General features: G+C 63.7%; 218 protein-coding genes, 1 tRNA gene, 1 pseudogene and 2 riboswitches (2 of these 222 cut by a window edge). Of the genes and pseudogenes, 140 read left to right on the top strand and 80 right to left on the bottom strand.

Annotation, left to right across the window (positions count from 1 at the left end; translation table 11 throughout):
• From OIT41_RS15235 to OIT41_RS15210, 6 genes are all read right to left on the bottom strand, one after another.
• Positions 1-596 carry the 5' portion of a Flp pilus assembly protein CpaB gene (locus OIT41_RS15235; protein WP_264636739.1) on the bottom strand. The gene continues 166 nt to the left of window position 1, outside the view, so only the first 596 of its 762 coding nucleotides appear in the window; the start codon lies at positions 594-596; the stop codon falls past the left edge of the window.
• A gap of 58 nt (positions 597-654) precedes the next feature.
• Positions 655-1,602, bottom strand: coding sequence for a pilus assembly protein TadG-related protein (locus tag OIT41_RS15230; protein ID WP_264636738.1), 948 nt, complete (start codon positions 1,600-1,602; stop codon positions 655-657).
• An 89-nt stretch (positions 1,603-1,691) separates the two neighbouring features.
• Positions 1,692-2,105, bottom strand: a complete 414-nt coding sequence (locus OIT41_RS15225) for a TadE/TadG family type IV pilus assembly protein (protein WP_264636737.1) — start codon at positions 2,103-2,105, stop codon at positions 1,692-1,694.
• A 120-nt stretch (positions 2,106-2,225) separates the two neighbouring features.
• Positions 2,226-2,417, bottom strand: coding sequence for a Flp family type IVb pilin (locus tag OIT41_RS15220; protein WP_241707135.1), 192 nt, complete (start codon positions 2,415-2,417; stop codon positions 2,226-2,228).
• Between the two features lie 1,297 nt (positions 2,418-3,714).
• The gene (locus tag OIT41_RS15215) at positions 3,715-3,906 is read right to left on the bottom strand and encodes a Flp family type IVb pilin (RefSeq protein WP_241707136.1); all 192 of its coding nucleotides are present in this window, start codon (positions 3,904-3,906) and stop codon (positions 3,715-3,717) included.
• Positions 3,907-4,164: 258 nt separating this feature from the next.
• Complete coding sequence (locus OIT41_RS15210) at positions 4,165-4,818, bottom strand: prepilin peptidase (RefSeq protein ID WP_241707137.1); 654 nt, start codon at positions 4,816-4,818, stop codon at positions 4,165-4,167.
• A gap of 295 nt (positions 4,819-5,113) precedes the next feature.
• On the opposite strand from OIT41_RS15210, the gene rplM reads away from it, so the two are divergent.
• Both rplM and rpsI read left to right on the top strand, forming a co-directional pair.
• Positions 5,114-5,557: a 50S ribosomal protein L13 gene (gene rplM / locus OIT41_RS15205; RefSeq protein WP_024817563.1), complete on the top strand. Its 444-nt coding sequence runs from the start codon at positions 5,114-5,116 to the stop codon at positions 5,555-5,557.
• A gap of 36 nt (positions 5,558-5,593) precedes the next feature.
• Positions 5,594-6,103 (top strand): 30S ribosomal protein S9, encoded by a 510-nt coding sequence (gene rpsI / locus OIT41_RS15200; RefSeq protein ID WP_078108113.1) that lies wholly within the window; start codon positions 5,594-5,596, stop codon positions 6,101-6,103.
• Between the two features lie 149 nt (positions 6,104-6,252).
• On the opposite strand, the gene OIT41_RS15195 is transcribed toward rpsI, so the two are convergent.
• Both OIT41_RS15195 and OIT41_RS15190 read right to left on the bottom strand, forming a co-directional pair.
• Complete coding sequence (locus OIT41_RS15195) at positions 6,253-8,181, bottom strand: ArnT family glycosyltransferase (RefSeq protein WP_264636736.1); 1,929 nt, start codon at positions 8,179-8,181, stop codon at positions 6,253-6,255.
• Positions 8,178-9,407, bottom strand: a complete 1,230-nt coding sequence (locus OIT41_RS15190; protein ID WP_264636735.1) for a bifunctional glycosyltransferase family 2/GtrA family protein — start codon at positions 9,405-9,407, stop codon at positions 8,178-8,180. Before OIT41_RS15190 ends, OIT41_RS15195 begins: the two co-directional genes overlap by 4 nt.
• A gap of 158 nt (positions 9,408-9,565) precedes the next feature.
• On the opposite strand from OIT41_RS15190, the gene glmM reads away from it, so the two are divergent.
• The gene (glmM, locus tag OIT41_RS15185; RefSeq protein ID WP_078108114.1) at positions 9,566-10,930 is read left to right on the top strand and encodes a phosphoglucosamine mutase; all 1,365 of its coding nucleotides are present in this window, start codon (positions 9,566-9,568) and stop codon (positions 10,928-10,930) included.
• An 88-nt stretch (positions 10,931-11,018) separates the two neighbouring features.
• Here the strand turns inward: glmM and OIT41_RS15180 are convergent, their stop codons facing one another.
• Together OIT41_RS15180 and coaA are read right to left on the bottom strand one after the other, a co-directional pair.
• Positions 11,019-11,870 (bottom strand): D-alanyl-D-alanine carboxypeptidase family protein, encoded by an 852-nt coding sequence (locus OIT41_RS15180; protein ID WP_264636734.1) that lies wholly within the window; start codon positions 11,868-11,870, stop codon positions 11,019-11,021.
• A gap of 5 nt (positions 11,871-11,875) precedes the next feature.
• Positions 11,876-12,886 carry a type I pantothenate kinase gene (gene coaA, locus OIT41_RS15175; RefSeq protein WP_241707142.1) on the bottom strand — a complete coding sequence of 337 codons (1,011 nt, stop codon included), beginning with the start codon at positions 12,884-12,886 and terminating at the stop codon, positions 11,876-11,878.
• A gap of 132 nt (positions 12,887-13,018) precedes the next feature.
• Between coaA and glmS the strand changes: the two genes are divergently transcribed.
• The 8 genes from glmS to OIT41_RS15135 all read left to right on the top strand — a co-directional run bounded on the left by glmS (position 13,019) and on the right by OIT41_RS15135 (position 25,758).
• The gene (glmS, locus tag OIT41_RS15170) at positions 13,019-14,911 is read left to right on the top strand and encodes a glutamine--fructose-6-phosphate transaminase (isomerizing) (RefSeq protein WP_078108117.1); all 1,893 of its coding nucleotides are present in this window, start codon (positions 13,019-13,021) and stop codon (positions 14,909-14,911) included.
• Between the two features lie 4 nt (positions 14,912-14,915).
• Positions 14,916-15,263, top strand: coding sequence for a holo-ACP synthase (locus OIT41_RS15165; protein WP_078108118.1), 348 nt, complete (start codon positions 14,916-14,918; stop codon positions 15,261-15,263).
• Positions 15,264-15,277: 14 nt separating this feature from the next.
• Entirely contained in the window at positions 15,278-16,822 is a 1,545-nt protein-coding gene (locus OIT41_RS15160) for an NAD(P)H-hydrate epimerase (RefSeq protein WP_264636733.1), read from the top strand.
• Positions 16,823-16,896: 74 nt separating this feature from the next.
• Positions 16,897-19,257: a glycogen debranching protein GlgX gene (gene glgX / locus OIT41_RS15155; protein ID WP_264636732.1), complete on the top strand. Its 2,361-nt coding sequence runs from the start codon at positions 16,897-16,899 to the stop codon at positions 19,255-19,257.
• Positions 19,254-21,572, top strand: a complete 2,319-nt coding sequence (treY, locus tag OIT41_RS15150; RefSeq protein WP_264636730.1) for a malto-oligosyltrehalose synthase — start codon at positions 19,254-19,256, stop codon at positions 21,570-21,572. Before glgX ends, treY begins: the two co-directional genes overlap by 4 nt.
• Before the next feature lie 58 nt (positions 21,573-21,630).
• Entirely contained in the window at positions 21,631-23,391 is a 1,761-nt protein-coding gene (gene treZ / locus OIT41_RS15145) for a malto-oligosyltrehalose trehalohydrolase (protein WP_264636729.1), read from the top strand.
• Between the two features lie 78 nt (positions 23,392-23,469).
• On the top strand, positions 23,470-24,507 hold the full coding sequence (gene mgrA / locus OIT41_RS15140; RefSeq protein WP_264636728.1) for an L-glyceraldehyde 3-phosphate reductase: 1,038 nt from the start codon (positions 23,470-23,472) through the stop codon (positions 24,505-24,507).
• A 165-nt stretch (positions 24,508-24,672) separates the two neighbouring features.
• Positions 24,673-25,758 carry an inositol-3-phosphate synthase gene (locus tag OIT41_RS15135; RefSeq protein WP_078108128.1) on the top strand — a complete coding sequence of 362 codons (1,086 nt, stop codon included), beginning with the start codon at positions 24,673-24,675 and terminating at the stop codon, positions 25,756-25,758.
• Positions 25,759-25,868: 110 nt separating this feature from the next.
• Here the strand turns inward: OIT41_RS15135 and OIT41_RS15130 are convergent, their stop codons facing one another.
• Entirely contained in the window at positions 25,869-26,264 is a 396-nt protein-coding gene (locus tag OIT41_RS15130; protein WP_319801827.1) for an endonuclease domain-containing protein, read from the bottom strand.
• A gap of 139 nt (positions 26,265-26,403) precedes the next feature.
• Between OIT41_RS15130 and OIT41_RS15125 the strand changes: the two genes are divergently transcribed.
• The gene (locus OIT41_RS15125) at positions 26,404-27,651 is read left to right on the top strand and encodes an IS256 family transposase (RefSeq protein WP_241711089.1); all 1,248 of its coding nucleotides are present in this window, start codon (positions 26,404-26,406) and stop codon (positions 27,649-27,651) included.
• On the opposite strand, the gene OIT41_RS15120 is transcribed toward OIT41_RS15125, so the two are convergent.
• The 3 genes from OIT41_RS15120 to mshA form a co-directional block, all read right to left on the bottom strand.
• Entirely contained in the window at positions 27,638-28,264 is a 627-nt protein-coding gene (locus OIT41_RS15120; protein ID WP_264636727.1) for a hypothetical protein, read from the bottom strand. The genes OIT41_RS15125 and OIT41_RS15120 overlap by 14 nt on opposite strands.
• A gap of 165 nt (positions 28,265-28,429) precedes the next feature.
• Positions 28,430-30,124 (bottom strand): formate--tetrahydrofolate ligase, encoded by a 1,695-nt coding sequence (locus OIT41_RS15115; RefSeq protein ID WP_264636726.1) that lies wholly within the window; start codon positions 30,122-30,124, stop codon positions 28,430-28,432.
• 136 nt (positions 30,125-30,260) lie between these two features.
• Positions 30,261-31,505 carry a D-inositol-3-phosphate glycosyltransferase gene (mshA, locus tag OIT41_RS15110; RefSeq protein WP_264636725.1) on the bottom strand — a complete coding sequence of 415 codons (1,245 nt, stop codon included), beginning with the start codon at positions 31,503-31,505 and terminating at the stop codon, positions 30,261-30,263.
• A gap of 148 nt (positions 31,506-31,653) precedes the next feature.
• On the opposite strand from mshA, the gene OIT41_RS15105 reads away from it, so the two are divergent.
• The 7 genes from OIT41_RS15105 (at position 31,654) to tsaD (ending at position 37,525) form a co-directional block, all read left to right on the top strand.
• A complete protein-coding gene (locus OIT41_RS15105; RefSeq protein WP_413542288.1) occupies positions 31,654-32,184 on the top strand; it encodes an N-acetyltransferase family protein in 531 nt (176 codons plus the stop codon).
• 75 nt (positions 32,185-32,259) lie between these two features.
• Positions 32,260-33,366 (top strand): carbohydrate kinase family protein, encoded by a 1,107-nt coding sequence (locus OIT41_RS15100; protein WP_078108133.1) that lies wholly within the window; start codon positions 32,260-32,262, stop codon positions 33,364-33,366.
• A 71-nt stretch (positions 33,367-33,437) separates the two neighbouring features.
• Positions 33,438-34,643, top strand: a complete 1,206-nt coding sequence (gene alr / locus OIT41_RS15095; RefSeq protein ID WP_413542287.1) for an alanine racemase — start codon at positions 33,438-33,440, stop codon at positions 34,641-34,643.
• Positions 34,644-34,669: 26 nt separating this feature from the next.
• Positions 34,670-35,245: a tRNA (adenosine(37)-N6)-threonylcarbamoyltransferase complex ATPase subunit type 1 TsaE gene (gene tsaE, locus OIT41_RS15090; RefSeq protein ID WP_264636724.1), complete on the top strand. Its 576-nt coding sequence runs from the start codon at positions 34,670-34,672 to the stop codon at positions 35,243-35,245.
• Positions 35,245-35,916, top strand: a complete 672-nt coding sequence (gene tsaB, locus OIT41_RS15085) for a tRNA (adenosine(37)-N6)-threonylcarbamoyltransferase complex dimerization subunit type 1 TsaB (protein WP_264636723.1) — start codon at positions 35,245-35,247, stop codon at positions 35,914-35,916. The genes tsaE and tsaB overlap by 1 nt, the downstream gene beginning before the upstream one ends.
• A 44-nt stretch (positions 35,917-35,960) precedes the next feature.
• On the top strand, positions 35,961-36,401 hold the full coding sequence (gene rimI, locus OIT41_RS15080; protein WP_413542333.1) for a ribosomal protein S18-alanine N-acetyltransferase: 441 nt from the start codon (positions 35,961-35,963) through the stop codon (positions 36,399-36,401).
• Positions 36,398-37,525, top strand: coding sequence for a tRNA (adenosine(37)-N6)-threonylcarbamoyltransferase complex transferase subunit TsaD (gene tsaD, locus OIT41_RS15075; RefSeq protein ID WP_264636721.1), 1,128 nt, complete (start codon positions 36,398-36,400; stop codon positions 37,523-37,525). The genes rimI and tsaD overlap by 4 nt, the downstream gene beginning before the upstream one ends.
• Before the next feature lie 33 nt (positions 37,526-37,558).
• Here the strand turns inward: tsaD and OIT41_RS15070 are convergent, their stop codons facing one another.
• The 5 genes from OIT41_RS15070 to OIT41_RS15050 all read right to left on the bottom strand — a co-directional run bounded on the left by OIT41_RS15070 (position 37,559) and on the right by OIT41_RS15050 (position 42,770).
• On the bottom strand, positions 37,559-38,710 hold the full coding sequence (locus tag OIT41_RS15070) for a glutamate--cysteine ligase (protein ID WP_264636720.1): 1,152 nt from the start codon (positions 38,708-38,710) through the stop codon (positions 37,559-37,561).
• A gap of 144 nt (positions 38,711-38,854) precedes the next feature.
• Positions 38,855-39,766: an AAA family ATPase gene (locus OIT41_RS15065; RefSeq protein WP_264636719.1), complete on the bottom strand. Its 912-nt coding sequence runs from the start codon at positions 39,764-39,766 to the stop codon at positions 38,855-38,857.
• Complete coding sequence (locus OIT41_RS15060) at positions 39,753-41,219, bottom strand: Mu transposase C-terminal domain-containing protein (protein ID WP_264636718.1); 1,467 nt, start codon at positions 41,217-41,219, stop codon at positions 39,753-39,755. The genes OIT41_RS15065 and OIT41_RS15060 overlap by 14 nt, the downstream gene beginning before the upstream one ends.
• A gap of 16 nt (positions 41,220-41,235) precedes the next feature.
• Positions 41,236-41,817 carry a recombinase family protein gene (locus tag OIT41_RS15055; protein WP_264636717.1) on the bottom strand — a complete coding sequence of 194 codons (582 nt, stop codon included), beginning with the start codon at positions 41,815-41,817 and terminating at the stop codon, positions 41,236-41,238.
• Between the two features lie 278 nt (positions 41,818-42,095).
• Entirely contained in the window at positions 42,096-42,770 is a 675-nt protein-coding gene (locus OIT41_RS15050) for a GntR family transcriptional regulator (RefSeq protein ID WP_264636716.1), read from the bottom strand.
• Between the two features lie 181 nt (positions 42,771-42,951).
• Between OIT41_RS15050 and OIT41_RS15045 the strand changes: the two genes are divergently transcribed.
• The gene (locus OIT41_RS15045; RefSeq protein ID WP_264636715.1) at positions 42,952-44,373 is read left to right on the top strand and encodes a purine-cytosine permease family protein; all 1,422 of its coding nucleotides are present in this window, start codon (positions 42,952-42,954) and stop codon (positions 44,371-44,373) included.
• A gap of 25 nt (positions 44,374-44,398) precedes the next feature.
• Positions 44,399-45,055, top strand: coding sequence for a flavin reductase family protein (locus OIT41_RS15040; protein WP_264636714.1), 657 nt, complete (start codon positions 44,399-44,401; stop codon positions 45,053-45,055).
• An 860-nt stretch (positions 45,056-45,915) separates the two neighbouring features.
• Here OIT41_RS15040 and OIT41_RS15035 read toward each other — a convergent pair.
• From OIT41_RS15035 to OIT41_RS15020, 4 genes are all read right to left on the bottom strand, one after another.
• Positions 45,916-46,539: a recombinase family protein gene (locus OIT41_RS15035; protein ID WP_264636713.1), complete on the bottom strand. Its 624-nt coding sequence runs from the start codon at positions 46,537-46,539 to the stop codon at positions 45,916-45,918.
• 101 nt (positions 46,540-46,640) lie between these two features.
• Positions 46,641-47,834 (bottom strand): TniQ family protein, encoded by a 1,194-nt coding sequence (locus tag OIT41_RS15030; protein WP_264636712.1) that lies wholly within the window; start codon positions 47,832-47,834, stop codon positions 46,641-46,643.
• A complete protein-coding gene (locus OIT41_RS15025; protein WP_264637972.1) occupies positions 47,831-48,745 on the bottom strand; it encodes a TniB family NTP-binding protein in 915 nt (304 codons plus the stop codon). The genes OIT41_RS15030 and OIT41_RS15025 overlap by 4 nt, the downstream gene beginning before the upstream one ends.
• Entirely contained in the window at positions 48,742-50,439 is a 1,698-nt protein-coding gene (locus tag OIT41_RS15020) for a Mu transposase C-terminal domain-containing protein (RefSeq protein WP_264636711.1), read from the bottom strand. Before OIT41_RS15020 ends, OIT41_RS15025 begins: the two co-directional genes overlap by 4 nt.
• A 274-nt stretch (positions 50,440-50,713) precedes the next feature.
• Between OIT41_RS15020 and OIT41_RS15015 the strand changes: the two genes are divergently transcribed.
• The 5 genes from OIT41_RS15015 to OIT41_RS14995 all read left to right on the top strand — a co-directional run bounded on the left by OIT41_RS15015 (position 50,714) and on the right by OIT41_RS14995 (position 54,373).
• A complete protein-coding gene (locus OIT41_RS15015) occupies positions 50,714-51,241 on the top strand; it encodes a hypothetical protein (protein ID WP_264636710.1) in 528 nt (175 codons plus the stop codon).
• 182 nt (positions 51,242-51,423) lie between these two features.
• On the top strand, positions 51,424-51,978 hold the full coding sequence (locus OIT41_RS15010) for a barstar family protein (protein WP_264636709.1): 555 nt from the start codon (positions 51,424-51,426) through the stop codon (positions 51,976-51,978).
• A gap of 161 nt (positions 51,979-52,139) precedes the next feature.
• On the top strand, positions 52,140-53,300 hold the full coding sequence (locus tag OIT41_RS15005; protein WP_264636708.1) for a GTP-binding protein: 1,161 nt from the start codon (positions 52,140-52,142) through the stop codon (positions 53,298-53,300).
• Positions 53,301-53,381: 81 nt separating this feature from the next.
• Positions 53,382-53,504, top strand: a complete 123-nt coding sequence (gene ykgO / locus OIT41_RS15000; protein WP_059387417.1) for a type B 50S ribosomal protein L36 — start codon at positions 53,382-53,384, stop codon at positions 53,502-53,504.
• Between the two features lie 50 nt (positions 53,505-53,554).
• Positions 53,555-54,373 (top strand): shikimate 5-dehydrogenase, encoded by an 819-nt coding sequence (locus OIT41_RS14995; RefSeq protein ID WP_241709815.1) that lies wholly within the window; start codon positions 53,555-53,557, stop codon positions 54,371-54,373.
• A gap of 27 nt (positions 54,374-54,400) precedes the next feature.
• Here OIT41_RS14995 and OIT41_RS14990 read toward each other — a convergent pair whose 3' ends face one another.
• Positions 54,401-55,639, bottom strand: a complete 1,239-nt coding sequence (locus OIT41_RS14990) for a class I SAM-dependent methyltransferase (protein ID WP_241709814.1) — start codon at positions 55,637-55,639, stop codon at positions 54,401-54,403.
• Positions 55,640-55,716: 77 nt separating this feature from the next.
• On the opposite strand from OIT41_RS14990, the gene OIT41_RS14985 reads away from it, so the two are divergent.
• From OIT41_RS14985 to OIT41_RS21010, 13 genes are all read left to right on the top strand, one after another.
• The gene (locus tag OIT41_RS14985) at positions 55,717-56,127 is read left to right on the top strand and encodes a hypothetical protein (RefSeq protein ID WP_241709813.1); all 411 of its coding nucleotides are present in this window, start codon (positions 55,717-55,719) and stop codon (positions 56,125-56,127) included.
• A gap of 219 nt (positions 56,128-56,346) precedes the next feature.
• On the top strand, positions 56,347-56,643 hold the full coding sequence (gene groES / locus OIT41_RS14980) for a co-chaperone GroES (RefSeq protein WP_028265041.1): 297 nt from the start codon (positions 56,347-56,349) through the stop codon (positions 56,641-56,643).
• Positions 56,644-56,728: 85 nt separating this feature from the next.
• Entirely contained in the window at positions 56,729-58,339 is a 1,611-nt protein-coding gene (groL, locus tag OIT41_RS14975; protein WP_241709812.1) for a chaperonin GroEL, read from the top strand.
• A 245-nt stretch (positions 58,340-58,584) separates the two neighbouring features.
• Complete coding sequence (locus OIT41_RS14970) at positions 58,585-60,645, top strand: acyltransferase family protein (RefSeq protein ID WP_264636707.1); 2,061 nt, start codon at positions 58,585-58,587, stop codon at positions 60,643-60,645.
• 220 nt (positions 60,646-60,865) lie between these two features.
• Positions 60,866-62,377, top strand: coding sequence for an IMP dehydrogenase (gene guaB / locus OIT41_RS14965; protein WP_264636706.1), 1,512 nt, complete (start codon positions 60,866-60,868; stop codon positions 62,375-62,377).
• Between the two features lie 147 nt (positions 62,378-62,524).
• Positions 62,525-63,661, top strand: coding sequence for a GuaB3 family IMP dehydrogenase-related protein (locus tag OIT41_RS14960; RefSeq protein ID WP_241709810.1), 1,137 nt, complete (start codon positions 62,525-62,527; stop codon positions 63,659-63,661).
• A gap of 102 nt (positions 63,662-63,763) precedes the next feature.
• Positions 63,764-65,524, top strand: a complete 1,761-nt coding sequence (locus tag OIT41_RS14955) for a glycerol-3-phosphate dehydrogenase/oxidase (RefSeq protein WP_241709809.1) — start codon at positions 63,764-63,766, stop codon at positions 65,522-65,524.
• Positions 65,525-65,563: 39 nt separating this feature from the next.
• Positions 65,564-66,052 carry a PTS sugar transporter subunit IIA gene (locus tag OIT41_RS14950; RefSeq protein WP_059387422.1) on the top strand — a complete coding sequence of 163 codons (489 nt, stop codon included), beginning with the start codon at positions 65,564-65,566 and terminating at the stop codon, positions 66,050-66,052.
• Between the two features lie 68 nt (positions 66,053-66,120).
• Positions 66,121-66,963 carry an SURF1 family protein gene (locus tag OIT41_RS14945; RefSeq protein ID WP_241709808.1) on the top strand — a complete coding sequence of 281 codons (843 nt, stop codon included), beginning with the start codon at positions 66,121-66,123 and terminating at the stop codon, positions 66,961-66,963.
• On the top strand, positions 66,960-67,478 hold the full coding sequence (locus OIT41_RS14940) for a DUF3817 domain-containing protein (RefSeq protein WP_264636705.1): 519 nt from the start codon (positions 66,960-66,962) through the stop codon (positions 67,476-67,478). The genes OIT41_RS14945 and OIT41_RS14940 overlap by 4 nt, the downstream gene beginning before the upstream one ends.
• Before the next feature lie 109 nt (positions 67,479-67,587).
• Positions 67,588-69,192, top strand: a complete 1,605-nt coding sequence (gene guaA / locus OIT41_RS14935) for a glutamine-hydrolyzing GMP synthase (protein ID WP_264636704.1) — start codon at positions 67,588-67,590, stop codon at positions 69,190-69,192.
• Positions 69,193-69,320: 128 nt separating this feature from the next.
• Positions 69,321-73,217: an AAA family ATPase gene (locus OIT41_RS14930; protein WP_413542286.1), complete on the top strand. Its 3,897-nt coding sequence runs from the start codon at positions 69,321-69,323 to the stop codon at positions 73,215-73,217.
• A gap of 9 nt (positions 73,218-73,226) precedes the next feature.
• Entirely contained in the window at positions 73,227-73,472 is a 246-nt protein-coding gene (locus tag OIT41_RS21010) for a hypothetical protein (RefSeq protein ID WP_413542285.1), read from the top strand.
• A gap of 40 nt (positions 73,473-73,512) precedes the next feature.
• Here the strand turns inward: OIT41_RS21010 and OIT41_RS14925 are convergent, their stop codons facing one another.
• The 3 genes from OIT41_RS14925 to OIT41_RS14915 form a co-directional block, all read right to left on the bottom strand.
• The gene (locus OIT41_RS14925; RefSeq protein ID WP_319801825.1) at positions 73,513-74,349 is read right to left on the bottom strand and encodes a Flp pilus assembly protein CpaB; all 837 of its coding nucleotides are present in this window, start codon (positions 74,347-74,349) and stop codon (positions 73,513-73,515) included.
• 102 nt (positions 74,350-74,451) lie between these two features.
• Positions 74,452-74,715 (bottom strand): FmdB family zinc ribbon protein, encoded by a 264-nt coding sequence (locus tag OIT41_RS14920; RefSeq protein ID WP_059387425.1) that lies wholly within the window; start codon positions 74,713-74,715, stop codon positions 74,452-74,454.
• Positions 74,716-74,871: 156 nt separating this feature from the next.
• Positions 74,872-75,477, bottom strand: a complete 606-nt coding sequence (locus OIT41_RS14915) for a 5-formyltetrahydrofolate cyclo-ligase (protein WP_241709804.1) — start codon at positions 75,475-75,477, stop codon at positions 74,872-74,874.
• A gap of 117 nt (positions 75,478-75,594) precedes the next feature.
• Between OIT41_RS14915 and galU the strand changes: the two genes are divergently transcribed.
• From galU to OIT41_RS14890, 5 genes are all read left to right on the top strand, one after another.
• On the top strand, positions 75,595-76,500 hold the full coding sequence (gene galU / locus OIT41_RS14910; RefSeq protein ID WP_078108149.1) for a UTP--glucose-1-phosphate uridylyltransferase GalU: 906 nt from the start codon (positions 75,595-75,597) through the stop codon (positions 76,498-76,500).
• 54 nt (positions 76,501-76,554) lie between these two features.
• A complete protein-coding gene (locus OIT41_RS14905; RefSeq protein WP_171983522.1) occupies positions 76,555-77,127 on the top strand; it encodes a GNAT family N-acetyltransferase in 573 nt (190 codons plus the stop codon).
• A 308-nt stretch (positions 77,128-77,435) separates the two neighbouring features.
• Positions 77,436-78,161 (top strand): hypothetical protein, encoded by a 726-nt coding sequence (locus OIT41_RS14900; protein WP_319801824.1) that lies wholly within the window; start codon positions 77,436-77,438, stop codon positions 78,159-78,161.
• 63 nt (positions 78,162-78,224) lie between these two features.
• A complete protein-coding gene (locus OIT41_RS14895; protein WP_264636703.1) occupies positions 78,225-78,968 on the top strand; it encodes an SDR family oxidoreductase in 744 nt (247 codons plus the stop codon).
• Between the two features lie 31 nt (positions 78,969-78,999).
• Positions 79,000-79,072 (top strand) — tRNA-Ala (locus OIT41_RS14890).
• Between the two features lie 182 nt (positions 79,073-79,254).
• On the opposite strand, the pseudogene OIT41_RS14885 reads toward OIT41_RS14890, so the two are convergent.
• A pseudogene (locus tag OIT41_RS14885) lies at positions 79,255-79,458 on the bottom strand (L-serine ammonia-lyase, iron-sulfur-dependent, subunit alpha); the annotation flags it as partial.
• A gap of 152 nt (positions 79,459-79,610) precedes the next feature.
• A riboswitch (glycine riboswitch) is annotated at positions 79,611-79,711 on the bottom strand.
• A gap of 99 nt (positions 79,712-79,810) precedes the next feature.
• Positions 79,811-81,310 carry a PucR family transcriptional regulator gene (locus OIT41_RS14880; RefSeq protein WP_264637969.1) on the bottom strand — a complete coding sequence of 500 codons (1,500 nt, stop codon included), beginning with the start codon at positions 81,308-81,310 and terminating at the stop codon, positions 79,811-79,813.
• Between the two features lie 218 nt (positions 81,311-81,528).
• On the opposite strand from OIT41_RS14880, the gene speB reads away from it, so the two are divergent.
• From speB to OIT41_RS14860, 4 genes are all read left to right on the top strand, one after another.
• Entirely contained in the window at positions 81,529-82,533 is a 1,005-nt protein-coding gene (gene speB / locus OIT41_RS14875; protein WP_264636702.1) for an agmatinase, read from the top strand.
• Entirely contained in the window at positions 82,530-83,987 is a 1,458-nt protein-coding gene (locus OIT41_RS14870) for a purine-cytosine permease family protein (protein WP_264636701.1), read from the top strand. Before speB ends, OIT41_RS14870 begins: the two co-directional genes overlap by 4 nt.
• A 77-nt stretch (positions 83,988-84,064) precedes the next feature.
• Positions 84,065-85,597 (top strand): aldehyde dehydrogenase family protein, encoded by a 1,533-nt coding sequence (locus OIT41_RS14865; protein WP_264636700.1) that lies wholly within the window; start codon positions 84,065-84,067, stop codon positions 85,595-85,597.
• A 28-nt stretch (positions 85,598-85,625) separates the two neighbouring features.
• Positions 85,626-86,921, top strand: a complete 1,296-nt coding sequence (locus OIT41_RS14860; RefSeq protein WP_264636699.1) for a D-arabinono-1,4-lactone oxidase — start codon at positions 85,626-85,628, stop codon at positions 86,919-86,921.
• A gap of 352 nt (positions 86,922-87,273) precedes the next feature.
• Here OIT41_RS14860 and OIT41_RS14855 read toward each other — a convergent pair whose 3' ends face one another.
• Positions 87,274-87,714: a VOC family protein gene (locus OIT41_RS14855; RefSeq protein ID WP_264636698.1), complete on the bottom strand. Its 441-nt coding sequence runs from the start codon at positions 87,712-87,714 to the stop codon at positions 87,274-87,276.
• Between the two features lie 233 nt (positions 87,715-87,947).
• Between OIT41_RS14855 and OIT41_RS14850 the strand changes: the two genes are divergently transcribed.
• The 3 genes from OIT41_RS14850 to OIT41_RS14840 are packed head-to-tail and all read left to right on the top strand — an operon-like array spanning position 87,948 to position 90,722.
• A complete protein-coding gene (locus tag OIT41_RS14850) occupies positions 87,948-88,799 on the top strand; it encodes a phosphotransferase (RefSeq protein ID WP_264636697.1) in 852 nt (283 codons plus the stop codon).
• A gap of 43 nt (positions 88,800-88,842) precedes the next feature.
• Positions 88,843-90,045: an App1 family protein gene (locus OIT41_RS14845; RefSeq protein WP_264636696.1), complete on the top strand. Its 1,203-nt coding sequence runs from the start codon at positions 88,843-88,845 to the stop codon at positions 90,043-90,045.
• A gap of 32 nt (positions 90,046-90,077) precedes the next feature.
• Complete coding sequence (locus tag OIT41_RS14840) at positions 90,078-90,722, top strand: NADPH-dependent F420 reductase (protein WP_264636695.1); 645 nt, start codon at positions 90,078-90,080, stop codon at positions 90,720-90,722.
• Positions 90,723-90,807: 85 nt separating this feature from the next.
• Here the strand turns inward: OIT41_RS14840 and OIT41_RS14835 are convergent, their stop codons facing one another.
• Together OIT41_RS14835 and OIT41_RS14830 are read right to left on the bottom strand one after the other, a co-directional pair.
• The gene (locus OIT41_RS14835) at positions 90,808-92,253 is read right to left on the bottom strand and encodes an SLC13 family permease (RefSeq protein ID WP_078108239.1); all 1,446 of its coding nucleotides are present in this window, start codon (positions 92,251-92,253) and stop codon (positions 90,808-90,810) included.
• Between the two features lie 62 nt (positions 92,254-92,315).
• A complete protein-coding gene (locus tag OIT41_RS14830; RefSeq protein ID WP_264636694.1) occupies positions 92,316-92,879 on the bottom strand; it encodes a gluconokinase in 564 nt (187 codons plus the stop codon).
• Between the two features lie 134 nt (positions 92,880-93,013).
• Between OIT41_RS14830 and OIT41_RS14825 the strand changes: the two genes are divergently transcribed.
• The gene (locus OIT41_RS14825) at positions 93,014-94,477 is read left to right on the top strand and encodes an MFS transporter (protein ID WP_319801823.1); all 1,464 of its coding nucleotides are present in this window, start codon (positions 93,014-93,016) and stop codon (positions 94,475-94,477) included.
• Positions 94,478-94,484: 7 nt separating this feature from the next.
• Here OIT41_RS14825 and OIT41_RS14820 read toward each other — a convergent pair whose 3' ends face one another.
• Complete coding sequence (locus OIT41_RS14820; protein WP_264636693.1) at positions 94,485-94,985, bottom strand: hypothetical protein; 501 nt, start codon at positions 94,983-94,985, stop codon at positions 94,485-94,487.
• A gap of 408 nt (positions 94,986-95,393) precedes the next feature.
• On the opposite strand from OIT41_RS14820, the gene OIT41_RS14815 reads away from it, so the two are divergent.
• On the top strand, positions 95,394-96,095 hold the full coding sequence (locus tag OIT41_RS14815) for a hypothetical protein (protein WP_264636692.1): 702 nt from the start codon (positions 95,394-95,396) through the stop codon (positions 96,093-96,095).
• 65 nt (positions 96,096-96,160) lie between these two features.
• On the opposite strand, the gene OIT41_RS14810 is transcribed toward OIT41_RS14815, so the two are convergent.
• Positions 96,161-96,601: a hypothetical protein gene (locus OIT41_RS14810; RefSeq protein WP_264636691.1), complete on the bottom strand. Its 441-nt coding sequence runs from the start codon at positions 96,599-96,601 to the stop codon at positions 96,161-96,163.
• Positions 96,602-96,922: 321 nt separating this feature from the next.
• On the opposite strand from OIT41_RS14810, the gene OIT41_RS14805 reads away from it, so the two are divergent.
• The 11 genes from OIT41_RS14805 (at position 96,923) to OIT41_RS14755 (ending at position 110,973) form a co-directional block, all read left to right on the top strand.
• Positions 96,923-97,807, top strand: a complete 885-nt coding sequence (locus OIT41_RS14805; protein ID WP_264636690.1) for a sugar phosphate isomerase/epimerase family protein — start codon at positions 96,923-96,925, stop codon at positions 97,805-97,807.
• Between the two features lie 41 nt (positions 97,808-97,848).
• Entirely contained in the window at positions 97,849-98,856 is a 1,008-nt protein-coding gene (locus tag OIT41_RS14800) for a Gfo/Idh/MocA family protein (protein WP_264636689.1), read from the top strand.
• A gap of 40 nt (positions 98,857-98,896) precedes the next feature.
• On the top strand, positions 98,897-99,757 hold the full coding sequence (locus OIT41_RS14795) for a sugar phosphate isomerase/epimerase family protein (protein WP_264636688.1): 861 nt from the start codon (positions 98,897-98,899) through the stop codon (positions 99,755-99,757).
• 24 nt (positions 99,758-99,781) lie between these two features.
• Positions 99,782-100,948: a Gfo/Idh/MocA family protein gene (locus tag OIT41_RS14790; RefSeq protein ID WP_264636687.1), complete on the top strand. Its 1,167-nt coding sequence runs from the start codon at positions 99,782-99,784 to the stop codon at positions 100,946-100,948.
• A gap of 87 nt (positions 100,949-101,035) precedes the next feature.
• On the top strand, positions 101,036-102,082 hold the full coding sequence (locus OIT41_RS14785) for a LacI family DNA-binding transcriptional regulator (RefSeq protein WP_241709791.1): 1,047 nt from the start codon (positions 101,036-101,038) through the stop codon (positions 102,080-102,082).
• Between the two features lie 89 nt (positions 102,083-102,171).
• Entirely contained in the window at positions 102,172-103,578 is a 1,407-nt protein-coding gene (gene uxaC, locus OIT41_RS14780; protein ID WP_241709790.1) for a glucuronate isomerase, read from the top strand.
• Between the two features lie 86 nt (positions 103,579-103,664).
• A complete protein-coding gene (locus OIT41_RS14775; protein ID WP_264637967.1) occupies positions 103,665-104,987 on the top strand; it encodes a mannitol dehydrogenase family protein in 1,323 nt (440 codons plus the stop codon).
• 448 nt (positions 104,988-105,435) lie between these two features.
• Entirely contained in the window at positions 105,436-106,881 is a 1,446-nt protein-coding gene (gene uidB / locus OIT41_RS14770; protein ID WP_264636686.1) for a glucuronide transporter, read from the top strand.
• Positions 106,882-106,999: 118 nt separating this feature from the next.
• Entirely contained in the window at positions 107,000-108,229 is a 1,230-nt protein-coding gene (gene manD, locus OIT41_RS14765; RefSeq protein WP_059387443.1) for a D-mannonate dehydratase ManD, read from the top strand.
• A complete protein-coding gene (locus OIT41_RS14760; protein ID WP_264636685.1) occupies positions 108,219-110,567 on the top strand; it encodes a gluconokinase, GntK/IdnK-type in 2,349 nt (782 codons plus the stop codon). The genes manD and OIT41_RS14760 overlap by 11 nt, the downstream gene beginning before the upstream one ends.
• 136 nt (positions 110,568-110,703) lie before the next feature.
• Complete coding sequence (locus OIT41_RS14755; protein WP_139359719.1) at positions 110,704-110,973, top strand: hypothetical protein; 270 nt, start codon at positions 110,704-110,706, stop codon at positions 110,971-110,973.
• Between the two features lies 1 nt (position 110,974).
• On the opposite strand, the gene OIT41_RS14750 is transcribed toward OIT41_RS14755, so the two are convergent.
• The gene (locus tag OIT41_RS14750) at positions 110,975-111,709 is read right to left on the bottom strand and encodes an SOS response-associated peptidase (protein ID WP_264636684.1); all 735 of its coding nucleotides are present in this window, start codon (positions 111,707-111,709) and stop codon (positions 110,975-110,977) included.
• A 107-nt stretch (positions 111,710-111,816) separates the two neighbouring features.
• On the opposite strand from OIT41_RS14750, the gene OIT41_RS14745 reads away from it, so the two are divergent.
• The 6 genes from OIT41_RS14745 (at position 111,817) to OIT41_RS14720 (ending at position 114,717) form a co-directional block, all read left to right on the top strand.
• Entirely contained in the window at positions 111,817-112,353 is a 537-nt protein-coding gene (locus OIT41_RS14745) for a universal stress protein (RefSeq protein ID WP_241709786.1), read from the top strand.
• Positions 112,350-112,847: a fluoride efflux transporter FluC gene (locus tag OIT41_RS14740; protein WP_264636683.1), complete on the top strand. Its 498-nt coding sequence runs from the start codon at positions 112,350-112,352 to the stop codon at positions 112,845-112,847. The genes OIT41_RS14745 and OIT41_RS14740 overlap by 4 nt, the downstream gene beginning before the upstream one ends.
• Positions 112,844-113,212 carry a fluoride efflux transporter CrcB gene (gene crcB, locus OIT41_RS14735; RefSeq protein ID WP_264636682.1) on the top strand — a complete coding sequence of 123 codons (369 nt, stop codon included), beginning with the start codon at positions 112,844-112,846 and terminating at the stop codon, positions 113,210-113,212. Before OIT41_RS14740 ends, crcB begins: the two co-directional genes overlap by 4 nt.
• 81 nt (positions 113,213-113,293) lie before the next feature.
• Entirely contained in the window at positions 113,294-113,857 is a 564-nt protein-coding gene (locus OIT41_RS14730; RefSeq protein ID WP_264636681.1) for a GNAT family N-acetyltransferase, read from the top strand.
• A 188-nt stretch (positions 113,858-114,045) separates the two neighbouring features.
• The gene (locus tag OIT41_RS14725; protein WP_241709783.1) at positions 114,046-114,351 is read left to right on the top strand and encodes a hypothetical protein; all 306 of its coding nucleotides are present in this window, start codon (positions 114,046-114,048) and stop codon (positions 114,349-114,351) included.
• Between the two features lie 63 nt (positions 114,352-114,414).
• Positions 114,415-114,717 carry an antibiotic biosynthesis monooxygenase family protein gene (locus OIT41_RS14720; RefSeq protein WP_264636680.1) on the top strand — a complete coding sequence of 101 codons (303 nt, stop codon included), beginning with the start codon at positions 114,415-114,417 and terminating at the stop codon, positions 114,715-114,717.
• A gap of 90 nt (positions 114,718-114,807) precedes the next feature.
• Here the strand turns inward: OIT41_RS14720 and OIT41_RS14715 are convergent, their stop codons facing one another.
• Together OIT41_RS14715 and OIT41_RS14710 are read right to left on the bottom strand one after the other, a co-directional pair.
• Positions 114,808-115,074, bottom strand: a complete 267-nt coding sequence (locus tag OIT41_RS14715) for an NAD-dependent epimerase/dehydratase family protein (protein ID WP_264636679.1) — start codon at positions 115,072-115,074, stop codon at positions 114,808-114,810.
• On the bottom strand, positions 115,071-115,793 hold the full coding sequence (locus OIT41_RS14710; RefSeq protein ID WP_264636678.1) for a TetR/AcrR family transcriptional regulator C-terminal domain-containing protein: 723 nt from the start codon (positions 115,791-115,793) through the stop codon (positions 115,071-115,073). Before OIT41_RS14710 ends, OIT41_RS14715 begins: the two co-directional genes overlap by 4 nt.
• A gap of 308 nt (positions 115,794-116,101) precedes the next feature.
• On the opposite strand from OIT41_RS14710, the gene OIT41_RS14705 reads away from it, so the two are divergent.
• Positions 116,102-116,248, top strand: coding sequence for a lmo0937 family membrane protein (locus OIT41_RS14705; protein WP_139359721.1), 147 nt, complete (start codon positions 116,102-116,104; stop codon positions 116,246-116,248).
• An 88-nt stretch (positions 116,249-116,336) separates the two neighbouring features.
• Here OIT41_RS14705 and zapE read toward each other — a convergent pair whose 3' ends face one another.
• From zapE to OIT41_RS14685, 4 genes are read right to left on the bottom strand one after another with little or no spacing between them, the layout of a single operon-like run.
• Complete coding sequence (zapE, locus tag OIT41_RS14700) at positions 116,337-116,882, bottom strand: AFG1/ZapE family ATPase (protein ID WP_264636677.1); 546 nt, start codon at positions 116,880-116,882, stop codon at positions 116,337-116,339.
• Positions 116,882-117,877: a magnesium/cobalt transporter CorA gene (gene corA / locus OIT41_RS14695; RefSeq protein ID WP_078108245.1), complete on the bottom strand. Its 996-nt coding sequence runs from the start codon at positions 117,875-117,877 to the stop codon at positions 116,882-116,884. The genes zapE and corA overlap by 1 nt, the downstream gene beginning before the upstream one ends.
• A 17-nt stretch (positions 117,878-117,894) precedes the next feature.
• Positions 117,895-118,320: a DUF1761 domain-containing protein gene (locus OIT41_RS14690; RefSeq protein WP_264636676.1), complete on the bottom strand. Its 426-nt coding sequence runs from the start codon at positions 118,318-118,320 to the stop codon at positions 117,895-117,897.
• A gap of 9 nt (positions 118,321-118,329) precedes the next feature.
• Entirely contained in the window at positions 118,330-118,872 is a 543-nt protein-coding gene (locus OIT41_RS14685; RefSeq protein ID WP_264636675.1) for an Lrp/AsnC family transcriptional regulator, read from the bottom strand.
• Between the two features lie 187 nt (positions 118,873-119,059).
• Here OIT41_RS14685 and OIT41_RS14680 point away from each other — a divergent pair, with 187 nt between their 5' ends.
• The 3 genes from OIT41_RS14680 to OIT41_RS14670 all read left to right on the top strand — a co-directional run bounded on the left by OIT41_RS14680 (position 119,060) and on the right by OIT41_RS14670 (position 121,279).
• Entirely contained in the window at positions 119,060-120,298 is a 1,239-nt protein-coding gene (locus OIT41_RS14680; RefSeq protein ID WP_264636674.1) for an MFS transporter, read from the top strand.
• 91 nt (positions 120,299-120,389) lie between these two features.
• Positions 120,390-121,055, top strand: coding sequence for an ArsR/SmtB family transcription factor (locus OIT41_RS14675; protein ID WP_241710568.1), 666 nt, complete (start codon positions 120,390-120,392; stop codon positions 121,053-121,055).
• A complete protein-coding gene (locus OIT41_RS14670; RefSeq protein WP_241710569.1) occupies positions 121,052-121,279 on the top strand; it encodes a 2-nitropropane dioxygenase in 228 nt (75 codons plus the stop codon). Before OIT41_RS14675 ends, OIT41_RS14670 begins: the two co-directional genes overlap by 4 nt.
• A gap of 34 nt (positions 121,280-121,313) precedes the next feature.
• Here OIT41_RS14670 and OIT41_RS14665 read toward each other — a convergent pair whose 3' ends face one another.
• A complete protein-coding gene (locus OIT41_RS14665; RefSeq protein ID WP_264636673.1) occupies positions 121,314-121,817 on the bottom strand; it encodes an Lrp/AsnC family transcriptional regulator in 504 nt (167 codons plus the stop codon).
• A gap of 131 nt (positions 121,818-121,948) precedes the next feature.
• Between OIT41_RS14665 and OIT41_RS14660 the strand changes: the two genes are divergently transcribed.
• Positions 121,949-123,112, top strand: a complete 1,164-nt coding sequence (locus OIT41_RS14660; protein ID WP_264636672.1) for a trans-sulfuration enzyme family protein — start codon at positions 121,949-121,951, stop codon at positions 123,110-123,112.
• 135 nt (positions 123,113-123,247) lie between these two features.
• A complete protein-coding gene (locus tag OIT41_RS14655) occupies positions 123,248-124,219 on the top strand; it encodes an MIP/aquaporin family protein (protein WP_241710571.1) in 972 nt (323 codons plus the stop codon).
• 51 nt (positions 124,220-124,270) lie between these two features.
• Here OIT41_RS14655 and OIT41_RS14650 read toward each other — a convergent pair whose 3' ends face one another.
• Complete coding sequence (locus OIT41_RS14650; protein WP_372489706.1) at positions 124,271-125,521, bottom strand: MFS transporter; 1,251 nt, start codon at positions 125,519-125,521, stop codon at positions 124,271-124,273.
• Between the two features lie 114 nt (positions 125,522-125,635).
• Between OIT41_RS14650 and OIT41_RS14645 the strand changes: the two genes are divergently transcribed.
• Together OIT41_RS14645 and OIT41_RS14640 are read left to right on the top strand one after the other, a co-directional pair.
• Positions 125,636-126,610 carry a LysR substrate-binding domain-containing protein gene (locus OIT41_RS14645; protein ID WP_241710573.1) on the top strand — a complete coding sequence of 325 codons (975 nt, stop codon included), beginning with the start codon at positions 125,636-125,638 and terminating at the stop codon, positions 126,608-126,610.
• Positions 126,611-126,643: 33 nt separating this feature from the next.
• The gene (locus OIT41_RS14640; protein ID WP_241710574.1) at positions 126,644-127,558 is read left to right on the top strand and encodes an N-acetylglucosamine kinase; all 915 of its coding nucleotides are present in this window, start codon (positions 126,644-126,646) and stop codon (positions 127,556-127,558) included.
• A 123-nt stretch (positions 127,559-127,681) separates the two neighbouring features.
• Here the strand turns inward: OIT41_RS14640 and OIT41_RS14635 are convergent, their stop codons facing one another.
• Positions 127,682-128,725, bottom strand: a complete 1,044-nt coding sequence (locus OIT41_RS14635; protein WP_241710575.1) for a pirin family protein — start codon at positions 128,723-128,725, stop codon at positions 127,682-127,684.
• A gap of 56 nt (positions 128,726-128,781) precedes the next feature.
• Here OIT41_RS14635 and OIT41_RS14630 point away from each other — a divergent pair, with 56 nt between their 5' ends.
• The 7 genes from OIT41_RS14630 (at position 128,782) to OIT41_RS14600 (ending at position 135,212) form a co-directional block, all read left to right on the top strand.
• Positions 128,782-129,240, top strand: coding sequence for an NUDIX hydrolase (locus tag OIT41_RS14630; RefSeq protein ID WP_264636671.1), 459 nt, complete (start codon positions 128,782-128,784; stop codon positions 129,238-129,240).
• Between the two features lie 137 nt (positions 129,241-129,377).
• Positions 129,378-130,463 (top strand): ABC transporter ATP-binding protein, encoded by a 1,086-nt coding sequence (locus OIT41_RS14625; protein ID WP_274619756.1) that lies wholly within the window; start codon positions 129,378-129,380, stop codon positions 130,461-130,463.
• The gene (locus OIT41_RS14620; RefSeq protein WP_241710578.1) at positions 130,463-131,173 is read left to right on the top strand and encodes an ABC transporter permease; all 711 of its coding nucleotides are present in this window, start codon (positions 130,463-130,465) and stop codon (positions 131,171-131,173) included. Before OIT41_RS14625 ends, OIT41_RS14620 begins: the two co-directional genes overlap by 1 nt.
• Complete coding sequence (locus OIT41_RS14615) at positions 131,170-131,916, top strand: ABC transporter permease (protein ID WP_241710579.1); 747 nt, start codon at positions 131,170-131,172, stop codon at positions 131,914-131,916. Before OIT41_RS14620 ends, OIT41_RS14615 begins: the two co-directional genes overlap by 4 nt.
• Positions 131,913-132,857, top strand: coding sequence for an ABC transporter substrate-binding protein (locus OIT41_RS14610; protein ID WP_241710580.1), 945 nt, complete (start codon positions 131,913-131,915; stop codon positions 132,855-132,857). The genes OIT41_RS14615 and OIT41_RS14610 overlap by 4 nt, the downstream gene beginning before the upstream one ends.
• 229 nt (positions 132,858-133,086) lie before the next feature.
• Positions 133,087-134,307 carry a pyridoxal phosphate-dependent aminotransferase gene (locus tag OIT41_RS14605; RefSeq protein WP_078108262.1) on the top strand — a complete coding sequence of 407 codons (1,221 nt, stop codon included), beginning with the start codon at positions 133,087-133,089 and terminating at the stop codon, positions 134,305-134,307.
• 50 nt (positions 134,308-134,357) lie between these two features.
• Positions 134,358-135,212 (top strand): PPK2 family polyphosphate kinase, encoded by an 855-nt coding sequence (locus tag OIT41_RS14600; RefSeq protein WP_241710581.1) that lies wholly within the window; start codon positions 134,358-134,360, stop codon positions 135,210-135,212.
• Here the strand turns inward: OIT41_RS14600 and OIT41_RS14595 are convergent.
• Both OIT41_RS14595 and xseA read right to left on the bottom strand, forming a co-directional pair.
• Complete coding sequence (locus tag OIT41_RS14595) at positions 135,209-135,469, bottom strand: exodeoxyribonuclease VII small subunit (protein WP_241710582.1); 261 nt, start codon at positions 135,467-135,469, stop codon at positions 135,209-135,211. The genes OIT41_RS14600 and OIT41_RS14595 overlap by 4 nt on opposite strands.
• 3 nt (positions 135,470-135,472) lie before the next feature.
• Positions 135,473-136,756 (bottom strand): exodeoxyribonuclease VII large subunit, encoded by a 1,284-nt coding sequence (xseA, locus tag OIT41_RS14590; RefSeq protein WP_241710587.1) that lies wholly within the window; start codon positions 136,754-136,756, stop codon positions 135,473-135,475.
• Between the two features lie 405 nt (positions 136,757-137,161).
• Between xseA and OIT41_RS14585 the strand changes: the two genes are divergently transcribed.
• Both OIT41_RS14585 and OIT41_RS14580 read left to right on the top strand, forming a co-directional pair.
• Positions 137,162-137,977 carry a hypothetical protein gene (locus tag OIT41_RS14585; RefSeq protein WP_264636670.1) on the top strand — a complete coding sequence of 272 codons (816 nt, stop codon included), beginning with the start codon at positions 137,162-137,164 and terminating at the stop codon, positions 137,975-137,977.
• Positions 137,974-139,059: a 4-hydroxy-3-methylbut-2-enyl diphosphate reductase gene (locus tag OIT41_RS14580; RefSeq protein WP_241710584.1), complete on the top strand. Its 1,086-nt coding sequence runs from the start codon at positions 137,974-137,976 to the stop codon at positions 139,057-139,059. Before OIT41_RS14585 ends, OIT41_RS14580 begins: the two co-directional genes overlap by 4 nt.
• Before the next feature lie 16 nt (positions 139,060-139,075).
• Here the strand turns inward: OIT41_RS14580 and rmuC are convergent, their stop codons facing one another.
• On the bottom strand, positions 139,076-140,308 hold the full coding sequence (gene rmuC / locus OIT41_RS14575) for a DNA recombination protein RmuC (RefSeq protein WP_241710585.1): 1,233 nt from the start codon (positions 140,306-140,308) through the stop codon (positions 139,076-139,078).
• A 123-nt stretch (positions 140,309-140,431) separates the two neighbouring features.
• On the opposite strand from rmuC, the gene ychF reads away from it, so the two are divergent.
• Positions 140,432-141,517, top strand: coding sequence for a redox-regulated ATPase YchF (gene ychF / locus OIT41_RS14570; RefSeq protein ID WP_078108300.1), 1,086 nt, complete (start codon positions 140,432-140,434; stop codon positions 141,515-141,517).
• A gap of 1,575 nt (positions 141,518-143,092) precedes the next feature.
• The gene (locus OIT41_RS14565) at positions 143,093-143,596 is read left to right on the top strand and encodes a hypothetical protein (RefSeq protein WP_241710586.1); all 504 of its coding nucleotides are present in this window, start codon (positions 143,093-143,095) and stop codon (positions 143,594-143,596) included.
• Positions 143,597-143,702: 106 nt separating this feature from the next.
• On the opposite strand, the gene OIT41_RS20890 is transcribed toward OIT41_RS14565, so the two are convergent.
• Positions 143,703-144,947, bottom strand: coding sequence for a Fic family protein (locus OIT41_RS20890; RefSeq protein ID WP_319801822.1), 1,245 nt, complete (start codon positions 144,945-144,947; stop codon positions 143,703-143,705).
• Between the two features lie 422 nt (positions 144,948-145,369).
• Positions 145,370-146,517 (bottom strand): IS3 family transposase gene (locus OIT41_RS14555; protein ID WP_264636669.1). Its coding sequence is split into 2 segments (ribosomal slippage): positions 145,370-146,244 and positions 146,244-146,517, totalling 1,149 coding nucleotides; the frame shifts between segments, so codons are not numbered across the junction.
• Between the two features lie 262 nt (positions 146,518-146,779).
• On the opposite strand from OIT41_RS14555, the gene OIT41_RS14550 reads away from it, so the two are divergent.
• Positions 146,780-147,250 (top strand): nuclease-related domain-containing protein, encoded by a 471-nt coding sequence (locus OIT41_RS14550; protein WP_308196832.1) that lies wholly within the window; start codon positions 146,780-146,782, stop codon positions 147,248-147,250.
• Between the two features lie 48 nt (positions 147,251-147,298).
• Here the strand turns inward: OIT41_RS14550 and OIT41_RS14545 are convergent, their stop codons facing one another.
• The 6 genes from OIT41_RS14545 to OIT41_RS14520 all read right to left on the bottom strand — a co-directional run bounded on the left by OIT41_RS14545 (position 147,299) and on the right by OIT41_RS14520 (position 151,882).
• A complete protein-coding gene (locus tag OIT41_RS14545) occupies positions 147,299-147,760 on the bottom strand; it encodes a GNAT family N-acetyltransferase (protein WP_241710037.1) in 462 nt (153 codons plus the stop codon).
• A 115-nt stretch (positions 147,761-147,875) separates the two neighbouring features.
• The gene (locus tag OIT41_RS14540) at positions 147,876-148,583 is read right to left on the bottom strand and encodes a hypothetical protein (protein ID WP_241710036.1); all 708 of its coding nucleotides are present in this window, start codon (positions 148,581-148,583) and stop codon (positions 147,876-147,878) included.
• A gap of 290 nt (positions 148,584-148,873) precedes the next feature.
• The gene (locus tag OIT41_RS14535; RefSeq protein ID WP_241710035.1) at positions 148,874-149,614 is read right to left on the bottom strand and encodes a hypothetical protein; all 741 of its coding nucleotides are present in this window, start codon (positions 149,612-149,614) and stop codon (positions 148,874-148,876) included.
• Positions 149,615-149,844: 230 nt separating this feature from the next.
• Entirely contained in the window at positions 149,845-150,612 is a 768-nt protein-coding gene (locus OIT41_RS14530; RefSeq protein WP_241710034.1) for an SCO1664 family protein, read from the bottom strand.
• Positions 150,612-151,166, bottom strand: a complete 555-nt coding sequence (locus OIT41_RS14525; protein WP_241710033.1) for a DUF3090 domain-containing protein — start codon at positions 151,164-151,166, stop codon at positions 150,612-150,614. The genes OIT41_RS14530 and OIT41_RS14525 overlap by 1 nt, the downstream gene beginning before the upstream one ends.
• Positions 151,167-151,189: 23 nt before the next feature.
• Positions 151,190-151,882 (bottom strand): histidine phosphatase family protein, encoded by a 693-nt coding sequence (locus tag OIT41_RS14520; RefSeq protein WP_241710032.1) that lies wholly within the window; start codon positions 151,880-151,882, stop codon positions 151,190-151,192.
• 178 nt (positions 151,883-152,060) lie between these two features.
• On the opposite strand from OIT41_RS14520, the gene OIT41_RS14515 reads away from it, so the two are divergent.
• From OIT41_RS14515 to OIT41_RS14505, 3 genes are all read left to right on the top strand, one after another.
• Positions 152,061-152,342, top strand: a complete 282-nt coding sequence (locus OIT41_RS14515; RefSeq protein WP_241710031.1) for a type II toxin-antitoxin system RelE/ParE family toxin — start codon at positions 152,061-152,063, stop codon at positions 152,340-152,342.
• Positions 152,329-152,631 carry a HigA family addiction module antitoxin gene (locus tag OIT41_RS14510; protein ID WP_241710030.1) on the top strand — a complete coding sequence of 101 codons (303 nt, stop codon included), beginning with the start codon at positions 152,329-152,331 and terminating at the stop codon, positions 152,629-152,631. The genes OIT41_RS14515 and OIT41_RS14510 overlap by 14 nt, the downstream gene beginning before the upstream one ends.
• Before the next feature lie 111 nt (positions 152,632-152,742).
• Positions 152,743-153,255: a DUF1877 family protein gene (locus OIT41_RS14505; protein WP_241710029.1), complete on the top strand. Its 513-nt coding sequence runs from the start codon at positions 152,743-152,745 to the stop codon at positions 153,253-153,255.
• Positions 153,256-153,268: 13 nt separating this feature from the next.
• Here OIT41_RS14505 and OIT41_RS14500 read toward each other — a convergent pair whose 3' ends face one another.
• Positions 153,269-154,048 carry an alpha/beta fold hydrolase gene (locus OIT41_RS14500; RefSeq protein WP_241710028.1) on the bottom strand — a complete coding sequence of 260 codons (780 nt, stop codon included), beginning with the start codon at positions 154,046-154,048 and terminating at the stop codon, positions 153,269-153,271.
• Between the two features lie 84 nt (positions 154,049-154,132).
• On the opposite strand from OIT41_RS14500, the gene OIT41_RS14495 reads away from it, so the two are divergent.
• Positions 154,133-155,899 (top strand): GNAT family N-acetyltransferase, encoded by a 1,767-nt coding sequence (locus OIT41_RS14495; RefSeq protein WP_241710027.1) that lies wholly within the window; start codon positions 154,133-154,135, stop codon positions 155,897-155,899.
• Positions 155,900-156,056: 157 nt separating this feature from the next.
• On the top strand, positions 156,057-156,473 hold the full coding sequence (locus OIT41_RS14490; protein ID WP_264636668.1) for a hypothetical protein: 417 nt from the start codon (positions 156,057-156,059) through the stop codon (positions 156,471-156,473).
• An 83-nt stretch (positions 156,474-156,556) separates the two neighbouring features.
• Here OIT41_RS14490 and OIT41_RS14485 read toward each other — a convergent pair whose 3' ends face one another.
• Positions 156,557-156,763 (bottom strand): hypothetical protein, encoded by a 207-nt coding sequence (locus OIT41_RS14485; protein ID WP_078108278.1) that lies wholly within the window; start codon positions 156,761-156,763, stop codon positions 156,557-156,559.
• Between the two features lie 368 nt (positions 156,764-157,131).
• Here OIT41_RS14485 and OIT41_RS14480 point away from each other — a divergent pair, with 368 nt between their 5' ends.
• From OIT41_RS14480 to OIT41_RS14470, 3 genes are all read left to right on the top strand, one after another.
• Positions 157,132-158,910 (top strand): ABC transporter family substrate-binding protein, encoded by a 1,779-nt coding sequence (locus OIT41_RS14480; protein ID WP_241710025.1) that lies wholly within the window; start codon positions 157,132-157,134, stop codon positions 158,908-158,910.
• 176 nt (positions 158,911-159,086) lie between these two features.
• The gene (locus OIT41_RS14475; protein WP_241710024.1) at positions 159,087-160,628 is read left to right on the top strand and encodes an ABC transporter permease; all 1,542 of its coding nucleotides are present in this window, start codon (positions 159,087-159,089) and stop codon (positions 160,626-160,628) included.
• Entirely contained in the window at positions 160,625-161,719 is a 1,095-nt protein-coding gene (locus OIT41_RS14470) for an ABC transporter permease (RefSeq protein ID WP_078108281.1), read from the top strand. Before OIT41_RS14475 ends, OIT41_RS14470 begins: the two co-directional genes overlap by 4 nt.
• A gap of 24 nt (positions 161,720-161,743) precedes the next feature.
• Here the strand turns inward: OIT41_RS14470 and OIT41_RS14465 are convergent, their stop codons facing one another.
• On the bottom strand, positions 161,744-162,370 hold the full coding sequence (locus OIT41_RS14465; protein WP_241710023.1) for a PH domain-containing protein: 627 nt from the start codon (positions 162,368-162,370) through the stop codon (positions 161,744-161,746).
• 79 nt (positions 162,371-162,449) lie between these two features.
• Here OIT41_RS14465 and OIT41_RS14460 point away from each other — a divergent pair, with 79 nt between their 5' ends.
• The 7 genes from OIT41_RS14460 (at position 162,450) to OIT41_RS14430 (ending at position 172,810) form a co-directional block, all read left to right on the top strand.
• Complete coding sequence (locus tag OIT41_RS14460; protein WP_241710022.1) at positions 162,450-164,297, top strand: ABC transporter ATP-binding protein; 1,848 nt, start codon at positions 162,450-162,452, stop codon at positions 164,295-164,297.
• 436 nt (positions 164,298-164,733) lie between these two features.
• Entirely contained in the window at positions 164,734-166,416 is a 1,683-nt protein-coding gene (locus OIT41_RS14455; protein WP_241710021.1) for a peptide ABC transporter substrate-binding protein, read from the top strand.
• A gap of 133 nt (positions 166,417-166,549) precedes the next feature.
• A complete protein-coding gene (locus tag OIT41_RS14450) occupies positions 166,550-167,479 on the top strand; it encodes an ABC transporter permease (RefSeq protein WP_059387472.1) in 930 nt (309 codons plus the stop codon).
• 7 nt (positions 167,480-167,486) lie between these two features.
• Positions 167,487-168,437, top strand: coding sequence for an ABC transporter permease (locus OIT41_RS14445; RefSeq protein WP_078108285.1), 951 nt, complete (start codon positions 167,487-167,489; stop codon positions 168,435-168,437).
• Between the two features lie 11 nt (positions 168,438-168,448).
• A complete protein-coding gene (locus tag OIT41_RS14440; protein ID WP_241710020.1) occupies positions 168,449-170,161 on the top strand; it encodes a dipeptide ABC transporter ATP-binding protein in 1,713 nt (570 codons plus the stop codon).
• 296 nt (positions 170,162-170,457) lie between these two features.
• Positions 170,458-172,386: a translational GTPase TypA gene (gene typA, locus OIT41_RS14435; protein WP_078108286.1), complete on the top strand. Its 1,929-nt coding sequence runs from the start codon at positions 170,458-170,460 to the stop codon at positions 172,384-172,386.
• A 43-nt stretch (positions 172,387-172,429) separates the two neighbouring features.
• A complete protein-coding gene (locus tag OIT41_RS14430; RefSeq protein ID WP_241710019.1) occupies positions 172,430-172,810 on the top strand; it encodes a hypothetical protein in 381 nt (126 codons plus the stop codon).
• Here OIT41_RS14430 and OIT41_RS14425 read toward each other — a convergent pair whose 3' ends face one another.
• Positions 172,811-173,317: a helix-turn-helix domain-containing protein gene (locus tag OIT41_RS14425; protein ID WP_241710018.1), complete on the bottom strand. Its 507-nt coding sequence runs from the start codon at positions 173,315-173,317 to the stop codon at positions 172,811-172,813. It abuts the gene before it with no gap.
• A 198-nt stretch (positions 173,318-173,515) separates the two neighbouring features.
• On the opposite strand from OIT41_RS14425, the gene OIT41_RS14420 reads away from it, so the two are divergent.
• A complete protein-coding gene (locus OIT41_RS14420) occupies positions 173,516-174,733 on the top strand; it encodes an MFS transporter (protein ID WP_241710017.1) in 1,218 nt (405 codons plus the stop codon).
• A 202-nt stretch (positions 174,734-174,935) separates the two neighbouring features.
• Complete coding sequence (locus OIT41_RS14415; RefSeq protein ID WP_241710016.1) at positions 174,936-175,745, top strand: type IV toxin-antitoxin system AbiEi family antitoxin domain-containing protein; 810 nt, start codon at positions 174,936-174,938, stop codon at positions 175,743-175,745.
• A 302-nt stretch (positions 175,746-176,047) separates the two neighbouring features.
• Here OIT41_RS14415 and OIT41_RS14410 read toward each other — a convergent pair whose 3' ends face one another.
• Positions 176,048-176,290, bottom strand: coding sequence for a hypothetical protein (locus OIT41_RS14410; protein ID WP_241710015.1), 243 nt, complete (start codon positions 176,288-176,290; stop codon positions 176,048-176,050).
• A gap of 136 nt (positions 176,291-176,426) precedes the next feature.
• Between OIT41_RS14410 and fdxA the strand changes: the two genes are divergently transcribed.
• The 3 genes from fdxA (at position 176,427) to OIT41_RS14395 (ending at position 179,431) form a co-directional block, all read left to right on the top strand.
• Complete coding sequence (gene fdxA / locus OIT41_RS14405; RefSeq protein WP_264636667.1) at positions 176,427-176,753, top strand: ferredoxin; 327 nt, start codon at positions 176,427-176,429, stop codon at positions 176,751-176,753.
• A gap of 15 nt (positions 176,754-176,768) precedes the next feature.
• A complete protein-coding gene (gene dapC, locus OIT41_RS14400) occupies positions 176,769-177,917 on the top strand; it encodes a succinyldiaminopimelate transaminase (protein ID WP_274619739.1) in 1,149 nt (382 codons plus the stop codon).
• A 230-nt stretch (positions 177,918-178,147) separates the two neighbouring features.
• Positions 178,148-179,431: a citrate synthase gene (locus OIT41_RS14395; protein ID WP_059387479.1), complete on the top strand. Its 1,284-nt coding sequence runs from the start codon at positions 178,148-178,150 to the stop codon at positions 179,429-179,431.
• A gap of 126 nt (positions 179,432-179,557) precedes the next feature.
• Here OIT41_RS14395 and galE read toward each other — a convergent pair whose 3' ends face one another.
• Complete coding sequence (galE, locus tag OIT41_RS14390; RefSeq protein ID WP_241710014.1) at positions 179,558-180,571, bottom strand: UDP-glucose 4-epimerase GalE; 1,014 nt, start codon at positions 180,569-180,571, stop codon at positions 179,558-179,560.
• A 114-nt stretch (positions 180,572-180,685) separates the two neighbouring features.
• On the opposite strand from galE, the gene OIT41_RS14385 reads away from it, so the two are divergent.
• Positions 180,686-181,312 carry a TetR/AcrR family transcriptional regulator gene (locus OIT41_RS14385; protein ID WP_241710013.1) on the top strand — a complete coding sequence of 209 codons (627 nt, stop codon included), beginning with the start codon at positions 180,686-180,688 and terminating at the stop codon, positions 181,310-181,312.
• 63 nt (positions 181,313-181,375) lie between these two features.
• Entirely contained in the window at positions 181,376-181,987 is a 612-nt protein-coding gene (locus OIT41_RS14380) for a hypothetical protein (RefSeq protein WP_241710012.1), read from the top strand.
• A 32-nt stretch (positions 181,988-182,019) separates the two neighbouring features.
• On the opposite strand, the gene OIT41_RS14375 is transcribed toward OIT41_RS14380, so the two are convergent.
• Entirely contained in the window at positions 182,020-182,862 is an 843-nt protein-coding gene (locus OIT41_RS14375) for a hypothetical protein (protein WP_241710011.1), read from the bottom strand.
• Positions 182,863-182,873: 11 nt separating this feature from the next.
• Positions 182,874-183,899, bottom strand: a complete 1,026-nt coding sequence (dapD, locus tag OIT41_RS14370) for a 2,3,4,5-tetrahydropyridine-2,6-dicarboxylate N-succinyltransferase (protein ID WP_241710010.1) — start codon at positions 183,897-183,899, stop codon at positions 182,874-182,876.
• Between the two features lie 86 nt (positions 183,900-183,985).
• Between dapD and dapE the strand changes: the two genes are divergently transcribed.
• The 5 genes from dapE (at position 183,986) to OIT41_RS14345 (ending at position 188,326) form a co-directional block, all read left to right on the top strand.
• On the top strand, positions 183,986-185,110 hold the full coding sequence (gene dapE / locus OIT41_RS14365) for a succinyl-diaminopimelate desuccinylase (protein WP_241710009.1): 1,125 nt from the start codon (positions 183,986-183,988) through the stop codon (positions 185,108-185,110).
• 369 nt (positions 185,111-185,479) lie between these two features.
• Positions 185,480-186,280, top strand: coding sequence for a TIGR00730 family Rossman fold protein (locus OIT41_RS14360; protein ID WP_241710039.1), 801 nt, complete (start codon positions 185,480-185,482; stop codon positions 186,278-186,280).
• A 37-nt stretch (positions 186,281-186,317) separates the two neighbouring features.
• The gene (locus OIT41_RS14355; protein WP_078108309.1) at positions 186,318-186,653 is read left to right on the top strand and encodes a DivIVA domain-containing protein; all 336 of its coding nucleotides are present in this window, start codon (positions 186,318-186,320) and stop codon (positions 186,651-186,653) included.
• Positions 186,650-187,927: a hypothetical protein gene (locus tag OIT41_RS14350; protein WP_413542284.1), complete on the top strand. Its 1,278-nt coding sequence runs from the start codon at positions 186,650-186,652 to the stop codon at positions 187,925-187,927. The genes OIT41_RS14355 and OIT41_RS14350 overlap by 4 nt, the downstream gene beginning before the upstream one ends.
• Before the next feature lie 231 nt (positions 187,928-188,158).
• A complete protein-coding gene (locus tag OIT41_RS14345) occupies positions 188,159-188,326 on the top strand; it encodes a DUF3117 domain-containing protein (RefSeq protein WP_009357720.1) in 168 nt (55 codons plus the stop codon).
• 76 nt (positions 188,327-188,402) lie between these two features.
• Here the strand turns inward: OIT41_RS14345 and OIT41_RS14340 are convergent, their stop codons facing one another.
• The gene (locus OIT41_RS14340; protein ID WP_078108310.1) at positions 188,403-189,035 is read right to left on the bottom strand and encodes an O-methyltransferase; all 633 of its coding nucleotides are present in this window, start codon (positions 189,033-189,035) and stop codon (positions 188,403-188,405) included.
• Between the two features lie 258 nt (positions 189,036-189,293).
• Between OIT41_RS14340 and sigE the strand changes: the two genes are divergently transcribed.
• The 3 genes from sigE to OIT41_RS14325 are packed head-to-tail and all read left to right on the top strand — an operon-like array spanning position 189,294 to position 191,262.
• Positions 189,294-189,938 (top strand): RNA polymerase sigma factor SigE, encoded by a 645-nt coding sequence (sigE, locus tag OIT41_RS14335; protein WP_078108311.1) that lies wholly within the window; start codon positions 189,294-189,296, stop codon positions 189,936-189,938.
• A 36-nt stretch (positions 189,939-189,974) separates the two neighbouring features.
• On the top strand, positions 189,975-190,856 hold the full coding sequence (locus OIT41_RS14330) for a hypothetical protein (RefSeq protein WP_241710008.1): 882 nt from the start codon (positions 189,975-189,977) through the stop codon (positions 190,854-190,856).
• Between the two features lie 31 nt (positions 190,857-190,887).
• Entirely contained in the window at positions 190,888-191,262 is a 375-nt protein-coding gene (locus OIT41_RS14325; RefSeq protein ID WP_241710007.1) for a twin-arginine translocase TatA/TatE family subunit, read from the top strand.
• Between the two features lie 3 nt (positions 191,263-191,265).
• On the opposite strand, the gene OIT41_RS14320 is transcribed toward OIT41_RS14325, so the two are convergent.
• The 3 genes from OIT41_RS14320 to OIT41_RS14310 are packed head-to-tail and all read right to left on the bottom strand — an operon-like array spanning position 191,266 to position 194,382.
• Positions 191,266-192,393, bottom strand: a complete 1,128-nt coding sequence (locus OIT41_RS14320; protein ID WP_241710006.1) for an Mrp/NBP35 family ATP-binding protein — start codon at positions 192,391-192,393, stop codon at positions 191,266-191,268.
• A gap of 11 nt (positions 192,394-192,404) precedes the next feature.
• Positions 192,405-193,049: a DUF1003 domain-containing protein gene (locus OIT41_RS14315; RefSeq protein ID WP_078108529.1), complete on the bottom strand. Its 645-nt coding sequence runs from the start codon at positions 193,047-193,049 to the stop codon at positions 192,405-192,407.
• 49 nt (positions 193,050-193,098) lie between these two features.
• The gene (locus tag OIT41_RS14310; protein ID WP_078108315.1) at positions 193,099-194,382 is read right to left on the bottom strand and encodes a magnesium transporter MgtE N-terminal domain-containing protein; all 1,284 of its coding nucleotides are present in this window, start codon (positions 194,380-194,382) and stop codon (positions 193,099-193,101) included.
• A 76-nt stretch (positions 194,383-194,458) separates the two neighbouring features.
• Here OIT41_RS14310 and OIT41_RS14305 point away from each other — a divergent pair, with 76 nt between their 5' ends.
• Complete coding sequence (locus OIT41_RS14305) at positions 194,459-195,280, top strand: general stress protein (protein ID WP_171983539.1); 822 nt, start codon at positions 194,459-194,461, stop codon at positions 195,278-195,280.
• A gap of 86 nt (positions 195,281-195,366) precedes the next feature.
• Here OIT41_RS14305 and OIT41_RS14300 read toward each other — a convergent pair whose 3' ends face one another.
• The gene (locus OIT41_RS14300; protein ID WP_264636666.1) at positions 195,367-196,950 is read right to left on the bottom strand and encodes an aminopeptidase P family protein; all 1,584 of its coding nucleotides are present in this window, start codon (positions 196,948-196,950) and stop codon (positions 195,367-195,369) included.
• 80 nt (positions 196,951-197,030) lie between these two features.
• Between OIT41_RS14300 and OIT41_RS14295 the strand changes: the two genes are divergently transcribed.
• A complete protein-coding gene (locus tag OIT41_RS14295) occupies positions 197,031-197,876 on the top strand; it encodes a PHP domain-containing protein (RefSeq protein WP_264636665.1) in 846 nt (281 codons plus the stop codon).
• Here the strand turns inward: OIT41_RS14295 and OIT41_RS14290 are convergent.
• The 4 genes from OIT41_RS14290 to thiE form a co-directional block, all read right to left on the bottom strand.
• Positions 197,873-198,736 carry a DNA-methyltransferase gene (locus tag OIT41_RS14290; RefSeq protein WP_078108318.1) on the bottom strand — a complete coding sequence of 288 codons (864 nt, stop codon included), beginning with the start codon at positions 198,734-198,736 and terminating at the stop codon, positions 197,873-197,875. The two genes, OIT41_RS14295 and OIT41_RS14290, sit on opposite strands and share 4 nt — an antisense overlap.
• An 8-nt stretch (positions 198,737-198,744) precedes the next feature.
• The gene (locus tag OIT41_RS14285; protein ID WP_264636664.1) at positions 198,745-200,466 is read right to left on the bottom strand and encodes a DEAD/DEAH box helicase; all 1,722 of its coding nucleotides are present in this window, start codon (positions 200,464-200,466) and stop codon (positions 198,745-198,747) included.
• Positions 200,467-200,754: 288 nt separating this feature from the next.
• On the bottom strand, positions 200,755-202,269 hold the full coding sequence (locus OIT41_RS14280) for an RNB domain-containing ribonuclease (RefSeq protein WP_264636663.1): 1,515 nt from the start codon (positions 202,267-202,269) through the stop codon (positions 200,755-200,757).
• 37 nt (positions 202,270-202,306) lie between these two features.
• Entirely contained in the window at positions 202,307-202,996 is a 690-nt protein-coding gene (gene thiE, locus OIT41_RS14275) for a thiamine phosphate synthase (protein ID WP_078108321.1), read from the bottom strand.
• A 26-nt stretch (positions 202,997-203,022) separates the two neighbouring features.
• A riboswitch (TPP riboswitch) is annotated at positions 203,023-203,142 on the top strand.
• Between thiE and thiO the strand changes: the two genes are divergently transcribed.
• The 4 genes from thiO (at position 203,134) to OIT41_RS14255 (ending at position 205,874) form a co-directional block, all read left to right on the top strand.
• Complete coding sequence (gene thiO, locus OIT41_RS14270) at positions 203,134-204,438, top strand: glycine oxidase ThiO (protein ID WP_264636662.1); 1,305 nt, start codon at positions 203,134-203,136, stop codon at positions 204,436-204,438. Its footprint overlaps the riboswitch before it by 9 nt.
• A complete protein-coding gene (gene thiS / locus OIT41_RS14265; protein WP_264636661.1) occupies positions 204,435-204,671 on the top strand; it encodes a sulfur carrier protein ThiS in 237 nt (78 codons plus the stop codon). The genes thiO and thiS overlap by 4 nt, the downstream gene beginning before the upstream one ends.
• A 3-nt stretch (positions 204,672-204,674) precedes the next feature.
• The gene (locus OIT41_RS14260) at positions 204,675-205,481 is read left to right on the top strand and encodes a thiazole synthase (protein WP_274619738.1); all 807 of its coding nucleotides are present in this window, start codon (positions 204,675-204,677) and stop codon (positions 205,479-205,481) included.
• A 60-nt stretch (positions 205,482-205,541) separates the two neighbouring features.
• Positions 205,542-205,874: a 4a-hydroxytetrahydrobiopterin dehydratase gene (locus OIT41_RS14255; protein WP_264636660.1), complete on the top strand. Its 333-nt coding sequence runs from the start codon at positions 205,542-205,544 to the stop codon at positions 205,872-205,874.
• Between the two features lie 97 nt (positions 205,875-205,971).
• Here OIT41_RS14255 and OIT41_RS14250 read toward each other — a convergent pair whose 3' ends face one another.
• The 3 genes from OIT41_RS14250 to OIT41_RS14240 are packed head-to-tail and all read right to left on the bottom strand — an operon-like array spanning position 205,972 to position 207,243.
• Positions 205,972-206,274, bottom strand: coding sequence for a hypothetical protein (locus OIT41_RS14250; protein WP_241709997.1), 303 nt, complete (start codon positions 206,272-206,274; stop codon positions 205,972-205,974).
• A gap of 37 nt (positions 206,275-206,311) precedes the next feature.
• A complete protein-coding gene (locus OIT41_RS14245; RefSeq protein WP_059387503.1) occupies positions 206,312-206,536 on the bottom strand; it encodes a DUF3107 domain-containing protein in 225 nt (74 codons plus the stop codon).
• 50 nt (positions 206,537-206,586) lie between these two features.
• A complete protein-coding gene (locus OIT41_RS14240) occupies positions 206,587-207,243 on the bottom strand; it encodes a TetR/AcrR family transcriptional regulator (protein WP_370873866.1) in 657 nt (218 codons plus the stop codon).
• Between the two features lie 85 nt (positions 207,244-207,328).
• Here OIT41_RS14240 and moeB point away from each other — a divergent pair, with 85 nt between their 5' ends.
• The gene (gene moeB / locus OIT41_RS14235) at positions 207,329-208,540 is read left to right on the top strand and encodes a molybdopterin-synthase adenylyltransferase MoeB (protein WP_264636659.1); all 1,212 of its coding nucleotides are present in this window, start codon (positions 207,329-207,331) and stop codon (positions 208,538-208,540) included.
• Positions 208,541-208,575: 35 nt separating this feature from the next.
• On the top strand, positions 208,576-209,568 hold the full coding sequence (locus OIT41_RS14230; RefSeq protein WP_241709995.1) for an SDR family NAD(P)-dependent oxidoreductase: 993 nt from the start codon (positions 208,576-208,578) through the stop codon (positions 209,566-209,568).
• A 553-nt stretch (positions 209,569-210,121) separates the two neighbouring features.
• Here the strand turns inward: OIT41_RS14230 and OIT41_RS14225 are convergent.
• Positions 210,122-211,447, bottom strand: coding sequence for a glutamyl-tRNA reductase (locus OIT41_RS14225; protein ID WP_241710489.1), 1,326 nt, complete (start codon positions 211,445-211,447; stop codon positions 210,122-210,124).
• 148 nt (positions 211,448-211,595) lie between these two features.
• On the opposite strand from OIT41_RS14225, the gene hemE reads away from it, so the two are divergent.
• From hemE to OIT41_RS14175, 10 genes are all read left to right on the top strand, one after another.
• Positions 211,596-212,726, top strand: coding sequence for a uroporphyrinogen decarboxylase (hemE, locus tag OIT41_RS14220; protein WP_264636658.1), 1,131 nt, complete (start codon positions 211,596-211,598; stop codon positions 212,724-212,726).
• A gap of 5 nt (positions 212,727-212,731) precedes the next feature.
• Positions 212,732-214,216, top strand: coding sequence for a protoporphyrinogen oxidase (gene hemG / locus OIT41_RS14215; RefSeq protein ID WP_413542283.1), 1,485 nt, complete (start codon positions 212,732-212,734; stop codon positions 214,214-214,216).
• A 72-nt stretch (positions 214,217-214,288) separates the two neighbouring features.
• A complete protein-coding gene (gene hemQ / locus OIT41_RS14210) occupies positions 214,289-214,990 on the top strand; it encodes a hydrogen peroxide-dependent heme synthase (RefSeq protein ID WP_264636657.1) in 702 nt (233 codons plus the stop codon).
• Between the two features lie 65 nt (positions 214,991-215,055).
• Entirely contained in the window at positions 215,056-216,231 is a 1,176-nt protein-coding gene (locus OIT41_RS14205; RefSeq protein WP_264637963.1) for a ferrochelatase, read from the top strand.
• Entirely contained in the window at positions 216,228-217,214 is a 987-nt protein-coding gene (gene hemC, locus OIT41_RS14200; protein ID WP_264636656.1) for a hydroxymethylbilane synthase, read from the top strand. Before OIT41_RS14205 ends, hemC begins: the two co-directional genes overlap by 4 nt.
• A 19-nt stretch (positions 217,215-217,233) precedes the next feature.
• Positions 217,234-218,127 carry a uroporphyrinogen-III synthase gene (locus tag OIT41_RS14195; protein WP_264636655.1) on the top strand — a complete coding sequence of 298 codons (894 nt, stop codon included), beginning with the start codon at positions 217,234-217,236 and terminating at the stop codon, positions 218,125-218,127.
• Positions 218,124-219,104, top strand: a complete 981-nt coding sequence (gene hemB / locus OIT41_RS14190) for a porphobilinogen synthase (protein WP_264636654.1) — start codon at positions 218,124-218,126, stop codon at positions 219,102-219,104. Before OIT41_RS14195 ends, hemB begins: the two co-directional genes overlap by 4 nt.
• Positions 219,104-220,180, top strand: a complete 1,077-nt coding sequence (locus tag OIT41_RS14185) for an LLM class flavin-dependent oxidoreductase (protein ID WP_264636653.1) — start codon at positions 219,104-219,106, stop codon at positions 220,178-220,180. The genes hemB and OIT41_RS14185 overlap by 1 nt, the downstream gene beginning before the upstream one ends.
• Positions 220,181-220,241: 61 nt before the next feature.
• Positions 220,242-221,564, top strand: a complete 1,323-nt coding sequence (gene hemL / locus OIT41_RS14180) for a glutamate-1-semialdehyde 2,1-aminomutase (RefSeq protein ID WP_264636652.1) — start codon at positions 220,242-220,244, stop codon at positions 221,562-221,564.
• 63 nt (positions 221,565-221,627) lie between these two features.
• Entirely contained in the window at positions 221,628-222,935 is a 1,308-nt protein-coding gene (locus OIT41_RS14175) for a glycoside hydrolase family 3 N-terminal domain-containing protein (RefSeq protein ID WP_264636651.1), read from the top strand.
• An 83-nt stretch (positions 222,936-223,018) separates the two neighbouring features.
• Here the strand turns inward: OIT41_RS14175 and OIT41_RS14170 are convergent, their stop codons facing one another.
• From OIT41_RS14170 to OIT41_RS14155, 4 genes are all read right to left on the bottom strand, one after another.
• Complete coding sequence (locus OIT41_RS14170; protein WP_264636650.1) at positions 223,019-223,756, bottom strand: amino acid ABC transporter ATP-binding protein; 738 nt, start codon at positions 223,754-223,756, stop codon at positions 223,019-223,021.
• Positions 223,753-224,517, bottom strand: coding sequence for an amino acid ABC transporter permease (locus OIT41_RS14165; protein WP_264636649.1), 765 nt, complete (start codon positions 224,515-224,517; stop codon positions 223,753-223,755). Before OIT41_RS14165 ends, OIT41_RS14170 begins: the two co-directional genes overlap by 4 nt.
• An 11-nt stretch (positions 224,518-224,528) precedes the next feature.
• Positions 224,529-225,482 carry an ABC transporter substrate-binding protein gene (locus OIT41_RS14160; RefSeq protein WP_078108336.1) on the bottom strand — a complete coding sequence of 318 codons (954 nt, stop codon included), beginning with the start codon at positions 225,480-225,482 and terminating at the stop codon, positions 224,529-224,531.
• A 341-nt stretch (positions 225,483-225,823) separates the two neighbouring features.
• Positions 225,824-226,534, bottom strand: a complete 711-nt coding sequence (locus OIT41_RS14155; RefSeq protein ID WP_264636648.1) for a 3'-5' exonuclease — start codon at positions 226,532-226,534, stop codon at positions 225,824-225,826.
• Positions 226,535-226,622: 88 nt separating this feature from the next.
• On the opposite strand from OIT41_RS14155, the gene OIT41_RS14150 reads away from it, so the two are divergent.
• Positions 226,623-227,039: an MGMT family protein gene (locus tag OIT41_RS14150; RefSeq protein WP_078108338.1), complete on the top strand. Its 417-nt coding sequence runs from the start codon at positions 226,623-226,625 to the stop codon at positions 227,037-227,039.
• 83 nt (positions 227,040-227,122) lie between these two features.
• Positions 227,123-229,942: the 5' portion of an ATP-dependent helicase gene (locus OIT41_RS14145; protein WP_264637962.1), read on the top strand. 444 nt of this gene lie beyond the right edge of the window; only the first 2,820 of its 3,264 coding nucleotides appear in the window; it begins with the start codon at positions 227,123-227,125; the stop codon falls past the right edge of the window.

The raw sequence follows: 229,942 nt of genomic DNA, 5'->3' as shown, positions 1-229,942 counted from the left end.
GCAGGGTCCGTCGAAGTAGAGCTCGCTTTTTGTGTTTGCGCGGGGGCCTGTTGCACAGCAGTCACGAGGACATCGTGGAAAAGGAGCCCTGTCGACTGCTTCGATCCCGCTGGTATATTTGTGCCCGCGGGCATGGCCTCATCGGTCTTAAACGAGCTGTAGACGGTGACTTTGTCGCCGGCCGAAAGCCGACCGCCCAGCATCCGTTCGGGTGTGAGAAGGAAGGTAACTTCGGTCATACCATCTGGAACCGGGACTGTTCCCGGAACCAGTTCTGCCGGTGCCACCAACCTGGACGCAATAAGCTGCTCCCCGGGTGCCAAATTGACAGAGGTAACTTTTCCAGTCTGGTCCGTCAGCTCGTGGAGGGCGCCTGATGCGACCGCTGACTGTGGAATTGACTTTAGCTCAACTTTGCTCCCGAGATCTTCGGCTTTTGTTCCGGCAGGGACTGCATCCTTGACAACAAGTACACTGATGGGGTCCATTCCTTTTGCGGCTCTGGCGTCGGCACCTTGCACGTACACAACAAGTAGTACAGCTCCGACGACGGCCAGCAGCAGCGCTGCGATGCCTCCCAGTAGGCGTGATTTCACTTGACTAGCTCCTTTCAAAATCCCAGATCAATTGAATTGGCTAAGCGGAGTCCAGGATCTACCCCGTAAGCGTGATCACGGAGGCCCCAAAATTGGGAAGCCCGCCGCCGATCGACATTCCCTCTTGAAGGGAAACAAAACGTGCGAAATAGCCCTGAATACCGCGGCAGTTTCCGGTGCAGCTGGGTGCGGCAGGGTCATTGACGCCTCCCGATCCGCTGAACCGATAGCCCGTTACCTGGAATGCACCAAATCCGACGAGCGTGTAGGTCGCGTTGCTACCGTTCCCCGTAGCCGAGTTGAAGAGAGGGACAAGGACGGGCTTATCCATGATGGTGGAAAGAACGGAACTGCAGGCGGGGTCGTTCGGGAAGTGATTTCCCGGTTGGCCGCTCACTTGCGCCGAGATGCTGATGTTTGTAGAGCAACCTGTATTGGTAGTGAGCCAGCCGAAGCCGCCGGGTTCATAGCCGTTCTGTGCTGCACATCCCGGATACGCGGGTGCGTTCGTGTCGTAACGCATCAGGATATGGGTCGGCACTGGATCGCCGGTGAAATTCCCGGTGGATTGCAGTGACGCTAACTGACTGGGCGTGAGGTACTTCTCGAAGACACACTCGCTCATGGTCCAGGGAAGGGTCGTGCCCGTCGAAGGTGGCCCCCAGGACGCTTGGGCTGTGGCCCGAACGTCTGCGGAATTGATTCCCAGCACTCTAGCGAAGAACAGGGAAAAGCTGTTGGAACCGGTGGTGGCATCGCGACTGTTTGTCTCGACGCGTACCGTGGTCGCCTGGGGAAAAGTGATGGAGGAAACGCCGCTTGAACCGTCGTTGGCGTTTCCGTTGGCGAGCCTTGATGCCGTCGTGGTGGGGGTCCCGCAGTCGCCGGCGGCGCAATCACCAGCGATCGCGAGCGCCGCGGCATCGGCCCCGTTTTGCAGTTGGGCCTTTTCGGCGTACAACGCGCCAACGTCAATGGCCAAAGCCGCGAAGCCGAGAAGGACCACAAGGAGGAAAGCCACTATCAGAGTCACTGCGCCTCTCTCGCTGTCATCGGAGGTCTTAGCCTTCCGATGCCCAAGGAGGTGGGTACCTTTCAGCCGCCGCATTTCATCACCCCGACTCCAGTCATTGACATTGGGAAGATTCCCGGCATTCCGAAGAACCCGCCATTCAGGAAACCCGTCAGTGACGGAAGAGAGACCTTGGTGGTAACCGTGACGTCGGAAGTCGGTGAGCAACTTCCAACATTGCTGGTGACTGTCATCCCCAGGCCACTGAGCGTCGGTGCGGCCCTTTGTGCCGTGCCGGTGACGTCCAGACTGGAGTCCTGATAGTGGATGGCGGCATTTCTCGCGCCCTCCCTTGCCGCTTCCGTCAGGGAAACCTGAACGTTCAGCACCCGACCAAATTCAATGATTCCGATCAGAATCAGCAGCAGCAGGGGGAGGACAATCGCCAGTTCGACGGCTACTGCACCACGTTCTTTCTTTTTCGCTTTCAAGAACATCTCCCAGAATTAGTTCCCGAATAAGGATGTTCGCCCAGCTTCAAGGTGGACTTTTGTGTTAAGCGGTTTGGCTCCGGTTGCGGCTCTCACCGCAACCGGAGCCAAACGATGAAATCAGAGCTAAAGGCTAGTTGTAACGCCCGCGAACATAGCCTTGATTGCGAGGCCCAGCGGACCAACAGCCGCCAGGACAATCACTGCGATAAGGGCGACCATGATGCCGTACTCCACCATCGTCGCTCCCTTCTCGGAGTTGAACCGCTCCTTGACGCCGGCGATGAATGAGACAACGGAGAGCATGAGAGTTGACATTGGATGAACCTTCCCAGATAAGTGAATTTTTCTACGAATTCCAACCGTCCACATATTCCGTTTGACGGTTTCGGTTTTCGTTAGGACAAGAATTGCGTGTGGGTGGGTTAACAAACAATGCGTAGTGGTACTCGACTTTTCGGGGGCGATTTGCGCGAACTACTCGCAAGTGGGGCCCGAGTACTCGGTTTTTCTGGCTAAGTACTACTCAAGCTACGAGGCGGCAGTGGCCTGTGGGCGTCAAGGGAAGCCTGCGAAGATTGTGAGCATGACAGATACGAGGAGTGCCACCCCAATTGCTGCGGAGAACGTGGGTGCCGGTCCGTGAACCACCGGCGAGGCTTGGTTCCGCGCTGCAACTGCAACAGCCGGATCGTCATTACCTACCCACCACAAAGCCGATCGGTCCCCTGTAGCCCGGTTGGGTCCAACCCAAGTAGCCCAAGTACATCTTCGAGTGGTGCTGAGGGGCCTCGCACAGCCCTTCCGAGGCTGCCCCGAGAAATTGATCGGAGAAAAATGACCCCAAAGATCAAAATGACGCCGCCGGCGGCCGCGCGAAGCATAGAAAGCTGGATGAACATCGGCAACCACGTCGCCGCTATCCGCTCTGAGCCTTTATCCCGCTGATCGACTACCCGGCTCGCGTCACCATCGCCGATGTCTCCGACGAGCAGGACGGATCCCACCTGAGAGACGCTTACCTTCACTCGTGAATTCGGGGGCCTCGCCTACCCAGGTCAACGCGGGCACCTGGCTTTCCGCCATCGCCAGGGATGCATCCCGATCCGCAGGCTTGGCTAGTTTGGTCATGCCGTGAGCGGCGGTCGACGAAATGTCGTATGAGCGCGGCTCCGGGCCGATCGGACGAACAATGGGTTACTCCGGAGCGTGTGGCGCTCGGCACTTTCGAGCTGATCAACCCCATTGAGCGGAGTTCCCGCGTCGGCCACGGAGCTGGGACGATACTCAACGAAGAACGCCGCCGCGGTCAGCCTGTGACGGGGATGGGCGACTTGCCACGCCGGAGCATCGGGAATAGGCAGAAAGAATTAGGGGGTTAACGCCGAAAGGGCGCTCCTTAGCCGGGGAAGCAACGGTTCAACGACCGCAATCTTTCCCAGTTCAGAGCGCCCATGTTCGGTGCGTCGCGCAATTCTTCCGAAAATTAAGACAGATCTGCGGGGTTTGCGAATTTTCTGCCCGTCCTCGGACGTGGCCACTGTGTGCCCAAAGATCGTTTCAGCGCGCGCTCTTGCCGAAAGCAATAAGTCTCGACAAGCAATGAAGTGGCCGCCTATACGCTGGCAGTGACTCCTGTGAATATTCCAGCGATTGCCTGCCCCAACGGACCGACGGCTGCCAGGACGATCACCGCGATAAGGGCGACCATGATGCCGTACTCCACCATCGTCGCCCCCTTCTCGGAAGTGAACCGTTCCTTGACACCGGCGATGAATGAAACAACGGAGAACATGAAAGTGGACATTGTAAAACCTTCCCCAGATAAGTGAATTTTCGTACGAGTCCCTGCCGCTCACATACCCCGTCCGGCGGTTGGATCTCGCTAGGACAAGAATTGCCCGTGAGTGGGTTAACAAACAATGCGTGGCGTTACTCGTTTTCCGACTCCCGGACGTGGCAACTACTCGCTCGCGTGGCTGAACTACTTGGTTTTTTGGCTAACTACTACCCCAAACCGCAGGTTGTGGTTGCGCATGAGGAGGAGCGGGTAGCCGGCGAGTGACTACCCGCCAAGAAGTACCACTCCTATTGCGGCAGCGAACATAGCCGGTCCATGAGGCACTTCTGTGGGTTTGGCTCCGCGCTTCAGGAGCAACAACAGCACCGTCATTACCCCGCCAACCACGAAGCCCAGCAGTCCCCCGTAGAACAGCTGAGTCCAGCCCAAGTAGCCCAAGTACATTCCGAGTGGCGCCGCGAGCTTCACATCGCCCATTCCGAGGCCGCCGGGGGAAATTAATCCAAGAATTAAGTAACCGAGGAACAAAATGCCACCTCCAACAGCTGCGCGAAGTAGGGCGGGCCAGTCCGGAACCAGCACAGAGGACGTGGTTAGCAGGACGAGGCCGGCGGAAAGCAGAATCAAGACCAAGGGGTTCGGGAGTAAATGGTGGGCGACGTCCAAGCGGGACAGCTGAACCGCCAGTACTCCTAAGAGCAGGTAAGCGGGGAGGGCAGGTGACAAGCCGAACCGGACCGTCATGAGCGCAAACAACGCGGCCGTCACCACCGCTGTCGTGATCCTCACGGTGTAGGAGGGGAGTCCACCAAGCCGCGGCAGGGATCGGGCTATCAGAACCTCTGCCAGGGGGCTCGTGAGCAGCCCGAGGAGCCCGAGGGCGGCCACAAGCAAGGGCTGGGCGGCAGTTGCTGTCATGGCATCTCCTGGGGGCTCGGAATGGGTCTCAGCTGTTCACGCTCGTTGCCAGCCTATTTTGACCCTGAAGCTCCTAGCCGCTATTGTTGATAGTCGTTGTGCGTGTCCTTTCTCGATGACACATGCCCGCTTGGGGATCCAGTTGCAGGATCGTTAACTCGACAGGCATATCGAGACTTCGGGATGACTGGTACATAGAGCCCTCACCTCTGCTCCGGTAGCGCATACCTAGTAGGCACACGCTTCAAGCGTGCCGCCTAAAACATGAACGCCAGAACAAGAACGAGGCAAAACCGTGCGTACGTACACCCCGAAGCCCGGCGATATCAACCGCCAGTGGCACGTCATCGATGCCACCGACGTTGTCCTTGGTCGTCTTGCCAGCCAGACCGCAACACTGCTGCGCGGAAAGCACAAGCCGACCTTTGCGTCCCACATGGACATGGGCGACTTCGTCATCATTATCAACGCTGAAAAGGTTGCCCTGACCGGCGCCAAGCTGGAGCAGAAGCGCGCATACCGCCACTCCGGCTACCCGGGCGGCCTGACCTCCGTCAACTACGCGGAGCTCCTGGAATCCAACCCGGTCCGCGCCGTGGAGAAGGCCATCAAGGGTATGCTCCCGAAGAACTCCCTCGCTGCACAGCAGCTGGGCAAGCTCAAGGTTTACCGTGGTGCAGAGCACCCCCACGCAGCCCAGCAGCCCAAGACTTTCGAAATCACCCAGGTCGCCCAGTAGTCCTGGCCACCAACCAACTTTTAATCAAGGAGAATCGTGGCTCAGAACGAAGAACTGACCACCGAGGCCGTTGTGGCTGAGGAAAACCTGACCAGCTACACCTCGGAGAGCGGTCCTGCAGAAGCAGAAGCGCCGAAGAAAGAGCGTCCGGCACTGACCGTTTCCGGCGCCGCAGTTGGCCGTCGTAAGGAAGCCGTTGCACGGGTTCGCATCGTGCCCGGAACCGGCAAGTGGATCATCAACGGTCGCGAGCTGGCCAACTACTTCCCGAACAAGCTGCACCAGCAGGACGTCAACGAGCCCTTCAAGATCCTTGATCTTGACGGCGCTTACGACGTCTTTGCACGTATCCACGGTGGCGGCATTTCCGGTCAGGCCGGCGCACTGCGTCTCGGCATCGCCCGTTCACTGAACGAGATCGACACCGAGAACAACCGCGCCACCCTGAAGAAGGCCGGCTTCCTGCGTCGTGACGCACGCGTCATCGAGCGCAAGAAGGCTGGTCTCAAGAAGGCACGCAAGGCTCAGCAGTACTCCAAGCGCTAAAAATGCTCTTACCCGTGGTGTTGCCGCTGGCGCGACATCACCACGGGGCCCTGAGCGCTTTTTAGCGCTCGGACCCACAAGCGCTAAACCCGCTTTCTCGAAAGCCCGTCCCGCCGTTTGGCGGGGCGGGCTTTCTTCGTACTTTGAACTTACTGGGTGAGGCGATAGAAGGACGTTCCATCGATTATCTCGGGCTGGAAGTTGCTTTCCACCCACTGCACAATGCGCGCAGATTCCCCTCGCCCGTCAGACGTCAAAGGCGGAAGGTTCTGGATCACAAACGATCCGACATTACCCTGGTGGACCATTGTCTGGAATTGCTCCAGTGTCGGGAAAGGATCTGTGCCGTCGAATCCACCCACTGGCAGGATCGCTCTGGAACTGTCCAGCTGATAATTGGCGGCCGTTTCCGAGCCGACAACCGCGGTTGCCCACCGCACGGACGCAGGGCTCGCTTTGATCCTCTCAAGGACTATCGGGGATGGCACGTCGCCGAACATGACCGCGGTGAAGCTGAGGGGCGTCCCGGTCGGCAGTTGAGTTCGATCTGGACTATCTGATCGAATGCCCAGGGTGCTGGGTCCGGCGACAACTCCTGCTCCGACGTGCGGACTAAGGGCCGTGTTTACCGACCAGATAGTAGGACCCAATAAAATTGATGCTCCTATAAATAGGGCTGGTACCGCTTGCGGTTGCCTTTTGACCGGTGGAAGTATCACGATGGCGACTGCCAAGCTACCCGCGACCAACAACACCTGGGGCAGCCAAGGGAATTCCGAGACGGACCGGGATACGGTAGTAAACCCCAGGATCAGGCAGCTAGCCATCACGACACCAGACGCTAGACGGACTAGCCCGCTTGCCAAGCGGCGCATAAGATGGGTGGCCGTAAACGCGGCTAAGCAACTGAGCGCCGGCACGGTTGAGATCGCGTAATAGGGATGGACGATGCCTGTCATCATGGCCAGGACCGTGGCCGAACAAATAAACCATGCGGCGCAGAAGGCCAAAAAAGCCCGCTGTTGCAACGTGCCATGTCGTCGAATGGCGAACCAAATAGTGATACCGACTCCAGCAATCGCGAGCGGGAGAAACCACGCGAACTGGGCCGAGAACTGTGGTTGTAGAAAACGTGTGAACCCAGGGCCAAGCTTCTGGTAGAGATCCGCACTAGGACCCGACAGCGTGTGGCTGGCATCCTCGCCGGTCAACCGGTCGAGCCCGTTGTAACCCAGCGTCAGTTCCCAGAGGCTATTGGATCGGGAGCCGCCGATGAACGGCCTCTGAGCAGGATCCGCTTTCTGCGCGATGATGAGCCACCAGCCCGATGCGACTACTGCGGCGAGCAGTCCGGCCCCGAGGTGGAGCAATTTGCGATATACCGGCAATCGGGCGAAAACACCGTACGCAAGCGCGATCGCCGGCAGAATGAGTGCAACCTGTAGCTGCTTCGTGAGAAACCCGGCGCCGATCAGGGCCCCCGCGACGAGCAGCCAGCGCAGCTTCCCTCTGTCGATCGCCTCGAGTGTGGCGTAGGCGGCTCCGATCATGAGGAGAGTCAGCAGCGCATCCGGGTTGTTGTACCGGAACATGACGGTGGCCACGGGCGTTACCGCGAAGAAAAGCCCTGCAAGGAGGCCAGTTGCAGGGTCGGTCCGCTTCTGCACCATCCGATACAGCAAATAGACGCTGAGTACTCCCATGAGAGCCTGCGGCAAGAGGATGCTCCATGAGTTGAGCCCGAAAAGGCGCACCGAAAGCGAAATGATCCACAAGGACATCGGCGGCTTGTCAACGGTAATTGCATTGCTGGGGTCGGAGGAACCGTAGAAGAACGCCGTCCAGTCTTCCGAGCCGGCCATGACGGCAGCGGAGTAGTAGGAGTTTGCCCAGCCGTTTCGGTCGAGTCCCCACATGTAGAGGACCGACGTCAAAGCAAGAAGGCCCAATAGAGCCGGCCGCTGCCACATCGGATTCAACGGATCCCCACGAAGCCACATCCGGAAGATCTGAGAAGGGCCCCCGATGACAGTGCCCAGGGCTGGTTGTCCGGGAAGTCGGCTGGTTTTGCTGCTCACACTGCCAACTGCTTAATGGTGGCCACGCCACGCCGTTCCTCCGTCCGCCGTACCCGGAAGACCCAGATACGAAGCAGGACGAAGCGGACAAGAGTGGCGAAAATATTCGCACTGGTCAGGACCAACAACTCAGTGCTGGGCGATGCATCCGGGTGAATGGCATGTAGCAATACCAGGGACGAAGAGGTGATCACCCAGGCGACTAGGAAAACCACAAGGCCTTGAAACTGTTGCGTGAACTGCCGCTCGGGGCCATGGATCCTGAAGGTGAAGCGGCGGTTGGCTGCCGTGTTCGCAATGGCAGTGAGTAACAAGGCCAGGAAGTTTCCCTGCTGTGGGCCAAACGGGCCCTGGAATAGCAGATACAGCAAAGCAAAAGCGATAGTGGAGAACGCGCCGACGATTCCGAAACGTATCACCTGGCCGAAGAAACTTGGGCGGGTCGGCGTGGCGATAGGTCCTCGCCCCAGCTCCGCGTATATCGCTTGCAAAGGGATATTTCCCTTCATCATGGAACCGGCGACGCGTACGAGGCCCCTGATATCGTCGACGGCGGTTTGGCGGATATCCACCCTGCTGTCTGGATCGTCGATCCAGTCGACTGGAATCTCGTGGATTCGAAGTCCTGCACGCTCCGCCAAGATCAACAGCTCGGTGTCGAAGAACCAGCAGTTGTCCTTCACATACGGCAGCAGCCGATGCGCGACTTCCGCCCTGACTGCCTTAAAACCGCACTGGGCATCGGAAAACTGTACCTGCATGGTCCGTTTAAGAATCAGGTTGTAGCTCCGGGAGATGAATTCCCGTTTGGGACCCCTGACTACTCTCGAAGTCCTGCCAAGCCGCGTGCCGATGCTGACATCCGAGTGACCGGAAAGCAGGGGAGCGATGAGCGGAGGCAAAGCCGCCAAATCGGTTGAGAGGTCGACGTCTACATATGCCAGAACTTTGGCTTCGGACGATGTCCACGCGTCGCGGAGCGCAAAACCCCGCCCTTTAGTCTCCAGGCGCCGATAACTGACATTCGGAACCTCATCAGCGAGCTTCCGCGCAATTAAGCCGGTCGCATCAGTGCTCGCGTTGTCGGCAATCGTGATTTTCCAGCTGTACAACAATTCCCGGGAAAGGTAATCGGTGAGCCGGTAAATGCTTCTTTCGAGTATGGCGGACTCGTTGAAGACGGGGACGATTATTTCGAGCGCCAAGCCCCCAGAGCTAGGTGTCATGCGGCAATCGTAGATACTTGTTAAGGCCCTTTACTAGAGTGGAGGAAAAAGCGCAAGTCGAGTAGCTCCACTCTTGCGATTGCGCAGTCTAAGGGGTATGAGCGTCCTCCGTCACTGCTTCCCTCGGCGCCTACAGCCGTCGTCTAGACTGGGACGCGATGGCTAGATTATTTGGAACAGATGGCGTGCGTGGTCTCGCCAATGGATTGCTCACCGCGGAGCTTGCTCTTCAGTTGGCCCAAGCAGCAGCAGTGGTCCTTGGCCACGAGCGTGCGGCCAATGGAACGCGGCCCCGTGCCGTGGTCGCCCGGGATCCGCGCGCCAGCGGGGAGTTTATCGCCGCAGCCGTGGAAGCCGGGCTTTCGAGTTCCGGCATCGACGTGTACGACGCCGGTGTACTGCCCACGCCCGCCGCGGCCTACCTCATCGCCGACCTCGACGCCGATTTCGGGGTCATGATCTCGGCCTCGCACAACCCGGCACCGGACAACGGCATCAAGTTCTTCGCCCGCGGCGGCCAGAAGCTCCCGGACGAAGTAGAGGACGCGATCGAGGCCCAGCTCGGCAAGGAACCCGCGCGTCCAGTGGCCGGCGACGTCGGCCGCATCCAGCGTTTCTCGGACGCCGAGGACCGTTACATCGTCCACTTGCTCGGCACCCTGCCGCACCGCCTCGAGGGTCTCAAGGTTGTGCTGGACTGCGCCCACGGGGCGGCAAGCGGCTGTTCCCCGCAGGTCTTCGCCAGCGCCGGCGCCGAAGTTGTGGTGATCGGCGCGGAACCCGACGGCCTGAACATCAACGACGGCGTCGGGTCCACCCACCTTGGCCAGCTCAAGGAAGCGGTGGTCAAGCACGGTGCCGATTTCGGCATTGCCCACGATGGCGACGCCGACCGCTGCCTCGCCGTGGACCACGAAGGCAACGAGGTTGACGGTGACCAGATCATGGCGATCCTGGCCCTCGCGCTGAAGAAGTCCGGAAAGCTGAAGGACGACGTCCTGGTTGCCACCGTGATGAGCAACCTCGGACTCAAGATCGCTCTGCGGGATGCTGGAATCACCCTCCGCGAGACCGCGGTGGGGGACCGGTACGTCCTGGAAGCAATGCGCGACGGCGGCTTCAGCCTTGGTGGAGAACAGTCCGGCCACGTGATCTTCTCGGATTACGCCACCACGGGAGACGGCGTCCTGACCGGTCTGCAGATTGCCGCCCAAGTGGCCGGTACCGGCCGAACCCTCAAAGACCTTGCCCGTGCGATGACCAAGCTGCCGCAGCTCATGATCAACGTGAAGGGCGTGGACAAATCGCGCGCCGCCACCGACGAAGGCGTTGCCGCCGCGGTGGCTGCCGCCGAACTCGAACTTGGTGATACCGGCCGGGTGCTCCTGCGGCCCTCCGGCACCGAAGCGCTCGTGCGCGTGATGGTGGAGGCAGCGGACATGGAAACCGCCACCCGCATATGCACCGAACTCGCCGGCGTCGTCGAAGACCGCCTCGCCATTCCGCACGAACTGGCGCTCTAGCCCCAACATCGCAAGACCAGACAGCTGTGGCCCGTCTCCGTGGGGAGATGGGCCACAGTTGTTCACGTGCCTGATGCTCAATCAACCGCTAGAGATAGCCCGGCGCCGCTTCAAGCCCGAAGTACTCCTCGAGGGTGCCGATGCCCCGCTTGCTCATATCCGTAGCAGCTTCAATCCCGATAAAGCGCAAATGCCACGGCTCGTAGTAGTAGCCGGTGACTTCATTGAGCATCCAGGGGTACCTGACGACAAATCCGAACTTGTACGAGTTGGCCTTGGCCCACACCGCGGCAGGTTGATCGGCGAAGCAGGGCTCGAAGCTGCACGCCCCGCCGCCGTCGCCGATATCGAACGCCCAGCCAGTCTGGTGCTCCGAGAAGCCGGGACGTGCCGAGGCCGTGTCCGCCGAGGCCTGTCCGCGGGTGCTTGCATAGCCGTTGTACGTGGCGGTCTGGGTCTGAAAGGAACGGTAGCCGGACGCCAAAGTCAGGGTCACGCCGGCCGAGGTGGCTGCCGCGAAGAGTTTCTCGGCCGCTGCCGCGGTGGTGCTGTTGAGCAGGGACGCCTCTCCGCTGACTGCGAGTTGCACGCGGGGCTGCACCAAGTCGGCAGGGACAAACCGCAATGGGGTCAGCGGCCGGTGCTTGTTGACGATGACCCATTGGCTCGCGGGGTCGCTGTGGGAAAACTGTTGGGACAGGGCCGCCGACGGAGCCTTCGACGGCGGTGCGCCCGACGGCGGCTGATCAGTTGGCGCTGCGGAGGGGACCGCCGTCGTGGTCGCCGCGGCCGGCGTCGGCGCTGGACCTGAGGGGGACGGAGTCGACGTGGGCGTGGCGACCCGGTTATCCGGGGTGCAGGCCGCCAAGGCGGCCATACCCACCCCTGCGGCGAGGAGCGTCGCGAAGGACCTTCGGCTGGGGCCGCCGTTGTAGCACATCCGTGCTAGACCTTTCGGAGCAGCATGCGGCGGATCGAATGGTCGGCATCCTTGGTGAGGACAAGTTGAGCCCTGCCGCGGGTAGGGAGCACGTTTTCCTCAAGGTTGGGTTCGTTGATGCGCTTCCAAATGCCGCGCGCCGTCGCTTCCGCCTCGGCGTCGGAGAGCGTCGCGTAACGGTGGAAGTAGGATTCGGGCTGGGCGAACGCGGTGTTTCGAAGCTTGCGGAAACGGTCCACGTACCAGTCTTCGATGTACGACGTCTTGGCGTCAACATAAATGGAGAAATCGAAGAAGTCGCTCAGCGCCAAGCCCTGCCGGCCGTCCTGCCGGGGACGGGCGGGCGCCAATACATTGAGGCCCTCGACGATGAGCACGTCGGGACGCCGGACCACCACTTCCTTGTCCGGGACGATGTCGTAGGTGACGTGCGAATACCAAGGAGCGCGGACCTCTTCGGCGCCCCCCTTGATGGCACTCACGAAACGAAGCAACGCCCGGCGGTCGTAGGATTCCGGGAAGCCCTTGCGCTCAAGCAAATGCCTGCGCTTCAACTCGGCGAGGGGATACAAGAACCCGTCGGTCGTGATGAGTTCGACGTTCGGAGTGCCGGGCCAACGGCGGAGCATTTCGCGCAGCACGCGGGCAATGGTGGACTTGCCGACCGCCACGGAACCCGCGACGCCGATCACGAAGGGCGTGCGCTGGGTCTGCTCGCCAAGGAAGGTGGTCGTGGCGGCATGAAGCTGCTGTGATGCCTGGACGTAGAGGTGCAACAAGCGGGAGAGCGGAAGGTAGACCTCGCGGATTTCCTTCATGTCCAGGGGATCGCCGAGGCCGCGAAGCCGGATGATGTCCTCTTCGTTAAGCGGCTGCTCCATTTGCGCACCGAGCCGGGACCACGTCTGCCTGTCCAGCTCCACGAACGGAGAGGAGCTGTCGCCGTTCGCTTCATTGCGTTGCAAAGTCACCTTAGAGATTCTGCCCCTCCGCTGGCTGATCCGGAAATACAGCATGAACGGCGGGCAGATTTTGTGTGAGCATGCTCTCCGCAAAGGTACGTGATCCGGCATATTCCGCGGCGTGGCCTGCCCCCGGGCCTGGATATCCTACGTCCATTTCGCGGGGCAACCGCTAGTCTTGTAGGCATGTGTGGAATCGTAGGTTACGTTGGCAATTCATCCCGCCGGGCAGATGCCGGGCACTCGGCTCTCGACGTCGTGCTTGAAGGACTCCGGCGGCTTGAATACCGGGGCTATGATTCAGCCGGAGTTGCAGTGGTGGCTGATGGAACCATCTCAGCCCGCAAGAAGTCCGGAAAGCTGAGCAATCTGTTGAACGAGCTCGACGGAAATCCGCTCCCGGACTCGCTGACCGGCATCGGCCACACACGGTGGGCCACCCACGGCGGACCCACCGACCAGAACGCCCACCCGCATCTGGCCGATGGCGGACGCTTGGCCATGATCCACAACGGAATCATTGAAAACTTCGCCGAACTCAAGCAGGAACTCATCGCCAAGGGCATCACCTTCGAGTCTGAGACGGACACCGAAGTTGCCGCAGCACTTCTGGGCGACATTTTCCGTAACCAGCTCAACGGGGACTCGTCCAACGGACGGCTCACCAAAGCGATGCAGCTTGCCTGCCAGCGGCTCGAAGGCGCGTTCACGCTCCTCGCCGTGCACGCCGAGCGGCCGGACGTCGTCGTGGCCGCCCGCCGCAACTCGCCCCTCGTCGTGGGGCTGGGAGAAGGCGAGAACTTCCTTGGCTCGGACGTTTCCGGTTTCATCGATCACACGCGCCGCGCCGTCGAGCTTGGCCAGGACCAGATCGTCACCATCACGGCCGACACCGTGGAGATCACGGACTTCTTCGGCGCCCCCGCCCAGGGCAAGGAATACCACGTCGACTGGGACCCGGCTTCCGCCGAAAAGGGGGGCTTCAGCTCCTTCATGGAGAAGGAAATCCACGACCAGCCCGACGCCGTCACCCAGACGCTCCTCGGCCGCTCGGACATCAACGGCCAGCTGACCCTGAGTGAGCTCCGGATCGACCCCGAACTGCTGAAGCAGGTCAACAAGATCATCGTCCTGGCTTGTGGCACGGCTGCCTACGCCGGGATGGTCGCCAAGTACGCCATCGAGAACTGGTGCCGTATCCCCACCGAGGTGGAACTCGCGCATGAATTCCGCTACCGCGACCCCATCGTTGACGCCAACACCCTGGTGGTGTCCATCAGCCAGTCCGGCGAAACCATGGACACGCTGATGGCTGTCCGTTACGCCCGTGAACAGGGCGCCAAGACCATCTCCATCTGCAACACCAACGGATCCACCATCCCGCGCGAATCCGACGCCGTTCTGTACACGCACGCCGGACCGGAGATCGCCGTCGCCTCCACCAAGGCGTTCCTGGCCCAGATCACGGCCGCGTACTTGCTCGGTCTCTACCTCGCCCAGCTGCGCGGGAACATCTTCTCCGGCCAGATCAAGGACGTCTTGGCGGACCTGGGCAAGATTCCCGCCCACATCCAGAAGATCCTCGATAACGCAGGTCCGCTCCGCGAACTCGCCCGCAGCATGAAGGACGAGAAGTCGGTGCTCTTCCTCGGCCGCCACGTGGGCTTCCCGGTGGCGCTTGAGGGCGCGTTGAAGCTCAAGGAAATCGCCTACATCCACGCCGAGGGCTTCGCCGCCGGCGAGCTCAAGCACGGTCCGATTGCCCTGATCGACGAAGGGCAGCCCGTCTTTGTTGTGGTCCCGTCGCCGCGCGGCCGCGATTCCCTGCACGCGAAGGTTGTCAGCAACATCCAGGAGATCCGCGCACGCGGTGCGCGCACCCTGGTGATCGCCGAGGAAGGCGACGAAGCCGTGCGTGCATACGCCGAGCACGTTTTCTACGTCCCGCAGACGCCAACGCTCTTGATGCCACTCCTCACGACTGTTCCGCTGCAGATTTTTGCGGCAGAGCTGGCCAAGGCCAAGGGGTACGACGTGGACCAGCCGCGCAACCTCGCCAAGAGTGTGACCGTAGAATAGCCGCATGATTGTTGGCATAGGCGTAGACGTCGTAGACATTGAGCGCTTCGGGCGCCAACTTGAGCGGACCCCGGGCCTCCGTGACCGTTTGTTCGTACCCGCGGAACGCGAACTGAACACGCGGTCCCTGGCCGCGCGTTTCGCGGCCAAGGAAGCGGTGGCAAAGGTCTTGGGGGCTCCCGCGGGCATGAACTGGCAGGACTGCTGGATCGGGCTGGACCAGAACGGCCCCACCATCAAAGTGAAGGGCACCGTGCTGGCAGTCGCCGAGTCCATGGGCGTGAAGCGCTGGCACGTGTCCATGAGCCACGATGGCGGGATCGCCACTGCCATGGTCATCGCCGAATCCTAGCAGCGCAAACAACCATGATCAGCGCCTTCACCGGAACTCAGATCAGGGCAGCGGAACAACCGCTTCTTGATGCCGGCGAGGGCGCTGTTCTCATGCAGCGCGCGGCCAACGGACTGGCTAACGCCGTCGTGGGTGAACTCCGAGCGGAAGGCCGCCGCCTGTACGGCTCGAGCATCACCGTGCTGGCGGGCAAGGGCAACAACGGAGGGGACGGACTCTACGCTGCGGCAACGCTCGCGGGACGCGGCATGCGCACGACGGCGGTACTCACCGCAGGTTCAGCCCATCCTGACGCCCTCGCGGCCTTCCGCGCAGCCGGCGGACGCGTCCATGTCCTGGACGAAGACAATGCCGAAGAACTGGCCGTGCTGGTTGCCGGTGACGATGTGGTCATTGATGCCATCCTGGGTACTGGAGCCAGGGGTGGCCTCCGTGGTTCGGCCGCGGAATTGATTGCGGCCATGGAGGAGCTCAAGCCCGGTCTGGTGGTGGCCTGCGATGTTCCCAGCGGAGTGGACGCTGACACAGGCGAGGTCCATTGGCCGGTATTGACGGCGCGGCTGACCGTGGCGTTCGGGGGAGTCAAAGCCGGTCTGATGGCTGATCCGGGGGAGGGCTGTGCCGGCCGCGTGATCCTCGTGCCCATCGGCATCGAGGAAGGTCTTCCCGTACCCGCCCTGCGTCGTTTCTCGGCCGCTGACCTGGCCGGCGTACTGCCGGACCCGGGACGCCGGGCCCAGAAGTACACCCGGGGAGTCCTGGGCATCGTGGCCGGTTCCGAGCGCTACACCGGGGCTGCGGCTCTCTGTGTCGATGCCGCCTCCGCGGCCGGCGCGGGAATGGTGCGCTACCTCGGTCCGGAAGTCGTGGCGCGGCAGGTCCTGGCACGAACCCCCGAAGCCATCTGGGAGCCGGCCGGGCCAGGCAGGGTCCAGGCGTGGCTCCTCGGCCCTGGCCTGGACGGGGCCGAACAACTCCAGCGGGCCCGCGACGTACTGGCTGCGGCCGCAAGCGCCGGCCAGCCCGCCGTCGTTGACGCCGGAGCCCTCGAGCTCCTGCCGGAACGCTGCCCGCCGAACTGGATTCTCACCCCGCACGCCGGGGAACTCGCTGCCCTTCTCGGCCGGGGCGAAGTGCGCGTCACGCGGGAGGACGTCGAGTCGCGGACCGTGCACTTCGCCCGGCTCGCGGCCGGACACACCGGTGCGGTCGTCCTGCTCAAAGGTGCCACAACGGTGATTGCTTCGCCGTCCGGAGCAGTCTTCAGCCAGTCAGATGGATGCCCGTGGATGTCAACGGCAGGCAGCGGCGACGTCCTTGGCGGCATCGTCGGCGCGCTCGCGGCGGCATACGCGGAATCCGCACTGGACGACGACGGACCTTTCGCCGCCTTGGGGATCGCCCCCGACGCGCGCTGGGCCGCGGTAGCCGCTGTCGGCGCGAGCATCCACGGAATGGCGGGCAGTGCGGCCTCGGCGGGCGGGCCATTGGCGGCTTCCGATATCGCCCGGGCGGTCCCCGGCGTCTTCCGATTTCTCAAGGAACATCGCGTCGGATGACCACGGAAGTTCCGTGAATGTCACATAGTCTGGCTAGGCTGGCAGAAGGTTATCCGGCACACGAAGGAGAACACATGGACGTTTGGCCAGGATCCGCATACCCGTTGGGTGCCACTTTCGATGGCACGGGAACGAACTTCGCGTTGTTCAGCGAGAAGGCGGAGAAGGTGGAGTTGTGTCTCTTCGATGACGACGGGGAAGAGGTTTCCTACACCGTCAGCGAGGTGGACGGCTATGTTTGGCATTGCTACCTTCCGCATGTCCAGCCCGGACAGAAGTATGGCTACCGGGTGCATGGTCCGTATGATCCTGCCGCCGGGCAGCGGTTTAATCCCAACAAGCTCCTCCTGGATCCTTACGCCAAGGCCATCCACCGGCAGATCGACTGGGATCCGGCGCTTTTCTCGTACAACATGGGGGATCCGGACTCCCGTAACGACAAGGACTCCGCGCCCCACATGATGTTGGGTGTGGTCATCAATCCGTTCTTCGATTGGGACGGTGACCACCTTCCGCGGATCCCGTATCACCGGTCCGTGATTTACGAGGCGCATGTCAAGGGCCTGACCCAGCTGCACCCGGAGGTTCCGGAGGAACAGCGCGGCACCTATGCCGGTGTCGCCCACCCGGCGGTGATTTCCCATCTGCAGAAGCTGGGGGTCACGGCGATCGAGCTGATGCCGGTGCACCAGTTCACGAACGACGGCATCCTGCAGGACAAGGGGTTGAACAATTACTGGGGTTACAACACCATCGGGTTCTTCGCCCCGCACAACAGCTACAGTTCCAAGGGCGATACCGGCCAGCAGGTCCAGGACTTCAAGGCCATGGTGCGTTCCCTTCACCGGGCCGGCATCGAGGTCATTCTTGACGTGGTGTACAACCACACGGCCGAGGGCAACCATTTGGGCCCCACGCTGTCCTTCAAGGGCATCGACAACTCCGCGTACTACCGTCTGATGGACGGTGACGAGAAGCATTACATGGACTACACGGGTACGGGCAACTCGTTGAACGTGCGCAGTCCGCATTCGTTGCAGTTGCTGATGGATTCGCTGCGTTACTGGGTCACGGAAATGCATGTGGATGGTTTCCGTTTCGATCTGGCGTCCACGCTGGCCCGTGAGTTCTATGACGTGGACAAGCTGTCCACGTTCTTCGAACTCATCCAGCAGGATCCGGTGGTCTCCCAGGTCAAGCTGATCGCCGAGCCGTGGGACGTGGGTCCGGGCGGCTACCAGGTGGGCAACTTCCCGCCGCAGTGGACGGAATGGAACGGCAAGTACCGGGACACGGTGCGTGACTTCTGGCGCGGCGAGCCTTCGACCCTGGGCGAGTTCGCCTCGAGGTTGACGGGTTCGGCGGATCTTTACGAGCATTCCGGGCGGCGCCCGGTGGCCTCCATCAACTTCGTCACGGCCCACGACGGCTTCACCTTGGCTGACCTGGTGTCCTACAACGAGAAGCACAACGAGGCCAACGGCGAAGGCAACAACGACGGCGAATCGCACAACCGTTCCTGGAACTGCGGTGTTGAAGGGCCTACGGAGGATCCGAAGGTCCTGGGCCTGCGTGCCCGCCAGCAGCGGAACTTCATCGCCTCCATGCTGTTGTCCCAGGGTGTTCCGATGCTGCTGCATGGTGACGAGCTCGGCCGGACGCAGCGGGGCAACAACAACGGTTACTGCCAGGACTCCGAGCTGACGTGGATCAACTGGGACGGCGTGGACCAGCCGCTGGTGGAGTTCACGGCCGCGGTCAGCGCCTTGCGCGCCAAGCATCCGACCTTCCGGCGCAGCCGCTTCTTCGACGGACGCCCGGTACTGAGAGGTGAGGGCGAGAGGCTTCCGGACATCGTATGGCTCGACGTCGACGGAACCACCATGACGCCGTCGGACTGGGACAGTGGCTTCGGACGCTCCGTAGGGGTGTTCCTCAACGGTGACGGGATCCGCGGCCGGGACAACCAAGGCCGGCGCATCACGGACGTCAACTTCCTGCTCTACTTCAACGCCCACGACGACGAAGTCGGCTTCAAGCTGCCCTCGGACGAATACGCACCGGCGTGGGACATCATCATCGACACGGCCGGCGGCGGAGCGGACACCGAGCCCGTGAAGGCGGAAGCAGTCCTGGGCGTCGGAGCCAAATCACTCGTGGTGTTGAGGGCACACAGCGTTCCGGACACGGACCCCGACCATTCCGTAGCCGCGTCCCTTGCCGCGTTGTCGCAGACAGCCACCACCGAAACGGCCTCCTTGACTGCGCCGGCCACACCGGCACCGTCCACCAATCCTCTCCAGGCCGTACCGGAAGAGGCACCCGGACCGAAGAAGCACCATGCATCGGAGCCAAAGGCTGACCCCGAAACCAAGCCAGCCGCTGCGCCGAAAAAGCCCAGAAAGCCACGCGCCCACAAGAACGGGGGATCATGAGGACTCCCGTCTCCACGTACAGGCTCCAGATCAGGTCCTCGTTCACGCTCCAGGACGCGGCGGCCCTCACCGGATATCTGCGCGAGCTGGGGGTGGATTGGGTATACCTGTCGCCTATCCTGACGGCCGAGGAAGGCTCGGACCACGGTTACGACGTCACGGACCCCTCCACGATTGATGCTTCGCGCGGCGGCGCCGAAGGGCTCGCGGCGCTCTCCAAAGCGGCACGGGAAGCCGGCCTCGGAGTCCTCGTCGATATCGTCCCGAATCACATGGGAGTTGCCTCGCCCCCACAAAATGCCTGGTGGTGGTCCCTCCTCAAGGAGGGCAAGGCCTCCCGCTACGCGGAAGCGTTCGACGTCGACTGGGACTTCGGTGGCGGAAAGCTCCGGCTGCCGGTCCTTGGCAGCGATGACGACCTCGACAAGCTCGAAGTGGTCGACGGCGAATTGCGTTACTTCGACCACCGCTTCCCGTTGGCAGAAGGCAGCTACGCCGAGGGTGATGACGCCACGGACGTCCATGCGCGGCAGCACTACGAGCTGGTCGGCTGGCGCCGGGCCGACGACGAACTGAATTACCGCCGGTTCTTCGCGGTCAACACGCTGGCCGGGATACGCGTCGAAATACCCTGGGTCTTCGAGGAAGCCCACTCGGAGATCGCCCGATGGTTCCGTGACGGGCTTGTGGACGGGCTGAGGATCGACCATCCGGACGGGCTCGCGGACCCCGCCGGGTACCTGGAGCGCCTGAAAGAAACCACGGCTGGCTCCTATCTGCTCGTCGAGAAGATCCTGGAGCCCGGGGAAAGCCTTCCGGAGAACTTCGACTGCGAGGGAACCACAGGTTACGACGCCCTCGCCGACGTCGATCGCCTTTTCGTGGATCCCGACGCCGAAGTGCAGCTTGACGCCTTGGACGGCAGGCTCCGGGGCACCGGTTCGCCCGCCGATTACGAGGCCATGATCCACGGCACCAAGCGCCGTATCACGGACGGCATCCTGCATTCGGAAATCCTGCGGCTCGCGAGGCTCGTCCCGGAATCGCCGGAGTTGCCCCGCCTGGAGGTGGCTGACGCCCTGGCCGAGATCATCGCCTCGTTCCACGTCTACCGGAGCTACCTTCCCGACGGCAAAGACACCCTGGTGGAGGCCGTCGAGCGGGCTGCACGGACCAGGCCTGAGCTGGACCAGATCCTCAAAGCGTTGCTCCCCCTCCTGCTGGACGCCGGCCGTGAACTGGGCCGGCGGTTCCAGCAGACGTCAGGGATGGTCATGGCCAAGGGCGTGGAAGACACTGCGTTCTTCCGTTACACGCGCCTTGGAACGCTGACAGAAGTGGGAGCGGACCCCACGGAGTTCGCGTTGTCCACGGCTGGATTCCACGAACGCATGGCCCGCCGCCAGGCGCTGCTCCCGCTGTCCATGACCACCCTGACCACGCACGACACCAAGCGCAGTGAAGACACCCGCGCCAGGATCTCCGCCATCTCCGAGGCAGTCCCGGACTGGGAAGCCTTCGTGGACCGCATGCAGGAACTGGCGCCGATCCCCGACGGGCCACTTGCGGCGCTCATATGGCAAGCCATCGCGGGTGCGTGGCCGGCCAGCCGGGAACGCCTTCAGGGTTACGTCGCCAAAGCAGCACGCGAAGCCGGTAACTCCACCAACTGGACGGAGCCGGACGAAGGCTTCGAAGCGAAGCTGGCCTCCGCCGTCGACGCCGTTTTCGACGTGCCGGAGGTGACGGCCGCCCTCGAAGCGTTCGTTGCACTTCTGGACCCGTATGGAACGTCCAACTCACTGTCGGCGAAGATTGTCCAGCTGACCATGCCGGGCGTACCCGACGTCTACCAAGGCACTGAGTTTTGGGATCGATCACTCACCGACCCCGACAACCGGCGCGCGGTCGACTTCGAACGGCGGAGGGCAGCACTCGCCGCCCTCGACGCCGGTGTCCAGACTGAAGCGCGGGACGAGTTGGCCAAGCTTCTGCTGACGTCCCGGGCACTGCGCCTACGACGCGACCGGCCGGAGCTTTTCGGTGGTTACAGTCCCGTCATGGCAGAGGGGCCCGCAGCCGAACACTTGGTCGCCTTCGACCGCGGCACCGCTTCCGACGGTGGCGGTGCCATCACTTTGGCTACCAGGCTGCCGCGGAAACTTGAGCGAAACGGGGGGTGGGAGGAAACTTTCATTCGGCTCGGGAGCGCGGTCCGGGATGAGCTCACAGGCAACAGTTACGCCCCGGGCGAGGTGCCCGTCGCAAGGCTGCTGCAGAGGTACCCGGTGGCTTTGCTCGTACCCATTGGCTAGCCAAAGCACCGACAAATGCGGGCCAACGAAGCCCGGACGAGACGATTGAGGGGGAGCGATGGCCGAGAAGACCAACGTGGGAAAACGGTTCGATGTATGGGCCCCGTTCGCAGAGTCAGTGACTCTGCTGGCGGACGGTCAGCACCACGAAATGCGATCGCACGACGACGGCGGCGGCGCGGGCTGGTGGGTGGCGGACGTACCCCGGTTGGCCGGGACTGATTACGGCTATCTGGTGAACGGGGAGGGACCCTTTCCCGATCCCAGGTCGCAGCGCCAGCCGGACGGAGTCCATGATCTTTCCCGCACCTTCGACTCCTCGTCTTATGCCTGGAATGATTCGGACTGGGCAGGACGCGGGCTCGGCGGCGCGGTCATCTATGAACTCCACCTCGGGACCTTCACTCCGGAAGGCACCCTCGACTCAGCCGCCGAAAAGCTGGACTACCTCGTTGACCTGGGAATCGACTTCGTGGAGCTCCTGCCGGTCAATGCCTTCAACGGCCCCCACAACTGGGGGTACGACGGCGTGCTGTGGTTCGCCGTCCACGAGGGCTACGGGGGGCCGGAGGCCTATCAGCGATTCGTGGATGCGGCGCATGCCGTCGGACTCGGCGTGATCCAGGATGTGGTCTACAACCATCTGGGCCCCAGCGGGAACTACCTACCGAAATTCGGCCCCTACCTGAAGTCCGGCGAAGGCAACACGTGGGGCGACTCGGTGAACCTGGACGGCTCCGGCTCCGACGAAGTCCGGCAATACATCCTGGACAACGCCGCCATGTGGTTGGATGACTTCCACGTTGACGGGCTGCGCCTCGACGCCGTCCATGCCCTCCGCGATGAGCGGGCCGTCCATATCCTGGAGGACCTCGCCAGCCTCGCGGATGGCATCGAAGCCGAAACCGGCGTCCCCAAGACCCTGATCGCGGAATCGGACCTGAACAATCCGCGCCTCATTTACCGCCGGGATACCAACGGCTACGGACTGGACGGACAGTGGAGCGACGATTTCCACCACGCCGTGCACGTGAACCTCACCGGGGAGACGGCTGGCTACTACGCGGATTTCGATTCCTTGGGCGCACTGGCGAAGGTGCTTGAACACGGTTTCTTCCATGACGGGAGCTACTCTAGCTTTCGCGGCAGGCATCATGGCCGGCCCATCCGGCCGGGGCTGGTTCATCCTGCCGCGCTGGTGGTCTGCAACCAAAACCACGATCAAATCGGAAACCGCGCCGCCGGTGACCGCCTGAGTTCGAGCCTGTCCTACGGCAGGCTGGCGCTCGCCGCCGTGCTGACTATGACGTCGCCGTTCACCCCGATGCTCTTCATGGGCGAAGAATTCGGCGCGTCCACGCCGTGGCAGTTCTTCACCTCGCATCCCGAGGAATGGCTGGCGGAGGCCACAGCGACGGGCCGGCTCAAGGAATTCGAACGGATGGGCTGGGACCCTGCGTTGGTGCCCAACCCCCAGGATCCGGAGACGTTTGAACGCTCCAAGCTCAAGTGGGAGGAAGCCCACGACGGCGATCACGCCCGATTGCTGGACCTTTACCGGGCGTTGGCGAAGCTCAGGCGCTCGACGCCGGAGCTCGCCGGGGGCGGGTTCACCGACACCCACGTCGACTTCAGCGAAGAGGACAAATGGCTGGTTCTCAGCCGGGGCGCCGTGCGGGTAGCCTGCAACTTCGGGGACCAGACCCTGACGAAGGCTATGGACGGCGAAGTCTTGCTTGCCACGGAGTCTTCGGCCGCCGTCGGGAACGGAAAGCTGACGCTCCCGGGGGAGAGCGCCGCCGTCGTGCGCCTTAGCTGACAGCGAGCCGGAAGGTGACCGCGCCCACATGGCGGACATTGCGCTTCGAGCCTCGAAGGCGGTGGCAGGATGGTACGTATGACTTATTCGGCTGCGGAAAACCGCTATGAAACCATGCCCTACCGCCGCGTCGGACGCAGCGGCCTCAAACTTCCCGCGATCTCGCTGGGACTATGGCATAACTTCGGCGACGACAAGCGTTTCGAAGAGCAGCGCGCCATCCTCCGCAGGGCCTTCGACCTGGGGATCAACCACTTCGACCTCGCCAACAACTACGGTCCGCCGGACGGTTCGGCGGAAACGAACTTCGGCCGCCACCTGAAGGACGACTTCAAGCCGTACCGCGACGAACTCGTCATTTCCACCAAGGCCGGCTACTACATGTGGCCGGGCCCCTACGGAGAATGGGGCTCCCGCAAGTACCTTCTCTCCAGCCTGGACCAGTCGCTCCAGCGCATGGGACTGGACTACGTGGACATCTTCTACAGCCACCGTCCCGATCCCGAAACCCCGCTGGAAGAAACCATGGGCGCCCTGGACCACGCCGTCCGTTCGGGCAAAGCGCTCTATGCCGGGATCTCTTCGTACACCCCGGACCAGACCCTTGAGGCGGCCCGGATCCTCAAGGAGATGGGCACGCCGTTGCTCATCCACCAGCCCAGCTATTCCATGCTCAACCGCTGGACGGAGAACGGTGCGCCCAACCTCTACGAAACGCTCGACCAGGTTGGCGCGGGATCCATCGCCTTCTCCCCGCTGGCTCAGGGAATGCTCACCAACCGCTACCTGAACGGCATCCCGGCCGACTCGCGTGCCGCCAAGGAACGGTTCTTGTCCGAATCAGCGCTGACCGAGGAAAAGCTGAGCCGGGTGCGTGGCTTGAATGCCATCGCCGAAGGGCGCGGCCAGACCCTCGCCCAGATGGCTATCGCCTGGATCCTGCGCGAGCAGCCCAAGGGTTCGCCTGTGACATCGGCATTGGTGGGCGCGTCAAGCGTCGCCCAGCTGGAGGACACTGTGTCCGCGATCAACAACCTCGGCTTCACGTCGGAGGAACTGACAGCAATTGACGAGTTCGCCGTCGAATCCGACATCAATCTGTGGGCGCAGAAGTAGATTCGCAAACTTAATTCACGAGCGGGGCCGGCTGGGAACAAAGCCGGCCCCGTTCGGGTTGGTTACAATGCAAAGAGCGTCGAATGGCGCTGTGCCTTTAAGACGCCGTCCTGCACTCAGGTACGGACGCGCAAGGCACCTGAGGTTAGTTCTCAAAGGAGTTCCGTGTCTTCACATCCGATTCGTGTCGCCATTGTCGGCGTAGGTAACTGCGCCGCTTCGCTGGTCCAAGGTGTCCACTACTATCGCGATGCCGACCCCCAGGCCACGATTCCGGGTCTGATGCATGTCGAGTTCGGCAAGTACCACGTCAACGACGTCCAGTTCGTCGCTGCCTTCGACGTCGACAGCAAGAAGGTCGGCCTCGACCTCGCTGACGCCATCGGCGCCAGCGAAAACAACACCATCAAGATTGCCGACGTCCCCTCGACGGGCGTGACCGTGCAGCGCGGCCACACCCTGGACGGCTTGGGCAAGTACTACCGCGAGACCATCGTCGAGGCTCCGGAAGAAGCAGTGGACATCGTCGCCGCACTGCGCGAAGCCAAGGCCGACGTCATGGTCTGCTACCTGCCCGTCGGTTCCGAGGACGCTGCACACTTCTACGCGCAGTGCGCCATCGACGCCGGTGTTGCCTTCGTCAACGCCCTGCCGGTCTTCATCGCGGGCACCAAGGAATGGGCCGACAAGTTCACCGCCGCCGGTGTGCCGATCGTCGGCGATGACATCAAGAGCCAGATCGGCGCCACCATCACGCACCGCGTCATGGCCAAGCTCTTCGAAGACCGCGGCGTCACGCTGGACCGCACGTACCAGCTGAACGTCGGCGGCAACATGGACTTCAAGAACATGCTGGAGCGCGACCGCCTGGAATCCAAGAAGATCTCCAAGACCCAGGCTGTGACCTCCAACGTCGAGGCCGTCCTGCACGCCGACGACGTCCACATCGGGCCGTCCGACTACGTCGCCTGGCTCGATGACCGCAAATGGGCGTTCGTCCGCCTCGAAGGCCGCAACTTCGGCGATGCCCCGGTGTCCCTGGAATACAAGCTCGAGGTCTGGGACTCCCCGAACTCTGCCGGCGTGATCATCGACGCCATCCGCGCCGCCAAGATCGGCCTGGACCGCGGTATCGGCGGCCCGCTGCTCTCGGCTTCGAGCTACTTCATGAAGTCCCCGCCGGAGCAGTTCAACGACGACCTCGCCCGCGAAAAGGTCGAGGCCTTCATCCGCGGCGACGTGGAGCGCTAAACGCCCGCTCACTTATATCGGGTTTTGGCCGGACGCCCGCTCACCTATGTGGGGTTTTGGCCGGACGCCCGCTCACCTTCAGGTGAGCGGGCGTCCGCCGTTTAAGCTCACTACACGGCACTTGCAAACCCGGATGCGACGGCAGGATCGACCCACGCTGATCGCAGCGCCTTCTTGATCTTCTTGGTGGCCAGCTCGAATCCATCTGCCAGATCGTCCTTGCGGAACACGAGGACGGTCCACCCGGCAGCTTCGAAGGCTTTGTTCCGGCGTCGATCACTAAGTGTCTGGGCCTCCGCGAGGTGATGGCCGCCGTCGTACTGAATGGCGACCCGCCTGTGGCGGAACCCCAAATCCGCCGACGGCGAGAACGGATCGTCACTTCGCAAGCCGAGCTGGAGTTCGGGTTCGGGGATTCCCGCGTCCAGCATGGCCAAGCGAAGCAGGGACTCCGGGGGAGAGTCCGCGCCCACGCGCATCAGTTCGAGCGCCTGCCGGGCACGCACGACGCCCTGTAAATTTGGGTTATGTCCCGCCGAGTGGTGTAGATCTCAGCGGTTGCGCGTTGCTCCGGCAACGTAGTGAGCCATCGTGCGATGGTCAGTGAGTACCGATCAAAGAACTCACAAAGGACACAAACACACGATGGCTCTAGACCAGTCTGCCCTGCTTGACCTCCTTGGCCAACTGAAACTCACCGATGTCTCCGATCGGATCCGTGCCGCGACCGAAACCCTGTACCAGCAGCTCATCGAGGCCGAGGCGACCGCGTTCATCGGCGCCGCCCCGTTCGAACGCTCCGAGGCACGGACCACACAGCGCAACGGGTCCCGGCCCAGGACCCTGACGACCACCGCCGGGGACCTGAACCTGAAGATCCCCAAGCTGCGGAACGGGTCGTTTTTCCCGGCTCTGCTGGAACGCCGCCGCCGCGTCGACCAGGCCCTCTACGCTGTCGTGATGGAGGCCTACCTGCACGGGGTCTCCACCCGGAAGGTCGATGACCTGGTCAAAGCGCTCGGGGCCGACACCGGGATCTCCAAGTCCGAAGTTTCCCGGATTTGCGAGGACCTGGACCACGAAGTCGGCGCGTTCCGGGACCGCGACCTCTCGGCCATGGACTACCCGTACGTGTTCCTCGACGCCACCTACTGCAAGGCCCGCGTCGGGCACCGCGTCGTGTCCCAGGCCGTCGTGGTCGCCTTCGGCGTGGCCGCGGACGGGCGCCGGGAAGTCCTGGGCTTCGACGTCGGCGACAGCGAGAACGAGGGATTCTGGACCGCGTTCCTGCGGTCCTTGAAGGCCCGCGGACTGGACGGAGTGAAACTGGTGATCTCCGACGCCCACACCGGCCTGAAGAAAGCCATCGGCACGGTGTTCCAGGGCGCGACGTGGCAGCGCTGCCGAGTGCATTTCATGCGCAATGTGCTCTCGACCGTGCCGAAGGGATCCCAAGACATGGTCGCCTCGATCATCCGCACCGCCTTCGCCCAGCCCGACGCCGGGCACGTGAACACCCAGTTCGACGAGGTCACCCGGATGCTTCTCAAATCCCACCCGAAGGTCGCCGCGATGCTCGGCGACGCACGGGACGACGTGCTCGCGTTCACTGGATTCCCGGCCAGGCACTGGCGCCAGATCTGGTCCACGAATCCCATGGAACGCGTCAACAAAGAGATCAAGAGACGCACCGACGTCGTCGGCGTCTTCCCCAACCCGGCTGCCCTTCTCCGGCTCGCCGGTGCGGTCCTCGTCGAGCAACACGACGAATGGGAAGCAGGCGACCGCCGCTACCTCTCCGAGGCCTCCATGACCGAACTCAAGGCCATGAACACGACCCCCGCCACGCCGATCGCGGAGGCGATTTTGCTTCCCGAACTCACGGCAGCATAATCAAATAACTGACCTGCACGGTGTCGAGAAAACTCCACCACTCAGCGGGACGTAACCGTAAATTTGGATGCCGTTCGACCAAGGCGCGCAGTCCTTCGAGGGTGGCGAAGGGTGTGTCCCTCCCTTCCAGCGCCTGGCGGGGTACGCGAATCAGCTCGTCGCCCATACAGACGAGGTAGTCCAAAGGCAGCAGCCGGGCCATGTCCAGCCAAGTGCGGGGCCGGGTGCTGATCCGTATTCCGTCAACGGATTCGACCTCGTCCTCGGCCGCGATCACCCTGTGCCCGATCACGCCCATGCGGCGGGCTCCGGGCAACGATCGCGGTTTGCTGAGGTGCAGCTCCGTCGAATCGGCAAGCCAGGGCGGAAGGCTGGAGTAGCGAAGGCGCGCCGCCGTCACGTGCGAGATCCAGGCACCGGGGGTGGCGGCCGACAGCGCACGGGCGGCTGCCTCCAGATCGAAGTCCCAGCCGCTCGGGCGGTAGAGGTTACGGCTGACGCGCTCGACGTCGGCGCGAAGCAGGCGGCCGCGCGGGACGCCCCGGGCTTGGGCCTCGGCGAGCGTGAACGGACCTGAAAGCAGTTCAGTGGGAAGGGCAAACTCGTTTCGCATACCCGCATTGTTGCGCAAACGGGCGGGGGCTCGCAGAAGTTATCCACAGGCCCGGGATTCGGCCGAGGGTCCGGCCGCCTTCAGGTGCCACAGGTGAGCGAGCGTCGCGCGAAAGGGTCATATAGGTGAGCGTCCCCGTGAAAGGGCCATATAGGTGAGCGAGGGTCAGAAGAGGCCCACCGGGTTGCCGTGCTCATCGACGTCCATTCGCATCGCGGCGGGCTCCTTGGGCAAGCCGGGCATCGTCATGACCGCACCGGTCAGTGCGACGATGAAGCCCGCCCCGGTCTTGGGAATCAGCTCACGGACATGCACCGTAAATCCCTTGGGGGCACCCAACTGGGAGGCGTCGTCGGTGAATGAATATTGGGTCTTCGCCATGCAGACGGGCATCCCGCTCCAGCCATTTTTCCGGATGTCCGCGAGGCGCCTGAGCGCGGGGACGGAGAACTCCACACCGTCGGCGCCGTAGATTTCCTGGACTATCGTGCGGATCTTGTCCTCCACTGACAGGCTCAGGGGATACAAATGACGGAAGTCCGACGGCGTTGCTGCCGCCAGCACTGCGGCGACCTTCGCCGCAAGCTCGTCGCCGCCGTCGCCGCCTCCACCTCTGCCCCAGACATCCGCCACCGCTGCCTGCACTCCCTCCCGGGCGCACCAGGCCAGCAGCCAGTCGAGCTCTTCTGTTGTGTCCGTCGCGAACTTGTTGATGGCAACGACCGGGGTGACGCCAAACTTCTCGATATTGTGCACATGCCGTTTCAAGTTTTCGACGCCGGCAGCGAGCGCCTCAACGTTCGGCTCCTTGAGAAGCTCCTTCGGGATGCCCCCTTGCATCTTCAGCGCCCGGATTGTTGCGACCACGACGACGGCCGACGGCGCCACGTCCGCGATGCGCGACTTGATGTCCATGTACTTTTCGGCCCCAAGGTCGGCGCCGAATCCCGCTTCCGTGACCACGATGTCGGCGAGCTCCTGGGCCGTTTGTGTGGCGATGAGAGAGTTGCAGCCGTGTGCGATGTTGGCGAACGGCCCGCCATGCACCAGGGCCGGCGTCCCTGCGATGGTTTGAACGAGGTTCGGTTTGATAGCGTCCTTCAGCAGCATGGTCAGTGCGCCCTGGACACCGAGATCAGCCACGGTGACCGGCCGCCGGTCATAGCTGTATCCAAAGGTGATGCGGCCGAGGCGCTCGCGGAGATCATCCAAGTCCGTCGCGAGGCAGAAGACGGCCATGATTTCGGACGCCACGGTGATGTCGAAGCCGTCCTGCCGCGGGACTCCTTGAGCGGGCCCGCCCAGGCCGATGATGACTTCGCGCAGCGAGCGGTCGTTCATATCGAGGACCCGTTTGAACGTCATGCGGCGGGGGTCGATGTTGAGCTCGTTGCCTTGGAAGATGTGGTTGTCCACGAGGGCCATGAGGGCGTTATTGGCGGACGTGATTGCGTGGAAGTCGCCGGTGAAATGCAGGTTGATCTCGTCCATGGGAAGAACCTGGGAGTAGCCGCCACCGGTCGCTCCTCCCTTCATGCCCAGGATCGGCCCAAGGGAGGGTTCGCGCAGCGCGATCATCACGCGGTGGCCAGCCCGTGCCAAGGAATCGGCAAGGCCCACCGTGGTTGTGGACTTTCCCTCGCCCGCCGGCGTCGGGGACATGGCCGAGACGAGGACGATCTTGCCGGCACGTTTGGCATCAGGGAGACGCAGTTTGGCAGGATCGATCTTCGCCTTGAACCGGCCGAACAGTTCCAAGGCATCGACGTTGATCCCGGCACGCTCTGCGATTTCCACGATGGGACGCATCGCCGCACTCCGGGCAATGTCGAGGTCGCTCAAGATCTTGTTTTCAGACATCCTTGTCCTCAACTCCTCGGGAACACTGTCCGCGACAATCTATCAGTCGTGCCCCGATAGGTGAGCGAGGGTTTGGGGGATTGCGGCGATAGGTGAGCGAGGGTTTGGGGGATTGCGGCGATAGGTGAGCGGGCGTTTAGCTTGGGCGGACAAGGACGGCGCCGATGGCGGAGTGGTAGCTCTCGAGCGTGATGGCTGCCGTCCTGTGCCAGCCGAAGGCCTCCGCATGGACGGCAGCGGCGCGGCCCATGTCTTCGCGGGTACGGGGATCGTCGTACAAGGCTTCGATGACGTCGGCCCAGCGCGAGGGATCGTGGCCGTCAACCAAAATGCCCGTGCGACCGTCGGCAACGGCGCGGGACAGGCCGCCCACGTTGGTGGCCACCACCGGGGTGCCGGAGGCCTGCGCCTCGAGGGCAACAAGCCCGAACGATTCGCTGAAGGATGGCATCACCACGACGTCGGCTGAACGGAACCAGCCCGCCAGCTTCGGCGCCTTGACCGGCGCGCGGTGGGTGACGACGTCGTCCAGCCCCGCGGCAGTGATGAAGGACTGCAGATTGAAGTCCTTGGCGCCGCTCAAGGCACCGAGGATGGTCAGTTCGAGGTCGATGTCGGGCCGCCTCTTGCGGAGGATTCCCGCAGCCTCGACGAAGACCTGCGGTCCCTTGAGCCGCTGGATGCGTCCGGCGAAGAGCAGGTGGAAACTGCCGGGCCGCACGCCAAGCTCGGCGCGGGAACGGGCCCGGAATGCGGGCGTGAACACGGTGAGGTCGACTCCGGGGGGAGCGATGTCGATGTGGTCGAAGTCGGCGTTGTAGTGCGAGACGAGTTCCTGGGCTTCCGCGGGAGTGTTGGCCACGAGCCGGGTGGCTCCATCCACTATCCTCTGTTCGCCGTCTTCACGCAGGCGCGGTTCGGGCCGCTCGCCGGATTCGAGCACCAGGTTCTTGACCTTCGCCATCGTGTGCATCGTGTGGATCAGCGGCACGTTCCACAATGCGGACAGCTCAAGGCCGGCCACGCCGGATACCCAGTAGTGCGAATGGATCGCGTCGTAACGTCCGTGCGGTTGCCGCTGCCGGATCCTCTCGATCTCGGCAACCATCGTGTGGAGGAGATCGGGAAGTTCCTCCTTGGGCAGCTTCCGGGGCGGGCCTGCCAGCACGTTGTGGACGCAGACGCCGGGACCGGGGTGTTCGACGGCGGGCTGCCCGGCGGACGTCGAACGCGTGAAGATCTCCACCTCAACGCCAACATCCGCCAAAGCCATGGCCAACGCCCGGACGTACACATTCATGCCGCCCGCATCGCCCGAACCCGGCTGCTCCATAGGAGAAGTGTGGAGTGACAGGAAGGCCACGCGACGGATCAACGACACCGCTACCTCCTGTATCGAACGCAATTCAACAAGTTCCGCAAAGTGATAGATCCTCTGCGTCCCAGCGAAAACACTACTCCTGACCTCCACGGCATTGCAGCCAGCCTGCAGGGCCGGCCGTGGATGGCGGGCTGATACCGTAACGAACGTGAGCCACTCAAACAGCGAAGCAGGAACGCCGGCGGCCGTTAGCTACGAGATCCGGCCCGCCGAGGCAAGCGACTGGCCCGGGATCTGGGCCGTCCTGGAACCCGTGATCCGGGCGGGGGAGACCTTCACCTGGGACCGCGACACTAGCGAAGAAGCTGCAAGGAGCAAATGGTTGAAGGAAGCGCCCGGCCTGACCTTTGTGGCAGTGCGCGACGGCGACGTGCTGGGTACCGGTGAACTGCACGCCAACCAGGGCGGAGGCGGAAGCCACGTGGCCAACGCCGGCCACATGGTCCGTGCCGACCAGGGCGGGCAGGGAATCGCTCGAGCACTGTGTGCCTATTCCTTGGTTGCCGCCCGGGATGCCGGGTTCAAGGCCATGCAGTTCAACGCCGTCGTCGAGAGCAACGTCCGTGCTGTGGGCCTGTGGCAGTCCATGGGCTTCCGTATCCTGGCGACGATCCCCGGGGCCTTCCAGCATCCAACCCTTGGCTACGTTGGGCTGCACGTCATGTACCAGGAGCTTTAGCCCGGTCCGCGATTCGTCCGGTCCGCGCCGGGCTAAAGCTATGCACAATCGTGGCCGCGGCGTAGTCTGCCGTGCATGGACGCAACGCCCAGGGCCCGATTCGATCCCCTCGCCGCGATCCGTGACGATGCGCCGGGGGAGGGGGCCAACCCAGGTTGCGACCTCCTGCTGACTGGCACCGTGTTCCAGGACATTATCTTTACCGGACTGGACCGCAGCCCTGAACCGGGGACCGAAGTGTGGAGCCAAGGTATGGGGACCTGCCCTGGTGGCGTGGCCAACCAAGCGATCGCGGCTGCGCGGCTTGGACTGCGGACCAGCCTCGCTGCGGCCTTCGGGGATGACGGATACGGGGACTTCAACTGGCGGATCCTGGAAAGCCAGGAGCACGTGGACCTCTCCCTGTCCAGGCGGTTCGAAGGCTGGCATTCCCCGGTCACTGTCTCCTTGTGCGTCGATCAGGATCGTTCCATGGTCACCCACGGACATCCCTCGCCCATGAGCGCTTCGGAACTGATTGGCGAGCCGCCCAAGGCGCTCGCGGCCGTCGCGGACCTCGGCGAGGAGCCAGAGCCCTGGATGCTGGCGGCAAGGAGAGCTGGCGTCAAACTCTTCGGCGACGCCGGATGGGATCCGACGGGAGAATGGTCTTCGAGGCGGCTCGACCAGCTCGGCAATTTCCACGCCTTCATGCCGAACCAACGGGAAGCGATGGCCTTCACCGGCAAGGACAACCCCTGGTCTGCCCTCTACACCCTCGCCGACCGGGTTCCGGTGGCTGTAGTGACGCTGGGAGCGCAGGGAGCCATGGCCGTGGATTCCGAAACCGGTGAGGAGGAATGGGTGCCGTCCCTTCCTGTGACGGCGTACGACCCCACCGGTGCGGGCGACTGCTTCGGTGCGGCGTTTGTTGTGGGCTGCCTCGCCGGATGGCCTTTGGGGGACCGGCTCCGTTTTGCCAATCTTTGTGCCTCGCTGGCGGTACAGGAAGTGGGCGGCTCGCTGGCTGCACCTGGTTGGGGAGACATCGCCGATTGGTGGCAGCGCGCCAACGCCCGGCGGGAGCGGCAGTCCAGCCAGTGGCTCAAACGGTTCGCCTTCCTCGAGGACATTGTGGGGGATGTCCCGCCCGGGGCCCAACGTCGTGCGACGGCCACGATCGCCCACAACTCGGATGCTTGAGCGGCGCCCACCCCAGTCAACCCGCCTGCTCCAGTCAACCCGCATGTCGTCGCGGCACTAGAATCGTGAGGGTGACTTACGAAGCAGCTGCCAGTTTCGAGCCCTTGAAGAGATCGGGTTCGGCAACGGTCCTCGAACGCTCAGCCGTCATTGACCTGGACGCCATCCGGCACAACGTACGCCAGTTCGTGGCCATTGCCTCGCCCGCAAGCGTCATGGCCGTGGTCAAGGCCGACGCCTACGGACACGGCGCGGTGCAGGTGGCGCGGGCAGCCCTCGAAGCCGGCGCCCGCTGGCTCGGTGTTGCCCACATTTCGGAGGCTTTGGCGCTGCGTGCTGCTGGAATAGACGCCCCCATGCTGGCCTGGCTGCACACCAGCCAAAGCAACTTCCAAGCGGCGGTTGCCGCCGGCGTCGACGTCGGGATTTCCGGCTGGGAGCTGGACGCGGTGGTCGCCGCGGCACGCGAGCAGGAACGCCCGGCCCGCATCCACCTCAAGGTTGACACCGGCCTGGGGCGCAACGGCTCCACGATCGCCCAGTGGGACCGGGTGGTGGGCCAGGCCATGGAGTACCAGGACGAGGGCCTGCTGCGCGTGGTGGGCATCTTCTCGCACTTGGCTGTGGCCGATGAGCCCCACCGTCCCGAGACCGATGAACAGTTGGCAGCCTTCCGGGAAGCGATTGCCGTGGCGGAGGACGCCGGAGTGGACACCGAAGTCCGGCACCTGGCCAACACGCCCGGTACGCTGTCGCGCCCGGATGCCCACTTCGACCTTGTCCGCGTCGGGCTCGGGCTCTATGGGCTGTCACCTTTCGAAGGACAAAGCTCGGCGGAACTCGGCCTGCGCCCCGCCATGACGGTGCGTACCCTCGTTTCCAACTGCAAGCGGGTGCTCGAAGGCCAGGGGGTGTCCTATGGCCTCAACTACCGGACGTCCAGCGAGAGTTCCTTGGGCCTGATCCCCCTCGGCTACGCGGACGGCGTGCCGCGCATCGCCACCGGCGGACCGGTGCGGGTCAACGGAGTCAACTACCCCGTGGTCGGCCGCATCGCGATGGACCAGATGGTCATCGACCTGGGGAAGCCGGTAACAGACGAAGCCGGCTGGCTGGGTGCCGAAGCCGTCATGTTCGGTGACGGCGCCGGCGACGGCCCGACGGCGGACGACTGGGCCGCCGCGGCGGGAACCAATAACTATGAGATTGTCACGCGCATCAGCCCGCGCGTGCCTCGCATCTACATCAATGAGATCCCGGGGACGGATGCCCGGTGAGCGGGCCGTCGATTAGTAAGGCCCCGTTGACTGAGGCCTTGTGGGAACGGACGGTCAAGGTCGCGACGGCGGAGCAGACGCATGCTTTGGGTTCGGCGCTCGCCGGGGTCCTTGAGCCCGGTGACCTGCTCGTCCTGACAGGCGAACTCGGTGCCGGCAAGACCACTTTCACGCAGGGACTCGGCGAAGGACTGGGTGTCCGGGCAGGCATCATTTCACCTACGTTCGTCCTGGTGCGCATCCACCCGAACCTGCCGGACGGGCCGCGCCCCGGCGGTCCCGACCTGGTCCACGTCGATGCCTACCGGCTGGGGTCCGCCGCGGAAATCGACGACATCGACCTCGAAAACACCATGGACAGCTCCGTGACGGTTGTCGAATGGGGGCGGGAGCGCGTGGAACACCTTTCGGATAGCCGCCTGGACATCGAGATGCACCGGACGGTGGGGGGAGCGGAGGCGGCGGTAACCCGCCCGGAGGCGGGCCACGACGCCGTACTGGACTTCGACCCCGAAGACGACGACGAACCCCGCACCATCGTTTTCCGCGGCTTTGGCCCTCGTTGGAGCGCCGTGCCCGACATACTGGAGGAGAACGCCTGATGCTGATCTTGGCCATTGATACGTCGGCCGTGGCGAGTGCGGCACTCATCTCGGACGATGCCATGGAGGGCGTGGTGGAATCCTTCGCCACGGAGGACACCCGCAGCCACGCTGAAGTCCTGGCGCCAGGCATCGAGAAACTCCTGGGCGACGCAGGCGTAAGCGGTGCAGACCTCGACCTCATCGTCACCGGCGTCGGCCCCGGGCCGTTCACGGGGCTTCGCTCGGGGATTGCGACCGCCCGCACTTTGGCGTTTGCGTGGAACAAGCCTCTTTTCGGGCTCATGAGCCTGGATGCGATCGCTTTGGAAGTGGCAGAGTCAACAGAGGCGCAGGCAGAGTTCCTGGTGGCCACGGACGCCCGTCGCAAGGAGGTCTACTGGGCGCGCTACACGCTCACGGAAAGCCAACTTCCGCAACTCGTGGACGGTCCACACGTCGGGTTCGCCTCGGAGTTGCCCGATCTACCGGTCTTCGGCGCCGGCGGCGGCATCTACGCGGATGTCGTCAACGCGAACGAGGAATTCAGCACCACCCAGCCCGACGCAGCCTCGTTGGGCCAGTTCGCCATGGCCTTGCTCACTGCGGGCGAAAAGTTGCCGGACTCCACACCCTTGTATTTGCGGGAATCCGACGCGCAAGTGCCCGGCCCCAGGAAGCGTGCCTTGTGAACCCCTCGTACCAATTCAAGCTCGACGGCGTGACCTTGCGTAACATGACCCCTGACGACGTCACCGCGGTCGAGGTCCTCGAGCGCCGGCTCTTCCCGGTGGACGCGTGGCCGATGCAGATGTTCGTCGACGAACTTGCCCAGATAGATACCCGCCGTTACGTCGTGGCCGAAGCCGACGGAAAGATCGTGGCCTACGCCGGGCTCATGTGCATCGAGCCGATCGCGGACGTCCAGACAATCGCCGTCGTGCCCGAATTCGAAGGCAGGGGAATTGGCTCCGCCATCCTCACGGAACTGATCGAAGAGGCCCGACGGCGGGGCGCGGTGGAAGTGCTCCTGGAGGTCCGCGCGGACAATCCACGAGCGCAGGCACTGTACGTGCGGTTCGGCTTCGAGCAGATCCACGTGCGCAGGCGGTACTACCGCGACGGCACGGACGCCCTCATCATGAGGTTGACATTGACTGAAGGAATACCGGCATGAACCACCCCGGCCACGTGAACCAGCCCGGCACCGTCCAGCCGCTCGTGCTGGGGATCGAATCCTCCTGCGACGAAACCGGCGTCGGGATCGTCCGCGGAACCACGCTACTGACCAACACGGTGTCTTCCTCGATGGATGAGCACGTCCGTTTCGGCGGCGTCATTCCGGAGATCGCTTCGCGCGCGCACCTGGACGCTTTTGTTCCCACGCTGCAGGAGGCCCTGCACGAAGCGGGGGTGGCGCTGGACGATATCGACGCCATCGCCGTGACCTCCGGACCCGGCTTGGCGGGCGCGCTCATGGTGGGCGTCTGCGCGGCCAAGGCGCTCTCTGTTGCCACGGGCAAGCCGCTCTACGCGATCAACCACTTGGTGGCGCACGTCGGCGTCGGGCTCCTTGACGGCGCCGGTGGCGGCACGGGGGGACTCGGTTCAGGCGCTCGGCTGCCGGAAAATCTCGGAGCGCTGCTCGTTTCGGGCGGACACACCGAAATCCTGCGCATCCGCAGCATCACCGACGACGTCGAGATGCTTGGCTCCACCATCGACGACGCCGCAGGCGAGGCGTACGACAAAGTCGCCAGGCTCCTGGGCCTTGGCTACCCGGGCGGACCGGCCATCGACAAACTCGCCAAGCACGGCAACGCCAAGGCCATCCGTTTCCCGCGCGGCCTGACGCAACCGAAGTACATGGGGACCGCGGAGGAACCAGGACCCCACCGCTACGATTGGTCCTTCAGCGGGCTCAAGACCGCCGTCGCGCGCTGTGTCGAACAATTCGAAGCCCGGGGCGAGGACGTTCCCGTTGCCGATATCGCCGCCGCGTTCCAGGAGGCGGTGGTGGACGTCATCACGTCCAAGGCTGTGCTGGCCTGCAAGGAGAACCGCATCACGGATCTCCTGCTGGGTGGTGGCGTCGCTGCCAACTCCCGGCTCCGTGAACTGACAGGGCAACGCTGCGGCGCGGCGGGGATCACCCTGCATGTGCCGCCGCTGTCACTGTGTACCGACAACGGAGCCATGGTCGCTGCCCTGGGCTCGCAGCTCATCATGGCCGGAATCGGTCCCAGCGGCGTTGCCTTCGCTCCGGATTCCTCCCTGCCGGTGACCACGGTTTCGGTGTAGGCGCGGGACCCTGCCGGTGGCCGGACAGCAGCGCTAGGCGGTCGGAACGGACCGCATTTGCTCCACGAGATCCTGGACAACCGCGTGAAGATCGCCGTCATGCTGGGCAGCGACCCGGCGCTGGCGCTGGTAGCCGGCTCCGCGGGCGATGATCTTCTCGACGTCGGCCAGCTCGGCCGAGCAACCCAGCTTCTCGGCGATGGGCGCCAGGCGCAGCAGCGTTTCCTTCAGGTGCTCAGTGACGAGCTGCTCGTTGCCTTCGGCGTCGAGGATGATGATCGCCTCCATACCGTAACGGGCCGCACGCCACTTGTTTTCCTGGATATGCCACGGCGGCATGGTCGGAATGCTGCCGCCGTTGTCCAGGATCGTGGAGAACTCGTCCACCAGGCATTGGGTCAGGGCCGCAACGGCGCCGACTTCCTCGAGCGTGGCGAGGCCATCGCAAATGCGCATCTCGATAGTGCCCAGGTTCGGCACGGGCCGGATGTCCCAGCGGATTTCAGACAGGGTGTCGATCACTCCGGTAGTGAACATGTCCTGGACATAGGACTCGTATTCGGCCCAGCTGGGGAACTGGAATGGCAATCCGGCCGTGGGCAGTTGCTGGAACATCAGGGCGCGCTGTGACGCATAGCCGGTGTCTTCGCCACCCCAGAACGGGCTTGAAGCGGACAATGCCTGGAAATGGGGGAAGTAGTTGACCAACCCGTCGAGGATGGGGAGCGCCTTGTCCCTCCGGTCGAGGCCGACATGGACGTGGACTCCGTAGATGACCATTTGCCGTCCCCACCATTGGGTCCGGTCAATCAGCTTGGCATAGCGCTCTTTGTCCGAGACGGGCTGAAGCTGCGGCGGGCTGAAGGGATGGCTGCCAGCGCAGAAAAGTTCCACGCCCATGGGGTCGGTGACTTCCCTGACAGCCTGCAGCGAGCGGGCCAGGTCCTCCTTGGCTTCCTTGACGGTGTTGCACACGCCCGTGACAAGTTCGACGGTGTTCAGGAGCAGCTCACGTTTGATGTGCGGATGCTCGTCGTCTTCGTTGAGGTCCGGGTGCCGCGACGCCACGCCGCGCAGCACCTCGTTTGCGACAGAGACCAGTTCGCCGGTGCGTGCGTTGACGAGCGCGAGCTCCCATTCCACCCCCAGGGTCGACTGCCTGGATGAAGCGAAATCAATCTGCACGTGGGTCCCCTCGGTATTTGCCAAAACGCCCTGAGCAACGCCCGCCGTGGGGCCGTCAGCGGTTGGCTCAAGTCTAATGCAGGGGCGGTACGGTACCGCATGGACTGTGAATCGCATGGCTATTTGGCACTTAATTCGTAGCGCTTAGTGGCCGATGATAAGGGTTTCCCTCGCGGCATCGACGACCTCAGGCGAGAGTACGTCAAGGTTGTTGAGCGTTTGTATGCGTTTGATCTGGGTGAGAAGTCTGTCGACCAGGCGGAAGTTTCCGCCGGTGATCCGGATGATGGTCGCGACGGCCGTGGCGTGGGCGAGTCCTTCGTCGGTGCTTTCGGCCACGACGGGGAGACGTTTGGCGAGAACGGCAGTGAGTTCGTCCGGGCTGAGGGGCCGATATTCGTGGGCGAATCCAATCCGGCTGTAGAGCTGGGGGTAACGGGCCAGGCGCTTCTCGATGCGGGGCATGCCGATGAGGATCAGGCCCATAGTGTGCCGGTCGTAGTAGTCCCGCACCTGTTCGAGGCCGGTTGCCTTCAGCCGGTCGGCCTCATCGATGATCAGCAGCTCGGTCCGGCCGCTGGAGCGGGACTCGGTGTGTATGAAGGGGTCAACGACGCCATGCTCCGCGTAGTCGAGTGCAAAGGAAATCTCCTGGCATGCACGCGGCAGGCCTTGGTCGATCTGCCGGACTGTCGCGGCCACAGTGGGTGTGAAAAATGCGGTCCGTGCGTCGAGGATCCTCTCGGGGACGGGCCCGACCTCCTGGTCGATGGCGGCCTGCCACGTGTCCCATTCGTCCACTGCTGCGTAGTGGCGCGCCGAGAGTGTCTTTCCCACCCCCGGTGGACCCCAGCACAGGCCGACGTAGCGGTGTTGGCGAACGGTGTCAGCAAATTCGGTGAATCGGCGGTGTTCCCTGGTGGCGAGGAAGGAGGGCTGATCCGGGGGCAACGGCGGAGCGCCGTCGTTGACCTCGTCGAAGCTGCCCGAGAGGAACCTTCGGCCGTCGTCCTTTCCGCTGAGAACACTTCGTCTGCCACGGTTAGTCGGTTTCATAAACACGCAGCCTGAGTCGGTTGGGAAGCTCGGGAGCAGCGGTTCTGTCTGGGGGCGTAAGAGGAGCCTCCAGTGTGGCCGGCGGGGCGTAGCGGGTGTCGTTTGGCAGGGCATCGGCAAGACTGCGCCGGTCGCGCAGTTGTTGCTTGAGCTCGCGCCTTCTGTGGGCCCTGGCGCCGCGCAGCTGCTCGAGGGTGATTGCTTCGGCCGCCAGCTCGGGGGCAACGGCGCGGCAGAGGAACTCATCGTTGAAGTAGACCCGGATTTCACCGACGTCGCGTGGGTCGTAGCGGACGGTAACCTGTTCGCCGACGTATGCCGCCAGGACCGGAGAGACGTAGCGGGTGGAAGCGAACTGGATCCCGTCGCGCTGCACCTTCCGTGCCGTCGCCACGGTCAACAGCAGCAGGTCGAGGTCTTCAGGGTGGGCCGGCATTCTGGGGATGAATCCTGAGGCGCCCCAGCGCTGCACCGGTGACTCGCCGGTGGAAGAGTGCGGGCGCTGGTTGTATTCGGACACGATGAATGTCTCCAAGATCCCGTCGAGTTGCTCCAGTTTCAGCTCCGCTGCACTGATTGGTCGGCCGCGGGTACTGTGAGGGATGTACCCGGGAAGGTGCGGCAGGAGCTCGGTCGTGATAGTCCCGTAGAACCGCTCAATCTTCCCGCGCCCCTGCGGCACTCCATGCTGGGAATGGATCAGCCGAATATGCGTATCGAGGCAGACCCTGTTCAGCCGGGTAGAGGTGAAGTCAGAGCCGTGATCGCTATACAGCATCTCCGGCAGACCCATGATTGGCCAGTCCCGGTTAGCTTTCCCGCGGATGGCCTGATGAAGCGCCAAGGCGGTCTGCTCGGCGCTGGGAGCGCCGAGGAATACGGTGTAGCCGGCGGCGGCTCGGGAGTAATCATCGAGTACGACGGTCAGCCACGGCCGCGCGGTGCGGCCTTTCTCGTCGATCACCTCTATGTCGAGGAGTGTGTGGTCGGCCTGCCACTGTTCATTCGGGCGGCTGGCGCTTCGCCGGTAGACCAGCTCAAAGGCGTCCCGGTATGCGCTGTCGCCTTGATGGGCGAGTGTCTTCAGCCCAGGATCGATCGCGGCCACCAGCGCCCGGACGGTCGAGTAACTGGGTGCGCAGATTCCCCGGGCTGAGGCAATGTCGGCGATCCGGCGGTGGATGAACGCAACGGTCGGCGCGGGCCGGCGCAAGGCGAGTCCTTCCACCGCTTCGATGAGCTCCTGCGGGACCTCACGCTTTCCCTGGTCCGAGCGTGGCGTGCGTTGCAGGCTGGCGACGGTGCCGCCGTCGCGGTACCGGGCCCTCCACCGGCGAAGAGTCCGGACCGGGACACCGGCCTCGGCTGCCAACCGCGTGAGCGGGACCCCCTCATCCAGGTGACGGCGCAGCAGGACTACACGGTCTTCGGCTGAGAATTGGGCCCGCAACACCGCCGCTTCCTTTGACTTACCGCGCCAGGCTTGAAGGGACGTCGGGCGGAGCCTGCAGATGGCGGTAAATCGTGGGCCGTGACACCCCGAACGTGTCCGCGATTTCCTGCACGGTGTGCTCCTTCGAGTCATACATCGCCCGTGCCTGGGAAATCTTGGTCGCAGTCATCTTGAACTTCGGGCCGCCCTTGCGTCCGCGTGCGCGGGCCGCCGCAAGGCCGTCGTGGGTTCGCTCGACGATCAGATCATGTTCAAACTCCGCGATCGCGGCGAGCATATGGAAGAACAGCCGCCCGCCGGGGGTCGTCGTATCAATTCCCTGCGAGAGAGCACGCAGGCCGATCCCGCGCTGCTGCAGATCGTCTGCGAGCTGTTTGAGGTTCCGCACTGAGCGGCCCAGCCGGTCCAGCTTGGTGACGACCAAGGTGTCCCCGTCCCGGACGTATTCAAGCATCTGGTCAAGAGCGGGCCGACGCGCGAGGACACCGGAGGCATGATCAACGAATATCTTCTTGCAGCCGGCCGCTTCGAGAGCGTCTGTCTGACCCTGGGGGTGCTGTTCCCTGGTTGATACACGCGCGTACCCGATCAAAGCCACGCTCAAATGTAACGCAAACGTCGCTCCCAATACATAGATCGCGGACACGGATCATGAGACAAGACACGCCGGGATTGAAAATACACTCGTGTCAGTTTCAGAAGTTGTCTGCACGGAATGTCCGAAGTCCCCTGCACGCTTTGTCTGCCATCAGCCGGCCCAGAACGGAATGGAACAACTCGTAACCCCCGGCAGCCGACACCATCAATCAGTTACCGGTGTCCGGGTGATTGAGAATGTTCACGCCTGGCGATACCTCATGGAACAGGCATCGCCGATCAGGCGGCAGTTGAATCCTTGTTTCGGGACGGTCTGCGGTGACCCAGGACCCCATAAGCAAAATCGGCCAAGTAGTCGTTGAGAGCTAGGGATGCAGCCTTGGCCGCCGACTCGTCACCGACGAGAATAGAACGCAGTATTTTCGTGTGGAGCGTTGAGCCCAACGAGATCTGGTGCTCCTCGTCCCTCATGTGGGCGATCCAGAAGCGCCGGGAAAGGGCCTGCGCCGGCGCCAGGGCGTCGGCGAGGTACTCGTTGGCGGCGGCGGCGACGATCAAAAGATGGGTCTCCTTCACCGTTTCCAGGTAGGTGCCCAACGTGAATTCTTCCTGCTTCAAGCGGTCCACCATGATAGCCATCTGCTTACGGTGCTCAGCCAATGCCCGGGTGCAGGCGAGTTCGACCGCCAGGCACTCCAGGACCCTGCGCAGCTCCAGCAGACGAAGCTGGGTATCCACCGACGCGGCCGGGACGAGAACGCCCTTGCTGGGGTGGATCTGAACCATGCCTTCCCTGGAGAGACGCTGCAGGGCCTCGCGCACGGGAGTCCGACCGTATCCCGTCGAAGCGGTGAGCATCGATTCCGAGACCAGAGATCCTGGCGCGATCTCCTGGAAGATGATCATCCGCTCGATCTCCTCATAAGCGCCGTCAGCCTTGCCTTTACCAATCATTTGGCCACTCCTCTGCATCTGGTCGCGTCCCCGCTCCGCGTCGACTTGCCCTGCGAGCGAGGGAAAGGCCCTTGACTCATCATCATCCTAAGGCATATGTTACCGGTATATCGGTTGCATGTCGGTCAATGATGACCGTCCGGCCTTAGGCTGCCACTGCACCTCTTCTACGAAGGAAGCCATGAAATCCTCGCGTATTGAGCACCGCGCCATCGACTACATCCCAGACGCCGAGCGCCACGGCGCGGCTCGAAGCCTCTTCTTTGTCTGGTTCGCCGCCAACACCTCCATTACCGCGGTGGTCACCGGGGCGCTGTTTGTCATCCTCGGGAACTCAGCCCTGTGGGCAATCCCTGCAGTCGTTATCGGCAACATCCTTGGCGGTTTCGTCACCGCCCTTCACTCCGCCCAGGGTCCGAAACTCGGCGTTCCGCAGATGATCCAGAGCCGCGCTCAGTTCGGCTACTACGGGGCCATCCTGCCGCTCGTGCTTTCCCTGATCATCTATCTGGGGTTCTATGCCACCGGCCTCGTCCTGGGCGGCCAAGCGATCGGTAACCTCCTGCACGTCCCGGTCCAGGCCGGAGCCGCGATCTTCGCCCTGCTCTCCACAATCCTTGCCATCTTCGGGTACCGCTACATCCACCGGTTCTCCAAAATTGCCACCGCGCTGAGCGCGGCCGTGTTCGTCGTGCTCTTCATCCGCGTACTCACCGCACCCGACGCCGCGGCCCTGGTGCAGCAGTCAGACTTTGCTGTCGGCCCGTTCGTCCTGGGGATCTCGCTGGCAGCGTCCTGGCAGCTGACCTTCGGGCCGTACATTGCCGATTACTCCCGGTACCTGCCACGGACCACCTCCCAGCGCGCGACGATGGGCTGGACTTTCGCCGGAAGCGTTCTGGGAGGCTCACTCGCCATGATCCTGGGCGCCCTCGGCGCGGCGATCGGGGGCCACAGCTTCACTACCAACCAGGTGGGCTACCTCGCCAACCTGGGCGCCGGGTTCGCGTGGCTGGTCCTGCTTGCGGTGATTTGCGGAAAGCTCACCGGCAACACCCTCAGCACCTACGGCGGATTCATGTCCCTAGCCACCATCGTCACTGCCATCACCCGACGCGAGGTCATTACCGGCAAAGCCCGGACGCTCTACATCGTCCTGATTTCGGCGGCAGCCCTGAGCATTGCCCTGGCCGCCAGCGACAACTTCCTGGGTGCCTTCACCAACTTCTTGCTGTTTCTCCTCTACTTCATGACACCGTGGTCCGCGATCAACCTCGTCGACTTCTACTTCGTCCGAAAAGAGAAGTACAACGTCGAAGCACTTTTCCAGCCGGACGGCGAATACGGCCGAGTCAACTGGATTGCTATCGCCGCCTACGCCGCCGGGATCCTCATCCAGATCCCGTTCATGAACAGCCCCCTGTATGTCGGACCTGTCGCGGAATGGCTCGGCGGCGCTGAAATCGCCTGGCTGATCGGTCTCGTCGTCTCCGGCGGCATCTACTACTTGTTCACTCCCGTCCGCAAAACACAGATGCACCCCACCAAACCTCCCGTAGACGAGCAGCACGATCCTGCCGCCATGATCCACCCTCACCTCTGACCCAGACGCCCCACAGGAGCCCTCCATGAAATACGACCCCAGCTTCGAAAAAAGCCCCTTGCCTTATGCCCCGTTCAAGAGCCTCACCGTTCCCAGGCCCATCGGCTGGCTCTCCAGCATCAGCAAGGGCGGGGTGGAGAACATTGCCCCCTACAGCCAGTGGCAGAACCTCACCTTCGACCCGCCGATGGTGATGTTCGCCGCCAACCAATACCCCGACGGGCGGCGCAAAGACACCGTCATCAACGCCGAAGAAACCGGCTGGTTCGTCTGGAACATGGCCACGTGGGACCTCCGGGAGGCGGTCAACATCAGCGCGATGGCGCTGCCGGCGGGAGAAAACGAATTCGACCGCCTCAACGTCACGAAAAAGAAGGCTGATCTCTCCGACACCCCGATGGTCGCCGAAAGCCCCTTCCACTTCGAGTGCAGGTACCTCTCCACCCACCGGCTCCCCGGCAACTCCACCGTCGGAAGCATCGACGTCGTGTACGCTGCCGTGGAGCGCATCCATCTCGACGAAAACGCCCTGACGCCGGACGGACGGATCGACATCGCAAAGGTGAAGCCGATTGCCCGGATGGGTTACTACGACTACACAGTCATCACAGACACTTTCGAAATGAAAGTCCCCGGCTCGGACGCCGACGAAATGGCCGGCCTCGCCGGGCAACCCGCATAGAGCCAAGGAGCTTCACCGCAGTACGGGGTACCCGGTGGCTTCCGCCGCCGAGTACCCCTCACTCCGGGTGGGATGTCGCGGACCATGACATAACAGATGCAAGTCTGCCAGCACCGACGGAACCTTAAAGCAGCCAAATCCTCACCGAAGGCGCCTTACCGCGAGAACAGTCTGTCCGTCTGGGCTGTAGCTGTCATCTCAGAAGGACGGTTGTTTCAGCTTTCTACGGCGTTTCCAACTACCCCGGATGACGAAGGTATCGCGCCACCTCGATGGCTTCCAGATCGCCGCCACCGAAACCGGGAAGTGACGGGTCCGCACGGAAACGTACCAGGACCTTGATGAGAGGGCCACCAGCAGCTAAGCCAGTAACGCGCCTCGCTCAGCTGGCGATGAGGGGCCCGACCAACACGTCCGTACGCCGCCAGCCTCTACCGAACCTCCCAGAGACCATTGACCAGAGGCGCGAAGACCACTGGAACCGGGAGAAATATCGAACAACTCACCAAGGAGATTCATTTGAAATTCCTGGATCCAATTGAAGTCCATGTCACGCGCCGTGACGAGGTTGATGCCAGGATCGACTCAGCCGTCAAGGCTATGCAGGAGCGGGCGATGGAGGGAAAACAGCACGGAATTCTCGTCACAAGACACACCCCCGTCCATTACTCCGTGGCACTATCTTCCGAGGTTCCATTCGGAACAACCATGGAACACAGCCACTGATGAATTGCCCTGACGGCAACCGGGAGACCTGCTGGAGCCCGGCCCCGACGCCAAGGCAGGCACGCTTTTCTACGGACCGCTGAGGGGGCCGGCCACCCTCCCCATATACTGCGGCGGCGTTCCAACTCGGTGACCTACCTCGGCGTCTGCCGGGAAATTAGCTTTTCCCCGTCGGGGCGCAGTTCCCCAGTCGGGGACACGTGCCGGTAGAGGGTCTGGCGGGTGATGCCCAGATCCTTGCACAGGTCGGCGATCTTGGTTTCGGGCTTGCCCATTGAGGCCATCGCGAGGCGGAGCTTCGCCGGGGTCATCTTATGGGGGCGCCCACCTTTCCGTCCCCGGGCGCGGGCCGAGGCCAGGCCCGCGATTGTGCGCTCGGAGATGAGTTCGCGTTCGAACTCGGCCAGGGCGGCGAATATCCCGAAGACGAGCTTTCCGGAGGGGTTGGTGGTGTCGATGGCGGCGCCCTGCCCGGTGAGAACCTTCAACCCGATACCGCGCTCCGTCAGGTCGTGGACGATGTTGACCAGGTGGCGCAGGTCCCGGCCCAGCCGGTCAAGCTTCCATACCACCAAGGTGTCCCCGTGCCTCATGGCCTTGAGACATGCGGCAAGCTCGGGACGGTCATCCTTCTTCCCGGACGCCCTGTCCTCGTAGAGCGCGTCCTCGGGGATGCCGGCGGCGCGGAGCGCGTCACGCTGCAGATCCGTGGTCTGGGACCCGTCAGCCTTTGAGACGCGCATGTATCCGACCAGCACTGGTATCTTCCCCTGTCATTTATACGTTCGTTTAAGTGACATCAGTCACTCAAAGTACGGCGTTTCCAAAAATTGTCACTTTACCCGTCATTTATTCTACGTCATGCAAAGGATGCATGAGTGCTGATAGGTGACATGGTTTCCAAGGGAATGCCGAGCTCGGCGAAGTCGGCCCTCAGCCGGGTCACGGACTCCGGTGTTCTGCATCCTATGAGGGCGAAGTTGTAGAGGGCCTGCGCCTCCGCGGGGTCTTCCCGTGATGCCTGGATCGCTTCCTCCAGTGCCTGCCTGAGCGGTTTCGGATAGACGGCTTTTTCCTGCGGGTTTTCCTTCGCCGGTTTGCCGTTATCGATTTCCCGGTACGGCTCGGGCAGGAAGAGACTGGCATGTGTTCCGCGTCCGGTGACTGTCCCTGCCTCGAGGAGGGCGATGGCGGCGGCCGCAGCTTCCATGGTGTGCCGTTGCACCGTTTCCGGTTGCTGTTCGTACGGGCGCCAGAGCCCCTGTCCGTCGCGGGCGGGATAGCCGGCTTCTTTCCATATCTGGCGGATGGTGCCGGTATCGGATGGTCGGTTCTCGGAGAGGGGGCAGCTGAGCTCATCGATGACGGTGCGAAGAAGCCGGAACCAGATCCCGGCATTGACTCGTCGGCGCGGAAGGTCAACATGGCCGAGCGCGAAGGCGTGCTGGGTTCGTTGATCCAACGTCAGGATTTGTTGCGGTGCCGGCCTGGGTGCTGGCCGGTCGAAATCCCACATTCCGAAGTAGCTGCGCGCGGCGAGGGTTGCCTCCAGCCAGCAGCCGTGGGCCGGGCAGCTGAAGACGATGGGGATTGCCCAGAGTAACTGGTAGGGATGAGGGGATGGGGTCGCTGCCACACATTCCGGACACCCTCTCGCCGGCAGTCGGTCCGGCAGCCACGGCCGCCACGACGGGACCAGCCGCGCTTTGTGTTTCCCGGCCGGCCGCAGCACCGACAGCTGCCGGGTATAGGTGGCGAAGCCGTCCGTGCCGGGGTCCATGTCATCGAGCAACCACGGAACCCACCCGGCCACACTCATTTGCCGCAGCCGGGCAGGGGCGACCCCGGTCCGCTCCGCCAGGACCTCGATCATGCCAGGGCGAGGCGCCATGTCGATGTCGTCAAGGTCGCCCGCCCCGAGCTTGTAGCCGATGTCATCGCCCAGGTGCTCTGTGTCGGTCCCGTAGCAGCCGGCGATCCGGCGCAGCCAGGAGGAGAGCGCTTCACCGTCGGTCGGCGCGGGATGCACCGGCCACCGTGGGGGTCCGCTCACAGCAGTTCCCGTTCGAACAATCGCCGCCGTTCGGTGGGTCCGGCGTACTCGGCCATGGCCAGGGTGCGGTGGTTGATGCTCTCTTCACCGCTTTCCACGGCGGCGATCGCCGCCGTGGTCAAAAGCCGGGTGAGTTCTCCAATGGTTCCCTCGCTTCGGGCCAGCAAATACCTGGCCATGTCCGCGGTGGCGATCCGGGACGGTCGGTGCAGCGGCAGCGCGGCGGCGAAGCTGGCTAACAATGACAGGGTGTCGGCGCCGTTACTCCACAGGGGGAGGACGACGGGTTCGAATCTGTTCTCCAACTGGTCATCGGATCGGACCGCAAGATACGCCTCCCGTGTTCCGACCCCGATGATTGGAATGCGCAGCTCGTTGCCGAGGAATCGCAGCAGGTTCAGGAACTCGCGGCGGCTGTTGCCCTGCCCGGCGAGGACGTTATGCAGTTCGTCGATGACGAGCATGCGCACTCCCGTGGCACGCAGCAGGTTCAGCGACACCTGCTCCACCTCGGCCAGACGCCGCCGGGGCTGAAGAGGCGCGCCGAGGGCGGCGAGGAGCGCGATGTAGAAGCGCAGCACGGAAGGCTCGGATGGCATCTGCACACACAACACGGGGATGTGTTCCCGGTCCGCTTCGGTCCTTGGCAGGTGCCCGCGGCGGAACTTCTCCACGATCATGGACTTGCCATTGTTCGTCGGCCCGACCAGCAAAAGGTTGGGCATCCGCTGCTTGTCCGGCCAGCGCAGCAGCGTCTCCAGCCGTGCCACCGTTTCCACGGCCCGCGGGTAGCCGATCCACCGGTCCGCCCGGATCAGTTCCACCCGCTCTTTTGCTGGCAACCGTGCCGCGTCCCGCACCGCCGGATGCAGGTGGGACAAATCAGACGCGACGCCGTCGGGCGCTCTCACCACTGCTCGATCTGATCGAACCGGGACACCTGGGCCGCTACCGGCTCGGCGTCCGGCATCTGATCGTCAGGCGATTGAGGCGGCATTGGAGGGCCCGGGCTCTTGGCGCGCTTCTCCGTTGCGGTAGCCGCTATGTTGCGTCGCTCGGTGTCGCGGCGCATCCGTTTGGTTGTTTTCGTCGCGGTGCCCGCGATCTCTCTCATCTGTTCGATCATCCGGAACAGGGCCGCCTCATCCACCTGCGAGATGCCGCGCTCGTGGAGCCGTGCCAGGGCGTGTTTGTGCTCCCACAGGCTCACGGCCGGATTCGCCATGGTCCGATACGGTACCTCTATATAGAGGTGCCTGTCCGGTTCCAGTACCCAGATCCGGCTGATGTCCCGCGGGTCGCGGCGGATCAGGAAAGGGCCAAGCGTGTCGCGGCGGCTGATCCAGGGCGACAGCGCGTTGGAGAAATAGTGGACATGGTCGATGACGAATCCCGTCCGGGTCAGGGTGCGCCGTATGACCGGGAGGAAGTCGACCAGGAAGGCTGTCGGGTTCGATACCACGGCCGGCATCCCCGTGGCCGCGACTCCGTCGGTCCAGCGGCCAGCCGGTGTCTGTCCCAAGGTGCTGTGAATGGTGCCGTGGTAGCCGGCTACGGCGAGGGTCAGCCATTTCTCCAGCTCGCGAAGGGTGAGCATCGCCATCCGGTCCGAGTCATACCGGCCGCGTTCGACCGGATTGGAGAATGTGGTCCCGGGAAGTTCGTGGACCTGGGCCATCGCGGTGCCGATCACCCGTTCCACGATCCCGCCATAGTGCGGCCGGCCCTGCGGCCGATAGGCCAGCTCGATCCCGTGCTGCTCACACCCGCGCCGCAACGCCTCACTCTTGAATTCGCTGGCGTTGTCCAGATACAACTGCCTCGGTTTTCCGCTCATCGGCCACTGCGCCTCAACACCCAAACTCTCAAGCCAGGGCCGTTTATCGGTGCCGGCATGCGCCAGACACAAGCCGACCGACACTGCCGACGGCGCCTCCAGAGTCACGACCATGCCAATAATGCATCGGCTGTAGACATCGATCGCGGCGGTCAGATACGGCCGGCCGATCGGTTGCCGTTCCAGTTCGTCGACGACGATCACGTCGATCACCGTGTGATCGATCTGTACCTGCTCCAAAATGTCCCCGATCAACGGAACCTGGCCACCGGCGGACTGCAAGCCACGCACCGCATCCGCTCCGCCCCGGCGGCGGCCCACCTCCACCGGGTTCAGCGCCCGGATCCGTCGCTCCACGGTGTTCCTGGCCGGAACAGGAAGTCCTCGTGCCCGGCATGCTGCCGCGATGTCGCGATACACCGCCGCTAACGTCCGCTTCTGCCGGGTCAGGAACTGCTTACGCACCAGCTCGCGGACGAGGTCCTCGACCGCATCAGAGAGGCGCAGGGTTCCTTTCCCGCCGGAGGAACGCCGCGGGGCCAAATCCGTCAGCAGACCAGATCCGTCACGGTGCCGTTTGATCAATACATAGACCTGGCGGCGGGATATCCCCAACCCCGATGCGGCCGCATCAACCGCTGCCCTGCCGACAACCGCCTTCGCTGCCAACGGTGCGATCACTGCCGAAACTATCTTCGTGCGATCCCACACAACGTCCGGCATGGTCAACGTGCCGGACTCGCCAATGCGCACCGGTTCCGAGTCCACTCCGCCACCTCCCTGTTGTGCAGAGGAGTATCAAGCAGAAACGAGGTTAGTGCAGACGGGTACTGAAAAACCAGTGCTCAACACTCGCCTGCACAACCCCGAAAAGACGCGGGCCGTCGTGCAGGCTGGTGCTGAAAATGACAACTCGTCGACAGTCTCACAATCGGTCGTTTGTGAACTGGCGCTGCGATGCCAGGATGTCGCGGGCCATGTGGCAGTCGCCGTCTGAGACGATCTGGTTACGGGCATTAGCGCGAGCGGCGAACCGGATCAAATGGTCATCTCCTTGGGAACCCGGCGGGCGTCAGTGATCGACGACGAGCTGACCGCATCGTTTGCCCCGGGCCGGACCATCCTTGAGTTGGTTCAAACGAAGTCCTCGCGGGACGCCCTTCGGCCGGTCCGTGCCGTTGTGGAGATCGTCCGACACGCCGGTGGGTTGATGCCGCGAGCACTCCTGGGAGGTGCCTTCACGCCCAGTGAAGGCGAGGCTGATCTTCTCATCGAGGTGCAGACCTCGGGAGAGGACAGCACCGGAACTCCTTCGTGCAGGAGCCGCTTGTGGACTCCGCTGATTCCGGGACTGCCCGACGAGTTTGCGCAGCCGGTCGTCGACGGATTCATTCGTCGCCCGCTGCCGGCCGGCCGCATCGTTGTAGATCGCGCGGCTTTTGATCCGGTCGAATCATCACCCTTGGCGTTCGAACTGGCTGCCGAGCTCCTGGCAATCGTGCTCCATGCCATGCTGACGGGACGAGAGGTGGAACAGTCAGCGCGAGCCGCGATTGAGGCCTGGCCGTGAGCGTGGGCTCAGCCAGCTAAACCAGTGGGCGGGCTTCCGCAGCACGGTGATCGACCGACTAACGGGCGGACCTGACTGTGCCATGAGCCGGTCGGTGCCTATCGCGTGTCGTTCGACTCGCCGGGGGGTTGTCTCCAATTTGTCGAGGCTGGCCGTCAGGTGAAGGCCCGTAAGATCTCTGCATGAATGCTTTCGACTCCGAGGCAGATCTTGAGCACGATCTAGACTTCCGCCTATTGATCAATACGGCTGTCTCGTTGTTTCATCGGCGACCGGTGCTCGATGAGACAACCACATGGCTGGCCGAACAAGGCTACCAAGTCACTATTTTGGACGCATCATCGTGGTCGAGCGAGGCAGATTTTCACGCGGGGATCTCCGAGGCGCTTGATTTCCCGAGCTATTATGGCCGTAACCTAGACGCCCTGAATGACTGCCTTCGGGATGTCATCTCGCATGACTACGGTTGGGACGCCGACGCCACAGGGTTCGTGTTGGCGTTCCTCGGATACGACGCCTTCGCATTGGCTCGTCCCGGGACAGCGCAGACCCTTCTGGATATCATCGCCCAGCGCTCCCGCGAAGCCGCTCTGTTCGGGCACAAGATGATATGCCTTGTGCAGAGCAATGATTCCCGGATCAGTTTTGATCCAGTCGGCGCCACGCCTGTGCTCTGGAATGACGCGGAGTGGCCTAATTCGAGGCGGCTCGCGCCACAAGCGGACACTGGCGATTAGTCGAGCACCCCCGGTGATGGATCCTCCCAACGGGCTGCAGAGTGACAAATAGCGCTGCGAAAAGACCGCCATTTATCGTTGCGAGTCACACGCATGGACGGATTTCATGGAAGGTAAAGCATTTTTGCTAATGATAATGATTTGCATCTAAGCTAGTGAACATGCATCTTTCTGTTGTCAGTTCCCTGGACAGCCAATGCCGCGAAGCAGCCGTCGCCAGGCTTGGGCGGACCCATCGAGATTCGGTGGTAGTCCTGCACGACCTCCTGGACGGCTCCATTGTCTTGCGAAGGATCTTCCGCGACGGCCAACTGGTGGAGCAAGCCCAAACCGCCTTGGAACATGGTTGCCTCAGCTGCACGGTCCGTCTCGATGTTGTCCCGACGGCGGAACGTCTCGGGTCTTCCGGTCATGACCACGTCGTCCTCGGCTTGCCGCCCGGTGTCTCCGTGGATATGGCGGTGGCGGAACTCAAGCGAGGCCTGGGATGGGCCGCCGTCATTGACAACGCCGTGTTGGCGATCGATCCCTCGGGGCTGGAAGACCACATCTGGGACAAGCACACGCTGTACGAGTCCGGCTTCACGGCCATGCCCGAGGACGACCGCACCAGCGGCGAATTCCTCATCGGGGAACTGGGCCATGCGGACACCGTCATGGTGCACGCCGGCCTTGAGGCAGAGCTCACCGGCTTGCGCCCGGACTCAAGCGAGGCCTGGGCGCAAGGGCTGGAACTCCTTGGGCAGCTTGCGCCGCACGCCGCCGTTTCCACCAGCGACGACGACTTCCGGCCCGGCTGCTACGACGGCGCCGAGGCCTTCGCGAGGATGCGTCGCGGTTCCGTGCGGGTTCCTCTCGAGCAAGGGGCGGGGCGTTTCAGGACCGTGCTCCACAAAGTGGAACGCCCCCTTCATCCGGCTCGATTCCAGGAAGCGCTGCCCAGGTTGGCCGAGGGATCCCACTGGATGAGGGGCCGCTTGTGGATTGCCTCGGCTGCCAAAGTCCGGATCGCGGTGCAGGGAATCGGGCCGCGCGTTTGGCTCGAGAGCACAGGCGAGTGGCTCGCGGATGCTGGTGCCGGGCCCGTCCCCGGCGGCGAAGGCCCGCAGCACGGAAAGGCGCACCCCGACGTCGACGCTGTCCTCGACTGGCATCCCCGCTTCGGCGACCGGGGCACGGTGCTCGCCGTGACCGGACGGGAGGAAGACCTCGACGCAGCCGAAATCCGCGCACTTCTGGACGGATGTGCGCTGAGCGAAGCGGAGATGCGGCTCGGCTTCGCCGGACTCGAGGACCCTTTCGAACTCGAATCCACCCTGTAGCCGGACCATAGGGTAGCCGGGCTGCAGCCGCGGCGGAACAAAGCCGCCATCAACCAAGTCACAACCCGAGAAGGAGAACCCATGAAAGTCAGGAATTCGCTGCGTGCCCTCAAGAAGGTTCCCGGCGCGCAGGTGGTGCGTCGGCGAGGCCGCACCTTTGTCATCAACAAGCTGAACCCGCGCTTCAAGGCGCGCCAAGGCTAGCTCCCCGTCTAGGCTGGGCAGAGAACCCGCTACGCGAAGGAAGCCCCGTTATGCCGATCCTCAACAAAGACATGACGCTTTGCATTTCACTCTCTGCCCGGCCGAGCAACAACGGAACGCGTTTCCACAACTTCCTCTACGAGGCGCTCGGCCTGAACTGGATCTACAAAGCCTTCGCTCCAGCTGACCTCCCGAACGCGATCGCCGGCGTGCGCGGCCTGGGCATCCGCGGCTGCGCCGTCTCAATGCCGTACAAGGAAGACGTCATCGCCCTCGTCGACCGCATGGACGCATCGGCCGCCGCTATCGACTCGGTCAACACGATCGTGAACGACGACGGGGTACTCACGGCCTACAACACCGACTACACCGCGATCGCCCAGCTGATCGAGCGCAACGCGATCGACCCGGCGTCGTCCGTGCTGCTCCGCGGTTCCGGCGGCATGGCCAAGGCCACCGCGGCAGCCTTCCGCGACGCCGGATTCTCTCGCGTCACGGTGGTTGCGCGGAACGAGAAGTCCGGACAATCCCTCGCGGCGCTCTACGGCTTCGACTGGCAGGCCGAAGTTGGAGAGTCGACCGCGGACGTGATCGTCAACGTCACGCCGGTCGGCATGGCCGACGGACCCGAGTCCGGCTCGCTGTCCTTCCCCGAAGCGGCGGTCGCGGCCGCGCAGGTGGTGTTCGACGTCGTCGCCCTCCCTGCAGAGACGCCGCTCATCAAGGCTGGCCGTGCGGCAGGAAAGACCGTCATCAGCGGTGCCGAGGTGGCCACGATCCAGGCGCTCGAACAGTTCGTGCTCTACACCGGCATCACGCCAACTCCGGAGCAAGTGGCCGCTGCCGAAGAGTTCACGCGGGCCCAGTAGGGCGCCGCGGGGCCGGCCTGGCGTAACCTAGTCGGCCGCTGCCGGCTCCACCACAACAGCCACCTTTTCCTCGCCGATCCTCGTGAGGACCAGGGTGGCTGTCTTGTTGCCGCGGCCTTTCGCCGAGCCCTTTCCGGCCGGCAGCAATTGTTTCCGCAGTTCCTCGGGGGTGACGGATGTGCCGCGCTTCTTGATGTCCAGTACACCGATGCCGTTGGCCTTCACCCAGGCCTTGAGGGCCTTGACGTTCAACGGCATGACCTCCAGGACTTTGTAGGCGCGCGCGAATGGGGTCTCCACCAGCTCCGGAGCGCAAATGTAGGCGATGTGCCGGTCCACCAGGTGCCCGCCCAGCCGGAGTGCGACGTCGGCCACCAGTCCGGCGCGGATCACCGCGCCGTCCGGTTCATAGAGGTACCCCTCCACCGGTCCGACGTCGGGCACCGGGCCGCCGTCGAAATCTTCGCCGCTGGTGATCTCGGCTGCGCCTTGCGGCCCGAGCACCAGTGCCGCACGACGGATGCCGGGACGGGCGACGTCGTTGAACCACAGCGTTACTTCGGTGACGTCCCCTCCCACCGAGACCCACTGCGCCTCACAGCCGCCCGGAACCGATTCGTGCGGCATCCCCGGACCCATCTTGACGCCGACCGACTTTCCGGTAGCGGCCAGCGATTCAACGAAGGACAACGGCGGCGAGAACGCCTCCGGATCCCAGATACGCTTCGTCCCCGACGACGACGTCGTGCGGCGCGCCGGATCGAGCCACACGCCGTCGACCCCGTCGAGGGGCACGGACGTAGCGTCAGTGTGCACCACTGACGCATGCGGGAAGGGCATGAGGTTGATGGTGGCGCACGCCGCGGTGGTCTCATCCAGTTCCACGGCGGTGACCTTGATGTCCATCGAGGCCATGGCCATGGAGTCGGCTCCGAGCCCGCAGCCCAAGTCCGCGACGTGCTGCGTGCCCGCCTTGGCGAAACGCTCGGCGTGCCTGGCTGCCACACTGAGCCGGGTGGCCTGCTCCAGGCCGGCTTGGGTGAAGAGCATCTGCCGGGCGAATTCGCCGAACTTGGCCTCGGCCCGGGTGCGGAGCCTGGATTGGGTGAGGACGGCGGCCACCAGCCCGGGGGAGTGGCCGTCCTTGCGCAGGCGGGCATTGAGGGCCAACGCTTCGCCGTCGCGGTACGGTCCCAAGGATGCCAGAAGTTCCCAACCCTCGGTTGTCAGCAAGGGGGCAATGTGGTCCTGGGGTGTGTCAGCCATGGGAACTAGCCTAGTGCTCGCCTGTCATACGGGGTGGAGGGGGATCCAGGAGCACTCGGGCGGATAGGGTTGATGCCATGGAAGACAACCCAGTACGCCAGCCTGACGACGCCAATGGTTCTCCCTCTGTCCCCGATAGACGTCCCTTCGCCGGAAATCTTTCCAAGTATGCCCGCCCGGCGCTTATCGTCGGTGCTTTGATTGCCGTTGTCTGCATCGCTCTCTTGATCATTATTTTCTTCCTCGATTCCTTCAATGCAGCTACCTACTCCATGACCGGAAAGAGCGTCCAGGACGCCACTGACGAGGCCCGGGAGATCCGGGACACCTATTCCGGTGCGCGCATCGGTGCGATCGTCGGGCTGGTGGTGTTCGGCGTCGTCGCGCTCGCGAGCGGCGTGGTGCTGTACCTGAACCGCGGAACCGCGCCGGCGGAAGAGTACGACGACGGCGAGGATGTCGACTTCGACGACCTCGCCGGGCAATGAGCTTCCGACCGGAAGCGGCGCTCCGGGTGTTCACCCGTGACGGAATTCTGGCACTCGCCTTGACCGAGTGCTAATGCTTACATAGAGTCTTGATTAGCACTCTCCCTAGGCGGGTGCTAATGCCGCCAGGCACTTACCGGCACCGCGACGACGGTAAGCCCGCCACGGCACCCCTGGTTTGATAGTCCATGTACTACCTCACGTAAAGGAGAGATCCGAGTGTCGGTCTCCATTAAGCCTCTCGAGGATCGCATTGTTGTCCGCCCGCTCGAAGCAGAGCAGACCACGGCTTCCGGCCTGGTCATCCCGGACACTGCACAGGAAAAGCCGCAGGAAGGCGAAGTTGTTGCAGTTGGCCCCGGCCGCTTCGATGACAACGGCAACCGGGTTCCGGTCGACGTAACCGTTGGCGACGTCGTCATCTACTCCAAGTACGGCGGAACTGAAGTCAAGACCGGCGGCAACGAATACCTCGTTCTGTCCGCCCGCGACGTTCTGGCGATCGTCGTTAAGTAATTCCCTGGATCCCGCATCGCAGATTACGTCGGACTTTTCCGGTCGAATCAGCGGTGCGGGTTTTCCGTCTTGAAAGGACACAACCATGGCAAAGCAGCTTGCGTTTAACGACGCTGCCCGTCGCTCGCTCGAAGCAGGCATTGACAAGCTCGCCAACACCGTCAAGGTCACCCTTGGCCCGCGTGGCCGCAACGTCGTTCTGGACAAGAAGTGGGGAGCTCCCACCATCACCAACGACGGCGTGACGATCGCCCGCGAAGTCGAACTCGACGACCCGTATGAGAACCTTGGCGCGCAGCTGGCCAAGGAAGTCGCAACGAAGACCAATGACGTCGCAGGCGACGGCACCACCACGGCCACCGTGCTTGCGCAGGCCCTCGTCAAGGAAGGCCTGCGCAACGTTGCCGCTGGAGCCGCCCCGGGCGAAATCAAGCGTGGCATCGAGGTTTCCGTCCAGGCCGTGGCTGCCCGCCTCCTGGAGAACGCCCGCGAAGTAGAAGGCACGCAGGTTGCCAGCGTCGCCGCGATCTCCGCCCAGAGCGATGAGGTTGGCGAGCTCCTCGCCGAGGCTTTCGGCAAGGTCGGCAAGGATGGTGTCATCACCATCGAAGAGTCCTCCACCACGCAGACCGAACTGGTCCTCACCGAGGGCATGCAGTTCGACAAGGGCTACCTGTCCCCGTACTTCGTCACTGACGCGGAACGCCAGGAAGCTGTTCTGGAGGACGCGCTCATCTTGATCAACCAGGGCAAGATCTCCTCGCTGCAGGAATTCCTGCCGCTCCTCGAGAAGGCCTTGCAGGCCGCCAAGCCGCTCTTCATCATTGCTGAGGACATCGACGGCGAAGCGCTGTCCACGCTGATCGTGAACCGTATCCGCGGCACCCTGAACGTCGTCGCCGTCAAGGCACCGGGCTTCGGCGACCGCCGCAAGGCCATGCTGCAGGACATCGCCACACTGACCGGCGCACAGGTAGTCTCCCCGGAGCTCGGCCTTTCCCTGGACCAGGTTGGCCTCGAGGTGCTCGGCAGTGCCCGCCGCATCACCGTCACCAAGGACAACACCACGATTGTTGACGGCGCCGGCACACCCGAGGACGTCGCAGCACGCGTCGCCCAGATCCGTGCCGAGCTGACCCGCACCGACTCCGACTGGGACCGGGAAAAGCTGCAGGAAAGGCTTGCAAAGCTTGCCGGCGGCATCGGCGTCATCAAGGTCGGCGCAGCCACCGAGGTCGAACTCAAGGAAAAGAAGCACCGTATCGAGGACGCAGTGTCCTCCACGCGTGCTGCCCTTGAAGAAGGCATCGTCTCCGGCGGCGGTTCCGCCCTCATCCACGCCCTCAAGGCACTGGACGAGGACCCTGCCGTCAAGGCACTGGAAGGCGACGCGGCTGCCGCCGTTGGGATCGTCCGCCGAGCCCTGACCCAGCCCCTTCGCTGGATCGCCCAGAACGCTGGCTTCGACGGATACGTCGTCGTCGCCAAGGTTGCCGAGCTGGAAGACAACCATGGCTTCAACGCGAAGACCGCCGTGTACGAGGACCTGATCGCCGCCGGCGTGATCGACCCCGTCAAGGTCACCCGCTCCGCGCTTCAGAATGCCGCGTCCATCGCAGCCCTGGTTCTCACCACCGAGACCCTGGTTGTCGAGAAGCCGGCCGAAGAAGACGAGCACGCAGGCCACAGCCACTAATCCTGGTTGTCCGACGCAGGAGGCCCGGTCCCGTTGGGGGCCGGGCCTCCTGCGTTTGGCTCCCGGCTACCTTCGTCGCGGCATGGACGAGCCCACAGTTGGCACTCGGTATTCGCCATGTCAACGTCCAGCCAAGCATGACCTAATTGAGTGATGGATGCTTCTCGAATGGATTTTCGATTGGCACTTGTTATTACGAATCAGTAAGATTTATGGTTCGATCTAGGTCATTGAGGGGCATTGTTGTGTCAACTGCGCAAACGACGGCTACTACCAAGGAGCAACGTCGTTCCAGTGGCACCGGAAGAAAGCCGAACTTTCGCCCTGAAATTCAAGGCCTGCGCTCCCTCGCGGTGCTCATGGTGGTTACGTACCACGTGTGGTTCGGCAGGGTTTCCGGTGGCGTAGACGTCTTCCTTCTGGTGTCCGCCTTCTTGATGACATTGCAGTTCACAAACCGCTATGCGCAGCACCGGCCCATGGACCTGCTGAGGCATTGGCTTCACTTGTTCCGGCGGCTGCTTCCGGCAACCGTCGTGGTTCTCCTGGGTACTTTGGCCGCCATCTTCGTGGTCCTCCCCAAAACCCGGTGGGCAGCCTTGGTCGACCAGGTCTGGGCCTCCCTTTTCTACGTCCAGAACTGGCTCCTCCAGCGGGAAGCGGTCAACTACTACGCTGCCGACCGCAGCCAAGCGAGTCCCCTGCAGCATTTCTGGTCCCTTTCGATCCAGGGCCAGGTCTTCATCCTTTGGCCGGTCATTTTCGCGATCGCCGCATTGGTCTGCAGAAAGTACGCCCTCCGATACAGGGTCGCCCTGACGTATGTGTTCGGGCTGATCTTCCTGGTGTCGCTCACCTACTCGATCATTGCCACGGCGTCGAACCAGACCACCGCCTACTTTGATACTTTCGCCAGGCTGTGGGAGTTCGCCCTCGGAACACTGGCTGCCCTGGTCCTGCCGATGGTGAAGATCTCGAAGAACGTCCGCGTGGTGATGGGGTGGGTCGGCGTTATCGCCATGCTGAGCTGCGGGATCGTGCTCCAGGTCCAGACGGCGTTCCCTGGCTTCGTGGCACTCTGGCCAACCCTGGCGGCCGCCTGCATCATTGCCGCGGGCCAGACCGGCAGCCGATTCGGAGTGGACCGGATCCTCAGCTCCCGGCCCCTCGTTCGCCTGGGCGACAACTCCTATGCACTGTACTTGTGGCATTGGCCGTTGCTGGTCATCTCCCTCATCTGGACAGGGAAGGACCACGCCGGCTGGCTCTCCGGGACCGTCATCATTGCCACCGCGTTGGTTCTGGCCTTCCTGACGACCAAGTTCGTCGAGAAGCCGTTCAGGGAATGGAAGTGGCCCGAAGTGAACCGGCGACGTGCCGCCGTCGCGATCGTCGCCTGCCTCACTATCGCGATTGTGCCGTTGATCGGTTTCACGGTGCAGCAGAACGTGACCGCCAAAATCGCCATGGACCAAGCCCAAAAGGACAACCCTGGAGCCGCTGCCTTGGTGCCCGGCTACGTCAACGAAGTGAGTCCCAGCGCTGTCCTGCTTCCCACCGCTGAAAAGCTGGCCCAGGACTGGGCAAATCTACCCAGCAAATGCTCGGGAGATCTGGTGCCTTCGTCCAAAATCCTCCAAGGGGTTTGCCTTCAAAACAATCAGCCGGCCGAATCCAGCCGGACCATTCTGGTGCTCGGCGACTCCCACGCGGAGCAATGGCTGGCCGCGGTGGCTCCGGTGGCCGAACAGGAGCAATGGCGCACCTACCAGCTGCTGCTCGGCGCATGTCCGTTCACCGTGGATACCTCCGGATTGGACGCACCGTGCAAGGCCTTCAACGACGCCGTCGTCCAGCAGATCGACCAGCATCCACCGAGTGCCGTATTCCTGGTGGGGACGGCGGCATCGCCCTCATCGCCCGATGAAAAGCTGACAGTGGGCCTTGAAGACACAGTGAAGATGCTCACGGGTAAGGGCATCAACGTCATCGCCGTACGGGACAACCCGAGGTTCGATTTCAACATGGCCGACTGCGTCGCGGTCAAAGGTCAACACAGCCCCGACTGCAATCCAAGCCAGGAGCAATTGCTGGCGGCCCAGAACCCGCTCGCGTCCCTTCAGGGGAAGTACCCGGGCTTGTCCATCCTGGATATGACCGATCTGATTTGCAACGGCACGGAATGTCCCGGGGTTGTGGGCAACACGTTTGTCTACTTGGACAACAACCACCTCTCCAAGACCTATGTTGCGAGCATGGCGCCCATGCTCAAGGAAAGGTGGCTGGCCGCCACCGGCTGGAGCTAGGCACCCGGAGTCAGGGACCCCGACGCCCAGCCGGGCCCGACAACGGGAGCCCCCCGGGTGCCGTTGCTCACATTGCCCTCGCGGAATATGGGGATCGGCGGCGAGGTTCTACTATTTATTCAGAACCTTTCTGCACAGGCCAGTCCCGTAATGACGGGCTGGTCATCAGCTGCAACCCCTACCAGAGCAACCCCCCAGAACCAAGGTAAGAGGCGCACTCATGACCCAGCCCCAACACGATCCCTTTGGCTTTGTCGGCCTGACTTACGACGACGTCCTGCTGCTGCCGGGCCGCACCAACGTCATTCCCTCGGAAGCTGATACTTCCTCCCGGATCTCCAAGCGGATTTCCGTCCAGACGCCGCTGCTGTCCGCCGCCATGGACACCGTCACCGAGTCCCGCATGGCCATCGCCATGGCCCGCCAGGGCGGACTCGGCGTGATCCACCGCAACCTGTCCATCGAAGACCAGGCCGACCATGTCGATCGCGTCAAGCGCTCCGAGTCCGGGATGATCACCAACCCCCTGACCATCCACCCGGAAGCAACCCTCCAGGAACTGGACGAACTGTGTTCGCGGTACCGGGTTTCCGGCCTCCCCGTTATCGACCCCGATGGCCGGCTGCTGGGCATCGTCACCAATCGAGACACCCGCTTCGTCCCGGAATCCGACTTCCCGCTGCGGCTGGTCAGCGACGTCATGACCAAGATGCCGCTCATCACCGGGCACGTCGGCATCAGCCGCGAAGAGGCCTCGCACAAGCTGGCCACCAACAAGATCGAGAAGCTGCCCCTCGTTGACGAGCAGGGACGCCTCAAGGGGCTCATCACGACGAAGGACTTCACCAAGGCCGAGCAGTACCCGCTCGCGACGAAGGACGAGGAAGGCCGCCTCCGGGTCGGCGCCGCCATCGGCTTCTTCGGCGACGGCTGGGAACGCGCCATGACGCTGATCGACGCCGGCGTCGACGCATTGTTCGTGGACACCGCCAACGGCCACTCGCAGGGTGTCCTGGACTTGATCACCCGGCTGAAGTCCGACCCCGTGGCCGCGCACGTTGACATCATCGGTGGCCAGGCAGCCACCCGTGAAGGTGCCCAGGCACTGATCGACGCCGGCGCCGACGGCATCAAAGTGGGCGTGGGCCCGGGCTCCATCTGCACCACGCGCGTGGTTGCCGGTGTGGGCGTCCCCCAGATCACGGCCATCTATGAGTCCTCGAAGGCGGCCATCCCCGCCGGAGTCCCGCTGATCGCCGACGGCGGCCTGCAGTACTCGGGCGACATCGGCAAGGCCCTCGTGGCCGGTGCCGACACCGTCATGCTGGGCTCCCTGCTGGCCGGCTGCGACGAGTCGCCGGGTGAGCTGATCTTCGTGAACGGCAAGCAGTTCAAGAGCTACCGGGGCATGGGGTCCCTGGGGGCCATGCAGTCCCGCGGCAAGAACACGTCCTATTCGAAGGACCGTTATTTCCAGGCTGACGTTTCCGGCGATGACAAGCTCATTCCGGAAGGTATCGAAGGCCGCGTCGCATATCGCGGCCCGCTCTCCTCGGTGGCGTACCAGCTGGTGGGCGGCCTGCGCCAGACCATGTTCTACACGGGTGCTCCGACCATCGCAGAGCTCAAAGCACGCGGCAAGTTTGTGCGCATCACTGCGGCCGGGCTGAAGGAGTCCCACCCGCACGACATCCAGATGACCGTCGAGGCCCCGAACTACGGTTCACGCTAGGCGCCATTCTTCCCATAGGCAGTTCAAGCGAGCCCGCCACCTCCCTCCAGGAAGGTGGCGGGCTCGGCTGTTTTCGCGGCAGCCCCCGCCGTCATGCTGTACGTCACCCTGCCGGAAGATCGCGGCGCACTGGGATAACCTAGAGCAGTGACTTATGAGATTGAGATTGGCCGTGGCAAGCGTGGGCGTCGTGCCTACTCCCTGGATGACATCGCGATCGTCCCCAACCGCCGGACGCGCGACCCCAAGGACGTCTCCGTCTCATGGCAGATTGATGCCTACAAGTTCGAGATGCCAGTGATCGCCGCACCCATGGACTCTGCGATGTCTCCTGAAACGGCCATCGCACTTGGCCGGCTGGGCGGCCTGGGCGTGCTGGACCTCGAGGGTTTGTGGACGCGCTACGAGGACCCCCAATCCGTGCTGGACGAGATCTCCGCCCTTGAGGATGAAACGGCCAGCCCGGCGGTCACTCGGCGCATGCAGGAGCTCTACAAGGCTCCCATCCAGCCCGAACTGATCACCACCAGGCTCGCGGAAATCCGGGCTTCGGGCGTGACCGTGGCCGGATCGCTGACGCCGCAGCGCACCCAGGAGCACTATAAAACCGTGGTTGCCGCCGGCGTCGACATTTTTGTCATCCGGGGCACCACCGTCTCGGCCGAACACGTCTCCAAGAACCACGAGCCACTGAACCTCAAGCAGTTCATCTACGAACTGGACGTCCCGGTGATCGTCGGCGGAGCCGCCGGGTACACCCCGGCACTGCACCTCATGCGTACTGGTGCGGCCGGCGTCCTGGTGGGCTTTGGCGGCGGCGCGACGACCACAACGCGCCGTGCGCTCGGCATCCATTCGCCCATGGCATCCGCCATTTCCGACGTCGCCGCAGCCCGCCGCGACTACATGGATGAATCCGGCGGACGATACGTGCACGTGATCGCCGACGGCGGCATGGGCAGTTCGGGTGACATCGTCAAAGCCATCGCCATGGGCGCCGACGCCGTCATGCTCGGCAGCGCCCTGGCACGTGCCGAAGAAGCCCCGGGCAAGGGCTGGCACTGGGGCCAGGAAGCCCACCACCTTGAGCTGCCCCGCGGCGACAGGGTCAACGTCGGCACTGTCGGGCCCCTCGAAGAAGTACTCTTCGGACCGGGCCACCACACCAACGGAACGTCCAACCTGATCGGAGCGCTTCGCCGTTCCATGGCCACCACCGGCTATTCGGACCTGAAGGAGTTCCAGCGCGTCGACGTCGTCGTCTCGCCTTACTCCGGGCGGTAGCGCCCATTCGGCCGCTTGAGCAGTCGCGCGAAAACCCTGCCCAAGCCCGCGGACAAGAAGTAGTGTGGGGAACTACGGGCTTTGTGCGATGGGAGGCGTCCAATGAGCAGTGTTGCAGATGGTTCGCAAAGGGATGATGCATCCAGCGGTGCATTGAGTCCAGACGCGCGGGCCAGATCCATCGACGTTCTCAAGGGCACCACCGAGCCTGGCAAGGAACTCGACATCCTGATCGTCGGGGGAGGCGTGGTCGGGGCCGGGGCGGCGTTGGACGCCGTGACCCGCGGCTTGTCCGTTGGCATTGTCGAGGCCAGGGACTGGGCTTCCGGCACGTCGTCGAGGTCCTCAAAACTGATTCACGGTGGCCTGCGCTACCTGGAAATGCTGGACTTCGCGCTGGTCCAGGAGGCCCTCCAGGAGCGCGGACTGCTGATCCAACAGATCGCACCGCACCTCGTCCGGCCGGTCCCGTTCCTCTACCCGCTGACCCGGCGGTTTTGGGAACGCCCGTACGTTGGTGCCGGGATCTTCCTCTACGACACGCTCGGCCTCACCTCCGGACACAGCCGCGGTGTGCCCATGCACAAGCACCTCTTCCGGCGCGGAACACTGAGGGCAGCCCCCAGCCTCAAGAACGATGCCTTCGTCGGTTCCATCCGCTATTACGATGCGCAGGTCGACGACGCCAGGCTGGTGGTGAATGTCGTCCGCACCGCGGCACATTACGGAGCGCATGCCGTGAACAGGATGCGCGTGGTGTCGTTCGTGCGCGAGGGCGAACGTGTGGTCGGTGCGAAGGTGGAAAACCAGGAGGACGGCAGCATCATCGAAGTCCGCGCCAAGCAAGTGGTCAACGCCACCGGAGTCTGGACAGACGAGACCCAGGCCATGGTGACGGACCGCGGCCAACTCAAGGTCCGCGCCTCCAAAGGCATCCACCTTGTGGTCCCGCGCGACCGCTTCCAATCCACAGTGGGATTGATACTGAGGACCGAAAAATCCGTGTTGTTCGTCATCCCGTGGGGCCGGCACTGGATCATCGGCACAACGGACACCGACTGGAAGCTCGACAAGGCGCACCCCGCCGCGTCCACAAAGGACATCGACTATGTCCTTGAACACGTCAACCGTGTCTTGAAGCGGCCCCTGACCCGTGAGGATGTCGAGGGAGTCTACGCGGGCCTCCGCCCGCTGCTGGCGGGGGAGAGCGACTCAACGGCGAAACTTTCACGCGAACACGTCGTGGCGCACCCCGTTCCAGGCTTGGTGGTGGTTGCAGGTGGAAAGTTCACCACGTACCGGGTCATGGCGAAGGACGCTGTGGACGAAGCGACCCGGGCCATGGACGAGCGCGTACCGGCGAGCTGCACCGATACCATTCCGCTCCTGGGAGCCGAGGGATTCAAGGCTGCATGGAACCGGCGCGCAAGAACCGCGGATGAAGCCGGAGTGCATGTCGCCAGGGTGGAGCATCTCCTGAACCGCTACGGATCCATGACCCCGGACGTCCTGGCCATCATCAAGGACAACCCCGCCATGGCCGAGCCGCTGCCTGGAGCCGACGACTATTTGGCGGCGGAGGTCGTCTATGCCGCGACCCATGAGGGTGCCCGGCATGTCCATGATGTCCTGACACGACGTACCCGCATCTCGATCGAGTCGTGGGACAGAGGTGTTTCCGCGGTCCCTGTTGTCGCTAAGCTGATGGGAGAGATTCTTGGCTGGAGCGACACGCAGCGGGAAAGCGAAATCAAGCACTACCTGGCCCGGGTGGAAGCTGAACGGCTCAGCCAACAGCAGCCCGACGACGAATCGGCCGATGCTGCGCGCATGGGGGTCGATGACATCGTTCCCCTCCGCTAAGCGGCCTGGGTCGGCTGGGCACACTGGAGGGAAAACGACTTGGCGGAACCACTGGACCCGTATGATGCCGAACTGACAACGCCGGAGACCGTCATCCTTGAAATGGAAGCGGTCGACAAGACAGATGCTGCGGGCCAGCTCGCGGAACGGCTGTACGCGGCCGGGCGCATCACGGACCTCGAGGGCTTCCTCGAAGTCGTCAATTCGCGCGAGCACCAGCTTGCCACCGGACTGCCGGGCGGCATTGGCCTTCCGCACGCGCGCAGCGAGTATGTTTCCCGGGTCTCCATCGCTGTTGGTGTCACGAAGTTCGGTCATTCGCTGGACTTCGGCGCCAGCGACGGACCGGCCACGTTGGTCCTGCTCATCGCTACGCCGGCCAGTTCGTTCTCGGACCACCTGGAAGTCCTCGCGACCTTGGCCCGCTCGCTGTCCAAGGAATCGTTCCGGGAATCCCTCCGGCGCGCCCACGATCCCGAAGTCATCGCCGAACTGATCAACTCCAGCCTGGTGTTCTTCGACCACTGACGTCCTCCCCCCTTGGGGGAGGCCGGTTCGTTTAGCTGTTCTACAGCTTGACGAAGTACGGTTAAGGGGTGTTGAAAACCGCTCTGAAGCCCCGCTGGATCGCAGGACTTGTCTTCGCGCTCCTGCTCTCCGGGGTGTTTGTGCTGCTCAGCCAGTGGCAGTTCGGCAGATCCACCCAGAGCGACGCCCCGGTTGACAACCCCGCGGTGGAGCAAGTCAAGCCGCTTACCGGGGTATTGCAGCCTGGAACGTTCTTCCCGGGCACCGCATCGGACCAAATGGTCAGCGCCAAGGGCAGTTACGATCCCGCCAAGCAGGTCCTTGTGGAGGGCCGGCTTCTGGCAGGGCAAAAAGGGTACTGGGTAGTGAACGCGTTCGCTGTCGACGGCGCCCCCGTCCTGCACGGTGTCGCCGCCTCCGCGAAGACCTGGATCCCCGTGGCCCGCGGCTGGGTGGCCGATCCCGCCCAAGCCGGACCTCCGCCGTCGGGCACTATCGAACTGACCGGGAGGCTCCTGCCGTCCGAGGCGCCGGTGCCAAACGTCGACGCCGGAGCGGGCCGCGCGTCTGCGGTTTCGGTCGCGGAACTCATCAACACGTGGCAAGTCTCAAGCTATCCCGGCTTCGTCGCCGCGACCTCGGAAGTATCGGCTGGCAAGACGCTCGCCCTTCCGACGCAGCTGAAGCCATTGAACATCCCGGCCCAACCCCCCAACCAACAAATCAACTGGCTCAACCTCTTCTACTCCGTGGAATGGGTGGTCTTTGCAGGATTCGCCCTCTACGTCTGGTGGCGCATGGTGGCCGATGACTACCGGCGCACCCTCGAAGACGACGAGGACGAGCCCGACGACGAATTCCCGTCAGACGATTTGCCAGCAAGTACCAAGCCAGAACAGGTAAAGCCATGATTGAGCCCAAACCGGCCATCCAGCCCGAACAGTCCGGAGAATCTGCCGCCAAGCCAACCGCGGCCAAGAAGCGCCGCTTCGGCGGAACGACTGCCCAGATCCGCTCGGCCTTGAAATTCTACAAAGTCATGGCCTACCTCACCGGTACCATGCTGCTGCTCCTGTGCGCCGAGCTCGTTGCGCGCTATGTGTTCGGCGTGTATCTCTTTGCCGGCGGAACCAACGCAATCACCGGTCAGCCCTTCGGTTTTGGATTCGCGGATGCTGAGTCGAAGGCGGTCCTGGGTGGCGTCAACGTTTCCGTCGGAGTCCTGATCGTCCACGGCTGGATGTACGTGCTGTACCTCATCTCGGACTTCCGCTTGTGGTCGCTCATGCGCTGGCCGTTCATGAAGCTCATCCTGCTCGCCTTGGGCGGCGTTGTCCCTCTCATGTCCTTCATTGTGGAGAAGAAGTTCCACTCGGAGGTAGAAATGGAACTCGCCGCGAATCCGCAGGCGTCCAAGCGCTACTGACGGGGCCGCCACGGCGGGCATTGTGAGATCGCTAACGTCGGGCTGGTTTCCCGGCTTCACGACCGGCTTCAAGGTGCACCGGGGCATCCCGGCAAAGTAGGCTGTTACGGTGACTACTCCCACCGCACCCTTCAGTTCTGAAGCTCAGACTTCCCAGAAGCCGGTGCTGGTTGTTGACTACGGTGCCCAGTACGCGCAGCTGATTGCCCGCCGCGTCCGTGAAGCGAGTGTGTACTCGGAAATTGTTCCGCACACGTTCACCACCGAGCAGCTTCTGGCCAAGAACCCGGCAGCGATCATCCTCTCCGGCGGACCTTCCAGCGTTTATGCCGAGGGTGCCCCGAGGGTCGGCGCGGACCTTTTCGAGGCCGGCGTGCCGGTCTTCGGCATTTGCTACGGCTTCCAGGCCATGGCCAACGCGCTCGGCGGCAAAGTCGCGCAAACCGGTTTGCGCGAGTACGGCGCCACCGAGGCCACCACTGTCGGCGAAGCCCGTTCGATCCTTGCCGGCGTTCCGGACTCCCAGAACACCTGGATGAGCCACGGAGACTCGGTTCACGAAGCTCCTGAGGGCTTCGAGGTCCTGGCTACAACTGCAGGCGCACCTGTGGCAGCTTTCGCGAACGAAGAGAAGCATCTCTACGGCGTGCAATGGCACCCGGAAGTAAAGCACTCGGCGCACGGCCAGCAGGTTCTGGAGAACTTCCTGTTCAACGGTGCCGGCCTGAAGCCCAACTGGACCACGGGCAACATCCTCGAAGAGCAAGTGGACCGGATCCGCCGGCAGGTCGGCGATTCCAAAGTCATCTGCGGCCTCTCCGGCGGCGTCGACTCGGCCGTAGCCGCAGCCCTCGTGCAGCGCGCCGTGGGCGATCAGCTGACCTGCGTTTTCGTGGACCACGGGCTGCTGCGCGAAGGTGAAGCCGAACAGGTCGAACGTGACTTCGTTGCCGCAACCGGCGTCAATCTCTATGTCGCCAACGAGCAGGAGCGATTCCTTTCGGCGCTGGCCGGGGTCAGCGACCCCGAGACCAAGCGAAAGATCATCGGCCGCGAGTTCATCCGCGCGTTTGAGGAGGCCGAGCGGGCCATCATCGCCGAGGCCGCATCCGAAGGCGAGAGCATCAAGTTCCTCGTCCAGGGCACCCTGTACCCGGACGTCGTCGAATCCGGCGGCGGCGAAGGTGCCGCGAACATCAAGAGCCACCACAACGTGGGCGGTCTTCCCGAGGACCTGCAGTTCGAACTTGTTGAACCGCTCCGCGCCCTGTTCAAGGACGAGGTTCGCGCAGTGGGCGCACAGCTCGGCTTGCCCCAGGAAATCGTCGGACGCCAGCCGTTCCCCGGACCCGGCCTGGGTATCCGCATTGTCGGCGAAGTGAACAAGGAACGGCTCGAGCTGCTTCGCAAGGCGGACGCCATCGCGCGGGCCGAACTCACCGCGGCCGGACTCGATAACGACGTCTGGCAGATGCCTGTCGTACTCCTCGCCGACGTCCGCAGCGTTGGCGTGCAGGGCGACGGCCGCACCTACGGACACCCGATCGTACTGCGCCCGGTTTCCTCCGAGGACGCCATGACTGCCGACTGGTCGAGGCTGCCGTACGACCTCCTCGCCAGGATCTCCAACAGGATCACCAACGAGGTTGACGGGGTCAACCGCGTGGTACTGGACGTCACCAGCAAGCCGCCGGGAACCATCGAGTGGGAATAGCATCCTGAGTGACCGGTCCCTGTTTGAGGGACCGGTCACTTTGTTTTTCCCCTGAAATCAGGGGGAATTTGCCTTTCCATCAGTGTTGCGGTGCGGACTGCCGGTGGATTCCCGCTACCCTCGAAAGTATGCCGATTTGGTCCAAGTCGTCTCGAGCTAGAACAGAAAAGAAGGCAGCGGTGTCAGTAGGTCAAAGCCACGAAGAGGGCTCCGTAGAGCTTCGGAAATGGCTGTCCGGCCTCAAACCCGTGACTGGCGCGGACACCATGCTGCGCTTCGTCAAGACGCCGGAAGGGTCGATAGACCTTAGCAACGGCCACCCATCAGGCCTGGCGCAGCTCCTCGCCGGGCGCCGAACCCGGCTTTCCACCTTGATCCGGGACCGCCAGCAGTATCTTGTTGCCGCGCGGGCTGCCAGGAACCTTCGCTCAAAGATTTTCGAGCTGGGAAACGACCGGGGGATCGACGCCGGTTACCTGTCCTGCGGCACGGTCGTGTGGACGTCGGCCGTGGGCGGAAAGCCCCAACGCGTCTCCGCCCCCGTCATGTTGGCCGCCATCTCACTCACGGCACGGCCGGGCGAAGACGACTACGAGCTGCAACTCACCGAGCAAGCGGGCATCAACCCCGCATTGGTCCGGCATTTGAAGACCGTCCATGGCATCGTCTTTGACGTCAATGCCGTGAGCCGTATGGCATACAACACCGCACGACTTGACCCCCTGCCGGTCCTTGACCGTCTTGCCACGCTGGTGCAGCCGATCCACGGTGCCGAGGTCACCCCGAATCTCCTCATCACGACGCTGGCAGATCTGTCCGGGAATTTGGAAGACCCCTGGATCAACGAGAACAGCAGCATCGTTGCATCGCTGTTCGAAGCCGCCAACGGCGGGGACGTGGAACCTGAGCCCATCAAGTCCGGAAGGTTCCCGAACCTCGACGAGCGGGACCCTTCTGAAGAGTCGCTCCTCCTGGATGCGGACTCGGACCAGCAGTACGTCGTGGATGCCGTGCGGGCAGGCGATTCGCTGGTGGTCAGCACCCCGCCAGGCAGCGGCCAGACGCAAACGGCCATCAATGCCATTGGCGCCCTCGTCAACGAGGGCAAATCGGTGCTCGTCGTGGGCGACCGGCGAGCGAGCCTCAACGGTCTGGCGGGCCATTTTGAAGCCCTGGGCCTCGAATCGATGGTCTTCAGGCCGGGCAACGGTGCCACTCCGCAGCAGCTCAAGGGCCAGCTCGTCAGCGCCATCATCCGCAACGAAAAGTCGCTGGAACCCCAGCTTGCCAACCTGCACAAGACCTTGACCGAGCACCGGCATGCCCTCATGGACCATGTCGCGTCTTTGCACAACGTACGCCAGCGCTGGGGCTGCTCGCCCTACCAGGCCATGCAATCGCTCGCGGAACTGACCGCCATCCAACCCGCTCCCGCCACGACCGTGCGCTTGAAGCGCAGTGTCTTGGACAACATCAAGGACCGCGCTGAGTTGGCTGAAAGATTGCGACGCGCCGCCGAGCTTGGCAGCTTCAGCCGGGCATCGACGTCGAGCCCCTGGTATGGGGCGCGCCTGGTCACCCGCAAGGAGACCGAGGAAGCGCAGCAACTGGCCAGCAGCGCCGCGGAACAACTTCCCCAATTGCGGGATCGGATGAACCAGCTCGCGGAGCACTCCGAAATCCGGCTTGGGGCGAACTTCTCCGAATGGGGCGCTCAGCTTGAGCTCCTGATGGCGGTACGGGAAAGCCTGGACAAATTCACCCCGGACATTTTTGACCGGCCGGTCCACGATCTGATTTCGGCTACGGCTACCTCCGCCTGGCGCCGTGAGCGGGGCCTTGAGATGCCCTCGATGCAGCGCTCCCGCTTGCGCCGCGTGGCAAAGGAATATGTGCGCCCGGGTGTCCACATTGCGGATCTGCACAGCTCCTTGGCCCTCGTTCAGGAACAACGGGCCCTGTGGTCCCAGTACGCCACCACCCAGCGTCATCCGGCAGTGCCATCCGGCCTCGCGGATTTGGGCGCCAGCTACCGCGAACTGGACAGGGATCTCCGCCGTCTGGGAGATTGCCTCAAGCACACGGCCGCCGGCGGCGACCTGCACGCGAGCCGTTACGAAGAGCTCGTGGAGCGACTTGAGCGCCTTGTCGCCGACACGGGCACCCTGGAAACGCTTCCAGAGCGCACGCTTCTGGTCGAGAACATGCGCGAGCATGGGCTCGCCGAGCTTCTTGCGGACTTGGCCGAACGGGAAGTGCCTGCCGAATCCGTTGCCGCGGAACTGGACCTTGCCTGGTGGCAGTCCGCCCTCGAAGCAATGATCAGCGGCGACGACTACCTCGCCATGTCCGACGGCGATTCCCTGCGCCGGCTTGAAGCCGAGTACCGTCTGGCGGACCACGCGCACATCGCCAGTGGAGCTGCCCGGCTGCGGTGGAGGCTCGCCGAAATGTGGCGGGCCGGAATCGCTGAACATCCCCGCCAATCGGAACTCCTGCGGAACCTGATCAAAGATGGCCGCGTTACCCTCTCGGCGCTGAGCGCCCAGGCACCTGCCCTCGTAGCCCGGCTCGTTCCCGTGTGGTCCATCAGTCCGTACTTGCTGACGAGCCTCCTGCCTGCCGAACAGAAGTTCGATGCGGTGGTGATTCTCGATGCCGAGAGCACGTCCTTGCAGGCTGTGCTGCCTGCCATCGCGCGAGCCCACCAAGTGATTGCCTTCGGCGACGCGAAGATCGGCAACGCCCGCACGTTCAGCGTTGCGGTGGAGCCGCCCATGGCCGGTGCCGCGAGCCAGGACACCGTGGACAGTGCGTTCAGTGCCTTGGCCCGGGTCCTGCCCACGTGGCAGTTGAACTGGGTGTACCGGGCGGTTGACGAAGACCTCCTGCTGCAGTTGAGCAAGAACTACTACGACGGCGGCCTGCGTCGATTGCCGGACGGCCAGTCCGTCACGGGGCTGGACCGCTCGGTAGTGGTTGAATACATCCCGGACGGCACCGGCCTGCCTGGTGCCGACCACGAAGGTGTCGAATCTGTCGCCGCCGAAGTGAACCGCGTAGTTGACCTGGTGTTTCAACACGCCAGTCTCCGGCCGCGGACCTCGCTCGCCGTCGTCACCGCAAGCCTGCGCCATGCCGCAAGGATCGGCGAAGCCATCAGGCTCCAACTTCCCAACTATCCGCTGCTCTCGGGTTTCTTCAACGCCGGCGCGGAGTCCTTCCGCGTGGTGGACCTGGAGCGCGCGCAGGGACTGGTCCGCGACCACATCATTTTCTCGCTGGGCTTCGGGCGCACCCCGCATGGCCGGGCGCTGCACAGTTTCGGCCCTCTGTCCGTCGAAGGCGGGCGAAACAAATTTGCCCTGGCTATGACCCGCTCCCGAAGGTCCATGCACGTCCTGAGCTGCTTCCGTCCGGAAGACCTCGATCTTGACCGGCTGGCCCACGGCGCCGTCGACTTCCATGAACTCCTTGACCGTGAACTGTCGGGGAACTCCGATCTGGGGACACCGGCCACCAGGGCAGCCGCCAGCGAGCAAGCGCTCGGCGAGGATCCGTTGGTGGCGGATCTGGGCGAGCGGCTCCGAGCCCGGGGAGCGCGCGTGTGGCACCACTATGACGGAGTCCTGGACATCGCCGCGGCGGCCGATCCCGTGCACACGATCGGCCGGGATGACAGCGAAATGCCTACGCCGGTGGCCATTGAATCGGATGGCACGGAACGATACCGCCGCATGAGCGTGAGGGAGCGCAGCAGGCTCCGGCCACAGCTCCTGGAACGCCTTGGCTGGCGCTACATGTCGCTGTGGACCATCGAAGTATTCACGGATCCCTCGTCCTGCGCGGATCGCATTGGATCCTATCTGGGACTCGAGAAGCCTGTGGCGCCATCGTATGGTGATGTCCAGGATGGATTCCTGGACATCGATGTTGAACAATTGGAACTGAATAGCCAGGCGGAACCCTCCGCGGCCAGGGCCAGCGGCGCGCAAGGCGCTGGCTCGGGTCCGGCTATCCCCTAAGGAAACGCAATGGCGGAAAGCAAAAGCACTCATTCCAGGCCGCTCGCGGGCACCAGCGCCGGAGCGGCAGACGCTGATACCGGGTTGGCCACGCAGGAGAAGGCAGAAGTGAAGCCCGCACCGGAACGGAAGCCGGCAGGAGAAGGTATTCTGCCCAAGAAAGCTTCCGAGGACGATCCGCGCCGTTGGGGCGATGAATCCAGCTACGACCATGACGCTTGGCTGAAGGAACAAAGGCCCCCGCACTGGGGCTGAATGGACCATCATGGTGGTGACTCTCCGGCGGGGTTTCGCATTACCGGTTACCTGGGGGACTGACGAGGACAAAGAACAGTTTCCCGCGTGTGGAAGCCCCGGCCAGGATTTCGGCCTGTTGCGGATTGGCAGCGACAACCACAAGGCCGTCCGCCTCGCTCGTGCCCAACCATTGGCCGGCCTTGCCTCCTTGCGCGGACGTCCACAAAACCGGGACCGCAGCCGCCAGGAGTTCTGATTTCCTGCCGGGCCCTTCGAACCCGTCGGCCGCAGTGAGCACAACGTTGACCAATTGGCCCGGCGAGATGAGTTGAATAGAAGCGGGATCGGCCATGCGCAGCGGAACGGCCGCCGTCGCGGGTGCGGTGCCGGTCAGCAGGCCGGGTCCCAGGATCTGCGCGTCTGTGGGGATCTGCCCCTTCTGCAGGGGCGAGGCGAGCTGCTTTCCCCTATAGGCAGTGCCGGGAGTGAGCGCCCCGGCTGGGATTCCGTCAGGAAGGACTTCGAGTGGTTTGAGGTCGGAATCCGTCAAGCTGGACCCCGCAGGAAGATCCCGCGCGGCGGCCAGGACGATGGCTCGCGGCTCCGAAGCAGGAGTCAATTGATGGACTGCGACCCCGACCGCCACGCATAGCAGGAGTGCAACCACGAGGCGACGGTTGCGGTTCAGCCAGCTAGCGAAGGTGCGGTGCTTGTACTGTCTCTTGGGAGGACCCAAGCGGCCTCCGGCTATGGAGGGGAAACGCCGAAGACGGCGGGTGTGGGACGCGGCAATCGGCCCCGGCAGGCTATTGCGTGGAATCGATGAAGGCCTGGTTGGACCGAAGCCAAGCGATGCTGAACCGGCGCCTTGGGAAGCGTTCGGGGTTGCGGGCATGCTGCCACGCTAACCGGGCACTAAGGCGCATGGCAGGGCCTTAGTGAGCTATGTGGAAACGTTGAGCTATGTGGAAAAGCGGGGGCAACTGGTACCCAGGAATCAGCTCGCGGCAGCCGCAGGAACGGACGCCGGAGCCGGAGATGCGGCAGGTGCCGCGGGAGCGGCCGAAACAGTACTTCCCTTGGAGTCCCGGGAGTCGGTGCGGTAGAAGCCCGATCCCTTGAAGACAACGCCCACGCTGTTGAACTTCTTGCGCAACGATCCTTGGCACTCAGGACAGTCGGACAGGGAGCTGTCCGTGAAAGCCTGAACGATGTCAAAGGCATGTCCGCAGTCTTTGCAGGCATAGGCGTAAGTGGGCACTGGTGATCCTCCTCCGGGACGAACTGCAGGTCCTGTGTTGCCGAGGCGGATTGTTCCGTCCATTAGCAGTCCCAGGGCCTGAGTGCCAATTCTATCATCCGGCGTCGGGACCGGTACTACGGAATGTGGCGAAGCAGACAGGCCGGTAAAGCCTCATCATGCGGGCCGAACGAGCTGGACGATCCGATGTGGGGTGAGTGCCTCCGCCACCGGTTTGTCGAACGGTTCGGCCGGGATCGTCCCCGCAGGCAGTACTTCATGGTCGTAGACGACGGCCACAGTCGGCGGACGGTTCCCGTCGGCGTCGAGCTTGTCGAGGAGCCGGTCGTAGTAACCGCCCCCTTGGCCGATGCGGTTTCCACCCTCATCGACGGCGGTGGCCGGCAGGAAGATTCCGGTCGCATCCTTGATGACGTCACTGTCGAAACGTTCGCCCACCGGCTCGTCGATCGGGGCATACTTTGAGCGGACAAAAGCGGTCTCCGGTGTCCAATAGACCCAGCTCAGACGCCGTTCCGGTTCGCAGACGGGAAGGAGGATCCTGTGCCCGGCCGCGTGGAGCGCAGCGAGCAAAGGCATTGTGGGCGGTTCGGCGGCCACTCCGAGATAGGCCGCGAAAGTCGCGGGTCTCCCATGGGCAACATCAGCCGCCCATGAAACGCCCCGGCGGGCAATCCCCGCTCCAGCCTCTGCGCGCTGTTGCCCGGTCAAGGAGAGCCGGCGCTTGCGGTGATCCCGGCGGATGTCGTCTTTCAAAGTCACTTTTGCTCCATTTCCCGCTGCTGTGCGGCTCAGGGATGGGGAAAGGAACGGTGTGCTCCTTTGGGCCGGCACGTTCCTTTTTGCCCATTGTCCAGTTACTTCCGTTAGATTAGTCCGGTGACTTCCAATAACTGCGCCGTCCGCAAGGCCGTTATCCCTGTAGCCGGACTCGGCACCAGGTTTCTGCCTGCCACTAAAGCCATGCCCAAAGAGATGCTCCCGGTAGTCGACAAACCGGCCATCCAATATGTTGTCGAAGAAGCTGTGAGCGTGGGACTCAATGACGTCCTCATGATCACAGGCCGCAACAAGCGTGCATTGGAAGACCACTTCGACCGGGTACCGGCTTTGGAAGCGACGCTGGAGGCCAAGGGAGACATCACCAAGCTGGACTCGGTGCAGGCCACGAGCAACCTCGGCGATATTCACTACGTCCGCCAGGGCGACCCCAAGGGGCTGGGACACGCAGTGTTGCGTGCAAAGCAACACGTCGGGTACGAACCTTTCGCGGTTCTTCTCGGCGACGACCTCATCGACGCCCGGGACACGCTCCTCAGCGACATGATCGAGGTCCAGCACAAAACCGGTGGATCCGTTGTGGCCCTCATCGAAGTCGAGCCCTCCCAGATCAGCGCCTACGGCTGCGCGGACATCGAGGACATCGGTGAGGACGGCTACGTTCGCATCAAGCAACTTGTCGAAAAGCCTGCTGCCGACGAAGCTCCGTCCAACCTGGCCGTGATCGGCCGGTACGTACTCCACCCCTCGGTGTTCGACGTTCTCGAGAAGACCGAACCGGGCCGTGGGGGAGAGATCCAACTGACGGACGCCCTTCAGGTCCTGGCTGCCGGCGAGGGTGAAGGCAGCGGCGTCTACGGAGTCGTCTTCCGCGGCCGTCGCTACGACACCGGAGACAAGCTCAGCTACCTCAAAGCCTGCGTCCAGCTCGCATGCGACAGCGAAGACCTCGGGCCTGGACTGCGGGAGTGGCTGCCGGGCTTTGCCGCCGGCCTCAGCAAGTAGGTCCTCGTGTGGGGGTCGGCCATATGGCCGGTGACGCTCGAATGCGGCGACCTCATGTTGCGTCCCATTCACTACCGGGACAAGAAGGAATGGACCGAGGTCCGCTCACGCAACAGTGATTGGCTGGCGCCTTGGGAAGCCTCCAACCCGGCCCCGGGTGGTCGCCTTCCCAACTACCGGCAGATGGTGGCTTCCCTCAACGCCCAGGCCCGGCAAGCGAGTGCGCTCCCCTTTGTGATCACGGAGCGTATTCCTGGATTCCAGGAGCCTAGGATCGTAGGGCAGTTGACGGTCTCTTCGATCATGTGGGGATCGGCGATGACGGCCACGCTTGGCTACTGGGTGGACCAGGCCCGGGCCGGCCGCGGAATAGCTCCCACTGCGGTTGCCATGGCCACCGACCATTGCTTCAAAGCCCTTGGCTTGCACCGGATGGAGATCAACATCAGGCCGGAGAACGGGCCGAGCCTGCGAGTTGTCGAGAAGTTGGGATTCCGCGACGAAGGGCGCCGCGAGCGTTTCCTTCACATCAACGGAGAATGGGCTGACCATCGAAGCTTTGCGTTGACCTCGGAAGAGGTCCCCGGAGGCTTGCTGGCCGCTTGGCTTCGGCACGGAGCCAACTAGCCGCTTTCGGCGAATAAGGGTCATAAGTCCATTGATTTGCCGACTCTCCGACGACACACCGATGGCAATGCGGTGGCCTCCGGCTATTTGCTTCTACGGTTTTGATTGTGGACTTCCCTCTCAGCAGCTCGGTGATATTGGTCATTGCTGTCGCGCTGTGGATCGTTTGGGTTGCGCCATACATACTCCGGAATCGTCGCCAGCACATCCAGATGGCCGGTGACTTCCCAACAGATGTTATTGACGAAGACGCTCATGAACTGCAAGCCGGGGTGGTTCTGTCAATCACCCCTCGGCAGGAGAAAGCAATGGAAACCATGCAGAGCACCGCAACCGCATTGCCCGAGGTATCGGCCGGCGCCGGCGAACGGCGTGATGCTGCATCGGAAACAGCGGTCTTCAAAGTCAGATACGGGCGCTGTGCCCTTGCCCTTGCCGCCGTTCTCCTCCTGCTCGCGGCTGCCGTTTCCGGCGTCCTCCGCATTCTTGGCCTCGTTTCCGCGTGGCTGCCGCTGGGATGCATAGTGGGCGTGGTCGCGACCGTCTTCCTGCTTCGCCGACTGGCCATCCGGGACCGCAGGGCGAAGATAAACAAGGCCTTCCGGAACGCGATGGCCCCTCCAGCCGAGAGTCCCCGCGCAAGCGCTCCTGCAACGGACCGTCCGGCGACCAAGATTTTCGACGCCGAAGCCCACGCCCGTGAAGCGACGCGACTGACCGCCGTCGAACTTCGTCAAGCCGCCCTCAATGTTGCTGTCGCCGCCGGCGACAACACAGTCCGGTTTACAGCGGAATCCAAGGAAGCTGAATGGCAGCCCGTGGACGTCCCCAAACCAACATACGTCGATGCCGCCAAGGCGCCGCGGCCCGCCCCCGAGCCCCTCGACCTGCCTGAGGCTCCCAAGCCTCTCGGCAAGCCGACGTTGAAGCCAGCCAGCGCACCGTCCGTGGGCGCGTCGGTCCAGGCGCAGCACGGCAAGCCCCAGAGTGGCCTCAGCAACCTCGACGACGTCTTGCAGCGCCGCCGGGCATAACCTCCAGTGACTACCGTCTGCGTGGCAGGTGGCACGGGACAAGTGGGCCGTAAAGTCGTCCGTTTGGCGCTCGACGCCGGGCTCGACGTGACGGTGCTGAGCCGCCGCCCGCCGTCGGGCGCGTCACCAGTCCATCGCGACGGCGCGCGCTACTTTCAGGCTGACGTCACCACAGGTGCCGGGCTGGCCGAAGCCCTGCAGGGGGCCGATGTGGTGATCGATTGCTTGGAAGGGCAATTCGGAAAAGCGCGGAGGAAATTCGCCGACGGCGGCGCGCGCCTGCTCGCCGCGGCCACCGTTGCCGGAGTCCGTAAGGCCGTTCTCCTCTCGATCATCAATTGCGACCAGACCAGCGCGGCGTTTTATGTCTCCAAAGCAGACAAGGAGCGGGTCTACGCACTCTCGTCGCTGGAGACGGTTGTTGTGCGGGCCACCCAATTCCACAGCCTCGTGACGGCGGTTTTCCAGGCGGGCTCGAAAGTCCGCCTCATCCCGGTCTTCAAGGGCGCGCGCTTTCAAACGATTTCGCCGACGAATGTGGCGTCCGAGTTGCTTGCCGAGGCGTTGCGGGAGCCTTCAGAAGAGCGGCACCGGACGCGAACCATCGGCGGACCGGACATCTGGTCCATGCGTGAGCTCGCTGAGATCTGGCGCAAGGCATCGGGACGTGCCGGGCTTCTCGTGGAGGTGCCGTTGCCGGGGGAGATGGGCAGATATCTTCGGAAGGGGCTGAATCTGGTCCCAAGCCAGCGGACCGGGACAGACACGTTCGAGGCCTGGTTGGCGAAGCGCGAAGAAAGTTTGTAGCCTAGGGACACTGGCAATGCACAGTTGACCAGGGGCTATAGCTCAGTTGGTAGAGCGCTTCGTTCGCATCGAAGAGGTCAGGGGTTCGAATCCCCTTAGCTCCACAGTGAAGGCCCTCCCACCTGCGGAAACGTTGGGCAGGAGGGTCTTCGTTGTTGCTGGGGTTGCGAAATCACTAACCTGGCACTGACATCGGTCCCGGATTGAGACGGGCTCCGGTGGTTCTGCCCCTTTCGGCCCGTCGAGCCCTTCCCCCTGTTCGGGTGTGAGGAAGCGCAGCGCGTTGGGTGAGGCCCAGGTTGTGTTCCATTGCGATCTCGGCAACGTTCTTCACCTGTCCCGGGGAGCCGCCCATGACTTCGGCCAAGCCGGCGGCGGCCATCGAGGAAGCGGAGCCGACCTCGCCCTGGCAGCCCACTTCGGCGCCGGAGATCGAGGCCTGCTCCTTGTAGAGCCCCCCGACGGCGCCCGCGGCAAGCAGGAACTTCAGGGATGTCGATCGCGGCGAGGCGGTCCGCGGCTAATTGGGTTCCTCCCCGCTCTGTATCGGACCTGAGAGATTCCGCAGAACGCATTGTCGCGTTGTGTTCCGCTTGCACCGTCGGTGAGCCGGACCGAAGCCTGGCTGCTTTCCAGAGTCGCCTCGCCGCAGCGGTACGGGGGCCTGAGAGATTCCTGGGGAGGATTTGCTCCTACGGCGCCTGCCCGGTTCAGGACTGGGAGGACTCTCCCGCCACGGTTCGAAAGGCATATTCAGATTTGGGGTGATTTGGCTCACACCATACACACAACGTCAGTGCCGGGGCAACATCTGCTTGCGGACATTGCTATCGGCAGCGGGTTTACTTGTGCATGGCCTCATGGATCTGGAGCGCAAACCAAAGCTGGGCCAACGTGGAGGTTTCGGTCATGTCGAGCCCCGTCAACTCGCTGATTTTCCGGATGCGGTAGATGATGGTTTGGCGATGGGCGAAGAGCGCCGCGGCAGTCTTTTGCCATGACCTCTGAGTGTCCAAGTAGGTCTTCAAAGTCACGATGAGATCGCCTTCCTGGCTCTGTTCATACGTGAAGATCGGGCCGAGCAGCCGCTGTACCAACGCCGTTCCCTCCTCGAAACTCGTGAGCCCCAGCCAGGAGGGCCCCTCGGCGTAACGGGTCAGACTTACTGCATTGCCTTTCGCTGAACCGAGCGCCCACAGCGATTCCTGGAGTGCGCGTTGGACGCCCCCGGCAGACGTAGGCGAGCTGATGCCAATCCGGACCCCGGGCCCCGCGCAGTGGATCAAAACGTCATCCGTCACCCCCGCGGTTGCCGCTACATGAAGGGTGTTGAGACGCCGCAGGCAAGCGGCCTGAAGTCCGTGGCGCCACAGTTCCACGTGAATGTTCGCCAGCCGCTCGCCGTCGTCGGCCCCTATCGAAACCACGACGAAATTCTGCGCGGAAATCTCAAAATCGCTGAGCCTGATCTCCAGTTCCGCGATCCCGAGGCGCCCATCGAACGCCTGCAGGAGGAATTCGCCTGCTAGGCGGTGCCGCCCTTCCAGGGACAGGGCCGTTCGCGAGAGTTCCAGTCCCAGCACCGTCGCCGCATGCAGAAGCACGACGGCGTCAGGGTGCGGATCGCTTTTCGGCAGCACCACCAGCACCGCATTGGCGTGGGTGGGGATGTCCATCATCAACACGTGCCGGTCCCGAAGCCGATGCCATTGGAACTTCTTTCCGGTCATGGGTATATGTCCCGTCAGGGGGGCCAATTCCGCTTGCAGGAAGTCCGGCAACGGCTCACCATCCGGGTGCCAGGGATGGAGGCATCGCCGGTCCACGACGAAAAGCTCCGCATTGAGCTCAGCCGCGAGTCCTTGGAGAAGGCCTTGCCAGTGGTCCTCAATTGTTCCCGCCGTACGAAGCAAGTCATACACCCGTGCGGTCTGACGCAGGCGTCGCGATTCCTCCAAAAGGGAAGCTTCAGCCACGGTTCGCGCGATAGCGATGAAGGGCAATGGATACGGAATGCTAATCAGCGGCAGCGGCAGCGGCAACTGCTCGCAGGCCGCCAGGAACTCCGGCAGCAGCTCCGGAGCATGCATCTTTTCCCCGATGGCAAGGGCACTGGCACCTGCATCGACGAGCGCCTCGGCGAGCGCAACTTGGCCTTGGGGGTCGGCGGGGATGGACAGGCCATTGGTCATCATCAGTTCGCCGCCGGTGACCCATTCCCACAGCCTCGGCAGGTCGGAGGTGTGTGCCCAGGTGATCCGGTTGTCCCTACCCGCCGACCCGGCCAAAAACGTGAGTCCAAGCTGAGGTTCCGCCACGAGCTCAGCCACAGTAATCGCCATGAAAATGCGCTCCCAGATCGTTGGTTTCCGGCCGATTTCAGAGTGCTTAGACATTTGTATAAGAGCCTCGGCCATTTGTAGTCAATCTACCGCTATACGTCGTGATGCACGTCACTAAGAATTGGATTACCTACTTCCCGCTCAAAGGCGAGCACCCCCACCTCCCAACATCGCTGCCAGCGTCGCCGCCCGGCAGCAGGCTACCGAAGGATCCCGGCATGACAACGCATCAGCCCATCGGCCCCGTCGACGCAACAAAAGTTCCCCGGTATGCGGGCCTCGGCACTTTCGCCAGGCTTCCCCAAATCGACCGCGTCCCGGACTACGACATTGCGATCGTCGGCGTACCGTTCGACGGCGGAACGTCCTTCCGGCCCGGCGCCCGTTTCGGTCCTGCCGCGGTCCGCGAAGCCTCCCGGCTTCTGCGTCCCGGGTACCATCCGGAATTGGACGTTGAGCCCGTCAACGAAGTCCAGGTTGTGGACGCCGGCGACATCGCCTGCACCCCTTACGACATCGCACGGGCCGTCCGTGAAATCGAAGAGCAGGCATTGCCCCTGATTAGTGAGGACAAGAAGCTCATCTCGATCGGTGGCGACCACACCATCGCCCTTCCGATGCTCAGGGCCCTGAACAAAGTCCACGGACCGGTCGCGTTGCTGCACTTCGACGCCCACCTGGATACATGGGACACCTACTTCGACCAGCCGGTCACCCACGGAACCATCTTCCGGCGGGCGTTCGAGGAAGGCCTCCTCGTGGAAGATAGGTCCATGCACGTCGGAATCCGCGGGCCGGTCTATGACCGCAACGATTTCCTCCGCGACCATGAATTCGGATTCCAGATCATCCGCTGCTCGGACCTGGACGTCTTAGGCGTTCCCGCCGCCATTGCTCAGGTCAAGGAGCGGCTCGGCGACACCCCGGTCTACGTCTCCATCGACATCGACGTCCTGGACCCCTCCTATGCGCCGGGCACCGGCACCCCTGAGATGGGCGGACTCCACTCCCGAGAGCTGCTGGCCCTGCTCCGCGGACTGGACGGCATCAACATCGTCGGCGCCGACGTCGTCGAGGTCGCGCCGGCTTACGACCATGCAGCCATCACCTCGGTGGCCGCGGCCACCCTTGTCTTCGACCTCCTCGCGCTGATGGTGAATCGCGGCAAGGCCGAAACGTCCGCTGTCCGTCAATTGCAAGCAGCATCCTGGACTGCATCATGAGCACCCGAAGCAATCCCGCCGCTGTCACCGAAGTGCCCAGGCTCGAAGACAAAACCATTCAGCCCATCCCGTTGAACGAACGCCACGGAAAAGCGCGGGACCTCTTCACCATCTGGTTCGGTTCCAACATCATGATCATGACCATCGTTACCGGCGGACTGGCCACGACGGTGTTCGGGCTAAGCTTTGTGCCTGCCATCGTGGGAATCATCCTCGGAAACGTCATCGGTGGCGTCTTCATGGCGCTGCACTCCGCCCAAGGACCGCAATTGGGCGTGGCACAGATGATCCAGACCCGCGGCCAATTCGGCTCCTTCGGAGCACTACTGATCGTTGTCATCGTGGTGATCATGTACGTCGGATTCTTCGCCGCGAACCTGGTCTTTGGCGGCGAGGCAATGGCCGCAGTCAGCCCGGACATCAGTGTTGACGCGGGCATCATCATCATCGGCGTCGTGAGCGTTGTTGCCACGATTTTCGGCTACCGGCTCATTCACGCCTACGCTCGGTTCCTCAGCATCGTGGCTGGTTTGGCGTTGCTTCTGGCCTTCGTCTGGATCATGTTCGTCCACGGGCTGCCTGCCACTTTCCTCTACCAGGGAAACTTCAACTGGGTCGGCTTCATGGCCACCGTCTCCGTATCCGCCTTGTGGCAGCTCGCCTACGCTCCGTACGTCTCGGACTACTCCCGCTACATGCCGCAAGGCACCGGCTCGGGTCCGGCGTTCTGGGCCTCCTACTCAGGCTGCGTCCTGGGCACGCTCTTCCCGATGATCCTGGGCGCCCTGGTGGGAACCTTGGCGGTCACGATGGGCGCAGACGCCGGCAACGTCGAAATCGTCGGCAGCATGGGAGCGTTGCTCCAGCCATGGACCCTGGCAGTCGTGGGAATCTTCTGCCTCGGCGTTGCAGCCTCGAACGCCATGAATCTCTACTGCGGCGTGCTGTGCAGCCTCACTATTGGCCAGACGTTCAAGCCGAACTGGCTGCCCCGCGCCAAGACCCGAAGCGTTGCGGCAATCATCCTCTTTACCTTCGCACTCCTGATCTCGCTGTTCGCACGCGACAATTTCATCCTGTTTTACACCAACTTCCTTTCCTTCCTGATGTACGTGCTGGTTCCCTGGACGGCCATCAACCTGGTCGACTACTACCTTCTCCGGCACGGCGACTACAGGGTTGAAGACTTCTTCAAGCGCGACGGCGGAGTGTACGGGCGCTTCAACTGGGTGGCCATCGGAGCCTACGTGGCAGGCGCCCTGGTCCAGCTTCCTTTCTCGGCAACAGCGATCTACACCGGGCCCGTCGCAGCGGCAATGGGTGGCGTGGACCTCTCATGGATCGTTGGCCTCGTTGTGGTTGCCCCGCTCTACTACGTCGCGGCACGCGTGTTCCGGAAGAAGGCCGAGGCCACAACGTTCCAGGCCCCCGTACTCGCAAGCGACTTGGTCTGACGCACCGCAGACCATCCGCCTGTACTTCCCATAAACTCCCGACGCCACGACCGGCGCTAGAAAACAAGGGCAAAATCATGACACTCATCAACACCGAACAGTTCATCGTCCGCCGCGTGAGCGAAGACAGCAGCTCCCCTGCAGCCCACCACGCCTCGGGCATCGTGCCATTGCCTCTGCCGCCCGGCGGGCACTTCATTGGAGGATCGTTTGTTCCGGGCACCTCTACCCACCTCATCGACGTCGTAGATCCCGCCACTGGACTGGTCATCGCCTCCGTGCAGGCCGGCACAGCCGCGGACGTTGACGTTGCTGTTGAAGCCGCCGTGGCTGCCCAGAAATCCTGGGGCGCCACCACGCCGAAGGAGCGGTCCGAGGTCTTGAACATGATCGCCAACATCATTGAAGCCAACCGTGAAGTCTTCGAAATCATCGAGTCCGCCAACACCGGCAAGCCGCGAACCGTTGCTGAGGACGATGTCTCCAGCACTATTGATACTTTCCGTTTCATGGCCGGAGCATCCCGCACGCTGACGTCCATGGCTGGCGGGGACTATGCGACCGGGCACACCTCGGTGATCCTCAGGGAGCCCGTGGGCGTGGTTGGAGTCATCACCCCGTGGAACTACCCGTTGCTGATGGCTGCCTGGAAGATCGCGCCCATCCTGGCCGCCGGAAACAGCATCGTCCTCAAGCCGTCGGAGCAGACACCGCTCTCGACGCTAAAGCTCGCGGAACTCCTGGCCGGACGTATTCCGGACGGAATCCTCAATGTTGTGACGGGACAGGGCCGGACCGTCGGACAGCGGATTTCCGAACACCCTGACGTTGCCCTCGTCGCCTTGACGGGGAGCGTTGTCAGCGGGCAGGCCGTCGCGGAGACCGCGGCCAAATCGGTCAAGCGTGTTCATCTGGAACTCGGCGGCAAGGCTCCGGTTGTTGTGTTTGCAGACGCGGACCTCCGTGCTGCCGCCGCCGGCGTGCGAAACGCCGGGTACTGGAATGCCGGGCAGGACTGTGGCGCTGCGTGCCGCGTACTTGTGCACGAGTCGGTGGCTGCCGAGTTCACGGAACATTTGGTGCGTGAAGTCAGCACCCTGGTGGTCGGCGCTCCGCAGGCAGGGGACGACGTGGAAATCGGTCCCATGATTTCCCACCCGCATTTCGAACGAGTCAAGGAATCGCTGGCCGAGGCAAAAGCCGCCGGCCTGCACATAGCCATCGGAGGTTCTGCCCTCGAAGGACCCGGCTACTTCATCGAACCCACGGTCATCAGCAACGTGCCGGCCGGGGCGCCTATCGCCACCCACGAGATCTTTGGTCCCGTGGTCACGGTCGAGACTTTCACTTCCACCGATGAAGCCATTGCACGGGCAAACGAGAGTCCCTACGGACTGTCTGCCTCGGTATGGACCCGGGATTCAAGCCTCTCCTTGAGCGTTCCAAAGCAACTCGACTTCGGTACGGTCTGGGTAAATTCACACTTGGTGTTGGCTTGCGAGGTACCGTGGGGCGGATTCAAGGGATCCGGCTACGGCCGGGACCTCTCGCTTTACGCCCTGGACGATTACTCCCGCACCAAGCACCTTATGATCAACCACGGCGCATGAGCGTTCAGACAAGCAACGGAGCTTAGCAATGACCACCGCGAACCTTCCCCGCACATCAGTCTCGTCGCGCGCGGCCACCCCGCCGACCCCTTTCGGAACAGACGTCACCTGGACCAATTGGGGCGGGAACCAAAGCGCCACGCCGGCCTTCACCGTCCGGCCGCGGACTGAACAAGAAGCGCTCGACGCCGTTCGTTTCGCGATCCGCGAAGGCTTGCCCGTGCGGGCGGTCGGCTCAGGGCATTCGTCCTCACCGCTGGTCCAGACGGGGGGCGTCCTGATGGACATGTCCGCACTGTCGGGCATCACCGGAACCGACCCTGTCCGGCGTCGCGCCAGGGCCCTTGCAGGCACCACGATCAATGCCTTCGGCGATCCATTGTGGGAGCAAGGCCTCGCGCTGAGCAACCAGGGAGACATCGACAAACAGCAGATTGCTGGGGCGCTTTCAACCAGCACCCACGGTTCCGGGAAGGATCTGGGTAGCTTCTCCTCAAGCCTTCGTTGGGTGAAGCTGATCAATGGTTACGGCGAGATCGTCGAAATCGGCGAGGGGCAGCTCTGCGAACTCAGGGCAGCCCAGGTGGCTTTGGGTACCCTGGGGATCTTCCTTGAGGTGGAGTTGGCGGTTGAGGAGCGCTACTACCTGCAAGAACAAATCACCTATCCCACGTGGGCGGAGACCAAGGCAACGTGGCAGTCCGACATCGACGAGAACCGCCATTACTCGTTCCTCTGGTGCCCGGAAGAAGGTTCGTGCGAGCTCTTGGACCTCCCGGGCGCGCCGGGCCTTAGCATGGCAAACCGCAGCTACACCAAACGGTACAACATCGCGCAGATCCAGGACGAGGGCGAAATTTCGGGTACGGAAGGTGCCCGGCTCGACCGTTCGTACCGGATTTACCCGGGCGGATTCACCACGCCGTTCCATGAACTCGAGTACTTTGTGCCGAGCGAAGTCGGACTGGCCGCCGTCGAGGCCGTCCAGGACCTGATCCGAACCAAACACCCTGACCAAAAATACCCCGTGGAGGTTCGCTGGGTGAAGGCCGATGAAGGCTACATGTCCCAGTTCCAGGGACGTGACACCACCGTCATCACCCTGACCACCGAACCCGGGACCGACTACTGGCAGTTCTTCCGCGATGCCGATACGGTGCTGCAGGAATTCGAGCCACGAGCGCACTGGGGAAAGATCCACTTTATGACCAGGAGCCGCTTGGAACGCCTCTACCCGGAGCTGGACACCTTCATCCAGATACGTCGCGAGTTCGATCCGCGCGGCATATTCCTCAACGACCACACCCGCGCCCTTGTAAGTTAATTGGCCGCCCCTGAAGGTCCGCCGCGTAAACGCCCACTATCGGGAGTAGAGGGGTCGGTGTTGCGTTAGGGTGGGACACGAAGGCCTCCTGGGTGAGCAGCGGTTCTTAGACAGCTCCACTCCACCCCGGGAGGCCTTCGTCATGGCGGAAATCTATGCCGTGTTCTCACACGACTTCAACCAATGTCCCTGGGTGGGCAGTACGTCTGGCCGCTACGTCGGCATCGCGTCACGCTACGCAATTTTTTGGGCCCCGGGCTCTTCCGAAACCCCGGAATCCCGGGCTTGACGTCTCTCGGGAGCGTCAAAAACCTGCTCGGCGTGACACGGTTCCTCCTCAGGCCCACCTCCTTCAGCTCAGCCGCTCCGCCAGGGACACGATGATTCCCTCCGGACCGCGCACGTAGGCCATTCGCCAGGCACCCTCGTACTGGCCGATGCCACCGACCAGCCCATACCCCTCCGCAGCCAGCCGATCGACCCGCGCCTGAAGATCGTCGACTTCGAAGGACAAGCTGCGCAGTCCGAGTTCGTTGGCCATGGCGGCAGGCGATCCCGGCTGGGGGTCCGGCCTGACGAAGCTGGAAAGCTCCACGCCGGTTCCTCCGTCGGATGTTCTCAACATGGCGATCTCCGTACGGGAATCCGGGATCGCTGTGACCGTGTCAATGAAATCGCCCTCCACGAACGTCCGGCCTTCGACTTCGAGCCCGAGTCCGACGAAGAACGCCGTCACCTTATTGAGGTCCCGAACCGTGACACCGACATGGTCGAACCGCATGATGCGCGACATGAGAAAAGCCTCCAGATCTTCGTTTGCGCGGCCCCGGATGGAGCCCACAGCGGACTCTACGGCGGATTCACGTGGAGAGAAAGAGCTCTGTTCAGGGTGGGGATACTGTTCCGCCCGACTGCGGGAGGAGTTTCGGCACGCTAACCGGTGAGTGGGCGCCCCGTGCGTAGGCTGGGGGAGTGGCCATGCATAAGAGTCAGCTCAGTCTGGACCGGTCTGAAGCAGTGCGGTTGGTGCGAGGGCTTTTTCCTTCGTTCACCGAATCGGAGGTCACAGCGGTCGAGAGTACCGGGACGGTCAACTACCTGTATCGGGTGGGAACCCGCACCGCCGTCAGGTTCCCGATGCAAGGCGGCGACGCTCGCGAAGTCCGTGCAGTCCTCCTAGCGGAACACGCCGCAATGCTCGAGTTCGCCGCAGCGAGCATGGTGCCGTCTCCGTTGCCAGTTGCGATTGGTGACCCCGGCAGGGATTATCCATTGCCGTGGTCTGTTCAAACGTGGATCGAGGGCGAGATTGCGACCCCAGGCTCGGTCGCGTCATCCACATCGTTCGCGTTGGACGTCGCAGCGCTCATCGGGAGCCTTCGGCAGGCGGATACTAAGGGTCGCTCATTCTTCGGCGAGGGCCGCGGTGGGGAACTGACAGCGCACGACGGGTGGATCGCGCATTGCCTGCAACGAAGCGAAGGACTCTTGCCGGTGGATCGGCTCCGCCGGGCCTGGGGATCGTTCAGATCACTGCCTCGTCTAGGTGACGATGTGATGTGCCATAAGGATCTCATTCCTGGAAATGTGATCCTTAAGGACGGTCGCCTCGCGGGGATCCTGGACACTGGTGGCTTCGGCCCTGCTGACCCGGCGCTCGACCTCGTTGCCGCCTGGCACATGCTTGACTTCTCACGACGGGAAACCCTGCGAACCAGCCTCGCGATCGGGGACCTTGAATGGAGGCGGGGCGCCGCTTGGGCCTACCAGCAGGCAATCGGGCTCGTCTGGTACTACGCCGAATCGAATCCCACAGTGAGCGCACTTGGGCGGAGCACGCTGATTCGCCTGCTCACGGATCCGATCCTGGGGTTGTAGAACGGATGCCGCCGGACATCTTGTGCCATGTCAGACTGAACCCATGTGTCCCCGTTCCGTGAAGCCGCCCACTCTGTCCCTCAGCGCAAAGTCCGAGAGCGCAGAATCAGACAGCGTAGCCGGCGGCGACCCGAAATCGTCGAGCGGTGCAAGCCCGACGCCGTCGAGCCGCGTACGCCGCCACCTCGCCTTGAGACTCGACGACGGCTGGCTCAAGTTCCAAACGCGTCTCGCAATCCGGCGCGGTCGGGTGGAGACCGTCATCCCCTACACCGGTTACGGAACCACTTCCTGGGTCCGGGTATTGGCGCGTGTCGTCCGCAGTGACGCGCGGGACACCGGGTCCGGTGCTCAGGCAAACGGGCTCAACCCGTTGCAGGAAGGAATGCGCGGCTGGCGCAATTTCACGAGCGCGCCCGTGGCACACGCCGCCGTGCGCGTGACTATCGCAGGCACAGATCATGACGTCGAAGCGGACCGTGGAGGCGTGGTCGACGCGCGTATCCCGGTAGCCCTCGACGCCGGTTGGCACACAATCACGCTGCAATCCGGGGAATCCAGGATCGTGGAGGCGCCAGTGCAGATCGTCGCTGACGACACAGACTTCGGCGTCGTCTCCGACATCGACGACACCGTGATGGTCACGGCGCTTCCCCGCCCGTTCCTGGCCGCTTGGAACACTTTCGTACTCGACGAACACGCGAGGACGCCGACGCCGGGCATGGCTGTGCTGTACGAACGGATCGTCAGGACGGTGCCCGCGGCACCCGTGGTGTACCTGTCGACCGGAGCCTGGAACGTCGCACCGACGCTGTCGCGCTTCCTGTCCCGCAATCTGTATCCCGCCGGCCCCAAGCTTCTCACCGATTGGGGTCCCACCCCGGACCGCTGGTTCCGCAGCGGCCAGGAGCACAAACGGACCTCCCTGGAACGTCTCGCGGCGGAGTTCCCCGGTGTCAAGTGGCTGCTGGTTGGTGACGACGGACAGCACGACGAGGCCATCTACGCCGAGTTCGCCCAACGCCATCCGCAGAACGTCAGGGCCATCGCGATCCGCCAGCTATCGGTCGGTGAGGCGGTGCTCGCGGGCGGACGGTCGAAGTCCGGGGGGCAACCCACCCCGGGGGTCCCCTGGATCTACGCTCCGGACGGTGCAGGGATGTCCGCCCAGCTAGAGCAGCTGGGCATCATCCGGCGCAGCCTCCGGTCCCCTATAGTTGGCAATCAGCGCCGCGCGTACCATTAGCTCAACCCTTCCATCATCATCTGGAGGTTGACGTGACAACTGCAATTATTGGAACCGGAAACATCGGGTCCCGGGTCGCCCGAAACCTTGTCCAAGGCGGCGAGCCAGTTGTTTTGGCAGCCCGAGATCAATCCCATGCTGAAGCGTTGGCAGCTGAGCTGGGTTCGTTGGCGAGTTCGGCGAGCGTCGCCGATGCGGTGTCACAGGCTGACGCCGTCGTGATGGCCGTGTGGCTGGACACCGAGAAGGGACTAGTCTCCCAATTGTCAGCGGCACTGGTCGGCAAAGTCGTGATCGACCCCACCAACCCGATCGGGCCTGATGGCCACGGCGGCTATACCACTACGCTGCCGGAGGGCCAATCGGCGGCCTCGATCGTGGCAGCCCTGCTTCCAGCCGGTGCGTACTTGGTGAAGGCCTTCGGTACGTTGGGTGCTGACGCGCTGGGGTCGGCAGCCAACAGGCCGGACGAGCGGGCTGTTCTGTTCTACGCCACTGACGACGACGCGGGGGCCGAAACCGCGGAGCGGCTCATCAGTGCTGCTGGCTTTGATCCGGTCAAAGCCGGGGGAATCGATGCGGCCGGCAGATTGGAGCTGATGCGAGGAGATCTTCACCAGAATGGCGGCCTTGGTGGACGGCTTTTGAACGCTGACGAGGCGCGCGCCGCCCTCTAAGGCCGGTCGATCGCGGCAGCTTGCACAGAGAAGGCCCTCCGAACTGCGGAAACGCAGGATCGGAGGGCCTTCGCCAAGCCAGGGGTCAGACGAAAACGGAAAGCAGCAGTACGAACGCGAATCCGACGACGGAAATGATGGTTTCCATGACCGACCAGGTCTTGATTGTTTGCCCCACTGTCATCCCGAAGTATTCCTTGACCAGCCAGAAACCGGCGTCGTTGACGTGGGAGAAGAACAGCGATCCGGCACCGATGGCAAGCACAACCAGCGCAAGCTGGGCAGGCGACAGACCGGTCGCGAGGGGTGCGATGATCCCGGCGGCCGTCACCGTAGCAACGGTGGCTGAGCCGGTGGCGAGGCGAATCAGCACTGCGATGATCCATCCCAGCACGAGGGCCGACAGGCTGGCCGCTACCGCGATCTTGGCGATCGCGGTTCCGGTGCCGCCGTCGACGAGCACCTGCTTGAAACCGCCGCCCGCGCCGACGATGAGCATGACTCCGACAATCGGCAACAGGCTCTCACCGATTTTCTTGGTCAGGGTGGAGGCGGAGAAGCCCACCCGGGTACCGAAAGTCACCATGGCCAGAAGGACCGCCACGAGCAGCGCAAAGACCGGATCGCCGATGAAGTCGAGCAAGGGCCGCAGGGCGGCGTTCTTGTCCATCCAAATGTCTGCTCCGGCTTTGATCAGCATGAGCACCAGCGGCGACAGTAGGGTCACCAGGGTCCAGGCAAAGGACGGGCTCCGCGTTGCTTGCGGATCCTGTGCTTTTCCTGCGGGTGCGTCGCCGCGCGAACTGGCGGCTTTCGCACCAGGGCCTTGGGAACTGTCCGGCCGGGCGTTCGCGCCTGCCCCAACGGTGACGGCCAAGCCGGCACCCGCAGCTCCGATCGGTACCATCCGTGCGGCGAGACGGCCAAAGAGGGGACCTGCGATGATGACGGTGGGAATGGCTATGAGCAGGCCGAAGGCAAGAGTCACACCAACATTGGCGTGCAGGATGCCGATCGCGGCCAAGGGGCCTGGGTGCGGCGGGATGAACCCGTGGAGCACGGACAAGCCTGCCAAGGCCGGAATGCCAAGGCGCATCGCCGGGCCCTTGGAACGGTGCACGGCGAGCATCACGACGGGTATGAGCAGCACGAGCCCGATCTCGAAAAACATGGGGATGCCGATGATGCCTGCGATGAGTGCCATCTTCCACGGGAGCGTTGCGGGCCGCCCATGAAGAAGCGTGTCCACGATCTTGTCCGCACCGCCGGAATCGGCCAAGAGCTTTCCTAGCATGGCTCCCAATGCAATGAGCACGCCGACATAGCCCAGCACCCCGCCAACGCCGTTTTCGTAGGACGTGGTCACCTTGTCCAACGCGATACCCGAGGCTATACCCACGAAGAGGGCGCCGATGCTGAGTGCCAGGAAAGCGTGCATCTTTACCCAGACGATCAGCAAGACGACTATCGCGATGCCGATGGCCGCCACCACAAGCACTTGGGTGTCATGGCCGGTCCACGGTTGATGCATCGCGTCCGTCGTGGCGTCTGTGGCGACTCCGGCGAAGGGTCTGTTAAGGATGGAGATTCCGTTCATGGTTCTCGTCCTGTTCCGCTCGGCCGCAGGCCGAACTTGTCCATGATTTGTTGGGCAATCACTCCTGGAGCTGGACCAACGTCGATCCGGATTCCTGGCTCATCCGGGGACAGTTCCTCAAGGTCCGCTAACTGACTCCCCAACATACTGGCGGGCATGAAATGGCCGTGTCGTTCGGCCAGCCGTGCGCTGATGGTCCCGGGCGTCCCGGACAGAAAAACGAAGACGACACCTGAACCTCGGCGATTGATGATGTTTCGATAAGACCGCTTGAGCGCCGAACAAGTAATGACGCCGTTTTCCCCATGATCCAGCCTCCGGTCGACCCACTCGGCAACCTTCTCCAGCCAGGGATATCTGTCCTCATCCGTGAGCGGATGTCCCGCTGCCATCTTGTCGATGTTTGTTTGGGGATGCAAGGCATCGCCTTCTTCGAAGGCCCAGCCAAGCCGCCCCGCAAGGAGGGCGGCGACCGTGGACTTGCCGGAGCCGGAAACACCCATCAAAACCAGCACAACCGGTTCGGCCAAAGCACGCGTCGCAAAGTCCAGAGGGTCCATGGAGCCCATCTTGGCAGCACGTTGGCCTCTGAGCCATAGCGAATCGCAGCTGATTTCCCGGCGGCCAAGGCCGGAAATGCTTCCATCAAGCGCATATAGGAAGCATACTGATGATCTACTCAATGAGGAGGGTCATGTCAGCAGTGAAAGGTGCAACAAGCGACATCATCGAAACCGACATCCCCGGCCGGATGGATCGGCTGCCGTGGTCCAGATGGCATTGGATGATCGTCATCGGCCTCGGCACCGTCTGGATCCTGGACGGACTGGAGGTCACGATCGTCGGCGCCATTGGGGACAGCCTCACGCAGCCGAATGGCGGCCTCGGCATGTCCACAGCGGACATTGGCGTCGCGGCCGCGGTCTATGTAGCCGGCGCCTGCGTCGGGGCCCTCGTTTTTGGGCATCTCACGGACAGGTTCGGGCGGAAGAAGCTCTTCCTGCTTACCCTCGGGCTGTATCTGCTTGCCACGGTGGCCACGGCGTTTTCCCTCAACCCGATGTGGTTCTTCATTTGCCGCTTCTTCACCGGTGCGGGCATTGGCGGAGAGTATGCGGCGATCAATTCCGCGATAGACGAGCTCATCCCGGCAGCACGTCGCGGCGTCGTGGATTTGGCCATCAACGGCTCTTTCTGGCTCGGCACGGCGTTCGGCGCCTCGCTTTCAGTGCTGTTGCTCAACCCGAGCATCTTCGCACCGGGCATTGGCTGGCGTCTCGCCTTCGGCCTGGGAGCGTTTCTCGGCCTGCTGATCCTGCTTGTGCGGCGCAATGTGCCTGAATCGCCCCGTTGGATGTTCATCCACGGACGGGACAAAGAGGCGGATCAGCTCGTGCGCACGATCGAGGACGACGTCGAGGAGGCCACTGGGGAGAAGCTGTCGGCAGTCCACCAGACGCTCAAGGTCCGCCAGCGCAAGTCGATCGGCTTCGGTGTCATCATCAAGACGGCTGTCCAGCGCTACCCGAAGAGGGTCGTCCTGGGCTTGTCGCTCTTCATCGGCCAGGCCTTCCTCTACAACGCGGTGTTCTTCACCTATGCGCTCGTGCTGACGAAATTGCTGAACGTCCCCAGCGACCTTGCCCCATGGACGCTGGTCCCGATCGCCGTCGGCAACTTCCTTGGCCCGCTCGTCTTGGGCCGCTTCTTCGACAGCGTCGGGCGCCGCACGATGATTTCAGGTACCTACATCGCGTCAGGTGTCCTGCTTGCCATCACGGCGTTCGTCTTCGCCAGCGGAGCGCTTGATGCTTTCTGGCTCACCGCCTGCTGGATGGTGATTTTCTTCTTCGCTTCAGCGGGCGCCAGCTCTGCGTATCTGACAGTGAGTGAAATCTTCCCCATGGAGACTCGGGCCATGGCCATCGCGTTTTTCTACGCCGTGGGCACCGGACTGGGTGGCATCATCGGCCCCATCCTGTTCGGTAGGTTCGTGGGAGAGGGAATCCAGTCCGTGGCCTTCGGTTATGTCATCGGCGCCGTGCTGATGGTCGCCGCCGGCGTCGTCGAGATCGTGTTCGGAGTTGAGGCCGCAAGACGGTCGCTGGAAGACATAGCTGCCCCGATCACTGCGCAGTCGGAGGGAGTACCGGCCTGACGACGGCTCAGTCCGAGCCCTTGCCGATCTCGGACAGGAGCGGCAATTCTCGAACGGCACGGGAGGCGGCAATCCAGCAAGCTGAAATCACGACGCCGGAGCTCGCCGCGGCGAGTACGGCACCGGTCGGAAGGAACAGGGCCAGAACACCGGCCAGAGCAGCGCCGATCGGGTCGATACCCCACGTGAGGACCCTGCTGGCGGATGAGAATCTTCCGAGGGCTTCGAGGGGAATAAGAAGCTGTTTGAGTGTTTCGGTTCCGGTGATGTTGACCATCACGCAAGACGCCCAGAAGCCGAGCGAAAGCCCGAGGAGAAGTACGTTCGAGACGACTTGTCCAGGCGTGAGTAAAAGCATGCCGAGGCCTGCGAGGGCTGGGAGCATGAAAGTTGCCATGAGTGCCCGGACAGGCCGAAACCTGTCCCAGACCCAGGGTGCGGCCATCATGGAGAGCAGGCCGATGATTCCGCCGACAGCTCCTGCGATTCCGACCTCGGCCGGCGTCATGGATCCAGTCCGCAGTGCATGTGTGACATAAACCGACTGGATCGCCGCCGTGAATAGGTTGAAATGGGCAATCGACAAGGTGACTGGCCGCATCACGCGATCCCGTACGAGAATTGCGAATCCTGAACCCAGCGACAAGAAGTAGCCCCTGAAAGTGAATGTCTCCGGTGGCGCCTGTCGCTCTTCCCGGATCCGGCCAACCGCCAGCGCTGACACCAAGTACGTGAGTGCATCCGAAATGAAGAGGACCACGGACGCCGCTCTTGCGAAACAAACCAGTCGACCCGATTTCGAGCCGGTCGGGCTCCTCCGCTGGTGCCCGGCCGTCCGCAGAAAAGACGCGGCGGGCCACCGGAACCCGGGCGCGCCGGGATCTACGTTTGTCAGCGGTTGATGTGGAAGCCGTGCTTGCTGGGTCTTGCCGATGGGCTTTCAGGCGGCATGGAAACCACTACACCCAAAAATAACGAAAACCGTGGCGTGGCACATCGTGATCGGGGTTACTGTGTTGGCATGTGGAAGGCAGAGCCCGACAAAGGTAGTACATGGCCGACAGAAATGCGGATTGCAGTGGACCTGCACAATCCGGAACTGCTGAGGCTTTTGTATGCACGGGATTCTTGGCGTCTCGATGCATCTGAGGATCTCCCCGGGCTTGGCCCATCTCCGGCTCCTGTTCAGATCACTGACGCCCAGAGATCCGCCTTCGCAAAGGATTGGGGCGGACACTGGTCTGAACTGAGGTCCTGGCTTTTTGAGTTCGAAGATTTGAAGAGCACCCAAGGGATTGAGACGTTCACCGAAAAGATCGCTACGCCGCCTATTTGGTACGATGTGCTCCACGGTGACCTGTTCCCGGAAGAAGACTTTGAAATTTGGCGTGCCGGGCTGCGAAGCTTCCATAGCGACCCGCTGGACGAACAACCCGAACGGAAGAGCTTTGATGCCTTGAAACGTGCCTGGGAAAGGGGGCTGACAAATATTCTCGTCTTGCCTTACGAGAGCCCTGTTTTGCGAGTGCTTTCCCCCCACACAATCGAAATGGACTTCGCGACGTACGCTGAGCCCGAGCTATTTGATAGCGCTTTGGATCATTTTTCCGCTAACTAAAAATTCGCCAGAAAAAAGGATGCAGGGAAGCTTTCGCCTCCCTGTATTCTTTTCGCCGTTATTGGTTATCCGTAGGCGGCAGTTGGCCCTCCGGAGTAGCAGGCCGAACCGTCATTGAGAATGACGTATGAGGAGATGGGGACGACGGCGGCTCCCGGACCGACCGCTGTTTGGGCGCCTTGAGCTGACCATGAAGGGCCTGTGGAACCGCCGCTGAAGTTAAAGTTTGCAGAGTCAATCCGCCCGACCGCGTTGACATACCAGCTGCGCGTCCACACTCCCACATAGACGGAATAGCCGGTATTCACGGCAAGAATGTCATTGGAAAGTTTGGCGGCCGTAACAAACGACGAGCCGCAGGACCTGCTCACTGAACCGTAAGGAACGACTTGATCGACCTTTATCCCCTTGGCCTGGGCGTTTGCCTCGCGAGCCTTTTCCGCAAGCGCTTTCGCCTTCGCGGTCACCGGAAGCGGATCGAGATCACCCCTAAGGCCGGCCTGCACGGAACGCACAATCCGGAGGAGGCAGATGATTCGCAGCCCGTCACTACCGGGCTCTCCTAAGACGCCTCGGAATCACGGTGGCCTCCTGCTCGGCAGCCGGCACCGTCTACAACGCGCACAACGCCGCCGGCGAACTCTGCCGGGTCGGGAGCTGCTCCACGCGGCCGGGCGGCGCCACCACCTACTCCTATGCCGGTAACGGCCCGGTCTTCGCCAATCGAAATGGAAAGTTGCCAATATTTGGCAATCGGTTGTCAATGCGACACCAAGCTGGCTAGACTCGAGGCGAACGCATGCCCGTGAACGACCACTTGGCGCCATATGCCGCCGTGCGGGCGAAGGGATCCGAAGGAGATTTCCGTGACTGAAACCAATGCCGTGTGGAGCCTGTCCGGTTTCGGCGACGAAGTAGATCCCGATCCCGCGGTCCAGGCTGCCGTACTGCAGGCTCTCGGTGCCAGCCACATCGAAGTGCGCAGCGCGTGGGGCACCAATGTCTCCGAGCTCGAACCCGAAGAGGTTGAGCGGCTCAAGGCCATCCTGGACGGGAAGGGACTGAAGGTTTCCGCGGTCGCGAGCCCCATCGGCAAGATCGACGCCAGTGTTCCCGTGGAACATGAACTCGCCCGGCTGCGCCAGATTATTTCGGTGGCCAAGGGCCTCGATACCAAATACATCCGCATCTTCTCCTTCTACCGAGCCGAAGGGCAGAGCCCGGAAGACATCCGCGACTCAGTGATGGCGCGCCTGACCGCACTCACGAACGAAGCGGCCGCGTCCGGCGTCGTGCTCCTGCACGAAAACGAAAAGGGCATCTACGGCGATACGCCCGAGCGAGTCCTGGACATCATGGAGACGGTCGATTCCCCTTCATTGCGGGTTGCCTGGGACAGCGCCAACTTTGTCCAGGTGGGCGTCAAGCCCTACACCGAGGGTTACGCCCGGCTGCGCCCGTATCTGGAGTACTTCCAGGTCAAGGATGCGGTGGCCGGTACCGGTGAAGTAGTGCCCGCCGGCGAAGGCGGCGGCGAACTGGACGCCACCATCGCCGCACTCAAGGCCGATGGCTTTTCCGGCTTCTTTTCCCTCGAACCTCACCTGGCAAGCACCCACGAACTGGGCGGATTCTCCGGACCCGTAGCCTTCGGCGCCGCCGCGCGCGCCTTCGCGGCACTCGCTGCCAAGAACGGTGTTGCCCTCGCCTGAGGGCCTGTAGGTTCAAAGGAAAGAACTTTCGAGGGAGAAGAATGCCTACAGCAGCAGTCATCGGTTGCGGCGATGTATCGAGCGTGCACTTCGGAGCCATCGCCAAGATGGACGATGTTGAACTCGTGGCGGTCTGCGACACCGACGCCGGACGCCTCGAGGCGGCAACGGCCGCCCACGGCGTGGCCGGGTACGCGGAATACCTGGAGATGCTCGACGCGGTGAGGCCCGACGTCGTGCATATCTGCACTCCGCACCACCAGCATGCCTCGCTGGCTGCGCACTGCCTTGAGCGCGGCGTCAGCGTGATCGTCGAGAAGCCGCTCGCCCACACCCTTGAAGAGGGTCGCCGGCTGGTCGAGGCGGCGGAACGGAGCACGGCGAAGATCGCCGTCTGTTTCCAGAACCGCTACAACGCGACGTCGCAGGCCATGCGGAGACTGCTCGACGACGGCGGGCTGGGCCAGGTTCTGGGCGCCTCGGCAACCGTGATGTGGCACCGGACGGCCGAGTACTACCGGGACAGGCCGTGGCGCGGCACCTGGGCTGAAGGGGGCGGCGGCCTCATGATGAACCAGGCCATCCACACGGTGGATCTGCTCCAGTGGCTGGTAGGCGACGTGACCAAGGCGGAAGGTCACGCATCCACGCGCTCGCTCGGCGGTGTGATCGAGGTGGAAGACACGGCGGAATTCATCGCCGGGCACTCCAACGGTGCTACCAGCGTCTTCTACGCAACCCTGGCCAACGCCACCAACGCACCCGTGACGCTCGACATCGTGACCGAAAAGGCCACGCTCAGCCTCCGGGGCGACCTCGTTGTCAGCTACGCCGACGGCACCGTGGAAACCATCCCGGAACGTGCCTTGGAATCGGGTGGGCGCGCGTATTGGGGAGTATCCCACGAACTCCTGATCAAGGACTTCTACGCCAAGCTCGGGGATCCTGCGCCGTTCTGGATCAGTCCTGCCGAAGCCGAAAAGTCACTCAGGATCGTCAAGGACATCTACGCCCAGAGCTACCCGGAAATCTCCGGGTACGTGGGCTAACCACGCGGCCTATGAGGGCCCGGAACCAACGGAGGACAAAGTGGCCAAAATCGGCGTACAGGCAATGATGCTGAAGGGCAGCTTTGCCGAAGCCGGGGCGTTTGAAACGCTTCGCAAGGTCAGCGCGATGGGGTACAACGCCGTCGAGATCTCCCAGATCCCGATGACACCGGAAAACGTTGCCGATCTGGACCGCTCCCGCGGCGAACTGGGCATGGACATCGCAGCGCTTTCGGTTGCCATGGAAACGCCCAAGGGCATGCCAGGCGATTCGCTCAAAGACCATTTCGACAAGATCGTGGACGACGCAAAGCGACTTGACACGCACCTCCTGCGGATTGGCATGATGCCGTTCCCGGCCATGAAGTCGATCGACGCCGCGGTGGACTTCGCGAAGCGAGCCAACGAATACGCTGAACGCCTGCGGGAACACGGCATTGGCCTCTACTACCACAACCACCACATCGAGTTCGCCAAGTTCGACGGCAAATACATGCTGGACATCATTGCCGAAAACTCCCCGGCCATGGGCATGGAGATCGACGTGCACTGGGTGCAGCGCGGCGGACTGGACCCTGTCCGGACCCTGGCCAAATACGCCGGACGCACTGCCATGGTGCACCTGAAGGACTACCGGATCGGCGGGTTGCCTGAGCAGGCCTTCGGGCTCCTCGAAACGGGGGACATCGCAGGCTTCATGGCCGAGTTCAAGAACGTGGTCCAGTTCGCCGAAGTGGGCGAAGGCAACCTTGACTTCCCATCCATCATTCCCGCGGCCCAGGCCTCCGGCGCGGAGTACTTGCTCGTGGAGCAGGACGAGCTCTACGGCCGCACGGTGTGGGAAGCGCTGCAGACTTCCTACGACAACCTCGTGGCCATGGGCCACGCCGACCTCTTCTAATCCCACTACAACGGAGATCTACTCATGAGCAAGAAAGTACGCCTAGGCATCATCGGCCTGGGCCAGCAGGGCGGCACGTACGCCAAGTTCATCACTGACGGAATGGTCCCGAACATGGTGATCGGCGCTATCTGCGACACCGATCCCGGAAAGAAGGAACTGGCAGGCTCCCGGTACCCCGATGCGCCTTTCTACGACGACTACATCGCCATGCTTGAAAGCGGCGACGTCGATGCGATCGTCACGTGCGTGCCGCATTACCTGCACCCGGAAATGGGCATCGAATCGCTCAAGCGCAATATCCACGCCCTCGTGGAGAAGCCCGCCGGCGTCTACACCAAGCAGGTCAAACGGCTCAATGAGTTCGCGGCCTCCAAACCCGGGCTTTCCTTCGGGATCATGTTCAACCAGCGCAACAACCCGCTCTACAAGAAGCTGAAGGAGATCGTCGACAACGGCGAGATCGGGGCTATCCGCCGCACCAACTGGATCATCACCAACTGGTGGCGTCCGCAGGGCTACTACAACTCCAGCGAATGGCGCGCCACGTGGGGCGGCGAAGGCGGGGGCGTCCTGGTCAACCAGGCACCACACCAGCTCGACCTGTGGCAGTGGATCTGCGGCGTTCCGAAGTCCGTCTACTCCAAGGTGGCGTACGGATTCCGCCGGGACATCGCCGTCGAAGACGAGGTCACCGCCGTCGTGGACTACGGCAACGGCGCCACCGGTGTCTTCGTCACGGCCACGCACGACCTCGTGGGCACGGACCGCTTCGAGATCCTGGGCGACCAGGGCAAGATCGTGGTGGAAAACAGCAAGACCGCCACAGTCACCCGACTGGTCAAGCCCGAGCGCGAACTCAGCGACGGAATGGACATGGACGATGTCCGCAAGCTCTTCATGGGCGAATTGAAGGCCGAGGACTACTACACCACCGAGGTCATCGAATTCGAGTCGGCCTGGGGCGGACAGCACGCGGGCGTCCTGGAGAACTTCGCGGCCAACATCCTGGACGGCACCCCGCTGTTGGCACCCGGCTCGGACGGCATCAAGGGCGTCCGCCTGGCCAACGCCATCCACCTGTCGAGTTGGACCGGCAGGGAAGTCCCCCTGGACTTCGACGAGGACGAGTACATGCGCGAGCTCAACAAGCGCATCGCCGAAGAAGGCAAGTTCGCGGAACGTTCCTAGTCAGCAGGACATTCAAGCAGGACGGTCGCCGGCCGAAGGGTTGGCAACCGTCCTGCTTTTGTTGCCATGCCGGATTACGATGGAGCCGTGACTGAAGCGACGAACTCCGGAGCAGTAACCTCCCCCGCCAAGCGTGGACGCGGGGAGAAATCCTCGCCCACCATCTACGACATCGCGAGGCTCGCGGGAGTCAACCCGTCCACGGTTTCGCGCGCGCTGAGCAAGCCGGGCAGGGTCAGTGCGAAGACCCAGAAAATCATCGAGGACGCCGCCGAACAGCTGAACTACCGGGTCAACCCCTTCGCCAGGGCACTTCCCACGGGCCGCACCCAGACGATCGGACTGATTGTCGCGGACATCACCAACCCGACGTTCTTCGATATCATCCGGGGCGCGGAAACCACAGGGTCTGCCCGGGACTACACCCTGGTGCTTGCCGAGTCCGCAGAGTCGCCTGAAACCGAGCTCGTTGCGGCCCGCAGGATGTTGAGCACGGTGGATGGCCTCATTTTGGCGAGTCCGCGCATGGACGACGAAAAGATCCTGGCCTTGGCCGCGGACAAGCCAGTGGCCGTGATCAACCGCGAAATAGAGGGAGTCCCGTGCGTGGTCCCCGACGTCAACAAAGGCATTAACCAGGCCGTGCGGAGCCTCGCCTCCAATGGCCACCAGGAGCTCGCGTATGTTGCCGGGCCGCCGCAGTCGTGGATGTCGAGCCGCCGCTGGGAAGGCGTCCAGGCTGCCTGCGATTGGTACAAGTTGGGAGCGGTCCGCTTGGAATCGTCCAAGCCAACCGTCGACGGCGGCCGCCAAGTAGCGCGCGACGTCCTGGCGAGCGGCGCGACGGCGGTCATCACCTACAACGATCTCCTCGCCATCGGCCTCATGCAGGAGCTCCAGGCCGCCGGGATGCACGTGCCGGACCAGATCAGCATTGTGGGCTTCGACGACATCTTCGGGGCAGACTTCACGACCCCGCCGCTCACCACTGTCAGGTCGCCGTTGGGGGAGTGCGGTTCCCTTGCTGCCACCCTCCTGCTGGACATGTTGCTGGGCCAGGATGGGCCCGCGGAAGCCGTCCGGGTGGACACGGAGCTCGTGGTGCGCGGTTCAAGTGGGCGGTTGATCGCGTAGCTTCAAGCGATCCGGCGGATGGGTTGCAACGGGATGGCAATAGTTGGCAACCGGTTGACGGATCGGTTCTTCGGGCTGAAAATTGACCTATGTCACAGTCGATCGCAGCCAATCCTGACCGGCTCCTGCCCGCGGATCCCGGGACGCGCAGCATTGCGCACTCCCTGCTGGAGCGCGTCCAGGACCTGCCCATCATCTCTCCGCACGGCCACGTTGACGCCGCCGTCATCGAGCACAACACCCCGTTCCCTGATCCGGCCGCGCTCCTCGTCAGCCCGGACCACTACGTCACCCGGCTGATCCACGCCAGCGGAGTCCCCATGGACAAACTGCTCTCGGAAAGCGCCAACCCGTCCGAATCGCGTGAGATCTGGCGGACTTTCGTCCAGGCCTGGCCCCTCTTCGAGGGTACGGCGTCCGGATATTGGCTGCGCACGCAGTTCGAGAGCGTGTTCAAGCTGGGCGCGGATCTCGGCGAGATGTCTGCCGACGCCAGCTACGACGCCATTGCCGCCAAGCTCGTCGAGCCCGACTTCCGTCCCCGCCAGCTCTTCAAGGACTTCAACATCGAGGTCCTGGCCACCACGGACGATCCGCTGGACAGCCTGGCGAGTCACAAGGCGATCGCCGAGGATCCTTCGTTCAACGGCCGCGTGCTTCCGACCTTCCGTCCGGATGCCTACCTGAACATCGCCCACCCGGCGTGGAGTGCCAACGTGGAGAGGCTTGTCGATTCCGCCGGCGACGGGACCGCCGGCTACGCCGGCTACATCAAGGCCCTGGAAAACCGCCGTCGTTATTTCGTGGACCATGGCGCGGTCTCCGCGGACCACGGCGTCCTCACCCCGGCAACGCTCAAGCTGGACCGGGCAGACGCCGAGCGGATCTTCGAACTGGCGCGCGCCGGCAAGGCCACGGCCGAGGACCGCAACACCTTCGAGGCCCACATGATGTACCAGATGGCCCGGATGTCGGTCGAAGACGGCCTGGTAATGACCATCCACCCGGGTTCATTCCGAAACCACCACCAGCCCACCTTCGAGGCCTACGGCGCGGACACCGGACACGACATCCCATTTGCCACGAACTACACCGAAGCCATCCGCCCCCTGCTCCAGGACTTCGGCACGGCCAAGGACTTCCATCTGGTGCTGTTCACCCTGGACGAGACGGTGTTCTCCCGCGAACTGGCCCCGCTGGCCGGGTTCTACCCCTCGGTGTACCTCGGCGCGCCGTGGTGGTTCCTCGACGCACCGGACGCCATGCTCCGCTTCCGCTCCGCCGTCACCGAAACCACCGGCTTTTCGCGGTCTTCGGGCTTCATCGACGACACCCGCGCATTCTGCTCCATCCCTGCGCGGCACGACGCCTCCCGCCGGATCGAAGCGTCCTTCCTCGCCCGCCTCGTGGCCGAGCACCGTGTCAGCGAAGACCGAGCCCATGAAATCATCGTCGACGTCGTCGACTCCTCACCCCGAAGGGTCTTCAAGCTGTGAGCAACGAACCCGGGCAAACTGCGGATCTTCCCCGCTTGAGCCGTGCCATCAAACCAATCGGCAAAGCCCCGGTGCGCATTGTGCACATGGGACTGGGAGCCTTCCACCGCTCCCACCAGGCCTGGTGCACCCAGCATGCAGGCGACGCGGCTGAGTGGGGCATCGCAGCCTTCACCGGCCGCCGCCCGGATGCAGCGGAGGTCCTCGCTGCACAGGACGGCCTGTACACCGTCGTGGAGCGCTCCGACGCAGGGGACTCCTTCGAAGTCATCGGCAGCATCGTCGAAGCCGTCGACGGTGCCGACGTCGAGCGTTTCGCCGACCTTGTCGCCGCGCCCCTGACTTCGCTCATCACCCTCACTATCACCGAGGCCGCCTACCGGCTCGGGTCGGACGGGAAGCTGGACAACCAAGCGCCCGACGTCGTCGCGGACCTCGCCGTCCTCGCCGGCGGTTCTGCTTCCGGCAAGCCGACGACGCCGCTGGGCAGGCTCGTGCTGGGCCTCGCAGCGCGCCGCGACGCCGACGCCGGCCCCCTCGCCGTGGTGTGCTGCGACAACCTCTCCAGCAACGGGACGGTCGCCAGGAGCGCCGTGCTGGGGATGGCCAAGGCGTTCGACGCCGGACTAGCCGCCTGGATCGACGCCAACGTCAGCTTTGTCAGTACCTCTGTTGACCGCATCACGCCGCGGACGACGGACGCCGACATCGACGCCGTCGCTGCCGCGTGCGGCTACCGCGACGAATCGCCCGTGGTCGCCGAGCCTTTCGTCAACTGGGTGCTCAGCGGGGACTTCCCCGCGGGGCGACCGCACTGGGAGGACGCAGGCGCCGTTTTCGTGGACGAGATCGAGCCGTACGAGAACCGCAAGCTGTGGCTCCTCAACGGCGCACACTCCCTCCTCGCTTATGCCGGCCAGTTGCGCGGACACAAGACCGTGGCAGAAGCCCTCGCTGACGATTTCTGCCGACGGGCAGTGGAGGACTTCTGGGACGAGGCCGCCTCCAACCTGCCCGGTGAGGACTTGCGCATCCCCGAGTACAGGGCTGCCCTCCTGGAACGCTTCGGCAATTCCCGGATCGCCCACCATCTGGCACAGATAGCCATGGATGGCAGTGCCAAGCTGCGCATGCGGGCGCTGCCTGTGCTCCAGGCCGAGCGCGCCGCCGGCCGAAGCGGCCAGGCCGCTGCCCGGATGATCGCGGCCTGGACTGCCTACACCGCCACGGCAACTGGGCTCCAGGACCCGCAAGCGGCAGACATTGCCGCCGCGAACCTCCTGCCAGGCCGTGCACGGCTCGAGGCCCTGCTCGGCCTCGTTGATCCCGACTTGGTTGCCGACGCGGGGATCGTGGACCTCGTTGAACGTTTGGCCGAGTCCTTTGCGGCCGCTGGCAACCTTAGGTAGTCCGCAGGCACTCTCGACGGCGCCCGTTTCCTTCCCCGTGAAGGCAGCGGGCGCCGTCGTTTAGGCCCCGATACATGAGCGAGCGTTCGCCGGATATTCGATATATGTGAGCGAGCGTTCGGCGGGACCGACGCTCGCTCACGTATGTCGGGTTTTCTCCCGACGCTCGCTCACGTATGTGGGGTTTTCCCCTGACGCTCGCTCACGTATGTGGGGTTTTCCCCTGACGCTCGCTCACCTTGCGTGAGCGGGGGTTGGGTGGGACGGACGCTGGATTCCCATTGACGCGGAAATGTTTCATGGAAACATTTGGCAACCGCTTGCCTAAAGGTTGCCGAGGTGACTAGAATTACATCAAGCTTCAACTAATTCAGGCCTGATTCGACCGAAGCCTTTCCATCATCGCAAGCCGGAACATGGGGTACCGGCAAGGGTAAAGGAGCCCGCAATGAACAAGCTCAGCAAACTCAGCATCGTAGGCTATGGGGCTGGCGACGCCGCCAACAACCTTGCCTTCACTACCGCCACCATGTTCCTGCTCGTCTACTACACCGACGTCGCAGGCATTTCCGCGGCGGCCGCCGGGACCCTGTTGCTTACCGTCAGGATCTTCGACGCTTTCGCTGACGTCTTTGCCGGACGGTTGGTTGACCGCGCGTACAGCAAGCGCTTTGGAAAATTCCGCCCATTCATCATGTTCGGCTCCATCCCGCTGCTGCTCCTGAGTGTCGCAGCCTTCTCCATTCCGCAGATTGGCGAAACGGGGATGTTGCTCTACGCCTACGTGACATACGCCGCCCTCGGCCTGGCCTACTCGTTGGTGAACATCCCCTACGGTTCGCTGGCCGGCGCGATGACGCAAGATCCGGGGGAGCGGGCAAAACTGGGCTCGGCCCGCATGGTCGGCGCCCTTATGGTCAGTTCCGCGCTGGGTATCTTCGTGGCTCCGCTGATCAGGCCCGGCGCCAACCTGCAGTCCACGTTCACCATCATTACCCTGGTCTTCGTCGTGATCGGCGCAGCGCTGTACTTCTTCACATTCCTCACTGCCAAGGAGCGCGTTCACCGGGCAGTCCCCAAGGTTTCCTTCAAGCAAAGCATGGCGACACTCAAGACCAACCGTCCGTTGCTCATGCTGTGCCTGAGTTCCTTCCTGTTCCTGACCGGCTACATGGCGCTGTCCTCGGTGCAGCTGTACTACTTGCGTGACGTACTCGGCCGGCTGGATTTCTACGCCGCCCTCGCGATCGTCCAGCTGGTGGTGACATTTGCCCTCGCTCCGCTCATGCCACGGCTGGTCCGGAACTTCGGCAAGAAGACCATTTACGTGGCTGCCGGGGTCCTCGCGATCATCGGTGGCGCAATCGTCTTCTTCGCTCCGGCCGCCATGGTCTGGGTCGGGTTCTCCGGTCTGCTCTTGAGCATGCTGGGCGTCATGGCCGTCAATATTGTGGTGTGGGCCCTGGAGGCTGACACGGTCGAATACGGCGAATGGAAGACCGGTGTCCGGACTGAAGGCATCACCTATGCGCTGTTCTCCTTCACACGCAAGACTGGCCAGGCCGTCGGCGGAGCCCTTGCTGCATACGCACTCGCGGCGGGCGGCTATAAGTCGGGCACTGCGCACAGCACCGAATCCCTGCAGGCCATCCAATTTGCCGCAGGTGCGTTGCCGGCCGTCATGACCATCCTCGCGATCGTCGTCATGGCCAGATACAAGCTGAGCGACGCGTTCCATGCGCAGATCCTGGGCGAAATCAAAGCCCGCCGTTCCCTCGAAAGTTCCGGCGCCGAGCCAATCGGCGGGGGAGGCGCTGCCGGGAATCCTCCCGGTCGAGCGGTCGCGGAAACCTCGCCGGTGACCCGTGGATCGGGAAATATCTCGACGAAATAATACTGCAACCGGTTGCCAATAATTGTCATCCATCCTAAGATCGTCTTTACCCGCCCTGTGGTGCACGTCGCATCCGGGCCAGGCCAGCCCTCGATCAGCAACCCTGAAAGGACCAGCTGTGAAAATCATTGCCGCTGAAGTCTTCGTGACCAGCCCCACCCGGAACTTCGTGACTTTGCGGATCACCACCGAGGACGGCGTGACCGGCATCGGCGACGCGACCCTGAACGGCCGTGAACTCGCCGTGGCCGCGTACCTGAAGGAACACGTTGCGCAGCTGCTGATCGGCAAGGACCCGCACCGGATCGAGGACACCTGGCAGTTCCTCTACCGCTCCTCGTACTGGCGCCGTGGTCCGGTCACCATGGCCGCGATCGCCGCCGTCGACATGGCCCTGTGGGACATCAAGGGCAAAGTGGCCGGGCTGCCGGTCTACCAGCTCCTGGGCGGTGCCTCCCGCAACGGGCTGCGCGCGTACGGCCACGCTTCGGGCGCGGACATCCCTTCCTTGTTCGACTCGGTCCGGGAGCACCTGGAGCTGGGTTACAAGTCGATCCGCATCCAGACTGCCATCCCGGGCATCAAAGCCGTGTACGGCGTGGCCGCACAGGCGCAGGCCTCGGGTGAGCGCTACGACTACGAGCCCGCCGGTCGCGGTGCGTTCCCACAGGAAGAGGACTGGGACACGCGCGCCTACCTGCGCCACCTGCCCACCGTCTTCGAAGCGGTTCGGAATGAATTCGGCCCGGAAATCCCGCTGCTGCACGATGGCCACCACCGCATGACCCCCATCCAGGCTGCCAAGCTCGGCAAGGCCCTGGAACCGTACGACCTGTTCTGGCTCGAAGACTGCACCCCGGCCGAAAACCAGGAAGGGCTGCGCCTGGTCCGCCAGCACACCACAACACCGCTGGCCATCGGCGAAATCTTCAACACGGTCTATGACTTCCAGACGCTCATCAAGGAACAGCTCATCGACTACGTCCGCGCCGCGTCGACGCACTTCGGCGGCATCTCACCGCTGAAGAAGGTCATGGACTTCGCCGCCCAGTACCAGATCAAGTCCGGTTTCCACGGCCCCACCGACATTTCGCCCGTCGGTTTCGCCGCGCAGCTCCACGTGGGCCTGGCCATCCACAACTACGGCATCCAGGAGTACATGCAGCATTCGGACAAGACCAACACGGTCTTCGAGCAGTCCATGACCTTCACCGACGGCTATCTGCACCCGGGCGACAAGCCGGGCCTCGGCGTCGAATTCAACGAAGAAGCCGCCAACTCCTTCCCGTACCAGCAGGCCTACCTGCCCTACAACCGACTCGTGGACGGCACCGTCCATGACTGGTAGGAACGTCGCCACGGCCGGCGACCCCATCGCTGGAGGGAACAAGCCGCGGCGCATCGTGGTGATGGGCGTCTCAGGTTGCGGCAAGACCACCATCGGGGACCTCGTGGCCCGGGCGCTGGGCGTTCCGTTCCTCGACGGCGATTCCCTCCACCCAGTGGAGAACGTTGCCAAAATGGCCGCCGGAACCCCGCTGACCGATGAAGACCGCTGGCCCTGGCTCGCCACCGTGGGCACCGAACTCGCCAACGCCGGCGACGGCGGGCTGGTTCTCGCGTGCTCTGCCCTCCGGCGCAGCTACCGGGACGCCATCCGCGAGAAGGCACCCGACACGGTCTTCCTGCACCTTCATGGCAGCAAAGAGGTGCTGAGGGAAAGGACAGAGGGCCGTTCCGGCCACTTCATGCCGCCCGCGCTGCTGGACTCACAGCTCGCCACGCTGGAACCGCTCGACGCCGACGAGGCCGGGTTCGTCGTCGACATCGCCGTACCGGTCAACGAGGTGGTCGCCGAAGCGCTCGCCGGGATTGCCGCCGTCGCAGGCTCCGAAGCTCCGGCGGGGCACACCCGCGCCGGCGCCGTGGGCACCCAGGTGCGGCAGTTCGACGTCGACCTCCAGTCGGCGCCGTTCAACCTCGACGACGACGCCGTTGCCTGGGTGGACTCCACCATCCGCGGCATGAGCCTCGAGGAAAAAATCGGGCAGCTCTTCATCAACCACAACAACGATTACTCCCCGGAGTACCTCGACGGCGTGCTGGAGAACTATCACGTCGGCGGGATGAGGTACCGGCCGGGCCCGTCCGCCGCAGTCCAGGAACACATCCGTTATGCCCAGTCCAAAACGCGCATCCCGCTCCTGGTCGCCTCCAACCCGGAAATGGGCGGAGCTGGAAGCTGCGACGACGGAACCTTCGTGTCGACCCACCTGCAGGCCGGTTCCCACCCGGACAAGTCCATTGCCAGGAAAATGGGCCAGGTGGCCGGAGTGGAAACCGCGGCTTTGGGCTGCAACTGGGCGTTCGCGCCGATCGTGGACGTCCACTACAACTGGCGCAACACGGTCATCTCCACCCGGGCGTTCGGCAACACACCGGAAATCGTGGTGGAGCGCGCCAAGGAGTACTTCGACGGCATCAGCGAATCTCCCACTGTCTGCGCCATCAAGCATTTCCCCGGCGACGGCGTGGACGAACGCGACCAGCACGTGGTCACGTCGTACAACACGCTCGGGTACGCGGAGTGGAATTCCAGCTACGGACACGTGTACCGGGAGATGATCGGCCACGGGGTCCAATCCATCATGGTCGGACACATCGGGGCTCCTGAGCTCACGCGGCATTTCCGGCCGGGGACTGAAGACCGGGATATCCTGCCCGCCACCCTTGCTCCGGAGCTTCTGCAGGACTTGCTCCGTGGCGAGCTCGGCTTCAACGGACTGATCCTCACTGACGCATCGCAAATGGTCGGACTCACCCAGGCAAAGAAGCGCAGGGACCTCGTTCCAGCCACCATCGCCGCGGGCTGCGACATGTTCCTGTTCTTCCGCAACCCGGCGGAGGACTTCCAATACATGATGGACGGTTACAAGACCGGCGTGATCACCGATCAGCGCCTGCATGACGCGTTGCGCCGGATCCTGGGGTTGAAGGCCAGCCTGGGGCTGCACAGGAAGCTGCCGGAAGAATTGACGCCGTCGGCCGAGGCGCTGCGGCTGATCGGCAGCGAGGCGCACCTAGCCGTCGCCGCCGAAATCGCGGACAAAACCGTCACCCTGATCAAGGACACCGCCGGCAACCTGCCCATCACGCCGGAAACCCACAAGCGGATTCGCCTGTACGGCATCTCCGGCGGATCCGATTTCACCCGGGCGGACCCGCTGGCCTACCTGGATACGGTCAAGGAGGAACTTGAAGCCGCGGGGTTCGAGGTCCACCTCTTCAAGACGGCGGAACAGCGTGAGGCTGCGGGGGAGTCGGGCGTGAACTTCATGAGCGTCATCTCCGACGAAGCCACCGGCGATTATGCGGACAAGTATGATGCCGCATTCGTCTTCGCCAATGTCAAGGGCTTTGCCCAGGAGGCGGCGATCCGCATCAAATGGTCGAGCCCCATGGCGGCGGAAATCCCTTGGTACGTCACGGAAGTCCCCACGGTGTTCGTCTCGCTGAACCAGCCGAACCACTTGATCGACGTGCCGATGGTGAGGACGGCCATCAACGCCCATGCAGGGACGCGCGAGGCCATCCGGGCTACCATCCAGAAAATCCAGGGCAAGTCCGAGTTCCAGGGGACGTTCAACGAGAACGTGTTCTGCGATTCGTTCGACACACGGTTATAGGCCGGTTCCACCCTGTGGCGGCCACTTCCCGGAGGCACGGGGAGTGGCTGCCGCACGCCGGGGCCGGCTTCCTGGAGCTATGGAGTTCGAATCTCCTGACCTCCATATTGTCGATGCCCCGCAGTAGTATTCGGGCATGCCTGACCAGCCCGAATACCCCGCGCCGTTGAATTCAGTCGGCGCCCCGCCTCCGCGCCAAACGGAGCCCCTTTCAACCGTCTCCAGGGTGCCCGTGATCGCCAAGCTCGTTTGGCCGAAGTACCTTCAATATGTTCCGGCCATGGTCACCCGGACGTCGGAGGGCAAGGTCCTGGTCCAATGGTGGCCGAATCCCTTCGGATCGGCCACCAGATTGACGTGGCTGAAGGATACGGACGTGAGGGCCGAGCTGCGCTACGAGCGTTGAGTCAGGCGGCCGGGTTCGCGACGTCCACCAGCTTGGTGTTGTCTTCGACGAGTTCCACGGGCCTCATCGTCCACGCCGACGACAAGGCGTACGCCTCGCCCAGCACGGCCTCCAACAAGGCCTGGCCCCTGGTTTCCTTGGGGTCGATCCAATCGTCGATCAAGTCCGGAGAGATCGGAACCGGGATCCGGTCATGCAGATTGTGCAGCCGCTCATGGACGCCTTCCGGAGGTGAGTCCATGGTCAGGATCGAGCATGACAAGCGCCACGCGCCGGGTGCCGACTTGTCCTCGATGCTCTCGTCACGCCAGGGCGCAAACAAGCCGGCGAAGGTAATCAGCTCATCTTGAGGTTCGACGATGTAGCGCTGCTTGGGATCCTTTCGGCCGGGCCCCGATTTCTTCCACTCATAGTAGGCAGAGGCCGGAACCACCGCCCGCCACTTGGGCAGGGAAGCCCTGAATGCCGGTGTTGCGCCAGCCGTTTCCGATCGCGCGTTCCAAGTGGGCACCTTTGAATCGAACGACTTGGAGAATGTTGGAACCAGGCCCCATCGCCCGGCCGCGAGCTCGCGACCGACTGACCCGTCTCCTGACCGTCCCCGCAGAAAGACCACGGGGTCGGTCGGGTTGATCTGGAGCGTTGGCGAGGGGTAGTCGGTATCACCGCGCAACACGGCACCGAGCTTCCTCGAGAGATAGTCTGCCTCGAAACCGACACTGAACCGACCGCACATATCGACATTCTCGCTTGGCGCTTGGGACAACGCCAGCCGTCGAAGTCCATACTGGAGCAAGATGGACCAATCCGCATCCTGATAGTCCGGACATTTGGAGGGCACCCATGAGCAACCCGCGCGGCGAGGACATGCCTCTGGCCAAGGGCAGCCCCGCCCGCTTGACCGGACCCGTTTTGGCCGGGGTTCTCCCGCACCAGCCTCGCACCGTGGTTGAGAAAGCCGCTGAAGTAGCGCTCAGCGCCGGTTTGGAGCTGGTCCTTGCCTTCGCCGACGTCACGAGTTTCCCGGCGGCAGGGGACCGGGACGGGCACTTGGCCGCTCAGGCGATTGACCCCGACGGAATCGACGACGACGCCGCGGCCATCTCGGAGTCGCTCCATTCCCGCATCGCGGATCAACTCGACGGAACGGGCGTGCAGTGGACCTTCGTGATGCTTGCCGGCGAGCCTGCCCGGTCACTAGGCCGTTACGCGGCGAGCATCAACGCTTCCATGATCGTGGTCGGAACAAAGGAACACGGCCTCGGACCGAAGTTTGAAGGACTGGTCACCGGATCGGTAGCCTTGCATCTGGCACATCGCCAAAACTGCCCCGTGCTCATGGTTCCCTTGGGCCGTCACGACCCAAGCAGGGATCAATGAAGGAAAGCAGCACCGCCCCTCCCGGAGCCGAAGCAAGGACGGCGCCAACGGACCGGACCCTGCACCGACCCCTCCATCTACACGGCCGGTTCGTTCTGCTCGTCGCAGCCGGAGGAATCCTCGGGGCTTTGAGCCGCTATGGATTTGGCATGGCGCTTCCCGCGCCGGACTCCTGGCCGCTGCCCACCCTTCTTATCAATCTGTCCGGCGCGCTCGCGCTGGGCTGGCTACTCGAAGCGCTCGCGCGGAGCGGGCCCGACGCCGGTCTCCGCCGGATTGCCCGCTTGGGCATTGGAAGTGGTTTCCTCGGGGCCTACACCACCTACAGCACCCTGGCGCTGGACTCGGTGCATCTCTTCGGAGCAGGACGCGGAGTGGACGCTATGTGGTACTTGGTGGCCAGCCTGTTGGGCGGCGTCGCGGCCACAACCCTTGGTATCTGGCTTGGGTCGCTCCGGCACAAATCCGCCCCACGGGGGAAGGTCCAGCCATGACGCTCCTTCTGATCGCGCTCGCGGGCGGTGCAGGGGCGGCTGCGCGTTTCGTGGTGGACGGAGTGGTCCGTTCCTGGGCCCGGACTGCGCTGCCGCTGGGCACCATCTTCATCAACCTCTCCGGGTCGCTGCTCATGGGGATCCTGGCGGGACTTGTCATGGCGCATCAGGCTCCCGAATCCCTTCAGCTGGTTCTCGGCACTGGATTCCTAGGCGGATACACGACCTTTAGTACGGCGAGCTTGGAGACCGTCCGGCTTGTCCAGAGCGGCCGGACCGGCCTTGCCTTCCTTAACGGCGTGGGCACTATGGCTGCATGCGTCGGGGCCGCGGCAGCCGGCGTCGGGCTCGTCTTGTTGTTCTGAAGCGGTACACCGCACACGTCCGGGAAAGTCACCTACACCCAGTGGCAACCAAACTCTGGAATAACCCCTCAGGAGAAAACAATGTTTGAAAAAGTCGTGCAGGACGGGGTCGTCCTGAAGCCTCTTGAGCCATGGCACGCCGGCGAGTTTGCCGAGCACATGAACAGGGCGAGAGACCATATCCGGCCGTGGGTCGGACCGACTTTTGTCACCGACACCGTCGAGGGTGCCCGCGCAACGCTTCAGCGTTACGCCACAGCCACTGCGAACGACGGGGCGCGCATCTATGGACTCTGGAACGAAGGCAGGATCGTCGGAGGCGTGATGTTCGTGACGTTTGACTCCGCCTGGGGCATTTGCGAGATCGGCTGCTGGCTCGAACCCGGTGCTGTCGGAGGAGGTCTCATCACCCGGTCGGTCCAGCTGCTCATGGAGTGGGCTTTCGTGGAGCGTGGGATGTCCCGCATCGAATGGCGGTGCCGCACCGACAACGACCGCAGCGTGGCTGTCGCGCAGCGACTGGGTATGCGTTCGGACGGAGTCCTTCGCAGCAGCTGGGTCTACGACGGAAAGCGATACGACAAAGAGGTATTTTCAACACTTCGGGCGGAATGGATGAGCACACGGCCTGATATCGCTCAGTGAGAGTAGGGGGTCACTCAAGGCCACGGTGACGAAATTGTTCGATTAATCACTTTTGCCCCTCGGGGTCCACTAGCCTCATCTGAGGACTAAGGGGGCCTATGTTGGAAATCGCGTTGACCTGCGCAAACGCAAACTTGAATGTAGATGCAAGGGGTACCTTCCATTTGCGGTGGGCGCGAGGTTCGTCGGTGTCGGGCGCCGATGCCGACGCCGTCGTCGCTGCTGTCCGGGGTGTCACCGGAGGTCGGCTACAGCCGATGCTCGTCGAGGTCGTGGACGTATGTTTGGGTCTCGAGGCCAGAGCGACGCTGTTGGGGACCCGGTTTGTGTCCGCTGTTGCACTGGTCGGGGCTACGGTGGTCGACCGGGTGATGGCTGCCGCGTTGTTGCGTGAGCAAGAGTGCCCGCACGGATACTTCACGTCCGTCGAGGACGCCAGGGAATGGCTGAGAGGCTTGCCGGATCCCCAGGCGTTGGAAGAAGCGGTCGTCTGATTCACCGCGATTTTGGAGTGGGTATGCGGCCCCTCAAAACGGCGGCTGTGAGATGCTGAGCGAATGATTTTGGAGCACGCGATCCTCCCCGTACGTCCCGGCAGTGAGTCCGATTTCGAAGAGGCCTTCCGGGCGGCTCGACCCCTGATCAGCCGGCAGCCGGGGTTCCGCAGCCTGTCGATTTCACGCTCGATCGAGTCCCCGAACCTCTACTTACTTCTCGTTGAGTGGGACTCGATAGAAGCCCACACGGAAGGCTTCCGTGGGTCCGCCGACTACGAGAGGTGGAAGGGGTTGCTGCACCATTTCTACGACCCGTTCCCCGTCGTCGAGCACTTCACGACGGTTCCGAAACGCGCCTCGTAATGGATCCGCGTGCGGGTCAGAGCAGGCCTTTGCGGACGGCTTCGTAGATGGTGCTGATGGTCGGCGTGAACTCGAGGCTGCGGGCGAGGTTCACATCCATTTGTCCCTTCCAAGGGTGGGTGTCTGGCGGTCGTCGCGGGTGCGGAATACTGCGGCAAGGTGGATGACCGCGGTGACGCCTTCCACGGCTGCCGGCAGGGACTCGGGTCTGAGGATGTCACCTTCGGCGCGTTCCACGCCATCCGGGGGTTCTTTTCCGGGGCGGACGAGGGCGCGGCATTCGATGCCCGCTTCGGTGACTCTCTTGAGGAGACGGGGACCGACCAAGCCGGTTCCTCCGGTGACGAGAATGGTCATGGTCTCCCTCGGATGAGGGGTGCTGCGAGTCCGGCGAGCAGGATGCTGATGCCTTGGTCCAGTTCGGCGGCGCCGTCGTAGTCGGCGAGGACCGGGCCGAGGGCGCGGAGGCGGGGGAATTCCTTCGCGGGCAGACGGTGCAGGCCAAGGCGGAGCAGTGCCTCGTTTTCCTCCGGGTCCACGATGAATTCCTGCAGTTCATTGAGGATGTGGCCGTACAGGAACCCGTAATACGCCCGGTAGACGTGCAGTGCGTCGCCGGGGGTGAAGCCGGCGTCAATCAGCAACGAGAGGATCTGCTCGAGCGGGCGCAGCGTGCCCAGCGGGCGCAGGCCCAGGGGTGTCGACAGCGGGCGGGTGACGAGCAACGGCACGACGTTCGGGTGCCGCAGCGCGAGCAGGCGCACGTCGTGGGCTATCTGGCGCAGCTGTGCCTGCCAGTCGGGGTTGTCCGGGGAGGTGGGAAGCTCTTTCAGGACCTGCTCCGTCACTCCGTCCAGGAGCGCGGCGCGGTTGGCGGCGTACCGGTAGAGACTCATCGGATCCCGGCCTAGTTCCTGGCCCAGGCGGCGCATGGTGAGTGCATCGAGTCCTTCCGCGTCCACCAGTGCCAGGGCGGTGGACAGGACGAGGTCCCGGCTCAGCCTGGGTTTCTGCCCGGCGGGCTTGTCGCCGGCACCTGCAGCGGAAGAATTGGCCGGAGACTCTGGGGGAGGCATGGGGTTCCGTCCTGATCTGATCGTTTCATCGCGGCTCTTGCCGGGAAAATAAGCTTGCTTACTTTAGAGTCTACGCGTAAAGTCTACATTGTAGATGAGTTCCTACCTAGGTTCGAGGAAGCAGGCTCAAGCGCATGGCAGCGGGCCGTTCGCACCGCTTCGGAAGTCCGTGACTGCGCACCACGCATGGACCGTCAAAACCGCACTTACCCACCATTCACCTTTACTTACACTCAATAGTAAGTATGCTTACTAATGAATGCCCTAGGCCGCCGGCCAGGGCACGCAAACAAACAAGGGAGATTCACATGTTGCTTTGGATAGCCATCATCATCGCCGTTCTCTGGCTTCTCGGCCTGCTCGGCGGCATCGGCGGAGGCCTCATTCACATCCTTCTGGTCGTCGCTGTGATCGTTCTGATCTTCCACTTCGTCCGCGGCAGGTCACGCGTCTAGCCTCCAGCTGCCACGCTGCCGCCCCTCCTGGGCCTAAGTCCAGGAGGGGCGGCGCATTTAAGGGCCGGACTCCTCCGGGGAACGGTCTTCAGCTGCCCCCGGCCTCTACTTCTTCAAAAGGCTCCGGGGCTTCCACCCGGCCCAGGAGTGACAGGCGGCTCGCGATTCTGGCCATGTCAACGGTCTGGGCGGTTGTCTGCCGGGAGCCACTCGGATGCTCCGGGTCCCGGGCCGGATCACCGGCTAAGCCCCAGTCCAAGGGGCCGTGTCCGACCAGGAACAGCGTGATGTCCCGGTCGTAGAGGACATCCACCACATCGCTGAACCGTTGCCAGGTCGATGCGGATCCGGCAGCCGACTCGACCGCGGGCGAGGGTACACCGTCGATCACCCAGGCATCGTAGTCCTCCGCCAAGGCGAGGTAGTCCGCCGTCGACATCCTGCCTCCGCACAATTCCGCGAAACCAACCCAGAGCACGTCGTCGGCCGCTTTGACGGTGAGTCGTTGCGTTGTGGGCGTGAGGATCCTCTCTTGCGATTTCGACGGCGGGAACAAACCGAAAGCTCCCAGCTGCGCCGGCGTTCCGGGGGTAATGATCCTGCCCCTGCTGAAGCCACCCTGCCCGGGAGCCACTAGAGCCAGTTCTTCCGCTTGAAGATGACCCACATGACAAAGCCCGCGAGAACCATCATGCCGAGTGCCATGGGATAGCCGAGCGGCCAATGGAGTTCAGGCATAACGTCGAAGTTCATGCCGTAGAGCCCGGTCACGAATGCGGGTGCGAAGAAGATCGCGGCCCACGAGGAGATTTTCTTGGTTTGTTCGTTTTGTGCCGCGCTCGCCTCGTTTTGCCGGTTCGCGGTCAGGGTCCCGTCGAGGGTCAGGGCGTTTTGGAGCAGGTCGCGGAACCCGTTTGCCCGGGAAATTACCTGCTCGACGTGGTCTTCCACGTCGCGGAGTTTGCGCTGCAGTTCGATGTCGACCCGGTATTTCTCGAACCCGCGCTTCAGGGCGGCCATCATTTCGGGGAGCGGGTTGATCGCGCGCTGGAACTGGATGACCTCGCGGGCGAGTTCGTAGATGCGCCGCGAAACCAGGGGATCGCCGCCGAAGAGCTGGTCCTCGATCTCGTCGATGTCGTTTTCCAACCCGGAGATCACGGGGCCGTAGTCGTCCACCACCTGGTCCAACAATGCGTACAGGACGGCCTCGGGACCATGGCGCAGCAGCTCGGGTTGTTGTTCCAGATCGCGACGGACCTGGGCCACTCCGGGTGTTTCAGCGTGCCGGACCGTGACTACGAAGTTCTTCCCCGTGAAGATATGAAGTTCACCGAACTCCACGGTCTCCGTAGCGTCAACGTATCTCGCAGGCCGCAGGACCGTGAAGAGGTTGTTGTCGTACCGTTCCAGCTTGGGCCGCTGGTGGGCGTTGACAGCGTCCTCGACGGCGAGCAGGTGGAGGCCGAACTCAGCAGCCACTGCCGCCATTTCCGTCTCGTCCGGCCGGTACAGTCCAATCCACACCATTCCGCCGTGCGCGGCCAGCGTTTCGACGCTTTGCTCAAGGCTTTCCGGAGTCGCGGTCCGGATACCGTTTACATAGACGGCATTGTCAATGATGGTCACGAGGTTATTCTCCTCCGCTACTGCAACGCCCCGATGATTGACCCGGAGGCGGTCATGGCCACGATGTCGTGGCCGGAGTCGATGAGGGTCACGGCGGACGGCCTGCCCGCGAAACCGTTGTGGATGACGTGGCCGCCCACGCGGAAGACGACAGCAATTACCAGCGCGAAGAAGCCGCAGGCCAAGCTGCCATGCACGCCCAGCTTTCCGATGAGGACGGCCAGCAGAATGCTCGTGAGTGCTGCGGCAACCATCACGGGGATCCAGATTCCAGCCCCGCCGTCGATCTTCTTGAGGTCTTCTTCGGTCTTGCCGATGGCCTGCATCCATCGTCTGCCGAGGACCGCCGGCATGTACCAGACAAATCCGATGACCATGCTTGAGAAGAATGCCAGGAGTATGGCCAGCCAGTTGATGTGCGGAAGAGAAGGGAGCCAATCCATTCTGGAATCCTAGTCGGCTTGGCTGAGCGGCGAATCAGGGGAAACCTGCGTTTTCGCCCGTTTGGTAGCCCCGGCCGTCTCTGCCGCGCCCACGAGCCTGCCGATGAGAGGTTCTGTCCGGTAGGGGATATGGGTGTGCAGGGCAAGGACCGTTTCCGTGCGAATGACGCCTTTGGTTCTGAGGATGGAGCGAAGCGCGGTTTGCAGGTTGTGCGTGTCGGTGGCCACCACCCGGCACAGGAGATCGCCCCGCCCGGAAATTTCATGCACCTCAAGGACCTGGGGGATGCGGCGGAGGGCTCCGATGACCCCGTCGAGTTCCCGGTGGGTCACCTCCAGCGTCACGAAGCCGACGACGTCGTACCCCACCTTTTCGAGGTCGACCTCGCGGCCGCCGTCGTTCAGTACGCCTGAGCGGACCAGGCGGCGCATCCTCGATTGGGCGGTGTTGCGTGCAATCCCCAGGGACTCGCTAAGTTCGCCGATCTGTACCCGGGGATCACGGATCAACTCGAGCAGGATCTTCAGGTCCGTCGGATCGAGGCTGTTCAAATCATCACTCCGGATCATTTTTAGTCATCGACAAACATCAATTTTGACTGTTCTGATCAATTGTTTCATGGAGATCTGATCTATCCAGCAGGTTTGCGACATCCTGTTGCCATCAAATATTTTGGGCCGCATAGTCCCGGCCCACAAAGCCAGGTTCCGTGACGGCCGCTGAGGCAAAGGCACGGAAATGACGGTCTTTAGCGAACTCCGCATGCGCCAGGCCACCGCCGGGCGCTGGGGCTGGGATGCTTCCACCACGGCGCGGCTGGTTTTGGCCGGCGCCGTCATGTTCACGCTCCTGGTCGGTGCCAACTTGGCGAGTCCGCTGTATCCGTTGCTTCAGGCGGAACTGGGGATCACCTCACTCGGGGTGACAATTGCCTTTGCAAGCTACGTCCTCGCGCTCGTCGGTGTGCTCATGCTCGCCGGCCACTGGTCGGACCACATCGGCAGGCGTGCGGCACTGGTGCTGGCTGTCCTCGTGGGCTTGGCCGGCGGCCTGGTTTTCGCCAACGCGGACAATCTCCTGATGCTCTCGGCCGGCCGGATGCTCCAAGGCATCGCCGTCGGCCTTGCCACCGGAGCGAGCTCAGCGGCTTTGCGTGAATTGCTTCCGTCCCGGCCGGAGTGGGCTTCGCGCTTCACCTTGCTGTCGTCCTCCGGAGGTGTGGCCGCGGGTCCTGCCATCGGCGGATTGCTCTCGCTGCTCCCGGGCGCTACCTCAACGCCGTTCTTCATCCACGCTGCCGTCCTGCTTCTTCTGCTGATCCCACTGTGGCTCCTCAAAGCTCGTCCGGCGATTCGGCCCGCCGAAGGCCCGCGTCCCTACACCGTGCTTGCCCCGCGGCGACCCTCCGTTTCGCGGGAAGCCAGGGGAGCCTTTTGGCTGGCCTCCAGCGCGGGATTCCTCAGCTTTGCCGTGTTCGGATTCTGCCTTTCGCTTGCGCCCGGCTACTTCGCCGTCGTCGTGCACGCCGATTCCCGCCCCATGACCGGGCTGCTGGCCGGACTCACGCTCGGGGCGTCCGCTCTCAGCCAATTGCTGACAGTCCGCGGCCGGTTCGCCGTGCCCGCTGGACTGGCCGTCCTGGGAGTGTCCATTGTGCTGGTCGGCGTGGCGGCTTCTTTGTCCAGTCCGGTGCTGCTGGTGGCGGCGAGTCTGTCCGCCGGGGTCGGGCAGGGGATCGCCTTCCGGCTCGTGTTCAATGACGTCGCCAGCAAGGTGGAGGCGTCCCGGCATGCGCAGATCATCAGCACCGTCTATGTCATCACCTACCTTGGCAGTGCCGTGCCGGTCATCGGGCTGGGTCTGGCCGCCTCGGTCATCGGCTTGAGCGCCGCTGCCAGCTATTTCACCGTGGTGTGCGGGCTGGCAGCTGCCGTGCTCGCTGTCCTGTCCCTCCGCAAGGTGCTCCGGAAGGGCTGAGCGGCAGTTAATCCGGCATAGCCAAGTTCGCAAAGATTGATTTGCAAAGAAATGCTTGCAAAGGTTTCTTTGCAAGAGTACCGTTTCCGACATGGACAAGGCCCCAGAGCAGGAATTCCCCGTCCGCAAGGTCGATACGGCGTCCCTCAAAGCGCTCGCGCACCCGTTGCGCGTTCAAATTCTCGAGATGCTGTCCCGTTACGGGCCGCAGACTGCCTGCAGCCTGGCCGAGCTCCTCGATGAATCCAGTGGCGCCACGAGCTACCACTTGCGGCAACTTGCCAAATTCGACTTCGTGCAAGAGGTGCAAGGCAAGGGGACTGCGCGGGAGCGGTGGTGGGAGCGGCCCAGGGGAGCCATCCAGATCACCTCGCCCGAGTTGGCTCATTCACCGGCAACGCAGGAGGCATCGCGGCTGGTAACCCGGGAGTTTGAACGGAGCAGGCAAGCAGTCCTCGCCGACTTCATGGCACATGGGATGGACTCCCTGGACGAAGATTGGCTTGACGCAGCCATCGTCAACACCGCCAACGCCAGGATGTCAGCCGAGCAGCTCGCCCGTTACTCCCGTTCCATGGAAGCCTTCGCCCGCAAGCTCCTGGAAGACATCAGGAGCGAACCCGAGGCGGACGACGCCCGCCCCGTGCAGATCCACTTCAACGCATTCCCGATCCTGGGCGTCCCGGCGTGGGCCGGGGACAAGAAATCCCGCGACGCAAAGTCGCAGGCAGCAGACACCGAAGGGAAAGAATCATGAGCACTGCCACCGCATCATGCGGCACTTACCGCCGGCCCTCCATGCTGGAGTCGGCAGCCGCCGGTATCGGAACCAGCCTGGTCTCGTGGGCCGAGCGCAGGCGGTACATCCCTCCGGCCGAGCTGGCCATGCAGCGAGCGGCGTTCACTCGCCGGCAGGAACTCGGTGAATTGCGCCGGGACGCACTGGGGGCCGCACACTCGGGACTCGAGCCACGTCACTGAGCCGATCTCATCCACGCCGGGTCCAAGCTGGCAGCTATTCCGGCAGCGGACCGTGGTTGCCCTGGATGTGGGCAAAGACCAAGGTGGTTTCGGTGTGGCCCACCACGGGGTCCGTCGCGAGGTTGTCCAGGACCCAGTCGCGAAGGTCGTCGGTGTTGGCAACCGCGATATGCAGAAGGTAGTCCACGGAGCCCGAGGTGTGGAACGTGGAGATCACTGCGGGGAGCGCGGGAACCCGGGCTGTGAAGCGGTCAATCTGGTCGCGGTCATGGGCGCGGAGGCGCACGGCGATCAGGGCCTGGACCGAACGCCCGATTGCCGGAAGGCTCAGGACGGCTTCGAAACCCTCGATGATGCCGCGTTCGGAAAGCGACCGCGTGCGCATGAGCGCCGTCGACGGTGCGATTCCGACCAGTTCGGCGAGCTGCTTGTTGGAGATCCGGGCATCGTCAACCAATGCCGCCAGGATGCGTTCGTCGATCGCATCCAAGGGCTCGCTGATTCCGATGGGCCGAACGTTCTTCGGGGTGGTGCTCACGGATCCTCCTGAAAGTGCTTTCTGTTCATCATAGAGGCCAATTTCCGCACAATCCATTCATTTGCACTGTCAATATCCGAATTATTGCCAGATACTAACCGAATTCAACGGTGAATAATTCAAGGAGAACTGTGACAGCCATCGACACACTCGCAGTCCACGCGGGCCGGACAGGACTCACGGAACAGGGCGTGCACGCCGTTCCCATCGACCTTTCAACCACTGCGCCTTTGCCTTCAGTCCACGACGGCGGCCTCGCGTACGAGCAGATGGCCACGGGCGGCGTGCCCCTCGACGGTCAAAGCACCGTGTACCAGCGTCTCTGGAATCCTACGGTAGCCAGGTTCGAAGACGGCGTAGCGGCGCTCGAGGGCGCAGCGCAATCCGTCGGTTTTGCCTCAGGCATGGCCGCGTTCAGCGCGGTGCTGCTCGCCGCCCAATCGGAAGGCAAGACGCACGTGGTTGCGGTGCGGCCCCTCTACGGCGGCACGGACCACGTGCTGGCCAGCGGCCTGCTTGGCAACCAGGTCACGTTCGTCAACGCCGACGGCGTGCGGGATGCCCTTCGTCCGGACACCGGCCTGGTGGTGGTGGAGACCCCCGCGAACCCGAGCCTGGACCTCGTGGACCTGAACCGCCTCGTGTCCGACGCCGGAGACGTACCGGTTCTTGTGGACAATACGTTCGCGACGCCGATCCTCCAGCAACCGCTCAAGCACGGCGTCGCGATGGTGCTCCACAGTGCCACGAAATTCCTGGGCGGCCACGGCGATGCCATGGGCGGTGTCGTGGCAACGAGCGTGGAGTGGGCCACGCGGCTGCGCCGGGTCCGTGCCGTGACCGGCGGCATCCTGACTCCGTGGCCCGCGTACTTGTTGCACCGGGGCCTGGCGACCCTTCCCATCCGGGTGCGAGCCCAGCAGGACCACGCCCACAAGATCGCTGCTGTGCTCACGAGCCACGAACTGGTCGCAAAGGTCTATTACCCGGGGCTTCCCGAGTGCGATCCCCTGCACTTGGTGGGCACGCAGATGAGCGGCCCGGGCTCATTGATGGCTTTCGACCTCGAATCGGCCGAGCATGCGGAACGCATTCCCGGCGCCGTCCGCCTCATCACGCACGCGGTTTCGCTGGGCGGCATCGACACGCTGATCCAGCACCCCGCCGGACTGACCCATCGCCCGGTGGCCCCGGAGGCCAAGCCCCAGGCGCGCATGCTGAGGCTTTCCATCGGCTTGGAAGATCCGGCCGACATCATCGAGGACCTGGTCCAGGCTATCGAGTCCACCCGTTAGCGTGTCCCGGAGCTGCCGTGAGCCTTGGTTACCCAAGGCAATCGACTGGTTACCTTGAGTCACTCGCACTACCATGAAATTACTGGGGTTGTCAATTTCCAAAGGTGAATCGGATGACTCAAGGAGGCACTCGGAATGAGTGATGTCAGTCCACTAAGGAATGCAGTCCGCAAGGGAAGTGGCCTCAAGCAACTGGGTGGTACTTGGGGTGAACTCCTCGCCGAGTTCCTCGGCACGTTTGTCCTGATCGCTTTCGGCGACGGCGTCGTGGCCATGGCAGTTGCCGCCTTGCCCGGCTCGGGACGGGCCGCGACGTCGACCACGATCTTCATGGCCGCCGGCGACTGGTTGTTGATCACGTGGGGATGGGCCATCGCCGTCACGATGGCAATCTACGTCGGCGGCGGGGTCAGCGGGGCCCACATCAATCCGGCCGTGACGCTCGCTTTCGCGGTGCGGCGGAAGTTTCCGTGGAAGAAGGTGGGCCCCTATATCCTTGCCCAGATTGTCGGCGCGTTCGCCGGTGCCGCGCTGGTGTACCTGCTCTACCACGATGCCATCGACGCCTATAACAAGGCAGTCGGCACTGGGCGCGGGGATCCGAAGGGCCTGGCCACCTACTCCATTTTCGCCACGTTCCCGGCACCGTACTTCAACGGGAATCCCGTGGGGCCGCTGGTGGATCAGGTTGTTGGCACGGCTTTCCTCGTTTTGTTCGTCGTGGCGATCATCGACATGCGCAATACCGCCGTACAGGCGAACCTGGGTCCGTTCATGATCGGGCTGGCGGTGGCGGCGATCGGCATGTCCGTGGGCGCGAACGCGGGTTACGCGATCAACCCTGCCCGTGACTTCGGACCGCGGTTGTTTGCGTGGCTCGCCGGATGGGGCCAGACGGCGATGCCGGGCACTGTAGACGGGTCGTTCAGTTGGTATTTCTGGATCCCGATCATCGGCCCCCTGGTCGGTGGAGTGATCGGTGTGCTGATCTACGACTGGTTTATCGGGGATGTGCTCCATGCGCGCACCCTGCTGGCGGAACCCACGCTTCCGGGACGGACCGGCGCGGACATCCCCCGGGCGTCCGAACCTAAGCAAGCAGCCTAGGGATAGCTCAATCCCGGGGCTGATCCGCCGAGCCGTGCGGCGCGCGCACGGTCACGCGGAGGAGCCGACGACGGCGACCTGGCGCGCCGGGGACCGGTGCACGACGGCGGTGATCACCGCCGTCGTGCACGCCAGTGCCATGACCGTCAAGGCGAGCGCCGTCCAGCCGAAAGCCTGGAAGGCGAGTCCTCCGGCCCAGCCGATGATGCTGGAACCCAGGTAGTAGGAGAGGTTGTACAAGGACGCGGCTTGCGCGCGGCCGCTCGTCGCGATGGTCCCGGTCCAACCTGCACCGATGCTGTGCGCGGCGAAAAAGCCGCCGGTGAAGACCACCAAGCCGGCCAGAACGGCGGCGATGTTGTCCCACAGGGTGAGTCCAAGGCCGGCTGTCATGGTCACTATCCCGGCGAGCAGGACCGTGCGGCGGCCGAATCGCATGGACAAGCCGGCTCCCCAGCGGGAGCTCACGGTTCCCGACAAATAGGCCAGGAAAATCAGGCTGACGACCGTGGCGGGAAGTCCGAAGGGCGCGGCGTGGAGTCGGAATCCGAGGTAGTTGTAGACAGCCACGAATCCACCCATCAACAGGAACGCTTGAACGTATAGGGCCAGCAGCCGCGGATTGGAAGAATGGCCCGCCAGCGTCTTCATGGCTCCGCGGAAACCTCCAGCGGAACGGGGCGTGAAGCGTCGCGGCTTCGGGACCAGCAGCAGGAACAGGGCGGCAGACACTGTCGCCAGGACGGAGACTGCGAAGGCTGCGGCCCGCCAACCCCACAATTCACCGATGGGTCCCGCGAGCAGGCGGCCGGCCAGTCCGCCGAGGGTGGTGCCGGCGACGTAGCTGCCCGCGGCCAGCGCAGCGTGCACTTTGTTGACTTCTTCATTCAAGTAGGCGATCGCGATCGCCGGAATACCGCCGAGGGCCATGCCCTCCAATGCCCTCAAGGCGAGGACAAGGGGGAAAGTGGGAGCGAGGGGGACAAGCAGGCCCAGGACGGTGGCGGCCGCGATTCCGATGGCCATCGCACGCACGCGGCCGATCTTGTCGGCAACGAAAGACCAAGGCAGCACCGTTGCCGCGAGGCCTACCGTCGCCAAGGAGATGGTGAGCGCCGCCTCTGCAGCCGTGATGTGCAGTTCGTTCGCCATGAGCGGCAAGACAGCCTGGGTGGAGTACAGCTGCGCGAAGGTGGCCACCCCGGCGAGGGCCAGGCCGGCGAGGATCCGCCGGTACGCGGTGGAGCCTTTCAGGTGGCCCTCCCAGTCGGACTCGGCAGGGCTCGGGGATGTTGCGCTTATACTCACCTATCCACAGTAGGGCGAGCCTAAGTGATGACTCCAATGCATTAGTTATTTAGGATTGATAGCAGATCTGGATGATTTACACGGCGGTCGATCTGAGATTGGACAAGCATGGACATCGAACACAAGCAATTGGTCCAATTACTCCCGTTGCTGCCACTGCTGGCCGAGCTTGGCCGCACCGAACATGTCACCGAGACAGCCGAACTGCTCGGAGTACCCCAATCGACGGTGAGCCGGGCGCTGGCCCGGGCAAGCGCCGTCGTCGGAACCGAGCTCCTGATCCGTGAGGGGCGCGGCGTCCGCCTGACCCCTGCCGCGAAGACGCTGATTCCCTACATCGAGGCGGCGCTCGCGGAATTCCAAGCGGGGCTCGACGTGGTCCGCCACGAGTCCGACGTCGTCCGCGGTCGAATCGCCGTAACCTTCCAGCACACCTTCGGCGAGGCGACGTTGCCACTCCTCATGAGCGCGTTCCGGAGCCGGCACCCCACCACGGCTTTCGAGCTGAGCCAAGGAGCGCGCGCCGCCTGCCTTGAATCACTCACCGCCGGTGACGCCGACTTCGCGTTGACGGCACCCGTGGCGGGTCCGGGCAGGAACCTTGGCTCGGCGGCGCTGTACCGCGAGCCGCTGCGGCTCGTGGTCCATCACCGCCATGCAGTGGCCCGGCGGCCCAGCGTGAGGCTCGCCGAGCTCAAGCACGAGCCGTTCGTTTCCATGGGCCCGGGCTTCGGCCTGCGCTCGCTGACCGACGCGATCTTCCGGGATGCGGGCTTTCGCCCAAGAGTCGCTTTCGAGAGCCAGGATTCGCACACCATCCGCGGGCTCGTGTCCGCCGGCCTGGGGTACAGCATCCTGCCGCCCGGGGGACTGGGTCCGGGACCCCAAGGGGTTCTGGATTCCACCGACCTGGGGTGGGTGGAAGTACCGCTCGACTCGGAACTCGCATACCGGGAGATAGGGATAGCCTGGCGCGACCGGCGCAAGGAACCGGACCCTGTCAGGCTTTTCCGCGAACTCGTGCTTTCCGAAGGGCCGGGGCTGCTCGCCGGCCTTGTCAAAGCGCGGTCCGGAAGCCAATAGGAGCACCAAGCGGCCCGCGCTAGGCTTTTGGACGTGGAGACTGCAGAGAACGCGACGCCCCGGCCCGACGTAACGGTCATCGGGCTCGACATCGGTGGCACGAAAACCCGCGGCGTCCGTTTCGAAGACGGCAAACCGGTCCGCGACGAAAGCACCGGCAGCTCCAACGTCCAAAACGTCAGCCGGGAGACGGCGGCCAGGAATCTCGCCGAGCTCTTCGCCATGATCGGTGGCGGCGACGTTGACCGCGTCCTCGCCGGCGCAGGCGGAATCGACACCGACGCCGATGCCCGCGCCCTCGCCGAGCTGATCGAACCCCATGTCCCCGGCGCCCAGGTCACGGTGGTCCACGATTCCCGCCTCCTGCTGGCGGCAGGCCGGGCCAGCACGGGAGTGGCGGTCATCGCCGGGACCGGATCCGCGGCCTGGGGTAAGAACGCCGAGGGGGAAGAAGCCCGTGCCGGCGGCTGGGGTTTTCTCCTGGGCGACGAGGGCAGCGGTTACTGGCTCGGCCGTGAGGCGGTGCGCCACAGCCTCCGCAGGATGAACAAGGGGCTGGAACCGGATGGCCTCACAGCGGCCCTTTTGGAATCCTGCGGGGTGGACGATCCAAACAAACTCATCGCGCTTTTCCATTCGGAGGACACCGACCGGCGGTATTGGGCCCAGCGCGCAAGCGCAGTGGTCGAGACTGCACGCGAGGGGCTCGAGATCAGCCGCCAACTTCTGGACCAGGCAGGACGGGATCTCGCGGAGCTCGCGGCGCAGGCCGTCCGGCAACTGGGCCTCTCCGGTCCGGTGATTCTTGGCGGCGGGCTCGGGATGAACGTGGAACCCTTGCAGTCCGCATTCCGGGCGGGACTGGCCGCGCACGGAATCACCGATGTGCGCGTCCTGGACCAGGAACCGGTTTTCGGTGTGCCGCGGATTGTCGCGGAGCTTCCTTAGCCGGGCACGGACCCAGGGGCGACGCGCAAACGGCCAGCGGACCCGGAGAGAGACCGGCGACACGCGGAGACCGGAGTCCCGAGCCCTGCTCTGTGTCGCCACGCCATTTGGGTGTCGGGACCGTTAGCCAGTAGCCCTGTTCCGGGACCTCGGCTTGAGCTGGACTCCCGGCATGGGCGGTGCGGCGATGCGCCCGGCTTCAGCTCCGGCGTCGGGCCCGTGGCCGTGGATCCAGCCGAATCGGGCATTGCGGGCATCCTCGTCGTTCAGGAGGGCCTGGGCTTCCCAGTCTTCGCGGGCCTGCTCCACTTCCTCGTGCGTCCGGCCCACGAAGTTCCACCACATCAGGATGTCCTCTTCGAAGGGTTTGCCGCCCAGGAGCATGAAGCGGGTTCCCGGAGCTGCCTCAAGCCGGAGCGATTCCCGGCCCATGCCGAGGAAGGCCAGGGGACCGGGGTCGACTTCTTGGCCGTCGATCACCGCGGAGCCGTCCAGGACCAGGACGGCATGCTCGAAACCGGGATTCAGCGGCATCTCGACGGCGCCCGAGGCTGAGACTTCGACGCCGACTATCGGGCTATACATGATCGCGGGGGAGCGTTGTCCGGCAAATTCACCCACGAGCACAATCGCCGTGAAACTGTCGGCGGCGACCACCGGAAGGTCCACGATCTGCTGGAACGACGGCGCCCGGTGCCTTACGGCGTCGGGCAAAGCGACCCACAACTGCAGGCCGCGGGACAGCGGCAGGAGAGCGCCGCCGTCGGGCGCGTTCGGGTCGAGTCCTGCCGGGAGGACGCCGAACTCGGAATGCGAAATGCCGCGGCCGGCCGTCATGATGTTCAACTGCCCGGGACGGACCACGACGTCGCTGCCGACGCTGTCGCGGTGCCGCACCTCGCCGTCGAGGGGCCAGGTGACAGTCTGCAATCCCATGTGCGGGTGGGGAAGGACGCTCATTGCGACGCGATCCGGGCCGAAGCTGTCGAGGAAACACCAGGCTCCTACCGTCGGCATCCCGCGCTGGGGGAGGGTGCGGGAGACATTCATGGCCCGGACGCCGCCGAGGGGAACCTCGCGGGCCGGCCAGAGCTGCACAAAGGGTCGTTGCCCGGGATGTCCGGCCGGGCAGACTTCCTGCGACGGGGCCGTTTCCAAGTTGGTCACAATGCAACTCCCTGTGCTGAACGGTGTTCCCTCCAGCTTAGGCCTAGGCTGGCTCCATGAGCATCCAGTTCGACACCCGCCCGGCCGCGTACGGAGTGGTCATCCGCGACGGAGCGATCCTCCTCGCCTATTGGAAGCAAGACGGCAAGGAAGGGTGGACCCTTCCCGGAGGAGGCCTGGACCTGGGGGAGCATCCCGTGGACGGCTGTCGCCGCGAGATCCAAGAGGAAACCGGGTACGACGCCGATATCGGGCCGATGCTCGGAATCGACGTCGGCCACTGGCCGGGTGAAGAGCGGCTGGACGGATCCGACCGTGATTTCCAGGCCATCCGGCTGGTCTACGAGGCGAGCATCACGGGCGGAGAATTGACACACGAAATAGACGGCAGAACCACCCACGCCGCATGGGTGCCGCTGGGCAAGGTTCCCGGACTGAACCGGGTATCGCTGGTGGACATCGGCCTCCGCCTGCACAGCGAGCGGCCACTCAACGGAAAACTGCAGTCGCCCTGAGCATTGCCGATTCATTACGGTCTTCGCGCCTGCGCTGACATCGTCGGTGGCGCTGGTTAGGCTGTAGAACATCAGTTCACTGTTGATTGACTTCCATCGTTGATATTTGCGGCCCGAAAAGTTAGGTAAGCCCCGGAATGGCTGAAGCCATGATTGAGTTCCAGAGCGTCACCAAGCAGTATCAGGGTGGGCAACCCGCCGTTGATGGATTGAGCATGTCCATCGACAAAGGTGCCATCACCGTTTTCGTCGGGCCCTCGGGCTGCGGAAAGACCACGTCCCTGCGGATGATCAACCGCATGGTGGATCCCACCTCGGGCACCATCACCGTGGACGGCAAGGATGTTTCGAACGAACCTGCCGCCCAGTTGCGCCGCTCCATGGGCTACGTCATGCAGTCTTCGGGACTCATGCCGCACCGTTCGGTCCTGGACAACATTGCCACCGTTCCACGGCTCAACGGCGTTTCCAGGGCGGCAGCCCGCAAACGCGCGGAAGAGCTGCTCGACGTCGTCGGGCTGGCTTCGGTGCTCGGCAAGCGGTACCCGTCCCAATTGTCCGGCGGCCAACAGCAGCGCGTCGGGGTAGCCCGTGCGCTCGCGGCGGACCCACCCGTGCTGCTCATGGATGAGCCTTTCAGCGCCGTGGACCCGGTAGTCCGCGACGAACTCCAGCAGGAACTCCTGCGGCTGCAGCGCGAACTGGCCAAGACCATTGTTTTCGTGACCCACGACATCGACGAAGCCACCGTGCTCGGTGACAAAGTGGCCGTCTTCGCCGTCGGAGGCAAACTGGCGCAATACGCGGCACCGGAGGAGATCCTCCGGGCCCCTGCCAATGACTTCGTCGCCTCGTTCGTGGGCCGCGACAGGGGATTCCGGCACCTTGCCTTCAACGGCGCCGAAGCTGTTCCGGTACATCCGGTCAAGACGGTGGAGGTCCCGCAGGTTGCCGCGGGGAGCACAGAATGGGCCTTGGTGCTCGACGGCGACTCCCGGCCCCTGGGGTGGGCCTCGCCACGCGACGGTGCCGGGCTGATTCCCGGAGGCTCTTTGTTCCGGCGCGGGGATACGCTCCGCCGGGCGCTGGATGCCGCCTTGTCCTCGCCTTCCGGCCTTGGCGTGGTGGTTGACGACGACGGCAGGCTCGTCGGCGTCCTCAAAGCCGATGAAGTGCTGGCCCTGATCGAAGTGACCCGGCACAACCGGGAGGACGCCCCCTGATGGAATGGTTCCTGGCGAACAGCGGCATGGTCTTCGAACGGGCCGGCGAGCACCTCATCCTGGCTTTGATTCCCATGGTTTTGGGACTGCTCATCGCGGTGCCCCTGGGGCAGCTGGCCCGTCGGAACCGTACCCTCAGGGCCGTGGTCACCACGGGAAGTTCGCTGCTTTACACCATTCCTTCCCTGGCGCTTTTCATCATCCTGCCGCCGATCCTGGGAACCCGGATCCTGGATCCGCTCAATGTGGTGGTCGCCCTCACCCTCTATGCCGTTGCCCTGCTGGTGCGGGCTGCCATGGACGCCTTCGATTCCGTGGACGACGACCTCCGCATGGCGGCTGTGTCCATGGGATTCAAGCCGACCGCACGCTTCCTGCAGATCGACCTTCCGCTCTCCCTGCCGGTGCTGTTTGCGGGCCTTCGCGTGGTGTCAGTCAGCAATATCTCCCTCGTGAGCGTCGCCGCGCTCCTGGGCGTCGGGAACTTGGGAATGCTGTTCACTGACGGGCTGCAGCGGGCGTTCGTCACAGAGGTGGTGGTGGGCATCATCGCGATCCTCCTGCTGGCCCTCGTCATGGACACCGTCCTGGTCCTTCTGGAGAAGCTGCTGACGCCCTGGACGCGGGTCGGTGCGGTCACCGCCAAGCAGGATGGCAAAACAGCGCAGTTCATCGCTGATGCCCGGGTCCACGCGGAGGCAGGCCGATGAGCAACATCTTCGTTGACACCATCGCGTGGCTCACGGATCCGGCCCACTGGTCAGGAAGCGACGGAATCGCCACGAGGCTCGTGGAGCACCTGCAGTACTCGGGGCTGGTGCTGGTGATTGCCGCGGCCATCGCCGTGCCGGTGGGTCTCTTCATCGGCCACACGGGGCACGGGCGCGTCGTTGCCGTGGCGTTTGCCGGCGCTTTGCGGGCCCTTCCCACCCTTGGCCTGCTTGTACTCTTCGCCTTGTTGGCCGGGAGCGGTCTCATGCCACCCGTCTGGGCCCTGGTCATCCTGACCGTGCCGCCCCTCCTGGCCGGGACCTACGCGGGGATTTCCAGCGTGGATCCGACGGTGGTTGACGGTGCCCGGGCCATGGGCATGACAGAACTCCAGATCTTGTTCCGTGTGGAGCTGCCCAACGGACTCCAAGTCATGTTCGGCGGCATCCGCACTGCGGTCCTCCAAGTCATCGCAACGGTTTCCGTGGTGGCGTATCTTCCGCTGGGCGGCCTGGGGCGTTATCTTTTTGACGGATTGGTCCTTCAGGACTTCCCCCGCATGCTCGGCGGGTCACTGCTCATCGCGGCGTTGGCAATCGCCGTCGACCTCGTTCTGGCCTTGGCGCAGAGGATGCTCCTCCCGCCCGGGCTTTCCATCGATTCCCACGGCGGCCACAAGGCCGCCGGAGATCTCGCAGCCACCGCACCAGCGGGGGCTGCCGTTCAAGGAGGTACCGCATGAAGCAACCCGTCACCCTGACCCGCCGCGGGCTCGGCGGCCTGGCGGCCGGCGTCGGCATTGCGCTTGCATTGAGCGCATGTGGCGGCAGCCCGCTGTCCAGCCCGTCCACCAACGCCCCCTCCGGGGCCGGTGGCTCGCTCGTCGTGGGCTCGGCAGATTTCCCCGAGAGCCAGGTCATCGCCGAAATCTACGCCGGAGCACTGAACGCCGCCGGCGTCACCGCTACGACGAAGCCCAATATCGGATCCCGCGAAATCTACTTCAAGGCGGTCCAGGACGGTTCGATCGACCTCGCCCCCGACTATTCCGGCAACCTCCTGTCCTACCTGGACACCAACGCCTCGCAGGTCTCCGCCGACGACGTCTACAAGGCGCTTCCCGGGAAGCTTCCGCAGGGCCTGGGAGTACTCGACCCCGCCAAGGCCGAAGACAAGGACGCCATGGTTGTCACGAAGGCCACGGCGGAAAAGTACCAGCTCAAGTCCATCGAAGACCTCGCCAAGAACTGTGGAGACTTCACGATTGCGGCACCGGCAACCTTTGAGACCCGCGCCTACGGACTCCCGGGCCTCAAGGCCAACTACAACTGCGTGCTCAAGGGCCTGAAGCCGTTCAGCGACGGAGGCGGCAACCTGACACTGCAGGCGCTGCTTTCCAACGACGTCCAGGTTGCCGACATCTACACCACCACGCCGTCCATCCAGGACAACGCGCTGGTTGTCCTGGATGACCCCAAGAACAACTTCAAGGCCCAGCAGGTCCTCCCGCTGTACAACATGGCCAAGATGACGGACAAGGCGAAGCAAGCGCTCAACAACGTGTCCAAGATTCTGACCACGGACGACCTCATCAACCTCAACCGCGCCGTGAGCGGCAACCAGAAGCAGAATCCCAAGGATGCCGCAGCCGCTTGGCTCAAGGACAAGGGGATCGTGAAGTAAGTCCCCACCGCCTCCCTCGCCTCGCTCCGCTCGTCCAGGGAACCCTCCCCGCCACCTCCCCAAAACTCGCAAGCTCGATTGGGGCCCCTCGGTGGCGTGGGCCCAGGCGGCGGAGGCCCGTGCAAAGGACGACGGCGGCGAGGAACCCTTGTGGGGGCCTCGCCGCCGTCGTCGTCAATGTGAGTGATGTCTCAACGGAAGTACATCCCCGGTGTGGCATATTTGATGAATGGCAGAATTCAAGCAGTCCACCAAGCTTCATAATGTCCTTTACGACATCCGTGGACCGATTCTTCAGGCCGCCCAGCAGATGGAGGCAGAGGGTCACCGCATCCTCAAACTGAATATCGGAAACCCGGCACCGTTCGGATTTGAAGCGCCGGACGCGATTTTGGTGGACATGATCCGCCATCTGCCCCATGCCCAGGGTTACAGCGATTCGCGCGGAATTTTCTCGGCCCGTACCGCCGTTTCGCAGTACTACCAGACCCGTGGCATCCAAAACATCCACGTTGACGACATCTACCTTGGCAACGGCGTCAGCGAGCTCATCACCATGTCGCTCATGGCGTTGCTGGAAGTGGGAGACGAGATTCTCATCCCCACTCCCGACTACCCGCTCTGGACCGCCTCGGTAGCACTGGCCGGCGGCCGTCCGGTCCACTATCTGTGTGACGAAGAATCGGGCTGGCAGCCGGACCTTGAGGACATGGAATCCAAGATCACGCCGCAAACCAAGGGCATCGTGGTCATCAACCCCAACAACCCCACGGGTGCCGTGTACCCGGAGGAGACCCTCAAGAAGATCGTGGCACTGGCCGAAAAGCACGGCCTTGTGGTGTTCGCCGACGAGATCTACGAGAAGATCCTCTACGAAGACGCCGTCCATGTGAACCTTGCCGCGCTCACCGGCGACGACGTCCTCTGCCTGACGTTCAGCGGACTGTCCAAGGCCTACCGGGTGTGCGGCTACCGTGCCGGCTGGATGGCCATCTCCGGTCCCAAGAAGGACGCCGCAGACTACCTCGAGGGCATCAACCTGCTCGCCAACATGCGTTTGTGCGCCAACGTGCCGGCACAGCATGCCATCCAGACCGCCCTCGGGGGCCACCAAAGCATCAACGATCTCATCCTGCCCGGCGGCAGGCTCCTTGAACAGCGGAACAAAGCCTACGACCTGCTCAATGCCATCCCCGGCGTGAGCACACAACAGGCCAGGGGAGCCCTCTACCTGTTCCCGAAGTTGGACCCCGAGGTCTATCGCATCCGCGACGACGAGAAATTCGTCCTCGACCTGCTCAGGGAACAGAAGATCCTCGTCTCACACGGACGGGCCTTCAATTGGGTGCGTCCGGACCACTTCCGCATGGTGACCCTGCCAAACGTCAAGGATATTGAAGAAGCGATCGGCCGCATGGCGGACTTCCTCGGCCGGTACCAAGGGAACTAGCCTGTTGTGCAGGCCGCGACGACTGCGGCCAGACCAGAGGAGAAGCCCACATGGCCGCTGCAGTGCGTTTCAAGCACAGTCCGTCGAAGGAACTGAAGGCCGGGCCGGGCTTCCTGCTGTCCGGTGTGGACCCGGAATCCACGCCGGGCTACAAAGGGAAGAAGTCTGACGGCGTCGCGTTGCTTGCCGCCCAGGACGAACGCTTGGACGAACTGCAGGAGATGCTCTTTGCGGAGGGAAAGTTCGGATCGTCCAAACGCGTGCTGCTGATCCTCCAGGCCATGGATACTGCGGGCAAGGGTGGGATTGTCGAGCACGTCGTCGGGTCCATGGATCCCCAAGGAGTCAAGGTTGCTCCGTTCAAGGCTCCAACGGACGAGGAGAAAGCCCACGATTTCCTCTGGCGGGTTGAGAGGTCCCTTCCCGACGCCGGATTCGTCGGGGTCTTTGACCGCTCGCACTATGAGGATGTGCTGATTCACCGGGTGCACGGTTGGGCCAACGAGGCCGAACTGGAGCGGCGCTATGCTGCCATCAATGAGTTCGAGGCACGCCTCGCCGAACAAGGCACGGCGATCGTCAAGGTCATGCTCAACATCAGCCGCGATGAACAGAAGGAACGCCTGCTTGCGCGCTTGGACGACCCGTCCAAGCACTGGAAGTACAGCACCGGCGACCTCAAGGAGCGCGCGTTTTGGGATTCCTACATGGAGGCCTACCAACTCGTCTTCGAGAAAACCTCAACCGAAGTGGCGCCTTGGTATGTGGTTCCGGCGAACAAGAAGTGGTTTGCGAGGATCGCTGTCCAGGAACTTCTCCTGGAGGCCCTCGAAAAGCTGGACCTGGCGTGGCCCGCTGCCGACTTCGACGTGTCGGCGGAACGGGCCCTGGCCGTCCGCTCCTAGCCGGCGGTCGGGCTGTCGTCGTCGCCCTTGCTCCGGGCCGCGGCCAGCCTCCTGCGGGCGCCCTCCAGCCACTCCTCGCATCGCTTCGCAAGAGCTTCGCCGCGTTCCCAGAGGGCGAGTGATTCCTCAAGGCTCGCTCCACCCGCTTCAAGGCGGCCGACAACGGCCACGAGCTGCTCACGGGCTTCCTCGTAGCTGAGGGCGTCCAGGTTCTCAGCCGTAGCCTTGGCTGCAGGGGATGTGCTTTCTGCTGTCATTTCTTAGTCCTCGTTTTGCTGGTGCTTGCTCGGGTGGGCGGCAGTTCCGGACGATTCGGAGGATCCGGAAGATACGGCGGCAAGGCGGCCTTCCGCCAGCCGAAGGGTCAGTCCAGTGCCTTCAGGGGCTTGGTCCGGGCTCCGGACGACGTCGTGGCCCACCCCGTCCGCCCCGGCAACCTGGACGACGGCGTACCCGCGGTCGAGCGTTTTTTGGGGGGACAACGCCCGTACCTGGGCGCGGAGGTGATGCACTTGGTCAAGGGCGCGGACAACCGCGGAGCTCACCGCGGTGTGTGCATGTTTCCGGAGGCGCTCGATGTCCTCTTCCCGTGCCGTGACCATTCCCTCGGGTGACGCCAGTACAGGTCGCGATCTCAACGCGTGGAGTCGATCCGTTTCGCGGTCCACCAAGCGGCCGACGCCGCGGCGTAGCTGCTCGCGGGCCTGACGTACCGTCGCCAATTCCTCGACGACGTCAGGGACGATCCTCTTCGCGGCATCGGTGGGCGTGGAAGCGCGAAGGTCGGCGACATCGTCCAGGATGGGGTGGTCTGCTTCGTGGCCGATAGCGCTGACCACCGGGGTGGTCGCCGCGGAGACTGCCCGGACCAGTTCCTCGTTGCTGAACGGAAGCAGGTCTTCCAGGGCTCCGCCGCCCCGGGCGATCACGATCACATCCACGTGCGGGTCGGCGTCGAGTTCCTTGAGCGCAGCCAGGATCTGGTTGACTGCGGTGACGCCCTGGACTGCAACCTCCCGGACGGCGAATTCGACGGCGGGCCAGCGAAGGGCAGCGTTGCGCAGAACGTCCTTCTTGGCGTCCGAATCGCGGCCCGTGATAAGCCCGATCCGGTGGGGGAGGAGGGGCAGCCGCTTCTTCCTCGTGTCCGAAAACAGCCCTTCGGCGCCAAGGGCTTGGCGCAAGCGCTCGATCCTCGCGAGGAGATCGCCGAGGCCGACGGGACGGATGTCCTTGATGGACATGTTGAGCCGACCGGTCTTGAGCCAGAATTCGGGTTTCACCAGGGCCACGACGCGTGAGCCACGCTCAAGCGGCATCTTCTGGCGGTCCAGGACATTGGACCACAGGGACGCCGGCAAGGAGATTTCGGCGTCGGTGTCCCGCAGCGTCACGAAAGCGCTGCTTCCGCGCCGGTTGAGTTCGATGACCTGGCCTTCGATCCAGGCTGCCGGGGCGCGTTCTATGTGAGTCTTGAGCTTGCGGGACAGCAGCTGCAGCGGCCAAGGATTGTCGGGACTTGTCTCCGACGCCGTCGCGGGCAGGGTTGACTCTGCCTTCGTGGATTCTTCCCCGGAGGACGTCTCTTCCCGGGCTCCGGCGTCGGGGAGGCCCGAAATCGGCAACGCCCGCGGCGCGCCGCCGGGTAGGGCATCATGGGACACGCGGGTAGCCTCCTGCGGGTGGCTTGTGCATGGTTCCGTCCTCGCTGGTACTTTGCTAAGGGGTGCCGGAAGCACTGCTGCTACCAGTGCTACTGAAAATCGCTACCGGAAAGCCGGCGGCAGGCTTCCAACTCTATCCATACCTTGTAGCATGCATGACCGACATTTACCCGTCGTCGCTCCGCCTGGAACTGCTGCACTCCAATCTTGAGGAATCCATTGCGTACGTTCGTCTCTGCAATCGCAGTGATCTTTGCCCTTTTGCTCACAGGAATCGCCGTCCCTATGGCATGGACGGACGTCAATATCGTCCGGGAAGACGGGTTTGTGGCGCTCACCGCGCCGATCGGGAAGGACCAGTCGTTCCAGGCCCGCCTGGCTGCCACCGCCGTCGCAAGCCTTGAATCAAAAGTCAATCTACCGGCGCCCGTGGAACAACTTGGTGCTTCATTCCTCAAGGACGCGGCCACGGCAATGACCACATGGCCCGAATACCCGCAAGCGTGGAATGAAACCGTACGCCGGAGCCACCAACTGAATTTCACGGGCAACGGAGGCCCCGGGAACTCGACCTCGGGGACATCCCTGGTGCTCGACGTCGGGCCCCTGGTCAAGATCGCCGCGGACCGGCTGCACGCGGCAACCGGCCTCCCGATTTCGACGCCGGACTCCACCGTGATCAACATCGGGGGACCCGCCCAGCGCCAACAGGTGGACGCCATCGCGGCGTACGCCCCGATGTGGTGGATCCCCGGCCTCGGCGCCGTCCTGCTGTTTGCCCTGGGGCTGCTGGCCGCTAAGCGCAGGGGCGTGGTTCTCCTGTTCGCCGGACTGGGCTTGGCCGCCGTCGCGGCGTTGTGGCAAGTGGCGACGACCGTACTGAAGGGCGCAGGCGATGCAGGCCTGGGTGGAACCGCCACGGGTGGGCTTTTCGCGCGGGAGTTGGTGGCGGCGTCGGTCGACAATTTCACCGGCTGGATCACCAACGCATGGATTGCCGCGGGAGTGTTTGTGCTTCTCGGCCTGCTCGTCGTGATCTTCTTCTCCCGCAAGACGAGGCCGAGCGTGCGGGCGAATGCTGCCGGTAGCATGGAGGGATGACCAGCTCAGCAGTTTCCATTCCGATGCCCTCTGTCCCGCGTAGGCGTCGGACGCCGGAAGAGGTGCTGGCCGCCGCTCCGGTTTCCGGCCCCAAACGAGTCCTGCTCGCGGCACCCCGCGGATATTGCGCCGGTGTCGACCGCGCAGTCATCGCAGTGGAGAAGGCGCTGGAACACTACGGTCCGCCGGTCTATGTGCGTAAGCAGATCGTGCATAACGTGCACGTGGTCACGTCGCTGGAGGAGAAGGGTGCCATCTTCGTCGAGGAGACGGACGAGGTACCCGAAGGCGCCCTGGTGATCTTCTCCGCCCATGGCGTGTCCCCGGCTGTCGTGCAGTCTGCCGAAGACCGCGGCCTGCGCACCATCGATGCCACCTGCCCGCTTGTCACGAAGGTGCACCGCGAAGCCGTCCGCTTCGCCAAGGAAGACTACGACATTCTCCTCATCGGCCACGACGGTCACGAGGAAGTGGAAGGAACGGCGGGCGAAGCCCCGGACCACATCCAGATCATCAACGGTCCGCACGAAGTGGACAAGGTCACCGTGCGCAATCCGGAGAAGACCATCTGGCTTTCGCAAACCACCCTGAGCGTCGACGAGACGATGGAAACCGTCCGGATGCTCAAGGAGCGGTTCCCCACGTTGCAGGATCCGCCCAGCGACGACATTTGCTATGCCACCACCAACCGTCAAGTGGCCATCAAGAAGATTGCCCCGCAAGCTGACCTCGTCATCGTTGTGGGATCTGCGAACTCTTCCAACTCCGTGCGGCTCGTCGAAGTGGCGCTTGAGTATGGCGCCAAAGCCTCCTACCGGGTCGATTTCGCGAACGAGGTGGACGAGAGCTGGTTCGAAGGCGTCGCCACCGTGGGCGTAACTTCCGGTGCTTCCGTTCCCGAGGTCCTGGTCCAGGACGTTCTCCGATTGCTGGCCGATTACGGCTACGGTGCGGTCGAAGAGGTGGTGACGGCGGAGGAAGACCTGCTGTTCTCCCTGCCGAAGGAACTGCGCGCCACCCTCAAAGAGGCCGGAGACGTCACACGCGCCCTGGGCGGACGCGGGAACCGGCCGAACTCGTAGTCGGGGCCGAAGGCCCTCAGGCCGCGGATTCTCCTTCGATCAACTCGGGTGCGGCGAGGGTCCGCGGTACTGCTTCCACCGCCGGCGGTGACACCAGGCCGTCGGTGTCCATGGAATTGAGTTTCCGTGCCGTCGGCAAAACGCGTGCTTCGAGCGTTCCGACGAGTGCGTTGTAGCGATCCACCGAGGTCTTCAACGACGAACCCAATTTGCCCACGTTGTCACCGAGAGTGCCCATCCGTTCGTACAGTTGCCGGGCGAGCTCGAAGAGTTCCCGGGCGTTGTCCGTCAAGACGTCCTGGCGCCACGTGAAGGCAACGGACTTGAGAACTGCCAACAAGGTGCCGGGGGACGCGAGCACCACATTCCTGGACAATGCGTGATCCAACAGTGCCGGGTCCGCTTCGAGGGCCGCGGCCAGGATGGATTCCGCGGGCAGGAAGCAGATCACCAGCTCGGGTGAGTTGCCGGGGATGTCCCAGTACTTCTTCGATCCCAAGGCATCCACGTGGGACTTGAGCGCCTTCGCATGCGCGGTCAGCAGGGCATCAGTGCTATTGCCCGTCGACAGGATGCCGTTCTCCGCGGAGTGCTTGGTGTCGCCATGTCCTGTGCTGCCTTGTTCTTGGGCAGCGAGGTAGGACGCCAGCGGAACCTTTGCATCCACTACCAACTGCTTTCCACCCGGCAACTGGACCACAAGATCCGGCCGGATGGCATTGTCGGCGGAAGCGGAGTGCACCTGCTCGTGGAAATCGACGTGGCGCAGCATGCCGGCGGCTTCCACCACCCGGCGCAGCTGGACTTCACCCCACTGGCCCCTCGCACTGTTGGACCGGAGGGCGGAGGCAAGGGCGTGCGTTGAGCGCAGCAGTTGTTCATCGGACAGCCGGGCTTCCTGGAGTTGCTGGGCAAGCTGGCCGTACTGCTCCAAACGATCCCGTTCCAGAAGGGAGACCTGTTGCTGGACGGCTGTCAGCTTCTCTGCGACCGGGGCGAGGGCACGCAATACACTGCCATCCTGGTTCCTGGACTCGCTCAGTTCACGGTTCTGCGACAGCAGAAGGCGCCGTTCGGCGTCGGCCGCGGCAAACTGGGCGTTCACCGAGGCAAGCCGGGCCGAGACGCCGTCGAAATCTTCTTCGAGCGCCGCATTCCGGCGCCGGAACAGGACGAAGCCGGCCACCACACCGGCGGCCCCTCCGAGAAGAAGCATGAACAAAGCGAGAATTACTGCGAAACCATCCATGCTTCCAACCTTGGCATAGGGGTAGGACAATTTAGCGAAGCCGGGTCACGGCACCGGGGCGTGGGCTCCCGGGTTCTTCCCCGCAAAGCGGACAGGGGCACTCAACGGGTAGAATCAATGCTCGTGGCTCTTACTATTGGCATCGTCGGACTGCCCAACGTCGGCAAATCAACTCTTTTCAACGCACTGACCCGCAACCAGGTGCTGGCCGCGAACTACCCGTTCGCCACCATCGAGCCAAACGTCGGCGTCGTCAACCTCCCGGATCCGCGCCTGCAGAAGTTGGCGGAGGTCTTCGGATCGCAGCGCCTCCTGCCCGCCGTCGTCTCGTTCGTTGACATCGCCGGAATCGTCAAGGGCGCCTCCGAAGGCGAAGGCCTGGGCAACAAGTTCCTGGCGAACATCCGCGAAGCAGAAGCCATCGCCCAGGTCATCCGCGTCTTCGACGACCCCGACGTTGTCCACGTCGATGGCAAGGTCGATCCCCGCTCTGACATTGAGACGATCAACACCGAACTGATCCTGGCCGATCTCCAAACGATTGAAAAGGCCATTCCCCGGATCGAAAAAGAAGTCAAGATCAAGAAGCGGGAAGCTGCCGAACTCGCTGCGATCCTGGCAGCCCAGTCCGTGTTGGAACGGGGCGACACGATCTTCTCCTCCATCAAGAGCGACAAGCTCGAGATGGAGCACCTCAAGGAGCTCAGCCTCCTCACGGCCAAGCCCTTCATCTACGTCTTCAACTCGGACGAAGGAATCCTCGGCAACCCGGAGAAGCAAGAGGAACTGCGCGCCATGGTGGCGCCGGCGGACTGCATCTTCCTCGACGCCAAGCTGGAATCCGATCTCGTCGAACTCGACGAGGAAGAAGCCCGCGAGATGCTTGAGATGAATGGCCAGGACGAATCCGGCCTGGACCAGTTGGCACGCGTCGGTTTCCACACGCTCGGACTGCAGACCTACCTCACCGCCGGTCCCAAGGAAGCCCGCGCCTGGACCATCCACCGGGGCGACACCGCGCCGCAGGCCGCCGGAGTCATCCACACGGATTTCCAGCGCGGATTCATCAAGGCCGAAGTTGTCTCCTACGACGACCTTATCGACGCCGGGTCGATGGCCGAGGCCAAGTCCCGCGGCAAGGTGCGTATCGAAGGCAAGGAATACGTCATGGCCGACGGCGACGTGGTGGAGTTCCGCTTCAACGTCTAACCTTGGCGGGCTCGTTTAACGTGGGTCAGTTTAGTCACGCTGGATGTCAGAAAATCTGTCCAGCCCCGCCTTCCCGCGGGCGGCCCTTCGCTATTGCTTTGCAAGCAGTGGGTTCGGGGGTTCGAGTCCCGGTGCCTCCACCATATTGAAGAATGAAGGAGCCAGGCGTTTAGAACGCCTGGCTCCTTTGTTTTCCCAGTTCAGAAGCGGTTTTTGCCCGGAGGACTGGATCTTCTGGTCTCATGACACGACGCGGCGAAGAGCCTGGCCGGTAGTAGATCTGTCGATTTCGGTTGTAATTTGTGTTCATACCGTTAGTACTGACTGGCGAAACAGGGCTGCCATGGAGCTTGCCGGTCCAACACCGGACCCAGGAGCGCTTGGCATCACCGGGATACACACCGGAATTTTGCGCGTCGGCGGCATGGATCACACTTAAAGACCTCATCAGGTTGGAAAACGCCTCAGCACTTGGCCATGACGTCGTTGAGATTCTGGGTTCCTGGAGGCAGGACAATCCTTCCTTGCCGCTGGACCAACCCATCCACCAGCAGGGGATCCCACTGAACTCGCTCATGTGGGAGAAGAACCGAGTTTCCGAGGTCATACGCAGGTTTACGACGAGGATGGGTCGGGCGTGAAAAAAGCGCGGTGACGGGGCAGATTCAGCTGCGTGCGATGAAAGTTTTTGCGGTATTAGCCGCTTGCAGGAAAGACCCCGATGACTCCCCATAACTGGGTGTAGCTACGGTGGTTGAACCCCGGCGAACCCTGCGGCCGAGGCTCCGCTGCTTCCCGCAGAGGCCCCGAATCCGATGCCAACGCCTTCGCACTTCTCGTGGTCCGAACCGACCTGTCCGTGCCGGCACGGCCTTCCCTGCAATGTCACCCGCCGCCAACGCCCTGTCGACGCAAGTGCCGACCCAGTTTTATCAGGGCTAGGGACCTGGTCTGGGACCGCCCCGGGTTTGCTTGACTCCTTGAGTCAACGAAATCCGGGGCAGTCCCGAGACCCAGTCCGTTCGCAACGGAGGCCTACCGTCGAAACCCGTCCGTGACGATCCGAACGTGGATCGCTGCCGAGTTCAGCCGGACAACTGTGGCTCCGATTACGCTGCCAATGGGAAAGTGTGGTTGCCGTCGTCGAGCTTGACGCGTGGGCGCCTGGTAACGATGTAGAAGACGATACCGACGACTAATGCAAGACACTGTCAGTCCCTGGTGCCATGATCCAGCCGTGAGCGGACTGAATCAGAGCGGCGAACCCGAACCGGATCCGGTCGTGGTCCCCGATACGGGGATCGACTGGGCCCGTGCCGTGCGCGCGCACCAGGCGGTCCCGGTATGGGTGCGGCTGACCTTCGACGACGAGCGACCGGCTTGCACGGAAAAGGGCAGATCTTGGTTGGACCTGCCACCAAGTCGCTGTTGTCGCCCGGCCGGGCGGCGTAGAGTCCTCTTCCAAGAACGGTGGCATGGTCGATGACCTTTGGGGGCCTGGATCTGATGAATAAGACGTGGAGACGGACGATTGCCCGACCGTCTTTCTGGGGAGCCACGGCCCTTCAGGGACTGATGGCGTCCCAGCTTTTCGTCGCCGTTGGAGCGGTCTTGAATCCCGAGACAACATTCCGGGGTCAGGTATGGCCGAGCGGAGCGATCTATGCCGTGACGATAACGGTGTTCCTTTTCTTTTTTCCGTTGTTCACGCCGGATACCGTCAAGAACCCCGACAATCTTAGCGACGAGCAGAGCGCGACAATAGAGCTGGCGCTGCGCACTGGGACACTTCCCGCGGCCAGTCTGTTCGCAGATTGGGGTCCTGCCCTTGAACGAAGGCGCCGGGGTCTGGCAGTGGGCCGCTGGGTGCTGCCGGTCTTGATGGCTGGTTGCATCGCACTGAATGTTTATGACTCGGTGATTGACCCAAGCGGTGCTTGGTTTTACTGGATAAGTGCGGTTTTGTATGCGGTCATGGCGGTGACCGGTGAGGTCGGCATTCGGCGGAGAGCCCGCAGGATTCGGGCACTTAACCACCAACTCGAGAAGTTTCGCGAGGGAGAACGACACGATGCCTAGGCGAAGGTGCGGCCAGTCCAGTCTTCTTGGCCGCGGAAATAGTAGGAAAATGCCAATAACCCCCAATAACTCCGTATCCGGGCAAAGGACCGCCCCTTCGATTCGCTCAGCTACGGCCGCGCCGCCCGGCACGTTCCGCGAATGCGTCCAGAGCTGCCAGCATGTCAGGCGCCCGCCAGAACCGGCCTCTTTTGTATTTACCGACGCCGACGACGATCCCGGCTTCCTCCAGGGCGTCCAGGGCGCGCTTCTGGCGCATGTAGTCGAGGCCGAGCTTGGACTCCAGAACCGCTGCGTTGACGACTGGCTGGCTGGCAAGAAGATCCAGGACCGGCCACACAGCCGAGTCGCGGCGCGCTGTGATCCTGTCGGCCCAGCCCTCGGTGATGGCGACGACGTCGTTGGCAAGGGTCGTGCCGTTCTCAATGGCCCGGAACGCGGCCTCCGAAGTCACGGTGATGATCAACTCCGGGTCCCCGGCCCGGAAGGCACTGAGAGCAGCGTGATAGCCGCCGACGTTGGCGAGCAGCCCGGCGGAGACGGGGACAGTGACGTGCGAGGCCACGCCTCGGTGCTTGAGCATGGCGTGCAGCAAGGCCCGTCCGGTGCGGCCGTTGCCGTCGGTGAACGGGTGGATGGTCTCGAACTGGGCGTGCGCGATGGCGGCCTGGACGATCGCCGGGAGGTCCTGGCGCCGGGCATAGTCCATGACGTCCGTCATGAGCGCCGGGACGCGGATGTGATGCGGCGGGACGAATTCGGCGCCGATTGGACTGTATTGGCTGGTGCCGATCCAGACCTGTTGCTCGCGCCAGTGTCCGGCGACGTCGGCGTCGGACGTGCCGTCCATCAGGGCCCGGTGCATGTCCAGGACGCTCTCGGGCGTCAGGTGGTCGGCGGCGGCCAGCGCTGTCTCCATTGCCCGGACGTTGCGGACGACCAAGGTGGCGTTGGCCTTGTCTGCCACACCGAGCTCGGCCTCTCCCAGGCTGCGGGCGCTGGCGGTCAGGTTTTCGATCTGGGAGGAGGCGACTGATTCACTGCGCAGCATCAGGGACACGAACGGGCGCAGGTGCTTGCCGTAACGTTCGTCGAACCGGCTGATCTCCTGGGTGGCTTCCTCGGCCAGGGCTGCGACCCCGGGAGAGGGGAGGTAGGCCGATTTTGCGATAGTCGAAGGGATGAACGCCTCGTATGGCTGCCCGGCCATCCCGGACAGATAGTTGCTGGTGTGGAAGGCGTCCTGGGTCCCGGTCCACTCGTAGGTTTCATACTCGCCCGCCCGCCAGGTCAATGCACGGCCCAGGGTGACGTGCCCGTAGGTGCCGTCGCCGTGCTCAGGCTGATCCATGATCGCCTAACTGTAAGAATCTCTCGTGGATTCTTACATTTATACTCCTAAGCGTAAGAATCCGCTACGGATTCTCTCATTTAGATATTGATTGAGGGCCACGCCACCACCTCGGCCTCTGGTCGCCTCCATACGCAGAAGCATTGCTCCGCGGGATCACTGTCTGCGGTGACGGGAGAGATTCAACGGGGGAACCCAGGTCCCGGCGAGTTCCTCCGAGAGTTCGCGGCACCGGGACAACGGGAGGCCCCTGACGTCGTGGCCGGCGACAGCGAATGCGAGTCATCGTCAAGTCCGTGGCGACTTCGGAGCGCTCTGAGATGATGAACGCAACGTGCAGAGAGGGGCCGTTCTATGGCCACCCGTGATGACGAGAACCGGACCTAGGGGGATTGGTTGGGTCCCCGTTAGCAGTCCAGCGTCTATGCGATAGCTAATTGGTTTTCTTGCGTCCAGTTCTCCCAGTACCGATTCGGCGTCATGCCATCCAGGGATCCGTGGGGCCGTTCATGATTGTAGATAGCTTTCCATTCCTCGGCCAAATACCTTGCCTCGGCCATGGTGTCCATGATTTCTCCGGTGAGTTGTTCCCTTCTGAACTGGGCGTTGAACGACTCGATAAAGCCGTTCTGCCACGGTGATCCGGGGTCGATGAACGCGGTATCGACCCCGGCGGTGTTGCACCAGCCGACCAGCGCTGCGGCGGTGAATTCCGGCCCGCTGTCGCAGCGGACGTACGTCGGGGCGGTGCCGGTTTCGGCGATGATGTCCTCCAGCACCGCGATGACGTCGGCGGCCTTGAAGGACCGGCGCGGAATGACTGCCAGCGCCGTGCGCGTGTATTCGTCGATGACATTGAAGAACCGGATGTGTCGGCCGCAGGAGGTCACGTCGGACTGGAAATCGAAGCTGACCACGTGCATCGGGTACTGGGCCGTGAGACGCTTCTGTTCCCCGGCGCCGGGGCCGGTGCGCCTCTTCTTCCTCGCCCTGGGTTTGCACGTGAGCCCTTCGTCACGCCAGAGCCGGCGCACCCGCTTCTTGTTCAGTGCCACACCAGCCCATGCCGGCTGGGCCAGCAGATGCCAGCGGGCCTTCCGCCAGCCCCACGCGGGATGCTTCACGGCCACGGCCCTCAGGTCCGCACGCAGCTGCGCCTCCTCGAATCCCATGTCGGGTTTCTTCTTGCGGAACGCGGACCGGTTCTGGCCCAGAAGCGCGCAGGCGAAGCGTTCGGACGCCCCGAACTTCTCCACCGCCATGCGCACGGCACGGCGGCGCGGTTCGGGGCTCAGAATTTTCCCTTCGCCACCTCATTGAGAATGTCGATGGCCAGTTCCTTCTCCGCCAGCAACCGCTTGAGCCGGGCGTTCTCCTTCTCCAGCTCTCTGGTCCGCCTGGAGGCCTCGGCGTTCTTCTCGGAACCGTACTCCTTCAGCCACCGGTACCAGGTCGCCTCGGTGACCTGGAGCTCCTTGATGACCTCGACCATCGGGCGTCCGTCATTGAGCATCTTCTGGCCCTGCCGGACCTTCGCGATGACCTGCTCGGGGGTGTGTCTGCGTGCCATGATTCGTGAAATTCCTCCTGCGTCCATTCTCGGACACGAAACTCACACAAACACTGGACTCCTACCCGGGGACCCAACCAGGATCAAACCCTCACTGATGTAGCCGCTGTCGCGCCTAGGAGGAGGGGCGGCCATCACCCTACGCAGCCCGCCAAACACTGACTGTGTGGTAGACCGTCTGCAACTGTTCTTAGCGTCCTCTGAGCCCACTTGTCGGCGGCATTGTGACCCACGTATCCCGCTAAGGGATCCTTGACCGGGACTGCGCTACAGGTCAGTTGCGGGTGCTTTCACCGATGGCCTGGCTGTCCTCCACGACCGGCGCATCCTGGGCTCGAAGGCCAACATCGACCACATCGCCATCACTCCCGGTGAAATCTGGGTGATTGATGCCAAGCGGTACAAGGGACGGCCTGAGCTGAAGATCGAGGGCGGCATCCTTCGCCCACGCGTCGAGAAGCTCCTCGTTGGCCGCCGTGATTGCACGAAACTGGTCGATGGGGTGCTCAAACAGGTCGACGTCGTGCGCGACCTCGTCGGGGATGTTCCGGTCACCGGGGCGATGTGCTTCATCGAAGCAGACTGGCCCCTGATCGGGGGCGCGTTCCCGACTCGTGGCGTTCACGTGCTTTGGCCGAAACGGTTGGCCAAAGTGCTTATGGAGCAGACAGCCGGCGACGTTGATGTGGCGAGGACGCGTGAGTCGGTAGCCTCGCGGTTCAAGCCGGCGTGACGTCAGGTCACTATGTTCGAAGCTGTTCGGAAGCACCTAAGGGATCGCTTACCGGGACGCCTCGAAGAGAATGAGCTCGGACCGACCGTCGTCCGCGGTCACTCCGCGAATCATTGAGGATCGGACGACCGGCCGGAAGCCGAAGCCGAGAGTCTCATGCATTCGGATGGATGCCGTGTTGTGTTCGTTCGTGAAATAGTAAGCGGTCGAGGCCCGAGACCAGATCCATTCCAATCTCGTACGGGTGAGGGCAGAACCGACTCCTCGCCGGCGGAACCCCGGCGCGACTACGACGCCCCCGAGATAGTGGCCCGCTGGTGCGCCGCCATCGGGATGCGGGTGGAGATGCGTCTTAGCTACGCCGACGACCTCGCCTTGCGTGACAGCCACCAACACGACTCGGTCGCTCCTGGGAGCGATCATCTCACTGGTCCAGCGTGCTCGGGCGCTGGCATCACAGACCGCATGCACTTGTGCGAGGTCGTCCAGGGTCGATTCACGAATCTGCATGGGCACAGCGTACTGGGCGCGGGGAGTCCTCCTTCGGTCTTGCCCGCTAGCCGATCCCTTGCCGGACATATCACATCGACTGGACGAGAGCCGGATCTGGTCGGGCCTGTCAGCGTTACGGAACGAGGTCTTTCGTTAGCCGAAGGATTCCGGCGGTCCAAACGCTTAACAGCACGTGCAAGAGGACGAATGAGATTTTCATTGGATCGAACGGTTCGCCCCAGAAGAACATCAGCAGCACGATTGACGCTGCGGAAACAAAAATGGCCGCGACCAATGGTGAGCTTGCCGTACTCCTTATGGTTACCAGATTCCAGACTCCGATGATCACGCCAGCAATGGCCACCACGCTGAAGGCCACGATTATGGCGATGATGGACGCAACCCATCCTGCCTGGCGTTGCACTTCTGAAACCCTTAGGTTCTGTATTTGCCCGATGACCGGGATGGAAGCGAGCACTATAACCCCTCCCATGAACAATCCAGATACCGCCTCGAAAAGTCCCATCCAAAAGCGCCAATGCCGTGATCTCATTGCTTTATGCCACGAAAAGGCAAAGGTTCGAGTTGCTCGTGGTGGCAGGTCGGGCCGCTCGGATGTCTCCTCGGTCAGCCGCTGCGGTTCTTGGCTCATGTAGTCCGTGCCCTTTCTGCCGACGGAGGCCGTCCCCGCTCTTTCCACGGAGGATTCTACTTGGGCAAGGCACATGAAACTGGCGTGACCGGCAAACGCCAGAGTCAGATAAACGTGGCCCGGTACCCGAGGCTCACGCCGTCCGGTTGCCGGATGGTCGTTAATTTGCGGTGCGGCGGTCTTACTCATCCGGCTTCCAGAACCCCCGCAAGCCGGTCGACCACCGTGCCACAAAGGGCCGCCGACACGTTCCGCGCCGTTGCTGGCCTAAGCCAAATACGTAAGACCCGCACGGTGATTTGCGATGACGAGGGAGGGGATTACTGCAATCATATTCACTCTGACTGGAATGAAGACCGGGGGGTCTTCCTGGTTTCGGCCGTGATTCCACCACAAAGGGTCCCCGCGGATGCGGGGACCCTTTGTGGTTGTCGGGAGGATCAGGTGCGCGGCACTTTACCGGAAAATGGAGCGGCCCGTTAGGCCGCGGGCGCCGCGGCGGAGGCCTTCTTCTCGAGCGACTGGACTGCCTTCTGGATCTTGGCACCGTATCCGCCGTTCAGCGCAGTGTCCTTGATCTTGTTGGCCTGGGTGTCCAGGTCAGCCGGGGCGGCGGCCTTGAGGGTCTTCAGATCCGACTGCAGGTTGGCCGGGAGCTTCGCGAAGAGTTTCGGGTGGCCGATGAGTTGGTCGGCAATCCTCTGCATGCCGGCGCCCGGGTTGGCAGAAGCCAGGGCGGTGCGCAATTCCTGCCGCAGCCCTGCGGTCCCGGTGGCGGTCTTCTGCAGGTTCTCGGCGCGCTTCTGGATGTCGGCGCCGTATCCGCCGGAGAGGGCGGTGGTCTTGATTTTGACGGCGTCCTTCACCCGGTCAGCCGGGGCGGCGTTCTTGAGGGTCGTCAGGTCCGCCTGCAAGGCGGCTGGAAGCTTGGAGAAAACCTTCGAGTGGTTCACCAGCGCGGTGGCGGCCTTCGCGGCGCGGTCCCCGGCAGCCTGCGGGCTGTTCGCATTGAGGCGCAGGAACGCGCCGAGATTCCCTGCACCTGCGTGGGTGCCGGTTTTGGCTCCGGCCGACGGGCTTGCGGTTGCGGACGGCGCCGGGGCGGACGGCGAGGCTGCTGCTACTCCGATGCCGACGGTGGCCATTGCGCCGGCGGCCACTACGGCGGCCGCTCCGATTCCGATACGGGTTTTCAGTGACTTCGTTGTGGGCTTTGCCATTCGGTGTCCTTCCACATGCGGTTCGTGTCTGCCGGTTCATTGCGCAGACATGTAAGCCCCACTACCTTATTCGTCCACTCTGGGCGCAGGCTGGGTACGTGGTGCCGCGGCTGCCGACTCACCAAACAAGTCTGGCCGGGTTTCTTTCCGCCTGGACAACACACGCCCGCAGCGTCGGCCTGCCAGGGCGGGAAAGCGTGTCGTGGCGCCTTCGGCGTCGCCCAAATCCCTTAGAACAGCGGCCAAGGCACCGCGGACATCTCACCGCTCGGAGCCGGAAACCGCCCTGCCAAGCGCAACCGGGCGCAGCGGGCGGCGAGCGATGCGATTTCTTCGGCGCTGAGCAAGTCCGCCAGGTTTCGGCCCAGCCCACCGCGCAGTCCTTCGCTGACACGATCGATGCCGTCCAGTTCCTCGGCTGTCAGAGGGTCTCCCAACCATCCCCACAGCACCGTGCGCAGTTTGTGGTCTCGGTGAAAGGTGAGCCCATGGTCGACGCCGTGCCGGTGTCCGTCCGTCATGGCAAGAATGTGGTCGCCTTTGCGGTCGGCGTTGTTGACGACGACGTCGAACACCGCCATGCGTCTGAGCGCTGGTGAATCTTCGTGAACGAGGGTGACCATCCGTCCGTTCGCATCTTGTCCCTCAAGGACGGGTTTCCAGCCCGTCTCCGGCACATGGTCCGTTTCGACCAGGTCCACGGCGTTTTGCGCGGGGTCTTGGTCCTGCCAGAGCTGCACCATTCCTTCGCCCATCGGACCATCGCGCAGCCAGGTGCGCGGCACGATGTCCCAGCCGAAAGCCTGCGAGACCAGGTAGGCAGCCACTTCCCGGAGAGCTAGGGTGCGATGGGGAAAGTCCCACAGCGGGGTTTCGCCGGCTATTGGCTTATAGACAACCGCCACGTCGCCTATGCTGCCCAGAAACGTAGCGTTTGAAGCCGTCGTGATGCGGCCGGTGAGCGTCAGCTCGGCGGTCACTAGGTCCGGCGCTGGCATCAGACCTCGGGGAGGGTACAGAAGTGCCCGTCGGGGTCTATCGGGTAACCGCAGAGCGGGCACGTCGGACGCCCGGCGGCCACGATCTCACGGGTGCGTTTGGCGAACGCGCGCGCGGTGCCGACCGGCATGCGCACCAGGAGCATTTCGGTCTCGTCAGCGCCGTCCTCATCAAGCGACGGGTCGCTTTCATCAGCATCGACATCGGCGATGGGGTAGGCCTCTAGTACCACCTGGGCCGTGGTTGGGTCCCAGCCTAGGCTCATGACGCCGGTGCGAAACTGCTCCTGAACGGCGTCGAGCTGATCATTGTCGACAAGTTCGATGGGAGTACTCGTGGGAACGCTGAAGGGGTTGCCCTCCACGGTGATGAGCTGGTCGAGAATTTCGTCGATCTTCTCCGCGAGCAGAGCCGATTGCTGCTTCTCCAAGGCAATACTTACGACCTGCGTCCCTGCCCGTACCTGCAGGTAGAACGTGCGCGCCCCTGGAAGGCCAATGGTTCCGACGACGACCCGATCAGGCCAGGCAAACTCGTGAACACGTGTAGGCATGTCAGTATTCTAAAGCCTGGGGTTCATGGCGCCTGCCGTCCCGCTCCGCCGCCCACCGGCGCATCGCCAGAGTGGACGCCGTTTGACAGCCATGACAGATCACCCGCGTCGGTGTTTGTCGCGTGTACGCTGGGCCGGCTAGCGCCGTAGCGCACGATCGATACGGAGCCGGGGCCCACGGTAAGACGCTGGAACAGGTCAAGGTGCATGCCGAGCGCGTCGGCGAGGATTGACTTGATGATGTCGCCGTGACTCACGGCCACCCACACGGCTCCAGGCCCGTGCTCGGCTTCGAAGGCTGCATCGTGGCGTCGAATCGCGGCCACCGACCGAGCCTGCATCGCGGCCATGGATTCACCTCCGGGGAAGACGACGGCGGACGGTTGGGACTGCACGACCGGCCACAGATCCTCGGTCGCGAGATCACTGAGCGTGCGGCCCTGCCACTGGCCGTAATCGCACTCGGTGAGATCGGGCTCGACCGGCGCGTACGGCGTGCCGGCCTGGCGATCGAGGATGAGCTGTGCCGTCTGCTGGCAACGCTCAAGAGGGCTCGACACCACCGCGACCAAGGGCACTGCCGCGAGACGGGTTCCCGTCAGGGCCGCCTGGTCGCGCCCGATGTCGTCCAGGCCGACGCCGACGGCCCGTCCGGCTAGCAGGCCAGTGGCATTGGCTGTAGTGCGGCCGTGCCGCACGAGAATAACTGTCGCCATCCACCCAGCCTATCCGTCCGCTCGCTGCGGTGGCGCCGATAGTTACGCCGTCCATCCGGCGCGGTGTATACCGGGGTGACTTCGCCGGCCGGACGCCTGCTTTCCTGTGACGGAACGCGTCGTGAGGCCCCGATTTAACGTCTAGCGTTATTAACGCCGTGCGTTATATCCTGATGTCATGATCAGGTCGTTCGGGAGCAAAGACACCGAACGGCTGTGGAGTCGTGAGCATGTGGCTTCGATGGATTCACGGATCCTTCGGTCCGCCCTCCGCAAGCTTCGCCAGGTGGGGTCCGCGGAGTCGATCGAGGATCTCCGCGTTCCGCCGGGGAACCGGCTCGAAGCACTGAAAGGTGACCGGGCCGGTCCATACAGCATCAGGATCAACGACCAGTGGCGGATCTGCTTCAGGTGGACAGACGCTGGACCAGAGGAGGTGGAGATCGTTGACTACCATTGACTATCTTGCGCCGATTCACCCAGGTGAAGTTCTCATGGAGGATTTCATTGTGGGTTTCGGCATCACGCAGAACAAGCTCGCCGTGGCGATCCATGTGCCGCCGCGCCGAATCAATGAGATAGTGCACGGCAAGCGTGCGATCACAGCCGACACGGCACTACGTCTCGGCAAGTATTTTGGAACGTCGGCTCAGTTCTGGCTCAACCTGCAGACGCATTACGATCTCGACGTTGCCGAAGATCGTGCGGCTGGGCAGATCGCGGCCATCACGCCTCTCAAGATCGCGTGAACAAATCGGTGCGGCTGGTCATCGACATGCCGGTACAGTGCATCTCGCGAATTATCCACATAGCGCAACTCAACCGTCCTGCGCGGCTTGCTCTTTGGCAATACTTGGTGAATGGGAATCAGATATTACGCATATGCATTCGACGGCGACCTCACTGAACGGGTGCTTTCCGACCCGATGACCTTCGTGTCGGTCGATCCGCTTGCTGATGCTTGGGGCCTTGACCCTGGTATCGGGACCAGTGGTACCACCTTCGAGCAATTGATATCTGAGCGCGACATGCTCTATCTGGACAAGGCGTGGCGGCATCTACAGGTTCTCACGGCCCCAATGGGGGAGGCCATGGCGGCGCGACCCGCTTTTCGTATGTTTGAAGGGAACGTGACCATGCATGGCGACGGTTGGGACCCGTGGGTAAGGGCCTTGACTCCGTCCGAGGTTTTGACGATTGCTCAGGACTTGGACGATATCTCTGATGCGGAGGTGAGGCTGCGGTTGCCGGATTCGCCACGTGTCGATCGGGACCTTGACGTCGAGTATGCCGTTGGCTATCTTCGACTCGCTCGGGTCTTCGCCGCCAATCTCGCCGACGAGGGGCGCGGCATGGTCTACCTGATCGGGTAACGATCATCCAGTCTCAGCCCCAACGTTCAATATCTCGGCACAGGATATTGGGCCAGGTTTCGACATCGTCCGGGGTGCGGGCGACCGTCAGTGTTGCTTGGGGAAGCAGCGCGGCAAGGGATTCCGCGGTTGACAGCGGGTGGCCCGGATCATCAACCCACGCCAGGATCGTCGTCGGGATATCGATTCGCGCGACGGCCTCAGGAGCAGGCAGATCGCTGAGTGCCGCGCCCCGAAATACCGACGGCAAGAGGGCATCGGGGACGTCGGGCACGGTCTCCGGAGCACCAATCGTGGCCGGCGGTGGTGTTGTTCCGCGGGTGGTGGCGAGGAATGCCTCGACACCAACAGACTCGATAAGCGCCGCGGCAACCCGGTAGTTTGCAGCCTGCGCAGCTCGGGTTTCCCACGCAGTGGGCGGCACCATGAGAGTGAGCCCGGTAAAGCGGTCCGGCTCGCGGGAAGCGGCGTGCAGGAGTGTGCCGGTACCCATGGAGGGACCGACTCCGTGGACACGTTCGCCGGGGAACCAGTGATCGAGCAGCCGCAGGAGGTCGTCGGCGAGGTTTTGCCACTGATAGTCCTCGGGGACCTTCCGCCCTGTCGACCGGCCATGGCCGCGTGCGTCGTACCGCAGCAGCCGGGTTCCACTGAGCCCTCGGCCGAGGTCGAGGTTGAGAACCCGATCGTGCGCGCGGCTTGAGGTGAGGCCATGCAGTTGGACAATCGGATGCCCACATTCGTCGCTCAAAGCAACCGCAAGCTCGGCGCCGGGAACCTCGAAAGTGGGCATCAAGCTCCTCGTTTCGTCACTGGCCGCGGCACTTGGAGCGGCCGCGTTGAGCATTCAGGCTATCTGGGGCGATACGATACTGCCATGCGCCTGACCAACGTCACGCACCTGCGCCTACCGTTCGGACGACTTTGGGGCTATGACGTCAGCGTGTCTGCGCTCCGCGGTCGTCTTCCGGTGTCCTTTGACCAGCGGCTCCATGTCGGGGCCGGCGACCGGCGCGGATCCTGGATGGCAATGTCTTTTCGGCTGCCTTCACCAACTGGTCGTGAGGCAATTGCCGATGCCTGGCTGGCCGTCGTCGGCCGTCACGGAACTCTGCGAACGGCATTCGTGCCCGGCGCGGACGGCGATCCGGAGCTTCACGAAATTGAAATTGGTCCGGGAACCTGGGTGGAGCATGAGGTATCTCCCGGCCAGGCCGTCAATGAGGCGGTGCGGGACATCCTCGATGCGGCCTGCTCCCCATACCAACGCCCCTCACACCGGCTGTGCGTCTTGGAGACTGCCGCTGGAATCACCGTTGTGATCGCGGCCGACCACGCACATGTGGACATGTGGTCGATGCTGGTGATCGCGCGCGACCTGCTGTCAGCCCTCGACGCCGGGAGCGACGGCCGTGAACTGTTGCCCGAGCCAGCGCCGGCGTTTGTTGAACACACCCAGGCGCTGCTGGACCGGAAACCGGCGCCGGACCACGTGCGCCACCGGTGGGAACAAATCATCGGGGACAGCGGCGGCGCAATGCCGCAATTCCCACTGCCCCTGGGTGCGCCCGATCCTCAGCGCGAGCGCGTGGAAGTTCGCGATGTCTTCGATCTCGACGACGGTGCGGCATTCGCGGCGCAAGCCCGCAACGACGGTGTCTCGACGCTTGCACTCGCCGTTGTCGCGATGACCGCGGTGACCCGAGAGTTGGCGGGAACCCCGCTGCGAGCCGTATTTCCCGTGCACAGCCGCTTCGACGACAAATGGCATGACTCAGTCGGATGGTTCATCACTAATTCGGTACTTGAGTCTGCGGTCGCCGAGCCGCTCGCCGCGGCGGCCGCGGTCAAAGAGGCCGTACAGCTTGGCGCATGGCCCCTCGCGGACGTCCTGGCTCCATGGGGCGGCATGCCGGTAGCTCCCGGGATGTTCGCGATCTCCTGGCTGGACCTGCGCAGGCTGCCTGTGCGAATCGATTCCGTCGGACTCGACGCCCAGTACGTGAGCGCGACAATCGACACGGACGGCGTCATGCTGTGGTTCATCCTGGACGACACCGGGTTGCATTTGAGGTGTCGCTATCCTGACACCGTTGAGGCCCGGATCAGCGTCGGCGGATGGCTTGATCTTCTGGTCGCTCGCTTGCAGTCAGATGCGCGGTCCTCGGTTCGAGGACTTCTGCGCGTGGCTGGCCGGACCTTCAGGCTGGAACGGGCGAGACGCGATGATGTTAAAGCCATCGCCGCGCTGCTGTCGGATGATCAGTTCGGTCCGGATCGGGAGTGCGCCGAGTTCGAACGATACGAGGCGGCCTACAACCTGGTTGTTCGCGACAGCTCCAACTATCTGGGGGTTGTCCGCAATGATTCCGATTGCATTGTTGCCACGATGCAATTGACCGTCATTCCAGGACTTTCCCGGGGTGGTTCTTCCCGACTACAGATCGAAGGACTTCGAGTTGCTGCCGCGGAACGTTCACAGGGCTTGGGTGCCGCGATGCTTGAGTGGGCCCACAATTTTGGCCGTGCGCGTGGGGCGCAACTAGCACAAGTGACCACCGACGAAGCACGGGAACGGGCCCGAGCCTTCTACACCCGGCTCGGGTATCGGACGGCACACGTCGGGCTGAAACGGCGTATATAGGCACCGCGCCTGCGCGTCGTTGGTGGGTTCGGCGTGACTACGGTTCCAGCCCTGCGACCGACGGCAGCCGTTTTACACGTTCCAGTGGTAGTGCCCGTTCTTGTCGGCGCCCTTGCCGCCGCAGACGTAGCTCCGGCCATTTGCCGCAATCCCTTGCATGCCGACGTCGGCATTAGGGCAAAAGGCTCCGGGGATTATCCCTTGGACCGTGTTCGGCGCTGCGGGCGGCTGGGCAGCGGGACCAGGGTCTGCGGGCGCCACTGGTGCGGCTGGTACAACAGGCGCCGGCGCCTGTACTGCGGGCGCCTGTACTGCGGGTGCCGGTGCAGCCGGGGCTGGTGCGGCGGGCGCTGGTACGACGGCGACCGGCGTCGCCGACGGCGGAGCAGCGGCCGCCGTCGTGGGGGCCTCAGGAGAAGGCGACGACGAAGAAAATGCCGCATTGACGCTTTCGCTTGGCGACGCCGTAACTGTGGCCACCGCTGATTCGCTTGGCAAGTGGCGCACTTCCGACGCCGGTGCGCCGCACGCGGCCAGAGCCAAACCGACGATTGCGCCGATGACGGCACGCTGAATGGAACGGGTTGAGACCATGATTCCCCCAAATAGACCAGTGAATTGAGAAAAGACTAGGCCTGCATACGGGGGAAAGCGAGACTAACCGGTTGTTTTCGGGAACCAGACGACGGTGGCGCGCTCGCCGTCGTCGGACACTCCGGCGGGTTCATCGCCAAGCGGTTGGCCGTGCGCCAATCCGGACCATTGGTACTCTCCGCCTGGGTGAATCTCCGGGAAATCCGATACCTCGCCCTCGCTGCGTTCCTTGTCGCGGGGACCGCCCTCATAAGTGAATTTCTCGCCCATGCACCTCAACGTAGCCCCCGGGGCGAGGCCTGGATACCCCCTCCACCCTGCCAGCGGCCCATGCGGACCCACGCCGGAGTTCCTGCCCTGAAGGGTTCAGTGATGGAGAATTAACTGACATAAGCCCCGAATCGCCTTGAATCGGGGCCCATGTCATGTTGCCTTGGATCAAGAAACCACTTGGACGTCCTTGAATGATTGCATCTCGATAACAAACTTTACCGGCGGGAAACTTTCGACCCAAACATCCGTTCCGGGCGCTAGGCTACTGCTCATGTGAGACGAGCCACAAGCCTGCTGAGGGGGTTGTGGCAGTCTGCCGGAGTCAACAGCGCCGGCTTTTTCCACTCAAAAAAATAGGAGGCGGAATGCGTTTCGGACGTACTTCCAAAGCAGTGGGTATTGCGGCAATCGCCGTAATGGCACTGAGCGCCTGTGCCGGCAATTCCGGTGGCAATACCCCATCCACCGGAGCAGCTGCCAAGACGGGTGGCACGGCCACTGTGGTCGAGGTCAACGCTTTCAACACGTTCAACCCCAACACAGCCGATGGCAACACTGATATCAACTCCAAGATCAGCTACGCAACGCACTCGGGCTTCTACTACATCGACAACAAGCTGAACGTCGTTCACAACGACAAGTTCGGCACGATGGAGAAGGTCTCGGACAACCCGCTGACCGTCAAGTACACCATTAACGATGGCGTGAAGTGGTCTGACGGCACTCCGGTTTCCGCAGCTGACCTCCTCTTGCAGTGGGCAGCCTTCTCCGGTTACTACGACGACGCCGACACCAAGGCCAAGACGGGTACGTCCTACTTCTCTTACGCCGGTGACAACACCGGCTTGAGCCTGACGGACTTCCCGGAGATCAGCAACAACAACAAGACCCTCACGCTCAAGTACTCCAAGCCGTTCGCCGACTGGGAGATCGTGCTGGGTGGTCCCGGCATTGACGTTCCTGCACACGTCCTTGCCCAGAAGGCTGGCCTGAAGGACACCCAGGCCCTGATTGACTTCTTCAAGAGCAAGCCGCGCGGAAACTCCAAGGCGCCACTTCCGACGGACCCGAAGCTGAAGGCAATGTCGGACATGTGGAACACTGGCTTCGATACGAAGACGCTTCCCGCGGACCCGACCCTGTTCCTCTCCAACGGTCCTTACATCGTGAAGAGCATGAACCAGGACCAGTCCCTCACCATGGTCCGGAACAAGGACTACAACTGGGGGCCGACTCCGAACCTTGACGAAATCACCGTCCGGTACATCGGTTCGGCACCGGCCCAGGTCCAAGCCCTCAAGAACGGCGAGGCGGACATCATTGCCCCGCAGGCTTCCGCTGACACTCTCGACCAGTTGAAGGCACTCTCCAGCCAGGGCGTTACCGTCGACCAGGGCAACCAGTTGGCCTTCGACCACCTGGACCTGAACTTCTCGGGCCCGCTGGCCGACCAGAATGTGCGTACCGCCTTCATGAAGACCGTGCCCCGCAAGGACATCGTCAACAAGATCATCGGCAAGCTTGACCCGAACGCGAAGCCGCTGGATTCCCAGATCTTCGTACCCCAGCAGGCTGCGTACGCTGATTCCGCCAAGAACAACGGCTCCTCGGCCTTCCAGGACGTGGACATTGATGGTGCCAAGAAGCTCCTGAACGGTGCTACTCCGGAAATCCGCATCATGTACAACAAGGACAACCCGAACCGTGTTGACGCCTTCTCGCTGATCCGCGAATCCGCCACCAAGGCCGGCTTCAAGATCGTCGACGGCGGCCTGGGCGCCTCTGACTGGGGCAAGGCCTTGGGCAAGGGCGGCTATGACGCCACCATCTTCGGTTGGATCAACCCGGGTGTCGGCGTGTCCGGTGTTCCGCAGATCTTCAAGACCGACGGTGGAAACAACTTCAACCAGTTCAGCAACACCGACGCGGACAAGCTGATGGAGCAGCTCGTGGTCACTACCGACCGCAGCAAGCAGGATGACCTCCAGAAGCAGATCGACAAGAAGATCTGGGACAGCTCCTATGGTCTTCCGCTCTTCCAGTCAGTGAACGTGGACGCCTACAGCGACCGCATCACCGGCGTGAAGCTCATGCCGAACCAGACGGGCGTTTGGTGGAACTTCTGGGAGTGGGCTCAGAAGTAAACCTTGCTCGCTGAGCTAAATTACCAGCCAAGGCGCCGGGACCGACGTATCATGGTCCCGGCGCCTTGGTTGGTGCACCGGCATATTGTCCGCTTCCCACAACCTCATCCAGGGAACGGGCACGATTCTGCGATGGGCGCCGGCGAACCCGGGCCTGGATTTCGAGGTTCCTCACCATGTTGACCTATATAGTCCGGCGGTTGATTACCGCCGCGTTCATTCTTCTCGGAGCATCGTTCCTGGTGTATCTCCTGACAGCGTCGTCCGGAGATCCCCTGGCCGAGTTCCGGGCCAGCAGCGCGCCGAACCGGCAAGCGCTGATGGATGCCCGCATCGATCTGCTTGACCTCAACACGCCACCGCCATTGCGCTACTTCAAGTGGCTCGGCGGTGCGGCCCAATGCATTGTGCCGTTCGGAAACGCCTGCAACCTCGGCAAGAACATCGCCGGGCAGCCCATTACCGAAGCTCTCGGCTTTGCCTTGGTTCAAACGCTCACGCTCGTCACGGGCGCTACGATCCTGGCCATCCTGATCGGCATTTCCCTCGGCATCGTCACAGCACTCCGCCAGTACAGCGCGCTGGACTACGGCGTGACGTTCATGGCGTTCCTTTTCTTCTCGCTGCCGATCTTCTGGGTTGCCGTCCTGCTGAAGGAATTCGGCGCCATCGGCTTCAACGACTTCCTTCGAAATCCGGAAATACCGCCGACCGTCGCTTTGGGGATCGGTGCCGTCCTTGGCGTTATCGGCGCCGTGGTTGTCGGCGGCGCGGCCAAACGCCGGCTCATCGTCGGCGGGTCGGTCTTTGTGGCCGTCTCCCTCATCCTTTTCTATTTCTCCCTCACGCAGTGGTTCCGCAATCCCGGTTTGGGCCCTGTCGTCATTGCCATTCTTGGAGTGGGAATTGCCTTCGGAGTCACCGTCCTGGTTTCAGGACTCAAGAACCGCAAGGCCCTCCAGTCAAGCCTGATCGTGGTGGGCATCGGCGTGATCGCCTACTTCGCGGTCCAACCGTTGCTCAACGATGCGACCGGGCTCATGATTTTCCTGCTTGCCATCGCCACCATCCTTGTTGGACTGGCGGTCGGGTACTTCATGGGCGGCTACGACCGCGGGCAGTCAATGCGTGCCGCCGCGATCACCGCTTTCCTGGTGGGAGCGCTCGTTGTGATGGACCGCTTCATGCAAGCGTGGCCGTCGTACTTCAACAACAGCAGGGTTCGCGGACGCCCCATCGCCACCATCGGTGCAGGAACCCCGAACATTCAGGGTGACTTCTGGATCATGTCCACCGACACGCTGACCCACCTCGTGTTGCCAACCATCGCCCTCATCCTGGTGTCCCTGGCCAGCTACACGCGATTCACGCGCTCGTCGATGCTGGAAATCATGAACATGGACTACATCCGGACGGCGCGGGCCAAGGGCCTGAGCGAACGGTCCGTGATCATGGGCCACGCATTCAGGAACGCCCTGATACCCATCGCGACGATCGTAGCCTTCGATATCGGCGCGTTGATCGGTGGCGCAGTCATTACGGAATCGGTGTTTTCCGTCCGTGGCATGGGCTTCCTGTTCATTGACGGACTGCAACGCTCGGACGTGAACCCGGTTATGGGTGTCTTCCTGTGCGTTGCCATCACCGCAATGGTCTTCAACCTCGTAGCGGACCTCGCGTACTCCGCTCTCGACCCACGCGTAAGGATCAAAGCATGAGCCAGCCAACCCAAGAGGAAGAAATCCTGGCACAACAGGCGCTTGCCGAAGCCGCAGGCGCCGAGGCCGGCAGCGAAGCAACCGGAGGCCTCAGCCAAGGCCAGATTGTCCGCAAACGGTTCTTTGGCCACACCGGAGCCCTGATCGGGCTCGCAGTGTTCGCCGCGATCTTCCTGCTCGCCTTCACTTCCGTGGGTGCCTTCGGCATACCCGGGTGGTGGAAGTACAACCACACGGATGTTTCGCCCCTCGTCAATGATGGCGTCCCCACGTCGTCGTTGTGGCCCCTTGCTTGGGGCGAGCACCCGTTCGGCCAGGACCGGATTGGCCGCGACCTGTTTGCCATGACCATGCGCGGCGCCCAGCAGTCCATCACCGTCATGGTCCTGATTGGTGCCATCGCGGGGGCGGTCGGCGCAATCGTCGGTGGCCTTGCCGGCTATTTCCGCGGCTGGGTGGAAGCCATCCTGATGCGCCTCACCGACGTCATCATCATCATCCCGGTGTTGCTCCTCGCGGCCGTGGTTGGCCAGATTGCCAACCGCAGGGATGAAGGCAGCTGGATTGCAAGCTTTGCTTCCAACAACGGCGTCGTCATTCTCGGCGTCTTCCTCGGCTTCGTCCTCTGGGTGGGCCTCGCCCGCCTGGTCCGCGGAGAGTTCCTGACCCTGCGCGAGCGGGAGTTCGTGGACGCAGCCAGGATCTCCGGAGCGTCGAACGCAAGGATCATCTTCAAGCACATCCTCCCCAACGCCGTCGGTGTGTTGATCGTGAACGTGACCCTGACGATGTCCGCGGCGATCCTGCTGGAGACCGCCCTCAGCTACCTGGGTCTCGGCGTGAAGGCTCCCGACACTTCGCTGGGCCTGTTGGTTGCCCAGAACCAGGAAGCCTTCGCCACACGGCCGTGGCTGTTCTGGTTCCCCGGCCTGTTCATCATCCTCATCTGCCTGAGCATCAACTTCATCGGTGACGGCCTGCGGGACGCCTTCGATCCGCGGCAGAAGAAGTTCAAAGCGAAGAGCGCCGTCGAAACCACAAGCCACTCCAGCACGACGGCGCCGGTTGCCGATGCCTCGAAAGGCAGCTGAGTGCGACCTGTCCGGGAAAACCGCCTACAGGAAGACCGCCCAGTAACTGGCCGCGGCCAGGACCACCGTGGCCGCTATCCGGAACCATCCGACGGCGACCGTCACCAGGGCGTCCTCGGCCCGGCCGGGTTCCACGCGGCCGGCCTCCACGAGGTCCTGCCAGCGGGTGCGCACGAGGACTGCAGCGGCACCGGAATCGGTGTTCTTGAGGTCCCCGGGGCGAACCGAGCTGCCGGGGCCGTACGTGGTGCCCGGGAGTCCTTTGAGGTGTTCGGGGCGGGCATTGCGCCCGCCCCAGATTCCCGGTGCGGGAGCAGCCCACGCCGGGTACTTCTTGCGCGGCGTCACCAGCGTGAGGGCGTAGCGGGTATCAACTTGCACCAGTGCGTCCCACGGAACATCGATGGTCCGGTAGGGATTCTCCAGCGCGACGCCGGAATCCCGGACCACCACCACCGGGCGCCAGAAGAGCAACCAGCCAAGGAACGCTACGAAGAGCAGGGGAGCGGCTCCCGGAAGGGCCCGCGGCCCGCCTGCCACAAGCGTGACCACCACTCCGAAAACCGCAACGGCCCAGCAGATCCAAGCAAACAACTTGCTGGTGCGGGCCTTGAAGATTTCGACATTTCCGGCATACGGCTCTCTGCTCATGCCCCTAATAATTCAGGATTCCGGGCTACTTCACTAATCACCCCTTGGAGGGTGGCCCGGGTGGAAGGGAAGACCCAACATGACTGACAACGCCAGCCCCGAACCGGAGGCTACCCAGCTCGAAACCGAGTCGGACAGGAGCACGCGCGGGGCCATGGTCCTGGAAGTACGCGATCTCAGCGTCGACTTCGGCGTAGACAAGAAATGGGTTCCTGCCGCCATCGGACTGAACTACGAGGTCAGGGCCGGCGAGGTCCTCGCCATCGTCGGTGAGTCCGGTTCCGGCAAGAGCGCCAGCTCCATGGCCCTGCTCGGCTTGCTGCCCAGCAACAGCCGCGTTCGGGGAAGTGTGAAGCTTTCGGGCAAGGAATTGCTCGGCGAAAAGTCGGGCAACATCCGCGAGGTCCGGGGCAAGGACGTCGCCGTGATCTTCCAGGAGCCCATGACCGCGCTCAACCCTGTGTACACCGTGGGTGCGCAGATCGTCGAGACGCTCCGGCTGCACAACTCGATCTCCCCGGATGAAGCAAGGAAGCGGGCCGTGCGCATGCTCGAGCTGGTGGAACTTCCGGATCCGGAGAAGGCATTCAAGTCCTATCCGCACCAGCTCTCCGGCGGCCAGCGGCAACGGGCCATGATCGCGCAGTCATTGTCCTGCGATCCCAAGCTCCTGATCGCAGACGAACCCACTACTGCGTTGGACGTGACGGTCCAGGCCGAAATACTGGATCTGATGCGCAACCTGCGCAACAAGCTGGACAGCGCAATCGTCCTGATCACGCACGACATGGGCGTGGTGGCAGACCTCGCCGACCGGATCGCAGTGATGCGCAAGGGCGTCATCGTGGAGAGCGGCACTGCACAACAAATCTTCAGCAACCCGCAGCACGAATACACGCAGGCTCTTCTGGCCGCCGTTCCCCACCTGGGACAGGGGGCGGACAGCACCGACGTCGACGTCACCGCGGCATTGGCCGCGGCAACCCACGCCGAGCTGGAATCGGTCGATCACGACGAGCTGGTCCGCCGGGAGCGCGAGAACCAGACTGCTTTGAAGGCAGCGGCGGAAGAAGCGTCCAGGCCCAAGGGTGAACCGGTGCTTGAGCTGGTCGACGTGGCCATCGAGTACCCCAAGCAGGGCAGGGTCCCGGCGTTCCGTGCTGTCGAGGGGGCAAATCTCGTGATCTACCCCGGTCAGGTGGTGGGTCTCGTCGGGGAGTCCGGTTCGGGCAAAACGACCATTGGACGCGCCGCCGTCGGGCTCTTGCCCGTAGCCGAAGGCAGCATGCGGGTGGTGGGGCAGGACATTTCCGCCGCCAAGCGCAATGGAAAGCAGCTGCACCAAGTGCGGCGCGACATCGGCATGGTGTTCCAGGATCCGTCGTCGTCGTTGAACCCTCGGCTGCCCATCGGTGAGAGCATCGGCGAGCCGATGTTCCTTGCGGGGGTGGCGAAGGGCGTCAATCTGCAGAAACGGATTGAGACCCTTCTGGACCAGGTGGAACTGCCGCGCGGCTACCGCAACCGGTATCCGCATGAATTGTCAGGCGGCCAGAAGCAGCGCGTCGGCATTGCCCGGGCGCTGTCGCTGCAGCCCAAGCTCATGGTCGCGGATGAGCCGACGTCGGCGCTGGACGTTTCGGTGCAGGCAAAGGTCTTGGAACTCTTCCAGAACCTGCAGAGGGAGCTGGGGTTCGCGTGCTTGTTCGTCACGCACGACCTCGCCGTGGTTGATGTGCTCGCGGACCGGATCTGCGTGATGCAGCGAGGCCGGATCGTGGAGCAAGGCACCCGGGAACAGATCCTCCGCAATCCGCAGGAGCCCTACACGCAGAGGCTGCTGGCCGCGGTGCCGCTTCCGGACCCCGAGAAGCAGCGCGAGCGTCGGGAACTGCGCGCGCAGCTCATGGCGGCGGGCATCGAGTAGCAATCCGGAGGCGTTCCCGGCGGCACGAACCGACCGGCGCAACCGCAAGAGAGTCTCCGTCGCCATAGGCGGCGGGGGCTCTTTTTCGTGGGTGTTCTTGTGTTTGTTTGAGGCGCCGGGTGTGTCTGTTGTACCCCTTTGGGGTGCCATAAATAGCCCAACATTCCGGGGAAAATCAGGGATCAGGCATGTCGAGTCTAGCAACGCAGGGCTCATTGCGTGAAATGACTGCTTCATTTACGTGAAATGACTGCTTCATTACTAAAACTGTCAACTGCACACTTCGTTCTTCACGCCAATGGGATTCCATATTTCGGACAAGCTGTGGTTAGGATTACACATCCATGTAGGCCGCGTCACAGGATATTTCTGTGCCTGGCCCCGGGGGCAGCTATGAGTTGCCCTGACCCATCCCCCTGAATCCATAGGAGGCGGAATGCGTTTTTCGCGCACTTCCAAAGCTCTTGGCTTGCTGGCAGTCGCCGCACTTGCCCTCACCGGATGCGGCAGCGCCGGCGCCGGAAGCAGTGCAGCAACCGCTGCCGGCGATCCGAACAAAATCATCACCGCATACAGCAATGAACCCCAGCACCCCCTGCTCCCGTCCAACACCAACGAGGTGTACGGTGGCCGCGTTGTCGACCTCCTGTTCGAAGGCCTGACCAGCTACGACGCCAATGGCAAGTCCGTGAACGCACTCGCGGAGTCCATTGACACGACTGACGGCCAGAACTACACCATCAAGGTCAAGAAGGGCGCCAAGTTCACCAACGGCGAGGCAGTTACTGCCAAGAGCTTTGTTGACGCTTGGAACTTCGCAGCCCTGAGCACCAACGCCCAGGCCAGCAGCAGCTTCTTCGAATCCATCGAAGGCTACGACGCAGTCAGCGCCGTAAAGACGACCAAGGGCGCGGACGGCAAGTCAACGTCGACTCCCGCACCGACCGCCCAGACGATGTCCGGCCTCGTGCTCAAGGACGATTCGACCATCACGGTCAAGCTGGCCCAGCCGGAAGCCGACTGGCCGCAGCGCCTCGGCTACTCCGCCTTCATGCCGCTTCCGGCTGACGCCCTGAAGGACCCGAAGGCCTTCGGCGAAAACCCCATCGGCAACGGCCCATACAAGATGGCCGCGAAGGGTGCCTGGCAGCACGACAGCCAGATTGCCCTCGTCAAGAACCCTGACTACCAGGGCAACCGTATGGCCAAGAACGGTGGCGTGACCTTCAAGTTCTACACCGACCCGGCTCCGGCTTACACGGACGTCCAGGCCAACAACCTTGACGTGACCGACGTCCTGCCGACGAACGCCCTGAAGACCTACACCACGGACTTCCCGGACCACAACCTGAACAAGGCTTACGCAGGCAACGCGACCCTGAACATCCCGAACTACCTGCCTGAGTTCCAGGGACCGGCCGGCCAGCTGCGTCGCCAGGCCATCTCCATGGCGATCAACCGCGATGAGATCACCAAGGTCGTCTTCAACGGCACCCGCATCCCGGCGAAGGACTTCACGTCGCCGTCCATCGACGGCTACAACGACAACGTGGCCGGCTCCGACGTCCTGAAGTTCGACGCCGCGAAGGCCAAGGACCTCTGGTCGAAGGCAAACGCCATGAGCCCGTGGCCCGCCGGCAAGGTTCTCCAGCTCGCGTACAACACCGATGGTGGCAACAAGGAATGGATTGACGCTGTTGCCAACAACCTGAAGAACAACCTCGGCATCCAGGCAGAAGGCCAGCCGTTTGCGAAGTTCGCAGAGATCCTGAACCTCCGCACGGCGAAGACCCTCCCGGGCTTCACCCGCGCAGGCTGGCAGGCAGACTACCCGTCGCTGTACAACTTCCTCGGCCCGCTGCTGAAGACCGGTGCCAGCGCCAACTACGAGGGTTACAGCAACCCTGACTTCGACAAGCTGCTGACCGAGGGCCTTGCATCCAAGTCCACGGACGACGCCAACAAGAAGTTCACCCAGGCACAGGAAATCCTCTTCAAGGACCTTCCGAACCTGCCCTTGTGGTACCAGGCCCGCCAGGCCGTATGGAGCCAGAACGTCAGCAACGTCGACTCCGGCTGGAACGGCGTCCTGCTGTACTACAACATCACCGCAAAATAGTCCTTCTGGACTTGTTCCAAGCTCGTTAGCGTATGGGGGTCCGGCCACAAACCGGGCCCCCATGCCTTGATTCGGCACGAAAGCTGTCCCCAATGAATCCCTATATTTCCAAGAGCGTCCAGGAACCGTTGCTGTGACCCAGTACATCCTCCGGCGTTTGCTGCAGGTCATCCCCGTGTTCCTGGGAACCACCCTGCTCGTGTACTTCATGGTCTTTGCCCTCCCGGGCGACCCCATCCGCGCCCTGTTCGGCGACCGGCCGCCCAGCGAGTCCGTCATTGCCGCGCTGCGCCAGCAATACAACCTCGACCAGCCGTTCTGGGTCCAGTACGGGCTGTTCCTCAAGAACCTCTTCACCTTCAACCTAGGGGTGGACTTCACCGGCCAGCCAATCGCCGCCACCCTTGGCCGTGTTTTCCCGGTCACCGCCATGCTCGCCGTCGAGGCCCTTGCCATCCAGGCCGTCTTCGGAGTGGCCTTCGGCCTGATTGCCGGCCTGCGCAAGGGGAAGATCTTCGACTCCACCGTGCTGGTCGCTTCCCTCGTCGTCATTGCCGTCCCGACGTTCGTCCTGGGCTTCGTGCTCCAGCTCGTCGTTGGCGTGCAGCTCGGCTGGGCCAAGCCGACCGTTGGATCCAACGCGGATTGGGGCACCCTGATCCTTCCGGCGACGGTTCTTGGCCTCGTGTCCTTTGCCTACGTGCTGCGCCTGACCCGCGCCTCGGTCATTGAAAACATGAACGCCGACTACGTCCGCACCGCAACCGCAAAAGGCCTTTCCCGACCCCGCGTGGTCCTGGCCCACATCCTGCGAAACTCCATGATTCCCGTGGTCACCTACCTGGGCGCGAACCTGGGTGGCTTGATGGGCGGTGCGATCGTCACCGAAGGCATCTTCAACGTGCCCGGCGTCGGCCAAAAGCTCTACCAAGCCGTGATCCGCAGCGAAGGCCCCACCGTCGTCGCCATTGTCAGCGTGTTGGTACTGGTCTTCGTTGCCGCCAACCTGTTGGTCGACCTCCTCTACGCCTGGCTTGACCCCAGGATTCGCTATGAAAAGTAGATCCGATATGAAAAGTAACCGTCAGATCGAGCACTACGTTGCCCCTATCGACGAGACACCGCTGCTCGCGACCGATACCCTCAAGGTCGACGCAGCACCCCTGAGCCTGTGGGCTGATGCCTGGCGGAAGCTCCGCCGTCGGCCGCTCTTCATCATCTCGGCGCTCATGATTCTCCTGCTCCTCGTCGTCGCGTTCTTCCCGGGCCTGTTCACACAGACAGCCCCGAACGACAACTGTCAGCTGGCCGACTCCCTCGGGGGTCCCTCGGCCGGCCATCCCCTGGGATTCACCTTCCAGGGCTGCGACATCTACTCCCGCGTCATCCACGGCACGCAGGCATCCTTGACCGTCGGCGTCGTCTCCGTCATCTTCGTGCTGATCATCGGAGTTACGCTCGGCGCGCTGGCCGGTTTCTTCGGCGGCTGGGTTGACACCGTGATTGCCCGCATCGGCGACATCTTCTTCGCCTTGCCTTTGGTCCTCGGCGCACTGGTAGTCACCCAGCTCCCGTTCTTCCGCGAGAACAAGAGCGTCTTCACGGTGGTCATGGTCATCGTGATGCTCGGCTGGCCCCAAATGGCCCGCATCACCCGCGGCGCGGTGATCGAGGTCCGCAACGCGGATTTCGTCACCGCCGCACGCTCACTCGGCGTCTCCAAGATCGGCACGCTGGTCCGGCACGTCGTACCGAACGCGCTTGCGCCGATCATCGTGCTGGCCACCATGGAGCTTGGCGTCTTCATCGTGACGGAAGCAACGCTGTCCTTCCTCGGCATTGGCCTGCCCGGCAGCATCATGTCCTGGGGTAACGACATTTCCGCAGCGAAGGACACGTTGCGCACCAACCCCGAGGTGCTGATGTTCCCCGCAACCGCACTGTCCATCACGGTCCTGAGCTTCATCATGCTTGGCGACGCGCTGCGTGACGCCCTTGATCCCAAGAGCCGCAAGCGATGAAGGAGGCAATCATGTCAACGTCCAACATCACCATCGACGAAGCCGGATCCGAAGAGCGTCCGCTCCTGGAAATCCGTGACCTCGCCATCTCCTTCCAGACGGCGAGCGGCGAATTCCAGGCCGTCAAGAACGCGCACCTGACCATCATGCCCGGCGAGACCGTTGCCATTGTGGGGGAGTCCGGTTCGGGAAAGTCGACGACGGCGCTTGCCGCCATCGGCCTCCTGCCGGAGAATGGCAGGGTTTCCGGCGGGCAGATCCTGCTCGACGGCGAGGACATTTCCCATGCACCGGAACGGCGCATGATCGAGCTGCGTGGCAACACGATCGGCATGGTTCCGCAGGATCCGATGTCCAACCTGAACCCGGTCTGGAAGATCGGCTACCAGGTGCGCGAAACACTTCGCGCCAACGGCAAGCCCAGCGGTCCTGCCGACGTCGCCCGCGTCCTGGGGGAAGCCGGCCTGCCGGACTCCGCTCGCCGCGCCAAGCAGTACCCGCACGAATTCTCCGGCGGCATGCGCCAGCGTGCCCTGATCGCCATCGGCCTGTCCTGCCAGCCCCGCCTCCTGATCGCGGATGAGCCGACGTCGGCCCTGGACGTGACCGTGCAGCGGCAGATCCTGGACCACCTCGAAACCATGACGGCGGAACTCGGTACGGCTGTCTTGCTCATCACCCACGATCTTGGCCTTGCTGCCGAGCGCGCGGACAAAGTGGTGGTCATGTACCGCGGCAACGTGGTGGAGGCTGGTCCTTCGCTCGAATTGCTCCGCAACCCGCAACACCCCTACACCCAGCGGTTGGTGGCCTCGGCCCCGTCCCTCGCTTCCAGGCGTATCCAGGCTGCCAAGGCCGAGGGAATCCAGACCGAAGAACTCCTGGCGCCCACCGACGTCGTGGCCGAAAAGGCGTTGTCCGACGACGTCCTGAAGGTCGAGAGCCTCAGCAAGATCTTCAAGCTGCGCTCAGGAGTGGGCAAGGCAACGGACTTCAAAGCGGTGGACAACGTCTCGTTCAACGTCAAACGCGGGACGACGACGGCGATCGTGGGGGAGTCGGGTTCCGGCAAGTCCACCGTGGCCCAGATGGTCCTCAACCTGCTTGCACCGACGTCGGGCCGGATCGTGTTCGACGGCGTGGACACTTCCACCCTGAACAGCCGGGAGATCTTCAAGTTCCGGCGCCGCGTTCAGCCGATTTTCCAGGACCCGTACGGTTCGCTTGACCCGATGTACAACATCTTCAGGACCATCGAGGAACCGCTCCGGACCCACAAGATCGGTGACAAGGTCAGCCGCGAGAAAAAGGTCCGGGAACTCCTGGACCAGGTGGCGCTGCCGCAGTCCACGATGCAGCGGTACCCGAACGAACTCTCCGGCGGCCAAAGGCAGCGTGTCGCGATCGCGCGGGCGCTGGCCCTCGACCCCGAAGTGATCATCTGCGACGAGGCGGTCTCCGCCCTCGACGTCTTGGTTCAGGCCCAGGTACTGAACCTCCTGGCCGAGCTGCAGTCCAATCTTGGTCTGACGTACCTGTTCATCACGCACGACCTCGCCGTCGTGCGGCAGATCGCTGACCATGTCTGCGTGATGCAGAAGGGCAAGCTCGTGGAGACGGGCAGCACCGACGACGTCTTCGATTCGCCGCAGCAGGACTACACCAAGGCCCTGCTTAACGCGATCCCGGGTGCCAGCCTCATGCTGCCGCCCGTGGTGGCCTGACGGGTTTGACGCCCGTCTGCTAAGCGCCAGTTTGGCGGGTAGAAGAGCCGGTACCACTTCCGTGGGGGGAAGTGGTCCCGGCTCTTTTGCTGTTTCCGGCGCGTCTCGGAGCTCGCTGCCCATTGTGATGAAGGGCACAATTCGGCGGCCTGGAGGGTGATTTTTAGGCCAATAAATACCACAGCGCTTAGACTCTAGGAAGGTGCCCTGTGTCAAAGGGGCTAATCCGTCGTGCGTTCCGGTTGGAAATGTCGCGATACAACAGCTGACTTCACCACTGAATCGAGCCATTACGCATGTCTGAAACCACCACCAACACCGCCGCGGCCACTGCATCGCGCAGTGATCTGCGCAACGTCGCGATTGTGGCCCACGTTGACCACGGCAAGACCACCCTGGTCGACGCCATGCTCAAGCAGACCAACTCCTTCGCCGAGCACAACCACCTGGAAGACCGCGTCATGGACTCCGGTGACCTGGAGCGCGAAAAGGGCATCACCATCCTCGCCAAGAACACCACGGTTGCCTACAACGGCCCGTCGTCCAATGGCGAGACCATCACCATCAACGTGATCGACACCCCCGGCCACGCCGACTTCGGTGGCGAGGTTGAGCGCGGCCTGTCCATGGTTGACGGCGTGGTCCTCCTGGTTGACGCTTCCGAAGGTCCGCTGCCGCAGACCCGCTTTGTGCTCCGCAAGGCCCTTGCCGCCCACCTGCCCGTCATCCTGCTGGTCAACAAGACCGACCGCCCCGACGCCCGCATCGAAGAGGTTGTCCACGAGTCCATGGACCTGCTCCTCGGCCTGGCCTCCGACCTCGCGGACGAAGTTCCGGACCTGGACCTCGACAAGATCCTCGAAGTACCCGTGGTCTACGCCGCAGCGAAGGTCGGCCGCGCCTCCCTCGAGCAGCCGGCTGACGGCTCGGCCCCGGATAACGAAGATCTCGAACCCCTCTTCAAGGCGATCATCGAGCACATTCCGGCGCCGACCTACAACCCGAACGGTGTCCTTCAGGCGCACGTCACCAACTTGGACGCTTCCCCGTTCCTCGGCCGCCTCGCCCTCCTGCGCATCTACAACGGCACCCTCCGTAAGGGCCAGACCGTCGCTTGGGCGCGCGCCAACGGCGAGCTGAAGAACGTCAAGATCACCGAGCTCCTGGCCACCAAGGCCCTTGACCGCGTGCCGGCGGAGTCCGCCGGCCCGGGCGAGATTGTTGCTGTTGCCGGCATCGAGGAAATCACCATCGGTGAGACCCTGACCGACGCCGAGAACCCGCAGCCGCTGCCCCTCATCACGGTGGATGACCCCGCGATCTCCATGACCATCGGTATCAACACCTCTCCGCTGGCCGGCAAGGTCAAGGGCGCGAAGGTCACAGCCCGCCAGGTGAAGGATCGCCTGGACAAGGAACTGATCGGTAACGTCTCCATTAAGGTTCTGCCTACCGAGCGTCCGGACGCCTGGGAAGTCCAGGGCCGTGGCGAGCTCGCACTGGCCATCCTCGTGGAGCAGATGCGACGCGAAGGCTTCGAACTGACGGTCGGCAAGCCGCAGGTTGTCACCCGGACTGTTGACGGCAAGATTCACGAGCCGATGGAACACATGACCATCGACGTGCCCGAAGAGTACCTCGGTGCGGTGACGCAGCTCATGGCCGCGCGCAAGGGCCGCATGACCAACATGGCCAACCACGGTACCGGCTGGTGCCGCATGGAATTCATCGTTCCTGCTCGCGGCCTCATCGGCTTCCGTACCAAGTTCCTCACGGACACCCGTGGCGCCGGCATCGCTTCCTCGATCTCCGAGGGCTACGAGCCGTGGGCCGGCCCCATCGAATACCGCACCAACGGTTCGATGGTTGCCGACCGCGCCGGTGTCGTCACCCCCTTCGCGATGATCAACCTGCAGGAACGCGGCTCCTTCTTCGTGAAGCCCACGTCCGAGGTCTACGAAGGCATGATCGTCGGCGAGAACTCGCGCGCTGATGACATGGACGTCAACATCACCAAGGAAAAAAAGCTCACCAACATGCGTGCTGCTTCCTCCGACACCTTCGAGAACCTGACGCCGCCGCGCGACCTGACCCTCGAAGAGTCCCTCGAATTCGCCCGCGAAGACGAGTGCGTTGAGGTGACCCCGGATTCCATCCGCATCCGCAAGGTGATCCTGGACGCCAACGAGCGCGCCAAGGCTACCCGCGCACGCGCCAAAGTCTGATCCTGCGCTGATTGCGTACTGACGCACTGAACGGATTGACGCATTGAATAAGGGAGCCACCGGAACGGTACGCGGCATCGCCGCGGCTGTTCCGGTGGCTCTTTTTGCTGCCGTTGCAGGCACCGCACTGCACCGGCAGACGCTCCTCGTTGCCGGCGTCGACGTCTATTGGGGCACCGCGGCAGCATTGCTCCTGCTCGCCTCGCTCCAGCTCCTGCTGGGCGCGTGGTCGCGGTCTTTGCTCCCGACGGCGGTAGCGGGCATTCTTTGTTACGCGACCGTAGGCCTGCTGTCCGCGGGCGGAACCGGCAAGCAGCTGATCGTCGCGGATGTGCCTGGAAATGTGTGGGTCTACGGGAACGCAGGGATCACGTTTGTCATGCTCTTGTGGTGCCGGCGCTACCGGCGTAGGTCGCGCGGCTAGCTAATCTGCGCTCGGGTCCCGGTGGTGGGCGATCAAGAGCGAGGTGGCCTCGCCGTCGTCGTCTGCCGGAAGCCGCATGTATTCTTCGACGACCGCCCGTAACTTGCCCATCATTTCCTGCTGCCGTGCTGCGTTGAACTTGACGCCAAGCCGCCAGATTTCGATGTCCTCGGGTGCGAGTCCGCGGGTTTCCTGGACGAATGTTTCGATCAGGATCGGGGAAATATCGTTGACGGGTGTGCTCCAGGAGGCGCGTGTGGCGATATATGGAACCTCTTTGGCGCCCCTCTTTCCCTTCCGGCCTTCCTGAGGTTCGAGAAAGCCGGTGCGCACCAGGGTCCTGACGTGGTGCAGGCTCGACGCCGGGTTGATGTCCAAGAGCCCGGCAATCTCTTTGTTGGTGCGCGCGTGGTGTAGGCAGAGCCGGAGGATCCTCAGGCGCAAGGGCGAGCTCAAGGCGCGGCCCTTGGCGACCAGGTCGCTGTCGTCCCACGCGTGTTCCGTCATGGAGGCCAGTGTAGCCACCCATAAGTGATTGACATATACCAATCACTGCAGGAAACTGAGCGGGTGAACGCCGGGACCACTGACAACGCTCAGCAGGGCGACAACGCTCTGCAAACTGAGGCGACTCTCCAAAGTGACACAGCTCTTCAAGCTACCCCGGCTCAGAAGCCGGCCTCGCTTTGGCGGGACCGGAACTTCATGACCTTCTGGTCGGGCCAAGCCGTCAGCCAGCTCGGGGCGCAACTTGGGCAATTGGCATTCCCCGTCCTCGCAGTGACTTTGCTCGGCGCCAGCGAGTTCGAAGTTGGTGCACTCAATGCCGCCGGCCTTGCGGCCTTCCTGCTCATCGGTTTGCCGGCAGGAGCCTGGGTTGACCGCTGGCTCAAGCGTCGCACCATGATTGTGGCTGACCTGGTCCGGACCGCGGCGATGGCCACCGTACCTATACTCTGGTGGGCCGGCATCCTGCAGATCTGGCACCTGTACGCTGTAGCCGCCGTCGTCGGGGCTGCGACGGTCTTCTTCGACGTTTCCTACCAGAGCTACGTGCCCGTGCTCGTGGACGCCGGGAAAGTGCCGCAGGCCAACTCCAAGCTGGAAGCCACCTCCCAGATCGCCCGGATCGGTGGTCCTGCCGCGGGCGGTGCGCTCCTGGTGATCGTTTCCGCCCCGGTGCTGTTCGTCGGGGAGGCGATGGGGTACCTGTTGTCGGCCATCTTCCTGCTCAGAACACGCGACGCGGAAGTCCCCGTGCCCGCGAAGGACCGGCGGCCGCTGGCGAGCGAAATCAAGGAAGGCCTGGTCTTCGTCGTCAGGCATCCGTTGATCAGCAGGGTTGTGGCTTGTACGGGCGGGGTCAACTTCTTCACCACGCTTGCTTTCACTTTGATGCCGGTACTCGTGCTTCGTGAATTGGGACTTGGTCCGGAGGGCATGGGCCTCATCATGGCGGTCGGTGCTGTGGGCGGTCTGATCGGGGCGGTTGCGGCGCCCCGGTTCGCGGCCTGGATCGGCGAGGGGACCGTCATTCCCGTGGCGTCGATGATCAGCTCGCTTTTCCTCCTCCTGGTCCCGTTGTCCGTGCTTGCCCCTGAACGATGGATGTCCCTCGTGATGCTCATCGTCTCGGAGTTCGGGTTCGCCTTCGGAGTCCTGGCGTACAACATCATGCAGTTGAGCATGAGGCAGCGGGTGTGTCCTCCCCGGCTCCTGGGGCGCATGAATGCGTCCATTCGCTTTGTCGTGTGGGGAGTCATGCCGATCGCAGCCCTCGCCTCGGGTCTCCTGGCCGAGAACCTTGGCCTCGTCCCGACACTCTGGATCGGCTGGGCCGGAAGCATTGTTCTTGTTGCGCCGGTGCTGTTCTCCCCGCTGTGGGGAATGCGCAGGCTGCCGGACGAGGTGCACGGCGCCTGACCGTCCCCTTGGGACATGCCCCGCCTTGGCCCGCAGCATTGGACATATTGGCAACATGCTCATTCCTTGGTCTCCACGTGACGCATGCTCTGCGGTGAGGGGGGCGCATGTCCAGCGCTTGGCCACAGGAGTGGACTGGACGTTTTCCACATAGTGAATATTGGCGCTTCCGCACCCATGATTCGGCCGGAACGATGGGCACATGGTGAATATTATCGACGTCATTTCAGCGTACGACGGCGTGGCGCGGGCCAAGCATCTTGCTGCGGCCGGGGTATCGCATTTCCAACTGAAATCCGCGTTGGCGAGCGGGCGGATTCTCCGGGTGGCGCGAGGGGTTTATGCGATGCCCGACGCCGATCCCGGCTTGGTTGCCATCCGATCCCTTCCTGCTGAACCGGCCTGCGTTTCCGCGGCCGAGCTGTCCGGGTTGTGGGTCTTGGATCCCCCTCAATTTCCCCATGTTGCCGTCCCTCACAGCCGAAGGTACCAAGGTTTTGTTTGCCATAGATCCGCAACCCCGCCGTCCCTCATGGATTCAGTTGTCCAGGCCCTCCGTTGCCTGCCGGACCTGGATGGGCTTGTCATTGCGGAATCTGCCGTAGCTCTGGGGAGGCTACCGCTCTCTGGCATGAGGATGCGGCTAAGCGGGCGGAACGATGCGCGGGAGCGGAGGCTGGTGTCACAAATTGTTCCCCAGTCACAGTCGATCATTGAGTGCATCGCCCGGTACCTCCTGCGCGAAGCCGGTTTCCATGTGGAATCACAAGTGAACATACGCGGCATGGGGCATTTGGACTTGATGGTGGACGGAAGGCTGGGGATTGAAACCGACGGAGCAGGCTTCCACATGGACAAGCCGAGCTTCGAGGAGGACCGCCGCCGGTGGAATGTCACCACCAGGCTGGGTATTCCCACCTTGGTTGTGAGCTATTCCATGCTGAAGAACCGGCCTCGGGAATTTGTGGCGATGGTCCGCGACACTCTGAGGTCGCTCGACCAGGCCGCGTGATCTCCGCCTAGCTCATCTTCGGCCCCGTCAAAAGGGACATGCCCATCGCTGCGCCTCAGGAACCGACATGTGCCTCGCCCGGGCTTGCGCTGCCGCGGGACATGCCCAGCCCTCCGAGCCAGGAATGGACATATTCGCACTATGTCCAATGGTTTGAGCGGGCGGTGGGCATGTCCAGCGGTTCGAGCGGGAATGGGGCATGTCCGCGTTGGTGGGCAGGGGTGGGTGGGCAGGGGTGGGTGGGCAGAGGTGGATGGGCAGGGGTGGGTGGGCAGAGGTGGATGGGCAGAGGTGGTGCGGGATTACTCGCGGGCTGTGCGCGGACCACGGCGCGGAGGCGGAGGAGGGACCTCCTTGGCGGCCACTACAAGGGCAAGGGGGATCTCGACATCGGATTGCCGGGTACGGATGGTGCACGCACCATCGACGACGGAGAGCAGGTAGCCGAGGGCATCGGTGAAGCCGTCGTCCAGCCGGTATCGGACAACGACTCGTGTTCCGGATACGGTATTGAGCAGGAAATCCTGGGGCCGGGGCTGATTCACCAGTTCATAGTAAGACGCCCGGCTAGGTTGCTGAGTTCCGGCTGGGGGATAATAGGCTCAGAATTCGATGTACCGGCCACATGGCCGGTGGTACTACCCGGAAACTGTCCGGGACAACTGTGGAGAGGCAAGGGACGTGACCTACGTAATCGCGCAGCCGTGTGTGGACGTCAAGGACAAGGCATGTATTGAAGAGTGTCCTGTTGACTGCATCTACGAAGGCGAACGTTCCCTCTATATCCACCCGGATGAGTGCGTGGACTGCGGAGCTTGTGAACCCGTGTGCCCGGTGGAAGCGATCTACTACGAGGACGACACCCCGGAGGAATGGGCCGACTACTACAATGCCAATGTCGAGTTCTTCGATGACCTTGGTTCCCCGGGCGGGGCTGCCAAGATCGGCAACACCGGCAAGGACCACCCCTTCATCGCTGCGCTGCCTCCACAGAACCAAGACCACTAAGAACGGTTGCTTCCTTTGATTTCTGCGGCCCCCGCTTTCGGCCTCAACCTGCCCGACTACCCTTGGGAAGCCATGGCACCGTATGTGGCCAAGGCCTCGGAACACCCGGGCGGGGTGGTCAATCTTTCCATCGGAACCCCCGTGGATCCTACGCCGCAGCTGGTTCGCGAGGCGCTCGCAGGGGCCGCCGATGCCCATGGGTACCCGACAGTCCACGGTACGGAAGCACTCCGCGAGGCTGTGTCCGCCTGGTTCGCCAGCCGTCGCGGGGTCCCCGGGATCGATCCGAGGGACATCATGCCCACGGTCGGCTCCAAGGAATTGGTCGCTTGGCTGCCGTTCCTGCTGGGACTCAGCGGGGGTGACGTCGTGGTCCGTCCCACTGTTGCCTACCCCACCTACGACATCGGCGCCATGCTCGCAGGGGCCACCGCGGTCGCCGCGGACAGCCTGGACGAACTGGATTCAGCCACCCGCGCCAAGGTCCGGCTCATCTGGATCAATTCCCCGGGCAATCCCACGGGCAGCGTCCGTGACGTCGAATCGCTCCGGCAGATCGTGGCCCAGGCGCGCGAGATCGGTGCAGTCGTGGCGTCGGATGAATGCTATGCCGAACTCGGCTGGGGTGAATGGGATGCGCAGCGTGGCGGCGAGGCCGTTCCGAGCGTCCTTGATCCGCGCGTCACGGGAGGATCCACGGACGGCCTCTTGTGCGTCTACTCGCTGAGCAAGCAGTCGAACCTCGCCGGCTACCGTGCTGCTTTCGTGGCCGGGGATTCGTCGATCGTGGCAAACCTCGTCAACAGCCGCAAGCATGCAGGCATGATCGTGCCCTACCCGGTTCAGGAAGCCATGCGGGCCGCGCTCGGCGATGCCGGCCACGTGCTTGCCCAAAAAGATCTCTACCGCGGACGCCGCGAACGCCTCGTGCCTGCACTTCGGAACTTCGGCCTGGAGATCCACGAGTCCAAGGCGGGCCTGTACTTGTGGTCCACGGCAGGGGAGGCGACGTGGGACACGGTCCAGCGTTTCGCTGACCTGGGGATCGTCGTCGGGCCGGGAGTGTTCTACGGAGACGCAGGCAACGGTTTCATCCGAGTGGCGCTCACGGGCACCGACGAACGCATCGATGCGGCCGTGGAACGCTTGAACACTGCCCGGTAACAATGCTGTGACTTGCCGCACAGGGCGCGTCATTCCGCCAGTAACCGTAGCTTGTGAATTAGTTTGTCCCGCTTACTGGCGGTAGCTTTTAACTGACTATCAATGGTGGCTTTCTCCATGAAGGCAGTCCGGCCGATGGCGCCTGCACCTGCAGGCCCCCGGTTGGAGTCACCAGATGTTGGTTGGATCAAGCTTTCGACCGAGGCCAAGAGCCTCATGAAGGGGACTCCATGACTGAGACCACCAGCGCTACCCTGCGCCATGCCGGCGGAGAGCTCGAACTCCCGCGGATCAAGGTTGTAGAAGGGAACGAAGGATACGACGTTTCCAAGCTGCTGAAGCAGACGGGCGCCGTCGCCTATGACCCCGGCTTCATGAACACCGCCGCCACGACGTCGGCGATCACCTACATCGATGGCGACGCCGGTATCCTGCGGTACCGCGGCTACCCGATCGAGCAGCTTGCCCAGCACTCAAGCTTCCTGGAAGTTTCCTACCTGCTGATCTACGGCAACCTTCCCACACCCACCGAGCTGGACGCGTTCGACCAGCGGATCCGCCACCACACGCTGCTCCACGAAGAGCTCAAGGGCTTCTTCGGCGGCTTCCCGCGTGACGCGCACCCGATGCCGGTGCTTTCCTCGGCTGTCTCCGCGCTGTCCACGTTCTACCAGGACTCCTTGGACCCGTTCAACCCGGAGCACGTGGAAGTTTCCACTATCCGCCTCATGGCGAAGCTCCCGGTCATCGCTGCCTACGCACACAAGAAGTCCATTGGCCAGCCCATGCTGTACCCGGACAACTCCATGAACCTCGTGGAGAACTTCCTGCGCCTGAGCTTCGGCCTGCCGGCAGAGCAGTACGAGCTGGACCCCGTCGTCGTCAAGGCGCTCGACCTTCTGCTCATCCTGCACGCCGACCACGAGCAGAACTGCTCGACGTCGACCGTCCGCCTGGTGGGCTCCTCGAACGCGAACCTGTTCGCTTCCGTTTCCGCAGGCATCAACGCCCTCTTCGGGCCCGCCCACGGTGGCGCCAACGAAGCCGTGCTGAAGATGCTGCGTCAGATCCAGGCCGACGGCATCAAGCCTGAGGAATACATGGAGAAGGTCAAGAACAAGGAGGACGGCGTCCGCCTCATGGGCTTCGGGCACCGGGTCTACAAGAACTACGATCCCCGCGCGAAGATCATCAAGGCGACCGCGCACGAGATCCTGGGCAAGCTCGGCGGAAACGACGAGCTCCTGGACATCGCGATGCGCCTCGAAGAGAAGGCGCTGGCCGATGATTACTTCATCCAGCGCAAGCTCTACCCGAACGTCGACTTCTACACCGGCCTGATCTACAAGGCCATGGGCTTCCCCGAGAAGATGTTCACCGTGCTGTTCGCCATCGGCCGGCTCCCCGGCTGGATCGCCCAGTGGCGCGAAATGATCAACGATCCCCAGACCAAGATCGGCCGTCCGCGGCAGCTCTACACCGGAGAGCCGGAGCGCGACTACCCGGCAGTCTAGTCCCCACCGGCTCCCAGGCCTCGCAAGCTCGGCCCGGGTCCCTCGCCGGTGTGGGCCCTGTCAACGCGGGGTCACTTACGGTCCGTCCCAAGGGACATCATGGGCCGTAAGTGACCCCGCGTTGCTTTAAGAGCTGTAGCCGAGGGGGTTGTTCTTCTGCCACCGCCAGTGGTCTTCGCACATCTGGTCCACGGTCTTCGTGGTGGACCAGCTCAGGTCGGCCAGGGCGGAGGAGGCGTCGGCCCAGAACGCGGGCAGGTCTCCGGCGCGGCGGCCTGTGATCTCATACGGCAGCGGGTGCCCGACGGCCTGTTCGAACGCGTGGAGCATCTCCAGCACGGATGTACCCTTGCCGGAGCCGAGGTTCCAGCGGTGCACGCCGGGGCGTTCCGCAACGTAGTCCAGGGCGGCGACGTGGCCCTCCGCGAGGTCGACGACGTGGATGTAGTCCCGCAGGCAGGTGCCGTCCGGGGTGTCGTAGTCTCCACCGAAGACCATGAGCTTGTCGCGGCGGCCGACGGCAACTTGGGCGATGTACGGAACCAGGTTGTTGGGGATGCCCTGCGGGTCCTCGCCGATACGGCCTGAGGGGTGTGCACCCACCGGGTTGAAGTAGCGCAATAGAGCGATGTGCCAACGTTCGTCCGCGGCGCCCAGGTCCGTGAGGATGTCCTCGACCTGCTCCTTGGTACGTCCATAGGGGTTGTTGGCCCCGATCTCCATCTTCTCGATGTAGGGGATGGGGTTGTGCTCGCCGTATACCGTTGCCGAAGAACTGAAGACGATCGAGCGGACCCCGTGCTTGTCCATGGCGCGCAGCAGGTTCAGTGTGCCCACGATGTTGTTGTAGTAGTAGTTCAAGGGTTCCTGCACGGACTCGCCAACCGCCTTGAGCCCGGCGAAGTGGATGACGGCGTCGATGCTGTGCTGGTCGAACACGGCCTCAAGCGCGGCCTCGTCCACCAGGTCCACCTGATGGAATGCTGCGGTCTTTCCCGCCAGTTCGCCGACGCGGCGCAGGGATTCTTCGCTTGAGTTCACGAGGTTGTCCACCACGACCACTTCGTGTCCGGTTTCCAACAGGGACAGGACGGTGTGCGATCCGATGTAGCCGGTGCCACCCGTGACAAGAATTCTCATGCAAGCAACGGTAGTCGAACTTGGTGCGTGCCCGCTCAGTGTTGCGTAGGCCACAGTCGCGCGGTCCCGTGTGCCGGACGACATGGTTCAAGCACGTTTGTGCTAAAAAGATTTGTGCCCAAGATTGTCGATGCCGAAGCCCGGCGCCAAGAAGTAGTCGAAGCCGTCTTCAGGATCATCGCCTCGGATGGCCTCGAGCGGGCCTCCTTGCGGGAGGTGGCCGACGAAGCCGGGCTGGCCGTTGGTTCGGTCCGCCACTACTTTGCCAGCAGTGACGAATTGCTGGTCCATTCCTTTGCCGTGGTCATCGACAGGATCGCCGGGCGGCTGGACGAGGCGTTCGCCGTCGTCGAATCCCTGGACAATGGGTCGGCGGAACACGACGCCGCCGTGTTAACCCTGCTGGGTCAATTCCTTCCGCTCGACGAGGAACTGGCCGTCGACGCCTGCGTGTGGATGGCATTCCGGCACGCGGCCCGGATCCGTCCGATGCTCGAGCCGGAAGCCGCACGCAGCCACCGTGCCGTGGCCGCCGTCGTCGGCCGCTTGGTGATGCGGCTGATGCCCGACGGCGGCTCCGGCCAGGAGCGTCTGGTGACCGAGGCCGAGCGCCTTCTCGCGACCCTCGACGGACTGTGCATGCACGCCTTGCTGCAGCCCGAATGGATGACGGCCGAGGTGTGCCGCGACGTTCTGACCGCACATGTGGACAGTCTTGTTGCGGTGCCTTCCAACCGTTAACGTCGCGCCTCTTCGGGAATAGACTGGAACTCTGAGTGGGCACCTGCCAAGGGAGGCAATCGGATGCATGACACAGGCGGTCAGGGGTGGCGGATCACAATGGACACCTCCGGACCGATGCTCATTGCCTTGTATCTGAGAGACGTTGCTGGATTGGACGGAGCCGGGACGCCGACGTTGTCCCACGCCACACCTAAAGTCAGGCAGGCGGACCACACGCACCTCACCGCCGAGGTAGGCGGAGTGCCGGCCCTCAAGACCGAGTGGGAGGCGTGGTGGGAGCGGCTGCTGAGGGCGTATCCGGATGCCGCGCCCGAGCTTTCACCCCCGGGATTCAACGCTTTCGGCAATTCGCCGGCCCTCCGCCGGGTACTTCAGGCACACTTCGGTGCCGCCCTCACGTGGGCCCGTGAACGCCTTGAAGAGTACGAAAAACTCGAGGCTGAACGCGAAGCGAGCGGCGCCACGCTGCTTCTGGGCGATATGGTGGAGGACCGGCTGCTCGAAGTCGGCCGGAGCTCCCGGGACTTCCAGTTGACGATCATCGAGTTGCCCCTCAACGAGCCACGGGCCTGGTACCTTGAGCCGGACAAGATGATCATGAGCCACCGGCTCCTGTCCGAACCGGATATCTTCCGCAGCTACGTCCAGCCAGTGGTCGAACTACTGGCCTGAGGCCGGCAGCCGGAGGCGAGCACCCCTGAACATTACGTCTTCGGAGCCGAAACCGTGATGGTCACGGATCCCGATGCTGCCGCTGAATCCTGCCACCCTTTGTGGTCCTGCCGGTTCCAGCTGGCGCCCGCCACGTCAACCTGTGTCACGGAGAGGTCCTTGGCGTTCGCCACGGCCCACTGGGCCACCGCCCACGCCTGCGCTCCAGTGATGTTCAACTGGACCGTGCGGCCTTGGGCCACGGCCGGCAGGGAGCCGAACGCCGTCGTCATGGCTGCCGTAACGGCATTCGGATCACCGGCAGCGTCCGCGGCGCGGAGGGTGCAGTCCAGGGCCCTTTCGGAATGTCCGGTCAGCGCCGACGCGTAGGCCCTGCCCATCGCTTCCTGCTGCGCGTACGCCTGGGGGTACGCGGAATGCTGGACCGCTTGCGCCGCATCGGTGATCGCCATGGTTTCGTAGCCGGGCACCTTCACCAAGTGGTCATAGAAGGCGTTTGTCGCGTAGACGGGATCCATGACCTCGGCTTCGGTGCCCCACCCCTGGGACGGGCGCTGCTGGAAGAGCCCCCTCGAATCGGGGCCCACCTCGTCACCGTGGCCGATATTGCGAAGTTTGGATTCCTGCATTGCGGTGGCCACGGCGATTGTGGCCGCGCGCGGAGGCAGCCCCCGCTGAACCGCAATGGCCGTGATGAGGGCGGCGTTCGCCGCCTGGTCCGTCGCCAACTCGTAGGAATCCGAGCCGACGACGGCGACGCAGCGCTCCGTAACCAAGGTTTCGGAGCGCTGCAGTACAGTCACCACGGCATAGATGGCGCCGGCCACCAAGGCAAGCGCCAGCAACAGGATGATGGTGCGTCGGAGACGGCGCATCCAGGTATCAGCTAGTTGGCGTGGAGGGCTTCGTTGAGTTCCACCGTCTGGCCCTTGCGGGGGAGGACCTCGACTTCACCGGTGGTGGAGTTGCGGCGGAACAGCAGGTTCGGCACCCCGGAAAGCTCCACAGCCTTGATGATGCTGCTGGTGTCTTCGCCGTTGGCGTCCTTCGGGCCGGGGATACGCACCCGGGTTCCGGCAGTGACGTAAAGGCCGGCTTCAACCACGGAGTCGTCGCCGATGCTGATGCCCACACCGGAGTTGGCGCCCAGAAGCACGCGGTCACCCAGGGAAATCTTTTCCTTGCCGCCGCCGGAGAGGGTTCCCATGATGGAGGCTCCGCCACCGACGTCGGTGCCGTCACCGGCAACAACGCCTGCCGAGATGCGGCCTTCCACCATGGACGTCCCGAGGGTGCCGGCGTTGAAGTTCACGAAGCCCTCGTGCATGACCGTGGTGCCCTCTGAGAGGTAGGCGCCCAGGCGGACCCGGTCGGCGTCGGCGATCCTGACGCCGGTGGGGAGGACGTAGTCCACCATGCGGGGGAACTTGTCCACTCCGTAGACCGTGACGGCGCCGCGCTTGCGCAGCCGGGCACGGGTCAGTTCGAAGCCGTCCACGGCGGCGGGGCCGAAGTTGGTCCACACAACGTTGGGGAGCTTGCCGAAGATGCCGTCCAGGTTGATGCTGTTGGGCTTGACCAGCCGGTGCGAAAGCAAGTGCAGCCGGAGGTAGGCGTCAACGGTGTCTGCGGGGGCTTCGTCCAAGTTGATCTGGGCAAAGACCACTTTTTGCTCGGTCCGGCGGTCGGCGTCGTGGCTGTCGGCGGCGAGTGCGGTCAGCGACTCGTCGGCGTGCTCCACGGCCCGCAAGGATGCGGCAGCTTCGCCCAGTGCCGGCGCCGGAAACCATACGTCCAGCACTGTCGCTTCTCCGGCGTCGGAGGTGGCGATGGTGGCCAAGCCAAAGCCGTAGGCGGAGCGATCGTTGTCAGAAGCGCTATCGAGAGCGGCAGAGGCAGCGGTTTCAGTCATGGCGCAAGTCTATCGAGAGCCACTGCTTCCCTTGAAACCGTGCGTGGACCGAAGGGGTCGCAATTCGCTCGGGCTACAGTGGATAGGTGACCGTTGAAACTACTCCAATCCTTCTTGACATCAGGCAAGACGTTGCGCTTCTGACCGCCGCGCTGATGGACATCCACAGCGTGTCCGGCAACGAAGCCGCGCTTGCAGACGCCGTTGAATCCGCCCTCCGCACAATCCCTGGACTGCAGCTTGTGCGGGACGGGGACGCGATCATTGCCCGGACCGAGCTGGGACGCCCGGAGCGTGTGATCCTGGCCGGCCACCTCGATACCGTGCCCTTGCCCACCGTGGAGGGTTCGCTCGGCACCGTGCCGTCAACGTGGGAGTCCGGCGTCCCCGGGACGGGAAACCTCTACGGACGCGGAGCCACGGACATGAAGGGCGGGGTCGCGGTTCAGCTTGCGCTGGCCGCAACCATGTTCGACGGCGGCGCCGAGCCCGGCAAGGATGTCACCTTTGTTTTCTACGACCACGAGGAAGTCGAAGCGGTCAAGAGCGGCCTTGGCCGCTTGGTACGGAACCACGGCCATCTCCTGGAGGGGGACTTCGCGATTCTCCTCGAACCCACCGACGGCACAGTGGAAGGCGGGTGCAACGGCACCAGCCGTTTCGAAGCCACCACGGTCGGGGAAACGGCGCATTCCGCGCGGGCATGGATGGGCAGCAATGCCATCCACGCTGCCGCGCCCATCTTGACCCGCTTGGCGGCCTACGAACCACGCACCGTCAACGTGGACGGACTGGATTACCGGGAAAGCCTCAATGCCGTGAAGATCAACGGCGGCACCGCGGGAAACGTGATCCCGGACCGCTGCGTCGTGGAGATCAACTACCGCTTCGCGCCGGACAAGACCCCGGACCAGGCCGAAGCCCATGTCCGTGAATTGTTGGAGGGCTTCGACGTGGTCCGCACCGATGCCGCCGCCGGAGCGCGGCCCGGCCTCAACCACCCGGCTGCGGCGTCCTTCGTTGCCGCCGTCGGGGCCGAGCCCAAACCCAAATACGGTTGGACCGACGTCGCCCGCTTCAGCGAACTGGGCGTTCCCGCGGTCAACTTCGGGCCGGGCGATCCGCTTCTGGCGCACAAGGACAACGAACACGTCGACGCCGATGCCATCCGTGAGTGCCTCCGCGCGCTCAGGTCGTGGCTGGCTGACTAGGTCGGGCGCCCTCACTTTTGCTTGAGATCGCGGGTGTGGCCCGTGGGCTTGGTTCTGGAACCAAGCCCACGGGCCACACCCACGTTTGCGGGAAGTTGGCTGCTGGACCAACGGGAAGGTGAACAAGTGCCACTTCTTCGCATCGAACGGCCCGCTCTGGGCGAAGCGAAGAACGATGAATCCGACGATGGCGAGAATGACCAGGGCAGGACGCGAGGCCGAGAATCCGATAGCGTGCGCGGGCCTTAGTTTGCAACACCGCAATCAACAGGGCCGCGCCGGAACGGCAGCAGCCGGCATCCGCGCTAGCCTAGGTCAATGAGTACGAGCCAGCCCCAAGTTCCTAGTCCAGACGCCAATGGCAAGGCGATGAGCAACGGATCGGCACCGTCAGTCCCCGCCGTTGCCCCGGAGCCGCCAGCAAAGCACAAAGGACCTTTGGAGCTTCGGCGGAAACAGGCCACCATGCCGATGTCGGACCAGCGACTCCTGGACACCAGAGGCGCGGACCACTTCATTCACACCGACCCATGGCGGGTCCTGCGGATCCAGAGCGAGTTCGTCGAAGGATTCGGTGCTCTCGCTGAGCTTGGCCCCGCTGTCAGTGTCTTTGGGTCGGCCCGCACCAAGCCGGGCACCAGCTATTACGATATGGGCGTGCAGGTCGGCCGCCATCTCGCCGAAGCCGGCGTCGCCGTCATCACCGGGGGTGGCCCGGGATCGATGGAAGCGGCTAACAGGGGAGCGGTCGAAGGCAACGGCGTCTCCGTTGGACTGGGAATCGAACTGCCCTTCGAACAAGGCCTCAACCGGTGGGTGGACCTTGGTATCAACTTCAGGTACTTCTTCGCCCGGAAGACCATGTTCGTCAAGTACGCGCAAGGGTTCATCGTGCTGCCGGGCGGACTGGGAACCCTCGACGAATTGTTCGAGGCCATGGTTCTGGTGCAGACCCGCAAGGTGACATCATTCCCGATCGTCCTTCTGGGGGTCGATTTCTGGAGCCCGATGATCGAATGGATCAAGGGAACCCTGGTGGCCGAAGGCATGGTTTCCGCAAAGGACCTGGACCTCATCCAGCTTGTGGACGATCCCGCGGACGCGGTTCACCGCGTGCTGCACGGTATCCCGCGCCCGCCCTCGACTAACGGCGACCAGCGCCCGGAGTAGCGTTGCCGGCACGGAGCTCTCAGCTGAGTCTGGCACGATGGTTGTTGTGAGCTTTTTTCTGGTCTTCCTCGCGATTGTCGTTATCGGTGCCGTCTTGTTCCTCGGCGCCGGCATGGCGAGATCCAGCCGCGACTCCGGCGCCGGCTTGGATGAACCTGTCCCGAACCTGCCGCCGGTCCTGTTGCCGGCCGGAGCCAAGGCGTCCGACGTCGACCGCGTCCGTTTCGCCCTGGGCCTGCGGGGCTACCGCATGGACCAGGTGGATGAGGTGCTCGATGAGCTGAGGGATCAGCTGACGTCCCAGGAGAGGGAAATCGAACGACTGAAACTGGCCCTTGAAGCAGCCGGGGACCAGGAAGAACCACAGGAGTGACCCGGCCAGTCGAAGTGGGGACTCCTAACGGATCCCTGGCCCGAAGGCTGCGCCTTGCCGGAGCCCGGGCCGTCGCCTGGCCGTGGTGGGTCCAGGTCGCCCTCGTCTACATCGCGTCGAGGCTTGTCAGCGCTTGCATCTTCATGGCTGCGGCATTGCAGCAAGGTGTCAATCCGTGGTTCCCGCCGGCGCCCGACTACTGGAATTTCATCACGATCTGGGATGGGCGCTGGTACGCCGAAGCCGCGAACAACGGGTATCCGTCTGAATTGCCGCTCAATGCGAACGGCGGCGTCGCGGAAAATTCCTGGGCGTTCTATCCCCTTTTTCCCTACCTTGCCAGGGCCCTCGGTGCCTTCACCGGACTGGCGGCGCTGCCTGCCCTGACAGTCATTGCCGTGGTGGCCGGGCTGGGCGCGGCCCTGGTGGCCTACAAACTGTTCCGGGAATACGCCGGGCGCACCACGGCGCTCTGGGCTGTGACCTTCTTCTCGATGTTCCCGGTCTCGGCCATCCTGCAGGTCCCCTATGCCGAGTCCCTCAACACCCTCTTGCTGGCGGGTTCACTTCTGCTTATGGTGCGCCGCAAATACCTGGCTGCGATCCCGGTGGTCTTGCTCATGTGCCTGTCGCGGCCCACCGGCGTGCCCTTCGCGGCCATGGCGGGCCTGCTCCTGCTCCACCATTTGTGGAAGAGGTTTGGACGCCGCCCCGGCGCGGGGTCCGTTCAAGGAACCATGCCCGCGGCCGCCATTCCCACGTCCAGGGAACTTGGATCGCTGGCGGCACTTGTAGTCGTCAGCGTGGCAGGGGCCCTCGCGTGGCCGGCCATTGCCTGGGCGGTCACGGGCGATCCCCTGGCCTACACCAAGACTGAAACGGTTTGGCGCGGGGACGACCTCGTTCCGTTCAAGCCATGGTTCGAGACCAGTCAACTGCTCTTCGGACCAGTACTCGGTATCCTGGCGCCGTTTGTCTTCGCGGGGCTCTTTGCCTTGCTGATGATAAGCAAACCCGTCCGGGCGCTCGGCGCCGAGCTGAGACTGTGGTGCACGTGCTACATGGGCTACCTCCTGGTCTTCCTGCACCCCCAGACGAGTACGTTCCGGATGCTCTTGCCTTTGTTCCCCTTGGCGCTCAGCGCGGCCTGGTTCTCCCGTTCGAAGGCCTACCGCGGCACCGTGGTGGTCATGTTCTTCCTCCTCCAGATCGTGTGGATCGTCTGGCTGTGGGCGTGGGCCCCGCTGCCGGGCGGCGGCGACTACCCGCCGTGATGCCGCGCCGGTCTTTCCCCTGTTCAAGCGCGATCACGGCCCGCCGGGAAAAGTCCATCAATTAGCTACGGGCGGGTAATTACGAGATAATGGACACAAGCAAGGACAAAAGCACTCTCGGGTGCTCGGCGACGACGACTGAACTGCCATGAATGTCGGCGCCGTATATTCCACGCGGAGCCAGCCCGGCCGGGTTGGCGGGATTTGGGACAACTGGAGGGGATTTTCCTAATGGCGGCTATGAAACCACGTACTGGCGACGGCCCTATGGAAGTAACCAAAGAGGGCCGCAGCCTGATCATGCGTGTGCCGCTCGAAGGCGGAGGACGGCTGGTGGTCGAGCTCAACGCAGCAGAGGCGGCGAACCTCAAGGAATGCCTCGTAGGCGTTACCGAATAGATTCACTGGGCAGGGCCCGGCATAAGAGCCGGCGCCCTGCTTTCATGTTTAATCCTGAACAGCGAACGGCGCCCTGCTACTTCTTGACTGCGACCAGCAAGCCGTCACCTGTCGGAAGCATCGCCGAGGAGAGCCGTTCGTCGTCGCGGATGGCTTTGCCGATCTGGCGAAGCACCACGGTGGTGCTGTCCCGGGCAGCCGGGTTGGAAACCTTGTCCTTGTCCAGCGCGTCGTTGATCACCAGGGTCCCGCCCGACTTCAAGAGCCGGATTGCTTGCTCGACGTAACCGGGAAAATTGGGTTTGTCCGCATCGATGAACACGAGGTCGTACGCGGAGTCGGTCAGGCGCGGCAGGACGTCGGCGGCACGGCCGGAGATGGTCCGGGTCCGGTTCGCGGGACTGCCGGATTCCAGGAACGCCTCGCGGGCGGCCTTGAGGTGCTCGACGTCGACGTCGATAGTGGTCAGGACAGCCTGCGGGCTGAGGCCGCGCAACAGGCACACGCCTGAGACGCCTGCCCCGGATCCGACCTCTACAACGGTCTGCGCCTTCGAGGCCGCGGCGAGGACGGTCAGGACTGCGCCAACTCCGGGGCTGACCGGGGTAACGCCCAAATCGTAGGAGCGTTCACGGGCGCGAAGCAACACGTCGTCCTCGGCAGGCAGATCTTCTGCATAGGACCAGCTGGTTGACTTGTCGGCACTCATGGGGGTTCGCTTTCCAGGCAGAGGGGTATTGCTTCCAGACTACTGGCTACGCGCCGCCCAGCCCGGACGCCCGCGGCCCGCAATTCTGTGTCTTCGGGGCGCCTTCTGGTCATTGTTCGCTCTGCGGGAAAAGCATGCCGGTGATCAGCAAAATCCCAGCCAACACTGGGATGATATATATCCAGCCATCCAAGCGAGGGCTGGCAACGAACTCCTGAGTGACCGGCAGGATGACAAACAGTTTGAGGGGAGCGGACGATGCGGGCATCAAGTGCTGCGCCAGTCCAGACAACGGCAGCAGTCCTGGGTTCCACCGACACGGCCCCGCCAGCCGAGGAGTGGGTCAGGCCCAGCTGGGAGGAAGTGGTGGAGAACCACTCCGCCAAGGTCTTCCGCCTTGCCTATCGGCTCACTGGAAACAAGTTCGACGCCGAGGACCTCACCCAGGAAGTCTTCGTCAGGGTGTTCCGTTCGCTCGAAAACTTCAAGCCAGGCACCCTGGACGGCTGGCTGCACCGCATCACTACCAACCTCTTCCTCGACCAGGCCCGTCGGAAGAGCCGCATTCGCTTCGATGCCCTGGCCGAAGACGCCGAATCCCGGCTGCCCGGGCGTGAACCGGGTCCCGAGCAGAGCTTCGAGCTGAACAATCTCGACCTGGACGTCCAGCGCGCCCTGGAAGAACTCCCGCCGGACTTCCGCGCCGCCGTCGTTCTTTGCGATCTTGAAGGCCTGTCCTACGACGAGGTTGCCGAAGCGCTCGACGTGAAGCTGGGGACCGTCAGGTCCCGCATCCACCGCGGACGCACGATGCTCCGTGAAAAACTCGCACATCGGGATCCACGGCCGGTCCAGGCCCGCAAGCCGCGGCTCAAGATGCCCCGCATCGCCGGCCTCCTTTAGTCGCCGATGGGTCTGCTGAAAGGACGACGCGGCAGCTTGGCTCGGGGAACTATCCGGCACAGCCGCGCCCCCGGCCATCTGCAGGAATGCTCTGAATGCCATGCCGCGGTCCTGCGCGAACGCCAGTACCTCGAACGGCTCCGCCGTGCGTCCGTTCCCGAAGCGAGCGAGGATTTCACCAACCGGCTGATCGAACACACACGGCGGTTGGCGCAATCCGATGCTCCTGAGCGTCCTGCTCCGCAGCGGAGCGTGTGGCACGGTATCCGGCTTGCCAGCGCCGCGGCGGGCGGACTCGCCGTGAGCGCCGGAATCCTGGCGGTTGCAGCCTACGCGCTTGGCGGTGAAGTTGCGCCGCAGGCATCCAACCGCGGAGAACAGGAAGTCCGGACCCTTGTCAGCTCAACCGTGCCCGGAAGCGCGGGAGAGGAGCTCCCCGTGACGGGTTCGCAGCTGAGTCTGCCCGTCAGCGTGGCAGGAACGGTGAGCCTGGACGAGCAGCAATTGTCCGAACTGCGGAAAGACGGCTGGGCATGTCCCGAAATGGCCGGCATGGGATACCACATGGTTTCCGCCCGGGCCCTGATGCAGGACGGACACCCCGCCGTTGAGCTGCGCCTCAGCGACGGTGACCACCACGCCACCCTGGTGGAGCAGCACTTGGAGGGAAGCGGCGCTTCGGGGACCCAACTGTCGATCGCCCAGGGCGCCCCGTGGCAGGCCGTCTACTCCTCGCCGGTAGCCGTGCTGCGTTACTCGTCCGACATGCCTGCCAACCAGGCTGCGGGAGCCGTTCCGGAGCTTGTGAAGGCTGGAGACTCCCTCATGGTTGCCCGGCCGGCCGAAAACAGCGCAGAGACCTGGAACGAACGGTTGCAGCGGGGTCTCCATGCCCTCGCGGGCCTCGCAGGTTTCTGAGCGGACCAACGGACAAGGTAACCTTCGATACGTGTTTGGAATCAATGGCTCGGAGTTCGTCGTCCTGCTGATCATCGGCGTCATCGTGATCGGCCCCAGCCGTTTGCCTGAATACACGCGGAAGTTGACGAATCTGGTCAAGGAACTGCGGCGCATGGCGTCCGGGGCCCGTGAGCAGATCAAGGAAGAAGTCGGCATCGACATAGATGACGTCGACTGGAAGAAGTATGACCCGCGCCAGTACGATCCGCGCAGGATCATCAAGGAAGCACTGCTCGACGACGACACGAAGCCTGTCAGCGACGGTGCGCCTGTCGCTGTGGACACCGTGGCGAAAGCACCCGAGCGGGTTGTCGAACGGCTTTCCGTCGGCGAAAAGGCGCCTTTCGACGCCGAGGCCACCTAGAAGCTATTTCGGCTGGATCCCGAGGGACATTCCGGCCAGGCCGCGCGGCTTGGCGTTGAGCTTGCCCGCGATGCCCTGAAGCGCCTGCGCGGCAGCCGTCTCCGGGGCCGCCAACACCACCGGGCGGCCCGCGTCCCCGCCTTCGCGCAGACGGATGTCCAAGGGGATCTGTCCCAACAGCGGGACGTCGCTTCCGACGGCGGCACTCAGCCGCTCAGCCAGCACCGGCCCGCCGCCGCTTCCGAACAATTCCATCCTGCCGCCGTCGGGCAGCTCCAGGAAGGACATGTTCTCCACGACGCCGGCAAGCTTCTGGCCCGTCTGCGTTGCGATGGTTCCGGCTCTTTCGGCAACATCCGCCGCAGCCGCCTGCGGGGTGGTCACCACGAGGATTTCGGCGTTGGGAAGCAACTGCGCCACGGAGATAGCGATGTCGCCCGTGCCCGGCGGAAGATCCAGGAACAAGGCATCCAGATCGCCGAAATACACGTCCGTGAGGAATTGCTCCAAGGCACGGTGCAGCATCGGCCCGCGCCAAGCGACTGCCTTGTTCCCGGAAACAAACATGCCGATCGAGATCACCTTCACGCCGAAGGCCACGGGCGGGAGGATCATGTCGTCCACGCGCGTGGGCTGCTGCGTGATTCCCATGAGGGCCGGGACGGAGAAGCCGTGGACATCGGCGTCGACGATTCCCACGCGCAGCCCCTGCGCCGCAAGGGCGCAGGCAAGGTTGACCGTCACCGAGGACTTCCCCACACCGCCCTTGCCGCTCGCGACGGCGAACACCTTCGTCAGGGAGCCAGGTTCGTTGAAGGGGATTCCGCGTTGACCGCCAGCGCCGCGCAGACGTTCCTTGAGTGCGTCTCGTTGCGGCTGCGTCATGACCTTGAGTTCGACGTCGACGCCCGTCACTCCCGCAACCCGGCCAAGGGCAGCGGTGGCGTCGGCCGTGATGGTTTCGCGCAGGGGGCAGCCGGCGATAGTCAGCAGCACCACAACCCGGACGGTTCCGTCCGGACTGGCCTCTACCGACTCCAGCATCCCCAATTCAGTAATGGGACGGCGGAGTTCGGGATCGATGACGGTTGCCAAGGCAGCGTTGAGGTCCTCGACAGAAGGTGTGCTCATGGAGTGGATGTTCAGCTTTCGGGCTGGTCGGGAGGACCTGAGTGCCTGGCCGGCGAGGTGCCGACGGACGAGAGGTCGGGTTCGGTCTGGTCAGCGCTGGAATGCGCCGGGTGGATCTTGGGGATCTGCTGCGTCCTGGGATTGCGCTGCTTGTCGCGCTTTTCCTTGATCTTGTCCTTGGCCTTCTCGCTCCGGTTCGAGCCGGCGGGATCGTCCGTACGCATCTCGTCCTGCGCTTCGAGCAGATCCGACAGCAGCGAGCGGAGTTCGGCACGCACGTAGTCCCTGGTAGCGACCTCGCGCAGGGCGATGCGAAGGGCGGCGACCTCACGGGTCAGGTATTCGGTATCAGCCAGGTTGCGCTCGTCCCGGGCGCGGTCCTGCTCGATTGTCACGCGGTCCCTGTCGTCCTGGCGGTTCTGGGCCAACAGGATCAAGGGCGCCGCGTACGAGGCCTGCGTGGAGAAGAAAAGATTGAGGAGGATGAACGGATAGGGATCCCATTGGAATCCAAACAAGCCAATAACGTTGAACGCGATCCAGATGACCACGAAGATCGTCATGTAGAACAGGAAGTTCGCCGTACCCATGTAGCGGGCGAAGCGCTCGGCAAACCGGCCGAAGGCATCAGGATCGCTGCCGAAGTTCGGCAGCATGCGGGAGCGCAGCTCGAGCGGGGTGTCCAGTCCTCCGGTGGTGGGCTTCTCAGCCAATTCGGCCTCCTAGTTTCCTGATCGGGGCTCCGTCTTCATGGGTTCGCCAGTCGTCCGGGAGCAAATGGTCCAAGAGGTCATCAACAGTCACCGCCCCCACCAGGCGGCCGGCGCTGTTCACGACCGGGAGGGAGTTGAGGTTGTAGGAGGCCATGGTGTGGCTGACCTCGCTGACGCTGGCATGATCGGAAACCGGCTCAAGGTTCTTGTCCACGATGCTGCCCAGCTGCTCGGGCGGGGCGCTGCGGAGCAATTGCTGGATATGCACGACGCCGAGGAACCGTCCCGTGGGTGTCTCCAGCGGCGGCCGGCAGATAAAGATGGCCGAAGCCAAGGCGGGGGAGAGCTCTTCGCTGCGCACATGGGCCAGCGCTTCAGCGACCGTGGCTTCCGGTGGCAGGATCACGGGCACCGGGGTCATGAGGCCGCCGGCAGTGTCTTCGTCATACTGCAGGAGCCTGCGGACGTCGTCGGCCTCGTCGGGCTCCATCAGGAGCAGCAGTTCCTCGGCCTTCGCGGAAGGCAAGTCCGCCAACAGGTCCGCGGCGTCGTCCGGGTCCATTTCTTCCAGCACGTCGGCTGCGCGTTCGTTGTCCAAGGCGGACAAGAGCGTGACCTGGTCTTCTTCGGGCAATTCCTGGAGCACGTCGGCGAGGCGTTCGTCCTGCAACTCGCTGGCCACTTCGATCCGTCGCTTGTCCGACATTTCCTGGAGTGCATCGGCGAAGTCGGCCGGCTTGAGGTCCTCGTGGGTGGCAACGAACTGGCTGGCACCCTGGGGATCGTTCTCGGAGCCCTGCAGGGTCTCCGACCAGTCCACCAGGAGGGTGTGGCCGCGGCGCAGCCCCCGAAGCCTGGAGGTAGACGTGCCGCGTCGAACGAAAAGCTTGGAGACCAGCCAGTCGCCGTTGCGCTGCTGGTCCATGGCGATGTCTTCGATGATGGCGTCGCCGCTGCCGTCCTTGAGCGTCACCTTGCGGTCAAAGAGCTCGCCGACGACCAACTGCTCGGCACCGCGTTGCTGGAAGCGCCGGAGATTGACCAAGCCTGTACAGATGATCTGGGCCTGGTCCATCGACGTCAGCCTGGTCATGGGAACGAAGACGCGCTTCTTGCCCGGAACCTCGACGACGATACCCACTGCGTGCGGGGCCCCGCGCAAGCCGCGTGAAAGCACCACGACATCGCGCAGCCGGCCCAGGCGATCACCCAGGGGGTCGAAAACGTCGAGGCCGAGCAAGCGCGCAACAAAGATGCGTGAAGGATTTGTGCTCACCCTTACAGGCTACCGAGTCTGCTCTCTTTTAGCTGAATTTCAGCCGGTTCACATGTGTATGGGACAGAATGGGGGTATGGCGAACATTTTCGGTGCCCCCAAGGCCACGGAGGAATCCCGCAGCGTCCCCAAGGGCGACACCGTGGGCTCTTACACTTCCTATCTCGATGCCCAGAAGGCGGTGGATTATCTAGCCGACCAGCAGTTCCCCGTCCAGCATGTCTCCATTGTCGGAAACGACCTCAAAATGGTGGAGCGGGTCACGGGACGGCTCAGTTACCCGCGCGTCGCTTTGTCCGGCGCCCTGAGCGGTATGTGGTTCGGCCTGTTCGTGGGCGTCATGCTTTCGTTCTTCACGCCTGCCGGCGGACCTTTCTCGATTGTGACGTCGGTGCTGATGGGCGCGGCGTTCTTCATGCTCTTCGGGATCGTCACCTACGCCGCGCAGCGTGGAAAGCGGGACTTCACCTCCACCAGCCAGGTAGTGGCGACGAACTATGACGTCATTGTCGCGCTAGAGGCATCTAACGAAGCCCGACGTCTCCTTCACCAATTGCCGATGAATCCTTCCGAGGCGGCTGTCGGCCGGCCTCCTCAGGCGTACACGCCGCAGGACTACCGGAACCCTCCTGTCCATCCAAGCGCACCCCAGGGCCCTGGGCCGGAACGCCCGGCGTCCTGGCAGGACCCCTACGGCCAGCGTGGGCCCGAAGCCGGACAGGGAACGGCGGGCGAGCCAGCCCAGCCCGTCGCAGACGCCCCGGTCGCGGCCGCGCGGCCAACAGCCGGCGTTCGCTACCCGGATCTTCCCGACGGCCGGCCTCAGTACGGTGTACGGGTGAACGAACCCGGAAACGGCGAGCACGCTGCCAACGGCGAGGATGCGGCCAAGCAGTAAAAAGTTCCTAGCGCCAAGGGGCAGCAAAAGAGGAGGGCTACCGGATCGATATCCGGTAGCCCTCCTCTCGCGTTTTGCCTCAGTGGTTACGCTTCGGCGTCCTGGTAGATGCCCGCCATCCAGGACTCGACGTCGTCGGCCTTGCGGGGGAGGGCGGCGCTGAGGTTGACGGGACCGTCTGCCGTCATCAGGATGTCGTCCTCGATCCGGACGCCGATTCCACGGTATTCCTCCGGAATGGCGAGGTCTTCGTTCTTGAAGTAGAGCCCGGGTTCGATGGTGAACACCATGCCCTCGGTGAGCACGCCGTCCAGGTAGAGATCGCGCTTGGCCTGGGCACAGTCGTGGACGTCCAGGCCTAGGTGGTGGCTGGTACCGTGCGGCATCCAGCGGCGGTGTTGCTGGCCTTCGTTGCTGATGGCTTCCTCGACGGAGACGGGCAGCAGGCCCCACTCGGCAAGGCGTTCTGCGAGGACCGTGGTGGCGGCCGTGTGGATGTCGCGGAACTTCACGCCCGGCTGGGCTGCGGCGAATCCGGCGTCGGCAGCGTCAAGAACGGCTTCATAGACCTTGCGTTGGACATCCGAGAACTTCCCATTGGCCGGAATGGTGCGGGTGACGTCGGCTGTGTAGAGCGAGTCTGCCTCCACGCCGGCATCCAGCAGCACGAGTTCCCCGGCGTTGACCTTGCCCGTGTTCCGGGTCCAGTGCAGCACCGTGGCGTTGTTTCCGGCGGCCGCGATGGTGTCGTAGCCGAGCTCGTTCCCTTCCTCACGGGCACGCGCGAAGAAGGCGCCTTCGATGACGCGTTCGCCGCGGTGGTGGGTCATGGCGCGGGGGAGGGCGCGGACGACGTCGGCGAAGCCTTCCACCGTCGCAGCGACGGCGGCCTTCATCTGGTCGATTTCCCACTCGTCCTTGAGCAAGCGCAACTCGGAGAGCGCCTCGCTGAGCAGTTCGTCCAGTGCATCGAGCTCGCCGAGGTCCAGGTTCTCCGGATCCTTGGCCGTGTTGTAGCGGGCGGTGTCCACGAGGGCATCGATGTTCTCGTCTACTTTGCGGACCAGGCGGATGGCGATGCCGCCGATTTCGGGGGCACCCACGTTCTTGGTGATGGCCATCTCGAGTTCGTCGAGATGCGCCGTCCTGAGTCCGAGGCGCCCTTCGAATTCGGCGAGCGTCGGACGGGCGCCGATCCAGAACTCACCGGAACGCGAGTCGGCGTAGAACTGTTCCGTGTCGCGGCCGGCCAGCGGACGGAAGTAAAGCGTCGCGAGGTGGTTGCCGCCGTCGTCGCCGGTTCCTTCCTCGACAGGTTCCAGGACCAGCACGGCGTCGGGCTCGTGGTCCAGGCCCAGGCCCGTGAGGTGGGCGAAACCGGAGTGGGGGCGGAAACGGTAGTCGGTATCGTTGGAGCGGACCTTGAGCGGGCCGGCCGGTACGACGAGGCGCAGGCCCGCGAACTTGCCGGAGATCGCCCGACGACGCGTGGCGGCGTGGTCTGCGACGGCGTCACGCGCAGGGGTCACCTGCGGCGCGGGCGCCCAATTGCCGGCCATGAACGCCTTGAAGGCATCGGATGTGGGCCGCTGGGAGCGGTTGTTGACGCGCTCCTCCAAGGGCTGGGAGGCTGTGGTTTCACCGTTTTGGGTGTTATCTGCATCGTTCACCGTCCAATCGTCCCATCAAGGCCGATACTAGGCCAGCGGCGCGACGGTCCAAGCCGTCCGTAATCAAATACGCTTGGAAAGTGAAGATCGACCTGCATGCGCACTCCAATGTTTCCGACGGGACCGAGGCTCCCGCGGGAGTGATCGCTTCCGCGTCTGCTGCGGGTCTGGATGTGGTGGCCCTGACCGACCACGACTCCACTGACGGATGGGAGCAGGCCTCCGTCGCGGCCCTCGAATTCGGGGTGGCTTTCGTGCCGGGGATGGAGATCTCGTGCCGCACCCGGGAGGGGATCAGCGTCCATCTGCTCAGCTACCTCCACGATCCCGCACACCCCGGCCTGCTCGAGGAAATCACCAAGGCGAAAGACGCGAGGCTCACCCGCGCCAAGCGGATGGTCACGCTCCTGGCGGAGGACTACCCCTTGAGCTGGGACGATGTCATCCACCATGTGGCTCCGGGTGCGACCGTGGGCCGGCCCCACATTGCAGACGCCCTCGTGGCGGCCGGTGCCGTGGCGAGCCGCTCCGAGGCGTTCACCGCGATCCTGACTTCGCACTCGCGCTACTTCGTGCAGCACTACGCACCGGACCCGGCGCTCGCCGTCGAGCTCGTCCGGGCGGCGGGCGGAGTTCCCGTCTTCGCACATCCGGTGGCCTCGGCCCGCGGCCGGGTGGTCGGGGATCGGACGTACCGGGAAATGATCGACGCCGGCCTCCTGGGGCTGGAAGTGGAGCACCGAGACAATCCCGAGGAAGGCCGCGTGTTCCTGCGGCGCCTGGCCGCTGAACACGGCTTGTTCATGACCGGTTCGTCCGACTACCACGGAACCGGCAAACCCAATCTGCTCGGCGAGAACCTGACGTCCCCCGACGTCCTGGCCCGCATCGAGGAGTTGGGCACGGGCAGTTCGGTGGTCCGTTAGACGGGGTGGAAGGTGGCCTTGCCGTCCAGGCGTTTCCGCATCACGTCGATAGCCGGGGCATTCTGGTCCACGCACACGAACCTGCGCTCGAGCTTCGACGCGACCGAGCCGAGCGTGCCTGAGCCGGCGAAGAAATCGAGGCACCAGTCTCCTGGCCGGCTGGACGCCGTGACGATCCTCCGGACGAGGCCTTCCGGCTTTTGCGTCGGGTAGCCGGTCTTTTCCTTGCCGGTCGGGGAAACGATGGTGTGCCACCAAACGTCCGTGGGAAGCTTCCCCAGTTCGCGCTTGGCCGGCGTCACGAGGCCCGGCGCCATGTACGGCTCACGGTCCACCTCGGCGTTGTCGAAATGGTACTTGGCGGGGTTCTTGACGTACACGAGGATGTTGTCGTGCTTGGTGGGCCAGCGGTTCTTGGCGCGTGCACCATAGTCGTAGGCCCAGATGATCTCGTTCAGGAAACACTCCCGGCCGAAGATCGAGTCCAGCATGACCTTGGCGTAGTGCACCTCGCGGTAGTCGAGATGCAGGTACAGGGTGCCGTCGTCGGCGAGCAGTCGCCAGGCTTCCACGAGCCGGGGTTCCAGGAAGGACCAGTAGTCGCTGAACGCGTCGTCGTAGCGGTGCAGGGCGCCCTTGATGGTGTCATAGGAACGGCCCTTGAAACCTACGCGGTCGCCGTCGCCGTCGGCGTTGCGGACCATGCGCGTTTCCTGGCGGCTCTGGACCCGGCCCGTATTGAAGGGCGGGTCCACGTAAATCAGTGTGAAGGCGCCGTCCGGCAGCGTCGGGAGGAAAACCGCGTTGTCCGCGTGAACCACCAAGTTGCTACCGTCCGGCGCCCAAACAGTGTCAGTCATTGAGGCCGTTAAGCCTCGGTGCTCTCGCCGGATGCACCGGAAGCGGAGACCACTTCGCCGTTGCGGCGGCGGGTGCGGGAGCGGCGTGCGCGGGCCGGCTTGTCGGCGCCCTCGCCGGACTGCGCCTGCCCGGATTGGGGCTCGGCAGACTGGGCCGAACCTTCCGCGGGGGCTGCTTCGCCTTCGGACGTACGACGGCGGCGCGTGCGGTTGCGGCCGCCATCACCGTCTCCTTCGCGGGCCGGAGCGTCGCCGGACTTGGGACCGCGGCGTGCACCTTCACGGCCACCATCGCGCCCGCCGGCGCGAGCGGTGCGTCCACGCCCGGAATCGCCTCCGGAACGGGAGTTCTTCTTGCCGGTCTCGCCCAGGTCTTCAAGGACCTCGGCGTCGACGCCTGCGAGGGTGCGCTTGTCGCGGGGCAGGCGGCCCTTGGTGCCTGCGGGGATGTCCAGTTCCTCGAAAAGGTGCGGCGACGAGGAGTAGGTTTCCACGGGCTCCGGGTAGCTCAAGCCAAGCGCCTTGTTGATGAGGCCCCAGCGCGGCATGTCGTCCCAATCGACGAACGTCACGGCTGTGCCCTTGTTGCCAGCGCGGCCGGTGCGGCCCACCCGGTGCAGGTAGATCTTTTCGTCTTCGACGCACTGGTAGTTGATCACGTGCGTGACGTCATCGACGTCGATGCCGCGTGCGGCGACGTCGGTGGCCACGAGGACGTCCACCTTGTTGTTGCGGAAGGCCCGGAGGGCCTGTTCGCGGGCGCCCTGGCCCAAGTCGCCGTGAATGGCGGCGGCCGCGAAGCCGCGGTCCACGAGTTCCTCGGCAACCTTGGCCGCGGTGCGCTTGGTCTTGGTGAAGATGATGGTCCGGCCGCGGCCGCGGGCCTGCAGGATGCGGGCGACGACCTCCACCTTGTCCATGCTGTGGGCACGGTAGATGAGCTGCCGGATGTCGCGCTTCGTCAGGCCTTCGTCGTCCGGGTCGGCGGCACGGATGTGCGTGGGCTGTGTCATGTAGCGGCGCGCCATGGCGATGACCGGGCCAGGCATAGTGGCCGAGAAGAGCAGGGTCTGGCGGACGGCGGGTGTGCCGGCAATCAGGGTCTCTACGTCGGGGAGGAAGCCGAGGTCAAGCATCTCGTCTGCTTCGTCGAGAATCACCATGCGAACATTCTTGAGGTTCAGGTGCTTCTGCTTGTACAGGTCGATCAGGCGGCCGGGAGTGCCGACAACAACCTCGACGCCCTTTTGCAGGGCTTCGATCTGGGGCTCGTAAGCGCGGCCGCCGTAGATGGTGGCGATGCGGGCATTGCGTTTCCGTGATGCCGTCTGGAGGTCGTTTGCCACCTGGACGGCGAGTTCGCGGGTAGGAACAATCACCAGGGCCTGGGGCGCACCCGGGACTGCGAGCTTCTCGTGGCCGGCGTCGCCCGGTCCGACGACGCGCTGCAGCGCCGGGATGCCGAAGCCGAGGGTCTTTCCGGTACCGGTCTTGGCTTGGCCGATGATGTCGTGACCGCCCAGGGCGACCGGGAGGGTCATGGCCTGGATGGGGAACGGGTGGGTGATTCCGGCGTCGGCGAGGGATTCGACGATGTCTGCGCGGACGTTGTAGTCGGCGAAGGTCTTTTCCGCGATCTCGTGGGGTGTTTCATCCGAGGAAATGGTTTCCTCGGGTTCGATCGTTTCGGTTCCGTCTGTCAGAACTTCATGGGTGTGCAATTCACTCACAGTGGAGTTTTCCTTATTCATTTGGGCTGCGCTGCGTGCTCAACGGTTGTGGCAGGGCCGTTCCGGAGCACGGATGGGCGCAAGCAAATCCAGTGGAAGCCGATCGCGGGCTATCTAAATACTGGCACTGGGGACCAGCTGGTGTATCTCAAGATCGCGTAGGGGCGGGCTTGTTGATGTCAAAAAATGAACTGAATCAACGACCGGGCATCCATTACTACTTACACAGTCTAGCGTCTGGGGACAATAAACCCCGGATCGCGGTCCCGGGCCCGCGAACGAAGTGCGCTACGGGAGGAGCTCGAAGGTGATTTGGCGGGTGGCAATGTCCGCGTGAAGCAGTTTCACGCGGACCTTCGTTCCGGACTCCATTTCGCCATCGCAACGAGCGGTGACCGCGGGCTCGGCGATCTGCACGACACCGTAGGGGCCGTGCTGGGCTCCGTTCCCGTTGCCGTTTCCGTTGTTGCCGTTGTGGCTGTTCCCGTTGCCGTTTCCGTTGTTTTTGGCGGGCTTCGATCCGGAAATCACCACGGCGTCGAATTCCTGTCCGATGTGGTTGACAAGGAGCGCTGCCTCCACCGTGTCCAGGGCCAGGTGCTCCATTTTCGCGGCCAGCTGGTCGGATGACGCCATGATCTCGGGCAGGCTCGGCAAAGCGTCCCGGGCCCATGCTGGTATCTCGGTTCCATTGCTGAGCGCCTCGCAGATGACCAGGACAAATCGATCGACCAGGCGGCGCAACGGAGCGGTGGTGTGGGCATAGGGTGCCCCGATGGCGGACTGCATCACGCTGTCCGGGACCTCGCCGTCGAAAGGCGTGTAACCGGCACCACGGAAAAGCAGTCCCGCTGAATGGAGGATGGCCAGTTGCCGGGGGTCCTTGGCATCGAGGCTCCGCAGGTACTCGCCATAGCTGGTCCCTTCGGTCCAAGGTTTGCCAAGCGCCCCGGTTTGCCGTTTGAAATGGAGCAACGAACGCTCATCGGGGGCGGGCATGGTCCGTAGGATTCCCACTTTGCCGTCGAGCATCAGCTGGGCGGCTGCCATCCCGGTCATGAGCGAAATCTGGGCGTTCCAGTCCTCCACCGGCAGCGAGGGAGCTGCGACGATCCTGTAGCCCTCGCCGTCGGGCAGCTGCACGATTTCCTGCTCAGGCATGTTCAGGCTGGCTCCGCCGCGGCGGCGTTCGAGTTCCACCCGCTTGAGTCCGACCTCCTTGAGGAGCTGGAGGACGGGATCGGCCGCGCCGGAATCGATCTCCGCCTGCACGCCTTTGTAGTCGAGCTTGGCGCGGCTGCGTACGCTTGCCCGACTCACAGAGACGGTGCGGAACTCCGCTTCGGCGTCGAGTTCGAAGTCCCACACGAACGCGCCGCACGTCTGGCCGGCCAACAGGCTTCCGGCGTGCTCGCTGATGATCTCGGGGTGCAGCGGTATGCGGCCGTCCGGGGCATAGTACGTTTGCCCGCGGTGGCGGGTTTCGGCGTCGAGCGCTCCTCCCGGGGGCACGAAGGAGGGCACATCGGAGATGGCGTAGAGGACCCTGTAACCATCGCCGGACCGGTCGATGAAGAGCGCCTGATCGAGATCCGTGGAAGAGGCCGGGTCGATCGTGATGAACGGAACGTCCGTGAGGTCCTGCACCGGCAGGGTGTGTCCGGAAACCGCCGCTTCGGCGTCGCGCAGCGCTTCAGCGGGATAGCCTGCAGGCAGCTCGAGTTCAGTCCGAAGCGCCGCCAGTGCTTCCGCGAGCTGATTCGACGTTTCACTGACATTCGGGGCTATCCGCTGATGTGACACGAAAGTCAGGGTAACTCCAAAATCTTTCGGCGTCTCGCTAGGCCGCCGCAGCGTCAAGGGCGGCCAGGAGTGCCTGGGCTGCCGCCGTCGGATCCTCTGCCTCGGTGATGGCGCGGACCACTACGATGCGGCTTGCACCGGCCTCCACTACCTCTTCGACGTTGCCCAGATCGATGCCCCCGATCGCGAACCAGGGGAGCACCACGCCGCCGACTGTCTCAGCGTCTGCCTGCTTCACCGCGCTGGCGGCGTACTTCACCAGATCGAGCCCGACGGCGGAGCGTCCCGGCTTGGTAGGGGTGGCCCACACCGGCCCGACGCAGAAGTAGTCCAGGCCGCTGCGGCCGGGGGACGCGGCGATGGCCGCGTCGATCTGTTCCGGCGTGTGCGTGGAGAGGCCGATGATGGTGGGGTCGTGGAGCAGCTTCCGGGCCGAGCGCAGCGGAATGTCCTTTTGGCCGATATGGAACACCGGTGCACCCGAGAGGGAAGCGACGTCCGCCCGGTCGTTGACTGCCCAGAGACGGCCGTGACGGTGCGCCACGGATTGCAGGATCTCCAGGAGTTCCAGTTCCTCGGCGGCTTCAATCGTCTTGTCACGCAGCTGGATGATGTCCACGCCGCCCTCGAATGCGGCATCGACAAATTGCTCAAAATCACCCTGTTGCTTGCGGGCGTCGGTGCAGAGGTACAGGCGGGCGGTGGTGTGGACATCGTGCTGGGTCATGGAAACAGAGTAGTTCCTCTAAACTGGGCTGGTACCGCGGGAGCCGCGGCGGCGGTCACAATCGCCGCGCGGCTGAGAGGGCTTCAGCGCCGACCGCTTGACCTGATCCGGCTAGTACCGGCGTAGGGAAGGACTCCATGGAAGAAGCAAACACCCGGAACGGGCCCCTCCACGCGGATGTCGCGGTGATCGGGGGCGGTGTCATTGGCCTCGGCATCGCGGGGGAAGCCCGCAGATCCGGCCGTTCGGTTGCCCTCATCGATCCCGCACCGGCCAGCGGCGCTACGTTCGCGGCAGCGGGAATGCTGGCGCCCGTCAGCGAATTGCACTACCAGGAAGAGGACCTCCTGGAGCTCATGCTCGAATCATCGGCGTTGTGGCCGGGCTTCGAACGCAATGTGACCGGCTCAAGCGCCGGGCGCGGCACGGGTTACCGCACGACGCCGACTCTCGCCGTCGGTGCGGACGCCGCGGACCGCCGGGCGCTCGCCGACCTTCGGGACGTCCAGCTCGCCCATGGCCTGGTGGTGGAATCCGTTCCGTTGCGCGAGGCGCGGGAGCGCGAGCCGCTCTTGAGCCCGCAGATTTCCTGTGCTTTCGATATCCCGGGCGATCACCAAGTGGATCCGCGCCGGCTCTCGGCCGCGATTCTCGCCGCCTTGGCAAACCACCAGCCCGGCGATTCGAGCTGGATCGCGGAGGCAGGAGACGGGTTTGCGGTCCACGACACTGCGGCGGGCCTCCTGTGGGAGGACGGGCGCGTCGTCGGGACGGTGCTCGGCTCGGGCGCCAAAGTTCTCGCCACGGAAACAGTAGTAGCCAACGGACTTGATGCTGCCCGCTTGAACGGCCTGCCGGATGGATTGTCGCTGCCATTGCGTCCCGTGTACGGCGACATACTGCGGTTGCGCGTCCCGGAGCATCTGCAGCCCCTTGTCACCGCCACCGTCCGTGGGATGGTGCGCGGAGTGCCCGTGTATATCGTTCCCCGCGACGACGGGACCGTGGTGATCGGCGCAACGCAACGCGAAGACGGTTTGTCGGCGTCCGGGGGAGGAGCCAACCCGGTGTCAGCAGGCGGCGTGTACCAATTGCTCCGCGACGCCCAGGTACTGGTTCCGGCTGTCGCCGAACTGGAACTCCTCGAAGCGACCGCCCGTGCCCGCCCTGGCACACCGGACAACGCACCGCTGTTGGGCCGTGTCGAAGGTCGCGAAGGAACCGTGCCCGGCCTCATCGTGGCCAGCGGCTTCTTCCGGCACGGCGTGCTCCTCACCCCGGCAGCGGCGAAAATCTGCGTCGGACTCATGGATGGCACCGTCGATCCGCGGTGGAACAAATTCCGCCCGGACCGCTTCTCCCGCCCGCTGTCTGCAGCAAGGGCATCCACAGGCGGCCCGTCGGCCGACACCCCACATCTCCTTCCGAAGGACCACGCATGAACATCAAATTGAACGGCGCAGACCACACACTGAGCGACGGCGCGTCCGTGACCACACTCGTCAGCCACATCACCGGACGGGTTGTGGACCCCAGCGGCCAGGCGGCCGACGGACGCAAGATCGGCGTCGCCGTCGCACGCAATTCCGAAGTGGTGCCGCGCAGCCAGTGGGCTGCCACCGCGCTCGCAGAGGGCGACGAACTCGAAATCGTGACCGCAGTACAGGGAGGCTGAACCATGACCACAGCAAGCACTCACGCAGCAAGCACCCGAACCGACGCCCTGGTAATCGATGGTGTTGAGTTCGGTTCGCGCCTCATCATGGGAACCGGCGGAGCCCCGAGCCTGGACGGCCTGGGAGCAGCTCTGTTGGCCTCCGGCACCGAACTCACCACCGTTGCCATGCGGAGGTACTCACCGACGGAGACAGGTTCCCTGTTCCAGTTGCTCGTGGACCACGGCATCCGTGTCCTGCCCAACACTGCCGGCTGCTTTACCGCCAAGGACGCTGTCATGACAGCCGAACTTGCCCGGGAGGCCTTGGAAACGGATTGGGTCAAGCTGGAGGTCATCGCCGACGAGCAGACGCTCCTGCCCGATGCCGTGGAGTTGGTGGATGCAACGGAGAAGCTGGTGGACCGCGGCTTCAAGGTCTTCGCCTACACCAACGACGACCCCGTGCTGGCGCTTCGGCTGGAAAACCTCGGAGCAACGGCGGTGATGCCGTTGGGCGCGCCTATCGGTACCGGCTTGGGCATCCTGAATCCCCACAACATCGAGCTCATCGTGTCCCGGGCTTCCGTGCCGGTAGTGCTCGACGCCGGCATCGGCACTGCGTCCGACGCCGCACTGGCCATGGAGCTCGGTTGCGACGCCGTGCTGCTGGCCACCGCAGTGACCCGCGCGCAGAACCCGGTGCAGATGGGCGAGGCCTTCAAACACGCGGTCATCGCCGGTAGGCTGGCGAAGCAGGCGGGCCGCATCCCGCGCCGGGAACACGCGCTGGCGTCATCGGCCATGGAAGGCCGGGCAGAGTTTCTCTAGCGGGTTTTTGCCGGCCGTCGGCGGATTCGTGTGAATCCCCTGTCAGCGAAGGAGCCCCCCATGGCCGGCAAGGATGACATCCTCACCAAGTCCGCGATCGACGACGCCTTGGCGGATCTGCCGGACTGGCGGTACCGCCTGGGCAGCCTCGTCACGGTCTATAAATGCCCGACGTCGGCGGCGGCACTCGAGCTGATTGCCGCCGTCGGGCAGATCGCCGAGCAACAGAACCACCACCCGGACCTGGACTGGAGGTACAACCGGGTGTCGATCCGCTACACCTCCCACGACGCCGGGAGCGAAGTAACCCAACGCGATGTCCGGGCAGCCATGAACGTCAGCCGGGCAGCCAAGGAAGCCGGGGCAGTGGCGCGACCCGAAGCTCTGCCGTGAGCCGGTTTGTTCGCGACACGCAAACAGAACGGCGACGCCCGGATACAGGAGTCGCCGCTCTGTTTGAAGTGTCGCCGGCCCGTGCGAGCAGCCCCAGCTAGAGCCGCAGGGCCGCGGTCAGCTGGGCAGTATCGTGCCGGGCCCGGTGGTGGCCCAGGAAGTACGAGGCCACCGCGGCCGCCACGGTACCCAGAACGATGGGCAGGACCCAAGGGATCCACGTCACGCCAGGCTGGTAGCCAAAGCCAAGTTGGATGAAGATCATCCAACTCAGCATGGCGACGGCCACCGAAACGCCGGCGGGCAGGGTGATTCCGTACGTGCCCCGGCGTTTGTCAGTTCCCCAGACAATGAAGCCCGAGGCGATGGTGGCTAGCGCCACGATGACAAGTGAGAGCATGCGGACTCCTGGCTCGCTGGTGTTCTGGTGTAAAAGCTTAGAGCGCGCCGAAGCCGACCCGGCGTACTTCCTCGGCACCGATCTCAACGTATCCGAGGACGTTGCCGGGAACGATGACCTGACGGCCCTTTTCATCGGTCAGGCGCAGGTCCGTGCCGTTGGCAATGGCCTCGCTCACGATCTTGGCAACAGCCTCGGCGTCGAGAGCGGACTCAAGCGCGATCTCACGGCCAACATTCTGAATGCCGATCTTTACTTCCACAGCGGGGCCTCCCAGCCAATCAAAAAATTACTCAGTCCTCTATTTGTAGTCTAGGACTCTTTCGGGAAGCGACTGATTCCGCGCCAAGCTAAACGGTAGATCAGGTCGCTGGCAACATCGAGGTCCAAATCGCCGTCGGTCTCGAGCCAATACCGGGCACTGACCTGCGCCATTCCAGCCAGGCCCCGGCCCAGCAGCTGGGCCTCCAGCGGGGGCAGCTTGGTGTCTTCGGCGATGACCTTGGCGACGGCGTCGGCAAAAGTGCGGTTGAACGTCTCCAAACGCGAACTGACGTCCGGGTCATTGATGAGGTCGGATTCGAAGACGAGCCGGTGCGCTTGGTCATCGCCTGCGATGAAACGGTAGTAGGCGCGCATGACGGCCTGGACGCGTTCCTTGTTGTCCGACGTCGAATTCAGCGCCGTAAGCATCTGGTCCGTGAGCGTGGCCAGGTGGCTGTCGAGGAGTGCCATGTAGAGCTCCCGCTTGGACGGGAAGTGTTGGTAGAGCACCGGTTTGCTGACATGGGCTGTCTCGGCGATTTCGTCCATCGCTGCACCATGGAACCCGTTGGCAACGAAGACTTCCAAGGCGGCGTTCAAGAGCTGGGCCCGGCGCTCATCGCGTGGCAGCCTGGCCGAACGCGGCGAACCGGTCCGATCCTGCCTGACCTGTGCCTCCTGTTTGATACGTGCACTCTCAGCCACTTGTCTGCCGCCTTTCCTTTGCAGTTATGACCACAATACTGCGCAGTAATATGACCGGGCGGCAGCGGCAGGCATACTTTGGAGTATGGCCACTATTTTTGCTGCCCAAACGTTGCCGCACTCTCCTTCTTCGACACTGCCGCCCCTCGTGGAACCGGCCGCGGAACTGACCACCGAAGAGGTGGAACGGTATTCGCGCCACCTCATTATTCCCGAAATCGGTGCGGCCGGTCAGCGTCGGCTCAAGAATGCAAAAGTCCTGGTGATAGGTGCAGGCGGACTGGGCTCTCCGGCTTTGCTGTACCTCGCCGCCGCCGGCGTGGGGACGCTCGGAATCGTGGACGACGACGACGTCGACCTCAGCAACCTGCAACGCCAGATCATTCACGGCGTAGGAGATGTGGGACGGCCGAAGATCGAATCGGCACGGGACGCGATCAAGGAGCTCAATCCACTCGTCAACGTGCAACTGCACAACGTCCGCCTGGACTCCTCCAATGCCTTGGAGATTTTCTCCGGCTACGACCTCATCCTGGACGGGGCGGACAACTTCGCCACCCGGTACCTTGTCAACGATGCCGCGGCGATTCTCGGCAAACCGTACGTCTGGGGATCGATTTTCCGCTTCGACGGCCAGGTCAGCGTGTTCTGGGAGAAGCACGGGCCCAGCTATCGCGATCTCTACCCCGAGGCCCCTCCTGCCGGCTCGGTCCCGTCCTGCGGCGAGGGCGGCGTGTTCGGCATGCTGTGCGCTGCTGTCGGCTCGCTCATGGTGACTGAGGCAGTCAAGCTGATCACCGGCGTCGGGCGCTCCATGCTGGGACGGGTGGCGCTCTTTGACGCCCTCGGCGGCAGCTGGCGCGAAATCAAGGTTTCGAAAGACCCGGAGGCCGAACCGATCACCGAATTGACCGATTACGAAGCGTTCTGCGGCATCATCCCGGCACCTGCGGGGGACTCGGTTCCGACGGTCACGGCCACCGAACTTTCCGGGATGCTCGAGGCCCGCGCGGCAGGGGAACGCGACTTCGAACTGGTGGATGTCCGCGAGATCGGTGAACACGAGATCGTGAGCATCGACGGTTCGGTGCTCATCCCGCAGGGACGGATCCTGGCGGGGGAGGCCTGGACGGAACTGCCGCAGGACAAAGAGATCGTGTTCCACTGCAAGGGCGGCACCCGTTCCGCGGCGGTGCTCGCGGCTGCACAGCGCGCCGGCTACACGCGCGTCAGCCACCTCGACGGCGGGATCCTCGCTTGGGTGCACGACGTCGAGCCCGGCAAACCCGTTTACTGAACCGACAAGCGCAGGTGAACATGAAAGGTCCCGATATGAGCGAGGAATCCATGACCACACCGCAACACCCCATCGGATCGGGTTTCGGCCACGGCTCCACGGCATCGGACGTTGTGGCGGGAGTGGACCTTCACGGCAAGACCGCAATTGTGACGGGCGGTTATTCCGGGCTCGGCCTGGAAACGGTGCGGGCCTTGTCCTCCGCCGGGGCCAAGGTCACGGTTCCGGCCCGGCGTCCTGAACATGCCAAGGAAGTCCTCGCCGCTGCCGGCCTTGCACCGGAGCAAGTGACGGTGGAAGCCTTGGACCTGGCCGATCAGGACGCAGTGAAGGATTTCGCGTCACGTTTCCTCTCATCCAACGAAACCCTGGACATCCTGGTCAACAACGCGGCCATCATGGCCAGCCCGGAGCAACGCGTGGGTCCGGGTTGGGAATCCCAATTCGCCACCAACCACTTGGGCCACTTCACGCTTCTCAACTCCCTGTGGCCTGCGCTGGCGGCTGCCGGTTCGGCCCGCGTCGTGGCCTTGTCCTCCACCGGGCACAAACTCTCGCCCATCCGTTTCGAGGACATCAATTTCGAGAACGGCTACGACAAATGGAAGGCCTACGGCCAGGCCAAGACGGCCAACGCGTTGTTCGCCGTCGAGCTTGACCGCCTGGGCCGCTCCTCCGGAGTACGGGCCTTCGCGGTCCATCCAGGCGGCATCATGACCGAGCTCCAGCGCTACCTTCCGCGGGAAGAGATGGTCGCGGCGGGATGGATGGACGATGCGGGCAACGTCAGGGAGGGCTTCAAGACTCCGGAGCAGGGAGCCGCCACATCCACCTGGGCAGCCACCTCGCCGGCACTGGCGGGCATGGGCGGGGTGTATTGCGAAGACTGCGACATCGCCAAGCCCACGGACCCTGCCTCGCCGCTCGCGCGGTACCAAGGAGTGGATGCACACGCTGTGGATCCGGAAGCCGCAACAAGGCTGTGGGCCGTTTCCGCAGAAATGACGGGAGTCAACGCGTTCGCGTAGGGCCGGGGGGCTCGCGAAGCAGCGCCTAGGGACATGCTCATTCTTGGTGATTGCAGCCGGACATATTCCTGTTATGTCCAGTGCTGGTGATCAGGGGAGGGCATGCTCTGCGCTGGGCAAATCAGCACGGTGATTCGCGAGCCAGCGCCTAGGGACATGCTCATTCTTGGTGATTGCAGCCGGACATATTCCTGTTATGTCCAGTGCTGGTGATCAGGGGAGGGCATGCTCTGCGCTGGGCAAATCAGCACGGTGATTCGCGAGCCAGCGCCTCAGAGGGACATGCTCATTCGTGGTCGTTGCAGCCGGACATATTCCTGTTATGTCCAGTGCTGGTGATCGGGGGAGGGCATGCTCTGCGCTGGGCAAATCAGCACGGTGATTCGCGAGCCAGCGCCTCAGAGGGACATGCTCATTCGTGGTCGTTGCTGTTGGACATGATCCTGTTATGTCCAGTGCTGGTGATCAGGGGAGGGCATGCTCTGAGTGAATTCGAGCGTGGACAACGCCACCCGGGCCACGAGGGGACCCAGGCCGTGAGGGGACGCGCGGGCTAGGCGCTTTCAGCCTGCTGGGATGTTTGTTGGTGGTCGACAGGACACGAGGCCGCCGGTGATGCGGCCGGCTGTTCCACCTGGATGCCGTACAAGGCCTCGAGGGCTGCCACGTAATCGTCTTGCTGGCCGTTGGCGGCGAGTTCCCGTGCGCGGACCGTGGGGATGTGGAGCAACTGCTTGACCATGCGGCGGAGGGCGAACTCGACCTCTTCGGCCGCAGCGGTGCAGCCATGCCGGGCCCGGACTTTCTCCATCTCGGCGTCGAGCACGTTCATCGTGTGGCGGCGCAGGGCCACAATGGCCGAATCGACGGACCGGGCTTCACGTTCCTGCTCGAAGGCCTCGGCCGCGCCGGACACAATGGTGCTCGCTTGCGCCAGCGACTCTGCTTGCTCCTGGGGCGCCGCGAGCCGCACGGATTCGAGCGTCAGGAGCTCGACGCCGTCGAGCTCGCCCACTGCGGGGTCGAAGTCGTGGGTGAGCGCGAGGTCGATCGCGATGAGCGTCTGGGTGGACAAGGCGCGGACCTTGGCAAGCTCGGCGGCCTCCACTCGCGTGTCCGATCCGCTGCAACCGATCATGACATCGGCGGCGGCGACGGCGGCAGGGAGCGTTTCGGCGTCGAGTGCGGTCCCGCCGCGGGTCGCCACGAAAGTGCCGGCCCGGCCGGAAGACGAGTACACGGAGACGTCGGTGCATCCACGATCGCGCAGCAGCGACATGGTGGCTCCGGCGTAGGCCCCGGTCCCGAAGACAACAACCTTCTTGGTGCTCCAGTCGGCGTTCTCCGAAAGGTCGGTGGCGAGGTCCAGGGCTACTGAAACGATCGACAGGCCACGGGAACCAAGAGCTGTCTGGGCCCCCACGTCCTTGGCCGTCTTGGAAGCGGCCTGGAACAAGCGGACCAGCCCGGAACTCGCGGTTCCTTCGTGCTGGGCAGTGATGAGGGCGCGGCGCACTTGGCCGGCGATTTCGCGTTCGCCGACAACGGCGGAGTCCAGCCCGGCGCTGACGGCGAAGAGGTGCCTGCTGACCTCGGGGCCGGTGCGGGTGCTGAAGGCGCGCGAGACGAGTTGCTCGTTGAGTCCGCTCAGGCCACTGATCTGCGTGACGAGCGCCGAGCGGGCAGCTTCAAGGTTCTCGACGTGAGGGGTTTCGCCGTAGATTTCGTAGCGGTTGCAGGTGGCCAGGACCACGGCACCGGAGACAAGTTGGGAATCGGCCAAAGCGGACGAGGCAACCTCGGATGAACCGTTGCTCAACTGAGCGACGGTCTCAAGATCGATGTCGGCGTGTGTAGCCACCAATGAGAAAAGAACCACAGCAAAGCCATCATAGCTTTTTCGGCGCCATGTAGAACAACGCGCGCCAGTGGTTCTCCGCACTGCCGGCAGTGATGCCCGTCACCCCGCAATGTGCGGGACAGGCTGTCGTTATCTTTTGACCCCGATCTTCGGCACAATCGAAGGCATGACTTCCAGTTCCGCACTGCCTCATTCTGTGTCGGCCACCGACATTTCCGGCACAGCCGCTTCAGGCCTTGATGCAAGCCACCCGCTGATGGATGGCCGCACCGCAGACTCCCCGCTGATCCAGGCTTATCGCGGAGGCAAGCCGTCCCGCCGTCCTGTGTGGTTCATGCGGCAGGCCGGCCGCTCGTTGCCGGAATACCTCAAAGTCCGTGAAGGCGTGGCAATGCTGGACTCCTGCCTGCGCCCCGAGCTCGCCTCCGAGATCACGTTGCAGCCGGTTCGCCGCCACGACGTTGATGCGGCCATCTTCTTCTCCGATATCGTCATCCCCCTCAAGTTGGCCGGCGTCGGCGTGGACATCGTCCCCGGCGTCGGGCCCGTGCTGGACAAGCCCGTCCGCACCGCGGCTGACGTCGCCGCCCTGCCTCAGCTGACGTGGGACGCCCTCGAACCGATCCGCGAGGCCGTCCGCCTGACGGTCGCGGAGCTCGGCACAACACCCCTGATCGGCTTCGCCGGTGCGCCGTTCACGCTTGCCGCCTACATGGTGGAAGGCAAGCCCTCCCGCGACCACCTCGGTCCGCGCACCATGATGCACGCCGATCCGGAGACCTGGACCGCCCTGGCCAATTGGGCGGCCGACGCCTCCGGCATGTTCCTGCGGGCGCAACTGGAAGCCGGCGCCTCGGCAGGTCAACTGTTCGACTCGTGGGCAGGATCCCTTGGGCTCGCCGACTACGCCAAGTACGTTGCTCCCGCTTCGACCCGCGCCCTTGACCACGTCCGTCACCTCGGCGCGCCGCTGGTCCACTTCGGTACGGGAACGTCCGAGTTGCTCGCCGCGATGCGCGACGTCGGCGTGGATGTCGTCGGCGTGGACTACCGGCTGCCGCTTGACGAGGCAAACCGTCGGCTGGGCGGCACGGTGCCCTTGCAAGGCAACATCGACCCGGCGTTGCTTTCCGCACCGTGGGAGGTACTGGAAGCCCATGTCCGTGAGGTGATCGCAGCCGGCTCCTCAGCCCCGGGCCACGTCTTGAACCTCGGCCACGGCGTGCCCCCGGAAACGGATCCCGCCGTCCTGACGCGGGTCGTGGAACTCATCCACTCGATCCCCCCGGCAGGGTAGCCGGCATGCCCGGGGCACAAACACAGCCCGGACACGCACCTTCCGCAGATTCAGCAGCCGGCTTGGCCGCCGTCGTCGTGGGCGGCGGAATGTCCGGCCTGCTCGCCGCCCGTGGCCTGGCCAAGGCCGGGATCACCGTCACGGTGCTCGAAGCGGGCGAGGCGTGGGGCGGTTGCGTGGGAAGGCACACTGTCGGCGGCCTTGTGCTGGACAGCGGCGCCGAGTCCTTCGCCACGCGCTCCACCGCCGTGGCCGATCTCGCCCGCGATCTCGGGCTCGGCGGCAATATCGTGGCGCCCCATCCTGGAGGTGCCTGGGTGCAGTTGCCCGACGGCCCGCAGGAACTGCCGAAAACCGGAGTGCTCGGAATCCCGGCGAACCCCTGGGACCCGGAAGTCCGGCGGTCCTTGGGCTTTGCCGGTTCCCTGCGGGCCTCGCTCGACCGCTACCTGCCCGCATCCGTCGGCACCTCGGTCGCGGTCACCAGCGTCTCCTCCTTGGTCCGGGCGCGGATGGGCAAACGGGTGCTCGAACGGCTTGTGGCGCCCGTCGTCGGAGGAGTGCACTCCGCCGATCCCGGACTGCTCGACGTCGACATGGTCGCTCCCGGCCTGCGTGCGGCATTGCGCCAGCACGGTTCGTTGGCCGCGGCGGTGGCCAGCCAGCGCGAGGCCGTGCCGAACCGCAACGGAAGCGGGACGGCGAAGGCGGGATCCGCCGTCGGCGGCTTGGAAGGCGGAATGAACACGCTTGTCACCGCCCTCGTGGCGGAGTTGCGTTCGCAGGGCGTCGCCCTCGTTTCCGGCGCCCGGGTGGATTCGATCACCCGCACCGAAAGCGGTTGGCAGGCTACCGCCGCGGGCACAACGTACGACGCCGGCTGGCTCGTGGTGGCGCTCGACGGTCCGGCCGCCGTCGGGCTGCTGGAGGGGGCGCTTCCCGAATTGTCCGCGCTGCGCCCCGCCGCAGGCCCGTTGGTGAGCCTGGTGACCTTGGTGGTGGACGTGCCCGAACTGGACCGGCGCCCCCGGGGCACGGGCATTCTTGTCGCTCCGCAGACCGAGGGGATCGAGGCGAAAGCGCTCACGCACGCCACGGCAAAGTGGGACTGGCTGGCGGAAGAAGCGGGCCCCGGAACGCACGTGCTGCGCCTGTCCTATGGGCGTGGCGAGGGGGTGGACTCTCCTGAGTCGGCGGCAGCGCAATCCGTCGCCTCACTCAATGACGATGCCTTGTTTGAGGCCGCGCTCCGCGACGCGTCGACCTTGCTGACTGTGCCGATTGTCCGTGAAGACGTACTCGATTGGGACGTCGTCCGTTGGGCGGGCGCCTTGCCGTTCGCCGCCGTCGGTCACAAACAGCGCGTTGCCGAAGTGCGCCGCGTCTGCGCCGAAGCCGAAGGATTGACCGTTGTGGGCGGCTGGCTCGCCGGAAACGGCCTGGCAGCCGTGGTTGCCGACACTTCCGCGCAGATCGACGCAGTCTTGTGAAATGCACCACTTCTACGCCTTGTAGAAGTGGTGCATTTCGACTTAGCGGCATCCACGGGGCAGACTTGTACCATGAGCCACACTTCTGCCGAATCTGTCACTAAAACTGCCGAATCCGAAGAGCAGTTCTTTACGCTGTGGACCGTCTTCAAGCGGTCGGGCGATGTCCTGCGCAGCGCCGACGCTGTTCAGGATTTCGAGCAGCTGGCTGCCAAGCTTGCCGAGGACGGCGTCGTCCTTCGCGGAAGCTACGACGTCTCCGCCATGCGCTCCGACGCCGACATCATGGTGTGGCTCCACGGCGCCAAGCCTGAAGCCTTGCAGCAGGCCGTGCGTGATATCCGCCGCAGCGCGCTGTTCGCCGGCACCGAGATCGTCTGGTCCGCCATGGGCGTGCACCGCGAAGCCGAATTCGCCAAGAACCACGTTCCTGCCTATGCGCGCGGCGTCGAGCCCAGCACGTGGCTGTGCGTTTACCCGTTCGTCCGCTCCTATGAGTGGTACATCCTGCCTGCCGACGAGCGTGGCAAGATGCTGCGCGATCACGGCATGCTCGGCCGCGACTTCCCCCAGGTCATTTCCAACACCGTATCCTCCTTCGCCCTGGGCGACTGGGAGTGGATCCTGGGCCTCGAAGCACCCGAACTCGTTGACCTGGTGGACCTCATGCGCCACCTGCGTGCCACCGACGCCCGCAACCACGTCCGCGAGGAAATCCCGTTCTACACCGGCCGTCGCATCACCGCCGCGGAGATCGCCGAGGTCCTCGCGTGAGCGGCCGCCACTCCACGGGCCCGGCCAGCCTCACCGAGGTCAACGACGTCACCGAGGCCGGACGCATGGCTCCCAAAGAGTACGACGCCGTCCTCCTCGCCTCTTTCGGCGGCCCCGAAGGCCAGGACGATGTCATTCCCTTCCTGCGCAATGTGACCCGTGGCCGCGGCATCCCCGATGAGCGCCTTGAAGAGGTGTCGCACCACTACCGTGCGTTCGGCGGGATCAGCCCCATCAACCAGCAAAACAGGAACCTCAAGGCCGCCCTTGAAGCGGAGTTGGCCTCACGCGGCATCAGCCTTCCCGTGCTGTGGGGCAACCGCAACTGGGATCCTTACATCCCGCAAACCCTCCAGGAAGCCTACGACGCCGGCCACCGCAAACTGCTGATGGTCACCACGAGCGCATACTCCTGTTACTCCAGCTGCCGCCAGTACCGCGAGGACATCGGCATCGCGCTGACGGAGAGCGGCCTTGACGGCAAACTCGAAGTGGACAAGGTACGCCAGTACTTCGACCACCCAGGCTTCGTCGAACCCTTCGTGGAAGGAACGGCTGCAGGACTTGCGGAGGTCAAGGAGAAACTGGCTGCGGCCGGTCTCCAGGACGCTCCGGTGCACATCCTGTTTGCGACGCACTCCATTCCAACCCGTGACGCCGAAGCCGCCGGGCGTTCGGACGCCGAGCCCCGCGAGTTCGAGCAGGACTCTGCCTACGTCGCCCAGCATTTGGCTTCCGGCGCCGAGGTGGTTCGTCGGGTTGAGGCCGAATCCGGGCTCACCGCTCCGTGGTCCTTGGTGTACCAGTCACGTTCCGGCGCGCCGAGCGTTCCGTGGCTTGAGCCGGACATCAACGATGCCATCGAGGAACTGGCCGGCCAGGGAGTCAAGGGCGTCGTGATCGTCCCCCTCGGCTTCGTTTCCGACCACATGGAAGTGGCCTGGGACTTGGACACCGAGGCCTTGGAAACCTGCAAGAACCTCGGAATCGCCGCGACCCGCGTTCCCACCCCGGGAACCCACCGCACGTTTGTCTCCGGCCTGGTGGATCTCATTTGCGAGCGGACGGTAGCCAACAATATCGCCGATCGCCCCGCGATGACCGGGCTCGGGCCGTGGTACGACATCTGCCGTCCGGGCTGCTGCGCCAACTTCCGTGGGGAGAAGCCCACGATTGCGGGTGCGGACACCTCGGTCGGCACGGGGCATGATGCCTACCCCGCAGGAGAAAGCGCGAAATGACCGTTCGGATCGGCACCCGCGCGAGCAAGCTCGCGCTCACCCAAAGCCAGCAGGCCGCGGACCAGCTGGCCGCCGTCGGCGGCTTCCCCGTCGAACTGGTGCGCATCAAGACCGAAGGCGATGTCCGGACGGGTTCCCTGTCCCAGATGGGCGGCACCGGAGTGTTCGTCGCCGCTCTTCGCGACGCGCTGTTGGAGAACGCATGCGACGTCGCCGTGCACTCCTTGAAGGATCTCCCCACGGGTGCGGCGCCGGGGCTCACCATTGCGGCAACGCCGAAACGCGTCGATGTCCGGGACGCCTTGTGCGCCCGTGACGGCCTCAAGTTGGCGGACCTTCCGGCAGGCTCCAGGGTCGGTACCGGATCGCCGCGCCGCGCCGCCCAGCTGCGCGCCGCCCGCCCGGATCTCGACGTCGTGGACATCCGCGGCAACGTGGACACCCGGCTGGGCCGCGTTCCGGGGCTCGCCGGCAACGCGGAAGATTCACCCGGCGACCTCGACGCCGTCGTCCTCGCCGCGGCGGGACTGGAACGGATCAGCCGGCTCGACGTCGTGACGGAGTTCTTCGAAACCGACGTCATGCTTCCAGCGCCCGGACAAGGCTCGCTCGCGATCGAGTGCCGCACGGCTGACGCGCCCGGACAGTCCGACCCGGCCGAAGGTTCCCAGGGTGCACTCGCACAGGCCCTGGCCGCACTGAACGATGAAGACACCCGGCTGGCCGTCACGGCGGAGCGGGCCGTCCTGGCCCGCCTCGAAGCCGGCTGCGCTGCGCCCGTGGGCGCCTACGCTTACCGCAAGGGGAGCATGCTCTATCTGGAAGCGGTGGTCTGTGCCGTCGACGGGAGCGCGTCCGTGCGCGAGAAAAAGGCCAGCGACGGCCTCACTGAGGTGGGCGCCACGTTGCTGGGCATCGAAGTCGCCGAACTCCTCCTCTCCGCGGGCGCCGCGGACATCACAGATCTTGCAGCTTCCCGATAACCGGAGCCACCAGGAGACCATGGGACGGCACAGTGCAGTGAAGTCGGGGGAGGCCCGGGTCCTTGAAGGCGCCCGGGTCCTTGTGACGCGCAGCCCGGATCGTGCCGCGCCCCTCGTCAGCGCCCTGCGTGAGGCCGGCGCGGAGCCGCTCCTGTTGCCCTTGATCGACTTCGAACGAGCCCGCGACCAGCACTCCCTCGAGGTCGCTTTGGACGCCCTCCGTGCCGGGGCGTACGGCTGGTTGGTGGTCAGCAGCATCACCACGGTGCGTGCCCTGAAGGAAAAGGCGGCCGAGCGGCGCTTGGAGCTGAAGGAACTGATTCCGGATTTTGTCCGGATCGCGACGATCGGTCCGTCGAGCCGGCGGGTCCTCGAAGCGGAAGGCCTTCCCGTGGACCTCGCACCGGAGGACGTCCAGTCGGCCGCGGGACTCGTCTCCGTCTGGCCGACAGGGCCGGCCAATGTGCTGTTGCCCCAAGCTGACATCGCCGATGCGACGTTGGCGGAGGGGATCGAGGCCAAGGGAGCCGCAGTCCAGGCAGTGACGGCCTACCACACCGTGGACTACCCGGCGGCCCCCGGACGCAGGCTCATTGCTGCCTTGGTGGCTGCGAACGGCTGGCACACGGGAAGCGGATCCGGGGCCCCGGAGCTCACCCCCGACGACGCCAAAGCCGAACTTTCCGGCGGCCGGCTCCACGCCGTCGTCGCCGCTTCACCCAGCGCGGCACGCCGCATCCACGCCTCGCTGGCTCCGCTGCGGGATTGCCGCTTCATTGCGATCGGGCGCTCGACGGCGGCAGAGGCTGCCGCTCTCGGCATTCCAGTTGCGGCAACCGCCAAGGAACCCACACCCGCCGGCATCGTGGCCGCCCTACGCACCGTATTCGACACCGAAGGGAACGAAAGTTGAGCTTTCCAAACCACCGGCCCCGCCGGCTCCGCACCACCCCCGCCATGCGCCGGATGACCGCCGAACACCGCTTGGCGCCCGCTGACCTCATCCTGCCGGCCTTTATTCGCGAAGGACTCAGCGAACCGGCTCCGATCAGCTCCATGCCCGGCGTCGTCCAGCACACCACGGACTCGCTGAAGCGCGCCGCCGCAGAAGCCGTGGAGCTGGGCGTCAGCGGCATCATGCTGTTCGGTGTTCCCGCCGTCCGCGATGCCCGCGGCACCGCCTCCCTGGATCCCGATGGCGTGCTTAACAAGGCCATCCGCGACGTCCGTGCGGAAGTGGGCGATGACCTGGTGGTCATGGGCGACGTGTGCCTCGACGAATTCACCGACCACGGCCACTGCGGTGTCCTGGACGCCAACGGCTACGTGGACAACGACGCCACCCTCGAAATCTACGCCCAAATGGCTGTAGCACAGGCCGACGCCGGTGCCCACGTCCTGGGGCCGTCCGGGATGATGGATGGCCAGATCGCCGTGATTCGCCAGGCCCTTGAAGAAGCCGGACACCGGAACACCGCGCTCCTGGCCTACGCGGCGAAATACGCCTCAGCTTTCTATGGCCCCTTCCGCGAAGCCGTGGACTCGCAGCTCAAGGGCGACCGCCGGACGTACCAGATGGATGCCGCAAACCGCCGGGAAGCCATCATCGAGGTGGAACTCGACCTCGAAGAGGGCGCTGACATGGTGATGGTCAAGCCGGCCATGAGCTACCTCGACGTCCTGGCCGACGTCGCCGCCATGAGCCCGGTCCCCGTGGCGGCCTACCAAATCTCCGGTGAATACGCCATGATCGAAGCGGCTGCCGCGAACGGCTGGATTGACCGCCGCGGCGCCATCACAGAATCCGTGCTCGGCATCAAACGGGCCGGCGCCGACATGGTGCTGACGTACTGGGCGTCCGAGCTCGCCGGCTGGCTCAAGGAGTCCTGATGACCGAAACCCCTTCCGCTCCGACGGCTCCGGTGGGTGCTACGGAGATCCTCCTCGGGCTGAACACTTTCGGTGACGCCGGGGTGGACGCCGACGGCAGTCCGAAACCGCACGCCCGGGTATTGCGGGAACTGTTGGCGGAAGCGGAACTGGCGGACGCCGTCGGGCTTCATTCCTTCGGGGTGGGGGAGCACCACCGGCGCGACTTCGCTGTCTCGGCGCCCGAAGTGTTCCTCGCGGCCGCGGCCGCCCGGACAAGGCAGATCAAGCTCGGTTCGGCCGTCACCGTGCTCAGCTCCGACGATCCCATCAGGGTCTTCCAACGTTTCTCCACCGTTGACGCGCTCTCCAACGGGCGGGCAGAAGTGATGCTGGGCCGCGGCTCGTTCGTGGAATCGTTCCCGCTGTTCGGCCTGGACCTGGCCGACTACGAAGTCCTGTTCGAGGAGAAGCTGGAGCTCTTCGACAAGGTCCGGGCGCAGAAGCCCGTGCATTGGGAAGGCCGCACCCGGCCGAACGTGAGTGGAATGAGCGTCTTTCCGCCGCTGGAACACCACTTGTTGCCGACGTGGATCGGTGTGGGCGGAACCCCCGAGTCGGTGCTGCGCTGCGCCCAATACGGCTACCCGATCATTTTCGCCATCATCGGCGGGGAACCGCGCCGCTTTGCCCCGCTGGTGAATTTGTACCGCGAGGCAATGGGGAAGTATAGACACCCCATGCAGCAGATTGCCACGCATTCGCCCGGGCACGTCGCTCCGACCGACGAGGAAGCCCGCGAGGAGTTGTTCCCGCATTGGCTGGCCCAGCGCAACCGTATCGGCGCCGAACGCGGCTGGGGACCGGCGAGCAGGGGCGAGTTCGACGCCATGTGCGGCCCGGAGGGGGCACTCTATGTCGGCTCGCCGGAAACGGTTGCCCGGAAGATCGTCTTGCTGAAGCGGAACCTCGGCGTGGACCGTTTCGACCTCAAATACAGCAACGGGACGCTGCCCCACGAATCCATGATGCGCTGCATCGAACTCTTCGGCACCGTGGTGGCCCCACTCGTGGCCGGGCAGCTCGCCGGTGCCTGAACCCCGGTAGCCGCCCTCGCCGGTGCCTGAACCGCTCCTCATCCCTGAAAGAATGGACACCATGAGTTCAAACACCCCTGTCTCCGACCAACTGTTCGACCGCGCCCGCTCCTTGATGCCCGGCGGCGTCAACTCTCCGGTGCGCGCCTTCGGATCCGTCGGCGGCACTCCGAAGTTCATGGTTTCCGCGCAGGGTCCGTACCTGACCGATGCTGATGGCCGCGAATACGTGGACCTCGTCTGCTCATGGGGCCCGGCGCTGCTGGGTCACGCGCACCCGGCCGTCCTTGACGCCGTCCACGCCGCCGTCGACCGAGGCTTGTCCTTTGGCGCGTCCACGCCGGATGAGGCAAACCTCGCCGCGATCGTCAAGGAACGCGTCTCCGCCGTCGAACGCATCCGCATGGTGTCCACGGGCACCGAGGCCACCATGACCGCTGTACGCCTGGCCCGTGGCTTCACTGGCCGCAACCTGATCGTGAAGTTCGCCGGCTGCTACCACGGCCACCTCGATGGACTGCTCGCCGCGGCCGGCTCGGGCCTTGCGACCATGGCGCTGCCCGGTTCGGCCGGCGTCACTGAAGCCGCCGCCGCTGAAACCCTTGTCCTGCCGTACAACGACCTCGGCGCGGTGGAAGCCGCTTTCGCCGCGCACGGCAACAACATCGCCGCCGTCATCACGGAAGCCGCTCCCGCCAACATGGGCGTCGTGACACCGGGCGAAGGCTTCAACGCTGGGCTGTCGCGCATCACCCGGGAGCACGGTGCGCTGTTGATCCTGGACGAAGTGCTCACCGGGTTCCGCACCGGCTACGCGGGTTACTGGGGCCTCACGGGGCGCCAGGAAGGCTGGATGCCGGACCTGCTGACCTTCGGCAAGGTCATCGGCGGCGGCATGCCGACGGCGGCGCTCGGCGGACGTGCCGACGTCATGGATTACCTTGCCCCCCTTGGTCCGGTGTACCAGGCAGGAACGTTGTCCGGGAACCCGGTGGCCATGGCCGCAGGCGTCGCCACCCTGACACACGCGACTCCGGAGGTCTACGACTTCGTGGACACCCGCTCGCTGGAACTCTCCGCGGCACTCTCATCGGCGCTGGACACCGCCGGCGTGGACCACTCGATCCAGCGCGCCGGGAACCTCTTCTCCGTGGCCTTCGGCACGTCGGCCAACGGCGTCCACAACTACGCCGACGCCCAGGCCCAGGACGTCTTCCGCTACGCACCGTTCTTCCACTCCATGCTGGACTCCGGCGTCTACCTGCCGCCGTCGGTCTTCGAAGCGTGGTTCCTGTCCGCTGCCCACGACGACGCCGCCATGAACCGGATCTTTGACGCACTCCCGGCCGCAGCCAAGGCGGCCGCGGAGGCCACGGCCTTGTAAACGGCGCTTTTCCCATGTTTTGCAGGCTGCTCCTTACCCGTAATGCTCGGGCGGGAGCAGGCTGTGGGCAACGATCGAATCGACAAGGCGATGATTCATCTGCTCAAATCGTCCAGAATTTCACTGCTCATTCTCTTCGCCCTGATGGCCGGGGCGTTTGCCGGAATAGCGCACGCCGACACTCCTGAACCGGGGGTCAGGGCCGTCGGAGACCCGCCCCCGACGCCAACTACTCCACAGGCCGCCCCCACGCCCGGGTTTTTGACCTCTCCAGGGGGATCGCCGGAGGCCCCTGCTCCGCCGGCCGGGCCTTCCGAGCCGCCGCTTCCTCCGCACCCGACGCCGGAACAGCGGCTCGCGGGTTTGACCCTGGAGCAAAGGGTGGGGCAGCTGTTCATGGTGGCAGCCAAGGCCGACGGGAGCGATGCCGGCACCGTGGCAGATCTCCTGAACAACCACGTGGGCAACATATATCTGGCCGGACGCAGCCAGGCAGGCCTTGCGGCGACGGCATCAGTGGTGGCAAAGCTGAAGGCAGCCATTTCGCCCGCGGCGAGCCGAGGGTTGCCGCTGTCCGTCGCGACGGACCAGGAGGGCGGTTCTGTTCAAGTCCTTAGGGGACCCGGATTCGAGCCTATTCCCGCAGCCTTGGACCAAGGCAACTCAAACCCCGACCAGCTACGCGCCGACGCCCGGCAATGGGGGTCGGAACTCCTGCGGGCCGGAGTGAATGTCGATCTGGCGCCCGTACTGGATACGGTACCCAGCCCCGAATTCGCGCCCTCGAATAAGCCCATCGGCGTCTTCAAACGCGAATACGGCTTCATCCCGGCTACGGTGACCGAACACGGGAACGCTATGGCGGCCGGATTGCGGGACGCCGGGGTGGCGCCGGTGGCGAAGCACTTTCCGGGAATGGGACGTGTCCGCCTGAACACCGATGTCAGCACGAACGTGCACGACACCGAAACAAGCCGGACGGATCCCTACCTGATGCCGTTCAAGGCTGCGATCGACGGCGGGCTGCGGTGGGTCATGATTTCGAACGCCTACTACGACAAGATCGATCCCGACCACGCGGCGCCGTTTTCGTCCGAGATCATGCGCACCATGTTGCGGACGGACGCAGGGTTCACCGGAATCATCGTGTCCGACGATTTGTGCAACGCCGTGCAGCTGTCGCCCTGGAGCGTGGGGGACAGGGCGACGAATTTCATCAGCGCGGGCGGCACCATGGTCCTGTGCGCGGATACCGCTTCAGTTCCGGCGATGTATGCCCAGGTCCTGCAGCGGGCGCAGGCCGATCCCGACTTCCGTAAATCCGTGGATGCCGCGGCCCTGACTGTCCTTCAAGTGAAGGCCGGGAAGTGAGCCGGATGCGAAAAATCCCCGGCTGCGGACGGGCTCACCGCTGTGGGCGTCCCGTCCGCAAGCCGGGGATTCTCCGGTAAGTCCTAGAGCACGTCCGAAAGGAAGCCCTTCAGGCGATCGGTCCGCGGTTCGGTGAAGAGCTGTTCCGGCGATCCGCTCTCTACGACGACGCCTGCATCCATGAACGTCACGGTGTCCGACACGTTCCTCGAGAAGCCCATTTCGTGGGTTACCACCACCATGGTCATGCCTCCCTTGGCCAGATCGGTCATGAGTGCGAGCACGCCTTTGACCAGCTCAGGGTCCAGGGCCGACGTTGCCTCGTCGAAGAACATGACCTCGGGCTTCATGGCAAGCGCCCGCGCAATGGCGACGCGCTGTTGTTGCCCGCCCGAGAGGTTGGCTGGCCGGGCGTCGGCTTTGTGCTTGAGCCCCACGAGGTCCAGTTGTGCCAAGGCATCTTCCCGGGCCTGCTCCTTGGACATTCCGCGCAGCTTCCGGAGCGCGAGGGAGATGTTCTCCGCCACGGTCTTGTGCGGAAACAGGTTGAACTGCTGGAAGACCATGCCGATTCTCCGGCGCAGTTCGTCCGGGTTGTCCTTGAGTACCGAACGGCCATCGAGCAGGATGTCACCCTGCTCGGGTTCGATCAACCGGTTCATGACGCGCAGGAGCGTGGATTTACCTGAGCCGGAAGGGCCGATCACGGAAGCCGTAGTGCCCTTCTCGACGTGCAGGTCGATGCCGCGCAGGACATGGTTGGACCCGAAGGACAGATGGATGTTTTTTGCTGTCAGTGTTCCTGACGCGAACTCGCTCAAGCGTGGGCTCCCTTCCCGACGACGGCGGCTGCCTCGTCCGGTTCCTTCTTCTCCGGCCGGCCCGAACGCAGGCGGCGGTCAATCCAGTTCACGAAATGCGTCAACGGAATGGTCAGTGCCAGGTAGAAGATGGCTGCCGCCACATAGGGCGACAGGTTTCCGCTGGTGGAGGCAGCGTCCTTGCCGATCTGGAAGATCTCGCGCTCCGAGGCCAGCAGGCCCAGGAGGAAGACCAGCGACGACTCCTTGATCAATGCAATGAATTGGTTGACCAACGCGGGCAAGACCCGCCGGACGCCCTGGGGAACCACCACAAGCCGCATGGCAGGGCCGTAGCCGAATCCCAAAGCACGCGTGGCCTCGAGCTGGCCCTTGTCCACGCTCTGGATACCGGAACGGAAGATCTCGCCGATGTACGCCCCCGACATCAGCGACAGCGCCGCGATGGCCATGGGGTACGGGCTCGTGGAGCCCGTCAGCTGGCGAATGATCGGGCCGAATCCGAGACCGATCACGAGGATGGTGAGCACGGGCGGCAGCCCACGGAGGATATCCGTGTAGACGCGGGCGATCCACCGGGCCACCGGATTCCGGGATATCCCCATAAGGGCGAGCAGCATGCCGAGCACCGTTCCGATGACACCGGAGGTGACGGCCAGGACGAGCGTGTTCGGCAGGCCGACTGCGAACATCTTGGGGATGACTTCGCCCATCGCCTTCCAATCGAGGAAGGTCTCAGAGAGCAGTTTGAAGATATCCATGGAAGCCTGGGTTACTTGGCCGGGATCTGGACGGCCTTGCTGCCCGGCTTCCAGCCCTGGGGAGTCTGCTCCGCTTTGGTCGGGCGGTCTTTGTACCACTCGGCCGTCAGCTTGGTCCAGGTACCGTCCGCGATCACGGCGTCAAGGCCGGAGTTGAGGGCGTCGATCAGGGGCTGGTTGTCCTTGTTCACGGCCCAGGCGGTGAAGTTCTGGGTGTTGACGACCTTTTCGGCGATCTTCGTGTTGTCGCCGTCCTTCACCTGGCCCGTGGCCTGCTGCGACGGGGCGACCCAGGCATCAACCTGACCGCTCTTCACGTTGGCGTAGACCGTGTTGTAGTCGGGGAAACGGACGGGCTCAAGCTTGAGCGTGTTCGTGACGTAGTCGTCCTGGACGGTGCCCTGGACGACGCCGATGCGGACGTCGGACTTGAGGTCTGCGAAGCCCTTGACCTTGGAGTCGGTCTTGGTCACGACGGCCATGTAGCCGAAGTCGTAGCCATTGGTGAATCCGACCGTTTCGCGGCGCTTGTCCGTGGTGGAGATCGAGGAGGAGCCGACGTCGAACTGCTTGTTCTTGACCTGGGACAGCAGCGCGGAGAAGTCAGTGGAAGCGAACTCGACCTTGAGGCCCAGCTTGGCGCCAACGGCACGCAGGAGTTCGTTGTCGTAGCCGGTGAACTTGCCCGAGGGATCGATGAAGATGTTCGGCGGGGCGTCCGAGAGCGTGCCGACGCGCAGTGTGCCGTCGGTGATCAGGCCCAGCTTGGACTTGTCGATCTTGTCCAGCGGGGTGACGTCCTTGGTGGTGTACTTGTCCAGCGTCTTCTGGTCGCTGCCCTGGAGGGCGTCGGTGGGCGAGGCGCTGCCTGTGCTGCCGGCTCCGCCACCGCAAGCGGCGAGCGAGACGGCGAGAACTGCAGCCACGGGGACAGCAGAGAACCACTTCAGGGCTTTGATTTTCATCAAGCAAATCACTTTCATCGGGGAACACGCGTTCGTATCGAGACGGGCGGGGAACGCGGCCAAAGCAGGTTTGGGCCGCAATATCAGAACTCGACCCGCCAAACTTAATTATGTCATCCGCCTATTCAGCGGAAAATTGACGGCGATAAGACGCGTGATTCCAGAAAAATCCGAATTAAGTTCAATGCATTATGCGGATTGCCCCTGAAGTGCCGCACTCGCTGGCATTGAGGGGGAATTGGTGACTGACGCCCAGCTGGCTTTCAGGCAGCAAGTGCAGTGTGACGTGCATCCCATCATGCGGACGATGGGAAAGCGTCCGGTCCGTGGACCGGGAAACTTTAGAAGTCTCCTCCGCTGGCGTCTTCCGGGGGGAGAACCGGCCAATTGCCTTCGATGACGGCTGTTGGTTTGGTCTTGCGCAGGTAGCTCTGGAAATCGGCGGCCTGGGCAGCCGCCCAATCAACCTGCAGGTGGTGCAGCTTGGAAGCGGGCATGTGCAGCTTTGGGAACTTGCCGGCCATGGCATCAAGGACACGCAGGGTGGCAAGGGCGTCCGCGGCGGAAGTGTGGGCGTTGTCCAGGTTCACGCCGTACTCTTCGCACAGCGCGGTCAGGGTCCGCTTGCCTTTGCGGTACCGGTCAACCTGCTTGTTCATGACGTAGGGGTCAAGGACCGGGAAACGGGTCAATTGCGGCACGCCGTATCGTGCTGATTCGGCGGCCAGGACCGTGAAGTCATAGCTGGCATTGAACGCAATGACCGGCACGCCGTCGTCGAACAGTTCCTGGAGCGCGGCAGCAACTTCGCGCGTCACGTCTGCCGCCGGTCGGCCTTCGGCCCTCGCCTTTTCCGTGGTGATCCCGTGGATCTCGCTGGCCTCCAAGGGAATCTCCGTACCGGGATCCGCCAACCATTCGAGCTCCTTGACGACGCTGCCGTCGTCGTCCACTACGGTGACCGAAGCGGTGACGATCCTGGCCGAACGGGAATTCCGTCCCGTGGTCTCGAGGTCGAACGCGGCGCGGGGGAGGGTGTTCCAAGAGCTCATGCTTCAACGCTACCGGCGCCCTACGACAAGAACCGGACCGACACTCCTTCTGCGCCGATCCGGGGGTCCATGCCGATAGGCTGGTGGCATGCGGATGGAGTTTGTGACGGCGGTGCTGGCCGTCGTGGATCTCATGCCGCCCGGCGTTGCCGTCTCCTACGGGGATGTTGCCGAGCTTCTTGGTTCAGGCGGTCCCCGCCAGATCGGATCGGTCATGAGCCACCATGGGAGCACGGTGGCTTGGTGGCGGGTACTGCGTGCAAGCGGCGAGGCGCCCCCAGGGCTTGAGTCAGAAGCGCTGCACCACTACGTGGACGAGGGAACACCGCTGCACGGCGCCTACGCGGAATACCTGCGGACTGGCGAGGGCCGCTGGCGGGTTGACCTGGCGCGTGCCCGGTGGGCTCCGACGGACCGGGACTTCGACAGTATCGATGCGATCTCCGAACAACTCGAGCGTCAGCTCCATAAATTGTCGGTGCCCGATGATGAAATGACCGTGTGAGTCCAACACCGACACCCCAAGCAGCATCGCAGGAAGCAACAACATCGCCGCGGCAGGCGCAATCCCGGCACTCGCCTGCCCGCTTGCGCCTGCTTCCCCCTCGCGAGGTCCGCTACGCAGCCCCGGAGTTGTCCGCCGACCAAGCTGCCGTCGTCGGGCTCCCGCACGGATCCGGGCCGGTCCTGGTGCCGGGGGCGCCGGGCACCGGGAAGTCCACCGTGCTGGTGGAAACCGCCGTCCGGCGGGTTCAACGTGACGGCGTGGATCCGGAACGGATCCTGATTCTCGCACCCGGCCGGCATGCGGCGTCGGCGCTGCGGGACACCTTTACGGGGCGGCTGGACCGGAGCTTGAGTACGACGCCGGCGCGCACCTGGGCGTCATACGCCTTTGACCTGATCCGGCGAGCCAAAGCCGAGGGCGTACTGCCGCTTCAGCGGCCACCCAAACTGCTCTCGGGACCGGAACAGGACCTCATTATCAAGGAACTGCTGGAAGGGCACGCCCGGCCGGGCTTTGAACTTCCATGGCCGCAGGACTTGTCCGCGGCGTTGCCCACGCGGGGTTTCCGGCAGGAGATCCGGCAGCTCTTCGACCGGATCATCGAATCCGGACGGACTGCGGAAGATCTCACGTCGCTTGCCTACGAATGCGGCAGGCCGGACTGGATTGCCGCAGCGGACCTCTATTCGGAGTACCGCGACGTCCTGGACCTGCGCATGCCGGAAGCCTTTGACCCTGCCGGAATCATTACCGCGGCGCGGCAGATCTTCCAGGACTCGCCCGGATTCCTGGCGGCCGAGCGCGAACGGTTGCAGTTGATCCTCGTGGATGACGTGCAAGAGGCGAATCCCGCCGTGTTTGAATTGCTCGCGGATATCGCGGAAGGAAAGGACGTCTTGGTGGCGTCCTCTCCGGATACCGTGGTCCAAGGGTTCCGCGGCGCACGCCCCGACCTTGTCTCCGAACTGCCGCGGCTTCTCGGCGGCCTCGCGGGCACCGTGCGGGAGCTTCCGCTATGGCACACACACCGCCACCTCCCCGACGTCGCGAAAGCGTGGACCGGTGTGGCAGCGCGTATCTCGCAGCGGGCCGGGGGCCAGTTGGCCCGGCGTCTGGATCCCCTTCCCGCATCGGCGGAGGAGGCGCCTTCGGGCAAGGCGCGGGCCGCGGGCCGGGTGGAAGCACATGTGCTTCCCTCCACAGTCCACGAGTTGCGCTACGTGGCTCAACGAATCCTCGAAGCACAGCTGCGCGAGAACCACGAGTTCGGCGACATCGCAGTGATCGTGCGCAACGGTGGGCAATTGGCGCAATTGCAGCGCTATCTAAGCGGCCAAGGAATCCCGGTCCGCGTCCCGGTCGCGGATTCCGCGGTCCGTGATGAAGTGGCTGTTCGCCCCCTGCTTGAGGTGTACGGAGTGGTGCTGGATACCGCCAAGCTGACGCCCGAGTCCGCCGTCTCCCTTCTCACGTCGAGGATCGGCGGGGCTACAGCCATCGAGTTGCGCCGCCTCCGGCAATCCTTGCGCCGGGAGGAGCTGCTGGGCGGAGGCGGTCGGTCCAGCGATGCGTTGCTCGTTGAAGCTTTGCTGGAGCCCGGAGCGCTGGGGTCCTTGGGTATCGAGGGCAGCTCGGCACGGCGTTTGGCCCGCATGATCGCGGCAGGACGTGCTGCGGCCGCCGAACCCGGAGCCAACGCGGAGACGGTGTTGTGGGCTTTGTGGCAAGCCACCGGGCTGGCTTCGCGCTGGACCGAAATGGCGCTCGACGGCGGCGCGGCCGGCGCCCGCGCGGACCGGGACCTCGACGCCATGATGGCCCTGTTCCACACCGCCGAGCGCTATGTCGACCAGCTTCCCGGCTCCGGTCCCGAACAATTCCTGGAGTATCTGCTCAGCCAGGAACTCCCCATGGACACCCTTGCCGCCAGGGCACAGGTGGAAGAAGCAGTGGAGCTCATGACGCCGGCCAGCGCAGCCGGGCGGGAATGGGCCGTGGTCATCGTCGCGGGCCTCCAGGAAGGCGTCTGGCCCAACACCAGGCTCCGGGGTGAACTCCTCGGGAGCACTTTGTTTGCCGATGCGGTGGAGCATGGGGTTGAACATGCCTTGCAACGGGGTCCCCTCAGCAGGCTGCGGGATATCCGCTACGACGAGCTGCGCAGCTTCTCCACAGCCGTTTCACGTGCCCGGGAAGTCCTCATCTGCACGGCGGTCTCTTCCGAAGACGAGCAGCAATCTGCCTTTCTTGATTACGTGGCGCCCTTGGAACCGGGACAGTACCTACGTGAGTACACGCCGGTGGGCCGGCCCATGACGCTGCGCGCCCTGGTGGCCGAGCTCCGGCAGCGCGTTCAGCCGGACGACGTCGCGCTTGGCCGCCCGGGCGTGGCCGAGGATGCCGCCGAAGCTGCGCGCGTCCTGGCACACCTTGCCACCGCGGAGCCCGCCGTGCCGGGCGCACATCCGGATTCCTGGTGGGGACTGGCGCCACTCAGCAGCGAGGAACCGGTGGTGCCGGCAGAGGGCACCGTGTTCGTTTCTCCGTCGAAGGTGGAAACGGTGCACAAATCGCCGTTGGATTGGTTCGTCCAAGCGGCCGGGGGAGAAGCCGCCACCGACTTTGCCCGCAGCCTGGGCACCTTGGTCCATGCAATTGCCCAGGAACTGCCGGATGCTTCCGGCGCTGAGTATGTCGCCGAGCTGGTGCGCCGCTGGCCGACACTGGGTATGAAGGACAACTGGGAAGGCCGGCTGGACTTCCAACGGGCAGAGCAGATGGTCCGGAAACTCGCCCAATACGTCCTGGTCATGCGGAGCGAAGGCCGAAGCCTGGCCGGGGTCGAAGCGGACTTCGAGGTCCCCCTTCCGGAGGTGCGCCTGGGCCACGTTGGCGAGGAT

Source organism: Arthrobacter sp. YA7-1 (assembly GCF_025960325.1).
GTDB classification, from domain to species: Bacteria; Actinomycetota; Actinomycetes; order Actinomycetales; family Micrococcaceae; genus Arthrobacter; species Arthrobacter bambusae_A.
This window is presented reverse-complemented; position numbering and strand designations above follow the sequence as displayed.

Bases quoted from the DNA above. Each gene is read 5' to 3' on its own strand.
- OIT41_RS14345 (WP_009357720.1), top strand. From the start codon at position 188,159: ATGGCGGCTATGAAACCACGTACTGGCGACGGCCCTATGGAAGTAACC.
- OIT41_RS14905 (WP_171983522.1), top strand. From the start codon at position 76,555: ATGTTGCGTCCCATTCACTACCGGGACAAGAAGGAATGGACCGAGGTC.
- crcB (WP_264636682.1), top strand. From the start codon at position 112,844: ATGACGCTCCTTCTGATCGCGCTCGCGGGCGGTGCAGGGGCGGCTGCG.
- OIT41_RS15015 (WP_264636710.1), top strand. From the start codon at position 50,714: ATGGTCATCTCCTTGGGAACCCGGCGGGCGTCAGTGATCGACGACGAG.
- OIT41_RS14600 (WP_241710581.1), top strand. From the start codon at position 134,358: ATGGCCGCTGCAGTGCGTTTCAAGCACAGTCCGTCGAAGGAACTGAAG.
- glmS (WP_078108117.1), top strand. From the start codon at position 13,019: ATGTGTGGAATCGTAGGTTACGTTGGCAATTCATCCCGCCGGGCAGAT.
- OIT41_RS20890 (WP_319801822.1), bottom strand. From the start codon at position 144,947: ATGGATCAGCCTGAGCACGGCGACGGCACCTACGGGCACGTCACCCTG.
- OIT41_RS14485 (WP_078108278.1), bottom strand. From the start codon at position 156,763: ATGGGCGAGAAATTCACTTATGAGGGCGGTCCCCGCGACAAGGAACGC.
- rimI (WP_413542333.1), top strand. From the start codon at position 35,961: ATGACCCCTGACGACGTCACCGCGGTCGAGGTCCTCGAGCGCCGGCTC.
- OIT41_RS15045 (WP_264636715.1), top strand. From the start codon at position 42,952: ATGAAATCCTCGCGTATTGAGCACCGCGCCATCGACTACATCCCAGAC.
- thiO (WP_264636662.1), top strand. From the start codon at position 203,134: ATGGAAGAAGCAAACACCCGGAACGGGCCCCTCCACGCGGATGTCGCG.
- glgX (WP_264636732.1), top strand. From the start codon at position 16,897: ATGGACGTTTGGCCAGGATCCGCATACCCGTTGGGTGCCACTTTCGAT.
- OIT41_RS14625 (WP_274619756.1), top strand. From the start codon at position 129,378: ATGGCTGAAGCCATGATTGAGTTCCAGAGCGTCACCAAGCAGTATCAG.
- sigE (WP_078108311.1), top strand. From the start codon at position 189,294: ATGCGGGCATCAAGTGCTGCGCCAGTCCAGACAACGGCAGCAGTCCTG.
- OIT41_RS14655 (WP_241710571.1), top strand. From the start codon at position 123,248: ATGAGTGATGTCAGTCCACTAAGGAATGCAGTCCGCAAGGGAAGTGGC.
- OIT41_RS15210 (WP_241707137.1), bottom strand. From the start codon at position 4,818: ATGACAGCAACTGCCGCCCAGCCCTTGCTTGTGGCCGCCCTCGGGCTC.
- OIT41_RS14615 (WP_241710579.1), top strand. From the start codon at position 131,170: ATGAGCAACATCTTCGTTGACACCATCGCGTGGCTCACGGATCCGGCC.
- OIT41_RS14150 (WP_078108338.1), top strand. From the start codon at position 226,623: ATGCGGATGGAGTTTGTGACGGCGGTGCTGGCCGTCGTGGATCTCATG.
- OIT41_RS15125 (WP_241711089.1), top strand. From the start codon at position 26,404: ATGGCTCTAGACCAGTCTGCCCTGCTTGACCTCCTTGGCCAACTGAAA.
- OIT41_RS14845 (WP_264636696.1), top strand. From the start codon at position 88,843: ATGTGTCCCCGTTCCGTGAAGCCGCCCACTCTGTCCCTCAGCGCAAAG.
- OIT41_RS14710 (WP_264636678.1), bottom strand. From the start codon at position 115,793: ATGCCTCCCCCAGAGTCTCCGGCCAATTCTTCCGCTGCAGGTGCCGGC.
- OIT41_RS15225 (WP_264636737.1), bottom strand. From the start codon at position 2,105: ATGTTCTTGAAAGCGAAAAAGAAAGAACGTGGTGCAGTAGCCGTCGAA.
- OIT41_RS14380 (WP_241710012.1), top strand. From the start codon at position 181,376: ATGCATGACACAGGCGGTCAGGGGTGGCGGATCACAATGGACACCTCC.
- OIT41_RS14230 (WP_241709995.1), top strand. From the start codon at position 208,576: ATGAGCGAGGAATCCATGACCACACCGCAACACCCCATCGGATCGGGT.
- OIT41_RS15220 (WP_241707135.1), bottom strand. From the start codon at position 2,417: ATGTCAACTCTCATGCTCTCCGTTGTCTCATTCATCGCCGGCGTCAAG.
- OIT41_RS14790 (WP_264636687.1), top strand. From the start codon at position 99,782: ATGAGCAAGAAAGTACGCCTAGGCATCATCGGCCTGGGCCAGCAGGGC.
- OIT41_RS14315 (WP_078108529.1), bottom strand. From the start codon at position 193,049: ATGCTGCCGAACTTCGGCAGCGATCCTGATGCCTTCGGCCGGTTTGCC.
- groL (WP_241709812.1), top strand. From the start codon at position 56,729: ATGGCAAAGCAGCTTGCGTTTAACGACGCTGCCCGTCGCTCGCTCGAA.
- OIT41_RS15100 (WP_078108133.1), top strand. From the start codon at position 32,260: ATGGACGCAACGCCCAGGGCCCGATTCGATCCCCTCGCCGCGATCCGT.
- OIT41_RS14475 (WP_241710024.1), top strand. From the start codon at position 159,087: ATGTTGACCTATATAGTCCGGCGGTTGATTACCGCCGCGTTCATTCTT.
- OIT41_RS14520 (WP_241710032.1), bottom strand. From the start codon at position 151,882: ATGGCGACAGTTATTCTCGTGCGGCACGGCCGCACTACAGCCAATGCC.
- OIT41_RS21010 (WP_413542285.1), top strand. From the start codon at position 73,227: ATGGCGGAAAGCAAAAGCACTCATTCCAGGCCGCTCGCGGGCACCAGC.
- OIT41_RS14630 (WP_264636671.1), top strand. From the start codon at position 128,782: ATGAGCATCCAGTTCGACACCCGCCCGGCCGCGTACGGAGTGGTCATC.
- OIT41_RS15065 (WP_264636719.1), bottom strand. From the start codon at position 39,766: ATGAAACCGACTAACCGTGGCAGACGAAGTGTTCTCAGCGGAAAGGAC.
- OIT41_RS14750 (WP_264636684.1), bottom strand. From the start codon at position 111,709: ATGTGCGGTCGGTTCAGTGTCGGTTTCGAGGCAGACTATCTCTCGAGG.
- OIT41_RS14715 (WP_264636679.1), bottom strand. From the start codon at position 115,074: ATGACCATTCTCGTCACCGGAGGAACCGGCTTGGTCGGTCCCCGTCTC.
- hemE (WP_264636658.1), top strand. From the start codon at position 211,596: ATGACTTCCAGTTCCGCACTGCCTCATTCTGTGTCGGCCACCGACATT.
- tsaD (WP_264636721.1), top strand. From the start codon at position 36,398: ATGAACCACCCCGGCCACGTGAACCAGCCCGGCACCGTCCAGCCGCTC.
- OIT41_RS14690 (WP_264636676.1), bottom strand. From the start codon at position 118,320: ATGGATTGGCTCCCTTCTCTTCCGCACATCAACTGGCTGGCCATACTC.
- hemL (WP_264636652.1), top strand. From the start codon at position 220,242: ATGAGTTCAAACACCCCTGTCTCCGACCAACTGTTCGACCGCGCCCGC.
- OIT41_RS14260 (WP_274619738.1), top strand. From the start codon at position 204,675: ATGACCACAGCAAGCACTCACGCAGCAAGCACCCGAACCGACGCCCTG.
- OIT41_RS14255 (WP_264636660.1), top strand. From the start codon at position 205,542: ATGGCCGGCAAGGATGACATCCTCACCAAGTCCGCGATCGACGACGCC.
- OIT41_RS14745 (WP_241709786.1), top strand. From the start codon at position 111,817: ATGAGCAACCCGCGCGGCGAGGACATGCCTCTGGCCAAGGGCAGCCCC.
- treZ (WP_264636729.1), top strand. From the start codon at position 21,631: ATGGCCGAGAAGACCAACGTGGGAAAACGGTTCGATGTATGGGCCCCG.
- OIT41_RS15120 (WP_264636727.1), bottom strand. From the start codon at position 28,264: ATGCGAAACGAGTTTGCCCTTCCCACTGAACTGCTTTCAGGTCCGTTC.
- OIT41_RS14250 (WP_241709997.1), bottom strand. From the start codon at position 206,274: ATGCTCTCACTTGTCATCGTGGCGCTAGCCACCATCGCCTCGGGCTTC.
- OIT41_RS14820 (WP_264636693.1), bottom strand. From the start codon at position 94,985: ATGACGCCGGCCGAGGTCGGAATCGCAGGAGCTGTCGGCGGAATCATC.
- OIT41_RS14925 (WP_319801825.1), bottom strand. From the start codon at position 74,349: ATGCCCGCAACCCCGAACGCTTCCCAAGGCGCCGGTTCAGCATCGCTT.
- OIT41_RS15040 (WP_264636714.1), top strand. From the start codon at position 44,399: ATGAAATACGACCCCAGCTTCGAAAAAAGCCCCTTGCCTTATGCCCCG.
- thiS (WP_264636661.1), top strand. From the start codon at position 204,435: ATGAACATCAAATTGAACGGCGCAGACCACACACTGAGCGACGGCGCG.
- OIT41_RS14825 (WP_319801823.1), top strand. From the start codon at position 93,014: ATGTCAGCAGTGAAAGGTGCAACAAGCGACATCATCGAAACCGACATC.
- OIT41_RS15005 (WP_264636708.1), top strand. From the start codon at position 52,140: ATGCATCTTTCTGTTGTCAGTTCCCTGGACAGCCAATGCCGCGAAGCA.
- rmuC (WP_241710585.1), bottom strand. From the start codon at position 140,308: ATGGATGGTTTCGCAGTAATTCTCGCTTTGTTCATGCTTCTTCTCGGA.
- OIT41_RS15190 (WP_264636735.1), bottom strand. From the start codon at position 9,407: ATGACACCTAGCTCTGGGGGCTTGGCGCTCGAAATAATCGTCCCCGTC.
- OIT41_RS14955 (WP_241709809.1), top strand. From the start codon at position 63,764: ATGAGCAGTGTTGCAGATGGTTCGCAAAGGGATGATGCATCCAGCGGT.
- OIT41_RS14160 (WP_078108336.1), bottom strand. From the start codon at position 225,482: ATGAAAATCAAAGCCCTGAAGTGGTTCTCTGCTGTCCCCGTGGCTGCA.
- hemQ (WP_264636657.1), top strand. From the start codon at position 214,289: ATGAGCCACACTTCTGCCGAATCTGTCACTAAAACTGCCGAATCCGAA.
- OIT41_RS14320 (WP_241710006.1), bottom strand. From the start codon at position 192,393: ATGAGCACACCTTCTGTCGAGGACCTCAACGCTGCCTTGGCAACCGTC.
- OIT41_RS14865 (WP_264636700.1), top strand. From the start codon at position 84,065: ATGACACTCATCAACACCGAACAGTTCATCGTCCGCCGCGTGAGCGAA.
- OIT41_RS14535 (WP_241710035.1), bottom strand. From the start codon at position 149,614: ATGGCAAAGCCCACAACGAAGTCACTGAAAACCCGTATCGGAATCGGA.
- treY (WP_264636730.1), top strand. From the start codon at position 19,254: ATGAGGACTCCCGTCTCCACGTACAGGCTCCAGATCAGGTCCTCGTTC.
- OIT41_RS14805 (WP_264636690.1), top strand. From the start codon at position 96,923: ATGCCGCCGTGCGGGCGAAGGGATCCGAAGGAGATTTCCGTGACTGAA.
- OIT41_RS14930 (WP_413542286.1), top strand. From the start codon at position 69,321: ATGCCGATTTGGTCCAAGTCGTCTCGAGCTAGAACAGAAAAGAAGGCA.
- OIT41_RS15160 (WP_264636733.1), top strand. From the start codon at position 15,278: ATGATCAGCGCCTTCACCGGAACTCAGATCAGGGCAGCGGAACAACCG.
- typA (WP_078108286.1), top strand. From the start codon at position 170,458: ATGTCTGAAACCACCACCAACACCGCCGCGGCCACTGCATCGCGCAGT.
- OIT41_RS14730 (WP_264636681.1), top strand. From the start codon at position 113,294: ATGTTTGAAAAAGTCGTGCAGGACGGGGTCGTCCTGAAGCCTCTTGAG.
- OIT41_RS14420 (WP_241710017.1), top strand. From the start codon at position 173,516: ATGACCTTCTGGTCGGGCCAAGCCGTCAGCCAGCTCGGGGCGCAACTT.
- OIT41_RS14760 (WP_264636685.1), top strand. From the start codon at position 108,219: ATGACTGGTAGGAACGTCGCCACGGCCGGCGACCCCATCGCTGGAGGG.
- OIT41_RS14440 (WP_241710020.1), top strand. From the start codon at position 168,449: ATGTCAACGTCCAACATCACCATCGACGAAGCCGGATCCGAAGAGCGT.
- OIT41_RS14290 (WP_078108318.1), bottom strand. From the start codon at position 198,736: ATGACTGACACTGTTTGGGCGCCGGACGGTAGCAACTTGGTGGTTCAC.
- galE (WP_241710014.1), bottom strand. From the start codon at position 180,571: ATGAGAATTCTTGTCACGGGTGGCACCGGCTACATCGGATCGCACACC.
- OIT41_RS14540 (WP_241710036.1), bottom strand. From the start codon at position 148,583: ATGAGTAAGACCGCCGCACCGCAAATTAACGACCATCCGGCAACCGGA.
- OIT41_RS14375 (WP_241710011.1), bottom strand. From the start codon at position 182,862: ATGCGCCGTCTCCGACGCACCATCATCCTGTTGCTGGCGCTTGCCTTG.
- OIT41_RS14855 (WP_264636698.1), bottom strand. From the start codon at position 87,714: ATGTCGCGCATCATGCGGTTCGACCATGTCGGTGTCACGGTTCGGGAC.
- ykgO (WP_059387417.1), top strand. From the start codon at position 53,382: ATGAAAGTCAGGAATTCGCTGCGTGCCCTCAAGAAGGTTCCCGGCGCG.
- OIT41_RS14990 (WP_241709814.1), bottom strand. From the start codon at position 55,639: ATGGCTGACACACCCCAGGACCACATTGCCCCCTTGCTGACAACCGAG.
- OIT41_RS14720 (WP_264636680.1), top strand. From the start codon at position 114,415: ATGATTTTGGAGCACGCGATCCTCCCCGTACGTCCCGGCAGTGAGTCC.
- OIT41_RS14800 (WP_264636689.1), top strand. From the start codon at position 97,849: ATGCCTACAGCAGCAGTCATCGGTTGCGGCGATGTATCGAGCGTGCAC.
- OIT41_RS14705 (WP_139359721.1), top strand. From the start codon at position 116,102: ATGTTGCTTTGGATAGCCATCATCATCGCCGTTCTCTGGCTTCTCGGC.
- OIT41_RS14985 (WP_241709813.1), top strand. From the start codon at position 55,717: ATGGAAGACAACCCAGTACGCCAGCCTGACGACGCCAATGGTTCTCCC.
- hemG (WP_413542283.1), top strand. From the start codon at position 212,732: ATGCCCGGGGCACAAACACAGCCCGGACACGCACCTTCCGCAGATTCA.
- OIT41_RS14470 (WP_078108281.1), top strand. From the start codon at position 160,625: ATGAGCCAGCCAACCCAAGAGGAAGAAATCCTGGCACAACAGGCGCTT.
- OIT41_RS15180 (WP_264636734.1), bottom strand. From the start codon at position 11,870: ATGTGCTACAACGGCGGCCCCAGCCGAAGGTCCTTCGCGACGCTCCTC.
- OIT41_RS15115 (WP_264636726.1), bottom strand. From the start codon at position 30,124: ATGTCTGAAAACAAGATCTTGAGCGACCTCGACATTGCCCGGAGTGCG.
- OIT41_RS14185 (WP_264636653.1), top strand. From the start codon at position 219,104: ATGACCGAAACCCCTTCCGCTCCGACGGCTCCGGTGGGTGCTACGGAG.
- OIT41_RS14860 (WP_264636699.1), top strand. From the start codon at position 85,626: ATGACCACCGCGAACCTTCCCCGCACATCAGTCTCGTCGCGCGCGGCC.
- OIT41_RS14360 (WP_241710039.1), top strand. From the start codon at position 185,480: ATGAGCAACGGATCGGCACCGTCAGTCCCCGCCGTTGCCCCGGAGCCG.
- speB (WP_264636702.1), top strand. From the start codon at position 81,529: ATGACAACGCATCAGCCCATCGGCCCCGTCGACGCAACAAAAGTTCCC.
- OIT41_RS14565 (WP_241710586.1), top strand. From the start codon at position 143,093: ATGGCGTCCCAGCTTTTCGTCGCCGTTGGAGCGGTCTTGAATCCCGAG.
- OIT41_RS14505 (WP_241710029.1), top strand. From the start codon at position 152,743: ATGGGAATCAGATATTACGCATATGCATTCGACGGCGACCTCACTGAA.
- OIT41_RS14455 (WP_241710021.1), top strand. From the start codon at position 164,734: ATGCGTTTTTCGCGCACTTCCAAAGCTCTTGGCTTGCTGGCAGTCGCC.
- OIT41_RS14525 (WP_241710033.1), bottom strand. From the start codon at position 151,166: ATGCCTACACGTGTTCACGAGTTTGCCTGGCCTGATCGGGTCGTCGTC.
- OIT41_RS14830 (WP_264636694.1), bottom strand. From the start codon at position 92,879: ATGGACCCTCTGGACTTTGCGACGCGTGCTTTGGCCGAACCGGTTGTG.
- OIT41_RS14415 (WP_241710016.1), top strand. From the start codon at position 174,936: ATGGTGAATATTATCGACGTCATTTCAGCGTACGACGGCGTGGCGCGG.
- OIT41_RS14155 (WP_264636648.1), bottom strand. From the start codon at position 226,534: ATGAGCTCTTGGAACACCCTCCCCCGCGCCGCGTTCGACCTCGAGACC.
- moeB (WP_264636659.1), top strand. From the start codon at position 207,329: ATGGCCACTATTTTTGCTGCCCAAACGTTGCCGCACTCTCCTTCTTCG.
- OIT41_RS14995 (WP_241709815.1), top strand. From the start codon at position 53,555: ATGCCGATCCTCAACAAAGACATGACGCTTTGCATTTCACTCTCTGCC.
- dapD (WP_241710010.1), bottom strand. From the start codon at position 183,899: ATGACTGAAACCGCTGCCTCTGCCGCTCTCGATAGCGCTTCTGACAAC.
- OIT41_RS14530 (WP_241710034.1), bottom strand. From the start codon at position 150,612: ATGCCAGCGCCGGACCTAGTGACCGCCGAGCTGACGCTCACCGGCCGC.
- OIT41_RS14205 (WP_264637963.1), top strand. From the start codon at position 215,056: ATGGCTCCCAAAGAGTACGACGCCGTCCTCCTCGCCTCTTTCGGCGGC.
- OIT41_RS14340 (WP_078108310.1), bottom strand. From the start codon at position 189,035: ATGAGTGCCGACAAGTCAACCAGCTGGTCCTATGCAGAAGATCTGCCT.
- glmM (WP_078108114.1), top strand. From the start codon at position 9,566: ATGGCTAGATTATTTGGAACAGATGGCGTGCGTGGTCTCGCCAATGGA.
- OIT41_RS14195 (WP_264636655.1), top strand. From the start codon at position 217,234: ATGGGACGGCACAGTGCAGTGAAGTCGGGGGAGGCCCGGGTCCTTGAA.
- OIT41_RS15050 (WP_264636716.1), bottom strand. From the start codon at position 42,770: ATGATTGGTAAAGGCAAGGCTGACGGCGCTTATGAGGAGATCGAGCGG.
- coaA (WP_241707142.1), bottom strand. From the start codon at position 12,886: ATGCTGTATTTCCGGATCAGCCAGCGGAGGGGCAGAATCTCTAAGGTG.
- OIT41_RS14835 (WP_078108239.1), bottom strand. From the start codon at position 92,253: ATGCATCAACCGTGGACCGGCCATGACACCCAAGTGCTTGTGGTGGCG.
- uidB (WP_264636686.1), top strand. From the start codon at position 105,436: ATGAACAAGCTCAGCAAACTCAGCATCGTAGGCTATGGGGCTGGCGAC.
- OIT41_RS14670 (WP_241710569.1), top strand. From the start codon at position 121,052: ATGAGCACTGCCACCGCATCATGCGGCACTTACCGCCGGCCCTCCATG.
- OIT41_RS14490 (WP_264636668.1), top strand. From the start codon at position 156,057: ATGCCGACGTCGGCATTAGGGCAAAAGGCTCCGGGGATTATCCCTTGG.
- tsaB (WP_264636723.1), top strand. From the start codon at position 35,245: ATGCTGATCTTGGCCATTGATACGTCGGCCGTGGCGAGTGCGGCACTC.
- OIT41_RS14445 (WP_078108285.1), top strand. From the start codon at position 167,487: ATGAAAAGTAACCGTCAGATCGAGCACTACGTTGCCCCTATCGACGAG.
- OIT41_RS14515 (WP_241710031.1), top strand. From the start codon at position 152,061: ATGATCAGGTCGTTCGGGAGCAAAGACACCGAACGGCTGTGGAGTCGT.
- OIT41_RS14355 (WP_078108309.1), top strand. From the start codon at position 186,318: ATGGTTGTTGTGAGCTTTTTTCTGGTCTTCCTCGCGATTGTCGTTATC.
- OIT41_RS14465 (WP_241710023.1), bottom strand. From the start codon at position 162,370: ATGAGCAGAGAGCCGTATGCCGGAAATGTCGAAATCTTCAAGGCCCGC.
- OIT41_RS14545 (WP_241710037.1), bottom strand. From the start codon at position 147,760: ATGCAGATTCGTGAATCGACCCTGGACGACCTCGCACAAGTGCATGCG.
- OIT41_RS14605 (WP_078108262.1), top strand. From the start codon at position 133,087: ATGGCAGAATTCAAGCAGTCCACCAAGCTTCATAATGTCCTTTACGAC.
- OIT41_RS14870 (WP_264636701.1), top strand. From the start codon at position 82,530: ATGAGCACCCGAAGCAATCCCGCCGCTGTCACCGAAGTGCCCAGGCTC.
- OIT41_RS15010 (WP_264636709.1), top strand. From the start codon at position 51,424: ATGAATGCTTTCGACTCCGAGGCAGATCTTGAGCACGATCTAGACTTC.
- OIT41_RS14305 (WP_171983539.1), top strand. From the start codon at position 194,459: ATGGCGAACATTTTCGGTGCCCCCAAGGCCACGGAGGAATCCCGCAGC.
- OIT41_RS14460 (WP_241710022.1), top strand. From the start codon at position 162,450: ATGACTGACAACGCCAGCCCCGAACCGGAGGCTACCCAGCTCGAAACC.
- OIT41_RS14675 (WP_241710568.1), top strand. From the start codon at position 120,390: ATGGACAAGGCCCCAGAGCAGGAATTCCCCGTCCGCAAGGTCGATACG.
- OIT41_RS14900 (WP_319801824.1), top strand. From the start codon at position 77,436: ATGGAAACCATGCAGAGCACCGCAACCGCATTGCCCGAGGTATCGGCC.
- OIT41_RS14500 (WP_241710028.1), bottom strand. From the start codon at position 154,048: ATGCCCACTTTCGAGGTTCCCGGCGCCGAGCTTGCGGTTGCTTTGAGC.
- OIT41_RS14755 (WP_139359719.1), top strand. From the start codon at position 110,704: ATGCCTGACCAGCCCGAATACCCCGCGCCGTTGAATTCAGTCGGCGCC.
- OIT41_RS15165 (WP_078108118.1), top strand. From the start codon at position 14,916: ATGATTGTTGGCATAGGCGTAGACGTCGTAGACATTGAGCGCTTCGGG.
- guaB (WP_264636706.1), top strand. From the start codon at position 60,866: ATGACCCAGCCCCAACACGATCCCTTTGGCTTTGTCGGCCTGACTTAC.
- OIT41_RS15215 (WP_241707136.1), bottom strand. From the start codon at position 3,906: ATGTCCACTTTCATGTTCTCCGTTGTTTCATTCATCGCCGGTGTCAAG.
- OIT41_RS14165 (WP_264636649.1), bottom strand. From the start codon at position 224,517: ATGGATATCTTCAAACTGCTCTCTGAGACCTTCCTCGATTGGAAGGCG.
- OIT41_RS14645 (WP_241710573.1), top strand. From the start codon at position 125,636: ATGGACATCGAACACAAGCAATTGGTCCAATTACTCCCGTTGCTGCCA.
- OIT41_RS14880 (WP_264637969.1), bottom strand. From the start codon at position 81,310: ATGGCGATTACTGTGGCTGAGCTCGTGGCGGAACCTCAGCTTGGACTC.
- OIT41_RS14680 (WP_264636674.1), top strand. From the start codon at position 119,060: ATGACGGTCTTTAGCGAACTCCGCATGCGCCAGGCCACCGCCGGGCGC.
- OIT41_RS14495 (WP_241710027.1), top strand. From the start codon at position 154,133: ATGCGCCTGACCAACGTCACGCACCTGCGCCTACCGTTCGGACGACTT.
- uxaC (WP_241709790.1), top strand. From the start codon at position 102,172: ATGTCACAGTCGATCGCAGCCAATCCTGACCGGCTCCTGCCCGCGGAT.
- OIT41_RS14580 (WP_241710584.1), top strand. From the start codon at position 137,974: ATGACCAGCTCAGCAGTTTCCATTCCGATGCCCTCTGTCCCGCGTAGG.
- OIT41_RS14595 (WP_241710582.1), bottom strand. From the start codon at position 135,469: ATGACAGCAGAAAGCACATCCCCTGCAGCCAAGGCTACGGCTGAGAAC.
- OIT41_RS14425 (WP_241710018.1), bottom strand. From the start codon at position 173,317: ATGACGGAACACGCGTGGGACGACAGCGACCTGGTCGCCAAGGGCCGC.
- OIT41_RS14740 (WP_264636683.1), top strand. From the start codon at position 112,350: ATGAAGGAAAGCAGCACCGCCCCTCCCGGAGCCGAAGCAAGGACGGCG.
- OIT41_RS14395 (WP_059387479.1), top strand. From the start codon at position 178,148: ATGACTGAGACCACCAGCGCTACCCTGCGCCATGCCGGCGGAGAGCTC.
- OIT41_RS14610 (WP_241710580.1), top strand. From the start codon at position 131,913: ATGAAGCAACCCGTCACCCTGACCCGCCGCGGGCTCGGCGGCCTGGCG.
- thiE (WP_078108321.1), bottom strand. From the start codon at position 202,996: ATGACCCAGCACGATGTCCACACCACCGCCCGCCTGTACCTCTGCACC.
- mgrA (WP_264636728.1), top strand. From the start codon at position 23,470: ATGACTTATTCGGCTGCGGAAAACCGCTATGAAACCATGCCCTACCGC.
- OIT41_RS14585 (WP_264636670.1), top strand. From the start codon at position 137,162: ATGGCATGGACGGACGTCAATATCGTCCGGGAAGACGGGTTTGTGGCG.
- hemC (WP_264636656.1), top strand. From the start codon at position 216,228: ATGACCGTTCGGATCGGCACCCGCGCGAGCAAGCTCGCGCTCACCCAA.
- OIT41_RS14620 (WP_241710578.1), top strand. From the start codon at position 130,463: ATGGAATGGTTCCTGGCGAACAGCGGCATGGTCTTCGAACGGGCCGGC.
- OIT41_RS14940 (WP_264636705.1), top strand. From the start codon at position 66,960: ATGATTGAGCCCAAACCGGCCATCCAGCCCGAACAGTCCGGAGAATCT.
- OIT41_RS14775 (WP_264637967.1), top strand. From the start codon at position 103,665: ATGGGACTGGGAGCCTTCCACCGCTCCCACCAGGCCTGGTGCACCCAG.
- OIT41_RS14480 (WP_241710025.1), top strand. From the start codon at position 157,132: ATGCGTTTCGGACGTACTTCCAAAGCAGTGGGTATTGCGGCAATCGCC.